The organism is Shimia sp. R10_1, assembly GCF_017744095.1.
In the GTDB taxonomy this organism is placed as follows: Bacteria; Pseudomonadota; Alphaproteobacteria; order Rhodobacterales; family Rhodobacteraceae; genus Shimia.
Window position 1 is genome coordinate 1 of sequence record NZ_JAGHQX010000001.1, and the last position, 230,686, is coordinate 230,686.

General features: G+C 57.8%; 202 protein-coding genes, 2 tRNA genes and 1 pseudogene (1 of these 205 cut by a window edge). 125 read left to right on the forward strand and 80 right to left on the reverse strand.

Annotated features, from left to right (window positions below):
• A partial coding sequence (locus J7413_RS00005; protein WP_209096696.1) for a transposase occupies positions 1–169 on the reverse strand: 169 nt, incomplete at its 3' end.
• Between the two features lie 134 nt (positions 170–303).
• On the opposite strand from J7413_RS00005, the pseudogene J7413_RS00010 reads away from it, so the two are divergent.
• The 12 genes and pseudogenes from J7413_RS00010 (at position 304) to J7413_RS00065 (ending at position 23,602) form a co-directional block, all read left to right on the forward strand.
• Positions 304–1,477, forward strand: a pseudogene (locus J7413_RS00010) (IS3 family transposase).
• Between the two features lie 182 nt (positions 1,478–1,659).
• Positions 1,660–3,138 carry a hypothetical protein gene (locus tag J7413_RS00015; protein WP_209095251.1) on the forward strand — a complete coding sequence of 493 codons (1,479 nt, stop codon included), beginning with the start codon at positions 1,660–1,662 and terminating at the stop codon, positions 3,136–3,138.
• Positions 3,135–5,096 carry an ATP-binding cassette domain-containing protein gene (locus tag J7413_RS00020; protein WP_209095257.1) on the forward strand — a complete coding sequence of 654 codons (1,962 nt, stop codon included), beginning with the start codon at positions 3,135–3,137 and terminating at the stop codon, positions 5,094–5,096. Before J7413_RS00015 ends, J7413_RS00020 begins: the two co-directional genes overlap by 4 nt.
• Complete coding sequence (locus J7413_RS00025) at positions 5,093–6,394, forward strand: HlyD family type I secretion periplasmic adaptor subunit (protein ID WP_209095258.1); 1,302 nt, start codon at positions 5,093–5,095, stop codon at positions 6,392–6,394. Before J7413_RS00020 ends, J7413_RS00025 begins: the two co-directional genes overlap by 4 nt.
• A gap of 23 nt (positions 6,395–6,417) precedes the next feature.
• Positions 6,418–15,138: a VCBS domain-containing protein gene (locus tag J7413_RS00030; RefSeq protein WP_209095259.1), complete on the forward strand. Its 8,721-nt coding sequence runs from the start codon at positions 6,418–6,420 to the stop codon at positions 15,136–15,138.
• Between the two features lie 54 nt (positions 15,139–15,192).
• Positions 15,193–15,708: a DUF805 domain-containing protein gene (locus tag J7413_RS00035; RefSeq protein ID WP_209095260.1), complete on the forward strand. Its 516-nt coding sequence runs from the start codon at positions 15,193–15,195 to the stop codon at positions 15,706–15,708.
• A gap of 65 nt (positions 15,709–15,773) precedes the next feature.
• Complete coding sequence (locus J7413_RS00040) at positions 15,774–16,544, forward strand: hypothetical protein (protein ID WP_209095261.1); 771 nt, start codon at positions 15,774–15,776, stop codon at positions 16,542–16,544.
• A gap of 537 nt (positions 16,545–17,081) precedes the next feature.
• Complete coding sequence (locus tag J7413_RS00045; protein ID WP_209095263.1) at positions 17,082–19,211, forward strand: choice-of-anchor L domain-containing protein; 2,130 nt, start codon at positions 17,082–17,084, stop codon at positions 19,209–19,211.
• A 257-nt stretch (positions 19,212–19,468) separates the two neighbouring features.
• A complete protein-coding gene (dusA, locus tag J7413_RS00050) occupies positions 19,469–20,467 on the forward strand; it encodes a tRNA dihydrouridine(20/20a) synthase DusA (protein WP_209095265.1) in 999 nt (332 codons plus the stop codon).
• A gap of 123 nt (positions 20,468–20,590) precedes the next feature.
• The gene (locus tag J7413_RS00055; protein WP_209095267.1) at positions 20,591–21,418 is read left to right on the forward strand and encodes a sulfite exporter TauE/SafE family protein; all 828 of its coding nucleotides are present in this window, start codon (positions 20,591–20,593) and stop codon (positions 21,416–21,418) included.
• Entirely contained in the window at positions 21,412–22,203 is a 792-nt protein-coding gene (locus tag J7413_RS00060; protein ID WP_209095269.1) for a hypothetical protein, read from the forward strand. Before J7413_RS00055 ends, J7413_RS00060 begins: the two co-directional genes overlap by 7 nt.
• A gap of 160 nt (positions 22,204–22,363) precedes the next feature.
• Positions 22,364–23,602 carry a calcium-binding protein gene (locus J7413_RS00065; protein WP_209095271.1) on the forward strand — a complete coding sequence of 413 codons (1,239 nt, stop codon included), beginning with the start codon at positions 22,364–22,366 and terminating at the stop codon, positions 23,600–23,602.
• Between the two features lie 84 nt (positions 23,603–23,686).
• On the opposite strand, the gene J7413_RS00070 is transcribed toward J7413_RS00065, so the two are convergent.
• Genes J7413_RS00070 through ccmI form a run of 3 tightly spaced genes read right to left on the reverse strand, consistent with a single transcriptional unit; the run spans position 23,687 to position 25,625 of the window.
• On the reverse strand, positions 23,687–23,920 hold the full coding sequence (locus J7413_RS00070; RefSeq protein WP_209095273.1) for a DUF1289 domain-containing protein: 234 nt from the start codon (positions 23,918–23,920) through the stop codon (positions 23,687–23,689).
• Positions 23,917–24,399 (reverse strand): Holliday junction resolvase RuvX, encoded by a 483-nt coding sequence (gene ruvX / locus J7413_RS00075; RefSeq protein ID WP_209095275.1) that lies wholly within the window; start codon positions 24,397–24,399, stop codon positions 23,917–23,919. The genes J7413_RS00070 and ruvX overlap by 4 nt, the downstream gene beginning before the upstream one ends.
• Positions 24,396–25,625 carry a c-type cytochrome biogenesis protein CcmI gene (ccmI, locus tag J7413_RS00080; RefSeq protein WP_209095278.1) on the reverse strand — a complete coding sequence of 410 codons (1,230 nt, stop codon included), beginning with the start codon at positions 25,623–25,625 and terminating at the stop codon, positions 24,396–24,398. Before ccmI ends, ruvX begins: the two co-directional genes overlap by 4 nt.
• Positions 25,626–25,804: 179 nt before the next feature.
• Here ccmI and J7413_RS00085 point away from each other — a divergent pair, with 179 nt between their 5' ends.
• From J7413_RS00085 to J7413_RS00120, 8 genes are all read left to right on the forward strand, one after another.
• Complete coding sequence (locus tag J7413_RS00085; protein ID WP_209095280.1) at positions 25,805–27,052, forward strand: sarcosine oxidase subunit beta family protein; 1,248 nt, start codon at positions 25,805–25,807, stop codon at positions 27,050–27,052.
• Positions 27,053–27,067: 15 nt separating this feature from the next.
• Entirely contained in the window at positions 27,068–27,397 is a 330-nt protein-coding gene (locus tag J7413_RS00090; RefSeq protein ID WP_209095282.1) for a sarcosine oxidase subunit delta, read from the forward strand.
• 67 nt (positions 27,398–27,464) lie between these two features.
• Positions 27,465–30,479 carry a sarcosine oxidase subunit alpha family protein gene (locus J7413_RS00095; RefSeq protein WP_209095284.1) on the forward strand — a complete coding sequence of 1,005 codons (3,015 nt, stop codon included), beginning with the start codon at positions 27,465–27,467 and terminating at the stop codon, positions 30,477–30,479.
• The gene (locus J7413_RS00100) at positions 30,472–31,044 is read left to right on the forward strand and encodes a sarcosine oxidase subunit gamma family protein (protein WP_209095286.1); all 573 of its coding nucleotides are present in this window, start codon (positions 30,472–30,474) and stop codon (positions 31,042–31,044) included. Before J7413_RS00095 ends, J7413_RS00100 begins: the two co-directional genes overlap by 8 nt.
• 194 nt (positions 31,045–31,238) lie before the next feature.
• Positions 31,239–31,838, forward strand: a complete 600-nt coding sequence (locus J7413_RS00105) for a superoxide dismutase (protein ID WP_209095288.1) — start codon at positions 31,239–31,241, stop codon at positions 31,836–31,838.
• A gap of 4 nt (positions 31,839–31,842) precedes the next feature.
• On the forward strand, positions 31,843–32,727 hold the full coding sequence (locus tag J7413_RS00110; protein ID WP_209095290.1) for a metallophosphoesterase: 885 nt from the start codon (positions 31,843–31,845) through the stop codon (positions 32,725–32,727).
• 172 nt (positions 32,728–32,899) lie between these two features.
• On the forward strand, positions 32,900–33,352 hold the full coding sequence (locus J7413_RS00115; RefSeq protein ID WP_209095292.1) for a host attachment family protein: 453 nt from the start codon (positions 32,900–32,902) through the stop codon (positions 33,350–33,352).
• A gap of 153 nt (positions 33,353–33,505) precedes the next feature.
• Positions 33,506–34,267 carry a siderophore-interacting protein gene (locus J7413_RS00120; RefSeq protein ID WP_209095294.1) on the forward strand — a complete coding sequence of 254 codons (762 nt, stop codon included), beginning with the start codon at positions 33,506–33,508 and terminating at the stop codon, positions 34,265–34,267.
• A gap of 3 nt (positions 34,268–34,270) precedes the next feature.
• On the opposite strand, the gene J7413_RS00125 is transcribed toward J7413_RS00120, so the two are convergent.
• Positions 34,271–34,822, reverse strand: coding sequence for a TIGR00730 family Rossman fold protein (locus J7413_RS00125; RefSeq protein WP_209095296.1), 552 nt, complete (start codon positions 34,820–34,822; stop codon positions 34,271–34,273).
• Between the two features lie 99 nt (positions 34,823–34,921).
• Here J7413_RS00125 and J7413_RS00130 point away from each other — a divergent pair, with 99 nt between their 5' ends.
• From J7413_RS00130 to J7413_RS00140, 3 genes are all read left to right on the forward strand, one after another.
• Complete coding sequence (locus J7413_RS00130) at positions 34,922–36,700, forward strand: LysM peptidoglycan-binding domain-containing protein (protein WP_209095299.1); 1,779 nt, start codon at positions 34,922–34,924, stop codon at positions 36,698–36,700.
• 84 nt (positions 36,701–36,784) lie between these two features.
• Positions 36,785–38,602, forward strand: coding sequence for an ABC transporter ATP-binding protein/permease (locus J7413_RS00135; RefSeq protein WP_209095301.1), 1,818 nt, complete (start codon positions 36,785–36,787; stop codon positions 38,600–38,602).
• Between the two features lie 186 nt (positions 38,603–38,788).
• Complete coding sequence (locus tag J7413_RS00140) at positions 38,789–40,075, forward strand: MFS transporter (protein WP_209095303.1); 1,287 nt, start codon at positions 38,789–38,791, stop codon at positions 40,073–40,075.
• A gap of 763 nt (positions 40,076–40,838) precedes the next feature.
• Here the strand turns inward: J7413_RS00140 and J7413_RS00145 are convergent.
• The gene (locus J7413_RS00145; protein WP_209095305.1) at positions 40,839–44,699 is read right to left on the reverse strand and encodes an efflux RND transporter permease subunit; all 3,861 of its coding nucleotides are present in this window, start codon (positions 44,697–44,699) and stop codon (positions 40,839–40,841) included.
• Positions 44,699–45,967, reverse strand: a complete 1,269-nt coding sequence (locus J7413_RS00150) for an efflux RND transporter periplasmic adaptor subunit (protein WP_209095307.1) — start codon at positions 45,965–45,967, stop codon at positions 44,699–44,701. Before J7413_RS00150 ends, J7413_RS00145 begins: the two co-directional genes overlap by 1 nt.
• A 227-nt stretch (positions 45,968–46,194) precedes the next feature.
• Here J7413_RS00150 and J7413_RS00155 point away from each other — a divergent pair, with 227 nt between their 5' ends.
• From J7413_RS00155 to J7413_RS00170, 4 genes are all read left to right on the forward strand, one after another.
• Positions 46,195–46,875: a hypothetical protein gene (locus J7413_RS00155; protein ID WP_209095309.1), complete on the forward strand. Its 681-nt coding sequence runs from the start codon at positions 46,195–46,197 to the stop codon at positions 46,873–46,875.
• Between the two features lie 41 nt (positions 46,876–46,916).
• Complete coding sequence (locus J7413_RS00160; protein WP_348538700.1) at positions 46,917–48,218, forward strand: PQQ-binding-like beta-propeller repeat protein; 1,302 nt, start codon at positions 46,917–46,919, stop codon at positions 48,216–48,218.
• 48 nt (positions 48,219–48,266) lie between these two features.
• Entirely contained in the window at positions 48,267–49,757 is a 1,491-nt protein-coding gene (der, locus tag J7413_RS00165) for a ribosome biogenesis GTPase Der (RefSeq protein ID WP_209095311.1), read from the forward strand.
• 261 nt (positions 49,758–50,018) lie between these two features.
• The gene (locus J7413_RS00170; RefSeq protein WP_209095313.1) at positions 50,019–51,005 is read left to right on the forward strand and encodes a fatty acid desaturase; all 987 of its coding nucleotides are present in this window, start codon (positions 50,019–50,021) and stop codon (positions 51,003–51,005) included.
• A 167-nt stretch (positions 51,006–51,172) separates the two neighbouring features.
• On the opposite strand, the gene serS is transcribed toward J7413_RS00170, so the two are convergent.
• Both serS and J7413_RS00180 read right to left on the reverse strand, forming a co-directional pair.
• A complete protein-coding gene (gene serS, locus J7413_RS00175; protein ID WP_209095316.1) occupies positions 51,173–52,465 on the reverse strand; it encodes a serine--tRNA ligase in 1,293 nt (430 codons plus the stop codon).
• A 77-nt stretch (positions 52,466–52,542) separates the two neighbouring features.
• Positions 52,543–54,255, reverse strand: a complete 1,713-nt coding sequence (locus J7413_RS00180) for a pentapeptide repeat-containing protein (RefSeq protein ID WP_209095324.1) — start codon at positions 54,253–54,255, stop codon at positions 52,543–52,545.
• Between the two features lie 183 nt (positions 54,256–54,438).
• On the opposite strand from J7413_RS00180, the gene yajC reads away from it, so the two are divergent.
• From yajC to J7413_RS00245, 13 genes are all read left to right on the forward strand, one after another.
• Complete coding sequence (yajC, locus tag J7413_RS00185) at positions 54,439–54,723, forward strand: preprotein translocase subunit YajC (protein ID WP_209095326.1); 285 nt, start codon at positions 54,439–54,441, stop codon at positions 54,721–54,723.
• Positions 54,724–54,768: 45 nt separating this feature from the next.
• Positions 54,769–55,200, forward strand: a complete 432-nt coding sequence (locus J7413_RS00190) for a hypothetical protein (protein ID WP_209095328.1) — start codon at positions 54,769–54,771, stop codon at positions 55,198–55,200.
• Positions 55,201–55,212: 12 nt separating this feature from the next.
• Positions 55,213–56,874: a protein translocase subunit SecD gene (gene secD / locus J7413_RS00195; protein ID WP_209095330.1), complete on the forward strand. Its 1,662-nt coding sequence runs from the start codon at positions 55,213–55,215 to the stop codon at positions 56,872–56,874.
• A gap of 3 nt (positions 56,875–56,877) precedes the next feature.
• A complete protein-coding gene (gene secF, locus J7413_RS00200; protein WP_209095331.1) occupies positions 56,878–58,050 on the forward strand; it encodes a protein translocase subunit SecF in 1,173 nt (390 codons plus the stop codon).
• Positions 58,043–58,810, forward strand: coding sequence for a TSUP family transporter (locus J7413_RS00205; RefSeq protein WP_209095332.1), 768 nt, complete (start codon positions 58,043–58,045; stop codon positions 58,808–58,810). The genes secF and J7413_RS00205 overlap by 8 nt, the downstream gene beginning before the upstream one ends.
• Positions 58,811–58,822: 12 nt before the next feature.
• A complete protein-coding gene (locus tag J7413_RS00210; RefSeq protein ID WP_209095333.1) occupies positions 58,823–59,176 on the forward strand; it encodes an Mth938-like domain-containing protein in 354 nt (117 codons plus the stop codon).
• A gap of 170 nt (positions 59,177–59,346) precedes the next feature.
• Positions 59,347–59,967 (forward strand): heme ABC exporter ATP-binding protein CcmA, encoded by a 621-nt coding sequence (ccmA, locus tag J7413_RS00215; RefSeq protein WP_209095335.1) that lies wholly within the window; start codon positions 59,347–59,349, stop codon positions 59,965–59,967.
• The gene (ccmB, locus tag J7413_RS00220) at positions 59,964–60,620 is read left to right on the forward strand and encodes a heme exporter protein CcmB (RefSeq protein WP_209095337.1); all 657 of its coding nucleotides are present in this window, start codon (positions 59,964–59,966) and stop codon (positions 60,618–60,620) included. Before ccmA ends, ccmB begins: the two co-directional genes overlap by 4 nt.
• Positions 60,621–60,710: 90 nt before the next feature.
• Positions 60,711–61,463, forward strand: coding sequence for a heme ABC transporter permease (locus J7413_RS00225; RefSeq protein WP_209095339.1), 753 nt, complete (start codon positions 60,711–60,713; stop codon positions 61,461–61,463).
• Entirely contained in the window at positions 61,460–61,618 is a 159-nt protein-coding gene (gene ccmD, locus J7413_RS00230; protein ID WP_209095341.1) for a heme exporter protein CcmD, read from the forward strand. The genes J7413_RS00225 and ccmD overlap by 4 nt, the downstream gene beginning before the upstream one ends.
• Positions 61,605–62,144, forward strand: a complete 540-nt coding sequence (locus tag J7413_RS00235; protein WP_247743269.1) for a DsbE family thiol:disulfide interchange protein — start codon at positions 61,605–61,607, stop codon at positions 62,142–62,144. Before ccmD ends, J7413_RS00235 begins: the two co-directional genes overlap by 14 nt.
• Before the next feature lie 137 nt (positions 62,145–62,281).
• On the forward strand, positions 62,282–63,316 hold the full coding sequence (locus J7413_RS00240) for an endonuclease/exonuclease/phosphatase family protein (RefSeq protein ID WP_209095342.1): 1,035 nt from the start codon (positions 62,282–62,284) through the stop codon (positions 63,314–63,316).
• Positions 63,317–63,511: 195 nt separating this feature from the next.
• Positions 63,512–64,207: a DUF1223 domain-containing protein gene (locus J7413_RS00245; protein ID WP_209095343.1), complete on the forward strand. Its 696-nt coding sequence runs from the start codon at positions 63,512–63,514 to the stop codon at positions 64,205–64,207.
• 43 nt (positions 64,208–64,250) lie between these two features.
• Here J7413_RS00245 and J7413_RS00250 read toward each other — a convergent pair whose 3' ends face one another.
• The 3 genes from J7413_RS00250 to purB all read right to left on the reverse strand — a co-directional run bounded on the left by J7413_RS00250 (position 64,251) and on the right by purB (position 67,509).
• Positions 64,251–65,330 carry a FliG C-terminal domain-containing protein gene (locus J7413_RS00250; RefSeq protein WP_209095344.1) on the reverse strand — a complete coding sequence of 360 codons (1,080 nt, stop codon included), beginning with the start codon at positions 65,328–65,330 and terminating at the stop codon, positions 64,251–64,253.
• Between the two features lie 185 nt (positions 65,331–65,515).
• The gene (locus tag J7413_RS00255) at positions 65,516–66,052 is read right to left on the reverse strand and encodes a tetratricopeptide repeat protein (protein ID WP_209095345.1); all 537 of its coding nucleotides are present in this window, start codon (positions 66,050–66,052) and stop codon (positions 65,516–65,518) included.
• Between the two features lie 152 nt (positions 66,053–66,204).
• Positions 66,205–67,509: an adenylosuccinate lyase gene (gene purB / locus J7413_RS00260; protein WP_209095346.1), complete on the reverse strand. Its 1,305-nt coding sequence runs from the start codon at positions 67,507–67,509 to the stop codon at positions 66,205–66,207.
• Between the two features lie 147 nt (positions 67,510–67,656).
• On the opposite strand from purB, the gene J7413_RS00265 reads away from it, so the two are divergent.
• Positions 67,657–68,214, forward strand: coding sequence for a hypothetical protein (locus J7413_RS00265; protein WP_209095347.1), 558 nt, complete (start codon positions 67,657–67,659; stop codon positions 68,212–68,214).
• Positions 68,215–68,223: 9 nt separating this feature from the next.
• The gene (locus J7413_RS00270; RefSeq protein WP_209095349.1) at positions 68,224–68,547 is read left to right on the forward strand and encodes a hypothetical protein; all 324 of its coding nucleotides are present in this window, start codon (positions 68,224–68,226) and stop codon (positions 68,545–68,547) included.
• Here the strand turns inward: J7413_RS00270 and J7413_RS00275 are convergent.
• Complete coding sequence (locus J7413_RS00275) at positions 68,544–69,779, reverse strand: alpha/beta fold hydrolase (RefSeq protein WP_209095351.1); 1,236 nt, start codon at positions 69,777–69,779, stop codon at positions 68,544–68,546. The two genes, J7413_RS00270 and J7413_RS00275, sit on opposite strands and share 4 nt — an antisense overlap.
• Before the next feature lie 170 nt (positions 69,780–69,949).
• Here J7413_RS00275 and J7413_RS00280 point away from each other — a divergent pair, with 170 nt between their 5' ends.
• On the forward strand, positions 69,950–70,711 hold the full coding sequence (locus J7413_RS00280; protein ID WP_209095353.1) for a DUF3445 domain-containing protein: 762 nt from the start codon (positions 69,950–69,952) through the stop codon (positions 70,709–70,711).
• Positions 70,712–70,764: 53 nt separating this feature from the next.
• On the opposite strand, the gene J7413_RS00285 is transcribed toward J7413_RS00280, so the two are convergent.
• Positions 70,765–71,811, reverse strand: coding sequence for an ornithine cyclodeaminase (locus tag J7413_RS00285; RefSeq protein WP_209095355.1), 1,047 nt, complete (start codon positions 71,809–71,811; stop codon positions 70,765–70,767).
• Between the two features lie 60 nt (positions 71,812–71,871).
• Positions 71,872–72,798 (reverse strand): arginase, encoded by a 927-nt coding sequence (rocF, locus tag J7413_RS00290; RefSeq protein WP_209095357.1) that lies wholly within the window; start codon positions 72,796–72,798, stop codon positions 71,872–71,874.
• Between the two features lie 117 nt (positions 72,799–72,915).
• Between rocF and J7413_RS00295 the strand changes: the two genes are divergently transcribed.
• Positions 72,916–73,341, forward strand: a complete 426-nt coding sequence (locus tag J7413_RS00295; protein WP_209095359.1) for an Lrp/AsnC family transcriptional regulator — start codon at positions 72,916–72,918, stop codon at positions 73,339–73,341.
• Between the two features lie 17 nt (positions 73,342–73,358).
• Here J7413_RS00295 and J7413_RS00300 read toward each other — a convergent pair whose 3' ends face one another.
• Both J7413_RS00300 and J7413_RS00305 read right to left on the reverse strand, forming a co-directional pair.
• Positions 73,359–73,820: a disulfide bond formation protein B gene (locus J7413_RS00300; RefSeq protein ID WP_209095361.1), complete on the reverse strand. Its 462-nt coding sequence runs from the start codon at positions 73,818–73,820 to the stop codon at positions 73,359–73,361.
• Between the two features lie 3 nt (positions 73,821–73,823).
• Entirely contained in the window at positions 73,824–74,402 is a 579-nt protein-coding gene (locus J7413_RS00305; protein ID WP_209095362.1) for a YqaA family protein, read from the reverse strand.
• A 180-nt stretch (positions 74,403–74,582) separates the two neighbouring features.
• Between J7413_RS00305 and J7413_RS00310 the strand changes: the two genes are divergently transcribed.
• Positions 74,583–74,668, forward strand: a tRNA-Leu gene (locus J7413_RS00310).
• A gap of 109 nt (positions 74,669–74,777) precedes the next feature.
• Here the strand turns inward: J7413_RS00310 and J7413_RS00315 are convergent.
• Positions 74,778–75,419, reverse strand: a complete 642-nt coding sequence (locus J7413_RS00315; RefSeq protein ID WP_209095363.1) for a hypothetical protein — start codon at positions 75,417–75,419, stop codon at positions 74,778–74,780.
• A 230-nt stretch (positions 75,420–75,649) separates the two neighbouring features.
• Here J7413_RS00315 and J7413_RS00320 point away from each other — a divergent pair, with 230 nt between their 5' ends.
• The 4 genes from J7413_RS00320 (at position 75,650) to J7413_RS00335 (ending at position 78,842) form a co-directional block, all read left to right on the forward strand.
• The gene (locus J7413_RS00320) at positions 75,650–76,021 is read left to right on the forward strand and encodes a BlaI/MecI/CopY family transcriptional regulator (RefSeq protein WP_209096699.1); all 372 of its coding nucleotides are present in this window, start codon (positions 75,650–75,652) and stop codon (positions 76,019–76,021) included.
• The gene (locus tag J7413_RS00325) at positions 76,011–77,123 is read left to right on the forward strand and encodes a M56 family metallopeptidase (protein ID WP_209095364.1); all 1,113 of its coding nucleotides are present in this window, start codon (positions 76,011–76,013) and stop codon (positions 77,121–77,123) included. Before J7413_RS00320 ends, J7413_RS00325 begins: the two co-directional genes overlap by 11 nt.
• 523 nt (positions 77,124–77,646) lie before the next feature.
• The gene (locus tag J7413_RS00330) at positions 77,647–78,285 is read left to right on the forward strand and encodes a uracil-DNA glycosylase family protein (RefSeq protein WP_209095365.1); all 639 of its coding nucleotides are present in this window, start codon (positions 77,647–77,649) and stop codon (positions 78,283–78,285) included.
• A 269-nt stretch (positions 78,286–78,554) separates the two neighbouring features.
• A complete protein-coding gene (locus J7413_RS00335) occupies positions 78,555–78,842 on the forward strand; it encodes a hypothetical protein (protein WP_209095366.1) in 288 nt (95 codons plus the stop codon).
• Between the two features lie 155 nt (positions 78,843–78,997).
• Here J7413_RS00335 and J7413_RS00340 read toward each other — a convergent pair whose 3' ends face one another.
• The 6 genes from J7413_RS00340 to J7413_RS00365 all read right to left on the reverse strand — a co-directional run bounded on the left by J7413_RS00340 (position 78,998) and on the right by J7413_RS00365 (position 85,009).
• Positions 78,998–79,276, reverse strand: coding sequence for a DUF2160 domain-containing protein (locus J7413_RS00340; protein ID WP_209079048.1), 279 nt, complete (start codon positions 79,274–79,276; stop codon positions 78,998–79,000).
• A 1-nt stretch (position 79,277) separates the two neighbouring features.
• The gene (locus tag J7413_RS00345; RefSeq protein ID WP_209095367.1) at positions 79,278–80,075 is read right to left on the reverse strand and encodes a carbohydrate ABC transporter permease; all 798 of its coding nucleotides are present in this window, start codon (positions 80,073–80,075) and stop codon (positions 79,278–79,280) included.
• Positions 80,076–80,090: 15 nt separating this feature from the next.
• Positions 80,091–80,954, reverse strand: coding sequence for a sugar ABC transporter permease (locus J7413_RS00350; RefSeq protein WP_209095369.1), 864 nt, complete (start codon positions 80,952–80,954; stop codon positions 80,091–80,093).
• Positions 80,951–82,054, reverse strand: coding sequence for an ABC transporter ATP-binding protein (locus tag J7413_RS00355; protein ID WP_209095371.1), 1,104 nt, complete (start codon positions 82,052–82,054; stop codon positions 80,951–80,953). The genes J7413_RS00350 and J7413_RS00355 overlap by 4 nt, the downstream gene beginning before the upstream one ends.
• Positions 82,055–82,065: 11 nt before the next feature.
• On the reverse strand, positions 82,066–83,127 hold the full coding sequence (locus J7413_RS00360; RefSeq protein ID WP_209095373.1) for an ABC transporter ATP-binding protein: 1,062 nt from the start codon (positions 83,125–83,127) through the stop codon (positions 82,066–82,068).
• 145 nt (positions 83,128–83,272) lie between these two features.
• Positions 83,273–85,009: an ABC transporter substrate-binding protein gene (locus J7413_RS00365; RefSeq protein WP_209095375.1), complete on the reverse strand. Its 1,737-nt coding sequence runs from the start codon at positions 85,007–85,009 to the stop codon at positions 83,273–83,275.
• Positions 85,010–85,324: 315 nt separating this feature from the next.
• Here J7413_RS00365 and J7413_RS00370 point away from each other — a divergent pair, with 315 nt between their 5' ends.
• Positions 85,325–86,026, forward strand: a complete 702-nt coding sequence (locus J7413_RS00370) for a fumarylacetoacetate hydrolase family protein (protein WP_209095377.1) — start codon at positions 85,325–85,327, stop codon at positions 86,024–86,026.
• 70 nt (positions 86,027–86,096) lie between these two features.
• Positions 86,097–89,309, forward strand: coding sequence for a reductive dehalogenase domain-containing protein (locus tag J7413_RS00375; protein ID WP_209095379.1), 3,213 nt, complete (start codon positions 86,097–86,099; stop codon positions 89,307–89,309).
• Between the two features lie 69 nt (positions 89,310–89,378).
• On the opposite strand, the gene J7413_RS00380 is transcribed toward J7413_RS00375, so the two are convergent.
• The 3 genes from J7413_RS00380 to J7413_RS00390 form a co-directional block, all read right to left on the reverse strand.
• The gene (locus J7413_RS00380) at positions 89,379–90,536 is read right to left on the reverse strand and encodes an acetate/propionate family kinase (protein ID WP_209095381.1); all 1,158 of its coding nucleotides are present in this window, start codon (positions 90,534–90,536) and stop codon (positions 89,379–89,381) included.
• Positions 90,533–91,477 carry a bifunctional enoyl-CoA hydratase/phosphate acetyltransferase gene (locus J7413_RS00385; protein WP_348538701.1) on the reverse strand — a complete coding sequence of 315 codons (945 nt, stop codon included), beginning with the start codon at positions 91,475–91,477 and terminating at the stop codon, positions 90,533–90,535. Before J7413_RS00385 ends, J7413_RS00380 begins: the two co-directional genes overlap by 4 nt.
• Before the next feature lie 154 nt (positions 91,478–91,631).
• Positions 91,632–92,144 (reverse strand): flavin reductase family protein, encoded by a 513-nt coding sequence (locus J7413_RS00390; RefSeq protein ID WP_209095383.1) that lies wholly within the window; start codon positions 92,142–92,144, stop codon positions 91,632–91,634.
• A gap of 302 nt (positions 92,145–92,446) precedes the next feature.
• Between J7413_RS00390 and J7413_RS00395 the strand changes: the two genes are divergently transcribed.
• The gene (locus tag J7413_RS00395) at positions 92,447–93,160 is read left to right on the forward strand and encodes a trypsin-like serine protease (protein WP_209095385.1); all 714 of its coding nucleotides are present in this window, start codon (positions 92,447–92,449) and stop codon (positions 93,158–93,160) included.
• Between the two features lie 9 nt (positions 93,161–93,169).
• Here the strand turns inward: J7413_RS00395 and J7413_RS00400 are convergent, their stop codons facing one another.
• From J7413_RS00400 to J7413_RS00425, 6 genes are all read right to left on the reverse strand, one after another.
• A complete protein-coding gene (locus J7413_RS00400; protein WP_209095387.1) occupies positions 93,170–93,592 on the reverse strand; it encodes a VOC family protein in 423 nt (140 codons plus the stop codon).
• 6 nt (positions 93,593–93,598) lie between these two features.
• Entirely contained in the window at positions 93,599–94,204 is a 606-nt protein-coding gene (locus tag J7413_RS00405) for a LysE family transporter (protein ID WP_209095389.1), read from the reverse strand.
• A 144-nt stretch (positions 94,205–94,348) separates the two neighbouring features.
• On the reverse strand, positions 94,349–95,542 hold the full coding sequence (locus tag J7413_RS00410) for an HlyD family type I secretion periplasmic adaptor subunit (protein WP_209095391.1): 1,194 nt from the start codon (positions 95,540–95,542) through the stop codon (positions 94,349–94,351).
• Complete coding sequence (locus J7413_RS00415; RefSeq protein ID WP_209095392.1) at positions 95,539–97,815, reverse strand: type I secretion system permease/ATPase; 2,277 nt, start codon at positions 97,813–97,815, stop codon at positions 95,539–95,541. Before J7413_RS00415 ends, J7413_RS00410 begins: the two co-directional genes overlap by 4 nt.
• Positions 97,812–99,083, reverse strand: a complete 1,272-nt coding sequence (locus J7413_RS00420; protein ID WP_209095395.1) for a TolC family protein — start codon at positions 99,081–99,083, stop codon at positions 97,812–97,814. Before J7413_RS00420 ends, J7413_RS00415 begins: the two co-directional genes overlap by 4 nt.
• A 132-nt stretch (positions 99,084–99,215) precedes the next feature.
• On the reverse strand, positions 99,216–101,891 hold the full coding sequence (locus J7413_RS00425; protein WP_209095397.1) for an Ig-like domain-containing protein: 2,676 nt from the start codon (positions 101,889–101,891) through the stop codon (positions 99,216–99,218).
• A gap of 805 nt (positions 101,892–102,696) precedes the next feature.
• Between J7413_RS00425 and J7413_RS00430 the strand changes: the two genes are divergently transcribed.
• The 4 genes from J7413_RS00430 (at position 102,697) to J7413_RS00445 (ending at position 107,388) form a co-directional block, all read left to right on the forward strand.
• Positions 102,697–103,809, forward strand: a complete 1,113-nt coding sequence (locus J7413_RS00430) for a porin (protein ID WP_209095399.1) — start codon at positions 102,697–102,699, stop codon at positions 103,807–103,809.
• Positions 103,810–104,159: 350 nt separating this feature from the next.
• A complete protein-coding gene (locus tag J7413_RS00435; RefSeq protein ID WP_209095401.1) occupies positions 104,160–105,284 on the forward strand; it encodes a porin in 1,125 nt (374 codons plus the stop codon).
• Between the two features lie 171 nt (positions 105,285–105,455).
• Positions 105,456–106,790 carry a trigger factor gene (gene tig / locus J7413_RS00440; RefSeq protein WP_209095403.1) on the forward strand — a complete coding sequence of 445 codons (1,335 nt, stop codon included), beginning with the start codon at positions 105,456–105,458 and terminating at the stop codon, positions 106,788–106,790.
• Positions 106,791–106,974: 184 nt separating this feature from the next.
• A complete protein-coding gene (locus J7413_RS00445; protein ID WP_209095405.1) occupies positions 106,975–107,388 on the forward strand; it encodes a DUF1330 domain-containing protein in 414 nt (137 codons plus the stop codon).
• A gap of 19 nt (positions 107,389–107,407) precedes the next feature.
• Here the strand turns inward: J7413_RS00445 and J7413_RS00450 are convergent, their stop codons facing one another.
• From J7413_RS00450 to rpsF, 8 genes are all read right to left on the reverse strand, one after another.
• Entirely contained in the window at positions 107,408–108,430 is a 1,023-nt protein-coding gene (locus tag J7413_RS00450; RefSeq protein WP_209095407.1) for a GlxA family transcriptional regulator, read from the reverse strand.
• Positions 108,431–108,747: 317 nt separating this feature from the next.
• The gene (locus J7413_RS00455; protein ID WP_209095409.1) at positions 108,748–109,983 is read right to left on the reverse strand and encodes a biotin/lipoyl-binding protein; all 1,236 of its coding nucleotides are present in this window, start codon (positions 109,981–109,983) and stop codon (positions 108,748–108,750) included.
• Between the two features lie 3 nt (positions 109,984–109,986).
• Positions 109,987–110,457 (reverse strand): hypothetical protein, encoded by a 471-nt coding sequence (locus J7413_RS00460; RefSeq protein ID WP_209095411.1) that lies wholly within the window; start codon positions 110,455–110,457, stop codon positions 109,987–109,989.
• 70 nt (positions 110,458–110,527) lie between these two features.
• Entirely contained in the window at positions 110,528–111,004 is a 477-nt protein-coding gene (locus J7413_RS00465) for a lytic transglycosylase domain-containing protein (RefSeq protein ID WP_209095413.1), read from the reverse strand.
• 112 nt (positions 111,005–111,116) lie between these two features.
• Positions 111,117–111,755: a CatB-related O-acetyltransferase gene (locus tag J7413_RS00470; protein WP_209095415.1), complete on the reverse strand. Its 639-nt coding sequence runs from the start codon at positions 111,753–111,755 to the stop codon at positions 111,117–111,119.
• A gap of 110 nt (positions 111,756–111,865) precedes the next feature.
• The gene (gene rplI / locus J7413_RS00475) at positions 111,866–112,486 is read right to left on the reverse strand and encodes a 50S ribosomal protein L9 (RefSeq protein ID WP_209095417.1); all 621 of its coding nucleotides are present in this window, start codon (positions 112,484–112,486) and stop codon (positions 111,866–111,868) included.
• A 12-nt stretch (positions 112,487–112,498) separates the two neighbouring features.
• Positions 112,499–112,726, reverse strand: a complete 228-nt coding sequence (gene rpsR / locus J7413_RS00480) for a 30S ribosomal protein S18 (RefSeq protein ID WP_009805008.1) — start codon at positions 112,724–112,726, stop codon at positions 112,499–112,501.
• A gap of 25 nt (positions 112,727–112,751) precedes the next feature.
• Positions 112,752–113,108, reverse strand: coding sequence for a 30S ribosomal protein S6 (gene rpsF, locus J7413_RS00485; RefSeq protein ID WP_209095419.1), 357 nt, complete (start codon positions 113,106–113,108; stop codon positions 112,752–112,754).
• Between the two features lie 310 nt (positions 113,109–113,418).
• Here rpsF and J7413_RS00490 point away from each other — a divergent pair, with 310 nt between their 5' ends.
• Both J7413_RS00490 and J7413_RS00495 read left to right on the forward strand, forming a co-directional pair.
• Complete coding sequence (locus J7413_RS00490) at positions 113,419–113,913, forward strand: hypothetical protein (RefSeq protein WP_209095421.1); 495 nt, start codon at positions 113,419–113,421, stop codon at positions 113,911–113,913.
• A 193-nt stretch (positions 113,914–114,106) separates the two neighbouring features.
• Entirely contained in the window at positions 114,107–114,688 is a 582-nt protein-coding gene (locus J7413_RS00495) for a YceI family protein (protein WP_209095422.1), read from the forward strand.
• 196 nt (positions 114,689–114,884) lie between these two features.
• Here the strand turns inward: J7413_RS00495 and J7413_RS00500 are convergent, their stop codons facing one another.
• Positions 114,885–116,087: a cytochrome b/b6 domain-containing protein gene (locus J7413_RS00500; RefSeq protein ID WP_209095423.1), complete on the reverse strand. Its 1,203-nt coding sequence runs from the start codon at positions 116,085–116,087 to the stop codon at positions 114,885–114,887.
• Positions 116,088–116,281: 194 nt separating this feature from the next.
• On the opposite strand from J7413_RS00500, the gene fabD reads away from it, so the two are divergent.
• The 24 genes from fabD to cysE all read left to right on the forward strand — a co-directional run bounded on the left by fabD (position 116,282) and on the right by cysE (position 138,040).
• Positions 116,282–117,220 carry an ACP S-malonyltransferase gene (gene fabD / locus J7413_RS00505; RefSeq protein WP_209095424.1) on the forward strand — a complete coding sequence of 313 codons (939 nt, stop codon included), beginning with the start codon at positions 116,282–116,284 and terminating at the stop codon, positions 117,218–117,220.
• Positions 117,217–117,819, forward strand: a complete 603-nt coding sequence (locus tag J7413_RS00510) for an alpha/beta hydrolase (protein WP_209095425.1) — start codon at positions 117,217–117,219, stop codon at positions 117,817–117,819. Before fabD ends, J7413_RS00510 begins: the two co-directional genes overlap by 4 nt.
• A gap of 13 nt (positions 117,820–117,832) precedes the next feature.
• The gene (gene fabG / locus J7413_RS00515; protein ID WP_209095426.1) at positions 117,833–118,570 is read left to right on the forward strand and encodes a 3-oxoacyl-[acyl-carrier-protein] reductase; all 738 of its coding nucleotides are present in this window, start codon (positions 117,833–117,835) and stop codon (positions 118,568–118,570) included.
• 236 nt (positions 118,571–118,806) lie between these two features.
• Complete coding sequence (locus tag J7413_RS00520) at positions 118,807–119,040, forward strand: acyl carrier protein (RefSeq protein ID WP_058240599.1); 234 nt, start codon at positions 118,807–118,809, stop codon at positions 119,038–119,040.
• Positions 119,041–119,193: 153 nt separating this feature from the next.
• On the forward strand, positions 119,194–119,937 hold the full coding sequence (locus J7413_RS00525; RefSeq protein ID WP_209095428.1) for a 1-(5-phosphoribosyl)-5-[(5-phosphoribosylamino)methylideneamino] imidazole-4-carboxamide isomerase: 744 nt from the start codon (positions 119,194–119,196) through the stop codon (positions 119,935–119,937).
• A gap of 227 nt (positions 119,938–120,164) precedes the next feature.
• Positions 120,165–121,424: a beta-ketoacyl-ACP synthase II gene (gene fabF / locus J7413_RS00530; RefSeq protein WP_209095429.1), complete on the forward strand. Its 1,260-nt coding sequence runs from the start codon at positions 120,165–120,167 to the stop codon at positions 121,422–121,424.
• Positions 121,424–122,575 (forward strand): endolytic transglycosylase MltG, encoded by a 1,152-nt coding sequence (gene mltG, locus J7413_RS00535; protein ID WP_209095430.1) that lies wholly within the window; start codon positions 121,424–121,426, stop codon positions 122,573–122,575. The genes fabF and mltG overlap by 1 nt, the downstream gene beginning before the upstream one ends.
• Before the next feature lie 809 nt (positions 122,576–123,384).
• Positions 123,385–124,740: a terminase family protein gene (locus tag J7413_RS00540; RefSeq protein WP_209096701.1), complete on the forward strand. Its 1,356-nt coding sequence runs from the start codon at positions 123,385–123,387 to the stop codon at positions 124,738–124,740.
• Between the two features lie 135 nt (positions 124,741–124,875).
• A complete protein-coding gene (locus J7413_RS00545; RefSeq protein ID WP_209095431.1) occupies positions 124,876–126,075 on the forward strand; it encodes a phage portal protein in 1,200 nt (399 codons plus the stop codon).
• Positions 126,068–126,295: a hypothetical protein gene (locus J7413_RS00550; protein ID WP_209095432.1), complete on the forward strand. Its 228-nt coding sequence runs from the start codon at positions 126,068–126,070 to the stop codon at positions 126,293–126,295. The genes J7413_RS00545 and J7413_RS00550 overlap by 8 nt, the downstream gene beginning before the upstream one ends.
• A gap of 30 nt (positions 126,296–126,325) precedes the next feature.
• Positions 126,326–126,877 carry an HK97 family phage prohead protease gene (locus J7413_RS00555; RefSeq protein ID WP_209095433.1) on the forward strand — a complete coding sequence of 184 codons (552 nt, stop codon included), beginning with the start codon at positions 126,326–126,328 and terminating at the stop codon, positions 126,875–126,877.
• A 33-nt stretch (positions 126,878–126,910) separates the two neighbouring features.
• Positions 126,911–128,092, forward strand: a complete 1,182-nt coding sequence (locus J7413_RS00560) for a phage major capsid protein (RefSeq protein ID WP_209095434.1) — start codon at positions 126,911–126,913, stop codon at positions 128,090–128,092.
• Positions 128,093–128,232: 140 nt separating this feature from the next.
• On the forward strand, positions 128,233–128,832 hold the full coding sequence (locus J7413_RS00565) for a head-tail connector protein (RefSeq protein ID WP_209095442.1): 600 nt from the start codon (positions 128,233–128,235) through the stop codon (positions 128,830–128,832).
• Positions 128,829–129,179 (forward strand): head-tail adaptor protein, encoded by a 351-nt coding sequence (locus J7413_RS00570; protein ID WP_209095444.1) that lies wholly within the window; start codon positions 128,829–128,831, stop codon positions 129,177–129,179. The genes J7413_RS00565 and J7413_RS00570 overlap by 4 nt, the downstream gene beginning before the upstream one ends.
• On the forward strand, positions 129,176–129,592 hold the full coding sequence (locus tag J7413_RS00575; protein ID WP_209095445.1) for a DUF3168 domain-containing protein: 417 nt from the start codon (positions 129,176–129,178) through the stop codon (positions 129,590–129,592). The genes J7413_RS00570 and J7413_RS00575 overlap by 4 nt, the downstream gene beginning before the upstream one ends.
• Before the next feature lie 16 nt (positions 129,593–129,608).
• Positions 129,609–130,022, forward strand: a complete 414-nt coding sequence (locus J7413_RS00580) for a phage major tail protein, TP901-1 family (RefSeq protein ID WP_209095446.1) — start codon at positions 129,609–129,611, stop codon at positions 130,020–130,022.
• Between the two features lies 1 nt (position 130,023).
• Positions 130,024–130,371: a gene transfer agent family protein gene (locus J7413_RS00585; RefSeq protein WP_209095447.1), complete on the forward strand. Its 348-nt coding sequence runs from the start codon at positions 130,024–130,026 to the stop codon at positions 130,369–130,371.
• On the forward strand, positions 130,358–130,561 hold the full coding sequence (locus J7413_RS00590; protein WP_209096702.1) for a rcc01693 family protein: 204 nt from the start codon (positions 130,358–130,360) through the stop codon (positions 130,559–130,561). The genes J7413_RS00585 and J7413_RS00590 overlap by 14 nt, the downstream gene beginning before the upstream one ends.
• On the forward strand, positions 130,554–131,207 hold the full coding sequence (locus tag J7413_RS00595) for a phage tail tape measure protein (RefSeq protein ID WP_209095448.1): 654 nt from the start codon (positions 130,554–130,556) through the stop codon (positions 131,205–131,207). Before J7413_RS00590 ends, J7413_RS00595 begins: the two co-directional genes overlap by 8 nt.
• An 8-nt stretch (positions 131,208–131,215) precedes the next feature.
• On the forward strand, positions 131,216–131,848 hold the full coding sequence (locus J7413_RS00600) for a DUF2460 domain-containing protein (RefSeq protein WP_209095451.1): 633 nt from the start codon (positions 131,216–131,218) through the stop codon (positions 131,846–131,848).
• Positions 131,848–132,732, forward strand: coding sequence for a DUF2163 domain-containing protein (locus J7413_RS00605; protein ID WP_209095453.1), 885 nt, complete (start codon positions 131,848–131,850; stop codon positions 132,730–132,732). Before J7413_RS00600 ends, J7413_RS00605 begins: the two co-directional genes overlap by 1 nt.
• Positions 132,729–133,196 carry an NlpC/P60 family protein gene (locus J7413_RS00610; protein ID WP_209095455.1) on the forward strand — a complete coding sequence of 156 codons (468 nt, stop codon included), beginning with the start codon at positions 132,729–132,731 and terminating at the stop codon, positions 133,194–133,196. The genes J7413_RS00605 and J7413_RS00610 overlap by 4 nt, the downstream gene beginning before the upstream one ends.
• Entirely contained in the window at positions 133,184–137,110 is a 3,927-nt protein-coding gene (locus tag J7413_RS00615) for a glycoside hydrolase/phage tail family protein (RefSeq protein ID WP_209095457.1), read from the forward strand. Before J7413_RS00610 ends, J7413_RS00615 begins: the two co-directional genes overlap by 13 nt.
• Before the next feature lie 111 nt (positions 137,111–137,221).
• A complete protein-coding gene (gene cysE, locus J7413_RS00620; protein ID WP_209095459.1) occupies positions 137,222–138,040 on the forward strand; it encodes a serine O-acetyltransferase in 819 nt (272 codons plus the stop codon).
• A gap of 69 nt (positions 138,041–138,109) precedes the next feature.
• Here cysE and J7413_RS00625 read toward each other — a convergent pair whose 3' ends face one another.
• From J7413_RS00625 to J7413_RS00640, 4 genes are all read right to left on the reverse strand, one after another.
• Positions 138,110–139,405, reverse strand: coding sequence for a pyruvate dehydrogenase complex dihydrolipoamide acetyltransferase (locus tag J7413_RS00625; protein WP_209095461.1), 1,296 nt, complete (start codon positions 139,403–139,405; stop codon positions 138,110–138,112).
• Positions 139,406–139,417: 12 nt separating this feature from the next.
• Entirely contained in the window at positions 139,418–140,788 is a 1,371-nt protein-coding gene (locus J7413_RS00630) for a pyruvate dehydrogenase complex E1 component subunit beta (RefSeq protein WP_209095463.1), read from the reverse strand.
• Between the two features lie 24 nt (positions 140,789–140,812).
• Complete coding sequence (pdhA, locus tag J7413_RS00635; protein ID WP_209095465.1) at positions 140,813–141,802, reverse strand: pyruvate dehydrogenase (acetyl-transferring) E1 component subunit alpha; 990 nt, start codon at positions 141,800–141,802, stop codon at positions 140,813–140,815.
• A 118-nt stretch (positions 141,803–141,920) separates the two neighbouring features.
• Positions 141,921–142,223, reverse strand: coding sequence for a septum formation initiator family protein (locus J7413_RS00640; protein ID WP_209095466.1), 303 nt, complete (start codon positions 142,221–142,223; stop codon positions 141,921–141,923).
• 531 nt (positions 142,224–142,754) lie between these two features.
• On the opposite strand from J7413_RS00640, the gene J7413_RS00645 reads away from it, so the two are divergent.
• Positions 142,755–144,167, forward strand: coding sequence for a DUF1266 domain-containing protein (locus J7413_RS00645; protein ID WP_209095467.1), 1,413 nt, complete (start codon positions 142,755–142,757; stop codon positions 144,165–144,167).
• Between the two features lie 114 nt (positions 144,168–144,281).
• On the opposite strand, the gene J7413_RS00650 is transcribed toward J7413_RS00645, so the two are convergent.
• Both J7413_RS00650 and J7413_RS00655 read right to left on the reverse strand, forming a co-directional pair.
• Complete coding sequence (locus J7413_RS00650) at positions 144,282–145,175, reverse strand: fructose bisphosphate aldolase (protein WP_209095468.1); 894 nt, start codon at positions 145,173–145,175, stop codon at positions 144,282–144,284.
• A gap of 152 nt (positions 145,176–145,327) precedes the next feature.
• Entirely contained in the window at positions 145,328–146,518 is a 1,191-nt protein-coding gene (locus tag J7413_RS00655; protein WP_209095469.1) for a phosphoglycerate kinase, read from the reverse strand.
• A 128-nt stretch (positions 146,519–146,646) separates the two neighbouring features.
• On the opposite strand from J7413_RS00655, the gene J7413_RS00660 reads away from it, so the two are divergent.
• Together J7413_RS00660 and J7413_RS00665 are read left to right on the forward strand one after the other, a co-directional pair.
• Positions 146,647–147,159: a peptidylprolyl isomerase gene (locus tag J7413_RS00660; protein WP_209095470.1), complete on the forward strand. Its 513-nt coding sequence runs from the start codon at positions 146,647–146,649 to the stop codon at positions 147,157–147,159.
• Positions 147,146–147,706, forward strand: coding sequence for a peptidylprolyl isomerase (locus tag J7413_RS00665; protein WP_209095471.1), 561 nt, complete (start codon positions 147,146–147,148; stop codon positions 147,704–147,706). Before J7413_RS00660 ends, J7413_RS00665 begins: the two co-directional genes overlap by 14 nt.
• A 68-nt stretch (positions 147,707–147,774) precedes the next feature.
• On the opposite strand, the gene J7413_RS00670 is transcribed toward J7413_RS00665, so the two are convergent.
• From J7413_RS00670 to J7413_RS00695, 6 genes are all read right to left on the reverse strand, one after another.
• The gene (locus tag J7413_RS00670) at positions 147,775–148,923 is read right to left on the reverse strand and encodes a 50S ribosomal protein L11 methyltransferase (RefSeq protein ID WP_209096703.1); all 1,149 of its coding nucleotides are present in this window, start codon (positions 148,921–148,923) and stop codon (positions 147,775–147,777) included.
• Between the two features lie 262 nt (positions 148,924–149,185).
• The gene (gene aqpZ / locus J7413_RS00675; RefSeq protein ID WP_209095472.1) at positions 149,186–149,875 is read right to left on the reverse strand and encodes an aquaporin Z; all 690 of its coding nucleotides are present in this window, start codon (positions 149,873–149,875) and stop codon (positions 149,186–149,188) included.
• A gap of 219 nt (positions 149,876–150,094) precedes the next feature.
• Positions 150,095–150,610 carry a polymer-forming cytoskeletal protein gene (locus tag J7413_RS00680; protein ID WP_209095474.1) on the reverse strand — a complete coding sequence of 172 codons (516 nt, stop codon included), beginning with the start codon at positions 150,608–150,610 and terminating at the stop codon, positions 150,095–150,097.
• Positions 150,600–151,913 (reverse strand): M23 family metallopeptidase, encoded by a 1,314-nt coding sequence (locus J7413_RS00685; RefSeq protein ID WP_209095476.1) that lies wholly within the window; start codon positions 151,911–151,913, stop codon positions 150,600–150,602. Before J7413_RS00685 ends, J7413_RS00680 begins: the two co-directional genes overlap by 11 nt.
• 284 nt (positions 151,914–152,197) lie before the next feature.
• A complete protein-coding gene (locus J7413_RS00690; RefSeq protein ID WP_247743271.1) occupies positions 152,198–153,028 on the reverse strand; it encodes a ferritin-like domain-containing protein in 831 nt (276 codons plus the stop codon).
• Complete coding sequence (locus J7413_RS00695; protein WP_209095478.1) at positions 153,028–153,489, reverse strand: peroxiredoxin; 462 nt, start codon at positions 153,487–153,489, stop codon at positions 153,028–153,030. The genes J7413_RS00690 and J7413_RS00695 overlap by 1 nt, the downstream gene beginning before the upstream one ends.
• 188 nt (positions 153,490–153,677) lie before the next feature.
• Between J7413_RS00695 and J7413_RS20700 the strand changes: the two genes are divergently transcribed.
• From J7413_RS20700 to J7413_RS00715, 4 genes are all read left to right on the forward strand, one after another.
• Positions 153,678–157,037: an AsmA-like C-terminal region-containing protein gene (locus J7413_RS20700; RefSeq protein WP_209095480.1), complete on the forward strand. Its 3,360-nt coding sequence runs from the start codon at positions 153,678–153,680 to the stop codon at positions 157,035–157,037.
• A gap of 42 nt (positions 157,038–157,079) precedes the next feature.
• Complete coding sequence (gene queA, locus J7413_RS00705; RefSeq protein WP_209095482.1) at positions 157,080–158,126, forward strand: tRNA preQ1(34) S-adenosylmethionine ribosyltransferase-isomerase QueA; 1,047 nt, start codon at positions 157,080–157,082, stop codon at positions 158,124–158,126.
• 241 nt (positions 158,127–158,367) lie between these two features.
• The gene (locus J7413_RS00710; RefSeq protein WP_209095484.1) at positions 158,368–159,633 is read left to right on the forward strand and encodes an MFS transporter; all 1,266 of its coding nucleotides are present in this window, start codon (positions 158,368–158,370) and stop codon (positions 159,631–159,633) included.
• Positions 159,634–159,782: 149 nt separating this feature from the next.
• The gene (locus tag J7413_RS00715; RefSeq protein WP_209095487.1) at positions 159,783–160,358 is read left to right on the forward strand and encodes a DUF924 family protein; all 576 of its coding nucleotides are present in this window, start codon (positions 159,783–159,785) and stop codon (positions 160,356–160,358) included.
• Between the two features lie 63 nt (positions 160,359–160,421).
• Here the strand turns inward: J7413_RS00715 and J7413_RS00720 are convergent, their stop codons facing one another.
• Entirely contained in the window at positions 160,422–160,895 is a 474-nt protein-coding gene (locus J7413_RS00720) for a hypothetical protein (protein WP_209095489.1), read from the reverse strand.
• Positions 160,896–161,061: 166 nt separating this feature from the next.
• Here J7413_RS00720 and lpdA point away from each other — a divergent pair, with 166 nt between their 5' ends.
• Entirely contained in the window at positions 161,062–162,456 is a 1,395-nt protein-coding gene (lpdA, locus tag J7413_RS00725) for a dihydrolipoyl dehydrogenase (protein WP_209095491.1), read from the forward strand.
• A 246-nt stretch (positions 162,457–162,702) separates the two neighbouring features.
• The gene (uvrA, locus tag J7413_RS00730) at positions 162,703–165,564 is read left to right on the forward strand and encodes an excinuclease ABC subunit UvrA (RefSeq protein ID WP_209095493.1); all 2,862 of its coding nucleotides are present in this window, start codon (positions 162,703–162,705) and stop codon (positions 165,562–165,564) included.
• 25 nt (positions 165,565–165,589) lie between these two features.
• Here the strand turns inward: uvrA and J7413_RS00735 are convergent, their stop codons facing one another.
• The 6 genes from J7413_RS00735 to J7413_RS00760 all read right to left on the reverse strand — a co-directional run bounded on the left by J7413_RS00735 (position 165,590) and on the right by J7413_RS00760 (position 172,697).
• Positions 165,590–167,167, reverse strand: a complete 1,578-nt coding sequence (locus J7413_RS00735; RefSeq protein ID WP_209095495.1) for a Hint domain-containing protein — start codon at positions 167,165–167,167, stop codon at positions 165,590–165,592.
• 233 nt (positions 167,168–167,400) lie between these two features.
• Positions 167,401–168,273, reverse strand: coding sequence for a 3-hydroxyisobutyrate dehydrogenase (gene mmsB / locus J7413_RS00740; protein ID WP_209095498.1), 873 nt, complete (start codon positions 168,271–168,273; stop codon positions 167,401–167,403).
• Entirely contained in the window at positions 168,270–169,319 is a 1,050-nt protein-coding gene (locus J7413_RS00745; protein WP_209095499.1) for an enoyl-CoA hydratase/isomerase family protein, read from the reverse strand. The genes mmsB and J7413_RS00745 overlap by 4 nt, the downstream gene beginning before the upstream one ends.
• A 20-nt stretch (positions 169,320–169,339) precedes the next feature.
• On the reverse strand, positions 169,340–170,479 hold the full coding sequence (locus J7413_RS00750; protein ID WP_209095500.1) for an acyl-CoA dehydrogenase family protein: 1,140 nt from the start codon (positions 170,477–170,479) through the stop codon (positions 169,340–169,342).
• Positions 170,480–170,700: 221 nt separating this feature from the next.
• A complete protein-coding gene (locus J7413_RS00755; protein ID WP_209095501.1) occupies positions 170,701–171,120 on the reverse strand; it encodes a hypothetical protein in 420 nt (139 codons plus the stop codon).
• A 77-nt stretch (positions 171,121–171,197) separates the two neighbouring features.
• Positions 171,198–172,697 (reverse strand): CoA-acylating methylmalonate-semialdehyde dehydrogenase, encoded by a 1,500-nt coding sequence (locus J7413_RS00760; protein ID WP_209095502.1) that lies wholly within the window; start codon positions 172,695–172,697, stop codon positions 171,198–171,200.
• 102 nt (positions 172,698–172,799) lie between these two features.
• Between J7413_RS00760 and J7413_RS00765 the strand changes: the two genes are divergently transcribed.
• The 9 genes from J7413_RS00765 to J7413_RS00805 all read left to right on the forward strand — a co-directional run bounded on the left by J7413_RS00765 (position 172,800) and on the right by J7413_RS00805 (position 180,531).
• Positions 172,800–173,693 (forward strand): LysR family transcriptional regulator, encoded by an 894-nt coding sequence (locus tag J7413_RS00765; RefSeq protein ID WP_209095503.1) that lies wholly within the window; start codon positions 172,800–172,802, stop codon positions 173,691–173,693.
• 57 nt (positions 173,694–173,750) lie between these two features.
• On the forward strand, positions 173,751–174,185 hold the full coding sequence (locus tag J7413_RS00770; RefSeq protein ID WP_209095504.1) for a CBS domain-containing protein: 435 nt from the start codon (positions 173,751–173,753) through the stop codon (positions 174,183–174,185).
• Between the two features lie 118 nt (positions 174,186–174,303).
• Entirely contained in the window at positions 174,304–174,801 is a 498-nt protein-coding gene (gene coaD, locus J7413_RS00775; RefSeq protein ID WP_209095505.1) for a pantetheine-phosphate adenylyltransferase, read from the forward strand.
• 268 nt (positions 174,802–175,069) lie between these two features.
• Complete coding sequence (locus J7413_RS00780) at positions 175,070–176,056, forward strand: DUF808 domain-containing protein (protein ID WP_209095507.1); 987 nt, start codon at positions 175,070–175,072, stop codon at positions 176,054–176,056.
• Positions 176,057–176,485 carry a hypothetical protein gene (locus J7413_RS00785; RefSeq protein ID WP_209095509.1) on the forward strand — a complete coding sequence of 143 codons (429 nt, stop codon included), beginning with the start codon at positions 176,057–176,059 and terminating at the stop codon, positions 176,483–176,485.
• Between the two features lie 262 nt (positions 176,486–176,747).
• Positions 176,748–177,800 carry a ChuX/HutX family heme-like substrate-binding protein gene (locus J7413_RS00790; protein WP_209095511.1) on the forward strand — a complete coding sequence of 351 codons (1,053 nt, stop codon included), beginning with the start codon at positions 176,748–176,750 and terminating at the stop codon, positions 177,798–177,800.
• Positions 177,797–178,666, forward strand: coding sequence for a hemin ABC transporter substrate-binding protein (locus tag J7413_RS00795; protein WP_247743272.1), 870 nt, complete (start codon positions 177,797–177,799; stop codon positions 178,664–178,666). The genes J7413_RS00790 and J7413_RS00795 overlap by 4 nt, the downstream gene beginning before the upstream one ends.
• Positions 178,666–179,742 (forward strand): iron ABC transporter permease, encoded by a 1,077-nt coding sequence (locus J7413_RS00800; protein WP_209095513.1) that lies wholly within the window; start codon positions 178,666–178,668, stop codon positions 179,740–179,742. Before J7413_RS00795 ends, J7413_RS00800 begins: the two co-directional genes overlap by 1 nt.
• A 3-nt stretch (positions 179,743–179,745) precedes the next feature.
• Positions 179,746–180,531: a heme ABC transporter ATP-binding protein gene (locus tag J7413_RS00805; protein WP_209095515.1), complete on the forward strand. Its 786-nt coding sequence runs from the start codon at positions 179,746–179,748 to the stop codon at positions 180,529–180,531.
• A gap of 7 nt (positions 180,532–180,538) precedes the next feature.
• On the opposite strand, the gene J7413_RS00810 is transcribed toward J7413_RS00805, so the two are convergent.
• Entirely contained in the window at positions 180,539–180,778 is a 240-nt protein-coding gene (locus tag J7413_RS00810) for a sulfurtransferase TusA family protein (RefSeq protein WP_209095517.1), read from the reverse strand.
• Positions 180,779–180,870: 92 nt separating this feature from the next.
• On the opposite strand from J7413_RS00810, the gene J7413_RS00815 reads away from it, so the two are divergent.
• The 3 genes from J7413_RS00815 to J7413_RS00825 are packed head-to-tail and all read left to right on the forward strand — an operon-like array spanning position 180,871 to position 184,242.
• The gene (locus J7413_RS00815; RefSeq protein ID WP_209095519.1) at positions 180,871–181,623 is read left to right on the forward strand and encodes a cytochrome c biogenesis protein CcdA; all 753 of its coding nucleotides are present in this window, start codon (positions 180,871–180,873) and stop codon (positions 181,621–181,623) included.
• A 55-nt stretch (positions 181,624–181,678) separates the two neighbouring features.
• Complete coding sequence (locus tag J7413_RS00820) at positions 181,679–182,899, forward strand: hypothetical protein (protein WP_209095521.1); 1,221 nt, start codon at positions 181,679–181,681, stop codon at positions 182,897–182,899.
• The gene (locus tag J7413_RS00825) at positions 182,896–184,242 is read left to right on the forward strand and encodes a cytochrome P450 (protein ID WP_209095523.1); all 1,347 of its coding nucleotides are present in this window, start codon (positions 182,896–182,898) and stop codon (positions 184,240–184,242) included. Before J7413_RS00820 ends, J7413_RS00825 begins: the two co-directional genes overlap by 4 nt.
• 160 nt (positions 184,243–184,402) lie before the next feature.
• Here J7413_RS00825 and J7413_RS00830 read toward each other — a convergent pair whose 3' ends face one another.
• Positions 184,403–186,121 carry an extracellular solute-binding protein gene (locus tag J7413_RS00830; RefSeq protein ID WP_209096706.1) on the reverse strand — a complete coding sequence of 573 codons (1,719 nt, stop codon included), beginning with the start codon at positions 186,119–186,121 and terminating at the stop codon, positions 184,403–184,405.
• A gap of 454 nt (positions 186,122–186,575) precedes the next feature.
• On the opposite strand from J7413_RS00830, the gene J7413_RS00835 reads away from it, so the two are divergent.
• The 4 genes from J7413_RS00835 to J7413_RS00850 all read left to right on the forward strand — a co-directional run bounded on the left by J7413_RS00835 (position 186,576) and on the right by J7413_RS00850 (position 189,608).
• Complete coding sequence (locus tag J7413_RS00835) at positions 186,576–187,349, forward strand: 3-hydroxybutyrate dehydrogenase (RefSeq protein ID WP_209095526.1); 774 nt, start codon at positions 186,576–186,578, stop codon at positions 187,347–187,349.
• A gap of 34 nt (positions 187,350–187,383) precedes the next feature.
• Entirely contained in the window at positions 187,384–188,412 is a 1,029-nt protein-coding gene (locus J7413_RS00840) for a patatin-like phospholipase family protein (RefSeq protein WP_209095528.1), read from the forward strand.
• 56 nt (positions 188,413–188,468) lie between these two features.
• The gene (locus tag J7413_RS00845; RefSeq protein ID WP_348538703.1) at positions 188,469–189,104 is read left to right on the forward strand and encodes a pyridoxamine 5'-phosphate oxidase family protein; all 636 of its coding nucleotides are present in this window, start codon (positions 188,469–188,471) and stop codon (positions 189,102–189,104) included.
• Between the two features lie 69 nt (positions 189,105–189,173).
• Positions 189,174–189,608 carry a hypothetical protein gene (locus tag J7413_RS00850; protein WP_209095530.1) on the forward strand — a complete coding sequence of 145 codons (435 nt, stop codon included), beginning with the start codon at positions 189,174–189,176 and terminating at the stop codon, positions 189,606–189,608.
• Positions 189,609–189,630: 22 nt separating this feature from the next.
• Here the strand turns inward: J7413_RS00850 and J7413_RS00855 are convergent, their stop codons facing one another.
• The 5 genes from J7413_RS00855 to J7413_RS00875 form a co-directional block, all read right to left on the reverse strand.
• Complete coding sequence (locus tag J7413_RS00855) at positions 189,631–189,981, reverse strand: hypothetical protein (protein ID WP_209095531.1); 351 nt, start codon at positions 189,979–189,981, stop codon at positions 189,631–189,633.
• Between the two features lie 34 nt (positions 189,982–190,015).
• Positions 190,016–190,714, reverse strand: coding sequence for a DUF502 domain-containing protein (locus tag J7413_RS00860; protein WP_209095533.1), 699 nt, complete (start codon positions 190,712–190,714; stop codon positions 190,016–190,018).
• A gap of 142 nt (positions 190,715–190,856) precedes the next feature.
• On the reverse strand, positions 190,857–191,759 hold the full coding sequence (locus J7413_RS00865) for a pseudouridine-5'-phosphate glycosidase (RefSeq protein WP_209095535.1): 903 nt from the start codon (positions 191,757–191,759) through the stop codon (positions 190,857–190,859).
• The gene (locus J7413_RS00870) at positions 191,756–192,649 is read right to left on the reverse strand and encodes a PfkB family carbohydrate kinase (protein WP_209095536.1); all 894 of its coding nucleotides are present in this window, start codon (positions 192,647–192,649) and stop codon (positions 191,756–191,758) included. The genes J7413_RS00865 and J7413_RS00870 overlap by 4 nt, the downstream gene beginning before the upstream one ends.
• Before the next feature lie 26 nt (positions 192,650–192,675).
• Entirely contained in the window at positions 192,676–193,299 is a 624-nt protein-coding gene (locus J7413_RS00875) for a thiamine phosphate synthase (RefSeq protein ID WP_209086792.1), read from the reverse strand.
• Positions 193,300–193,497: 198 nt separating this feature from the next.
• Between J7413_RS00875 and J7413_RS00880 the strand changes: the two genes are divergently transcribed.
• The 3 genes from J7413_RS00880 to J7413_RS00890 all read left to right on the forward strand — a co-directional run bounded on the left by J7413_RS00880 (position 193,498) and on the right by J7413_RS00890 (position 197,004).
• Positions 193,498–194,241, forward strand: coding sequence for an RNA methyltransferase (locus tag J7413_RS00880; protein WP_209095537.1), 744 nt, complete (start codon positions 193,498–193,500; stop codon positions 194,239–194,241).
• A 106-nt stretch (positions 194,242–194,347) separates the two neighbouring features.
• Positions 194,348–195,499 (forward strand): heme A synthase, encoded by a 1,152-nt coding sequence (gene ctaA, locus J7413_RS00885; protein ID WP_209095538.1) that lies wholly within the window; start codon positions 194,348–194,350, stop codon positions 195,497–195,499.
• A 29-nt stretch (positions 195,500–195,528) separates the two neighbouring features.
• On the forward strand, positions 195,529–197,004 hold the full coding sequence (locus tag J7413_RS00890) for a carboxypeptidase M32 (RefSeq protein WP_209095539.1): 1,476 nt from the start codon (positions 195,529–195,531) through the stop codon (positions 197,002–197,004).
• Between the two features lie 127 nt (positions 197,005–197,131).
• On the opposite strand, the gene J7413_RS00895 is transcribed toward J7413_RS00890, so the two are convergent.
• Positions 197,132–198,673, reverse strand: coding sequence for a YARHG domain-containing protein (locus J7413_RS00895; protein ID WP_209095540.1), 1,542 nt, complete (start codon positions 198,671–198,673; stop codon positions 197,132–197,134).
• Positions 198,674–198,984: 311 nt separating this feature from the next.
• Between J7413_RS00895 and J7413_RS00900 the strand changes: the two genes are divergently transcribed.
• Positions 198,985–199,434: a hypothetical protein gene (locus J7413_RS00900; protein WP_209095541.1), complete on the forward strand. Its 450-nt coding sequence runs from the start codon at positions 198,985–198,987 to the stop codon at positions 199,432–199,434.
• A gap of 179 nt (positions 199,435–199,613) precedes the next feature.
• On the opposite strand, the gene gyrA is transcribed toward J7413_RS00900, so the two are convergent.
• Positions 199,614–202,352, reverse strand: a complete 2,739-nt coding sequence (gene gyrA / locus J7413_RS00905) for a DNA gyrase subunit A (protein ID WP_209095543.1) — start codon at positions 202,350–202,352, stop codon at positions 199,614–199,616.
• A 246-nt stretch (positions 202,353–202,598) separates the two neighbouring features.
• Between gyrA and J7413_RS00910 the strand changes: the two genes are divergently transcribed.
• Positions 202,599–203,339 carry a hypothetical protein gene (locus J7413_RS00910; protein WP_209095545.1) on the forward strand — a complete coding sequence of 247 codons (741 nt, stop codon included), beginning with the start codon at positions 202,599–202,601 and terminating at the stop codon, positions 203,337–203,339.
• Between the two features lie 49 nt (positions 203,340–203,388).
• Here J7413_RS00910 and J7413_RS00915 read toward each other — a convergent pair whose 3' ends face one another.
• Complete coding sequence (locus tag J7413_RS00915) at positions 203,389–204,330, reverse strand: radical SAM protein (protein ID WP_209095547.1); 942 nt, start codon at positions 204,328–204,330, stop codon at positions 203,389–203,391.
• A 194-nt stretch (positions 204,331–204,524) separates the two neighbouring features.
• Here J7413_RS00915 and zwf point away from each other — a divergent pair, with 194 nt between their 5' ends.
• The 3 genes from zwf to pgi are packed head-to-tail and all read left to right on the forward strand — an operon-like array spanning position 204,525 to position 208,254.
• Positions 204,525–205,979 carry a glucose-6-phosphate dehydrogenase gene (gene zwf, locus J7413_RS00920; protein WP_209095549.1) on the forward strand — a complete coding sequence of 485 codons (1,455 nt, stop codon included), beginning with the start codon at positions 204,525–204,527 and terminating at the stop codon, positions 205,977–205,979.
• A complete protein-coding gene (pgl, locus tag J7413_RS00925) occupies positions 205,976–206,647 on the forward strand; it encodes a 6-phosphogluconolactonase (protein WP_209095551.1) in 672 nt (223 codons plus the stop codon). The genes zwf and pgl overlap by 4 nt, the downstream gene beginning before the upstream one ends.
• 5 nt (positions 206,648–206,652) lie before the next feature.
• Complete coding sequence (gene pgi, locus J7413_RS00930; protein WP_209095554.1) at positions 206,653–208,254, forward strand: glucose-6-phosphate isomerase; 1,602 nt, start codon at positions 206,653–206,655, stop codon at positions 208,252–208,254.
• Positions 208,255–208,256: 2 nt separating this feature from the next.
• Here pgi and J7413_RS00935 read toward each other — a convergent pair whose 3' ends face one another.
• Together J7413_RS00935 and J7413_RS00940 are read right to left on the reverse strand one after the other, a co-directional pair.
• On the reverse strand, positions 208,257–208,970 hold the full coding sequence (locus J7413_RS00935) for an enoyl-CoA hydratase/isomerase family protein (RefSeq protein WP_209095555.1): 714 nt from the start codon (positions 208,968–208,970) through the stop codon (positions 208,257–208,259).
• Positions 208,971–209,102: 132 nt separating this feature from the next.
• Positions 209,103–209,176: transfer RNA gene (locus J7413_RS00940), tRNA-Gly, on the reverse strand.
• 111 nt (positions 209,177–209,287) lie between these two features.
• On the opposite strand from J7413_RS00940, the gene J7413_RS00945 reads away from it, so the two are divergent.
• The gene (locus J7413_RS00945; protein WP_209095556.1) at positions 209,288–209,791 is read left to right on the forward strand and encodes a hypothetical protein; all 504 of its coding nucleotides are present in this window, start codon (positions 209,288–209,290) and stop codon (positions 209,789–209,791) included.
• Here J7413_RS00945 and J7413_RS00950 read toward each other — a convergent pair.
• Complete coding sequence (locus tag J7413_RS00950) at positions 209,788–211,833, reverse strand: ASKHA domain-containing protein (RefSeq protein WP_209095557.1); 2,046 nt, start codon at positions 211,831–211,833, stop codon at positions 209,788–209,790. The two genes, J7413_RS00945 and J7413_RS00950, sit on opposite strands and share 4 nt — an antisense overlap.
• Before the next feature lie 328 nt (positions 211,834–212,161).
• On the opposite strand from J7413_RS00950, the gene guaB reads away from it, so the two are divergent.
• The 3 genes from guaB to J7413_RS00965 all read left to right on the forward strand — a co-directional run bounded on the left by guaB (position 212,162) and on the right by J7413_RS00965 (position 217,157).
• Positions 212,162–213,610, forward strand: a complete 1,449-nt coding sequence (guaB, locus tag J7413_RS00955; protein WP_209095558.1) for an IMP dehydrogenase — start codon at positions 212,162–212,164, stop codon at positions 213,608–213,610.
• Positions 213,610–214,767: an RsmB/NOP family class I SAM-dependent RNA methyltransferase gene (locus tag J7413_RS00960; protein WP_209095559.1), complete on the forward strand. Its 1,158-nt coding sequence runs from the start codon at positions 213,610–213,612 to the stop codon at positions 214,765–214,767. The genes guaB and J7413_RS00960 overlap by 1 nt, the downstream gene beginning before the upstream one ends.
• 89 nt (positions 214,768–214,856) lie before the next feature.
• Positions 214,857–217,157 (forward strand): ATP-binding protein, encoded by a 2,301-nt coding sequence (locus J7413_RS00965; protein ID WP_348538706.1) that lies wholly within the window; start codon positions 214,857–214,859, stop codon positions 217,155–217,157.
• Here J7413_RS00965 and J7413_RS00970 read toward each other — a convergent pair.
• Positions 217,154–217,753 (reverse strand): sulfotransferase family 2 domain-containing protein, encoded by a 600-nt coding sequence (locus J7413_RS00970; protein WP_209095561.1) that lies wholly within the window; start codon positions 217,751–217,753, stop codon positions 217,154–217,156. The two genes, J7413_RS00965 and J7413_RS00970, sit on opposite strands and share 4 nt — an antisense overlap.
• A 196-nt stretch (positions 217,754–217,949) precedes the next feature.
• Here J7413_RS00970 and recA point away from each other — a divergent pair, with 196 nt between their 5' ends.
• The 5 genes from recA to J7413_RS00995 all read left to right on the forward strand — a co-directional run bounded on the left by recA (position 217,950) and on the right by J7413_RS00995 (position 223,511).
• Positions 217,950–219,023, forward strand: a complete 1,074-nt coding sequence (gene recA, locus J7413_RS00975; protein WP_209095563.1) for a recombinase RecA — start codon at positions 217,950–217,952, stop codon at positions 219,021–219,023.
• Positions 219,020–219,574: a hypothetical protein gene (locus J7413_RS00980; RefSeq protein ID WP_247743273.1), complete on the forward strand. Its 555-nt coding sequence runs from the start codon at positions 219,020–219,022 to the stop codon at positions 219,572–219,574. Before recA ends, J7413_RS00980 begins: the two co-directional genes overlap by 4 nt.
• 96 nt (positions 219,575–219,670) lie before the next feature.
• The gene (alaS, locus tag J7413_RS00985; RefSeq protein WP_209095565.1) at positions 219,671–222,343 is read left to right on the forward strand and encodes an alanine--tRNA ligase; all 2,673 of its coding nucleotides are present in this window, start codon (positions 219,671–219,673) and stop codon (positions 222,341–222,343) included.
• A 78-nt stretch (positions 222,344–222,421) separates the two neighbouring features.
• Positions 222,422–222,709, forward strand: coding sequence for a DUF1330 domain-containing protein (locus J7413_RS00990; RefSeq protein ID WP_209095567.1), 288 nt, complete (start codon positions 222,422–222,424; stop codon positions 222,707–222,709).
• 19 nt (positions 222,710–222,728) lie between these two features.
• Positions 222,729–223,511, forward strand: a complete 783-nt coding sequence (locus J7413_RS00995; protein ID WP_209095569.1) for a class II glutamine amidotransferase — start codon at positions 222,729–222,731, stop codon at positions 223,509–223,511.
• Positions 223,512–223,513: 2 nt separating this feature from the next.
• Here the strand turns inward: J7413_RS00995 and J7413_RS01000 are convergent, their stop codons facing one another.
• The 5 genes from J7413_RS01000 to J7413_RS01020 form a co-directional block, all read right to left on the reverse strand.
• Positions 223,514–224,572, reverse strand: coding sequence for a hypothetical protein (locus J7413_RS01000; protein ID WP_209095571.1), 1,059 nt, complete (start codon positions 224,570–224,572; stop codon positions 223,514–223,516).
• Positions 224,573–224,780: 208 nt separating this feature from the next.
• Complete coding sequence (gene typA / locus J7413_RS01005; RefSeq protein WP_209095573.1) at positions 224,781–226,601, reverse strand: translational GTPase TypA; 1,821 nt, start codon at positions 226,599–226,601, stop codon at positions 224,781–224,783.
• A gap of 337 nt (positions 226,602–226,938) precedes the next feature.
• Positions 226,939–227,274, reverse strand: coding sequence for an SMR family transporter (locus J7413_RS01010; RefSeq protein WP_209095575.1), 336 nt, complete (start codon positions 227,272–227,274; stop codon positions 226,939–226,941).
• A 15-nt stretch (positions 227,275–227,289) separates the two neighbouring features.
• Positions 227,290–227,934 (reverse strand): YitT family protein, encoded by a 645-nt coding sequence (locus J7413_RS01015; RefSeq protein WP_247743274.1) that lies wholly within the window; start codon positions 227,932–227,934, stop codon positions 227,290–227,292.
• 134 nt (positions 227,935–228,068) lie between these two features.
• Positions 228,069–229,283 carry an NADP-dependent isocitrate dehydrogenase gene (locus J7413_RS01020; protein ID WP_209095577.1) on the reverse strand — a complete coding sequence of 405 codons (1,215 nt, stop codon included), beginning with the start codon at positions 229,281–229,283 and terminating at the stop codon, positions 228,069–228,071.
• A gap of 326 nt (positions 229,284–229,609) precedes the next feature.
• Here J7413_RS01020 and J7413_RS01025 point away from each other — a divergent pair, with 326 nt between their 5' ends.
• On the forward strand, positions 229,610–230,686 hold the 5' portion of the coding sequence (locus J7413_RS01025) for a glycerophosphodiester phosphodiesterase (protein WP_209095579.1). The gene runs 687 nt beyond the window's last position; the window shows 1,077 of its 1,764 coding nt (coding positions 1–1,077); it begins with the start codon at positions 229,610–229,612; its stop codon lies off the right edge, out of view.

Genomic DNA, 230,686 nt, shown 5'->3' on the forward strand with positions numbered 1-230,686 from the left:
CGAGATCTTGGTTGGGCACAAACTCAGTGTCACGATGCGCCGTCACCCACTTGTTCAGCGTGGATAGCCCCACGCCCAAATCTGAGGCGACCTGCTTTCGTGTCAGCCCGCTGGTCAGCGCAATCCGTACAGCATCAGCGCGGAACTCGTCAGTCCGTTTCAGTCCCATAGTTCGTCTCCTTTGTTGCAGTAAATGCTATCAAAGGAGCGGCATCAAACCGCGACACGTCCACTTGGAGAGGTGGTCGCGGAAATTTAGACCAGCGGCTAAGATGGATCGCATGATGAAAGTGACGATCCAAAATGAAGAAACGCAAGAACCATTCTCCTGCGTTCAAAGCGAAGGTTGCGCTTGAAGCGATCCGCGAGGAGATGACGCTGGCGGAACTGTCCAAGAAGTATGGCGTTCATCCGACGCAGATCGGAACGTGGAAGCGGGCAGCGATAGAGAACATGGCGACGGCCTTTACGCGCCGTGGTTCGGCTCCAGAACAGGTTAGCGCCGCTGATGTCGACAAGCTACATTCGAAGATTGGCCAGCTGGTGGTGGAGCGGGATTTTTTAGCGGAAGCCTCGCATCAACTTCTCGGGACGCGAGGCAAAAAATGGTGAGCCGGGATCACAAGTTAAGCCTTCGCAAACAGTGCGAACTGTTGCGGTTATCTCGGTCGCGGCTCTATTATCAGCCGGTTGGTGAAAGCGCGGAAAACCTGCGTTTCATGGAAATCATCCATTGCCCGGCAGGCGCATTCGAAGAATGCTGCCGAGAGGGGACAAGCAGTTCCTGGAAACGCCGTGGTATAGATCGCGCCAGATGGCCCGCTCTATGAAGCGGAATGGGCATCAATGTGGTCGGCACCGCGTACGGCGGTTGATGCGTCTGATGAGGCTGGTGCCGATTTATCAGGAGCCAAACACCAGCAAGAAGCATCCCCAGCACAAGATTTGGCCATACCTGCTGCGCAACATGGTGATTGATCGCCCCAATCAGGTCTGGTGCGCAGACATTACCTACATCCCAATGCGTCGCGGGTTCCTGTATCTCGTGGCGATCATGGATTGGTACAGTCGCAAAGTCCTGGCCTGGCGTCTGTCCAACAGCATGGATGCGGACTTCTGCGTGGAGGCTTTGAAAGAAGCTATCGCCAAACACGGCAAGCCGGAAATCTTCAATAGCGACCAGGGTAGCCAGTTCACCAGCGGTGCTTGGATCGACGTCCTGACAGATGCAAAGATCAAGATCAGTATGGATGGTAAGGGCGCTTGGCGCGACAACCGAATGATCGAAAGACTGTGGCGGTCGTTGAAGTACGAATGCGTTTACCTGAATGCCTTTGAGACAGGTTCAGAAATGCGCGCCGGGATCAGCACGTGGCTGGCCTACTACAACTCAGAGAGGCCTCATTCCACACACGGTATATTGACGCCGAATGAGGCTTATGGAAACAAAGCTGTACCCGTGAAATTGGCAGCCTAAATACAACCCTGATCCATCTTAAGTTGGCTGCAAACTGGTCCAAAACGTAGGACCACCTCTGACAGAGAACCGAAAAAATTACCAAAGTGCGCCGCGCGTGCTTTGAAAGAAAAGCCCTTAGGCTATGCGGATATCCTTCTGAGCTGTTGACCATTTATACACTTATGGTTGAGAGTGATGGCATGTATTTTAAGTTGGCTGTGTTTTCGACCGCATTAAATATCCTGGCGCTGATCATGCCTTTGGCGCTTTTGCAGGTTTATGATCGCATCCTTCCGAACCAAAATTCTGGTTCAGCTTTTGTGATTTTCTCGGCTGTTGCGATCGCTTTGCTACTTGGAGGCGTATTGCGTGCGGCGCGGGCACGCATGTTTTCTCACATCAGCGCAACCGCAGATCATCGAAATTGGATGCTAGTGTCTGATCGGTTGATGTCCCAAAATGTCGAGTTTGAAACCGCGCAGCACCTCATGGATGGGCCAGCAAAGGCGAGGGACTTTGAAGCAGGCGAAGCAGCTGTCGGATTGTACGATGCGCCCTTTGTTCTAGTTTTCATAGGGCTGATTTGGTTTCTCGGTGGGCAAGTTGTGCTTGTTCCACTGGGCATCATTTTTCTGGCTGCTGGAGTTGTTCTTTTCACGCACGCTCAAGGGTCGGCAGCACGCCAGCTGTTTGAGCGCGACAACAGGGAAATGAAACGGATCGTAACGCAGATCGCCAACAGCACGGGGGGGGATTTGCGTTCTATTGCTGGTCAAATGGCACAGATGAGCACGCTTTTGAGGCGCCGCGCTCAAGCTCTTTTGGGGGTGGAAGCGGCGTCCGCGCGTCAGCTTGATCTGATGCAAGTTGCCGGTCTGGCAACAACGGTTTTGATTGTGGGCTTTGGCGCCGCTGTTGTGCTGAATGGGCATATGACCACAGGCGGCCTGGCGGCTTGTACGCTTCTTGGAAGCCGCGCCGCCAGTCAGGGAATTGGGGCGGTTTTGGCAATGACGCGCCGCGCCGACACGCAGACAGCCAACCGATTGATGCGCAGCCTTGAAAAAGCGGATGCAAGCGAAGCTCCACCCACCGATTGCATGCAAGTGCTGTCGCGCGTTTTTTCTGAGGAGGAGATCAGCACAGGTGACGTGATCTTGATCAAAGGCGACGAAACCAAGCAGGAAGCAAGGGTTCTGCAGTCTTTGGTTACGGCTTTGTGGGGAACTGGCGCACACAGGACGGATGCTGTGCTGGTTCCAGCGCGGCCAGAATTTGTGCGTGGGACATTGCTCGAAAATCTGTCGGGCTTTGAAAAGGAGCGTGCGCAAGACGCGTTGGCTCTGTCGATTGCGCTTGGCTTGGATGTGATGATCGGACGTTTGGCACAAGGCTATGAAACGAATGTCAGCCGCACGGAAAACGGCGGATTGTCTCATGGCGCGGTAAAACGTGCGATGATTGTTCAAGCGCTTGTGGCGCGCCCTCGGTTGCTGTTGCTGGAGCGCCCCGCTGCGGGGCTGGATTTGGATGGCCGCAAGCGGCTTGCATCGGTCCTGAACGAACATGCGCAGGACATTACTGTGGTGATGACCACAACAGAGGCAGCCCTTTCCGAGATTGTCACAAAACGTATTTGCGCCCCTGCAATCGCTTTGCAAAACGAGGCCGGCAAATGAGTGATACACCTGAAAAAGCATATGACTTTCTCGTGGCGTTGCTTGCTGGCCTGGGTCGCGCAATTTCAAAGCCGGTGGCGCAAAGTGCCTGCCACGGCTACCGTATCAGCGAAGACCTGGATGATCTGGCGGAGGTTGTGTCGCTTTTGGGTCTGTCAGCGCGCGTTGTGCAAAAATTGCCTGCAGGTTGGCGCGATTGCCGTGATGGGGCGTTGGTGTGTGTGCGTGATGGGGAGCTCTACGCCCAAGTGCGCACGGATGGAGTTTTGGAGAGCGTGTCGACTGTAGGGGAGGCAGAGCAGTACGTTCTCAAACCGAATGAACGCGTTTTGCACATTGAGGCTGTAACCGCCAAAAATGCTGCTGCGATAACCTATCTTTCTTTGGCTGCGCGGGCACGGCGGGTCGTCCAGCACGGCATATGGCAGTCACTTGCCATAAATCTGTGCGCCCTTACGGTGCCGTTCTTCACGATGGCCGTATATGATCGCGTTCTGGGCGGCGCAGCAGTTTCAAGCCTGCCGGCGTTGCTCACGGGGGCCGTATTGGTTTTGGGCATCTTGCTGGTTCTGCGGCGTATTCGTGCGTCTATGTTGGCGTCTGAGCATGCGCGTTTTGGCGCAACTGTGAGCAATGCGGTGGCGCACAGGATGTTTCGGCAACCGTATCTGATGCAAAACAAGCTTGATGCGGAAACCGCAGTGGCAAAGTTGCGCCAATGTGAACGGACCGCTGATCTCTTTGCGAGCAAAAACACGGTGGCCATTTATGATGCGCCGTTCATCCTGTTGACCCTCATTGCTTTGGTGATTGTTGGCGGCGGATTGGCGGTCATTCCAGCGATTTACCTTGTTCTCTTTCTGTTGCTCGGTGTTTTGCTGGGGTGGACACAGGCGACGTCAGATCCGATTCAGGCTGATTTGACAAAACGGCACAAGGCCATGCTGTCAGACTTGCCATTTGCCAACAGCGTCAGAACCCGCGGGTTGTCCAAACAATGGATGGCCCGCTTTGATCAGCTGAGCCGCGCATCTGCGCGTGTGACACATGCTGCGCATCAGAAACCGGCGCTTGTGCACAGCGTGGGCACGGCGCTTGGCTCTGGGACGGCGCTTGCCACACTCGTCGTGGGATTGGATCTTGCTTTGCGCGGGCTGATTTCACCGGGAACGCTCATTGGAACGATGCTGCTGACCTGGAGGATCACCGGTCCGGCACAGGGGGTGTTTTTGGCCATTCCCAGATTGCGCGCCCTGAAGGACGCGTGGCGGCAATTGCAATCCACATTGGATCTGCAAGTCATCCATGCCGTGAGCCACGCACAGGACAACGCGCCTGAGGCGCCGGTAGATCTCAAAGCGGAAGGTCTGTTTGTGCGCTATGCGGCCGGTGCTGATCCAGCCCTCTCCGGTGCAAGTTTTGAGATTCCAGCTGGTATCGTGGTTGCCGTGATAGGCCCTAATGGGGCTGGCAAATCCACGCTTTTGCGGGTGTTATCCGGGGCCTTGGCCACGCAGTCCGGTCGCTTAATGCTTGGCGGTCGTTCAATTTCCCACTTCAACCCAGACAGTTTGTCGGAGCAATTTGTATTTTTGCCGTCCGATCCGCGACAAAGCCCAGATGTGCCACCGGCGTCTAAAGACGCCATGATATTGGATCAAGTCGCAGCAGAGGACGCTGCCTGGTCGGCCGCGACCGCCAGAGAAGCTCCTGTTTATCTGTTGGATGATCCGCTTTCGGTTGCTGGGGAAGATGCCAGAGCCCAGCTGGCAGATTTCATGGCGCGCAAGCGCGGCGCGGCGACTGTCGTGATCGCCACCCATGATGCGGCTTTGGTGCCTTTGGCTGACATGGCCATTGTTCTGGATCGGGGCACGCTTGTTTACGCGGGACCGATCCAACAGCAGGAAAATCTTGACGCGCCTCTAAGTGATGTTGCCGAGGAGACTACACCATGAATGACAAGAAAGCCTTGGAACCTTTTCGCATCGATGAAAGCCCCACCGCCAAATGGATCACGCGCGCGGCGTGGGCGACGGTGGTGGGATTGGTTGCTGTTGTTGGCTGGTCCGTGACAGCAAAGGTTGACGAAGTGGCCAAGGCGCCGGGCGCGGTGGAGCCCATTGCGATGGTTCAGCGTGTGGAAAGTCGGCATGGTGGACAGGTCGAAGAGGTTTTGGTGCGCGCGGGTGAAATGGTGGCGAAAGGCGACGTTCTGGTCACAATGAACCGCACCGAGGCGCAGAGCGCGCTTTCCGCAACTGATGCACGTATTGCCGGACTTTCCTTGGAAGTTGAACGTTTGACGTCATTTGTGGAAAAGCGAGCGCCTGATTTTTCGGCTTATGCCAAGGCTTATCCCGCATTGGTCGCATTTGAGACGGCCGCCATCCAAACCCAAGAGAATTTCTTGTCGGCTGAGCGCAGCGTTCTGGAAGCGCAAATCAAAGCAAAGCGCGCCGAATTGGATGCCATTAGAGAGCAGCGGCCAGAGCTAGAGCGCCAGATTTCTGTGGCGCAAGAAGAACGCACAATCGAGGAAGATTTGGTAGAGCGTGGTCTGTCTGCGCGCGCGCGAATGGTTGAGTTGATTGAGCGGGAGGCGCAGTACCGGTTCGATCTTTCCCGATTGGCGGGGCGAGAAACCATAACAGAGGCGGCAATCGTTGAACTGCAGTCCTCAATTGAACGGGTTGATTTGGACCAGAGTTCGACGGCGCGAAATCGCATTGTTGATGCGGTCGCAGAGCGCCGCGCCCTTGTGGCCGAGGCTCAGGCCCTGCGCGCACGTGTTGAAGAAGCGGAAGTAACGGCCCCTTTGGCGGGCCTTGTTCAAACGCTTCCTGACGAAAGTTCCGGCGATGTGATTGAGGCCGGCGGCATGGTTGCGGCCATTGTGCCTGCAGAGGGCGGCGTGCGTTTCTCCGGGCGTTTGTCACCGCGCGATGTTGCCTTCGTGAATGTGGGGCAAGAGGTGCGCGTAAAAATCGAGAGTTTCGATTTCAGTCGCTACGGTTCTTTGGCTGGGGTGGTCGAAGAAGTGTCGCCAACCACACTCTTTGACGACCGCGGACAGGCTTTCTACGAGGTGCTTGTCGCTTTGCCACGAGACTTCTTTCGCGCTCCAGAAGACCAGCTCTCGCTTTTACCCGGGATGACTGGTGAGGCCGATATCGTCACGGGCTCAAAAACGGTGTTCCAGTATGTCTGGAAGCCAGTGTTTACCAATCTTGATCTCGCGCTGACTGAACGTTGAGGTGCTGAATTCACGAGGTTTCCATGTCCGATTTATCTTCGAAAGACGACCCAAAAGCCCCAAAGCCGTCACTCCGTGAGGGACTGTCAGAGGAGGGATTTGGATGGGTTGTGTTCGATCCGATAGACATGGGCCCAGAAAAAGAACGTTCCAGCCAAGGGGGCGAAGCGGATCCAGCTTTGACAAGCGGTCGGACAGATGGCCGAAGCTTTCAAATCCCTATAAGCGCGATCAAAGAGCTTTCCGGGCAAGATCCGGAAAATTTGCCTACACAAGGCGCCGCGCGCGCTGTATCGCCTCCGGCGGCACCCACGCAGATTTCTGATCTTTTGAACGCACTGCCTGGCGCGCAGCATATGCCCGGCGCGGAAGGTCAGCTCGGCACCTTGCGGGTCCCCTTGTCCTCGCTTGGGGACAGTGTCGGCCACACTGTCGAAATAGCCCCCCAAATGAAGGGCGCGCCAACCGGCGGGCAGGTTCCCGCTCAGGCCCAGCCAACACAGCTTGCGTTTGCAGGCCATCCCAATGGCCCCGCTGTTGTAGCCATGACGGCGACAGGCTTTGAAGACCGCCCTCTGAAGCTGATGGTGTCAGCTGTGGATGGCGGGGCCCACTCAAACAGCGTTACGACGCATTTTCATGGACTGCCACCGGGGGCCACGCTTTCGGCGGGGCACCCTGATCCGACCGGAGGATGGGTTGTTCCTGCGGGGACGCCCCTCACGGGCATCCAGCTCATTCCAGCGGCCAATTGGTTTGGCAGCGGCGCAATAGGCATCACCGTCACACAGCCCGATGGACAAACTGCAACCGCACTGCTGCCCTTTAACATTGTGAACACCCCGGATGCAGCGGTGGTTTCTGGTCTCTCCAAGGGCGCGACAACAGAGGATCTGCAGCAAACCGTCTCAGGCAAACTTTCGGTTTCAGATCCTGACCCCGGTGAAGCGGCGTTTGCGCCGACAAGTGAACACGGCAAGCTTGGAACACTTGAAATTGAGAGCTCTGGCGCTTGGAAATACACCCTCGACAACAGCAAACCCGAAGTGCAGGCGCTGGTGGCCAAAGACCGCGTCACAGAAACTTTTGTCGTCCGCACAATCGATGGCACCTCACGCCCGATTACGATCACTGTTGCGGGCACTGATGATCGTGCAGTTATTTCCGGCACGGCAGTGGGCGCAGTCACTGAGGACAAAACCCAATCCACGGGTGGCAAGCTGGGTGTGACCGATCCAGATGCGGGACAGGCGGGTTTTGTGCCGCAGACCGGGGTGCAAGGCGCCCATGGCAGCTTCACTGTGGCCCCCGACGGGACCTGGAGCTACACGCTGGACAACAGCCAGCCTGCAGTTCAGGGGCTGAAATCAGGCGAGCAGATCACCGACAGGCTGACGGTTTCGACCATTGATGGCACCACTCGCGATATCGTTGTCACCATCAATGGCACCGATGACCGTGCAGTTATTTCCGGCACGGGAGGGGGCGCTGTCACCGAAGATCAGAACGTCAGCAGCGGCCAACTCGTGGTCAACGGAACCTTGTCAATCAGTGACCCGGACAAGGGAGACGACCATTTTGTCAGCCCGCCACAAACGGACAGTCTGGGCGGCACCTTTGGCATCGGGCCATCTGGCGCTTGGACCTACGCCATAGGCAATAGCGTGCCGGAGGTGCAACGGCTCGGCGCCGGTCAGAGCATCACGACCGCTTTCACTGCGACATCGGCCGACGGCACCACGCATCAGGTCCAGATCACAATCCGTGGCACCAATGATGCGCCTGTTCTGAGTGCAGCGACGGCCTCTGCGACAGAGGATGGGGCCGCGGTGACGGGGCAAATGTCAGCCACAGATGTGGATGCGGGCGACAGGCTGACCTACGCACTCGGTCAAGCGGCCCCTGCGGGCTTTACGCTCAACGCAGGTGGCAGTTGGCATTTTGATCCCACAGATGCGGCCTACCAGCATCTTGGGGCGGGACAGAACGAGCAGATCATCATCCCGGTCACCGTCACCGATGGCACCATGACGGACACTCAAAACCTTGTGATCACTGTCACAGGCACCAATGATGCTGCAACCTTTGGCGGTGTGTCCACGGGCGGTGTCGCAGAAGATAAATTCGCCACCGCCAGCGGATCGCTGAGTGTCACGGATCCTGACACCGGCGAGTCCCAAATTGTCGCACAGTCTCGGATCGGCGGGTTCGGTGCCTTCTCCATCTCTGCAGACGGCAGCTGGACCTATCAGTTGGACAATACCGCCCCCAGCGTTCAGGGACTGAAGGCTGGAGAGACCGTGACCGACCGGTTCTGGGTCAATAGCTTAGACGGCTCTGCCCACCATGCGGTTGAGATCACCGTGCATGGGACAAATGATGCGCCTGTGCTTGCCGCTGCAAGCGCAAGCGCAACGGAAGACGGCCACTCGATCACCGGACAGATGAACGCAACCGACGTGGACGTTGGGGACAACATGCGCTTTTCAATGGCGCAACCCGTGGCTGGTTTTGTGATGGATCGTAATGGGGCATGGCACTTTGACCCGACTGACGCGGCCTATCAACACCTGGCGGCAGGCGCGACCGAACAGATCATCATCCCGGTCACCGTCACCGATGGCACCGCGACGGACACAAAAAGCCTGACGATCACCGTCACAGGCACCAATGACGGGCCAGCTGTCACTGGCCCTGTCACGCTTCCGGGGAGCACAGAAGACAAGACGGTTCTGATCTCGGCAGCACAGTTGCTGGAACATGCGACGGATGTCGACACAGGCGACAATCTCTCAGTGACCGGCCTGACAGCCAGCCACGGCACAATTGCCGGGGATGCGGCCAACGGTTTCACCTTCACGCCCGACGCCAACTACAACGGTCCAGTTAGTCTGAGTTACACCGTCACCGACGGACATGGTGGTTCTGTGGCGCAGACCGCCTCGCTCAACTTGACTGCTGTTGGGGACGCTGCCGTGATCGGTGGTGTGGATACAGGTGATGTCACTGAGGACAAGGCCGGCGTTGATAAATCCCCGGATCAACACCAACCCGGTATCGGTGTGATCGGTACGGAGACTTTGAATGCCAGCGGGAAACTCACAATCTTTGACCCGGACCAGGGCGAAGCCGTGTTTGACACCCGTGGGCTTGGCTTTACCTATCACGGCACATACGGCGATTTGCATTTGCGCGCGAATGGTGAATGGTTCTATTCCGCTGACGCAGGCAATGCGCGCTTTTTTGATGGTCGCCCAACCACCCGCGGCACTGCGATTGACCAGCTGGGCGAAGGACAGACGCTCACCGACACAATCACCGTCTATTCCAAGGATGGCACGGCGCATGACATCACGATCACGATCCACGGCAGCAACGATGCCCCTTATTGCGCGTCCAAGGTCACGCTTGCGCCCGGTACCGAGGACACAGCGCAAACCCTGACCAAGGCGCAGCTGTTGGCCAACACGGTCGAGGTAGATGCCAACGATACAGGCAAGCTGTCCATTGCAGGACTGCGGGCTGATCACGGCTCCATCCGGGACAATGGCGACAGCACCTACACGTTTACGCCTGCGCGAGACTACAACGGTGCGGTTCACTTCACCTACGATGTCAAAGATGCCCATGGCGGCGTCACCCACACGGGTGCCACGACCACGCTTGCTGGCGTCAACGACGCGGCAATCATCGGTGGTACAGACAGGGGTTCAGCAACAGAGGATCATGTCAAAGGGCGCATTGTGATCAGTGGTTTGCTGACAGTGAGCGATCCCGACGGCCCATCCCAAGAGCACTTCCAGTACAGCCAGTTCGGAGAACATGCGATCTCCGATCCATTTGGCGGCAACCTTCATATCGATTCCAGTGGCAGCTGGAGTTACGTCACAGACAACAGCAATGCAGCGGTCCAGCATCTGGCCGCAGGTCAAGAGGGGCACGCAACCTATCGTGTGCGCTCTGCTGACGGCACCACGCATCAGATCCAGATCACAATCCGTGGCACCAATGATGCGCCTGTTCTGAGTGCAGCGACGGCCTCTGCGACAGAGGATGGGGCTGCGGTGGCGGGGCAGATGTCGGCCACAGATGTGGATAGCGGCGACACGCTGACCTATTCTCTGGGACAGGCAGCCCCTGCGGGCTTTACGCTCAACGCAGATGGCAGTTGGAGCTTTGATCCTACCGACGCGGCCTTTCAACATCTGGCGGCAGGCGCGACCGAACAGATCACCATCCCGGTCACGGTCACCGATGGCACTACGATGGACACAAAAAGCCTGACGATCACCGTCACAGGCACCAATGACGGGCCAGCTGTCAGTGGCCCTGTCACGCTTCCGGGCGATACGGAGGACAAGGCGGTTCAGATCACGGCGGCGCAGCTTTTGGCGCATGCGACAGACGTGGACACAGGGGATCAGCTCACCATCACAGGTCTCAGTGCGAGCCACGGCACAATTGCCGCGGATGCGGCCAACGGTTTCACCTTCATACCAGATGCCAATTACAACGGCCCAGTTAGCCTGAGTTACACCGTCACTGATGGCCAAGGCGGGTCGGTGGCGCAAACCGCAAGCCTGACCCTCGCGGGTGTCGGAGATCCCGCGATCATCACCGACGTTAAAATACCTTCGGTGACGGAGGATCGCGGCTACATCAACACCCATTACGAACTGCAGGTCTATGGCAAGCTGGAGATCACGGATCCCGATCCCGGCGAAGCCTCGTTTGATCCCAATATTGGTTCGCAGACCTATCAAGGGATCGGATATAACTCGCGCCTTGGCGGTCATATTCTGCTGCAGAGAGATGGTAATTTTATCTATTATATCGACAATCGTTTGCAGGTCATCCAGCAGCTTGGTGCGGGTCAGACCGCAACCGACACAACGACGATCCGAAGCCTTGACGGCACCACGCACGAGGTCCAGATCACGATCCACGGCACCAACGATGCGCCTGTCCTAAGCGCCGCGACGGCCTCTGCGACGGAGGATGGATCCTCGGTCACGGGGCAAATGTCGGCGACGGATGTGGATAGTGGCGACACGTTGGCCTATTCACTCGGCCAGGCGGCACCAGCGGGGTTCACTCTGAACGCAGATGGTTCGTGGCACTTCGACCCGACAGACGCGGCCTACCAGCATCTTGCGGCTGGCGCGACCGAACAGGTCACAATTCCGGTCACCGTCACTGACGGCACCGCCACCGACACACAAAACCTCATTATCACCGTGACAGGCACCAATGACGGAGCCGTTTATGCGGGAGCAACGTCTGGCCGTGTGACAGAAGACAAGATCAGTTTGTCTGGCAAGCTTGAAACCCCATGGCACAATGTGGATGTCACAGATCCCGATACGGGTGAGGGTCAAGTGGTCGCCATCGAAGTTGGTGGCGTGTTGCACCAGTTGCCAGCGAATTTTGCCTCTACCATCCAGGGCACATATGGCGCATTCCACACCACGCATGGCACAGATGGACATGACAAGTGGATGTATTTCGCCGACAATGGGAACCCGACCATCCAGGGTTTGAAAGCGGGCGAAAACTTGGGGGAAACGGCCGTTCTTGTGACCCAAGATGGGACGCGGGTTCCGATCTCGGTGACGATTCAAGGCCACGAAGATGGGGTTGCCATCGCTACGCTACCCTCGAGCGCTGGTTGGTTGGGCGAAGTCGTTGAGGACAAAAAGGCGCAGGTGAGTGGACAACTGCAAGCGCATGACATTGACGTGCATGACAGCGTGTCGTTCACACCGCAAACCACAACCAATACCTATGGCACCTTTACGGTGGACGCATCCGGGCATTGGGCTTTCGCTCTGAACAATAGTGCCGTGCAAAGCATGCGAGCAGGTCAGCGGCATGCAATGGGTTTTGATGTCGAAGCCGTGTCCAGCGACGGCTCGAAGGCAACCCAACACATCGAGATTTTTGCGCGCGGCACCAATGATGCCCCGGTACTGAGTGCTTCGACAGCCTCCGCGACAGAGGGGGGGCAACGCGTTACAGGTCAGATGTCAGCGACGGATGTGGATACCGGCGACACGCTCCATTTCTCGATCACTCAGCCTGTGGACGGATTCTCGATAAGTGGAGATGGGTCGTGGCGTTTCGATCCCACAAATGTGGCCTATCAGACCATTCCAAACGGCCAAACACGCGATGTAACCATTGCCGTTACCGTGACCGACAAAGCGGGTGCGACGGACACCCGCAATCTTGTCATAACGGTCACCGGCACCAATGGTTCAGCACGGATTGCGGGCGTTGATACTGGCAGTGTTACCGAAGATGTCGGTCCTGGGCATCACACAACGCTGGCCGCCATTTCCACTTCTGGCACCCTGACAATTACGGATCCAGATCCGGGAGAAGCGGAGTTCATTCCGCTGTCAGCCGCAGCCGGAGCGGGCCGTTATGGCAGCTTGGTGCTCGATGCGCAGGGGCATTGGACATATACCGCTGACAATACGCAGACGGCCATTCAGCAACTGACGCAGAGATCGGCGCCGTTGACTGACACGTTCACCGTGACGTCAAAGGACGGCACGCATCATACCGTGACGCTCTCTATCCATGGGACGAATGACGCTCCTATCGCGGTTTCTCAGCAAGGCGCCGTCACCGAAGGAGCACTCCAGAGCGGCCATTTGTCAGTTCTGGACGTTGACGCTGGTGATACGCACCAGTTTACGACAACAGCGACTGTGCCGGGATTTGTTCTGAACACGGACGGCAGCTATACATTTGATGCCAGCGTGGCCGATTATCAGGGGCTGAAGGCCGGTGAAGTACGGACCATCGATGTGCCTGTGACCATAACAGATCGTGGCGGCTTAACCGACAGCTTCACGTTCCACTGGGCGGTGACAGGCACAAATGATGCGCCCCGATTGACAGTCAGCGTGCCACAACTGAGCACCCCGGAAGACACGCCAATCACGATCCGCCTTTCGGATCTGCACTATAGCGACCCCGATGGCGACGCTTTGGATCACCTCACCATACTCGATGTTCCCTACGCATCGCAGGGCGTGTTGAAGCTCAACGGGGTGCAGGTTGCGGCGCATACACAAGTCAGTGCCGCTGATCTGAAGGCTGGGCATCTGGTTTTCCAACCTGCAACGGATGTGCATCGCACGGATACCTTTTTCAGGTTTACAACCCATGATGGTCATACGGAGTCAAACCCGGCGCGGGCGCATATCAACATCACACCGGTGAACGATGCCCCCACAGTTTCTGCGGGCGATCTGGGCCAGACGGATTCGGGCCAAGAAAAGACCTTCACGTCCGCGCAGCTTCTGTCGCTCGTGCAGGCTCAGGATGTGGATCACGACAGTTTGTCGGTTTCATCCGTGCGGATTGATCGACAATTTGGCACCTTCACGCACGACACCAGCGCCGATACCTGGACCTTTCACCCGGCTTCGGGCGTTCATCGTGCTGACATTCCCGTTTCCATCGGGGTCACGGATGGCACGGCAACGACGCAGGCGTCAGCCCAGATAGATGTGGTTCAAACCTACACGCCGCCAGATCTGGCTGTCAGTGTTGATGTGCGCCACGAAACACAGATTTCCGGAAGTGGATCCCAGACAGCCGGTGGTGGGCATGCGTCTGGGGGCTACAACGCCCACCTTGATCAGATGATGCACCAATTACAGCACGACCACGGCGGTCGGGTGGTTTCCCATGTGCATGACGAAGTGAAAGGGTCTGAACATAACGACAGGGTTTTTATCTTCGCAAATATGGGCGGGGAAGAAATCAACATGGAGAAGGGGAGCGACTTCTTCTATCTGCGCGGAACCACGCACGAAAAAATCGAGGGCAAGGAAAACACCGATACGCTTGTTCTGGGCAGCTATGACAGTTCCCGGCATGGGCCTCATTCATGGCGTCACATCCCAGAAATCAAGGATGTCGAGAACATCATGACCAATGATGGCGTCTGGGTGAGAGGCGGGCCGCCGCACGGCTTTGATAGCAGATATTTCCAAGCCGCCCCTCCGCCGCACTACGCCTACGATCTCGATGTGCGGATAACGAACCATGGTGCCGGCGGCAGCGTTGTTGGCATTCGGATCAGCCATCTTGCTGCGGGCCTCAGTTTGCAGGATCACCTAGGGCAAGCGGTGCCGCAAAACCGTGATGGCAGCTACACAATTGATCCCGCCCATCCCGATGTCACCCTGATTTCGGATCATCACCTCAGCCAACAGCCCAGTTTTCAAACCGAAGTGACAACGCAAAACGCCGCGGTGGGTATTCAAACGGTTTCCACGCAACATCCCAATGGCCACGTGGATCACGTAGACAGCCCAATGGTGTCGCACGATGAACCCATGTCACCAGTCATGGAGAGTGTTTTTGTCGTTTTCGAAGACGACCAGGATACGTTTGCCGCTGCGCAGGATCAGTCGGACGTGTCCTTGCCCGATGCAGTAGATCCATATCTCGCCTCCGTTGGCCTACAAAACGCGCCCTCTGGACCTGATCATCCAGAAAATCTTGGGTCTGATCCGTATCTGGAGGCTGTTGGGATTGATGGCACCACTTTGCCAACGCCTGAACTGACCGCCGTGGACCCGGACGTTTTGGAGGCGGGCGCCGTTGATCAGCTGGATGATGGGCTTGGACACGAGGAGACGGATCCACTTCAGGATATGCCGGATGTTTTCGATACAGAAGCCGACACAGGCGCTGACCCAGACGACACACAAAACGGATGAGGCTGCCACCCTTTTGAAAGGGCGAGACCAGAACGAAACAATGGGAGACTTGAGATGAAGTTCACAGATGCCGTGAAAACCTGCTTTGGAAAATACCTCACCTTCTCCGGAAGAGCACAACGCTCCGAATACTGGTGGTTCGTTCTCTTTGTGGTTCTGGTGAGTGTCGTCTCTGCGATCTTGGACAGCTTTCTATTTGGTGTGGATGCTGAAACAGGAGAAGGGCGGCAAGTGATTACGCCCTTGGTCCAGTTGGGTGTCGCTTTGCCGATGCTGGCGGCTGGCTGGCGGCGTTTGCATGATACGGGGCGGCCCGGCTGGTATCTCTTGCTGCCCCTGGGTTTGAGTTTGGCGAGCGTGGTTCTGCTCCTGAGTGGCGTCGCTGCGTTTTCTGTGCTGGAGCAGAACGTAGAAAATGCAGATGCATTGCGCGGCCCAGCCGCCTTCTTGGGTGTGGGCGGGCTTGTCACCGTCTGGATACTGCAACTGGCCCTTTCGATTTTGATGATTTGGTGGCTCACCAGACCATCGCAAGAGGGAGAAAACGACTATGGGCCGTCGATGACCTGAGCCCGCCATTGGGCTCGGCGCTCAATGCGCAGCCTAAATTCACAGTCACGAATGGGGAAACCGTTATGATGCGTACATCACTTATAATCGCCACCTTGAGCGCCTTAACTGCGACGACACTGCATGCAGACTGGGCATTCAACGCGGCGCCCACGCCTATGGCATTCTCTCAGGAAGAAACCGCAAGTGTGGAGCTACAGTGCGACCGCCTCCGATTTGTGCCGCCCAATTATCAGGACAGTCAAAAGATAAGCGACGCACAAGAGGTGAGCTTACAGGTTCTGAATGCGCAGGGCGAGGCTGATGCGGTGTTTCAAGTGGGGCCCGTGAATTCCACAATCCGTATTGTTGACAACTATCCGGTTGAAATCGTGTTTGCGGCCTTCGATGATCTCTTGTTCGTGTGGGATCAGGTGGCCAAAGGTCAAAGGCTCGCGTTTTCAGAAATCGGCAGCGATCTCCGCTACGCCAGCTTCGACCTGTCTGGATCGGCAAAAGCCATTAAGTCGCTGAAGGAAATCTGTCCCGTATCCGATACCGATGTCGTTGACACAGGGTATGACAGCCATGCGACCTATTGTGGTGGAGGCGGCATCAAACGAGAAATAGCATTTGAACTGCTCGAGGAACCGTCCTCTGAATGGGATGCGCTGATCACAGTGAACGACGCCACCACACGCGCCATGACGGCCTACAGCTATTTTGGAAACTCCAAGCCGCCAGCTCACTTCGTGGTCGCCTTGTTGGGGGAGGACAGGTCCGAGCTGCTGATTTTCGACAACGGCGCGACAAGCTGGGTTGAATACGGCGACTACAGGTATGACGAATGTGAATAAACGAGGCTCGGTATGGGGGGATCGCCGCGGCGACACTCTTGTCTTTTGTGTCGGTGATTTCTGTATGCGTCGACCCTATTGTTTTTAGGAAATTGCATCCGTTTTCATGATGGAAACCTATTTTGAGATTGGGCGTTATGAATGTGTATTTGAACCCAAAATCAGTTTGAAAAGGCAGCCCGATTTGAGGTTTTCATTTTCTAGACAGATGAATATCTGCGTGCTAAGAATCAATTATAGATTGTTTTTATTTTTATCGAATATCTGAGGTTTTTGGGTTTATGTCATTGGTTATAGTCGTTGATCTGTTTCGAGATCTCTTTTCCCTCCACGCGGGCAGGTGAAATTAACCGGTGTTGTGACGAGGAGCATAGTTCCCGCTCCCTACTTCCTTGAAATCATTATGTATTAATCTACCTTCGGCGCATTCTGTGCCGAGTGTTTTTACGTCGCAAAATATCACAATCTGAGTTTTGCGATCGTTCTAGAAAAATTCATAACTTCAATTCTTTTGTCTTAATTTTGGAGATATCAATAATGGCTGAAATAACTTTAGATAGCGGCTTGGCCGCGACAATTGGTGACGACACAAGCTTTTCCGACCTTCAAACCGAATTAGGGCTCAGTTCTCTGAGTGATGTGGCCGCGAAAATTTTGGATGCGCAAGTTGATGCGGACATTTCTAATGTGACCTACACCGGGAGCGGAGAGGCCGCTTTCTTCATTCCGAGCGTGGACGTTGACGGTTTCGTTCCGCTTGGCGAAGGGTTCTTCTTATCTTCTGGCGGACTTCCTGGTGACTCCAATACTCAACCTGAATTTTCGGTGGAGCACGGAGAGCCGGGGGACAGTGATCTGGACGCTGTTGCTACAAGCGCTTTTGGGGGCGCTGGAGCGACGCAGGATGCTTCCGTTCTGGAATTTAATTTGAATGTGATGGATCCAAACACAGATGGGATCTCGTTTGATCTGGTTTTTGGCTCAGAGGAGTTTCCGGAGTATTCCAGTTCTTCCTTCGTTGATGTTGCCGCCGTGTTTGTGAACGGGCAAAACGTCGCTCTTTTCAACGATGATCCAACGACGCCGTTGAGCGTGATTGACAAGAACTTGATCAACGAAAACTTTATTGACAACACCGGCGGTGCGTTCCCGATTGAGTGGGATGGATTCAGCCAGGTTCTAACCGTACGTGCTGCGCTTGATGCGGGCGAGAACACGATCAAGATCGGTGTGGCTGACACGGGTGATGGCGTTCTTGATTCAGGTTTGTTTGTCACCAACATCGAGCTGCTTGGTGGGGGTGCCACCGGCGGTGGTGTATTGATCGTGAACGATGGCAGCGATGGCGACGATGACATTGAGGCAGGTCTGTCCGCCGAAGAAATCAACCTGTTCGGCGGCCAAGACAAAGTAAAGGGCGACAAAGACGAGCTGAACAATGACATCATCACAAACTTTGGCACCGATGATGTGATTGTCGTGGACGGCGCGATGTTCTCTGAAGAAGACATTCAGGTCACTTTTGGGTCCGCGATTTTGGACATTGATACGGATGATGACGGCGAACCTGATCTGAAGATCACCCTCGAAGGTGAGTTTGAAGGGGCCGAGTTCGTGACGCAGACCACAGAGGAAGGCACAGAAATCAACGTTCTGTTCCCCAATACCGCCCCATCGGTTGTGGATGACAGTGGCAGCGGTTTTGAAACGGATGAAGACACAGCCTTTACCACGGCTTCGGTTCTCGCCAACGACAGCGATGATGATGGCGATGACCTGACACTCATCGGGTTGGACACTTCAGGCACCTTGGGGCTGGTCACGGACAATGGCGACGGCACGTTCAACTATGACCCGGATGGCCAGTTCGACGATCTGAATGACGGCGAAACTGCGACCGACACCTTTATCTACACCGTATCCGATGGCAATGGCGGCGAGTCGCTGGGGCAGGTGACTGTTGTTGTAAACGGTCTTGGACAGGACGCGGGCAACACAACGGTTGAAACCAAGGTGTTTGATGACGGCCGTGTGCGGGAGACGACCTTTGTAGATGGTGTGCGCACCAAAGAGCTCACAACGGATGCCTCTGACGTGCGCGCCTGGGACACGCAGATGCGGGGGTATGCACCCAATGGCGAGGTGACCCGATTTGTGAACACCCTGGATGATGGGCGTGTCAAAGATCTGGAGTACTCCGAAGGCATTCGGTCTAAACTCACCCAGACGGACCCGAACGACAGCAAGAGCTGGTCTGAAATCATCGTCGAATATGATGGCAGCGGCACAGTGTCTTCGAAAACGACCACTTTTGATGACGGGCGTGTCAAAAAGATGGAATTTGTCGACGGTGTGCGCTCAACGCTTACGCAAACAGACGTTGATGATGTGAAATCCTGGGCAGAGACTGTGACAAACTTCGGTCCCGACGGGTTTGCGTTTTCCAAGGCAACCACGTTTGACAACGGGCTCACAAAAACGATTGAGTATGTCGATGGCGTCCGGTCCAGACAAATTCAGACAGACCCGGATGATGTGGTTGATTGGTTGGAAAGAGAAACTCTGTACAACGATGAGGGCAGCCGCACGACCCGCATCACGACCTTTGATGATGGCACGGTCGAAGTTGATACTTTCGCCCCGCTCGACACAGACATGATCCTCTAAGCGCCCACGTCGCCATGCGATCAAACATCGCCCCCAAGATCCTTAGCGATTTTGGGGGCGCAGTGTTTGCGGGGGCTGGGGCTGGCTGAGGTCAGATTTCTCAGACGCGCCGAGGTTTTTGTCTGCGAGGGATGGCCAGGGGTTTGCGGTTTGGCTGGCACCGCCTTGTGCCTCCCTGTCGCAAGGAATAAAAATGCGCCATGATAAACCCGATCCGAGCAAAATGCGCCGGCGCAAAATTGGTAGAGCACGAACACATGGCACAACAACCAGAAACTTGGCGCGCCGCGCGCCTGTCCGTTGCACCCATGATGGACTGGACCGACCGTCATTGCCGCTACCTGCACCGTCTGCTGTCAAAAGAAACGCTGCTGTACACCGAAATGGTCACAGCCCCGGCGTTGGTGCGGGGTGGGGCGGTGCATTTGCTTGATTTCAGTGAGGAGGAGCATCCGATTGCGCTGCAGCTTGGGGGTTCTGATCCTGAGGAGCTTGGTAAAGCCGCCAAGCTCGCACAAGCGCGCGGCTATGATGAGATCAACCTCAACTGCGGCTGTCCAAGTGATCGGGTGCAGTCTGGCACCTTTGGTGCGGTTTTGATGCGCACGCCGGATCTGGTCGCCGATTGCATGAAGGCCATTCAGGATGCTGTATCGGTGGAAGCCACGGTGAAATGCCGCATTGGGGTGGACGATCAGATCCCCGAAGAGGTGCTGCCCCACTTTATAGAGACCATGGCGAAGGCCGGGGTCACACGGATCTCTGTCCATGCACGCAAGGCCTGGTTGCAGGGGCTGAGCCCGAAAGAAAACCGCGACATTCCGCCACTGGATTACCCGCTGGTGCATCGCATGAAACAGGCCTTTCCCGAGCTGCATATTTCCCTGAACGGGGGCATTGAAACCCTTGAACAGGCAGAGCAACACCTGGCGCAGGGCCTGGATGGGGTGATGATCGGGCGTGCGGCTTATCACACGCCGTCTGATGTGCTTTGTGCCGCCGACCGTCGTATCTTTGGCACTGGTGACGACAGCGATCCAATTGAGGTGGTGCAGCAAATGCTGCCCTATATCGAGGCGCACCTTTCCCAAGGTGGCAAGTTGCATCAGGTGACGCGCCATATGCTGGGCCTGTTTGCCGGCCGTCCTGGCGCGCGGGCGTGGCGGCGCTATCTGTCTGAACATGCCACGGCTAAATCTGCCGGGCCGGATACGGTCTTGGCTGCGCTTGCGCATGTGACACAGTCCGCCGCCTGAGGCGCGGGGCAGGCGCAGTTTGGTCACGGCTGCGTGACGCAGCGCAGGCCCACTTTGGCATTGCTTGCAGCAGGGCAGAATTTCGGCTTTACCTTCGCGCGCGAACAACCTGCGGAGCCAACGATGTCCCAAGATCCAGCCCTTCTACTACAAATGCTTGCGCTTTTGCTGGCCATTGGCGCGCTTGCGGGCGTCTTGGCCGGCTTGTTGGGCGTGGGCGGCGGCATTGTGCTTGTGCCTGCGTTTTTTTACGCCTTCTCCGCACTTGGCTACGACGGGCCGCAGCTGATGCAGATCTGTCTGGCAACCTCTCTGGCAACCATCATCGTGACGTCGCTGCGCTCTGTCGCGAGCCACAACAAAAAAGGCGCGGTAGACTGGGAGATCCTGCGCGGCTGGGCTCCCGGTATTGCGGCTGGGGCAATCATTGGTGTGATGGTGGCGGCCAACCTACGCTCGGTGACCTTGCAGATCGTCTTTGGCTGTCTGGCGCTGGTGATTGGCGCCTACATGGGGCTTGGCAAAGCGCATTGGCGCCTCGGCCAAGAGATGCCCAAAGCGGCCAAGCGGCTCACACTCAGCCCGGCTGTGGGCTTTCTGTCTGTGTTGATGGGCATCGGTGGCGGCAGTTTTGGCGTGCCGCTGATGACGCTGTTTAACGTGCCGATCCACCGCGCCGTGGCCACGGCAGCAGGTTTCGGCGTGACCATTGCGGTGCCTGCGGTGATCGGCTTTCTGTTTGTGGAGATTGACCCGGCAAGCCGTCCGCCTTTGACCTTGGGGGCGGTCAATCTGGTGGCCTTTTTCATCATCATTGCAATGACTTTGATAACTGCGCCTCTGGGCGTGAAACTGGCGCATGCCATGGATCCCAAGCCGCTCAAACGTGTGTTTGCGGTGTTCCTGACCTTGGTTGCGCTAAATATGCTGCGAAAGGCCTTCGGATGGTAAGTGTCTCGCTGGAGCGCGGTTGGGCCAAACTGCCTTACGATGCTGCCGTGCAGGATTGGGCCAAAACCGCCTGGCAGGCGGGGCAATTGGCGATGCGTAAGCCTGAGCATGCGCAGTGGTGGGATTGCGAAGACACTTGGTTCATTGGTGTCGATGCGCTGCCCAATGATGCCGCGGGCGCAATTGATGGTGGGGCGCCTCTGAGTGGCGCACCGGTCGAGGCCATCCGCGCACTTTATGGCACGGTGTTGCCATTGCATGCGGGGCAGCTGTCCGTCACCCGACCGGGCTATCCGCGGCCACGTTTGGGCGAAACGGAAGTGGGGTTCCGCTATCGCCAGAACCGCGACGCAGCGCATTTGGATGGGTTGCAGAAAGGCGAGGATGGCGGGCGCTATATTGCAGAACCTCACGCCTGGATCCTTGGGTTGCCGCTGACGCAAAACACGGCTGAGCAGGCGCCGCTGGTGATCTGGGAAGGCAGCCATAACATCCTGCAAGCCGCACTGCGCGACGCGCTGTCAGACGTGCCCGAAACGGCCTGGGCGCAGACCGACATTCGCGTCGCCTATCAGGCTGCGCGCAAACAGGTTTTTGAAACCTGCAAACGCGTGACGGTCTGTGCAAACCCTGGCGAAGCAATCCTGATGCACCGGCTCTGTCTGCATGGGGTTGCAGCGTGGTCGGGTGAGTCGGCGGCGCAATCTGAAGAAGAGTGTCGCGCGATTGCCTATTTCCGCCCAATCCTGCCTGAAGGAGCCACGCGGTGGTTGGAAAATCCCTGAGAGGGGGCAGTGTGTGCCCTTTCTCGCAGAGAATTGGCGTTTTTTGAGCAGATTGTGTTAGCTTTGGAAACGGCCGTTAACTAATCATTTATTTTCCTAAAGATTGTGTATAATTTTGACCTATATCTCATAGAGAGTATTTTGTCAGAGGCATAGGGCTATGGAATTACTGTTGTTGTTGGGGCTTGCCGCGGTCGGCGGTGTTTCAATGTTGGATGATGGATCTGAGGATGACGCTGGTGCAACAGGCGGCGAAACTGGATCAGAGGCGGCTGACATCAACGGTGACGACACCATGACAGGCGGGGAAAGTGACGATCGCCTTCAGGGGGGCAAGGGCAACGACCTTCTAAATGGCCTGTTGGGTGACGATACACTCTTAGGTGGTGGTGGCAATGACACGCTGCTGGGAGATGAAGGTGACGATATTCTGGCAGGTGGCGACGGACTTGACCGGCTGGATGGCGGGGAAGGTGGTGACACCCTTCGCGGTCAGGATGGGAATGACAAATTGCTGGGACGCGCCGGGAATGACCTGCTAGCAGGCGGGAACAGTTCCGATACACTAGAAGGTGGTGACGGCAACGACACGCTTGATGGTGGCACAAATGACGACCGGATTTTGGGCGAAGATGGAGCCGACAGTCTACTTGGGGGCTGGGGCGAGGATACTCTGCTCGGCGGCGATGGCAACGATGTTCTGAATGGCGGCTTGCATGATGACCGAGCTGAAGGGGGGGGCGGTGATGACACCCTCTTGGGCGAAGATGGCGATGACACATTGTTGGGCAATCTTGGTGACGACGAAGTCAACGGCGGGATCGGCAATGACAGCCTGAAAGGAGGTTGGGGCGCTGATACGGTGATCGGTGGTGAAGGCAACGACAACCTCCATGGCGGCGATGACAATGACGCGCTCAGTGGTGACGCTGGCAATGATACTCTTGCAGGTGATCTTGGAGATGACACCCTAGATGGTGGTGAAGGCAACGATGTTCTTCTCGGCGTAAAAGAGCAAATTCGCGCTTCTGGCGATGTATTGGTCGACGAAAGTGATGCGGACATCCTCCGTGGTGGTGCGGGTGAGGACACATTGGTTCTTGGAACCAGTGACACAGCAGAAGGCGGCGATGGCGCAGATGTCTTCCAAACGGGGCAGTGGGTGGATCCAGACAACCTGCCACAGGTAACAGATTTCGCATCGGTAGAAGATGAGCTTGTGATTCTTGTCCCGCCGGGCACGATCGCGAGTGACATCACCGTAACGCCATCTGCAGAACTGGGCGAAAACTGGTTTACTGTGAGCTATGGGGATCAGGATGTGGCCGAGGTATTCGGCTCTGGTTTCACTGCAAGTAATGTCAGCGTTGTAGAAGACAGCCGCGTGGCACTTAGCTGACAAATATAGTGCCCCATGGTTCAATCATGGGGCAGTGTTCCGCGTTGAAAAATATGAGCGACCGCTCCTGGGCTTTAGAGCCCTTTACCCCTTCAGCCGTGCCGCGCGGCCGCCGCGCCGTTTTTTCAGGCGTGGCGCGCGGGTTGGCAGCTCGTCCATGATGGCACGGCGTTCATCGGATGTCATTTTCGACCAGCTTGTGATTTCACCAATCGTGCGCAGGCATCCGGTGCAAATCTTCTCTTCGGGATGCACAACGCATAGTTTAACGCAGGGGCTCTCCACCTCATTGCGTTGCCATACGGTGTCTTTGCTCACGTCGCGCTCCCCAGATGGTTCAAACGGTCCAACACTCCTTGCAGAATATACGATGCGGCCACATGGTCGATGACCTCTGCGCGACGTTTACGTGACGTATCCGCCTCCAGAAGCGCTCTTTCCGCTGCCACAGTGGACAACCGCTCGTCCCAAAAGCCGATAGGCACCGACACCAGCGGTGCTAGGTTGCGGGCAAAAGCACGGGTGGATTGGGCGCGTGGGCCTTCCGTGCCATCCATATTGCGTGGCAACCCCAAGATGATTCCGCCGACCGCGCGCTCATTGAGCAGTGTCACCAGCCGTTGCGCATCCACGCCAAATTTCTTGCGCTTCACGGTTTCAATCGGTGTCGCCACCGTGCGCAGCCCATCGCTGATCGCGACACCAATGGTCTTGGTGCCAAGATCGAGCCCCATCAGGGCGGTCATGGGGCTGAGCTGTGGGGCGAGCTCTTCGATGCTTTCGAAAATGGGGGTCATTGTAACAGTCCTGCTCTTTCAGCACCCGCGCGTACAATTTCCAGAGCTTCAGGTACAGAGGCAAAGACCTGCTGCGCCTCGGTCCAGATCGCCTGCGCACGGGCGGTTTCCCCCAGAACGCCATAGGCGCTGATCAACTGTGCCCATTCCTGCGGTGTGCCGCCCTCGGTCGCGAGCCGGTCAGAAAGCCCCGCGACCATGCTTTCAATCATCGCCTGTCGGTCTTCCGCCGTCAGCTCCTGCGCGGCGGCGACATCGTCTTCGGAGGGGCCAGCCACACCCGCATGTGGGGCAGGGGGCATTTTATAGTCCACACCCGCATACCAGGCGAGTTCAGAGATTGTGCTGCGGATCGCTGGCACCCAGGGGGCCTCCGCCGGGCTCTGGCGCAACACCTGATCCCACAGGCGGAAAGCGGCATCCGGGCGCCCATTTTGCCACATCATCAGGCCCAGATAATACCGCCCCAGATTGTTGAGCGGATCCAGCTGCAGCGCTGCGCGCAGGCTCGCCTCCGCCTCAGGGGAGACATAGTTCTGCGCCGCTGCAATCAGGAGGTTGGCATGCAACACATAGTCCCCTGCGGTGGCTGCATCACCCTTCAACGCGAGCACTTGCGCCTGCGCCGCATAGGCGGCTTTGTGGTTGCCCAGCGAGGATTCATTGCGCGCCAGAAGGCTCTGGCCGCGCAGATCATCAGGGTTTTCTGCCACAGCTTTACGCAGTTTTTCCATCAGCTCGGCAAATTCTGCATCCGGTTCAAGCGCCGGAGTTGGGGTTTGCTCCGCTTCAATCTCGGCCTGACTGGGCCGCGCCTTCATCTGCTCAGACAATGTTTCAAAGCGCACTTGCAAGGGCATGTCAGGATGCCCCGGCACCCCAAGCCACAGATAGAGCCCAAAGCTCGCTCCGATCACTGCAGTCACCAGAAGCGCGGCAAAAGCCTTTGTGCTGCCATTGGAGGTCTGCGCCTCGGCGTCGTGTTTTTGCATTTGCGCATCGGCTGCCAGAATGCGGCGCGCGATCTCTGTGCGCATCCGTTCGGCATCGTCTTCTGCAAGCACCCCCCGCGCCAGATCGCGGTCCACTTCTTTCAGCTGGTCACGATACACCCGCAGGTCATAAGCGGCGGGATGTTCTTCGTTTTCGCGACGTTTCAGCATCGCAACGGCAAGCATCGCTGCTGTTGTTCCAACCAGCGCAGTGGCAACAATCCAGAAAATCATGGGCTCTCCATAAGGTTGGCTTTCATGTAGTGTCGCCCAGCGGCGCGGAAAAGGGAAAATCCGCCATCTGGCACCCCATGTCGCAACCAAGCCTCAAATGGGCGCTTTATCCGCCGACGCCCTTTAACCAAAAAGACCATATACTCAGATAAGTACGCCTCATATCGGAATCACGCCTCATGAGAAGATATTCAGCCTTTGCTATCGCCCGCGAAGCCGCCCGCTACCACACTGGTTGGGAGCGCGCATGGCGGTCACCGGAACCCAAGAGAAAATACGATGTGATCATCGTTGGCGCAGGCGGGCATGGCCTCGCCACCGCCTTTTATCTGGGCAAGAACTTCGGCATCACCAATGTGGCGATCATCGAGAAGGGCTGGCTTGGCGGCGGCAACACCGGTCGGAACACCACGATCATCCGCTCCAACTATCTGCAGGATCCTTCTGCAGCGCTCTATGAAAAGGCGCGCTCACTTTATGAGACCATGTCTCAGGATCTGAACTACAACGTCATGTTCTCGCCACGTGGTGTGATCATGCTGGCGCAGACCGAGCACGAAGTGCGCGGCTATCAGCGCACCGCACATGCCAACGCCCTGCAGGGTGTGCAGACCGAATTCATCGGCCCTGAGCGTGTGAAAGAGCTGGTGCCAATCATCAACCTTGATGGTCCACGCTACCCGGTTTTGGGTGGTCTCTGGCAGGCGCGCGGCGGCACAGGCCGTCACGATGCGGTGGCTTGGGGCTATGCCCGTGCCTGCTCTGACATGGGCATGGACATCATCCAGAAATGCGAAGTGACCGGCGTGCGCCAAGAAGGCGGCAAGGTCACCGGCGTGGACACCACCAAAGGTCCGATTGACTGTGACAAGCTTGGCCTTGTTGTGGCGGGCAACTCCGGTGATCTCGCCAATATGGCGGGCTTCCGTCTGCCGATGGAATCTGTTGCGCTTCAGGCGCTGGTGTCTGAGCCGATCAAACCCTGTATGGATGTGGTTGTGATGGCCAACACCGTGCACGGCTATATGTCTCAGTCTGACAAAGGCGAGATGGTGATTGGCGGCGGCACAGACGGGTTCAACAACTACACCCAGCGCGGCAGCTTCCATCACGTTGAGGAAACCGTGCGCGCATTGGTCGAAACCTTCCCGATGGTCAGCCGCCTGAAAATGCTGCGCCAGTGGGGCGGCATCGTGGATGTGACCGGCGATCGCTCTCCGGTGATTGGCAAAACCCCGCTGGGCAACTGCTTCATCAACGCAGGCTGGGGCACCGGCGGCTTTAAAGCCATTCCGGGCGGCGGCTGGGCGACAGCCGAGTTGATCGCCAAAGGCGAGCCGGGTCCGCTGTCTGCGGAATTTGGTATGGAACGTTTCATCGAAGGCCGCTTCATCGACGAAAGCGTCGCGGCTGGCGTGGCACACTAAGGAAAGGGTGCAGATATGCTGACACTTCAATGCCCCTATTGCGGCGTCTGGGCCGAAGAAACTGAACTGCACGCCGAGGGCGAGGCGCACCTGAAGCGCTTCGGTCCCGGCTCCAGTGACGATCAGTTCGAAGGCTATCTCTTCATGCGCGAAAACCCAAAGGGCGTGCATTTTGAGCGCTGGCGCCACTCCAACGGCTGCGGCAAGTTCTTCCATGCGGCGCGGTGCACCACGACTTTGCAGGTGTTTGGCACCTATTCGGCCCAAACATTGGAGCCCCCGCAAGAGATCAAGGACAAAATCAGCGAAACATACCCCGGCTGGAGCTGGCGCGAGTTTTCCTGATTTACCCTCTGCTGAAATATGCCCGCCAGAGGCATCTGGCGGATCAACCCACACAAAGGGCTGACACATGAGCACAAGACTTTCCACAGGCGGGCGCCTGCTCAATCGCTCCAAACAGGTGAGCTTCACCTTCAACGGCAAGCAGATGGCTGGCTATGAAGGCGATACACTGGCCTCGGCACTTCTGGCCAACGACCAGATGTTGATGGGCCGGTCGTTCAAATACCACCGTCCTCGCGGCGTTGTGGCCTCTGGTGCCGAAGAACCAAACGCTTTGGTCAACCTCGGGCAGGGCGGCAAATTTGAGCCCAACCAACGCGCCACCACCACAGAGCTGTTCAATGGTCTGTCTGCAACGTCGCAGAACCACTGGCCCAGCCTTGAGATGGACGTGGGCGTGGTCAACAACTACGCCGCGCGCTTCCTGCCTGCGGGTTTTTACTACAAAACCTTCATGGCGCCTGCGGCTGCGTGGAAACATGTGTTTGAGCCGATTGTGCGCCAGTCTGCCGGCCTCGGCAAAGCGCCCAAAGACCGCGACGCAGATCGCTATGAGCATTTCTATGCCTTCTTTGATGTGGTTGTTGTGGGCGGCGGCATCGCCGGTCTTCAGGCGGCGAAAGCCGCAGGCGAAGCCGGTGCCAAGGTTCTCTTGATGGAGCAAACCGCCCATTGGGGTGGCCGCGCTGCTGTTGACGGCGGCACCGTCGATGGCCAGGAGGCGGCAGACTATATCGACGCCACCGTTGCAGCGCTTGAGGCGATGGACAATGTCACCCTGCGCAACCGCATGATGGGGGCAGGGGTCTATGACCACGGCTACGTGCTGGGCTATGAGCGCATCACCGACCACGCCCCGCTTCTGGATGGCCCGCGTCACCGTCTGTGGCGCATCCGTGCCAAACAGATTGTGACAGCCACAGGTGCGATTGAACGCCCGCTGTCTTTCGCAGGCAACGACATTCCCGGCGTGATGCTGGCCAGTGCCCTGCGCGACTATGTGGTGAACTTCGGTGTGTCCGCCGGTGACCGCACAGTGGTTGTGACCAACAATGACGACGCCTATCGCACCGCGATTGCGCTGAAAAAGGCAGGTCTGGAAGTCCCCGCTGTGATTGATGCCCGTCCCGCAGGCGGCGGCGCGCTGATGGAAGAGGCCAAAAACCACGGCATTCGTGTCGAGGTTGGCAAGGCCATCGCCAAAGTCAAAGGCGGCAAACGCGTGACCGGTGTGGCGCTCTGCGCACAGGCTGGCGAAGGCGCAGTTCTGGAAGAGCTGTCCTGTGACGCGGTGGCCATGTCCGGCGGCTGGTCTCCGGTGGTGCACCTCTGGTCCCACTGCGGCGGCAAACTGATCTGGGACGAGGCGCAGGCCCATTTCCGCCCGGATACCTCCCGTGCGCCCACCAGCCACGATGGCAAGCCATTTGTCGCCACCGCTGGCAGCGCAAGCGGCCCACTTGGTCTGGCTGAGGTTCTGGCAGACGCCCATGCTGCAGGTGCGGCAGCCGCAGCGGCCACCGGCGCAGAGGGTGCGGCTTCCGCAGCCCCAACCGGGGAGAGCACCGCAGAAGCCGCGATGCAGGCCGTGTGGCTGATGCCACAGGGTGCTGGCCCGAAACTGCGCATGAAAGCGTGGCTCGATTATCAGAACGACGTGAAAGTCTCAGATGTGCGTCTGGCGGCACAGGAAGGCTATGAAAGCGTCGAACACACCAAGCGTTACACCACGCTTGGCATGGCAACAGATCAGGGTAAGTTGAGCAACATCAACGGCTTGGCGGTTCTTTCTGATGCGTTGAACCAGCCAATTCCAGCCACTGGAACCACCACGTTCCGTCCGCCATACACCCCGATCTCCATGGGGGCGATTGCCGGGGAAGCCCGCGACGAAGTGTTCCAACCGCTGCGCCGCACCCCGATCCACGATTGGCACGAAGCCAACGGCGCTTTCTTTGAGCCCGTCGGCCACTGGCGGCGTCCTTACTGCTTCCCGCGCACTGGCGAGAGCCACGCAGAGGCGGTGACCCGCGAGATCCGTCAGACGCGCGACAGCGTCGGCCTGCTCGATGCCTCGACACTGGGTAAAATCATCGTCAAGGGCCCGGATGCGGGCAAATTCCTCGACATGATGTACACCAACATGATGTCCACGTTGAAGCCGGGCAAATGCCGCTATGGTCTGATGTGTAACGAGAACGGCTTCCTGATCGATGACGGCGTGGTCGCGCGCATCGATGATGAGACCTTCCTGTGCCACACCACCACCGGCGGGGCAGACCGCATTCACGGCTGGATGGAAGACTGGCTGCAATGTGAGTGGTGGGACTGGAAAGTCTACACCGCCAATGTGACCGAGCAATATGCACAGATCGCCGTTGTGGGCCCCAACGCCCGCAAAGTGATCGAGAAACTCGGCGGTGAGATGGACGTCTCCAAAGAAGGCCTGGCCTTCATGGAGTGGAAAGACGGCAAGATCGGCGCATTTGACGCCCGCGCTTACCGGATCTCCTTCTCTGGCGAGCTGTCCTATGAAATCGCAGTGCCAGCCAGCCAGGGCCGCGCCTTCTGGGATGCGCTTCTGGACGCGGGCAAAGAGTTCAACATCATGCCTTACGGCACTGAAGCGTTGCACGTGATGCGGGCTGAAAAAGGCTTCATCATGATTGGGGATGAAACCGACGGCACCGTGATCCCACAGGATCTCAACATGCAGTGGGCGATCTCCAAAAAGAAAGAGGATTTCCTCGGCAAACGCGCCCAAGCGCGTGACCATATGGCGTCCGAGGATCGCTGGAAGCTGGCGGGTTTTGAAACGCTGGATGGCTCGGTCATCCCGGATGGCGCTTATATCGTGGCGGATGGCAGCAACGCCAACAACCAGCGCAACGTGCAGGGCCGTGTGACCTCCACATATTACTCGCCCACCTTGGACCGTGGCATTGCCATGGGCCTGATCCACGGCGGTATGAAGCGCCTCGGCGATGTTGTGGCCTTCAACAAAGTGGACGGCGGCACAGTAGAGGCCAAAGTGATCGATCCAGTGTTCTATGACAAGGACGGGGAGAAGCAGAATGTCTAATGCAGTGAGCGCGCTCTCCGGCGCAAAATCCCAGGGCTTCGCAACGGTTGAGGAAACCGGCCTGCGCGGCATGATCACTCTGCGCGGCGATCTCGCCAGCGCAGAGATTGCCTCGGCTGTCAAAGCAGCCACCGGTGCAGAGGTGCCCGCACAGCGCAAAGTGTCTGTTGGGGACAAAGGCGCGGTGGCGTGGATGTCTCCTGACGAGTTGCTGGTGATTGTGGCTTATGACGATGCCCTGTCAGTGACCGCACAATTGACCGAGGCGCTCGCGGGCGTGCACTCGGCGGTCACCAATGTCTCTGACGCGCGTGCGGTGTTCCGCATCTCTGGCGATGCCAGCCGCGATGTGCTGGCCAAAGTGGCCCCCGTGGATTTCGCCTCTGACGCCTTTGGCGTGGGCGACATGCGCCGCACCCGCATTTCGCAGGTGGCCGCCGCCATCTGGGGCAATGAGGACGGCAGCTTTGAGGTCATCTGCTTCCGCTCCGTGGCGCAATATGTCTTTGACGTGCTGCGCATCTCCGCCGCAGAGGGCGGTGAGGTCGGCTTTTACGCAGACTGATCCGATGTCTTTCTGACATCGGCTGACGAAGAAACCGGATCAGGGCTTTCATGGCCCTGACCCCAATCCCAAGACACGGCGCGGGGTTAGGACGCTGTGATTTCGACAAGTTATTCTCTTTGCACTTGACGTTACCTGCCATTCGCCCCCATCTGTCATCACATAAAATTCGCGCAACAGAAGAGGACGCTGCAATGGCTTTCGAACTTCCCGACCTTCCTTATGCTCACGACGCTCTGGCCGACAAAGGCATGTCTGCAGAAACCATGGAATTCCACCATGACCTGCACCACAAAGCCTATGTTGATAACGGCAACAAGCTGATCGCTGGCACCGAGTGGGAAGGCAAAACGATGGAAGAGATCATCGTTGGCACCTACGACGCAAACGCCGTGGCGCAAAACGGCATCTTCAACAACATCTCCCAGCTGTGGAACCACAACCAGTTCTGGGAAATGATGGGCCCAGGCGAAAGCAAAATGCCAGGTGAGCTGGAAGATGCGCTGAAAAAGACGTTTGGCTCCATCGAACAGTTCAAAACCGAGTTCGCCGCAGCGGGCGCAGGTCAGTTCGGCTCCGGCTGGGCATGGCTCGTGAAAAACGCAGACGGCTCTCTGGCAGTGACCAAAACCGAAAACGGTGTGAACCCACTGTGCTTCGGCCAGACCGCGCTGTTGGGCTGTGACGTGTGGGAGCACTCCTACTACATCGACTACCGCAACAAGCGCCCAGCGTACTTGGACAACTTCCTGAACAACCTGGTGAACTGGGAAAACGTCGCATCCCGGATGTGATCGTTTGACCCGCAGAGGTTTCATCAAAGGCCTGCTGGGAGCGATCCTGGCAGGCTTTTTTGCAGCCACATATGGATTTTTTGTAGAGCCAGCGCTGCGATTGCGTATCAAGCGATGGCGCATAAGGCGCGCGGATTGGTCTGCACCGCCGCTCAAAATTGCCGTGCTTGCCGATTTGCATGTCGGCGAACCCTTTGTTGGTGCCAAACGCGTCACCCGACTGGTGAAACGCATCAACGCGCTCGACGCTGATCTCGTGCTTCTGCTGGGGGACTATGCCGCTGGTCACCGCTTTATCACAGCACCCGTCTCTATTTCCGAGATTGCTCCTATTTTAGGGCAATTGCAGGCCAAGCAAGGTGTGTTTGGTGTGCTGGGCAATCATGACTGGTGGGACGATCTAAGTGCTCAGAAGCGGGGTGGAGGTCCAAACTTGTATGCTGAGGCGTTGAAAGCACAGGGCATCGGCATGCTGTCCAATCAATCTGTGAAGCTGGACGCTGCGGGCATATGGCTTGCGGGTCTTGAAGATCAGCTTGCTCTCTATGGTAAAGAAGCAGGTATTCAAGGGTTGGATGACCTTCCTGCCACTCTTGCACAGATCGAAGACGATGGCGCGCCGGTGGTACTCATGGCGCATGAACCTGATATTTTTACTAAATTGCCTCAACGCATAGCGTTAACTTTGAGCGGCCATACTCATGGTGGGCAGGTTCGCCTGTTTGGTTGGTCTCCAATAGTACCCTCACGATATGGCAATCGGTTTGCCTATGGGCATGTGCACGAGCAGGGTCGCGATCTGGTCGTTTCAGGCGGTATTGGCTGCTCCATCATGCCCGTGCGATTTGGTGTGGTTCCGGAGATAACGGTGGTTGAGATCTCCAGTTAGAACACGAACCGGATAAGCATCTTCTCGCCGGTGGGCGCGCCATGCGAGCCGCCTCTTATTGAATAGGGCGGTGGCGTCCTTATCTTCTGAACATGGGAGGAACGCAGAGTATCAATCAACAATACCGCAGGTCTTCCCTTTTGTTTTCTGTGAAATCGAGAGGAGTTCATCGATGGGTATCGTGTCAAAAGGCACTTGGGTTGTTGTTGCAGATGGTGAAAAGGCGTTAATTTACAAAAACGTGGCCACCGCTTTTGATCCTCGATTCCGATTGGTTACCTCGCTCACATCGCAACACCTTGATCAGCAGATTGCTTCAGATCGCCCCGGGCGTCGCACGGACGGGGGGCCGGGGCAGAAATCCGCGATGGAACAGACCGATCAACAGCGCCGCGCTCTGACCCGGTTTGCCCAGGATCTTGCGGAGCGTTTGCTGCAACAGGAACGCCGGGACAAATATCCCAAGTTGGTGCTCGTGGCTGCGCCGCAGGTTATGGGTGCCTTGCGTCGTTGTCTGCACAAATCGGTGCTTAACAAAGTGGTTGCACAGATTGATAAAACCCTGACCAATCACAAACGCGAAGGGCTCGAACGGGTGCTCAAGTCAGAGCTCGTCGCGGTCTGACGGGCTTGCCCATATGGCGCTACACATCTGGCGCATCTGACCTGTGTGCGTTCTTCTTTCAGGCGAACGCACACCTCGCTGAGAATATACTTGATTAAAAGTATCAGATTCACATATTTGGTCCAGAATTGGTATTTCAGAGCAGGATCAACTATGCCCAGACCTCAACCCAGAATGCTCGAAGTGCTGCGCACAGAGATGGTGACCCCCAATATGAGGCGCGTGGTGTTTGGCGGGCAGGAGATCACCACGATCCCCGAAGGCTATGAAGGTGGCTATATCAAGCTGATCTTTCCCGATGCGCCGCACAGCACCCCGGATCGAGTGGTGATGCGCACCTATTCTATTCGCGCATTTGATGCCGAAAAAGGAGAGATGGCGGTGGATTTTGCCCTGCACGGCGACGCAGGCGGGCTGGCCACCGATTGGGCTATGACGGTGCAGCCGGGTGATCGCATCCTGATCGGCGGGCCGGGTTCAGTGAAAATGGTGGATCCTGCGGCAGATTGGGTCATGCTTGCGGGTGACATGACCGCGATCCCGGCGCTGATGTGCAACTTTGAGCGTCTGACGGCAGACACCAAAGGCTATGTCGTGATTGAAATCACCTCAGAGGCGGACAAACAGGATCTGAACCTGCCAGACGGCATTGAGCTGCATTGGGTGATCAATCCTGCGCCGGAAAAGCTTGAGGGCAAGCTGGTGGAACAGATCAAAGCGCTGCCATGGCTTGAGGGCCAGGTCAGTGTCTGGACCGCATGTGAGTTTGACAGCATGCGCGCGCTGCGCAGCTACTATCGCACGGATCGCGGCGTGGGCCGCGACCAGATTTATCTCTCAAGCTACTGGCGGGCAGGGCGCACGGAGGATCAGCACAAGGTCGACAAACAGGTCGACAGCGCCAAAGCCGCCTGAAGCTTAGGCAAGGGCAGTGTCGAGCATCGCCTGAAGCTCCGCCACATCGCCCGCGACCTGCACAAAATCGCGCAAGGAGGCATCCGCAAAGCCTTGCGCGATCACATGGTCCACAAGCCCCATCAACGGGTCCCAGAAGCCGTTCACATTCAGCAGCACAATGGGTTTGGCGTGCAGCTTGAGTTGTCGCCATGTGAGCACCTCAAAGAACTCATCCAGCGAACCTGCGCCCCCCGGCAAAACCACAATCGCATCACAATTCATAAACATGACTTTTTTGCGCTCATGCATGTTTTCGGTTACGATGAAATTGGTCAGGTCGGTTTTGCCCACCTCCCATTCCAGCAGGTGTGTTGGGATCACGCCGAAGGTCTCTGCACCAGACGCCTGCGCCGCGTTTGCCACGGCGCCCATCAAGCCCACGTCACCCGCGCCGTAAACCAATCGCCAGTTCTTTTCGGCAAAGCTTGCGCCAAAGGCTTCTGCGGCCGCCTGATAGGCCGCATCAGTGCCGGAACGTGAGCCGCAAAAGACACAGATCGAGCGTGTAGCCATGAAATTCTCCAATATCATCAATGCTGTTTTGACCACAAATAGAGGGGTTGATACTGTCTCTCAACCGAGAGAACGACAGAATTTGGGGGTTTGTCGGCGATGACAGAGAAAGCGTCAGGTCTGGGCGGAAATGTTGCCTGGGTGGCCGGAATTGTGGTGGCGATGGGCGTGTCTGTCTATGCGTTGGTGGCCAGCGGTGTGCTTGATGGCAGCGCGGTGGAGGACACAAGCGAGGCCATCACTCAAAGCGCCCCTGCGCCAGAAACCACAGCAGAAACCACAGCAGTAACCGTTGCGCAGACTCCGGCCGAAGACGTCACCGCCTCTGAAGCCGTTGAAACAGAAAATCCTGCATCCGCGGCATCCACGGCAACCACCGACGCGCAAGACGGCGCAGAAGCTGTGACAGCCCCAAGCTTTGATCTCGTGCGCGTGGATGCCGAGGGCAACACCGTAATCGCGGGGGCGGCTGCCCCAAATGCGATTTTGGCCATTCTTCTGGATGGCGTGGAAATTGCGACCTCTCCAGCCGACAACACCGGCCAGTTTGCCGCGATCCTCTCCATCGCTCCCAGCGAAGCGCCACGCGTGCTGTCGCTGATTGAGCGGCGTGACGCAGGTGATGTGCCCTCTGATGCCACTGTGATCGTGGCGCCCGTGCTGTCTGTTGCCGCTCCAGTTGCAACAAACACCGAGCAGACAGCAGCAGCCAGTGAAGATGTGGCCAGCATTGCCGCAGAGGATGCGTCTGCACCGGACGCCGCAGAAGATATCGCAGAAGATACCGCAAAAGACACCGTTGAAACAGCCGCGGCTGACACGGCTGCACCTGCCGCCAAAGCGCCCGCTGTGATCGTGTCTGATTCTGACGGGGTGCGGGTTCTGCAACCTGCCACTGCCGCAGATACCGCGCCAGAGGTTCTGGCGGCCGTCTCCATCGATTCCATCAGCTACACAGACACAGGGGCCGTGATGGTCTCTGGCCGTGGCGCAAAGGGCCGTGTTGTGCGGCTTTACCTGAACAATGATCTGGCTGCAGAGGCCGCGATTGATGACACGGGCATGTGGACCAGTCAGCTGTCGGATGTAGCGGGTGGTCTTTATGAAATGCGCGCTGATGAGGTGGATGACAGCGGTAAAGTGACCTCGCGCATCCTGACACCGTTTAAGCGCGAAACACCTGAAACCGTGGCCCGCGCGCGTGCGCAGGCCGATGCCACCGCTGCCGATCAGCCCACAATTGCGTCGCAAGGGGCCTCTGAGGGCAGTGCGCCAGCGGCTGAAGCAACGCCTGAAACCACAGCAGAGGCAAGCGCAGAAGCGCAGCAGCCAACCCCACCGGCGCCACCAGCAGGGGATGAAGCGGTCGAAACTCCAGCGGAGGAGGGTGCCGACACGGCCTCGACCACTGCGCCCGTTGAGACTGCACTGGCGGACACCGCGGACACACAGAGCAGCGCGCCAACCTCGGCTGCCACGGAAACAGCCGCCACTGAGTCAGTTACCACTGAGACCGAGAGCGTGCCGCCAGCCGTCGCGGCAGAAAACACCGCGCAACCTGCGCAGCCAACAGCAGAAGACACCACTGCGCTGGCCAGCGCGACCGAAGACGCACCAGTGGCGCAAAGCGCGGACACTGCAGACAGCACGCCTGCCGTGGCAGCCCCCGCGCAACCCGATGTCGCCGTCTCTGAGGATGTCGCGCAGCCCGCTGTTCAAATCGTGACGGTTCAGCCGGGCTCAACCCTCTGGGCGATTGCGCGCGACAATTATGGCGAAGGGCTTTTGTATCTGCGCGTCTTCGAAGCCAACAAAGAGAAAATTCTCAATCCAGATCTGATCTATCCGGGCCAAGTCTTTACGGTGCCGGAACAATAACCGTCTGATCGCAGCGCGGGGGGTGGCAAGTTCCCCGCCCAATGCTTAAGTTTGCCCAGCTCACCCACAAGCAAGGCAAGCAGCATGTCAGACACCAACATCAGCAATCGTGAGCAGGCGCAGGAAGAGCGCCGTTCCAACATGCGGATCATTCGCAGCGTGCTGCCTTACATCTGGCCAAAGGGCGAGACAGGGCTGCGCGTGCGCGTGATCTGCGCGATTCTGGCGCTGGTGATGGCCAAAGTTGTCGCAGTGTTCACCCCCATGCTTTACAAAAGCGCGGTGGACACATTGGCAGGCGAGGGCGTGCCGGTGCTTGCGCTTGGCGCGGTGGGGCTGACGCTCGCTTATGGCACCAACCGGCTGTTGGCGGTGGGCTTTGATCAGCTGCGGGATCTGCTTTTTGCCAAGGTCAGCCAGCGCGCACTGCGCCGATTGGCGCTCACCACATTCCGGCACATTCATGCGTTGAGCCTGCGCTATCACCTGACGCGACGCACGGGCGCGCTCAGCCGGATCATGGATCGCGGCGTCAAAGGCGTGGCCTTTCTGCTGCGGTTTTTGCTGTTTTCCATCGGGCCTCTGTTTTTAGAGCTGATTATGATCTGCTCTGTGCTGGCCGCGCTGTTTGACTGGCGCTTCCTCGTCGTCGTAGCAGGCACCATGGTGGTCTATGTCTGGTTCACCTTTGCGGTCACCGAATGGCGCCTGCGCATCCGCCGCGTGATGAATGACCGCGACAATGAGGCCAGCCAACGCGCGATTGACAGCCTGCTGAACTTTGAGACGGTGAAATACTTCGGGGCTGAACGGCGCGAGGCCGCCCGTTATGATGAGGCGATGGCAGGCTATGAAGCCGCCGCCGTGAAAACCACCAACTCGCTTGCGGCAATCAATTTTGGACAGGCGTTTATCATCAACGCGGGGCTGGTCGCTGTTATGGCCATGGCCGCCATGGGGGTTGCTGATGGTGAGTTCACAGTGGGCGACTTCGTGATGGTCAACGCCTACATGCTGCAGGTGATTGCGCCCTTGAATTTCTTGGGGTTTGTTTACCGTGAAATCCGCCAGAGTCTGATGGACATGGGGCAGATGTTTGATCTGCTGAACGACAACGCAGAGATCGCGGACAAACCAGACGCCAAAGAGCTCAAGGTATCAGGGGGCCATATCTCCTTGGAAAACATCGCTTTCGGCTATGAAGACGACCGCGCCATTCTGAAAGATGTGAGCCTTGATGTGCCGGGCGGACAGACAGTGGCCATTGTTGGCGCGTCAGGCTCCGGCAAATCCACCATCGGGCGGCTTTTGTTCCGGTTTTATGATGTGCAGGACGGCGCGCTGCGCATCGACGGGCAAGACGTGCGCGATGTGACTCAGGAAAGCCTGCACAATGCCATTGGTGTTGTGCCTCAGGACACGGTGCTGTTTAACGACACCATCCGCTACAACATTGGCTATGGCCTTGCCGGGGCCAGCGAAGCAGAGATCATCGCCGCCGCGAAATCTGCGCAGATCCATGATTTCATCACCGCGCTGCCTGACGGTTATGACACCATGGTTGGTGAACGCGGCCTGAAGCTCTCCGGCGGGGAAAAACAGCGTGTTGGTATCGCGCGCACGCTTTTGAAGAACCCGCCGATCCTGTTGCTGGACGAGGCCACCTCTGCGCTCGACACTGAAACCGAGCAGGGCATCAAAGAGGCGCTGGCGCGCGCCGGTGAGGGCCGCACTGTGATCACCATCGCCCACAGGCTTTCTACCATTGCAGAGGCCGACCGCATTGTCGTGCTGGAGCAGGGTGAGGTGATTGAGCAGGGCACCCACGCAGCTCTCTTGGAACAGCAGGGCCGCTACGCCCAACTCTGGGCGCGCCAACAGGCCGATGAGGACGCCGCATAGAGCGCACAAAGGCATTTCGACCAGCCGACGTCTCAGGGTGATCGTCGTCTCCGCAGGCGAAGTGGCGTCCTGCGCATAGGGCAGGCGGGTGCATCCGTTGTTGTCACATCCCCCTGCGGCAAGCGGGCACAGAGCCCCCACACCAAATCTATTGTGTGGCGCGGTTGAAACGGTGATGTTGCAACCATGGCTATAGAAACTGAGTTTTCCTTCGCGGCGCTGCCCGGTCCCGCCCGGCGTCACATTCGGGTGTTTCAGACACACCAGTTTCTGGATCGTTTTGCGATGGGTTTGACGGTTGCGGTTGTGGCGCTGGCGTTGACAGACCGTGGCATGGATCTTGTGCAGGTTTCGCTGCTCTTTGGGGTCTATTCGCTCACCACCATGACAATGGAGTTGCCCTTTGGTGGTCTGGCAGACAGCATCGGACGCAAACCGGTTTTTCTGGCAGCAGTCATTGCCAGCCTTCTGTCGCTTGCGCTGTTCCTCTCAACCCGCGACTTCTATGTTCTGGCGCTCTCCTTTGCCTTCATCGGATTTGGCCGCGCGCTGCGCTCGGGCACGTTGGATGCATGGTTTGTAGAAACCTTTCAGACAGCTGCGCCCCATGTGGATGTCCAGCCCGCGCTGGCCAAAGCGCAGTCAGCCAATGCCATCGGATTGGCTGTTGGCGCTGTTCTTGGCGGGTTTCTACCGGATGTCTTCGGTGGCTTTGCACAAAGCCACGGTTTCAGCGCCTATGATGTCTCTTATGCAGCAAGCTTCGCCGTGATGCTTGGGGTGTTTCTGTTCACGCTCTTGGCGATTGAGGAACCTGCGCGCCCTGTGAACTTTGCTGCGCTCAGGCAAGGATTTGCAGATGTCCCCACGGTGATCAAAGACGCCTCTCTTCTGGCTTTAAAACATCCAACCCTGTCCCTGCTCTTGGCCGCATTGGCGTTTTTCCTTATGGCAACCAACCCGGTTGAGGTGATCTGGCCAACCTTCGCCAAACCAATGTTGCAGCAGGGCTATGCAAACACCGCCATCGGGGTGTTGACCGCGACCTACTTCTTCTCGATTGCGTTTGGCGCCGCTCTGTCGCCCTATGTCAGCAAGATCTTCAAACGACAGCACGCGCTGACCCTGGCGGCGACCTTCATCTGCCTCGCAGCGGTGCAAATCGCGCTGGCACTGCAGGGTGGGATCTTTGGCTTTGCGATCGTCTTCGGCCTGTATTCAGTGTGCCTTGGCATCAGCGAGACCCCCGCCAGCAGCATTCTGCACCGCTGCGTTGACGACCGTCAGCGCTCAACCATGCTCTCTCTGAAATCACTCATCCAACAGCTGGGCGCCGCACTCGGATTGGTGGCCGCCGGGGCCATTGCAGAGATCTACACAACCCCTGTGGCTTGGATGGTTGGTGCTGTGTTTCTTTTCATAGCCGCGCTCCTTGCGCTGGTTTTGGCCAAAAGGCTGACCAGAGAAGACTGAAGTCCAACTCAAATACCGGCATGTTGGCAAAGGCGACCGGTCATTGTTGCTGGGAAAACGCCACTATCCATTATCAATGGCAGGGCATCTTCCTTGCGGCACCGCGCGTCGAAGGGTCCGATTGTGTGTAGACATGTTGTTGCCCTTCTCCAATGCAATGCCTGGCCCCGTTACTAGAACGCGATATTTGCATCCAGCAAAAAGCGCGTCGTGAAGTTCTCCTCTGGAGGGGCCAAAGATATGAAGCCAAGCTGACTGAGGAAGTTCGAAACTACCATGGTCAGACATGATAAGGCCGCAGTAATCTAATGCGTTCTGCGGTATGCTGGATCTGTACTTGGGCCATATTTTATTGAGTCTACGGGACGCTCTTTTCCGACAGTCTCGAGCAGTGTCGACCATCGTGATTGTCACAACGGCTGTCTGCCGAATGAAAAGAGATGGAAAGGCCGTTGCGCTTATCAAGGCGAAGAGAAGAAGGGCCATAACCAACGCCAAACGGCTAAGGGCGACAAGTTTCTGGCGCTGCGGTTGCTGCGCTGAATTCAAGATATGTCTCCCCAAACCCCTACTTCATCAAGGCAATCTTGACCGCCCCCTGAATAGAAATGTGTCGGTGAAATGAGGCCAAAATATGTACCGATCGGCACCGTCTGTGTACTCAAGTGTGCTTCGTATCTGCACCGCAGGGAACGGATCATAACCAAAAAACAAAAGCCCCGCGAGCATAGCGGGGCTTTTGCTAGATTTGGTTTCTGACGGCTCACTCTGCGGCTTGAACACCGCTTGCGTCAGGGGTGTCATTGGCGGCTGCTTTGGCCCCCATACGCGGCGCTTCAACCTCCGGTGCGAGCTCGGTTGGATCGAGTGCCTCGTCATCTGTCTTGCGCGGTTTCGTCTCAAACGCGGCATCATCCCAAAGCAGCACAGGGTGCTTTACCTTGCGGGCTTCACGGCGCAGGGCCCAGTCCTGACCTGCGCGCGAGGCGCGGCCCATGGACAGACGGGCGAGCAGCTGCATCAGCCAGCCAAAATAGGTGCTTGCCCAGACCCGCAGCGCCAGCATCGACGGGGTGAACACCAGCGTCAGCACCGTGGCAATCCCCAGACCAAAGACCACCGCCGTGGCCAGCTGTTTCCACCAGAGCGAGGTCGGGCTGTCGATCGAATAGCCGCCATTGAGGAAATCAAGGCTCAGGCCAAACATCATTGGCGCAAGACCCGCCATGGTGGTGATGGTGGTCAAAAGCACCGGGCGAATGCGGCTTTGCGCGGTGCGCACAATCGCCTCAATCCGGGGCATGTATTGGCTGTATTCCTGATAGGTGTCGATCAGAACAATGTTGTTGTTCACCACAATCCCCGCCAGCGCGACAATGCCGGTGCCGGTCATGATGATGGAGAAGGTCTGATCCATCACCAGCATGCCAACCAGCACGCCAGCCGTAGACAGAACCACCGCCAAAAGAACGAGAACCGCATTGTAAAAACTGTTGAACTGCGCCAGCAGGATCACAAACATCAGCCCCAAAGCAGCAGAGAAGGCGCTGGTGAGGAAGGCACCAGATTCCTCCTGCTCTTCCTGATCCCCGGTCCATTCCCAGCTGACAGAGCTGTCAAAAGGATTGGTTTCCAACCACGTGGTCAATGCTGCAATACGCTCCGTTGGGGTCACCGGCACTTTGCGCGCGCCGTCTGTCAGAGCCGTGCGTACGTCATTCACGCTTTCCGCTTCAAGCAGAGTGAAGATTTCATAGCGTTCGCCGGTGTCTGCGGTGATCACATCTCCGGTGGGCACGTTGCCTTCGACCACTTCACGCACCAATGCATGGGCCACGATCTCTTCGCCATCCCCAGTCTCAAGCTTGATCAGCCCCGGCTCGATATCCGCCTTCACGTCATAGAAGCGTTCCTGATCAATGCGGCTGATGGAGGCGCGTTTCTTCACCGGGGTGCGGGTGATGAAGTTGGACAGTGGCACAAGACCCTCGTTGGTGCGCACCTTGATGCTGTCCAGCGTTGACAGCACGCGGTCATCCTCTGGCAAGCGCAGGCGGATTTCGATCTCCTCGTCGCTGCTGTCCACACGCATCGTATCAAGCAGGATACCGCGGGTGACAAGCTGCACCATCGCGCCCACGGTTGCCACATCCGCGCCATAGCGCCCGGCTTTTTCCACATCTACGTCGATCTGCCAGTCGATGCCGGGCAGGGGCAGTGTGTCCTCCACCAATGTCAGACCGGGGGTGGATTCAAAGGTGTCTCGGGCGGCGAGTGCTGCGGCATTCAGACCATCCCAGCCATCACCACGCAAACGCAGATGGATCGGCTTGCCTGATCCCGGACCCTGTTCAATCGGTTTGGTTTCCACAAAGAATCCCGGCAGAAGCGCGAGCTCTGCGTTCAACTCGTCAAGCACACGGTTGCCCGCAAATTCCGGCGCGGTGACCTCACGTTCCAGTAAGTCAAAGAACCATTTTTCGCGCACAGTTGGGCGTTCATCCCATGGAATGATCTCAAACTGCACCTGACCGATGGTGTCTGGTGGGGTGTTTTCACCGCCGCCCGGTCCACCTGTGTCGAGACCGCCTTCACCCGCGAAGGAGAACACATTCACAACCGCAGGGTGGGCCATGATGATCTCTTCAGCCGCGCGCACCATGGCGTCTTTTTCTTCCAGCGACAGGTTCCCGCGCGCCCGTACAAAGGCAGAGGCTTGCTCTGGCTCGGTCTCCACAAAGAACTCAACGCCGTTGTTGTTTTCGCCAAAGTAGTTGATCACGCTAAAGACTGTGAAAATCACCGCCACGATGGCCACGATTGGCATGACCGGATTTCCAACGATAAAGCGGATCAGATGGCCAAAGGCGTTCAGCCGGAACCCACTCTGTATGCCTGACTGTTTGAAGCGCAATTCTGCCGCGCTCAGCGTGATAGACGCCGCAAAGGCTGACAGCACGAACAGAATGCCGCCTACCAACAGAGGTGCCATGCCGCCGCTGCCCTCTGGCAGCAAATAGGCCGGGTTGAGAATCTGCATCACGCCTGAGAACATGCCCCACAGCGCCACAGGCACCATTGCGGCTCGGACCACCCAAGGCAGCCGGCCGCGCAAAGCCTCAGAGGCACGCGCAAACATCCGGCTCATGCGACCCGAAATACCGCCGACAACAGGCAGATAGATCAGCGCGACGAGCAGCGAAGCTGACAGAACAAAAATCATCGTCACGGGCAGCATACCCATGAATTCACCGGGCACACCGGGCCAGAACAGCATGGGGAGGAATGCACAGAGCGTGGTCGCCGTGGAGCTGACAATCGGCCAGAACATGCGCTGCGCCGCCTCCACATAAGCGTGCATCGGGCCGGTGCCTTCTTTGATGCGTTTGTCGGCGTATTCCACCACCACAATCGCGCCATCCACCAGCATGCCAACCGCAAGGATCAGGCCGAACATCACCATATTGGAGATGGTCACGCCCATCACCGCAAGGAACGCGAAACACAGCAGGAATGACGCGGGAATGGCAAAGCCCACGAGCATCGCTGCGCGGCTGCCCAGAGCCGCCAGAATGACAATCATCACCAGCGCAACAGCGGTCAGCACAGAACCTTCAAGCTGGCGCACCATCGAGCCAACCGTGCGGCTTTGGTCGTTAGACGTGCCCACCTGAACCGCCGCATTCAGCTCCTCAGGCCAGCTTTTCTGTGCTTCTGCCAGCGTGGTTTTGATCTGCTCCACCGTATCGATGATGTTGTAGCCTTTGCCCTTCACGATCTGCAAAGCGACGGTTTTCTCACCATCAAACCGCGCGGTGCCGGCGCGGTCTTCAAAGGTAAAGTTGATTTCGGCCAGATCCCCCAGCGTGATCACCCGGTCGCCATTGGTTTTGACAGGCAGCGCATAAATGTCCTGCACACCGTCAAAGGAGGAGGGGATCTTGACAGAGAATGTGCCCTGCGCGGTATCCACTTCGCCCGCCGCGATCAGCTGGTTGTTGTTGCGCACAACATTGATCACTTCCAGCGCGGTGATGTTGTAGGATTCCAGCCGCAGCGGGTCGATCACCACCTCAACCATTTCATCACGATTGCCCGCAATCGGGGCTTCCAGAACCGCATCAATCGCTTCGAACTCGTCTTGCAGGTCTTTGGCAAGGCGCGCCATTGTCCGCTCAGGCACATCCCCGGTCAGGTTTACGATGACAATCGGAAATTCCGAGAAATTGATCTCCGTGATCGTGTATTGCTCTGCACCATCAGGAAAATTTGCCTGCGCGGTGTTCATGGCGTCGCGCACATCAGCAATGGTTGCACTCTTGTCCCAGCCAAAATCAAACTCCAGGAGCAGTGAGGCGTGGTTTTCAGAGGCGATGCCCGTCATCTGGTCCAGACCATCCAGATCGACCGCCTCTGTCTCCATGGGTTTCACCAGCAGGCTTTCCGCGTCTTCTGCCGAAATTCCGGGGAAACTCACCGACACATAAAGGATCGGAATGTCGATGTCTGGCTCACCTTCTTTGGGCAAGCTTTTGTAGGACAGCGCGCCGATCACAAGGGAAATGGCGATGAACGCCAGAATCATACGGGCGCGTTCAGAGGCCCAGGTGATGGCGCCTGTCATCAGTTCACCTCCCGATAGGTTGGATTGACCTCTACGCCGGTTGTCACGAATTCTTGACCGACCACAATCACGTTGGCCATCTCCGGCAACCCGCCAAGCCAGACACCATCGGTGCCATCGCGCAGAATGTCTGTGGCCGCAAAGAACACTTCGTTGTTCTCATCCACAAGACGCACACCCAAAGTGCCCTCGTCATTCAGCGTCAGCGCAGATTGTGGCAAGAGATGCGCGGCGGCACCATCAGCAGAGATGGCGATCTCTGCCGTCTGGCCATCGCGAATGCTCAGGTCCGGGTTTGGCACCGCAATCTCAACCCGGAAGGTGCGGGTGGTTTCATCTGCGGAGCGCGACACAAAGGTCACCTGGCCGGCGACCTGTTGTCCGGTCGTCAGACGCGCTTCTGCCAGGGCCCCTTCATAGACGCGAGAAATCTCCGTTTCCGGAACAAACCCAACAATGCGGATCGGGTCCAGACGCAGAACAGTTCCACAGAGGGTGCCTTGCTGCATCAAGCTGCCAAGCTCGGCGGTTTTGCTTTCCAGCAGCCCATCAAACGGCGCCGTGATGGTAAGGCGTTCGATTTCTTTCTCGGCGGCAGCCACAAGCGCCATCGCTGATTCGATTCCGGCCTGTGTCGACTCAAGTCCTGAGGTCGCAGACTGAACCGACGCCTCAGCCGCCCGCACACTTGCGGCGGCGCTGGCAACACGGGTTGAGGACGCAAAGCCGCCTTCGGAAAGCTTGCGGGCCGCATTGTCGTTGATCAAAGCCTCTTCAAGGCGGGCTTCAGCTTCAATTTTTGCGGCTTCGGCGCTGGGGATTCGCGCTTTGGCTTCGCTCAATCTTGCGCGTGCCTCTGCAAGCACCGCCTCTCGGGTGCCCACATCAAGGCGGCAAAGCTGTTGTCCCGCGCTGACGCTGACGCCGCGGCGCAGCGGCTCTGAAATCACCAGCCCGGCTGTTTCCGCACGCACTTCCACTTCGCGATCGGCTTGGGTTTCTCCGCGCAGGATCACCGCACTGTCGATCTCACGCGCTTCACTGCGCAACGCCACAACCCGGATCAGCGATTTGTCTTGGGCGGCAGGATCGGGCGACGCGTCACCTGTGTCTTGCGCAGAGGTGATCGTTTGTGAAGAGGCGTCGGCCTCTGCATCTGATAGATCAGTGTTGCCACTGGCAAATGCCAAAAGGCGCTCGCGCTCTACCACGATCATAAAAAGAAAACCCGTGACCAAGATCGCGGTGAGGAACGGAATTAGTCGCATCTGCTGTTCCCTGTGTGTTTGGGGCGCTTTGCACGCACACGAAATATTGAGCGATATATTGGAGCTTCCCGAAGGAGAAACAACCTAAACTACGCAATTTTGAACTCATCAGTTCAAAAAATGTCAACACTATGAAAAACCAGCGCCGATTTGCGTGCAAGCCGCCCGGGCACTTGGCACTTTCAAAACAAAACGATAAGACAAAGCGAACCAATAGGAGAGCAGGCGTGAGCAACACCGACAGTTTCATCGAAGAAGTCACCGAAGAAGTCCGTCGTGACCGTCTGTTCGCTTTGATGCGCCGGTATGGGTGGATCGCTGTTTTGCTGGTGATTGCGATTGTTGGCGCAGCGGCTGCAAACGAAGTGCGCAAGAACAATGCGCGGGACGCGGCGCAGAAATCAGGCGATGCCATCATTGCTGCTGTGTCCTCCAGCGACACTGAGGCGCGCGTCGCCGCACTCTCTGAACTGAAGACCGATTCACCTGATGCACAGATCGTGTCTGACATGCTGCTTGCGGCGCACCAGATTGAACTGGGCGAGGGCGCTCATGCGGCCGCCACGCTCGAAGGTATTTCGACCAGCGGTTTGGAGATGCCAGAGATTTACCGCCAGATCGCAGCCTTTAAGTCTGTGCTGGCTGAGGGGCAGGACACACCTGTGGCAGAGCGCCGTCTGGCGCTTGAAACTCTCGCAGCACCGGGCGCGCCTTTGGCATTGCTCGCACGAGAGCAGCTGGCCCTGCTGACACTCGAAGAAGGCGACGCAGAGGGTGCAATCGCCCAACTTCAGGAGTTGATCCAGGACGCCGCAGTCACTGCGGGCTTGCGCAGTCGCGCATCCCAGTTGATTGTGGCACTGGGTGGTACACCGGCCCAGACCAATGGGCTGGCCCTTGGTCAGTGAACCAACAGATTTAAGACGAAAAAGGTGTGGGGGCCTGTGCAGTGACACGTAAGACTTTGATGCTGGCAGCGGTGGCCACAGCAGCGCTGCTCTCAGCCTGCGCCGAACCAGAGATTGTTCTGCCCGGAGCACGGGAAGATTTGGTGCAGCAACCTGAGGTGCCGGAAAACCAAAGCCCGGCGATCAAGTTGCCTGCGCAGGTGCAAAATGCCGAGTGGACACACCGGATCGGGTCCCCGAAATATCGCACCGCAAACGCGGCGCTTTCAGCGCAGCCCAATCTCCTTTGGTCCTCCTCCATCGGTCAGGGCGAAACGCGCAAAACCCGGATCACAGCAGACCCGGTGATTGCAGACGGGCGTATCTTCACAGTGGACGCCGAGGCCACAATCAGCGCCACATCCACGTCGGGCGAACGCCTATGGAGCCGCGATCTCACCTCTGTGCAGGATAAAACGGGTCAGGCGTCCACGGGCGGTCTCGCCTATGGCGACGGCAAAGTGTTTGTGACCACAGGATTTGGCGCGCTCACCGCGCTGGATCCCGCCACCGGCGCCGTGCTTTGGGAGCAAAAACTGCAAGCCGTCGGCAGTGGCACACCCACCGTTTATGACGGACTGGTTTATGTGGTCTCTGGGGATGCCACTGGCTGGGCCCTTGAGACCGATACCGGTCGTGTCGCATGGCAACTTCTTTCGCTGCCCAACGTTCAAAACGTGCAAAGCCCCGCAGCTCCGGCTGTGACGGATCGCCTTGTGCTCTTCCCATATGGCTCAGGTGAGCTTCAGGCAGCCTTCCGTCGGGGCGGTGTGTCCCGCTGGACTGCGGGTCTGTCAGACGTGCGCCCGGGGCGTTCGGTCAACACCGTGGGGGACATCTCAAGCGATCCGGTTGTGGTTGGCAACACCGCTTATGTGGCGAACCACTCTGGCCGTATGGCAGCCTTTGACATGGAAACTGGCCAGCGCAACTGGACAGCCGATCACGGCGCGCTCAGCCCGGTGTTCCCGGCAGGCGGCTCGCTGTTCCTGGTTTCAGAGCGCAATGTGCTCCTCCGTGTAGATGCACGTGATGGCACCCGGATCTGGGGCGTCCAGCTTCCGACTTTCGTGAAGGACAAGCCGCGCAAGCAATCCACCATGCACGTGCACTACGGCCCCATCCTGGCCGGTGGTCAGCTGGTTGTGGCCTCCTCTGATGACAAGCTGCGCTTTTACAACCCGCAGAACGGATCCCTGTCACACACTGTGGATCTGCCCGGCGGCGCAGCCACAAACCCGATTGTGGCAGGCAGCGTGCTGTATGTTGTGAACCGCAAAGGTCAATTGTACGCTTTCCGTTGACGCAATAATGGTATATCGGGGCGACTTCAGACGTTCCGGAGATCTGTCATGAGTTTCACGCTCGCCATTGTGGGCCGCCCAAATGTGGGCAAATCCACCCTGTTCAATCGCCTTGTCGGCAAAAAACTCGCGCTGGTGGATGACCAGCCGGGGGTGACGCGTGATTTGCGCGAAGGCGATGCCAAACTGGCCGATCTGCGCTTTACCGCGATTGATACCGCGGGTCTGGAAGATGCGACCGATGACAGTCTTGAAGGGCGCATGCGCCGCCTGACGGAACGTGCGGTGGATATGGCGGATATCTGTCTGTTCATGATTGATGCCCGGGCAGGGGTCACCCCCACCGATATGATCTTTGCCGAGATCCTGCGCAAACGCGCCACCCATGTGATCCTCGCTGCCAATAAAGGCGAGGGTGCGGCGGCGGATTCTGGTGTGCTTGAAGCCTATTCCCTTGGCCTTGGCGAGCCGATCCGCCTGTCCGCAGAACATGGCGAAGGTCTCAACGACCTCTACACCCAACTTATGCCGCTCGCAGATGAGTTTGCCAAACGCGCCAAAGCTCTGGATGACGAAGTCGAGACCGATGTCGACCTCGACGAAGACGAGGCGGATGAAGAGATTGATCCCGATGCGCTGCGCCCGTCTCAGATGCTCACCGAGCGTCGGCCTTTGCAGATTGCCGTCGTGGGCCGTCCGAATGCTGGTAAATCCACGCTGATCAACAAGATCATTGGCGAGGACCGCCTGCTGACCGGTCCGGAAGCCGGGATCACCCGCGACGCCATCAGCCTGCGCACCACTTGGGACGACACGCCCATGCGCATCTTTGACACCGCGGGCATGCGCAAAAAGGCCAAAGTACAGGACAAGCTGGAGAAACTCTCTGTCGGTGACGGCCTGCGCGCCGTGAAATTTGCCGAGGTTGTGGTCGTGCTTCTGGACGCTGCCATTCCGTTTGAACAGCAAGATCTGCGCATTGCCGATCTGGCCGAACGCGAAGGCCGCGCGGTGATCGTCGCGGTCAACAAATGGGACGTCGAAGAGCACAAGCAGGAGAAACTGCGCGACCTCAAAGAGGCGTTCAACCGCCTGCTGCCACAGTTGCGCGGCGCTCCGCTTATCACCGTATCGGCAAAAACCGGCCGCGGGCTGGAACGTCTGCATGACGCCATTCTGGACGCCTATGACACATGGAACCGCCGTATTCCCACCGCCGCGCTCAACCGTTGGCTCGTGGAAATGCTGCAGCAGCACCCGCCACCCGCGCCACAGGGCAAGCGCATCAAGCTGCGTTATATGACCCAAGCCAAGACCCGCCCACCGGGATTTGTGGTAATGTGCTCGCACCCAGATAAGATCCCTGAGAGCTATTCTCGTTATCTTATCAATGGCTTGCGAGAAACTTTTGATATGCCGGGTACACCCATCCGCCTCACCATGCGCGGTCAGGGCGACAAAAACCCCTATAAGGGCAAAAAGAAATCTACGCCCTCGCGTCTGCGCAAACATATCAAGGGCCGTGGCGCGTCTTACTAAGACCCTGTGTCACATTACATTGCTTCCGGGCCGCCCCAACTGGGCGGCCTTTTTGCATGGCAGCGGCTGGCGCCGTGTGCAGCGCCAAAGGGTGAGGTTTCGGTCTGGTTGAAAACCTGCGTCATCGCGCACGTTGCCGAAGGTTAATTTCGGGTTATAGTTGGGGGGCGCACGCCATTTCAGGAATGGTCGCGTATTTGACACAAACCCAGGCCATTTTTTAGGCTCAGGCGGAAATCTTATTTTATAGAGGGGTTTGCGATGGAAATTCGCGAGCGCTTAAAAGAATACACAGTCCAAGACGACCGTATTGGCGCGGTCAGTTTCTTTGCCACGTTTGCGTTCTATTTTGCGACGCTCTCACTTGCGATTGCGCATCAGGACACATGGTATCTGCTCCTCCCACTCATGGCGCTGAATGGGCTGTCAGCGGTTAGACTCTATGTTTTGCAGCATGACACGGGGCACGCCTCGCTCTTCAAAAGCCGCAAACACAATGATTGGGCAGGGGAGGCGCTGTCGGTTGTGACCTTCGCGCCCTACGCCGCGATGCGTCACAATCACAATATGCACCACTCTCACCTCGGCAACCTCGATCACCGGGACACGGGTGAAATTCACACCATGACGGTGCGCGAGTGGGAGGCCGCTGGATTTTGGGAGCGCCTGCAATACCGGCTCTACCGCAATCCCTTCATTCTGATTCCGCTGGGCAGCCTGTTCACCTATTTCATCCGCTACCGCTGGCCCAAAAACGCCCACACCATGTGGCGCTCTGTTGTGCTGCACAATTTTGTGGTGCTGGCCTACATGAGCGCAATCTATGCGCTGGCGGGTTGGAACGGGGTGCTGATCTGGTTCCTCAGCTCGCTCTTTGGCGGCATGGTTGGGGTGTTCATGGTCTACCTTCAGCACAATTTTGAAGACACCTACTGGGATCGTCGCCCAGATCTGGACCCGCGTCTGGCGGCGCTGCAAGGGTCTTCTGCACTTGATCTCGGCTGGTGGATGGATCTGGCCTCCGCCAATATTGCCTATCACGACATCCACCACTTCAACGCCCGCATCCCGCATTACAATCTGCGCCGCTGCCACCAGATGATCCGCGATGAATTTGACCTGCCCACCATCAAATGGCTCGAGGCGGTCCGCTCCTTCTCGCTCAAACTCTGGGATGAAGAGGCCGAGCGGTTGGTGCCCTTTCCCAAAGAACGCCAGACCCAGAACTCAATGACCGCCGCAGAATAGATGGCGCAAAAAAGCGGAGGGGCCAGCCCCTCTTGCCCTCTGGGCAATTCACCCCGGGATACTTCCGGCAAGAGGAAACAGGTAAAAAGAAACGGGCGCGAAAATGCGCCCGCCTTCCTCTTGCTCTAAATATCCCCGCCGGAGGCAAGGAATTTTAATGCGGCCTCTTAAGCCAGCTTACCCTCAGCGGTCAGCACGGTTTTGCCCCCCAGATAGGGCGCAAGCACCTCTGGCAGCACCACAGAGCCATCCGCCTGCTGGCCGTTCTCCAGCACCGCAATCAGGCAGCGGCCCACCGCGAGGCCAGAGCCATTCAGCGTGTGTACATATTCCGGCTTGCCACCATCCGCAGGGCGGAAGCGCGCGTTCATGCGGCGGGCCTGAAACGCCCCGGTGGTGGAGACAGAGCTGATCTCGCGATAGGTGTTCTGGCCCGGAATCCACGCCTCAATGTCAAAGGTGCGGCGCGCGCCAAAGCCCATGTCGCCGGTGCAGAGCACCACGGTGCGATATGGCACGCCGAGTTTCTCCAGCAGCCCTTCGGCGCAGCGCAGCATGCGCTTCTGCTCATCATCGCTGTTGTCTGGATGAGTGATCGAAACCATCTCGACCTTTTCAAACTGGTGCTGGCGCAGCATGCCGGAGGTGTCTTTGCCCGCGCTGCCCGCCTCGGAGCGGAAGCACAGCGTGTGCGCCGTCATACGGATCGGCAGGGCGCTTTCTTCCAGAATGTCACCGGCCACAGAATAGGTCAGCGGCACCTCAGATGTCGGCACCAGCCACCAGCCATTGGTGGTCTGATAGCTGTCTTCGCCAAATTTTGGCAGTTTATCCGTGCCGTACATGGCTTCATCGCGCACCAGCACCGGAGAGTTCACCTCGGTCAGCTCGTTTTCATCCACATGGGTGTCGATCATGAACTGCGCCAGCGCGCGGTGAATGCGGGCCACTGCGCCCTTCAGCAACACAAAGCGCGCGCCCGAAATTTTCGCGGCGGTTTCAAAATCCATCGCGGCAGAGACGCCTTTGATGTCAAAATGTTCAACCGGGGTGAAATCCAGCTCGCGCGGGGTGCCCCAGCGGTTCACCTCGACATTGTCATCCTCATCCGCACCCTCTGGCACGTCCTCAGCCGGCAGGTTGGCAATGCGCGCCAATGCGTCGGTCAGCTTGGCATCAAGCTCCTTGGCCTCATTCTGCATCGCCGCCACTTCGGATTTCTTCTCACCGACAAGCGCGCGCAGCCGTTCGAATTCGGCCTCGTCCCCTTTGGCTTTGGCGGCACCCACCTCTTTGGCGGCGGCCTTTTGCGCAGCCTGCGCAGCCTCAGCGGCGGCAATCTTGGCGCGGCGCTCTTCATCAAGGGCCAGCACGGAGGAGGACATGGCCGCATCCCCACGGCGGGTCAGGGCGGCGTCAAAAGCGGCCGGGTTCTCGCGGATCGCTTTAATGTCATGCATCTCATGTGTCCTTCGATAATATGTGATTCACAGTGACGCCTATATGCCGGAGCGGCGGCGTGAGGGGAAGCGTTGTGTTAGTCGGGGAGGTGGACGCCTTTTGACGCGGCAAAGGCGCGCCATTTGGCGTGGAACTCCTCGTAGCTCAAGTCTTTCTTTTGGGGCCAATATGGCGGAGGCGAAGTATCAGGCGGTAGCGTAACCGATCCATCTCCAAACACATCCCGCAAATGTGGCGTTATTTGTGGTACGTTGGTAAAGTCCACAAACCTCACAGAGGCCCCTAGGAGATTGGCCTCTGTGAGGTTTGATTTCTGATCGAGATTTGCGCTCATGAGTTTTGCCCCCTTCAGTTTCGCGCCCGTGAGTTTTGCCCCCTGCAGTTCCGCGTCGCTGAGGTTTGCCCCCTGCAGTTCCGAGTCCATGAGGTTTGCCCCCTTCAGTTTCGCATCGCTGAGGTCTGCCCCCTGCAGTTTCGCATCGCTGAGGTTTGCCCCCTGCAGTTTCGCATCGCTTAGGTCTGCCCCCTGCAGTTCCGCGTCGCTGAGTTTTGCCCACTGCAGTTTCGCATCGCTGAGGTTTGCCCCCTGCAGTTTCGCATCGCTGAGGTTTGCCCCCTGCAGTTTCGCATCGCTGAGTTTTGCCCCCTGCAGTTCCGCGCTCATGAGGTTTGCCCCCCGCAGTCCCGCGCTCATGAGTTTTGCCCACTGCAGTTCCGCGCTCATGAGGTTTGCCCCCTGCAGTTCCGCGTCGCTGAGGTTTGCCCACTGCAGTTCCGCGCTCATGAGTTTTGCCCCCTGCAGTTCTGCGCTGTAGAAGTTTGCCCCCTGCAGTTTCGCATCGCTGAGGTTTGCCCCCTGCAGTTTCGCATCGCTGAGGTTTGCCCCCTGCAGTTCTGCGCTGTAGAGGTTTGCCCCCTGCAGTTCCGCGCTCATGAGTTTTGCCTGTTCGAAGTTCAAGTCTCTTAGGTCCATGGACTGAAGGTTTGCGCCGCGTAGGTCGATTTCAAAGTCCTTTTTGTAGTCGGGCGCATTTACAGCCAAACGTCCCAAAACCTGTACGGCGTTTTGCATGTCAGAGCGTTGTACCTTCAGATCACCAGCCCAATCTTGGATTTTGTCGACGTTTTCTTTGTCTGGGGGCAATTTTGCCGGATAAGCTTTCGAAAGCTCGCGCACATAAACACTCAGAAGGCGCGACACTCGCACAGCCTCATGTGGCTCCTCACGCACCAACCCTTCTAGCCGATCGATGGCTGCGTTGCGGCGCGTTATGTCGTCTTCCCAGAGGGTTTCCCAAGACCGTACTCCGGTTTTCTTGGAGATTTGCCGTTGCGCATGCAAATCGGCAGCGGCCTCTGTGATCTTCGTGTTGAACAAAGCCGCTTTGGCAGTTTCTGTTTGCTGTTGTGTGAGTTTGAGTCGGATGACCGTAAAGGGCAGCGCAACTACCGCGCCCAATGTCGCTGTCAAAGCTGCCAGTTGGATCAGAGGAATGCGGTTGGTGGTGAAATCCGCAGCAAAAAACAACTGATGCACAATCATGCCAATGGTGGCGATCAGCCCGCCAAACAGGCTAAGCGCCAGCACTGCCCAGCAAACCGCCACTGCGACAAACCATTTTGTGGGCCAGCGCGTGGCACCAAGCGCATTTTGCAACCGCGCAATCGCCGTGTTTTCCTTATTGGCCCCCGATGGCAGCGCACAAAAGAGTGTCACCGCGAAAATCATCATTGTCACAAATGCTGTCAGAAACTGAAAATCCTCTGCGGTGAGGGTGATTGTCGTCATGCCTGCCTCTGCTCTTACTGCGATTTCACACTAGGGGTGCGCCAATCACACGTCCACCCGACAAACGGCAGTCATGCATCCCGCATTTCCCATCATCTCGCCTTGCAAGTGTCGCGTAAGCCCCATAGGTTCCCTGCGACTTCGCGAGGCATCGCCTCGCCTGAATTTAGAGGACATAGACACATGCAAGAACTCGGCCAGTTTCTGCCGCTCATCCTGATCTTCGCGATCATGTATTTTCTGCTCATCCGCCCGCAGCAGAAGAAAGTGAAAGAACATCAGGCCATGGTGGCCGGTGTGCGCCGGGGCGACCAGATCGTGACCCAGGGCGGGCTGATCGGCAAAATCGCCAAGGTCAAAGACGACAATGAAGTCGAAGTTGAACTGGCGGAAAACGTGAAAGTGCGTGTGGTCAAATCCACCATCGCACAGGTTCTGGCCAAGACCGAAGCGGCCAAAGCCGAATAATCCGCTTTGACCCTGCTTCGCTCCGCTATCTCAGTTGTTGCCCTCGTGCTGGCGGGGCAGGCTGTTGCTGAACAGCAATGCCAAACGAAACTGAACATTGTGGGCTGGCCAGACGGTCAATCTTTCGTTCATGGCGGCCACCAGGATCTCACCGACACGGATTTTGTCGGTGGTGATTTGTTGGTCAAGACCGAGCAGGTGGTGAGCGCAGAGGCGTCTACAGATATGTCAGGAAATCCTGCGTTGACGGTGTCAGTGACATCGGATGCCAGACGGCGTTTCAGCGAGTACACCGCCAAGAATTTGCAGATGCCGATTGGAGTGTTTCTCAATGATCAGCTCCTGTCGGCCCCGATTGTACTTTCACCAATCCAAGGTGGAACAATGATGCTCACCGGATTTCTGTCCGATGAACATGCACAACAAACAGAAGAACACCTGATGTCGGCGGCCTGTCGCGGATCAATCGGGTCATGAGGGAGTTGCAGGATGCTGCAAATTGACCTTTGGAAACGGGTCCTGATCTGGCTCACCTGCGCGGTGGGCCTGCTCTTGGCCACGCCAAATGCCTTTTATCCGAAGGTGGAGGCCCATAATGACGCGCTCGCCGCTATGGAGTTCGGCGAGCTGAATGACGAGCTGGAAGAGGCGGTCGCCGCTTGGCCTTCCTTCATGCCCAGCCGTCTGGTGAACCTCGGCCTCGATCTGCGCGGTGGCGCGCATCTTCTGGCCGAGGTCAAGGTGGCCGACGTCTACGAAAGCCGCATGAAAGCCATGTGGCCTGAGGTGCGTGATCTGCTGCGTGGCGAGCGCGCCACCATCGGCACCATCCGTCTGCAGCCGTCCCCTGTGGATGAGCTGCGCGTGAAAATCTCCAAGCCCGAAGCCATTCAGGAGGCCGCCAGCATGGTGCGCGGCCTGTCGCGCCCGGTCACTTCGATCACCGGGGCCGGGGCGTCTGACATTGTGGTGCGCACCGATGGCGACGTGATCATCGTCACGCTCTCCGATGCGGAAAAACTCGCCACCGATGAGCGCACGGTGCAGCAGGCGCTGGAAATCATCCGCCGCCGGATTGACGAGGTCGGCACACGTGAGCCGACCATTCAGCGTCAGGGCGCGGATCGTATTCTCATTCAGGTGCCCGGCATTGGCTCGGCCTCTGAGCTGAAAGACATCATCGGCACCACCGCACAGCTGACATTTAACCCGGTTGTGGGCCGTGTCTCTGATCCCGACGCCCCCGCAGGTGTCGGCAACGAAGTGCTGCCATCGCTGGATGAAGAGGGCGTCTACTACATCGTGGAAAGCGCCCCTGTGGTGACCGGCGAAGAGCTGGTTGATGCACAGCCAAGCTTTGACCAAAACAACCGCCCGGCTGTGTCCTTCCGCTTCAACCCAACTGGCGCGCGCAAATTTGGCAACTACACCGCTGACAACATTGGCAGCCCGTTTGCCATTGTGCTTGATAACGAAGTCATTTCCGCGCCGGTCATTCAGGCCCATATCGCGGGGGGCTCCGGCATCATCACCGGCCGTTTCACTGTTGAGGAAAGCACCAACCTCGCCGTACTGCTGCGCGCAGGCGCCCTGCCTGCGGGGCTTGAGTTCCTTGAAGAGCGCACCATCGGCCCAGAGCTTGGTCAAGACAGCATCGAGGCAGGCCGTATCGCCTGTATCGTCGCCTTTGTCGCCGTGCTGGTCTTTATGTTCCTCAGCTACGGCACCTTTGGTCTCTTTGCCAATATCGCGCTGATCATCAACGTGGGCCTGATCTTTGGTCTGTTGAGCCTGATTGGCGCAACACTGACCCTGCCGGGGATCGCCGGGATCGTGCTGACCATCGGTATGGCAGTGGATGCCAACGTGCTGGTGTTTGAACGCATCCGCGAAGAGCTGAAATCGGCCAAAGGCCCGGCTCGCGCCATCGAGCTTGGCTATGAAAAGGCCCTTTCGGCCATTCTGGACGCCAACATCACCACATTCATCACCGCCGTGATCCTCTTTGCCGTGGGCTCCGGCCCGGTGCGCGGCTTTGCCATCACGCTGGGGCTTGGCATTCTCACCTCCGTCTTCACCGCGATCTTTGTGACCCGTGTGATGATCGTGATGTGGTTTGAACGCCGCCGTCCCAAGACAATCGAGGTATAAGCCATGCGTTTGAGACTGGTTCCCCAAGAAACCAAATGGGATTTCTTCTCGCGTCCCACCCTGTGGCTGGGCATCTCCAGCGCGCTGATGGTGGCGGCTCTTGTCAGCTTCTTCATTCAGGGGCTGAACTTCGGCATCGACTTCCGCGGTGGCACAACCATCCGCACCGAGAGCGCGCAGCCGGTGGTCGTTGGCGATTACCGCGAAGCGCTGGTGCCGCTGGAGCTGGGCGACATTTCCATCACCGAAGTGTTTGATCCCACCTTTGAGGCGGATCAGCATGTGACGATGATCCGCATTCAGGCCCAGGAAGGCGAAGAGGCGGTGACATCTGATGTGATTTCACGCGTTCAGCATGCACTTGGGGCCGTGACCGACAGCCGAATGATTGTTGAGGTTCAGGCTCGAGTGGGTGATGGCGTGGCTCTTGAGAGTGCTTTGAACGCGCTCGGAGAAGGTATGGAAGTGCTTGATGAGGGCGTATTCGCTTGGCCTTCCTCAACTTCTTTTGACTTTAAAGAGCAGGTCGAAGCCACGGCCAAGTCGGTCGCATCGGTATCTTCTCTTGAAGTCTCCTATGAAAACATCCGGTTCCCGTCTGTCGAATCCGTTGGCCCGAAGGTCTCCGGTGAGCTGATCAAGACCGCCGCAATCGCTGTGCTCCTGGCGATTGGCGCGGTTCTGGTCTACATCTGGCTGCGCTTTGAATGGCAATTCGCCCTTGGCGCAGTGGCGGCGCTTGTGCACGATGTTGTGCTCACCATCGGGGTGTTCTCTGAGCTTCAGATCCGGTTTGACCTCGCCATCATCGCGGCGCTTCTGACCATCGTGGGCTACTCGCTCAACGACACCGTGGTTGTGTTTGACCGTGTTCGTGAGAACCTGCGCAAGTACAAGAAGATGGAGTTGAAGGATGTGCTCAACATCTCCATCAACGAGACCCTGAGCCGCACGATGATGACCTCTGTCACCACATTGCTCGCTCTGATCTCGCTCTTTGTGCTGGGCGGTGATGTGATCCGTGGCTTTGTCTTTGCCATGATCTGGGGTGTGATTGTCGGGACATACAGCTCGATCTTCATCGCCTCTGCTGTGCTGCTGAAGCTCGGCGTAAAGCGGGACTGGTCCAAGCCAGACAACACCGCTGGCAATCAATTCGCCAATATTGATGCCTGATTTTCTGACCCAGGCCCTCGCTCTTGACGGGTTGGCCTGGGTCGCCGCAGCGGCATTTATTGCAGGCTGCGTACGCGGATTTGCCGGATTTGGCACCGCGATGATTTACCTTCCCATTGCCGCACAAATCATGCCGCCCGTTTGGGCGATCACCACTTTGGCGAGCATGGATATCATTGCCCCCTCCGTGCATATCCCGGCGGCGTTGCGCAACGGCCATCGCCGCGATCTGTTGCGGCTCATGATCGGTGTTGTCGCACTTCTGCCAGTGGGGCTTTGGCTGCTGGCGCGCACGGAACCTGATGTCTACCGCTATCTGGTTTCCATCCTGTCGCTCTTGATGCTGGTCGTGTTGCTCGGCGGCTTTCGCTATCGCGGTTCCGTGACGCCGCCGATGGTCTATGGCATCGGTGGGGCCGGGGGGCTTCTGGGAGGCGCGGCTGGGCTGCCGGGGCCGCCTGTGATCCTCTTCTATATGGCCAGCCGCCATGGCCCCGCTGTGATCCGTGCCAACACCAGCGCGTATCTGTTCTTCTATGACATTCTGCTGCTGGTCATTTTACTTTGCCTCAGCCGGTTTGAGATGGCGCCTTTTGTGCTCGGCATCCTATTGTCCGTTCCGGCGATGGCGGGCAACCTGCTTGGGGGCTGGCTGTTTGATCCGCGCCATGAGAAACTCTATCGCATCGTGGCCTATGTGATCATCGCGGCTGCGGCGCTTTCGGGATTGCCGATCTTGAACGCAGGCGGGACGCACTAGCAGGAGATGACCATGCAGATGACCGAAGTGACCTATACCGACGCCATTCCAATCGACAGCTACGGCCCCGGCTTTTTCCGCATTGGCGGAGAGGTGATCGAAGGCGGTGCTGTGATCCACGCCAAAGGCGCGCGCAGCTGGTCCGGCTATGACGACCCAGCCGCAGTGCTGGCGCTGGGTGATGACATCGATTTCATTCTGATGGGCACAGGTGCGGCCATGGCCCCGGTGCCCGCCAGTTTTCGGGAGTCGCTGGAGGCCGCTGGGATAGGGGTGGAGCCGATGGCCTCAGCCTCTGCCTGCCGCACCTACAATGTGCTGGTGAACGAGGGGCGGCGGGTCGCAGCTGTACTTCTGCCTGTCTAAACGCGTTGCGCAACGCACGCTCTGTTCAGACTTGGCCGATGTGCAAAAAACCGCAAAATTGCACCTACGCGATACAGCCGCAATACCGACGCGATACCGACACCCCGTGTTTTGCCTGCGTCAAAAGGTTACTCTTTTGCCACCTCTGAAAACCGGATAGATGCAAACCTATGACTTTGCGCGTAAAAAATGTCAGCGTGGCCCGCGGCGGCGTGGCTGTTCTGGAAGGGATCACCTTTGATGTGCCGCCCGGCAAAGGACTGATTCTCAAAGGCCCCAACGGGGTTGGAAAAACCACACTTCTGCGCACGGTGGCCGGGCTGCAACCCGCCTTCAAAGGCACGATCGAAGCGCCTGAAGAAAGCATCGCTTACGCTGCGCACAGCGACGGTTTAAAGGCCATGCTGACTGTTGTTGAAAACCTGAAGTTTTGGGCGGAAGTCTTTGGAAAGTCAGATATATCCGCTGCTATAGAGGGCTTTGATCTGGTCGATTTACAAGACCGTCTCGCAGGCTCGCTCTCCGCCGGTCAGAAGCGCCGCCTCGGCCTCGCGCGCCTTTTGGTGACAGGTCGCCCGATCTGGATTCTGGATGAGCCCACTGTCTCGCTGGACACAGCCTCCGTCGCACTCTTCGCCCGCGCCGTAGAGCAGCACCTCCAATCCGGCGGCAGCGCCCTTCTTGCCACCCATATAGAGCTTGGTCTCAATGTCGACATACTAGATGTTGGGCCATTCCGCGCCACGGCCAGCGAAGGCGCCATATCAGGTTACGACGAGGCGTTCCTATGAAAGCGTTGTTGCTGCGGGATTTGAAACTGGCCTTCCGCGCCGGTGGTGGCTTTGGGCTCGGGATCGCTTTTTTCCTTATAGTTGTGATACTTGTACCATTTTCTGTAGGTCCCGAGAGCAGCCTTCTGACGAAGATCGCCCCCGGTATCCTTTGGCTCGGCGCACTGCTCGCCTGCCTGTTGTCCCTAGATCGCATTCTGGCACTCGACTGGGAAGACGGCACCCTCGATCTCGTGGCCACATCCCCACTGCCACTGGAGGCTGTGGTGTCGGTCAAAGCGCTGGCCCACTGGCTCACCACGGGTGTTCCTCTGGTTGTAGCTGCGCCGCTCTTTGGCGTGTTGCTGAACCTGCCTGCGGAAGGCTACATTTGGCTTGTGACTTCCTTGGCATTGGGCACTCCCGCATTGAGCGTGATTGGCACTTTTGGCGCTGCATTAACTGTAGGTATCAAACGAGGCGGATTGCTGCTTTCTCTTTTGATTTTACCACTTTACGTGCCGACGCTCATCTTTGGAGCCGAGCTTGCACGTCGTGGCGCGGAGGGGCAGGCTGTATCTACGCCGCTATTGATGCTTGCCGGGATCACCTTTGGTGTCATTGCGCTTTTGCCCTTTGCCAGTGCGGCGGTATTGCGTGTTAATCTGCGATAGCGCTTCGGGTATTTAATCCATATCAAAGCAGCTGTGATGCTCTCATGGAAGTGAGATGCAAAACTCGGCACAGAAAGTTAGGACGACCGCATGGGATCGATCTGGGAATATGCCAATCCGGTGAAATTCAGCCAAACCGTTTCGCGGTTCCTGGCACCTGTCGCGATCACAGCGGGTGCCTGTTTGGTGGTGGGCCTGATCTGGGGCTTTTTCTTTACACCGGATGACTTTCGACAAGGCTCTACGGTGAAGATCATCTATCTGCATGTGCCCTCTGCACTGATGGCGATCAACGCGTGGTTCATGATGCTGGTCACCTCGCTGATCTGGCTGGTGCGTCGCCATCATGTGAGCGCCCTTGCGGCCAAGGCAGCTGCGCCCATTGGCATGGTCATGACTGTGATTGCGCTTCTGACGGGGGCGATCTGGGGGCAACCGATGTGGGGCACATGGTGGGCCTGGGATCCGCGCTTGACCTCCTTCCTCATCCTTTTTCTGTTTTATCTCGGCTACATAGCCCTTTGGGAAGCGATTGATGATCCCGACACCGCCGCAGATCTGACGTCTGTTCTGTGTATTGTAGGATCGGTTTTTGCCGTGCTCAGCCGCTACGCCGTAAACTTCTGGAATCAGGGTTTGCATCAGGGCGCATCCTTCGCCCGTGTTGAGGCAGTAACGGGAGGGGACACGACAGAGAAGGTTTCCAACGTTTTCTTCGTACCATTGCTGGTGTGCATCGCGGGTTTCGTTCTGCTGTTTGTGGCATTGGTTTTGTTGCGCACACGCACTGAAATTCACAAGCGCCGCACACGTGCGCTATTGGCAAGGGAGCGCTTGGCATGATGCCGGACCTTGGAAAATACGCTGACACGGTGTTGTCGTCATATGCGGTTTCGCTGCTGTTGATTGCAGGTCTTGTTTGGCTCAGCATTCGCGCCGCTCGCAAAGCCCGTGCGGATCTTGATAAAGTGGAGGCCCGTCGCAATGAGCGCTCGTAAAGTTTCTCCGCTGATGTTGTTGCCGCCCTTACTCTTTGCAGGGCTCGCAGCGCTCTTTCTGATAGGAATGCAACGCCAGAATCCTGATGAACTGCCGAGCGCTTTGGTTGGCCAACAGGCACCGACCGCCGAAATGACGCCATTGGCCGACAAGCCCATGTGGGATGATGCTGCGCTGCGCAGGGGCCAGCCGACATTGGTGAACTTCTGGGCCAGCTGGTGTGGCCCGTGCCGGGTAGAGCATCCCAACCTTATGCAATTGCAGCAGGAAGGTCTTGCTGTTTTGGGGGTCAATTACAAAGACATGCAGGGCAATGCCTTGTCTTTCCTCAAAGAACTGGGGGATCCTTATGAGGCCGTTGGCGCTGATAGTGCGGGCCGTATGGCGCTGAACTGGGGTGTCTATGGCGTGCCGGAAACCTATTTGATTGATGGTCAGGGCAATGTGGTGCTGCGTATCGCAGGCCCCGTAACGCAGCGCGAAATTGATGAGCGGCTGCGGCCTGCACTTGAGAGCCTGAAATAGCTTTCCCCACACACGTGTTATGACCAACCCACGCCTCTTGGCGTGGGTTTTTCTTTGTGAGTGCGATTTGGTGATAAGGCCGATTTGGTCTACCACTAAAGGGATTTTACAGAGTGATTTTCTTTGGAGTGAGAGTGATGCGTTTTGCCGCCTACAATATCGAACATTTTGATCGCGCCTTTACCAATCAGAACGCGCTTGAATTGGATCACAAGCGCAAGAGCCGGGATCCTCTGCCGCAAATTGAGGCCGTAGGTGCTGTGCTGTCAGAAATCGATGCAGATCTGATTGGCATCACCGAAGCGCCCAACACAGCCAAAGGGCGCGACGCGGTAAAATCCACAGTGACTTGTTTGGAAAATTTCGCGGCTCATGCGGGGCTGCGCGCACGTAAATGTCTGTTTGGTTTCAACGCAGGCACGCAGGAAATCGCGGTGCTCTATGATCCGGATACGTTGGAGCTCAGCCACAAGCCCAGTGGTGTCTCGGGGAGTGCGAAGAGCCCCAGATTTGATGAAGCTTTTCTTTATGACGCAGATGAAGACGGTTTACTTGAGTTACACCGCCATGATCGGCCACCGCTCGAAGCACGTGTTCTGCGCAAGGACGGTGGCGCAGACATCAATCTGTTTGTGGTTCATGCCAAATCCAAGGGGATTTTCAATAGTGTTGATCTGGTAAACTTAGAGCGGACGTCGCGCAAAAACCGTCTTCGTTTGTTTGCGCAAGCTGCCTCTATTCGGGAACGCGTCGAGCGTTTGCTACAAGACGACGCACATGTGGTTGTGATGGGGGATATCAACGACGGGCCAGGTATGGACGAGCATGAGGCCAAGTTTGGACGCTCTGCTGTTGAAATCATCATGGGAGATCTTTTCGAGCCAGAAAAGATTTTACGCTGCTACGCCGGGCGCCCAAAATGGAAACGGTTTGGTTGGGAGCCATCCACCACGCGGTTTTATGACCAGATCACGGAAGATCCGATCAACGCAATGATCGACCTTATACTGACAAGTCAGGCTATACGTCCCTCAGGCGGAGCGGCGTATAAGATTTGGAACCCTTATGAAATGTGGACAAAATCCGAACGCGAGACAGACCAAAACCAAATTCTGAGCAAGGCTCTCAAATCTGCGAGTGATCATTTTCCGGTAAGTTTCGACTTTCAATGAACCCCTAGTTGTTTGCAGAGCAGGCGCGCGTTTGCCAGTTCGCAGCCATCCAGAAGACGCCTTTTCATGAAACTTGTGGTTCATATGTCTCATAGGATGTTACTTCACCGATTTCTCGCGAAACCTTGATTGGCAAGTGAGCCGTCGCAGGCATAAAACGATGTCTGGGACACGCTCTAGGGGATGACTGTGACTATGATCCGAACAACAGCTATTTTTGCGACTCTGTGGCTTTCACTTGCTTCAACAGTTGCCGCACAAGAGTCGCCTGTTGTCGTGGAGCTATATACATCTCAGGGGTGTTCTTCTTGCCCACCGGCAGATGCTTACTTGCGGGAGCAATTGGCGGGGAGAGAAGATGTCATCGCCCTCGCGCTGCATGTTGATTATTGGGATTACATTGGCTGGAAAGATGAGTTTGCCAACCCTGCTTTCACCCAACGCCAACACAGCTACGCCCGCGCTGCGGGACATCGCTCAGTATACACGCCTCAGATGATCGTGAATGGACAAGATCACGTGGTTGGAGCGCATCCGAACAAAGTTGAGCGGTTGATTGAGGCGCATAAGGCTGCGCCAGAATTGGTTGACCTGCAAGTCACCCGGAATGGCGGTACAGTGAGTATTGCCGCTTCGACAGAGTTAAGCACGCCGATGAATGTGCATGTCGTCCGATATCGGCCTGCTGAGAAGGTTTCGATCAAGCGCGGAGAGAATGCAGGTAAGGTGTTTTCTTATGCCAATATTGTGGATGATTGGCAAAATGTGCGTCGCTGGACCGGGCGGAGTGATCTTGCCATGGAAGTTTCCATTGATGGCTCTGCGCCGTTGGTTGTGTTGATCCAACGCGAAAACGGCGGCCCCATTGTTGCCGCCGCTCGTTTGAAGTGATGTTCGCATAACGCGAATCCGCATTGGTCACGAGGGTAGGGAATTAATCCTCGTCGTCGTCCTCGTCGCTGATCAATTCAATCTCGCCGAGTTCAACCAACTCACGCACGCCAGTGGTGATTTCCGACATCGCGGCTTCGGCCTCTTTGGTTTTGACTTCACCGCGGTCTGTGATGCCTTCGCGCAGCTGATCTGCCATACGCGCCGACATGTTGTTGAGAATGAATTCGGTCGCGATCCCAAAGTCACCTTCTGTGGCGTAGGCCATTGCGGTGATCAAAGTGCCCTCGTCCAGATCACGCACAAGCCGCGGAATATCCAGTGGTTTCACACGCGTAGCGATATGGGCGTATGTAAAGATGCGTCGGCGAACGGCAACTGCGAACTCGGCATCTTTCTCATCAAGAGACTCGAGTACATTGTCGCGCGTCGCAGTTGTGGCATTGTTGAGGATGGCGCCAAGACGATCCTCTGGACCCTGTTTGAAGGCCTTAGGAGGGCGATCTTCGATTTGGCAGGCCAAAGTCAGTCCGATGCGGTCCACGGCCTCTGGTGTGATGCTTTCGGTCATGGACATTGCGAATGTGATCCGGCGCGCCTTTTCACCCGGGAGCTTAGCCAGCACGGTCGCGGCTTTATCGACCGGCAGTTTTGACATCAGAACAGCAGACACCTCGATGCTTTCGCTATCAACCATTTTGACCAGTTCAGGTACTGTCAGATCCTTGATGCGTGACCAAGGGTTCCCAATCATACGAACGCCGGCCTCTTTGCGCAGTCGTGCCTCGGTGAGCGGACTGATTTGCCCCTGCAGAACGCTGAGTGCACCTGAGACACCATTCGGGAAGAACAGGCCAATAGACTCCAACTCTTGGGCAAACTCCATGAGCACTTCAGCGAGCGTGTCGCGGTCGATATAGCCCATGTCGCCCATCATGTAGGTCAGATCGGCTTGGTGTCCGTCTGACAGCTCTCCCAAAGCCAGTTCTGCGCCTTCGTTGAGAAGAAAGCGCACAATGATTGCAGCCTTTTGTGGACGGGTGAGTGTGGTTTTGCCGAGGTTGCCAAAACTGGGCATATCAGTGGGGCCGCCCAGCGGCGCCAGAGGAATCGGACTGCTCATCAATGTCTCCATAGATCTTGAGCAGCAATCTCTCACCCAACCCTAAATAAACTCTGAACAACTTGCTTAAAGCGTCTTGGTTTTTTCTGACAGTTGCGGGCGACAGCACTATTCAAAACTGATCGCGCTGCGTGCGCTTAAGGTGCGGTTGGGGCAAACATGGGTGTTATGCTTGCCCCATAAGATCAGTAATTGAACGTGTCGCCGGTTTGAATTGCCTTGGCAAGAGCAACCTCTGGCCAGCTGCCTTCGCCGCCACGGTCCCTGATTTCTTTCAACTGAACACGCGCAAGATCAAGCCGCCCCGCTTCGACATGAGCCTGCCCCATGTAGGATCGTGCCAGAATGTTGTCCGGGTTCTGTATCAGCGCCTTGTTGTAATAGCGCATGCCTTCATCAACATTGCCCAGCCGACGGTGTGTGAACCCCCAATAGGTCAGGACGCGATCAGAATTTTGGTCTGACATCATTGCCAGCAGGTTTTGCGCCGCAGCGTTTTCACCAGCATAGGCGAGGCTGCGCAGGCTTTCAAAATAGTCATCGTCGGTCAGTGAGCTGTCTTTTTGCACCACACATTTGCCGGCGCTTTCGCTGTAGACCTTGCCACTGCTGCAATGAACAGTTTTCGGCTTTGGCTCAGACGATCCGCTGCCAGCAGCCCAGACCGGCCCGGATACAGCAAAAACAGCAACAGACGCGACTGCGAAGGATTTGAATGACATCTTTTTCTTCTCCAAAAACTCTCTGTGCTAAGCATTACGCTAACACGCGGTATTGAGATGTCGTAGTCACAGCCCTGTTAGTTCAAAAAAAGTTTAAAAAAAGGCGCAGCCAATGGCCGCGCCCTTCTTGGATTCGTTTCGCAATCCGCGTCTTAGTCTTTGAAAACGCGTGCGAAAATCGTGTCGACATGTTTGGTGTGGTAGCCCATGTCAAATTTTTCGTTGATGCCATCTTCACCAAGTGCTGCCACGACCTCTGCATCGGCGAGAAGCTGCTCTTGGAAATCCACACGTTCTTCCCAGACTTTCAAGGCGTTGCGCTGTACCATCGCGTAGGCATCTTCTCGGCTCACACCAGCTTGGGTTAGAGCAAGGAGCACACGTTGAGACATCACCAGCCCAGGGAATTTGTTCATGTTATCAAGCATATTCTCTGGGAAGATCAGCATTTTGTCGATGACACCGGCCAGGCGGTTCAGGGCGAAATCCAGCGTGACGGTGGCGTCAGGGCCGATGCCACGCTCCACAGAGGAGTGGGAGATATCGCGCTCATGCCACAAGGCAACGTTTTCCATCGCAGGGATCACGGTCATGCGGACCAGACGGGCCAGACCGGTCAGGTTTTCGGTCAGAACCGGGTTCTTTTTGTGTGGCATCGCAGACGAGCCTTTCTGGCCCATTGAGAAGAATTCCGCTCCTTCCAGCACCTCGGTGCGCTGCATGTGACGGATTTCAACCGCGATGTTCTCGATGGAGCTCGCGATCACACCCAGCGTGGCGAAGAACATGGCGTGACGGTCACGTGGGATCACCTGTGTGGAGATTGGCTCTGGGGACAGGCCAAGCTTTGCGCATACGTGCTCTTCGACCGCCGGATCAATGTTGGCAAAAGTGCCAACTGCACCGGAAATCGCACCGGTTGCGATCTCTTCGCGCGCTTGTTGCAGGCGTGCTTTATTGCGGTCCATTTCGGCGTAGAAACGCGCAAAAGTCAGCCCCATGGTGGTGGGTTCCGCGTGGATGCCGTGAGAGCGACCAACGCGCAGAGTGTCTTTGTGCTCGTAAGCGCGCTTTTTCAGGGCTGCGAGGACTTTGTCGAGATCGGCTAGCAGAATGTCAGCTGCGCGCACAAGTTGGACGTTCAGACAGGTGTCCAGAACGTCAGAAGAGGTCATGCCCTGATGCACGAAGCGGGCTTCTTCGGAGCCGACATGCTCTGCCAGGTGGGTCAGGAAGGCGATGACATCGTGTTTGGTGACTGCTTCGATTTCATCGATGCGTGCCACGTCGAATTCCACATCTTTGGCTTTCCAGACGGCATCCGCGTTTTCCTGCGGGATAACGCCCAAATTGGCTTGAGCGTCGCAGGCGTGCGCCTCGATTTCGTACCAGATGCGGAACTTGGTTTCAGGCGACCAAACGGCGACCATCTCGGGGCGGGCATAACGCGGGATCATATCTCAGCCTTGTTTTTAGCGTGGGGTCGAGCGTCGTTTAGACGGCAAAGTGCCAAACAGCAAGGGAAGGTGCGGTATACGGTGTATATTGCTTGTATTTTGCACGCTTTGAGTGTCCTAATGCGCGAAATTTCAATGGAGGCATTTATGAAAGTTTGGTCCAGCCTTGTCGCTTGTGCAGCGGCGGGCGCTCTTTTTGTTCTACCACATGTTGCGCATGCCGAAACGGAAGTGACCTACGCCGATGCGGGTCGCAATTTGTTCGAAGTGACTGTGCCCGACTTCTGGACGTTGCGTGTGGGCGGAGAGCGCGAGATTACACCGCCGTCCGAAGACGCCCTGCGCCCGGTTGCGCGTGTCTTTGGTTTATCCCCGGAAAGCGCCAATGGCGTTTGGGTCGGCCTGATGTCGCCGCCACAGTTGAGATCTCTTAAGGATGCACGCGATTATGCCAAAAGCCTGAGTGGCCAACTCGCGAAAACAACCGAGATTGTGCGCACAGAAGAGCGCACGGTTGCGGGATATCCTGCTTTTGTCATCGACGGTAAGGGGCGCCGCAACGGGCGGTCAGTCAACTTTACGGCCGCAGTGCTTGAGTTGCCGCGCGACCGTGTTGTCGTGGGCCTCACCGTGCTTGAGAAAGGCTATGATCCCGATGCCTTGAGCGATGTTAACGCAATTTTGCAATCCATTCAGGCGCGGTAAGGGGCTGATATGTTGAAGAAAAGATCTTTGAAGGCAGTGTCTGGTCTTGGGCTGGCAGCAATGGTTTTGGCCGCTTGTGAAGGGGCCAGCACAAGTGGGTATGTCAGCACTGGTGCTTATTACGACTCGATGATGTGGAATGACTACTATCACCCATATCCGGTCTATCCCGACCGCCCAGATCGACCGGATCGCCCAGATCGTCCGGACAGACCAGACCGCCCAAACAGACCTGTGCACCCAATCGCCCCAGCTCCGCCAGTTGCCCGCCCGCCGGTTGCGCGGCCACCGGTTGCCCGGCCTCCAATCGCAAGACCGGGACCAAGGCGTTAAACTGAGGCGTTCTCTGCAGGGCCGGCGAGGGTTGTGCGCACAAGGGATGACTGTTCCAATGTGCGATGAACCGGGCACCGATCTGCGATTTCGAGCAGTCGTTGCCTTTGCTCCTCACTGAGGTCGCCTTCTAGGTGGATGTTGCGCAAGAACGTATCCACCTTTTGCCCTGCAGGCGCTTCGGCATCACGAGCATGCACCTTGTCGTGGCTGACATCGACCCAGACATGTGTAAGCGGCCAGTCTTTGCGCCTTGCGTACATGCGAATTGTCATGGATGTGCAGGCGCCGAGTCCGGCAGCCAGAAAACCGTAGGGCGTCATACCCTGGTTTGTACCGCCGTACGCTAGAGGCTCATCGGCCAGGGCGTGATGGGAAGGACCGGCATTTACATCTTGCAGAAAGCCTGCGGGATCGGCTTCTGCGACACGTACGATACCTTCTGGCGCGCCGGGAGGCGGGGCGGGGGGACGCAGATCCAAATACCGGGCGGCCCAGGACGCTATCACTTCTGCAGCATATTCTGCATCCTTCGGATTAGAAATCAAATGATCTGCGTCATCCAGCGTCACAAAGCTTTTGGGGTGCTTTGCTGCTTTAAAAATACGTGCGGCGTTCTCTATGCCTACGGTGCTGTCACGGGGTGCGTGCAGGACCAATAGGGCTTGGTTCAGTCCATTGATACAGGGGGCGAGGTTTTGTGCTGAGATGTCTTCGAGAAACGCCCGCGTTATCTGAAAAGGTCTTCCTGCGAGCTGCACTTCGGCTTGCCCGTTCCTGTCGATTTCGGTGATGGACGCGCCGAACTGATGGCTGACATGCTCCGGATCAAAGGGCGCTCCCAGCGTCACCACGGCTTTGGAACTGGCAATACGCGTCGCTGCTTTCAACACTGCCGCACCGCCTAAGCTGTGTCCGATAAGCAAGCTGGGAGCCATACCACGGCTCTTAAGATAGGCTGCGGCTGCCTCAAGATCTGCAACATTAGAGGAGAAATGTGTATTTGCAAATTCGCCCTCTGAATGCCCAAGGCCAGTGAAATCAAATCGCAGAACTGCGATGCCCATGGCGGCCAATCGCGACGCGACACGGCGGGCGGCTGGAATATCTTTGGAACAGGTAAAACAATGGGCAAACAAGGCTGTCGCGAGATGGGGACCATCTGGCAAATCAAGGCGTGCGGCCAGCATTTCGCCACCGTGGCCGGGGAAAGTGATACGTTCGATAGGCATTTTAGATCTCCTGCGCCGATGGGCTCAATGTGTGTTCAAGTGCTGCCAAGGCAAAGGAAGATTTCGCTTGGTCACGCCAAGGTGACTGAATGAGAGGTAATTCTTTTGAACAATGGCAAAGACTTGTTTTTGTGCGTGCCTCAGGCTCGTGCTTTGGATAGGCATGAGGCATGAAGCCGATTTTACAGAGCCATATCCCCTATGACGCGCTTGCCGAGAAGGCGCTCCCAGGTATCGCACCGCTTCCTTTGGAGGAATGGTTGCTCATTGATGAAGCTTATGCCGCGCAAATGGCGTTGCGCTGCGACCTGCTTGAGCGTTGCAAAGACGACGTGACACGCTTGGATCCGGGCGCTTTGGTCGCTGCCCAGGAGGTGTTGCAAAACGTTTTGGATGTTTTGGCGGATCGCACCGACTTTGGCGTATCCGCAGGGCAGGTGGTGTGCCCAGATGGACGTGTGGTGATCCTCGACTGGGACAACCCCATGGAGACGCTTGGACAGCTCATCCAAGAAGATATCTGTCTTTTGCATAAGCAAGGCCATGAGCATGTGCTGACAGGGGCGGTATTGTGTTTTCCCGCAAGCTGGACGCTGGCTGAGAAAATTGGGAAGCCGCTGATTGGTATTCACACACCCGTGCCAGAATATGATGCCAATATCGCCAAACGTGTGCAGCGCCTTTTTGATGGTGTGCGCGTTGGGCGCCCGCTGTGGCGCAAGAACGCGCTTTGGTATGACGATCCGACGTTGTTTACCCCACGTTCTGAAACGGCACCCCGCAGTCCGGTGACAGCCAAAACGGGCGCCTATCTCAGGTCCGAACGCCAGAGTATGTTGCGATTGCCAAAGAGCGGTGCGGTTGTTTTCGCCATCCACACATTCGTTGTGCGACGCGCAGATGTTTTGGGTGATGACTGCGCACCCAAGTGAGGGAACGCGCACCTGCAAGGCGCGCGCTTTCCGCGGAATGTTCCGCTGAGACCTTACGCTTTGGCGCGCTGGAGCATGCCAAAGAGATCACGTGGATCATCGGGATCAGCCAGCATGTCCAGATCCTCATGGAACGGTGTTTCAGCAACTTTGTCGCGCACGTAGCGCAGAGCCGAGAAGTCTTCGATGGCAAAGCCAACGCTGTCAAAGAGCGTTGTCTGGCGCGCATCCTGACGGCCTTGTTTGGTGCCGGTGATGACCTGCCAAAGCTCTGTAACGGCAAAGTCTTCGGGCATTTGCTGAATTTCGCCTTCGATGCGGGTTTGTGGTGGAAACTCCACAAATACGTCAGAGCGATCAAGGATACCTTTGGCCAATTCGGTTTTGCCGGGGCAGTCGCCGCCAATCGCGTTGATGTGCACTCCTGCGCCAACCATATTGTCGCTCAGGATGGTCGCATTCTGTTTGTCCGCTGTGCAAGTTGTCAGGATCTGTGCGCCTTCAATCGCCTGTTCAGGAGACGTGCAGCGCACCACAGTCAAACCGCTGTTGGCCAGGTTTGCGGCGCATTTTTCCGTGGCTGCTGGATCTTTGTCATAAAGGCGCACGGTCTTTATTCCCAGAATGGCTTTCATTGCGAGGGATTGAAATTCGGATTGTGCCCCGTTTCCGATCATTGCCATGGTGTCTGAGCCTTTGGGGGCCAGATATTTTGCCGCCATCGCAGAAGTTGCCGCTGTGCGGAGTGCTGTCAGAATGGTCATTTCGGTCAGCAACACTGGGTAGCCGGTATAGACATCTGCCAGCAAGCCAAAGGCGGTTACGGTTTGCAGACCTTCCGCGGTATTCTTGGGATGACCGTTTACATATTTGAACCCATAGGCCTCGCCATCGGAGGTCGGCATAAGCTCGATCACGCCCACCTCGGAGTGGCTTGCCACCCGTGGTGTTTTGTCAAACAGTTCCCAGCGGCGGAAGTCCTCTTCGACATAGTGGGTCAGATCGATCAACATCTGCTCGACGCCGATGTGATGGACGAGACGCATCATGTTGTCGACAGACACAAAGGGGACGAGGGCTTTTTCTGAAGGTTGGGTCATGCGGGATTGGCTCCTGAGGAGAAATTGGGGATCTGGGCAGCGCGCTGCCCGAATGTATTGTTAAGTGAAGCTACGTGTTGGACGATCAAACACGCGCCGTCCGAGCGCTGAGGCCGCAAGATCGACCATAAGCTTTGCAGTGCGGCCGCGCTCATCCAGAAAGGGGTTCAGCTCTACAAGATCCAAAGAGGTGACGAGTTCACTGTCGTGTAACATTTCCATTGCGAGATGGGCTTCGCGCACGGTTGCGCCGCCGGGAACAGTTGTGCCGACTGCGGGCGCGACAGAGGGGTCTAGGAAGTCAACGTCGAGCGAGACATGCAGCAGTCCATTGTTTTGGGCGACGTGTTCGAGAAATGCGGCCAGCGGACGTGCAATGCCATTCTCATCAATATCGCGCATGTCATGCCGGCGGACTTGCGTGGCTTGCAGCGTTTCCCGTTCTGCCAGATCCACGGAGCGCAGGCCGATCATACAGATATTTTCCTCTGGCACTGGGTTTTGCATTTTTGGAAATCCGTCAAACCCCTCACGACCAGCGAAGTAGGCGACAGGTGTGCCATGTAGATTTCCACTGTCGCTCGTGAGCGGCGTGTGAAAATCTGTATGGGCATCCAGCCAAAGAACATAGAGCGGACGATTTATGTTCGCCGCATGGTTGGCGATGCCTGCGACTGTGCCTGCTGAGAGGCTGTGATCTCCGCCCAGAAAAATGGGGAACCCTTTGCTGACCGCGGTTTCAGCCACTTCGGCCAATGCGCGCGTCCAGGCGATTGTTTCGTTTAGGGCGTAGGAGGGGGTGTTTGGCGCGTCAGGTTCAAATCCACGCGGTGCGACATTGCCAAGATCTTCGACCGTGTGGCCAAGATCCTCTAGGCTTTCGCGCAACCCAGCTGTGCGGAAGGCATCAGGGCCCATCAAACACCCACGTCGACGTTTGCCGCTATCTACTGGCGCACCAACCAGCAAACATGTTTTTTCAGTCATGTGTTCATCCATCTGACGATTTTCTTCGCAAGATGTTTCCGAAATGTATTGAATTACACCCAGCAATTTGCACATAACGCCTGCACATTGGTCAATTTGGATAGTGGAGCCGTCAAAATGGATGATGTTGATCGCAAGCTGATTTCTGCGCTGCGCAATGATGCCCGAGCTTCGCTTTCTGATCTTGCGCTGACCTTGGGTGTTTCTCGCACAACCGTGCGGGGGCGGATTGAACGGCTCCGTCAACGTGGCGATATTGTCGGTTTTACGGTGGTTTTACAGGATGATGTGAAAACGGATCCGGTACGCGGCTTGATGTCTATTGAGATCGAGGGCAGGGGGACCGACCGGATTGTGCGCCAGCTCAGTGGATTTACGCCCGTGCGAGCAATTCACAGCACGAATGGGCGGTGGGACCTTATTGTGGAGCTAGGCACCGACACTCTGGCCACGCTGGATGAAGTGTTGGCGCAGATCCGACGCTTGGATGGGGTGGCAAACAGCGAAACCAGTTTGTTGCTTTCCACCCGGAAATCCGGGTGAAAAGTGCTTTGCCATAATCAGGCCAAACGCTTGATCGCATAGACCCAGAGCAAAGCTGCACCGAGCGACAGCAGTGCGTTGTAATTTGCCATCGACAGGCCGAGCATCTGCCATGGGATTTCATCGCACCGCACCAATGGGGCATTCATGATCTGATTGAAAAGATCGTCGGCGCTCATGCCGGTGATATCGCCACTTGTGCAAGTGGAAGGTCCTTCCCACCAGCCGCGCTCAACGCCAGAGTGAAATAGGGCCAATGCGCCCGAGGTCACGACGCCCAAGGCCGCCACATAAGCGAGTAGCGTGACACCACTTACAAGCGCAAGCGCGCCTGCGCCCGCTGCGACCCAATGGGGATAGCGCTGGTAGTAGCAAAGCTTACAGGGCGGTAATCCACCAATGAATTCAAAAGCCCAAGCTCCAAGGATCATGCTGACCGAAAACCCGGTCAGCAGCAGAAAGACGTATTTGCGTGTCATGTTTTAGAGATATCTCACTACGAGGAAGCCGCCGAAAAGCAGCAACAGAAAGACGGTCGTCACGAGGCCCAGACGGTTTTCAATAAAGTCGCGGATGGGTTCGCCGAAAGCACGCAAAAGTCCTGCGACAAGAAAGAAGCGGATTCCGCGCGCCAGGATCGAGGTTGCGATGAACGTACCCAGTGGCATGCCTGTGAAACCGGACATGATGGTGATGACCTTATAGGGGAAGGGGGTGATCCCTGCACCAAGCACGGCCCAGAACCCAAAGTCATTAAAGCGTGTCGAGAACTCAGCCACGGCATCTGCCTTGCCAAGCGACATCAAGATCGGCTCGCCAATCTGTTCGAAAGCAAAATGCCCAATGGCATATCCAAGCATGCCGCCCAGAACCGATGAGACGAGCGCCACCAAAGCGATGAGCCATGCGCGCGACGGTGCGGCCAGAATCATCGGAATCATCAAGATATCCGGCGGGATTGGAAACACGGAGCTTTCAATAAAGCTGATAAAGGCGAGCGCCCAGAGGGCCCTAGGATGATCTGCCAGATCCATGGTCCAGCGATAGAGGCGTTGAAGCATACTTCGGTCTCTTAAGCCTTATTTTCCACCTTTCTCTTGCGTAGGGCATTGGCATTTAAGTGCAAGCAAATAATCATGGAATGGGCATAACTGCGCCAACAGTGGATCTTTGAAACTCTGTCAGAAAGTTGCGTTTTGTGGGTGGACCTTCCTTTGAAGCTTGGCTAAATGGAGAGCGTGGCCCAAGTGGCGGAATGGTAGACGCAGGGGATTCAAAATCCCCCGCCTTCACGGGCGTGAGAGTTCGAGTCTCTCCTTGGGCACCACATTTCCTTTCTGCTAAGTGTGTGAATTTTTACGCTTATTAATCGAGATTCTCAATCGCTCTAAAGCGAAGCGTTGAAAGTGTGGATCAGCGCTTTAAGGGTTTGTCGCTTAGAAGCTGAAGCCGATGCCGACTTTCACAAAGGGCGCGATCGGCAGGTCATCTAGCGTTTCATTGATATCAGAAAGCTCTGCATCAATGTCAGACTGAGAGATTGTATTGGTGGGGTCGCTGCCTATTGCAGAGGCACTTCCAGTATACACCACCCCCAAGTCGCCCGTGAATACAAACCTGCTGTTGCGGATCGGGGTTTGGACTCCCATGGAGATCATTGGCGCAAGGGAGCGATCAAAGCGCGCGTTCACATTTAAGGGTGCAGTGTAGGCAGTGCCATTCACGATTGTGCTGCCAGTTGTTGCCCCGTCGAATACATGGTCCAAGGTTATGGCGCCTGCACTCAGGCGGAACGCATTGCTGCTCGTGTAGTAATCGAAGATCAGCCCGAAGCCGCCTAAAGCGACGTCGCCGTCGTAGGTGTTGCCTTCAATGCTCGTATCAATTGATGTTGATCCGTTTCCGTACATTCCTCGCATGCCGAAGCGGTTGTTAAAGCGATAACCTGCTTCGAGCGTATGGCCCAAGACCGACTCGCCTACGCTGAGAGTGAATGGCCGCGTGACGTCCTCTGCATCGGAAGACGCAGGCAGGCTAACGATCATGGCACTAAACGCGAGGGCGAGGCAGCGGTTCATATCAAGCTCCTGTTGTTCGCTCCGCGCAAAGGGGGCATGGGAACGGCCGAAGTCTGAAAGTTTGATCAGTAAAATAGCGCAAGTTTTCTTTGGGAATGGTTAATTGCGATTTTGTGAGGCCTTGTGTTGCCTGTGTTGTTAGAAAATCCTTTGAGATGAGAGGCATCTGCGTTACTAATTCCCTAGTAATTTAACCACGGAGTGGCCTATTGGCACGTCGACGCAGTGAAATGCTCACGGATGTTGAGCTTGAGTTTATGATCGCCCTTTGGGACATTGGATCGGGCTCAGTGCGCGATATTATGGCGGCGCTGGATGGTCAAAATCCGCGCGCTTATACATCGGTTGCCACCGTGATGAAGATTCTCGACGAGAAGGGATTTGTCACCTCGGCCCGAAAGGATCGTGCGCTGGTTTATACCCCATCTGTTGCGAAGCGCGACTATGAAGGTCGCAGCCTGAAGAACCTGTCAAAAACCTTGTTTGGAGGAACCCCGACAGCGCTGGTGGCGCGACTGGTGGATAATGAGGATCTGACAGATGAAATGATCCAGGAAATCAAAGAGATCATTGAAACGAGGATCAGAAAGGATGACTGTTGATCAAGTCGTAGGGGGGGCGATCTGGATACAGCTTGTGATCCTTTTGGCCGCGTTGGTTTTCGGTGCTTTTGAGGGTATTTTGATACTCTCTGGGCGACGACGGAGCTATTATACGCGGCGTCGGATGGGGATGGCTGTGATCGCTTGTCTTGCGGTGTTGCCTTTGGTGGCGCCTTATCTTGTGTCCTCTCCTTATGCGGCGAACGTTAATGCAACGGACGCTTTGGTTTCGCATGTTCTGAACGGCAATATCGACATCAGCGCCCATCAGATGCAGCAGCTTCTGGTGATGAAAACCGACTGGTTGTCACAGATTGCCAACGCAAGCTCGGTGATTGCTCAAGTGGTGATTGCCGCGTTTCTGGCGGCCTTGATTGCACGGAGTGGTTACCTGCTGTTGAACGTTGGGCGCATTCGCCATGCGATCCGCGAAGGCTTTGTTCTACATCACACAAAACGCTGCCGCATTGTGGCGAGCCCCACTGTGAGTGTGCCATTCTCGACCCGTGGATTGTGGCGCTATTATGTGGTGCTGCCACAGGCGATGCTGCGGGATCGCACGGCGGTGCAAATGGCGCTTGGTCATGAGCTGCAACACATCCGCCAAGGCGATGTGGATGCGGAAGTTCTGCTTTCCCTGATCTCTCCCGTTGCGGTGCTCAATCCCGGTTTCTGGTTTCTTTCCAGTCGCTTGCGCAAGCTTGGTGAACTGGCGTGCGACCGGGCCTATCTGTCGCGCAAAGGCTTTGATGCGCACACTTATGCACTGCGCCTTCTGGAGATTGCACGGCGCAGCAGCAATGCGACGCAACAACCTGCCGCCTTTGGCGTGCCACTGGTGGGGCGGCGGGTGCCGTTTCTGTCGCGCCGCTCGATGCTGAAGGACCGCATTCTGGAGATTGCGCAGGATCAGGATGCCCCGGCCAAAGAGGCGGTTCTGTTTGGTGCGCTCCTGTCTGTCGTGATGGCCGTGTGTGTGCTGGTGGGCGCGGTTGCGCTTGCGGAGCCAGAAGACTGGAGCCACGAGCGCATTATGTTGAGCACGGTGGCTAATCTGGATCGGCTGAACCACCTGAACACTTTGGCGCAGCGCACCTGGTAAAACAGGCGGCAATTTACGCTAAAAGTTAACGCAAAACGCCCCGTTGTGAGAGGATCACGGCGGGGCGTTAACCATTTGCAGGTACGTCGGTATTGCGTCTGTATCGCGGCTGTTTTGCGTAGGTGCCATTTCGGCGGGCCGAAACGCGTTAATCTTTGAGTCGTTTTGCCTGAAAACCGGCAAAAGTGTTGCGTGTTGCGTTGGGAGAAAAACTGCCGATTTGGGATCCTCACACGTGGTGTGACGGTTTAGGGCGCTGCCCCTGCCACATCTGCGATGTGGCTACCCCGGGATATTTTAGGAATGAGAAGCCTTTGGGGGATTTCTGATGTAGTGAAGAATGCAATCGTGCCCCCTCGTCCGCGCGACGGCGAATTTTGGTGCTCGTACCATCATGGTGTTGTCTATAGGCGGTGCTGTCTGACACAAGCTGGCAATCACGTTTAACGGGATTGATTTCATATGATATTCTTAGATTGGTTGTTTTTGGCAAGGTAGATCAATTATGCTATCGACGGAAAACATGCTGGAGATCAAATTGCAGGCCGAAATTGAAGATGCATATCGCAGGTCCAGAAACTCTTGGGGGTGGCGTTTATTGGCAAGTCCTGAGAATACTCTCAGTGGCGCACAGGTCGCGTTTATTGGCCTTAACCCCGGCGGCACCGTTGTGCACTCGGAACATTCGATCTATGCGATGCCATCAGGCCACAGTGCTTATGTCGACGAAAGTTGGGCCGGACATATAGCTGGTCAAAGCCCGCTGCAACGCCAAGTAAGAGCATTGTTCTCTCGGTTGGACGTTGCTCCTCATGCTGTCTTGGCTGGGAATCTTGTACCGTTTCGTTCGCCTGATTGGAAAAGCCTGCAAGACCCCAAAGGTTCCCTCGCGTTTGGAAAAGACCTTTGGAGTAGAATTCTTAGTCGTGCAAAACCCCCCATTGTGATCACTATGGGAGGCGACACGACTAAGGCCATTGTCGAACTTCTAGGGGTTTCTGATTTAGCACGCTATCCGGTCGGGTGGGGAAATGTCACGGCGCAGCGTGGAGCCTTCGATGGCGGGACATTGATTGGATTGCCGCACCTATCCCGATTTGGCATTATGACCCGGACAAAAAGCGCAGACTTTTTGGACAAACTGTTCGAAGGAATTCGCTAGCAAATTTATGGCGTGGGTGGATTTGCAGACTTTAGCAGAGATTTGTAGGTACTCTCTCCAAAATCTCTTCGACTTGTGGATTTTCTGTCCTGTGGGTCCGCCCGGCACATCCTTAGGAACTCAATTTTTGCGTGTCCTACCTAGGCAGCCTTTAGGCGGATCAACCATATAAAGAATGTGTGAAAAGATAGTCGCGGCGTGTTTTCATGATTGTCGAGCGATGAAACCTCGTATTTTCAGGCGGATACGTAATCTTGTTGGAGATATTTATGAAAAAGATTTCGCTCGCTGCACTGGCCATCAGCTGTGCTTCAACCGCCTTTGCAGACGCTGCGCCTCGCTATGACGAGTTCCTGGCCATTATTCGTGACAATGGCTGCAGCATCACCTGGCAGGAGATGCAGGTTGTTTTCCTTGAGGGCGCAGGTTTCGAGGTTGAGCAGGTGCAAGACCTTGCGGGGTATGCCATCGAAAACGGTGCCGCCACTCTTGAGAACAACCGCTCGGAGCCAGACAATGACAAGCTGGTTCTGTCAAAGGCGGCTTGCAAAGGCTGATCGACACTTCGGTCTTTGAGGTCTCACGCCGCTTAGGCCGTTAGTGCTGTGAGGCTGCGCCGAGAGGCTCTGAGCGAGTGGCGCTAAACGCGCTGTGGCAACAAAAAAAGGCAGACGCGGTGAGCGTCTGCCTTTGGTTTTTCTGTGACTTGGGATCAGACTTTCCAGAAGCAGAAGGTGCCCCAGCCGATTGCAAGACCCAGTGGCCACCAGAGCGGTTCGCCCATCAGACCCAGCCATGCAAGGAAGATGAAGCTGCCACCCAAGCATGTGAGGAACAGGCGGTCACCGCGGGTGGTGACAAGGCCCAGTGCGCCTTTGCGCTCGTCCCCGCCGGGGCGCTTGATCTCCAGCACAATCAGCAGGCCGATTGTGGAGAACAACACGATGAAGATTGCGGCCGTGGGCCATGTCCATGCCATCCAGCTCAGCATATCAAACTCTCCCCATCGCGAAGCCCTTCGCGATATAGTTACGAACGAAATAGATCACGATGGCGCCCGGGATGATGGTGAGCGTGCCGGCAGCAGCCAGCAGGCCCAGCTCATACCCCGCAGAAGAGGCGGTTTTGGTCATCGTTGCGGCGATTGGCTTTGCGGCCACAGCGGTCAGGGTTTTGGCCAAGAGCAGCTCCACCCATGAGAACATGAAGCAGAAGAAAGCAGCCACACCCACACCGGCTTTGATCGTCGGGATGAAGATCGTCAGGAAGAAGCGCGGGAAGGAATAGCCATCCACATATGCGGTTTCATCCAACTCCTTTGGGACGCCGCCCATGAAGCCTTCCAAGATCCACACAGCGAGCGGGATGTTGAAGAGGCAGTGCGCCAGCGCCACGGCGAGGTGCGTGTCAAACAGGCCCACAGCGGAGTAGAGCTGAAAGAAGGGCAGGGCGAACACGGCCGCTGGTGCCATACGGTTTGTCAGCAGCCAGAAGAACAGCTGCTTGTCGCCGAGAAAGCGATAGCGGCTGAAGGCATAGGCGGCGGGCAGGGCCACGGCAATGGAGATCAGCGTGTTCAGTGACACATAGATGATCGAGTTGATGTAGCCCCAATACCAAGAGGGATCGGTGAAGATCGTGACATAGGCCTCCAGCGTGAAGGTCTGTGGGAAGAGCGAAAACCCAGAGAGAATCTCGTTGGTGGTTTTGAAGCTCATCGCCACCAGCCAGTAGATCGGCAGCATCAGGAAGAAGATATACAGGATGGGGACAAGGGATCGTTTTTGCATGATCGTTGCCCTTTCTTAGTTCAGGTCATCTTTGGTCATCAGCGTGTAGAACAGCCAAGACACAAAGAGGGTGATTGCGAAGTAGATGAGGCTCATCGCGGCGGCGGGGCCGAGGTCAAACTGACCCAAAGCGATTTTCACCAGATCAATGGACAAGAGCGTGGTCGAGTTGCCGGGGCCACCCCCTGTGAGCACGAAAGGCTCGGTGTAGATGTTGAAGCTGTCCATGAAGCGCAGAAGGATTGCGATGGTCAGAACGCTTTTCATCTTGGGCAACTGGATAAAGCGGAACACCGACCAGTTGGAGGCACCGTCGATCTTGGCGGCCTGATAGTAGGCATCCGGGATCGAAACCAGACCGGCGTAAGCCAGAAGCACCACCAGCGAGGTCCAGTGCCACACATCCATGGTGATGATGGTCACCCAAGCGGCCACGGGATCCTGGGTCATGTCATAGTTGATGCCCAGCACGTGGTTCAGGAAATAGCCCAGAAGGCCAATGTCTGGCAGGGCAAAGATGTTCCACATTGCACCGACCACGTTCCACGGGATCAGCATCGGCAGGGCCATCAGCACGAGGCAGACCGGTACCCAGAAGCCTTTGCGGGGCATAGAAAGCGCGATTGCGATGCCCAGTGGGATCTCGATGATGAGGATCATGAAGGTGAAGAAGAACTGACGGCCAAGCGCTGCGTGGAACCGCTCTGAGCGCAGGATCTGTTCAAACCAGGTGACGCCTTCCCAGAAGAAGAGGTTGTCGCCGAAGGTTTCCTGCACGGAGTAGTTCACCACGGTCATCATCGGGATGATGGCGTTGAACGCCACGAGGATCAGCACCGGGGCGACGAAGAACCAGGCTTTTTGGTTTTCGGTTTTCATGCTGCGCTCTCCTTTTGCGCGGGCTCAGAAGCGATCCAGCCGTCGGAATAAAGACGGGTGTGCTCTGGGGTGAAATGCAAATGCACCGCGTCACCTTTCTGCGGCGCAGGGCCGTTTTGAATGGCGGCGACTTTGTGACCGTCAACAGTGGCTTCGACCACGGTGTGGCGGCCTACGTCGGCGATACGGGTGACGGTTGCCGGGATCGCGGCTGTGTTGCTGCTGTCCGTCAGGCTGACAAACTCTGGGCGAATGCCGACTTCAAGCTTGCCTGAGGCACCCGCTTTGATCGCACCTTCGAGCGCCACGGGGCGGCCAGCAAAGAAGGCCTGACCGTCTTTGACTTCCGCAGGCAGCACGTTCATGCCGGGGGAGCCGATGAAGTGGCCGACAAAGGTGTGGGCGGGGCGTTCAAACAGCTCTTCGGGTGTGCCGATCTGCACCACTTCGCCCAGCTGCATCACCACCACCTGATCGGCAAAGGTGAGCGCTTCGGTCTGGTCGTGGGTGACGTAGATCATGGTCTGGGAGACGCGCTGGTGCAGCTCTTTGAGCTTGGTGCGCAGTTTCCATTTCAGGTGTGGGTCGATCACGGTGAGCGGCTCGTCAAACATGACGACGTTCACATCATCGCGCACAAGGCCACGGCCCATGGAGATCTTTTGCTTGTTGTCTGGCGACAGGCCGGCCGCTTTGCGATCCAGCATGTCGGTGACTTCGAGCATCTCGGCAATCTCGGCCACGCGCTTTTCGATGATCGCCGGATCCACGCCGCGGTTCTTGAGCGGGAAGGCAAGGTTTTCGCGCACGGTCATGGTGTCGTAGATCACCGGGAACTGGAACACCTGTGCGATGTTGCGCTGATCGGGGGGCAGGGTGGTGACGTCTTGGCCATCAAACAGGATCTGGCCCTCAGACGGCACCAAGAGGCCGGAGATGATGTTCAGAAGGGTGGATTTGCCGCAGCCGGAGGGGCCAAGCAGGGCATAAGCGCCGCCGTCTTGCCAATCCAGATCGACTTCTTTGAGGGCAAAGTCCTGTGGCCCCTTGGGATCGGGGTAGTAGCTGTGCCGGAGGTTTTTAAGTGTGATTTTCGCCATTCTCTTTGCCCTCAGCCGACGCGGGCGCCATCGGGCGCGAAGTAAAAACAGGTGGTCGGATCAAGGAAGAAATCGTGTTCTTCGCCAATCCGATAGGGGTGGGTGCCATGGGCGAGGCTGACCCAGCTGTTGCCGTCAAAGTCAAAGTGGGCCGAGCTTTCAGAACCTGAGAGTTCGGTCACGCCAACATGGCCTTTGAGCGCAACATCTGAGCCGTCATGGGCATGGGGCAACACGTGGTGTGGGCGCACAGCCATGATGTAGTCGCCATCTGTCAGGCCAGCGGCCTCACCGGATGCGGTCCAGCTCAGCGCGCCAAGGTGCATGGCATCGCCGCGTTTGGTGACAGGTGCGTGGTTGATCGGCGGATCAGAGAAGATGCGGGCCGCGGTGAGGGAGGCCGGGGCGCGGTAGATGTCGGCGGTGGGGCCAAACTGCGCCACGTTGCCATCAACCATAAGCGCGGTTTCCCCGCCCAGAAGCAGAGCTTCTTCGGGCTCGGATGTGGCGTAGACCACCACGGCGCCGCGGCCGGCAAACAGCTCTGGCAGCTGCTCGCGCAGCTCTTCGCGCAGTTTGTAATCAAGGTTGGCCAGCGGCTCATCCAGAAACACCGCGCGGCTTTCTTTGGCAATGGCGCGCGCCAGCGCACAGCGCTGTTGCTGACCACCGGAAAGCTCATGTGGGCGACGGTGCAGCATCGGGCCAAGCTGAAGAATATCGGCGGCTTCGGCCACGCGGTCTGCGATCTCCGACTTTGCCATGCCTGCCACTTTCAGCGGGGAGGCAATGTTTTCAAACACGGTCATATGCGGGTAGTTCACAAAGAACTGGTGCACGAGGCTGATTTTGCGTTTCTGAGTGGTCAGCGCGGTGACATCTTCGCCTTCCATGATGATTTGGCCGGCGGCGATTGGGTCGAGCCCAGCCATCATCTTAATCAGAGAGGTTTTGCCAGCGCCGGTTTCACCCAGCAGAACGTTGAAGTGGCCTTTCTTCAACGTCAGGGTCGTTGGCTTGATGTGTGTTACACCCTGCACGACCTTGGAAATGTTCTTTAGTTCAAGTGCCATGGATGCACCTTTGATCCTTATGGAGTCGGCCCAAGAGGTTGGGCAATGGAGGAGGGGAGTGTGTGTGTAAGGTGGCCGGGGCTTTAAAGGTAAGCCCCGGCCGGTTCGACCATGAACACGGGGAGTGTCAGGTCAGGAGGAACAGTTAGTTCTGGTTCCAGCGGGCAATCAGAGCGTCATAGTTGACGGTCTCGCCCTGTGGTTTTTCGTTGTCCAGCTTTGGCTTCGCGCCGCCGTTGGCAAACCACCACTCTGCGTCTTTCTCCTCGTTGAGGCGAGGACCACAGCCGCCATAGACATTCTGAGCTTCGTCTGCGCGCTGCATACGAGCCATGGTGATGTCCATTTCTTCGGCCAGACGGTCCATCGCTTCTTGTGGGGTGAAGGCGCCGGAGTTCACGTCACCGATCTGCTGCCACCAGATTTGGGCCAGCTTCGGATAGTCAGGCACGTTTACGCCAGTTGGGGACCATGCCACGCGATCGGGAGAGCGGTAGAATTCTACCAGACCACCCAGTTTCGGGGCGCGCTCGGTGAAGCTTTCGTGGTTCACAGAGCTGTCACGGGTGAAGGTCAGACCCACGTGGGATTTCTTCACGTCAACCGTTTTAGAGGTCACAAACTGTGCATAGAGCCAAGCGGCCTGTGCACGGTCTGCTGGGGTGGACTTCAGGAAGGTCCAGGAGCCAACGTCCTGATAGCCAACCTTCTGGCCTTTTTCCCAGTAAGGACCATGCGGGCTTGGAGCCATGCGCCACAGTGGGTTGCCTTCGGCGTCCACAGTGTTGTTGCCTTCAGACTGAGGCTTCACCATGTCTGCGGTAAACGCGGTGTACCAGAAGATCTGCTGTGCCACGTTGCCCTGTGCCAGTGCTGGCAGAGACTGGTAGAAGTCATAAGACGCCGCACCGGGAGGCGCGTAGTTGCGCAGCCATTCATCCCATTTGCGGATCGCGTAAACCGCCGCTGGGCCGTTTGCTGCACCACCGCGGGTAACGGATGCACCAGCTGGGTTACAGGAACCGGCTTCCATGCGGATGCCCCATTCGTCGATAGGCACACCGTTTGGCTCACCCTTGGAGCCTGCACCTGCCATGGACAGCCAAGCATCGGTCATACGCCAGCCAAGGTCTGGGGCGCGTTTGCCGTAGTCCATGTGGCCGTAGATGTCGACGCCATCGATGTTTTTAACATCTTTGGAGAAGAACTCTGCGATGTCCTCATAGGCTGACCAGTTTACAGGCACGCCGAGGTCATAGCCGTATTTGGCTTTGAACTGCTCTTGCAGGTCTGCGCGGTCAAACCAGTCTTTGCGGAACCAGTAGAGGTTTGCAAACTGCTGGTCTGGCAGCTGGTAGAGGTCGCCATCTGGGCCCGTGGTGAACTGGGTGCCCATGAAGTCATCCAGATCGAGCGTCGGAGAGGTCGTTGCCGCCCAGTCGCCCGCCATCATGTCGGTCAGGTTGTAGGCCAGCTGCAGGCGGGAGTGCGTGCCGATCAGGTCGGAGTCATTGACGTAGCCGTCATAGAGGTTCCGCTTGGTCTGCATCTGGGTTTGCACCGCCTGAACCACTTCGCCTTCGCCGAGGATCTGGTGGTTGACTTTGATGCCAGTGATTTCTTCAAACGCCTTGGTCAGAACTTCGGCTTCGTAGCCGTGGGTTGGAATGCCTTCTGACAGAACGTTGATTTCCATGCCCGCGTAGGGCTGTGCCGCAGTGATGAACCACTGCATTTCGCTCATCTGCTCATCTTTGCTGAGCGAAGATGGCTGGAACTCTGCATCGATCCAGCGCTTCGCTGCCGCTTCGTCGGCATAGAGCGATTGAGTGCCCGCAATTACGGCAGAAGCCGCAACGGCGGAGATAAGATACTTCCGCATCTTTTCCTCCCGATTGGTTGTATCCCCGACCGTGAAAGGTCGGATGCCCTACGTTGTCAAAAGAGGATTTTTTAGTCAACTAATAAATTAGTAGATCAGAAAATTCGGGAAAGGCATTTCCGATAAGTGACTGTAGTTACGACTAATTCACCTAAAATGGCCTGTTTGCGCCCGCGCGTCAATTGCAAATAAACCTTGACTTTGAACCATTGTTCAGAGCGATTTCTGCCAGAAATTGTTGGCGCTATCGTTGCGGGTTTAGCCCGGTTTCATGCTGCTGTGTCATAGATGCGGCCTGCGCCAGAGGGAGGATCCATGGCTGAATATCTGTTTGACGCTCCGGAGGTGTTTTCAATCCCGGTGGCTGGGGAACGTGCTGGGTACGCCGTGCGGCGCATCTTTTGTGTGGGGCGGAACTATGCCGCTCATGCGGCTGAGATGGGGGGAGAGGTTGATCGCGAGGCGCCGTGGTATTTCACAAAATCCGTGGCGCATGCGGTGCTGAGCGGTGCTGAGGTTGACTTTCCTCCGGGCACCGCGAACTACCATCACGAAATGGAACTGGCTTTTGTGCTGGGGGCATCGGTGTTTGAAGCCACTGAGGCGGAGGCCGCAGCGGCGATCTATGCTTATGGCTGTGCGCTCGACATGACGCGGCGGGATCGGCAGCAGGATGGCAAGGACCATCGCAGACCTTGGTCGCTTGGCAAAGATGTGGAAGGGTCCGCGGTTTTTGCGCCGCTGACACAAGCCGCCGACTTTGGTGCGCCAGCGGCGCAGGCGATCCATCTGGAGGTGGACGGGGAGACGCGTCAGGCCGCCGATCTGAGCGAGATGGTCTGGTCGCCCACAGAAATCGTCATGCATCTGTCGCGCTATTATCATCTGACCGCCGGGGACGTGATCCTGACAGGCACGCCCGCCGGTGTGGGGCCGGTGACGGCCGGGCAGGTGATCACAGGTGGGATTGAGGGGCTCGCGCCGATCCGACTGTCGTTGAAAGTTACAAAAAGCTGAGGCTTATCCAGAGCGCAAGCAGTTAAGCCAGCCAAGAAGGGCAGGCCGAATGGCCTGATATGGGGAGCAGATGGGGATAAAGTTTTTTTCGGATAAGGCGCGGCCGGTGCATCTTGGCTCTTATCCGCTGGAGCGATTGGTGCGCGGCGCGATGCCTGAGGTGGCGGGGATGCCACGGGATCGCGCTCTGAGTTTCCATCGCCCGGAGCGGCCAGAGAGCATCGTCAACGCCATGGGCGAGTTTCAGGCGATGCTGGATGCGTTGCGCGACGGGTTGGTGAACCCGGTGCGCTCTGCCATTCCAGACGACCCAAAAGAGCGCGCCAATCATCTGAAAGCCTTTGGCTATTTCAATGATGCCTCGATGGTTGGGATTGGGCCTGTGCCAGCAGCGGCGCGGTTGGCCACGCCACGGCGCAACCCAGACATTGACCGTTTGTCAGAAGATCTGCGCACGCGGCAGATCAAGTCTTTGGCGGCGGGGATTGATCTGATCATGGCGGATCTCAAGGACAGTATGGAAGCGCCGCCCAGCAGCATTGAGATCCACGAAAATGCGATCGTCTTTCTGATCGAGCATCATCGCGATCCGGAGCGGGGCGAGCCGGGCAGCGACTGGATTTTGGACGCACAGGACCACCGTGCTTGTTTGCGGGCCACTGAAGTGGCGGTGGTGATTGCCAACTACATCCGGCTTCTGGGATTTGGCGCAAAGGCGCACACGGCCACTTCCACCGATGTGGATCTGGGACGCGTGGGTGTGGCCGCGGGCTTGCTCGCGTTGGAAAATGGCGAATTGATCGCGCCTTGGGTTGGCAAACGCTATGGGCTGGCGGTGATCACCACGGATATGGATCTGGCGCATGACGGGGCGCTGGCGCCGATGCGGGCACAGCCCTGGGCGCAGACGCAGGGTCCGGCGTGGTGGCTGGGCACGGGATCGGCCAAATCAGCGCTGAACCAAGACCCGTTCCGCAATCGCGACTATGTGAAAGGCGCGCATCCGTTTGAGCGGCTGAAGCGGGTGGAAAGCCCGACCACCTATATTGACGAGGCCCATGTGGCGCGGGTGCCCAAGCGGGCGGATATGTTTGCGCGGGTGCAGTTTGGCGATATGGGCAAGCCGCTGCAGGATGCGGCCAAGGGGGGATATTACGTGCGCAAGGCCGCGCCGAGCATGGCGCAGCGCCGTGCGCTTGGCGCGTTTGTTCTGTTGCAAGATGGGGCCAGCGCGCAGGTTGCAAAACCGACTGACGCTGAACGCAACGCAGCCAATTTGAAGGCTGCGAGTTATTTTCTGGGGGTGGATGCCGTCGGGTTGAGCCGGTGTCCGGAGTGGGCCTGGTATTCCCATGATGCCACCGGCTCAGAGATCCATCCCGAACATGATCAGGCGGTGAGCATGATCATTGATCAGGGTTATGAGACCATGGAAGGGGCCTCCGGCGATGACTGGATCAGCGTGGCGCAATCCATGCGGGCCTATCTGCGGTTTTCGCTGTTGGGCGGGGTGATCGCGCAACAGATCCGCAACCTTGGCTATAAGGCCAAAGCGCATACGGTGATGGACGGCGAAGTGCTTCAGCCGCCTCTGTTGCTGCTCTCGGGGCTGGGAGAGGTGAGCCGGATTGGCGAAGTGATCCTGAACCCTTATCTGGGGCCACGGCTGAAATCCGGTGCGGTCACCACGGACATGCCCATGGCGCATGATCTGCCGATTGATTTTGGCCTGCAAAACTTTTGTGAGAACTGCAACAAATGTGCGCGTGAATGTCCTTCTGGGGCGATCACCGCCGGGCCGAAGCGCATGTTCAACGGCTATGAAATTTGGAAGTCAGACAGCCAGAAATGTGCAACCTACCGGATCAGCACGCCCGGTGGCTCTATGTGCGGACGCTGTATGAAGACCTGCCCATGGAATTTGGAGGGGCTGTTTTCAGAAGCGCCGTTCCGCTGGGCAGCAAGCAATTTTCCAAGCCTTGCCAAGCCTTTGGCCAAGCTTGATGATGCGGTTGGCAATGGCGGGCTGAATGACGTCAAGAAGTGGTGGTGGGACATCGAGCTGGAAGAAGATGGCGCCTATCGGCCCACCAAACACCCGCTCAACCGCCGTGATCTGCAGAAAGATCTGGACCTGAAATATGAGGATCAGACGCTGGCGGTTTATCCGGCGGCGTTGGCCCCGCATCCGTGGCCGTATCCGTTCCCCATGGATCGGGAGGCGGGGATCAAAGCCTATGAGGCGATGGTTTCCGCCGATGAATACAAGCTGCGGCTGGCGGCGGGGGACACCTCGGTGATTGACCGCTATGTGGTGCCGGATGCGGCGGATGCGCCGGTGGTGCAGGTGCAGATTTCTCAGGTCGAACCAATGACGGCGGATGTGACCAAATATGAGTTCACCTCGCTGGATGGTGCGCCTTTGCCGGAGTGGACGGCGGGGGGGCATCTGGATGTTCTTGTCGCGCCGGAGTTTTTGCGCCAATACAGCATGTCCGGTGATCCCAAGGACCGCTCCAAATACCAGATTGGCGTGTTGCGTGAGGATCAGGGCCGGGGGGGCAGCGCCTTTCTGCACCGGATTTTCCGCGAAGGGCGCAAGGTGTTTGTATCCAAACCGATCAACCACTTTGAGCTGGTAGAGGAGGCGACAAAGAGCTTCCTGATGGGCGGCGGGATCGGGATTACGCCGATGATCGCCTTTGCCCATCGGCTGCATGATCTGGGGCGCGATTTTGCGCTGCACTACTCCGCCAGCCGAGAGGACGGTGCAGGCTATATTGCGGATCTCAAGGCGATGCCCTGGGCGGATAAAGTGGTGTTCCATTTTTCTGACAAAGGCACGCGCGCGGATCTGGATGAGATCCTTGGCGGCTATCAGGAGGGTTGGCATGTCTATACCTGCGGGCCGGACCGTTACATGGAAGGGGTCATGGCGGCGGCAGAGCGGCAGGGCTTCCCTGAGGAAGCGCGGCATCTGGAATACTTCAACGTGCCTGAGCAGCCGGAGTATGAGAATTTCGACTTTAAGTTAAAGTTGAAGGATGGTCGGGAACTGTTTGTTCCGGCTGATAAAATCGCCACAGATGTGCTGCTTGAAAACGGTGTGCATGTGGATGTGAAATGCGCCGATGGCATTTGTGGCGTGTGCAAATGCGGGCTGATTTCCGGAGAGGTGGAACACCGGGATTTTGTGCTGTCCAATAAGCAGAGGGAGACCTCGGTGATCCTGTGCCAGAGCCGGGCCAAAGAGGCGGGCGGTGTTGTGGAGATTGATCTCTGAGGGCGTCAGCCCCCCGGGTAAGGGGGGCTGTGTCGGTGGGTCGTTGGCACGTTGGTCTTGGGCCGCGATCTAGTTTGCGACCAAGCGCTGGGTTTCGCCTGCGATGATGCCTTCTTCATCGGTGGGGATGACATGGGCTGCGAGGCGGCTGGTTTCGCTTGTGATGCGGCTGGCACCGGAGGTGTTGGCCTCAGCATCCAAGTCTGCCCCAAGCCATGCGCAGCCCTGCAGGATACGTGCGCGTATGGGCGCTGCGTTCTCGCCAATGCCGCCGGTGAAGACGATGGCGTCAAGCCCGCCAAGGGTGGCGGCCAGCGCGCCGATCTTCTTGCAGGCCTGATAGACAAAGAGCTCCACCGCCTCAGCCGCTGCAGGGCTATCTGAGGCCAAGAGGTCTCGCATGTCAGAGCTGAGACCCGACACCCCGAAGAGGCCGGATTTGGTCCCTAAGGTGGTTTCGATTTCGGCCACGCTCATGCCGCGGTCACGCATCATGTGAAAGATCACACCGGGGTCGAGCTCGCCGCAGCGACGGCCCATCACCAGCCCATCAAGGGCGGTGTAACCCATTGTTGTAGCGACACTTTTCATGTTTTGCATGGCGCACATAGAGGCGCCGTTGCCCAGATGCGCGACAATCACCTTGCCGTTGGGCGTGTCCAGATGGTGCGGCAGTTGGGTGGCGATGTAGTGGTAGCTGAGCCCGTGAAAGCCATAGCGCAGCACACCGTCATCTGACAGCGCGCGTGGGATCGCAAAGAGCTGTGCGATGCGGGGCTGGGTGCGATGGAAGGCGGTGTCAAAGCAGGCGATCTGTGGAATTTCAGGCCAGCGACGGGCGACTGCCTCAATGCCTGCGAGGTTGTGGGGTTGATGCCCCGGGGCAAGTGGGGCGAGGCTGCGCAGCTTCTCGATCACGTCGTCGGTGACGCGAGCAGGCGCGGCAAACTCCTGTCCGCCATGCACCACGCGGTGGCCCGCGCCAATGATGTTGAAGCCCCTTTCCAGCCCCATGATGTGGGCCAGCAGCCAGTCAAGAATTTCGGCGTGGGTTGCGTCTTTGGCGACGGGCAGGTCGATGTCGCGTGCGCCGCCATGATAGTGCGGTCCCATGCCGATGCGATCTACCTGGCCTGAGAGTTGCACTGCCAAGTTGGTGTCATAGACCGCATATTTGATCGAAGAGGAACCGGCGTTCAGGATGAGATAGGCGTCTTGGGCGCTCACATCAGATCCTTTCCGAGGCTGTGGTGCACCAAGAGCTGGGCGAGCGCGGCAGAAACGAGGCGCGACAGGGTGCCATCCGCACGGGAGGTCAGCATGATGGGCACACGTGCGCCCAGAACGATGCCGGCGCTGTCGGCGCCTGCCAGATACATCAGCTGTTTGGCGATCATATTGCCGGCCTCAAGATCGGGTGCGACGAGGATGTCGGCGTCTCCGGGGACGTCTGATTTGATGCCTTTGGCATCGGCGGCGCGGCGGGAGATGGCGTTGTCAAACGCCAGCGGGCCATCGAGCACACCGCCGGTGATCTGGCCACGATCTGCCATTTTGCAGAGCGCTGCGGCCTCTACCGTTGACGGGATCTTGGGATAGATGGTTTCCAGCGCCGACAGGATGGCGACTTTGGGCGTGTCGACTCCGATGGCTTGTGCCAGCCCGATGGCGTTTTGCACAATATCGGCTTTGGCTATGAGATCGGGGAAGATATTGATCGCGGCGTCGGTGATCATCAGCGGCTTGGGGTAGGCGGGCACATCGAGCACGAAAACATGGCTCATGCGGCGCTCTGTGCGCAGGCCGTGGGTTTTGTGCACAACGGCGCTCATGACCTCATCTGTGTGCAGCGCGCCTTTCATGATCGCCTGCGCACGGCCCTCGCGCACCAGGCGCACCGCTGTTTCGGCGCTGTCATGGCTGTGGGGGGCGTCGACGATCTCGCAGTTGGAAATGTCGAGGTTGTTTTCCTCTGCTGCGGCGTTGATGCGCTCGGTTGGGCCCACAAGCAGGGGGGTGATCAGCCCTTTTTCAAGCGCGGCCAAGGCACCCGCGAGCGAAGCTTCGTCAACAGGGTGGACAACTGCAGTGACAATGGGCGCGAGGGGCGCGGTGGCCTCCAGCATGTCGTCAAAGCTGTTTTTATGATGAGGGGCAGAAAGATCCACGGCAGACTCCGAGCGTTCGTGTTGTGATGCGCGTCTTGTGGATATCTAGGGGGTCGCGGTGCGCCTTTGCAACAGAAAGCGGGTGACAAAGCGAGAAACCCGCTTTGCCGGATATGCAAGGCTGCATTAGGAATTGGTAAGGTTTTTTGGAGGGTTAGCCTTCGGGCTGAACGGTGCCGTAGCTGCGCTGTGCAAACAGCAGAGGGTTGCCTGACCCTTCAGCCGCGCGCAAGACATGGCCAACCATAATGTCATGATCGCCTGCTTCATGCACCGCATGGGTGGCGCATTCAAATCGGCTCAGACAGTCGTTGAGGACCGCAACGCCCTCTGCGTTGATTGCATGATCTACCAGGTCGAAGGCATCGCCGCGTTGGGCAAAGGCTTGGGCGAGAACTTTCTGATCGGCGCGCAGCACGTGGATGGCAAAATGGGTTGCGGGTGCAAAATGTGCGTAGCGCAGAGAGCTTTTGGCGATGGACCAAAGCACAAGCGCCGGGTCGAGTGACACGGAGGCAAATGAGTTGGCTGTCATACCTATCTGGCCGTCGGCTGTTTTGGTGGTGATCACGGTCACGCCTGTCGCAAAGTTGCCAAGCGCATTGCGATAGGGGCGTTGTGTTTCGACGGAGGGGACGAAACTGGTCAGAGAGGTGTCAGAGGACATGAAAGGCCTGTTCGATTGGTCTTGCGCGTGGGCGCAGAGATGGGCCGAATTTTAACGACTTGCAAGGGTTGAGTAACCTTCAAGGCCAGAATGTGGCACGTAAGATGTATCATAAATCGTTTGTAAATTACGGGATGTGTCATAAGAATAAGGGCATGTGGCGGATTCTGCCCCGCCATGTGACTGCCGAATTCGATTTAAAATTCAGAAACTTGTATTAATGGGGCGGTAAATCGCTTCGGTTCTGCCCGATTGCTGCCCTGATCGATTGCTCCAATGGGGCATCGGTCAATGGAGGTTCCATGCGGAGCATCAAAGTTCTTGCCGTCGTCGCAGCGTTGCTGCCGTCGGTGGCACTGGGGGAAATAGGAAACAAGCCACTGAGGGGCAGCTTGCCCGGGGAAAGCGCTGTGGGGCGTTTGGTGGTGGCTGGCAAAGCGATGTGCACGGGCGCCTTGATTGCGCCGGACACTGTCTTGACGGCGGCACACTGCCTCTATGATCCGCGCACAGGAAAGCGTGTGTCAGACAGCACTGTCGAGTTTCAGGCGGGGCTGAAGGGGGGCTTGGCCAAAGCCGTGCGTCAGGTGAAACGTGCAACGGTACATCCTGAGTATGTGCATCGCCCCAAGGCAAATGCACAACTGGGATATGATCTGGCCGTGCTGAAGCTCAGCAAGCCGATTTCCAAGAATACCGTGATTCCGGTACAATACGGGGCACGGCTTTCGGACGGTGATTTGTTGGGCGTGGTCAGCTATACGATCAACAATCGCAATGATCCGATGATGGAATACCCGTGTCGCGTGTTGGCACGTCAGGATGAAACGCTCGTGATGAATTGCGAAGTCACCTCTGGCGCCTCTGGTGCGCCGGTGCTGGCGCTGAGCAAGAACGGCCGCACGCCTTTGCTTGTCTCTGTGGTCTCTGCCAAGGCTGCAATGGGGGGGCAGAATGTGTCAGTTGGCACGGTGCTGAGCGCAGATGCCATGCGCTGGATGATCGCGGGCGGCTGAAGGACTGAGCTAACCGCTTGGGCGTTCTCCCAAATCCTCAAAGAACCGCAACAGATAGCCATCTGGATCGGCAACCATGAACTGGTGGTTGCCGAATTCGATTTCCCCGACCCGATACCATTTTTCTTCTAGAGGCAGGAACAGTGGATGTTTCGCTGCCGCTAGATTTATCAGAAGCGGCCCAACTTCAGGCACTTCAATCTGAACATTCACCCCACGCCCAAACGGATAGGCTGTCGGCAGATGGCCATCGTCAAAGGTCCGCCCGGTCCCAATTTCATCAATCATCAGCTCGGCGCCACCGAGTTTGAGATAGGCGAAGCCTTCTTCTGGACGCGCGTACTCACATTCGAAGCCGAGCAGATCACAATAAAACGCAAGAGACTGCTTGTAGTTGCGAACGGCAAACTCCGGCACCAACGCGTTTGGCATTTCTTGTCACCGACCAAAAAGCAGACGTAGCCCAAGGGCACCCAGCACCACGGCGGCGACGCGATCGATGTGGGCCTTGGCACGCAGATAGGCATTGCGCGCGGCTTTGGTGCTCATACCGAAGGCAAGCGCGCCATAAAACACAACTTCAAACACCAGTTGATTTGCGGCGATGAAGGCTTTTTCTGCAAGACCCATATCAGGCGGGAAAATCACAACCAGCACAGCGGCGGCGAACAGCACCGATTTCGGGTTCATCATGTTGATCAGAATGCCCTGCAAAAAGGCGTGACGCGCAGGTTTGAGCGTGCCTTCCTCCAGCGGTGTGCGGGCGCCTTTCCACATGCTGTAGGCGATATAGAGCAGATAGAGCGCACCGAGTGTTTTCACCGCGACATAGGCCCACGGGAAAGCTGTGAAAACGATTTGCAGCCCCATGAGCGCGGAGAGTGTCCAGACAGACGCCATGACACCCAATCCAATCCCCATCGCTAGGCCCGCGCGCCGGCCGGCGCTGAGGGTGGTTTTCACCGAAATCAGAAAGGCGGGGCCGGGGCTTGCGATGGCCGCGGCAAGCGCGAGGTTGAAGGCGAGGATGTGGGCGAGGTCCATGGTGGGGGCTCCGATTGATGCTTGCGGCGACGCTAGGGCAGATCAGAGGGGGTGTCACCTGTTTGCGCAGTTTGAGACGCGGGGAAACAACCAAATGACAATGTATTAAGCGCTATGGCTCAATCAAATGGGCCGTGAGAACGCTTATGGCTCCCGGAACGCCTCTTTGCTTTTGTAGAGCGGCTTCAGCAGATAACGCAGGATGGTTTTGGAGCCGGTGTGCAATTCCACTGTGGCGCGCATGCCGGGGCGGATTTCTATGGCTTTCTGCCGCTCTGTGAGCGCATCGCCGTCTACGGTGACTGTCACGCGGTAGAAGGGCAGTGCGGCGGGGTCGCGCTCGTCCTCAAAGGTGTCGGCGGAAATGAAATCCACTTTGCCCTTGAGGGTGCCGTAGATGGTGTAGTCGTAGGCGGTGAGCTTGATGGAGGCGTCTTGGCCGGGCTCAACATTGGCGATGTTTTCCGGGCGCACGCGGGCCTCGACAAACAGTTCCTCACCCAGAGGGATGATTTCAAAGATTTCCTCACCGGGGCGCACCACGCCGCCGATTGTGGTGACGGCCAAGTTGTTCACGATGCCGCGCATGGGGGCGGTGATCACGGTGCGGGAAAGCTGATCCTGCGCGAGGCGCATTTCCTGACGCAGCGAAGTGATCTCTTTGAGGGTTTCAGAGTATTCCTCTGCCAGCACCAGCTCGGCTTGGGTGAGGATGTCCATGTAGCGGATCTCGGCCTCTGAGGCCTTCTCGCGGGCTTTGTTGACCTCCAGCAGGGCGACAAATTCTTTTTTATAGAGGCTCTCCATGTTGGAGAGTTCGTCCTGCGCTTGTTCGAGCTGCGTGAAAGCGCCTTCGCGGCGGCTGTCGATGTCGGTCTGGCGGGCGGCGAGCAGGGCGCGCTCGGAACTTAGAATGCGCGGGGCGCGGGCTGCAAGCTCATCAGACACCGCAAACTCGAATTTGCCATCTATCTCTGCCTCCAGGCGCAGACGACGGATTTCAAGCGCGTCGATTTGATCTTGCAGGTCATCAAAGGCAGAGCGAAAGCGGGTGTCAGACAGCGTGGCGAGGACTTGACCGGCCTCCACAAGGTCGCCCTGTTTGACGGCGAGATCGGCGAGGATGCCGCCTTCGAGGTTTTGCACCGATTGAGAGCGCGAGGAGGAGACAACTTCGCCGTCGGCACGCACGATTTCGTCCACCCAAGCAAAGGCCGCCCAGAGGACAAACAGGCCCACCGCGATGGCGATCAGACGGATGGTGAGGCGGGAGGCGCGGAGCTGATCATCTAGACCTGCATCATATCTTGCGCCGCTGTCATCGCTTGTGGCGCTCATGTGCGGTCTCCGGCGGCGAGATGGGCGAGGACCTGTTCGCGCGGGCCATCCACCACAAGGCGGCCGTTTTGCAGGATCAGCGTGCGCGTGGAGAGCGACAGGATCGGTGTGCGGTGGGTGGCGATCAGGGCGGTGCGGCCCTCAAGCCAAGTGGACAGGCGGCTGACAAGGGTGCGCTCGAGCGTTTGATCCAGCGCGGCTGTGGGTTCATCCAGCAGAACGATCTGTGGGTTCTGCAGCCAGAGGCGGGCCCAACCGATGGATTGACGCTGACCGATGGAGAGGCCCTCGCCGCCGTCGCGGATTTGCAGGTCGAGGCCCTGCGGGTGGTTGCGCAGGAAGGGGCCGAGGCCCGCGAAATCCAGCGCTTCCATCAGGCGGTCATCGTCGCGTTCCAGCTGGGTGAGGTTCAGGTTGTCGCGCAGGCTGCCGGCAAACAGGCGCACGTCTTGGGACAGGTAGCCGATGTTGCGGCGCAGGTCGCGCTGGTCAATCTGGCTCATGTCGGTGCCGTCGAGTAGCAGACGGCCTTTGGTCGGGCCGTAAAGGCCAGCCATAAGCTTCAGGAGCGTGGATTTGCCGGAGCCGTTGGCGCCGAGAATTGTGACGCGCTGGCCGGGTTTGATCACCACGCCGGGGACATCAAGTGTGGGCGCGCCTTCGGGATCATAGGCGAATGACAGCTCGCGCAGTTCGAACTGGCCGGAGAGCTTTTCGCGGCGCAGATATTTGCGCTCTCCGTCTTTCTCCTGCTCAGAAAGTGCAATGGCATCAAGGCTTTCCAGGGCGCCTTTGACGTTTGACCAGCGCGCTAGGGTGCCTGCAAACTGGGTGAGCGGTGCAAGGGTGCGGGAGGTCAGAATGCCGGTGGCGATGATGGTGCCGACGGTAAATTCACCCGCAAACACCAGGTAGGTGCCGATCACGACGGTGGCGATGTAGGTGGTTTGCTGCACGCCTTGGGACCAGTAGGTCAGCGCAGAGCTGAGGCGGCGCTGTTCAGCGGAGGAGAAAGAGGACACCGCGTTGAGTTCGTCCCACAGACGCAGCACGCGGTCTTCGCCGCGCTGGGTCTTGACCGTGTCGAGCTCTGTGATGACCTCCTGCAGTAGGCGGCCCACTTTGGCGGAGGCGCCCTGGGTTTCGCGCGACAGGGCAATCATGCGCTTTTGCAACACATAGGCGGGCAGAACCATCAGTATGCCGCCAAATATCAGCAGCCAAACAAGGTTGCCCGCAATGGAGGCGACCAGTGCGAGAAAAATCACGATGAACGGCATATCCGCCAGAACGGAGATCGTGGTGGAGGTGAAGAAATCACGCACCGCGCCAAAATCGCGCATCGCAGCAAAGAGGCCGGAAGGCGGTAGGGGGCGGCGGTCAGAGCGCATGCCAAGCAGGCGCTTCATCAGGCGGTGCTGGATTGACAGCTCCATGCGGCGGCCAGCGGCGTCGCTCATCTTGGCGCGCGCGAGCTTCAGCATGCCTTCAAGCCCGATGGCAAAGATCGCGCCAATGGCGAGTACCCAGAGCGTGGCCTGACTTTGATGCGGGATCACGCGGTCATAGACTTGAAGCGAAAACAGGGCGACGGCCACGGCAAGCAGATTGGCCACCAGAGAGCCAAGCATGATCTCGCCCATATGGCGGCGGTATTTGGTGAACTCGCCCCAGAACCAATGGCCGGACATGCCATCTGCGACCTGTGGAATGTGGCGTTCTGCCAATTGGCGCAGGGAGACTTTGGCCCGCAGGGCTGTGCCCGAAAAGAACGGTACAAACTCGGAAAGCGGCACTTCTGCGCGGTTGTCTGGCTGACTGTCATCAAAGACGGTGAGCGTCTCTTCTTCCTGTGACAACACCAGCACCGCCTGACCGTTGGTCATTATGGCGATGGCGGGCCATGCGGTCGGCGCAGGTGCAAGCTTGTTGTGCACCTTCGGCTCCACTCCGGCCTGTGCCAGCGCATTTGCCAGTGCTTTGACAGAGACATCGCCCGGGGCAGAGGTCCACATGTGTTCGGCCACATCGGTGACGGGCACGTCAGAGCCATTGAGGGCGGCGAGGGTGGAGATCAGCGTGGCGCGGTGCTGAATTCGGGTGGCAGTTGCTTCGACCAGTTCGTGGATCGCATCTGTTGGCTTGGCTGGTTCAGAAGCGTTTGCGTTTTGATGGGCGTTTGCGGGCGTGGCCTGATTGGCAGGCTCCGCCGCTTTGATCGACGCAATGGAGAGCACCACCGGGGCTTTGCCTTGGGGGCTGTCGGCCGTCAAATTTCATCTCCATCCGCCAGAATGCCGAGATCGCGGGCCAGTTCCAGCTGTGCCAGCAGACGGTCATATTTTGCGTCTACGCGGTCCAGATCGCGTAGAACCGATTGTTCGTAGACATCGACAACCTCCAAAACTGAGCGTTGTCCGGCGCGAAATTGCGCTTCAAACAGTTTGTAGGTTTCACGGCCCTCTTTGGCGAGGTTTTGCGCCTCTGCTTCCTGACGCGCAAGGCTTTGGATATTGCTTTCGAGCCGTTTGCGCAGGCGTGCGCCATCTTCGCGGGCCTCATCGACCTGTCGTGCGGCGATGTCTTTGGAGGCCTCAATCGCGCGCAGGCGTGCCCCGGTGCCAAGGCCAAGCCCGACATCGTTTCCTACGGTCAGGCTGCCTGCGTTGCCGTCGGTTGTGAGGCTTGCACCAGCGGTGAGGCCGGGAAGTTGTCGGGCGCGTTCAACCGTGGCTAGGGCGACAGAGCGGTCAGCTTCGGCGCGAGCTTTGACCACTTCCAACGGTTCGACCGCCGGATAGGTCTGATTGGGCAGGGGGCCTGCTGGGGTGAGCGTGAAACGCGTGCCGGTCATGGCCTGCAGTTCGCCCACGGCGGTTGCGGCGTCTTCGCGGGCTGTATCGTTGCGGGTGTCCAGTGTCTGGATCTTGCTGCGCACCATGCGCAGATCCCCTTTGTTGGAGACACCGCCGTCGATGCGGCCCTGCACAATGCGTTCAAAGTGTTTCAGCTGTTTGTGGCCACGTGCGCCTACTTCGGCGCGTTCCTGCCCGCGCAAGCCTTTGATATACAGCGCCAAAGCGGTGAAGCTGCGCTCGTTCAGATCTTGGGAGAGCGTCACGGCGGCGACTTCGACATCAGCGGCCGCAAAGGCGCGTTCGGCTTTTTTGCGGCCATGGTCATAGAGCACCTGCTCAAGCACCAGCCCGGCAATCACATCGCCCAGCGATGTCAGCGAAATTTCTGGGCCAATGGTGGGGAGCCAGTTTTTGTCTTCGGCTTCGGCGCGCAGACGGGCGGTTTGCAGCTCTGCCTCTGCGGCGCGGCGGGAGGAGGCCAGCGCCACGTCAGAAACTTGGCTCAGCGCGCTGTCTGCTGGAAGCACAGAGCGGCGGGCGAGCAGGGTGTTGAGAATTTCGCTTTCGGCTTTGGCCTCGTCTTGAGCAAAGCTGCTGCGTTTGCTGACCTCTGGTGTGGGGGCGGCAGCGGGTTTTTGCTGAAGCAAGCCAGACGCCGATTCCAGATGAGGGACAGAGAACATGCAGCCGCTCAGAAGCGTTGCCCCAAGGAGGGGAGCGAGGATCTTATGATGCGTGCGGCCGAGCATGTCGCGTGCGTATACCCTTGGGAGACGGGGAGAGAAAGGGCGGCCATCAGCCGCCCCTCTGATCTGTTAGATGATCACTTTGATGTCTTGATCGACCACGAGGGTCACTCCGTCGTTGCCAACGGTGTAAACATCGTATGTCTGGCCATCAATCGTTTCGGTCTGGTTGGTTTTTACCGCACCGTTGACCGTGATCTGATCATTCTCTGAAGGATCGCTGTCACCGCCATGGATGGTCAGTGTGTCTGAGGTTTCAGACAGATCTTTGATCTGCTGCTCGGTCAGAGTGAGTTGCGCACCGGCGGCGTAATCGAGCTCAATCGCTTCGACATTGAACCCACCCAGCGCCGCGTGATCCAGCGTGCCCGCATTTGTGGCGTTGTCATCCAGCACGATGAGCGTGTCGGATTTGTTGCCTGCGTTGTCTTCGGAGGTCACCACCAGATGGGTGCCATCCGGGGCAGGGGTGTCGAGTTCAAACTCGGTTCGATTGCCGCTTTTGGCGTATTCCGTGGTGGCCACATCGGTTGTGGTGCCATCTGTGTTCAGCGCGTGGATGTCGTAGGTCTGTGACTCGGTATCAAGCACCAGAGAGGAGACATCGGTGCCCGTGAAGGTCACAGAATCCACAATGGGGTTGGTGATTTCAGTGTCGACCTGGAAGGCTGCGCTTGCATTGGCTGTGTTGCCTGCGGTGTCCGTGACCGAGAGGTTCACATTCGCAGTGTAGGTGCCTTCAGCCAGCGATCCTGGTTCGTAGGACACAGACCAGTTGCCATCGTCGTCTGCCGTTGTGCGGCGGAAGACGCCATCCACATCCACCACCACCTGGGCGTTGGCCTCTGTTGTGCCTTGCAACACCACCCCGCCTTGCATCTGGGCAGCGTTGACCGGAGCAGCAAAGACGCCCGCAGAGATGTCGACATTGACCTCAGTGGATGTGTCAATGCGCAGCGTGCTTGACGAAGATGCGCTGTTGCCTGCGGCATCGGTGGCTGTGACCTGTACAGCGGCATCGTATTGACCGGGAGGCACATCCGCTGCGCTAAAAGTGGCTGACCAAGTGCCATCTGCACCAGCTGTGACGGTGCGGCTTGCGCCCGCCAGTTGCACGACAACTGTGCTGCCAGCCTCTGCGATGCCCGTGAGGTCAAAGCCTGACAGAACTTCAGTGGCGTTGGCCACATCATCGCCACCAACCTGATTGGCATCAATCCCAGCAGAGATTTCGGTATCCACATCAACACGGGTGGTCGAGGTCGTGGTGTTGCCAGCCGCGTCTGTGGCGATGATGGACACCGTGGTGTCATAGGTTCCCGAAGAGACTGCGTTGGCCACAAAGCCTGAGGACCAGTTGCCATCTGCGCCCACAGTTGTGGTCTGGGTGATGCCGCCAAATGTAATGGACAGAGAGCTGCCGGGTTCGCCTGTGCCAGAAAGGACAACGCCGTCAGAGGCTTCGCTCGCGTTGATAACGTTGTCACCTTCCACGGCATTGAGCGCAACCGGAGGGGCGACTGTGTCCACCTGCAGCGCGTCTGTCACGGTTGTGACGTTTCCACGTGCGTCTGTGGAGGTGATGGTCACATCGGTTGTGTATTCGCCGGTGTTGATCTCACCAGAGGCAAAGGTCACCGACCATGTGCCATCCGCTTGCACCGTGGTGCTGTGGGTGGTGCCGTTGATTTCAACGGTGAGGGCCGCGCCTGCTTCGCCGGTGCCAGAGATTTCGTGGCCCGCCGTATGCTCCGCTTCGTTGACAATGTCTCCGGTCGCGACAGTTCCGTCTTGAACGCCCACATCCGGGGCCGTGGTGTCGATGTCCACTGATGGTCCAGACAGATTGTAAGTGGTGGCGTCAGGCGCCACGACATTGACTGTGCTGCTGTAAACGCCATCGGCTGGCAAAGCGCCCGCATCAAAAGACACGGAGTAGGTGCCGTCATCAGCAATCGTTGTTGTTCCGGTTTGCGTGCCTATGGTGACCGTGACTGTGGAGCCTGCTTCGCCGGTGCCAGTGATGGTCACGCTGCTCGCAGCTGTGCCGCCGACAATGCGCGAAACGTCCGGATCATCGACAGTTGGGATGATTGGGTCACCGCCGCCGCTTCCGCCGCCGTCACCACCGCCGCTTCCGCCGCCGTCACCACCGCCGCTTCCGTCGCCGTCACCATCGCCGCTTCCGTCGCCGTCACCATCGCCGCCATCGCCAGCGCCGCTTTCGTCGCCTTCACCACTGCCGCTTCCGTCGCCGTCGTTGCTTAGGGCTGTTGCTGCCACTGCTGCGCCTCCGAGGCCGAGCAGGCCGGGGGCAATGCCAGCGAGAGGGGCGATCAGTGGTGCCACGACAGGTTCGACCCGCTCCAAATCAAGGAAAGTGAGCTGGTCGTAGGTGCTCCATTTCTCTGAGGTTGAGAGGTCTTGATACTGAGCAAAGTACTGGTCGACGACGGGCTCACCAAGATCAACCTGCTGGAAGGCACCGTTCTTGGAGATGAAGAGTGCGCGTTCTTCTCCGTTGACGGATTGAAAGTAGTTTTCAAGTGTCAGCGTCTCGCCCGATGCCAGGTGGATCACCAAATCATTGCCCTGCTGGACGTAGCCTGAAATTTCGTCCGGGGTTAGGTTGAGTGATACGTCTTTTGCCTGACCAAGAAAGACAACATTGCCCGCGCCGTCCGCTGTTTGACCGCGAACCACTACTCCATCCGACCCGCGGATGGCGTAACTCAGTGTACTCATATTTGTATTACCGCTCTAAGTTGATCGGGCTTTGGCCCTTGTTGGATTGCAGTAACTATAGCTTACGACCCCTGAAAATCTAGCATTTTTCCGCGAATTAAGGCAAAATTGGGGCGGATTGTGGCGATAAAGTCAAAATATTTTCTTTGAAAATCCGTTGACCTTTAACGCTTATTTAGGGGTTGGGGCTGCGCAGGCTATTTTGTATCTGCAAAACCCCTGCTGACCGCTTCATGATCTGGCGTCAGAGCTGGTTTGATCGCATGATGTCATGCGTTCCTTCGCTTTCAGGTTGTTGGAAGCAAGTCGCTAGGTCGTTTCAACGTCGCGCAGGTGTGATTGGTGTCGAGGTGAGTGGCAAGTTTTGGCTGGCCTTGTCAGGATTTCAGCGGGTTTTTGCTGGTCGTTTTGTATGTTGGTTTTGAGAACTCGAAGTTACACCGTAACGCATTGAAGCCAAACACAAAGATTTCAAACACAAAAAAAGTAAACTTGTTAATTGAAGGTCTATATGCGAATTTCTGCGCTCAAAAGCGACATTGGTGCAAAGAAAGCGACGCTGTCTCAGATTTGGGTAAAATTTTCGAAAAATCACGATTTGCCAAACCAAAGACCGAGGCGTAGACGGCGCGCCTCATCTGAGCCGGGAGCCACTTGCGGGCTGTGCAAGGCAGCTATGCGCAAAGCGCTTTGGCTCGCGGCTTTTGATGTCGGGAATACTGGCTATATGCCCATCTAGAGGCATTGGCTGCGCTCTTACACGACAGCCCCTTTGGATTGGCCAAAGGGATCTAGGAGAAAAAGAATGACTGGATTGAAACAATCCGTGTGGATCGCCCCAGCGGCGATGATTGCAGGCACCGTGGCGATGAGTTCCGCCGCACAAGCAGAAGATGGCTTCCGCTTTTATGGGCATCTGGGTGGCGCGATCACTCAGGTCGATGACGGCGTTGACTCTCGCACCGAGTTTAACGACCTGTCCGCGTCCTCCAGCCGTATCGGCGCATGGTACGAGCGCGGCGTTGCTGGCGGCACGCTGAAGTTCAACTTTGAGACCTCTCTGGGTCTGCGCGGCACAGACAGTGTCAGCCAGACGTCAAACGACGACTTTGTTGATTGGCAGAAAACCAACATCCGTAAGGTCGAAGCGATCTATGAAACCGAGCGTTTTGGTACGTTCTACCTTGGTCAGGGGTCCATGGCGTCTGACGGTTCTGCTGGCGCAGGTGACCTGTCTGGCACCGATCTGGCCGGCGGCGTGGCCGTTGCAGATACGGCGGGGGGGTATTTTTTCCGCGATGCAGCTGGCAACCTGACTGATGTAAACATCGGCAAGATCTTTGATGGCCTTGACGGCAGCCGCCGTGGCCGTGTGCGTTATGACACACCAACCTTCAACGGCTTCACCGTCTCTGCGGCGGCCGGTACTGACATCCTGAACGATGGCGTTGACACCGAATTCTACGATCTCGCCGTGTATTACGAAAACACATTTGGTGACTATGAGGTCGCCGGTGCGGTGTCTTATGAGCAGACTGCCAAGTCTTCCAATGACGCGGAAACAGTTGTGGCCTCTGTCGGTACGCTGCACACGCCAACTGGTCTGAGTGCCAACGTTGCGCTGGGTTCACGCGACCGCGAGACAGGCGTGGACAGCGACTACGTTTACGTAAAGCTGGGTCTGCAGCGCGCTTGGTTTGCAGCGGGCCGCACCTACCTGTCTGTTGACGCATACCGCGGCAATGATTTCAACAGCGCGGGTGATGAGAGCACCTCTTATGGCATCGAAGCTGCGCAAGACATCGACAAAGCCAACATGGAAGTGTTCGCAAGCTACCATCAGCACAAATACGATCTGGCGGGCTCAAACTTCCAGGACGTAGATGCCTTCCTTGTGGGCGCGCGCTGGAAGTTCTGATTTCTGATCAGTTCAAAAAGACATGAGAAAGGCGGTCGGGGTTCCGGCCGCCTTTTTTGCTGTGCGTCATGTGCGTGAGCAGCACCGTTTGGGGCGGTGCAGGGCACAGGGTATGCGGTTTTCGGCGAGGCGGTGCTTGCGCCCGCCGCTGCAGCACCGATTTCGTGAATTCTATTTAAATTTGCGCTATGGTGACGTTGCAGCGCGCTTTTCTCATTTTTTGGGGCGCGTCCAAAGCCTTTGGCGCAGCGTTTTTGCGCGCATGAAACGCCAAAATTCTCCGGCGTGAATGGGGCTTCCTACCAGACTTTAAGACGCATTTTGAATTCACGACCGATTGGAGCAAAGTGATGAGTAAGACTGTCTTAGGTACTATTTTTTGTAGGGGTTTTGGCGGTGCTTTGGCGCTGGGGATATCCAGCACACCGGCATTGGCGCAAAACAATGCGGAGCTTTATGGCCATCTCAACTATGGGTTCATTGTGGCGGATGACGGCGACACGACAACGAGCGAGTTTGCTGACAACTCCAATGCAGTGAGCCGGTTTGGTGTTCGTTACTCCATGCCGGTTGGTCAAGGCACGTTTAAGTTCAATTTTGAAACCGCGCTGGGATTGGCGGGCAGCTCTGACTGGAGCCAGATCAATGATCCGGAGTTCTTGGAATGGGAGCGCACTGATATCCGTAAGGTCGATTTCAGCTATGAGGGCAGTTTTGGTAAAGTTTATCTGGGGCAGGGTAGTATGGCCTCTGACGGGATAACGGGATCTGATTTTTCTGGAACCGACGGCATTGCCACCAGCGCTGTGGCTGACGTGGGCGGCGGGTTTCATTTCAGCGACGGCATGGTTGACGGCAGCGAGCCCACGGTGAAGTCGGTTTTCAGCGACTTTGATGGCGGGCGGCTGGGGCGTGTGAGATATGACACGCCAGCGCTTGCGAATGGCGCGCTCACCCTGAGTGCTGCGGTGGGGGAAAACATCCTCGCGGAAGGTGTGGATGATACGGTGTATGACCTTGGTCTGGTCTATAATGGTGATGCTGGAGACATCCAATATAGCGCCCGTATCGGCAGCGAATGGACAGATTTTGACAGCGGAGGAAACGCAAACTCAGTTTTTGGATCGGTTGCGGTGTTGCACAAGCCAACCGGGCTGAACGGCAAAATCGCTGCTGGGCGGCGTGACAGTGATGGCAGCGCGGTGGACAGTGACTATCTTTACACGAAGATCGGGAAACGCGATTTTTCCTGGTTTGCCTGGGGCAATACCCATTTGTCGGCTGATTTCTTCTGGGCCAATGACTCCCGGCTGGGGGGCGATGATGGCTTTGCCTGGGGGCTTCAGGCGACGCAGGAAATCGACAACTACAATGCGGAACTCTATTTTGCGTATCGACAGTACCAATATGAGGAGCCGGGGCTGGATTATCAGGACATCGATATCTTTATGGTCGCGGCCCGCTGGAACTTCTGACAGTTTCGGGCAACGCCATTTTTGGTTTCGAAACGGCGCAGGTGGCTGAAAGCCAGCGCTTGCGCCGAATTGGCCTTGCGTAGCGGCGCGGGGGCCACTAGAAGAGCACAAATTTTCTCGACTGCGCGCGGACTCTCATGTGCCGCGCGCCGCTACTTATGGGGACTCCTGATGCAGGTTACCGAGACTCTGAATGAAGGTCTGAAACGCGGCTATTCCATCACCGTGACAGCCGATGAGCTGGACGCGAAAGTGAATGAAAAGCTGAAAGAAGCACAGCCGGAAATCGAAATGAAAGGTTTCCGCAAAGGCAAAGTGCCGATGCCTCTGCTGAAAAAGCAGTTTGGTGAGCGTCTGCTGGGCGAAGCGATGCAGGAAACCATCGATGGTGCGATGAACGCGCACTTTGAAGAGTCTGGCGACCGTCCGGCGCTGCAGCCAAAAGTCGAGATGAAAAACGGCGAAGAGTGGACCGCAGGCGACGACGTAGAAGTCGAAATGTCCTACGAAGCGCTGCCAGAGATCCCTGAAGTGGACCTGAAAGGCATCAAGCTGGAAAAGCTGGTTGTCAAAGCAGACGACGCAGCCGTTGACGAGGCACTGGGCAACCTTGCGGAAACAGCGCAGGACTTCAAAGCACGCGGCGAAGGCGATGCGGCTCAGGATGGCGATCAGGTTGTCATGGACTTCGTTGGCCGCATCGACGGCGAAGCTTTTGACGGTGGCGCAGGCGAAGACTTCCCACTGACCCTCGGCTCCGGCCAGTTCATCCCCGGCTTCGAAGAGCAGCTGGTTGGTGTGAAAGCTGGTGAAGAAAAAGACGTGACCGTATCCTTCCCTGAAGAGTACGGCGCAGAGAACCTTGCCGGTAAAGAAGCTGTGTTCGCTTGCACCATCAAAGAGGTGAAAGAGCCGGTCGCCGCAGAGATCAACGACGAGCTGGCGACCAAGTTTGGCGCAGAAGACCTCGCAGGTCTGAAGGCTCAGATCACCGAGCGTCTGGAAGCAGAATATGCCGGTGCGGCACGTGCCGTCACCAAGCGCGCGCTGCTGGACGAGCTGGACAAGCTGGTATCCTTCGAGCTGCCGCCATCCCTGGTGGAAGCAGAAGCGGGCCAGATTGCGCACCAGCTGTGGCACGAGGAAAACCCAGAAGTGGAAGGCCACGATCACGACAAGATCGAGCCAACTGACGAGCACAACAAACTGGCAGAGCGTCGCGTGCGTCTGGGCCTGCTGCTGGCAGAGCTTGGCCAAAAAGCAGAAGTTGAAGTGACCGACGCTGAGATGACTCAAGCGATCATGAACCAGGCGCGTCAGTACCCTGGTCAGGAGCGTCAGTTCTTCGAATTCATCCAGCAGAACCAGCAGATGCAGCAGCAGATGCGCGCGCCGATCTTTGAAGACAAAGTTGTCGACTATGTCTTCGAACTGGCAGAAATCAGCGAGAAAGAGGTCTCCAAAGACGACCTGCAGAAAGCTGTTGAGGCGCTGGACGACGAATAAGTCGACCCGCTTTCAGATTAGAGAGGCCGCTCCGATGGAGCGGCCTTTTTTGTTTCAGTTTGGATCTGAGCGAGATGGCGAGGACGGCGACGTCTCGTCCGGTTGATTGGCAGTGGCGTCATTGGGGTTGCTTTGTTTCTTGCGGGTCTGTTCTCTTTGGTTTCAGAGAATGGGAGAGAGACACATGGGCTACACCACATTTGACAAGGCTGGATATGAGGCTTTCAAAGCCAATGATCGTGACGGGCCTGTGCATATGCTGAACCTCATAAAATTGCGCGCAGAGGCGGTTTATGAGGATGGGCGACAGGCGACTGGTGCTGAAGCCTATGCCGCATATGGGCGGGAGAGTGCGGCCACCTTTGCCAAGTTGGGTGGCAAGATTATCTGGCGTGGCGGCATGGAGCAGATGCTTATTGGGCCAGAGAAAATGTGGGATCTGTGCTTTATCGCAGAGTATCCAAGTGTAGAGGCATTTGCCTCTATGCACACATATGCCGAGTATCGTGCGGCTGTTGTGCATCGGCAGGCGGCGGTTGAAGACAGCCGACTGATCCGGATGGCCCCTCAGGCACTTGGCGGGAACTTTGGCGAATAGTTCAGGATCGTTGTGATACTCAGATCATGTCGTGTTTTTCAGACCACCCTCGCCGGAAAGAGGTCGGAGAGGCGCCGTAGAGCTTTTTAAAGCGCGACGTGAGCTGGCTGGCGCTGCCAAAACCAGTCGCGGCGGCAATATCGGCAACTGACATTTCCGTCTCGCTGAGCAGGGCATAGGCACGCTGGACCCTGAGTTTGATGTAAAATTGTACGGGTGAAGTTTCGACATACTTCTGAAACAGCCGTTCGAGCTGGCGGCGCGAGACCGCTATCGCGCGCGCGATTTCGGTGATTTCCAGTGGGTCCTCGAGGTTTTCATGCATGATCTGGATGGCATTTATGAGGAACTGGTTGCGGCTGCCGAGGGCGACAGAGAAGGCAGATTTTTGCAATCGCTTACTGTTGTTGGAGCGAAAGTGGATGCACATGTCTGACACGATGACCGCAAGATCGGTGCCAAAATCAGACTCGATCATATCCAGCATCATATCCGTTGCGGCACTTCCGCCGCCACAGGTCATGAGGTCTCCGTCGATTTCATAGAGGTTTGCAGAGGGTTGCAGGCCGTTGAAATGCTCCACAAAGGCGGGGTGATTTTCCCAATGCAGCGTGAATTTTTTGTCCGTCAGAACACCCGCTTTGGCCAAGGCAAAGGCGCCTGTGCAAATGCCACCGAGTTTGCAGCCAAACGCCTTTTGCCGGCTGATCCACGACACCACTTTGGGTGACGCGCTCGCGGCGGGCTCGATGCCCGCACAGACAAACAGACGGGCGGCACGCGAGAGGTTTTGCAATGCAAAATCTGGCGTGATGTTGACACCGTTTGAGCACGTCACTGGCTGACCGTCTTCTGAGATCAGATACCATTTATAGAGTTCTCTGTTGGTCACCTGATTGGCGATGCGCAGCGGTTCCACCGCAGCACTGAAAGCCAGCATGGTCAGCTTGGGGAGCAAGAGAAAATTGATGTCTTTCGCAGGCCCGTCATAGTCGAGACCAAAGGTGGCAGCGCCCTTTGGGATGAAATTGCGCGATGTCATGGGCGTGGCTCCGAGAGATCCCAGTGTGGGGGCAGGGCTGGGGCATGCTGTTGGGATGCTGGCATGTTTTTCAGTCCTTCTACCACGGGTTTGCCTGATGGTCTGTTGGTTTCAGAATAGGTGTTTGCCGCACAAAGGCAAAGTTCAGTGGTTTGGCGAAGACAGCAAATTTTACCACCTAACAGCGCCTTGTTGAGCGCCCATTCGTTTGCGGTTTGCGACATTGCGGTTTGCTGGAGACATGATAGCCCCAAAAAAGAGAAGCCCCGGCGCGGGGCCGGGGCTTGGTATGTTTCAGTTAGGGGCTGTGCTGCCGATCAATGATGGCCTGCGAAAACAAGCACTCTGAACGGCATCAGGATGGCACGGAACCGCAGGATCAGAGCGTGGGCATAACCGACCGTGTCAATCACATGCAGTGCGACAAATTCGGCGGTGCCTATGTCAGGATCTTGCAGGCGCTCGTGGTTGTTGGTGTAGGCATTGACCTCGCATTGGCTGCCGGGGGGCAGATGGTCGATCCCGCCTTCCCAGAGGGGCTCCAGAAAAGCGATGACTGTGCCTGGGGCCTGCAAGTTCTGCGGGTCACGCAGGGTATCTGACGGGCGGACCTGACCTGATGGGATGACATCCTGCACATCAACAATCACCATGGGGGTCACCCGCATCGGCGCTGTGGCGCAAGACATTTCCGCCATCATGCCGGGGTGCAGGACCTGCGCGGTCAGCTGATTGAAACCGGCCTGAAACCGCGCGCGCCCGGTGTCAGAGGGGACAAGAATGCCTGCTGGGCGCAGGATCGGGTTGATGTAGTCCCCGGGGCGCAGATCGAATTGTTCGATGCGGCCCGCTTGCCCGGCGAAGATTTCCATCTTGGCGAGTTCCACCTCTGCCTGCGTAAGTGCGGCGATGGCACTCTCTTTCTGGGCTGGGATCTGAATGTCCAAACGGTGTTTGGCAGATTCAAGCGCAGAATGGGCTGCATCCATCGCGGCGAGACGTTCTTGGATCAGGTTCTCTAGGCGCTCCACTTCGCGTTCGGTAACGGCGGGAGAGTTTTGCTGATAAAGCGTGTTCTTGCGTTCAAACTCATCTTTGGTCTGCTCAAAGGCGGCTTCGGCAGCGTCAAAGTTGGCTTGAGATACACGCACATCGTCCTGGGCGATCAGGGCCGCTGCATCGACCTCTACCACTCCGGCACGGGCCGTTGCGACGGCGGCGCGCTGGCGGCTGTCATCCAGTTTGAAGATCAGATCGCCTTCTTTCACGTCCTGATTGTTTTTTACAAAGACCTCTGTCACTCGGCCGCTGATCTCAGGCAGGATCGTGACGGTGCGGAAAAAGGAGGTCGCATTGCTTGTTGAAGGGTGGAAGTAGAAGATCAGCGTGATCAGGCTGACAGTGAGGATGAAGCAGGAGCTGAGGCCGTAGCGCAGCTCATACCACATCGAAAAGAGATTGATCTCTTTGCCGAGACGTTTGCCTTGCGCAAAGCGGCGAAACAGGAAATCCGGCAGGATCGTGAGCATGGAGCAGCAGATGAATTCGAGCATCGGTTATGCCTTCTTTTCCGGGATCGCGTCTGCGCTTTCGGCGACATCGGACACTTTGAGATATTCTGTATGTGGCTCGGGGACTGGAAAAGGATCTGGTGGAGCGGGCTTGCGCGCCGGTTGTTCGCGTATCTTTTCGAGTGTGTCGGCGATGCGCTGCAGCGGTGTCTGATAGTCCGGGAACTGGATCAACGCCAGAAGCAGGGCGGCCACCCAATAAAGATTGTTGTGGGTAAACAAGGCAATGAGCGCCAAGACCCCAACAATTTGCAATTGGTTCGTGCCAAGCTCGTGGGCGAGCTTCTCTGGCAGAGAATGCAGATGTAAGAAAAAGGTCAGCAACAAAAAGACCATGACAATCGCAAAGATACCGACGTTGGTCAGCATCGGGTCATAGCCTGTCGCGTCAGAGATGAAGCTTGGAAGATGGTGCGGCGCCAACGGATGGGGGGCGACTGCGGTTTCGGTGCTCACGATGTGGCCTCAAATTAGAGAAAGCAATGAGGCGCAGGATAGAGTGTGCTGAGGCTGGTGCCAAGATGCGTCAGGGGGCCAATCCGGTTTCTTTCAACAATCCTGCACGTTTGGCTTCGGGGTAGTAGCCTTTTGCGTACAGAAAGACAGATCTGTCATAATTGCCGCCTGCCACCAGATAGGCGCCGCGCAGATATTTGACCGCATAGGTGAGATTGGTTTCTGCATCCAGCAAGCCCTGACGGTCTCCCGTGTAGCCCATGCCGCGTGCCGTGGGCAGCTGGATTTGCATCAGGCCGATGTTGGGCCCGTTGGTGGCCCAGGGACGGTGCGTGCTTTCGCGAATGACCACCCGTTGCACAAGATCACGCGGTACTTCGTATAAATCGGCGTATTGGTTGATCAGTGCGCGCAGCTCCGGTGTTTCGTTTGGATAGAGCGGAGGATCAAATTCGGGTTCCGAAACCGCCTCGTTTCCAGAGCAGGCCGCCACAACAGAGGTTGAAAGCGCCATCAAGCAGAATTTTCGACGTGATGTTAGCGACATAGGGGACTCCTAAATTCAATAATGAGAGCATGACGTCGAGTGGGATAAAGGCAAGCGCAAAGGCGCGTTGCGCTGTTGGTCGGCTGTCCTTTGCGCAGGCTGCTTTGCTGCGTTATGCCTGAAATTGGGTCTGTTCTGGTGTGGGTTTGGGAAGCGCCTCGAGTTGGTCCAGTGCTTTGTGGATGTCATCAAATGTGATGCCCGACAGATCCTTCAGGGGCCGATTCCACCATGCCACGGAGAGCAGGCGCTGGATGGTTTGCGGATCAAACCGGTATCTTATGATGTTCGCCGGGACACCGCCCACGATTGCATAGGCTGGCACATCTTTGGAGACGACGGCGCCAGCAGCGATGATGGCACCATGACCTACGGTGACACCGCGTAAAATGGTGGCGTGCGTGCCAATCCAGACATCGTGACCCACTGTCGCGCCGGACGGTGCGTTAAAGGGGACGCGCTGAATGTTGTCCCATTCGGCTTGCCCTTTGAAGTGGTGTTGGGAGTATTGGAAGGGATGGGTGCTTAGAAAATCGGTTGGATGCTCAATGGCACCAATCTCGACAAAACGTGCCACCGAACAGAAGCGCCCCAACGTGGAGCCACGTGCCAAAACGGCGTTTTCAGACAGATAGCTCATACGGCCGATCGCGCAGTCTTCAGCGATATGAGAAAACCGTTCTGTCCGGATCGGTGCTTCGATCTTTGCGCGACGCGATACGAAGCTGCGACCACTGATTACATTTTCCATGTCAGCCTCTTTTTGAGGAAAATGCTATAAGCGACCGCGGTTTGCCAGAAAAAAGCCGCGCCCAGGTGCACCCGGACGCGGCTCTCGCGAATTCTTCGCTGGTAAAGCGCTTACTGCTCTTCGGCAGGTGCTTCCTCGGATGGTGCGTCAGCACCCATGTCATCGTCGTCAGAGGCTGCAGCACCGATATCGTCGAACAGTTCGGCGATTTCGAATTCTGCTTCTGCTTCTGCTTCGGCTGCCAGTTCCTGAATGGATTTACCGGAAGCTTGCAGCTCCGCTTCTTCCTCAGAACGAGCAACGTTCAGGTTGATGGTGATCTGAACTTCAGGGTGCAGGTTCACGTGAACCGCGTGCAGACCCAGCTCTTTGATCGGAGCGGCCAGAGCAACCTGTTTCTTGTCCAGAGAGAAGCCTGCTTCGGTGGCAGCTTCTGCTGCGTCACGTGGGGTGACGGAGCCGTAGAGCGCACCAGCGTCGGACGCGGAACGAATCACGATGAACTGTTCGCCATCGAGCTTCTCGCCCAGTGCTTCTGCTTCTTTCTTGGTTTCCAGGTTGCGCGCTTCCAGCTGAGCTTTCTGCGCTTCGAAAGATGCGATGTTGGCTTTGGACGCGGTCAGCGCCTTGCCCTGTGGCAGCAGGAAGTTACGAGCATAGCCCGGCTTCACGTCCACAACTTCGCCCATTTGGCCCAGCTTGGCCACACGTTCCAGAAGGATAACTTGCATGTCAGGTTCTCCTTACTTCACGGCGTATGGAAGCAGTGCAAGGAAGCGCGCGCGTTTGATTGCACGGGCCAGCTCACGCTGTTTCTTGGCGGACACGGCTGTGATGCGCGAAGGCACGATTTTGCCGCGCTCAGAGATGTAGCGCTGCAGCAGCTTGGTGTCTTTGTAGTCGATTTTTGGCGCATTTTCACCCGAGAAAGGGCAGACTTTGCGACGGCGGAAAAATGGTTTTGCAGCCATAACTTAATGTCCTCTCTTAAGGTGATTAGGAGCGGCGCTCGCGGCGGTCGCCACGCTCGTCACGTTTCTGCATCTGAACCGAAGGACCTTCAGCGTGCTCGTCGACCTTGATGGTCAGAACGCGCATCACGTCATCATGCAAGCGCATCAGGCGTTCCATTTCCTGAATCGCTGCGGAAGGCGCGTCGGTTTTCAGGAAGGCGTAGTGGCCTTTGCGGTTCTTGTTGATTTTGTAGGCCATGGTTTTCACGCCCCAGTACTCGCTCTCAACAACGGAACCACCGTTGTCAGACAGAACTGTACCGAAGTGTTCAACGAGGCTTTCTGCTTGCGCGTTGGACAGGTCCTGGCGCGAGATGAAAACATGCTCATAAAGCGGCATGTGCTCTCCATTCATTTTACAGGCGCATTTCAAAGAGCGGGGCATCTTAGCCTTTCGCACCCCACCCACGAGAGACTGCGCGGTTCAAGCTTTTGCGAAAGGATGGCGCTGTATAGCCGAATTCACCACGGAAGCAAGGGGTGAAAATCTGCGTTTGGCCAAGATTTATTGACCGCGCGCAGGGCGCTGCCGAAAGCACAGGGTTTTCGTCAATCCGCCCCATTCTCGCCTGAATTCACGTTGAAGTTTAGCGCAATGGCGGGACAACCGCAAAACCTGCAGCCCCAGCGGCGCATAGGAGACCGGGACAATGATGGCGATGACGCAAATCGCAAATGAGGCACGCTCTCGCGTGGCGATGGTGGAGGGCAAGCGCCCATCGCTTTCTGTAAGAGCCTTTGCGGGGGTTTTTGGGTGTGCCTTCATCTGGGCGGGTATCGGTATTTGGTTGGTGCCCGGGCTCGATCTGACCGCAATGATTTTGCTTTCCAAAATGGGGCTCTCGTTGCTTTTGGTGACGGCTGGGGTCGGTTTGACACAGATCGCGACACAAAAACCACGGCAGGAAATGCACTTTGATCAGCGCAATCGCCAGCTGCTGGTTTTTGAGGGGCTGCCACGCGCGCGTCAGCATGTTGTGCGGTCAATCAACTATGAAGATATCGGTCGTGTGGATGTGAGTGACACCCGGTTGACTGTTCTTGACGCGGTCGGTTCTGAGATTGTGGCGTTGCCTTTGGATGGTCAGCACGCACGGTTGGATGTGATCGCTCAGTTGCGTGGGCACACGACTCTGCCGCTTTAGGCTGAAAATCGCCGAGATCGCAAAGGTCTTATTTTATTGGGAATGGCTGCCGTTCGGGCGGCCATAGGTGTTTGTGCTCACAGAAATGTTCACAAAAGCACAGTGGTTGTGGGTTTACGTAGAATTGCGATTGGGGGATGTCTCAGCACATTGCTAGTATCACATCGTTATTGATCCTTTTTGGAGAGACCCCATGAAACGCACCCTTTTTGCTGCTGGCCTTGCATTGGCTGCTGTCACCGCAACCTCCGCTGTTGCTGCTCCTGAGAAATATGTTCTGGACGCGTCCCACAGCCAGATCCTGTTCTCCTATAATCACCTTGGCTACTCCACCACCTGGGGCATGTTCTCTGGCTTTGAGGGCGAGATCATGTTTGACCAAGAAGACCCAGCGGCGAGCTCGGTGACTGTTACCATGCCTGTGAAATCGATGTTCACCGGCTGGGAAAAGCGCGATGCGCACTTCATGAGCGGCGATTTTTTTGACGCAGCGGATGATGAGCTGGTGAGCTTCTCCTCTACTGGTATTGAAGTGACAGGCGACAACACAGCGCTGATCACTGGCGATCTGACCCTGAACGGTGTCACCAAGTCTGTTGTGTTGGACGCGCAGCTGAACGCAGCCAGCGAACACCCAATGGCGAAAAAGCCATGGGCGGGTTTCAACGCGACCACCACGCTGAAGCGCACCGATTATGATGTCGGCAACTTCGCGCCATTCGTCAGCGACGAAGTGGAAGTGCAGATCTCTGTTGAGGCGATGAAAGCGGAGTAAGCGTGAGGCCCAAATATGAGGGCCTAAAACCAATCACTCACGGAAGGGTCGCCCATTGGGCGGCCTTTTTTATTTTGTTGATGGTGCTGTGCTGCCAACGCTGCGCTTGCCTCGCGGCTGTGCTGAAAATAAAACGCAGGGTGTAGGCAAGCAAAGAGCCGCCCCTGAACGGAGCGGCTGAGATAGTTTCAGGGGGTTACTCGCCCCGCGTGGCGGTGAGATTGACACGGACGGCGACGCCAAAACCCAATGAGCTTTCATCTGTCATCGTGTCGCCCACGTTGAAGCTGCGGCGGTCGAGCTCCAGTGCGCCGGTCATTTCGGCGCTGTCGCCTTCCAGCGTCAGCGCAAAGGGCAGGGAGGTTGCCACTTCGTTGCCGTTGAGCGCCAGTGTGCCTTCGGCGATGTAGCCGGTTTCGGCGGCCAGCAGATCGGCGGTGAATGTGGCGGTTGGGTTGGCGCTGGCGTTCAGGTAGTCCGCCCCGAGGGCCTGATCGGTGACCGACCCAAGGGTGAGCGAGCCGATGGCGATGGTCACAGTCACGGTGCCATGTTTGCCATCCGTTGCGGTGTCATCAAAGGCGATCTCTGCGGTCCAATCGGCAAATTCGCCTGACACTTCGCTGCCAAATTGTTGCACCGCGATCCCCAAAGTGCCCGATTGCACCTGCCATTCAGAGCTGACCTCTGCCAGTTCGGCCACAGGCTCTGCGGCATGACTGGGGGCAAAAATTCCCGAAAACGCGCCAATATAGAGCGCAGCAGCCCAGACGGTCACGGCGCCCAAGAAGGGCAGGGCGTGGCCGGGTTGTTTGGCTGGCGCTTCTGGCAGGTCGGGGCGACCTGGCAACATGCGCTGCAGGGTTTTGTCTTTGTCCACAATCGCGTGTTTCAGGGCGCCGCCTATGTGGGCGAGCAGGGTGAGCACCAGCAAAAGCATGAAGAGGTAGTGCAACGTGCCGAGGGTTTCCGCGAGCGTGGGGTCTTTGGGAACAAAGAAAAGCGACTGCCCAAAGGGCCACCAGATCGGGGCAAAGCCCGTGGTGGCGGCGTGGTGCATCCATCCTGTGAGGGGGACGAGCACCATTGCACCATAAAGTACCCAATGAGCGGTTTCTGCCGCGAGCGCCTCTAGACGGTGGTCGCCATTGAGCAATTTGGGACGCGGCTGGGTGAAAGCCCAGAGAATGCGCAGCACCGCGACCAGAAAGGCGGTGAGGCCAATGGTTTTGTGCAGGGAAAACAGCGTCGCCTTGAAGGCAAGCTGGGCGCTGTCCTCATAGGGGGCGCGGTAGGCCACAAAGCCCAGTATGAGTGCTGTGAGAATCAGAAGGGCGGTCAGCCAGTGAAATGTCTTGGCGACGCTGCCATAGCGGGTGGCGGTGTTGGAGCGCGACATAAATAACCTCTTGTGTGTCTTGCCCTTAGAGTGACCTGTGCCTTGCTTGTAGGCAACCGGCGCTCATGCACATGTGAGGTGCGGTGGTGCGCATGGGCGGCGGCGGAGGCTGCAGATGTGTCTAAAGTCCTAATGACGTTGCGTCGTCGCGCCCTGCGGGGTATGCCGGTTCAAAGACTGCAAGGAGAGCCATAATGAGCCGTGCATTTGTATTTCCGGGCCAAGGGGCCCAGACCATTGGGATGGGCAAGGCGCTGGCCGATGCCTATCCCGAGGCGCAAGCCATTTTCAACGAGGTGGATGAAGCGCTTGGCGAGAACCTGAGCAAGCTCATCTGGGAAGGCGATCAGGAAACCCTGACGCTGACACAGAACGCGCAGCCTGCGTTGATGGCCACTTCGTTGGCCGCAATGAAAGCGCTGGATGTCGAAGGTGTCACGGTTCTGCGTGCGTCCTGTGTGGCGGGTCACAGCCTTGGGGAATACTCGGCTCTGGCCGCGGCGGGCGCAATCAGCGTTGGTGATACCGCGCGTTTGCTGCGCACACGCGGCGAAGCGATGCAGGCGGCTGTGCCTGTTGGGGAAGGCGCGATGGCGGCGATCCTGGGTCTGGACTTTGCAGCGGTGCAGGAGGTGGCTGAGGCCGCGGCACAAGGCGAAGTCTGTCAGGCTGCCAATGACAATGATCCGACGCAGGTGGTTGTGTCCGGTTCCAAGGCGGCGGTCGAACGCGCTGCTGAGATTGCCAAGGAAAAGGGCGCACGTCGCGCGGTGATGCTGCCGGTGAGTGCGCCTTTCCATTGTGCCTTGATGCAGCCTGCTGCGGATGTGATGGCGGAAGCGCTGGCAAATGTAGAGATCAAAGCGCCGAAGGTGCCGGTGATCGCCAACGTGCGCGCTGCGGCTGTGACGGACCCGGATGAGATCCGCAAGTTGCTGGTCGAGCAGGTCACTGGATCCGTGCGGTGGCGCGAATCGGTGGTAGCCATGACCGCAAGCGGTGTGACCGAGTTCTGGGAAATTGGCGCTGGCAAAGCGCTGTCCGGGATGATCCGCAAGATCGACCGCGCCAATGGTGTGCGGGCTGTGGGCACACCTGAGGATGTGCGCGCAGCTGTGGAAAGCCTCGCGTGAGACGGCGATTTCTGGCCGGGGTGGCAACGCTTGGCGTTGCCTTTGTGGCGGGCTGCACCGGTTTGCAGGTCGCCTACCTCAATTCCTATGACAGCATTTCGTTTGAGCCTTCTGGCACGGATCTGATGGTTTCGGGGACGCTAAACCAGTACAGCCTGTCTTCGTTTGAGGCGGCGATGGCGGCGCACCCTGACACCAAGCGGCTGGTGCTGTTAGAGGTGCCGGGATCGGTGGATGATGAGACCAATCTCAAACTCGGCAACCGCGTGCGGGATTTGGGTCTGAACACCCATCTGACGGCAAAGAGTGAAGTGCACTCTGGGGGTACGGATCTGTTCCTTGCGGGCGTTGCGCGCAGCATGGAAGAGGGCGCCATTATCGGTGTGCATAGCTGGGCAGAAGGCAACCGCGCTGGGGCAGATTTCCCGAAAGATGACCCTGTGCACACAGCGTATGTGCGCTATACCGAGCGCATGTTGGGGAGTGCGGACTTTTACTGGTTCACGCTTGAGGCGGCGCCAGTGGAAGACACTTATATCATGACACCGGCAGATATTGCCGAATACGGGCTGTTGACCAAGCCTGTGGTGAAAAACTGAGAGAGACAGAAGTATGTTTGATCTGACTGGAAAAACCGCTCTGGTGACGGGGGCCTCTGGTGGCATTGGTGGCGCGATTGCCAAAGCACTGCATGAAGCGGGCGCGACAGTGGGCCTGTCTGGCACCCGTGTGGATCCGCTTGAGGCATTGGCGGCTGAGCTGGGAGAACGTGCGCATGTGCTGCCGTGCAACCTGAGTGATGCAGAGGCGGTGGATGCCCTGCCAAAACAGGCGATCGAAGCCATGGGCAGCGTTGATATTCTGGTGAACAATGCCGGCATCACCCGTGACCAGATCTTCATGCGGATGTCGGATGAAGAGTGGCAGAGCGTGATTGATGTGAACCTGACCGGCGCAATGCGGCTGTGCCGTGGCGTGATGCGTCCGATGATGAAAGCGCGTTGGGGCCGGATCATCAACATCAGCTCGATTGTGGGGGCCACTGGTAACCCGGGACAGGCGAACTATGCGGCCTCCAAGGCGGGGTTGGTTGGTCTGACCAAATCCATCGCTTATGAAGTGGCGAGTCGTGGAATCACGGCGAACGCGGTTGCACCGGGTTTCATTGGCACGGCCATGACTGAAAAGCTCAACGATGAGCAGAAAGACAAAATCAACGCGCAGATCCCGGCGGCCCGGATGGGGACATCTGAAGAAATCGCAGCGGCAGTGCTGTATTTGGCAAGCCCGGAAGCAGGTTATGTGACCGGTACCACCTTGCATGTGAACGGTGGCATGGCCATGTTGTGATCGCGCGCGGCCTGTGTTAGCGGGCCGCAGCTGTCGCTGGGGAAAGCGTTTGCGTTGCGAAACGGATGTGCTATAGGCGGCGAGTATTTTCCGGGTGCCACCAAATTTTCGGGGGCGGACGGAGACCTTCCGGGACCACCGGACCAGAACCGTCCCGGTTGGGGCACAAATCAGACCCATCCAAAGTGGTGGGAATTCAAACGGGCCAACATGCCCAACACGAATGAGGAATTGACATGAGCGACGTCGCAGACCGCGTGAAAAAGATCGTTGTAGAGCACCTGGGTGTGGAAGAGGACAAAGTTGTTGAAGCAGCGTCCTTCATCGACGATCTGGGCGCAGACAGCCTCGACACCGTGGAACTGGTGATGGCTTTTGAAGAAGAGTTCGGCATCGAGATCCCGGACGACGCAGCCGAAACCATCCAGACCTTCGGCGACGCGGTCAAATTCATCTCCGAAGCTTCCTAAGCTCTCTGAGATAACTATCGTGAAACGGCGCTTCCCTCAGGGTGGCGCCGTTTTGTTGTCGTGTCTGCAAGTTTGCGCGACGTTTTTTATGCTTTGCGGTGATCTTCGAGTGTTAAGCTGACTTTATAAAGTTTGCTGGAGGAGATTTCCGCAATGATGATTTATCCCACAATGGAACTTCTGGACGGTCGCTGTGTGACGTTGGACAAAGGCGATCTGGACAGCCCGCAGATCTGGCATGTGGACCCAGTGGAAACAGCCAAAGGGTTTGCCGCATCTGGCGCAGAATGGATGCATTTGACAGATTTCAACGCGGTTCAGGGAAGCGATCAAAACGCCGAGCTGGTTGAAGAGATTATCCGCGGCGCGGGGCTGCCGGTTCAATTGGGCGGCGGTATGCGCTCCCGTGAGCAGGTTGAGCACTGGATCGAGAAAGGCGCGGGGCGGATCGTGCTTGGCACGTTAGCAGCCTATGATCCCAACACGGCGATTGAGCTGGCGCATGCCTATCCGGATCAGATCGTTCTGGCGGTAGATGTCTGGCAGGGGCAGGTGATGACCGAAGGCTGGCGCAAGGCGGGGGCCTTTGACCCGATTGCCTATGTGAATGCCTTCTCAGAGGCGCCGTTTGCCGGCATCGTTGTGACCGATATTGACAGTGATATGAGCGACGTTGAGGCACAGCTTGGTCTGATCTCAGGGGTCGCAGAGCAGAGTCGCTGGCCGGTGACCGCGAGCGGCGTGGTGCGTGGGGGCGACGATATTGCGCGTCTGAAATATGATCCGAACATTCAGGGAGTTCTGATTGGGCGCGCGTTGTTCCGCAAGTCGCTGACTGTGGAAGAGGCCCTGGACGTGGCCAAGCCGGAACCAGAGGCCGTGGCGGAGTTCCTGTAACCTTCGTTTCTGTCTTTGAGCACTTTGCGTTTTCTCGGATTGCGCTGCCCGACCGCTTCCTTCCTTCTCTCTGTGGTCTCAAGAGCAGTGTAATTCGGCCCCTGGCGGCCGACGCAAAGTGCTTAATGGCGTGATATCAGCAAAAGCCAGCGCACGCGCTCTTGCACGCCAAGGGCAATCCAAGCTATTTGGATGGGCAAATTGCCAAAGGCTAGGAGAGCAATATAATGCGTCGAGTAGTAGTCACCGGTCTCGGTTTGGTCACTCCGTTGGCTTCCGGGGTGGAAGAAAGCTGGACCCGTATTCTGGACGGACAGTCTGGTGCAGGCACCATCACCCGTTTTGATCCTGAGCGTGTGACCACCAAATACGCTTGCGAAGTGCCTTATGGCGACGGCAGCGATGGCACCTTCAATCCTGATGATTGGATGGCCCCAAAAGAGCGCCGTAAAGTAGATGACTTTATCCTTTATGGCCTTGCTGCGTCACAAATGGCGGTTGAGGATTCCGGCTGGAAGCCAGAAGACACGGAATCGCTTGAGCGGACAGGTGTGATGATCGGCTCCGGCATCGGTGGTTTGCAGTCGATTGAGCAGACCACGCTGCTGTTGAACGAAAAGGGCCCGCGTCGCGTGTCGCCGTTCTTCATTCCCGGCGCATTGATCAACCTGATCTCTGGTCAGGTGAGCATCCAGTACGGTTTTAAAGGGCCCAACCACGCGGTTGTGACTGCCTGCTCTACCGGCGCACATGCGATTGGTGATGCGGCCCGTCTGATTGCATCTGACGACGCAGATGTGATGGTCGCAGGTGGCGCGGAAGCGGCGATCTGCGAGATCGGCATTGCGGGCTTTAACGCTTGTAAGGCGCTGTCCACCAAATATACCGACGATCCCAAGAAAGCGTCGCGCCCCTATGATGCAGACCGTGATGGGTTCGTTATGGGCGAGGGTGCCGGCATCGTGGTGCTGGAAGAGTATGAGCACGCCAAAGCGCGCGGTGCGAAGATTTATGCCGAAGTGCTGGGCTATGGTCTGTCTGGTGACGCATACCACATCACTGCACCTTCTGAGACCGGTGAAGGCGGCGAACGCTCCATGCGTGCGGCGCTGAAGAAAGCGGGTCTTGAGCCAAAAGATCTGGACTACATCAACGCGCATGGCACCTCGACCATGGCCGACACCATCGAACTTGGCGCAGTTGAGCGCCTGATGGGCGAGCATGCGAGCAAAGTGACCATGTCTTCGACCAAGTCGATGACGGGCCACTTGCTGGGGGCTGCAGGTGCGATTGAGGCGATCTTCTCGATCCTTGCGATCCGCGATCAGGTGGCTCCGCCCACGATCAACTTGGACACGCAGGCCGTAGAAACCCCGGTTGACCTTGCGCCAAATGCAAAACGTGAGCGTGAGATCAATGTTGCGCTGTCCAACAGCTTTGGCTTTGGTGGCACGAACGCATCGGTGATCTTCGGAAAGGTTGACTAATGTGGCGAGCCGTCGCGTCTAACGCGCTGACGTTGCTGATTGTGGCGCTGTTCCTTTTGGGCGGCGTCATTCTCTTTGGACAGTCGACATATCGCGCAGAGGGGCCGCTTTCGGAGCCCGTGTGTCTGCGTGTGCAGAGTGGCTCAAATATGAGCCGCGTTTCTCAAGATCTCGAAAACCGTGGGGCGATTGCAAATGGCATGCTGTTTCGCATCGGTGCCGATTATGCGGACAAGGCGGATCAGCTGAAAGCTGGTGCTTTCCTTGTGCCTGCGGGCGCGTCGATGGAAGAGATTGTCGATATCGTGACCCGTGGCGGCGCGAGCACCTGCGGCACCGAAGTGGTGTATCGTGTGGGTGTGACCCGCAAACTCGTGCAAGTGCGTGAGCTGGATCCGGCGACAGGCAGCTTTGTGGAAGTTGTGTCTTTCAACCCGGCAGAAGAGGAAGCCCCTGCCGCCTTTGACCGTGTGCGGGCGGAAGCAGACACGCGCTATCGCATTGCCGTGGCCGAAGGTGTGACCAGCTGGCAGGTGATGGATTCGCTCAACAACATCGACTTGCTGACCGGTGAGATCGCGCGCCCTGAAGAGGGCAGCCTTGCGCCAGACAGCTATGAGGTGCGTGTGGGCGACAGCCGCGAAAGCGTGATTGCAAGGATGCAGAACGCTCAAGAAGTGCTTTTGGCGGCAGCTTGGGAAAGTCGCGCCGATGATGTGCCTCTGAACAGCGCTGAGGAGCTTCTGATCCTTGCGTCGATCATTGAGAAAGAAACCGGGGTTGCTGAAGAGCGCCGTCAGGTGGCCAGCGTGTTTGCCAACCGTTTGGATCGGGGCATGCGTTTGCAGACAGACCCGACGGTGATCTATGGCGTGACCGAGGGCGTTGGCGTGCTTGGGCGTGGATTGCGCCAGAGCGAGTTGCGTGCAGCGACACCGTGGAACACCTACGTGATCGAAGGTCTGCCACCGACGCCGATTGCCAATCCGGGGCGCGCGAGTCTTGAGGCTGCGGCCAATCCCGATGAGACGCCGTATATCTTCTTTGTGGCGGATGGCACCGGGGGGCATGCGTTTGCCACAACTCTGGCTGAGCACAATCAGAACGTCGCCAGATGGCGGCAGATTGAAGCAGAACGCGCCAATCAGTGATGTGATGAAACAGAAACGCGGCTCCAATCGGGGCCGCGTTTTTCTTTGGCAGATAGAGACATTTGTCTGTCAGTCGAGATTTGTGATCTCAATTGCTGGCGGGTGTTGGAATGTGGTGTTGGCGGCGTCAGTTGCAGGGCCCTGCTGCACTGTGCCCAGGAGCCATAGTGCCGAGAAGGGCAACAGCCAAGCAGCGTGTCGCAGTGCTTTGCGTTTCCTCAATTGGCTCATGCGATCCACCCCAACTACAGCGCTCCAGTTTTCATACCTTTGCGCCAGAACGTATCAGGGGATCCTGGCGGGAATGTGGTGTCTTGTCTGTGCACTGGAAACAGAGTGTTTCTGGGGGATGTGCCGCGCGCAACACATCGCGTTCGCCTCGTTATATCATTGTAAATATTTAATAATTTGACTGATTTCATGCCGTGAACTAGCGTTTTGTGGTGCTGGAGTACCGATGATTGGCCCAATGCGCGTAGCTGACTTGGGTGATCTGGATGACACATGCGGAGGGGATCACTGCGCATAGAGGTAACGAGCATAGATGACACAACATTTTTCGCCAGCGGATGAGCGCGCGCTGGACCCAGAGCTGCGTGTATTGAAGCGAACTTTGTTTGACTTAAACCAAGACCTGTTGCGGCTTCATGCGGCTTTGCGGGCGGAGGATTTGGGCAAACTTCGCGATACAGCAATGCTCTTTGGGCATTTGCGCCAGTGCATTCGACTGGCCCTTTTGATGGAGACCGACCTTGAAGAACGCGACGCAAGAACGGGCCATGCAGCCCGAAGCAACCCCCTCGATCTCGATGCGGCACGGACTGCGATCCGGTGCCGCCTGGATCGCCTCCGAACCTGCCGAGGTGCAGGCAGCGTTTCTGGACAGCTTGAGTGAGGGGGAGCTATTGGCGCTCCCTTTTTTGTTTGATTTCTGGGCGTTGCCGCATCAGTTGCCGCCGGAGAGCAACTGGAAGACCTGGGTGATCCTTGGCGGACGCGGCGCGGGGAAGACCCGCGCCGGTGCGGAGTGGGTGCGCAGCATGGTGGAAGGGGCGCAGCCGCAGGATTTGGGGCAGGCACGGCGGGTGGCGCTGGTGGGGGAAACCATCGACCAAGTGCGCGAGGTGATGATTTTTGGAGTAAGTGGTTTGATCGCTTGTGCGCCGCCTGATCGTCGCCCCGTGTGGGAGGCCGGGCGTCGCAGGTTGGTGTGGCCCAATGGCGCGATTGCGCAGGCGTTTTCTGCCCATGACCCAGAAAGTTTGCGTGGGCCGCAGTTTGATGCGGCTTGGGTGGATGAGTTGGCCAAATGGCGCAATGGGCAGGAAACCTGGGATATGCTGCAGTTTGCACTGCGCTTGGGGGACAATCCGCAACAGGTGGTGACAACCACACCGCGCAATGTTGGTGTGTTGAAGACACTTCTGAAAGCTGACAGCACAGTGCAGACCTCTGCGCCTACCGAGGCCAACCGGGCCTATCTGGCGGAGAGCTTTCTGCGAGAGGTGGAAGCACGCTATGCCGGCACGCGGCTTGGGCGGCAGGAGTTGGCAGGAGAGCTGCTTGAGGACACAGACGGTGCGTTGTGGACACATGGCCAGATGGATGGGCTTCGGTGCGAGGCGTTGCCTGAAATGGATCGCATTGTGGTGGCGGTGGATCCGCCTGTGAGTGGCCATGCTGGCTCCGATGAATGTGGGATCATCGTGGTTGGTGCGCAGACCAAAGGGCAAGTGCAGGATTGGCGTGCCTGGGTGCTGGATGATGTCAGTGTGCGGGCTGCAAGCCCGGATGCCTGGGCGCGGGTGGCGCTGACAGCGATGGAAAGCTGGGGCGCAGATCGTCTGGTGGCTGAGGTCAATCAGGGCGGTGATTTGGTGCAGTCGGTCATCAATCAGATTGATCCGCTTGTGCCGTATAAAGCGGTGCGCGCCAGCCGGGGGAAAGTCGCACGATCGGAGCCTGTGGCGGCGCTCTATGAGCAGGGGCGCGTGATGCATATGGCCGGGCTTGAAGCGCTGGAGGACCAGATGTGTGAGATGACCACACGGGGGTTCGTAGGCCAGGGCAGCCCGGATCGCGTGGACGCGCTGGTCTGGGCGTTGCATGAACTGATCATCGCTCCCTCTGCGCATTGGCGGCGGCCGCGCCTGCGTGAGTTGTGACATACGCAACATCCACCGTGCGGTCGTGAAGTCTCAAGTTAAGATTAATTTTAGATACCTAGAGTTGTCCAAAGCGTCTGGAGCGCTGCGGGCCAAGACAGTTGCAAAAGCCTTGATGAGTGGGAGCTGCAGACAATGCTAGGAAAGATCTTTCAGCGTGATACAGAGCAGGACGCGGCCGTCGCTGCGGCGCAAAAGAAAAAGGCGAGCGCAACGGGAAAGGTTGTGGCCTGGCACAGCGCTGGTCGCATTGCCTGGAGCCCTCGGGACACGGTGTCGCTGACCCGCACGGGGTTTGCGGGCAACCCGGTTGGATTTCGCTGTGTGCGTATGATTGCAGAGGCGGCGGCGGCTTTGCCGTTGGTGCTGCAGGACAAAGATCAACGATTTGAAACACACCCGGTCCTCGCGCTGTTGGCACACCCCAATGGCGGACAGGGTCATGCGGAGCTGTTTGAAGCGCTTTACGGGCAGCTGTTGCTGTCTGGGAACAGCTATCTTGAAGCTGTCAGCAGCGCGGCGGGTTTGCCGATGGAGCTGCATGTGCTGCGCTCTGATCGAATGAGTGTGGTTCCGGGCAGCGATGGCTGGCCGGTTGGGTATGAATATGCGGTGGGGGCGCGCAAACACCGCTTTGCCGTGGGGGAGCTTTCCCCGATTTGTCATATCAAGATGTTTCATCCGCAAGATGACCACTACGGGTTGTCGCCAATGCAAGCCGCAGCCACGGCGTTGGATGTTCATAACAGCGCGTCGCGCTGGTCCAAAGCGTTGCTTGACAACGCCGCGCGGCCTTCTGGTGCAATCGTTTATCAGGGCCACGACGGGCAGAGCAGTTTGAGCAATGATCAATATGATCGACTGGTCAGCGAGATGGAGAGCCATCATCAAGGCGCGCGCAATGCGGGGCGTCCCATGCTGCTAGAGGGTGGGCTGGATTGGAAACCTATGGGGTTTTCGCCAAGTGATATGGAGTTCCAGAAAACAAAAGAGGCGGCAGCGCGTGAAATTGCGCTGGCCTTTGGGGTACCTCCGATGCTGCTGGGTATTCCCGGGGATGCGACCTATGCGAATTATCAGGAAGCCAATCGGGCGTTTTACCGTTTGACGGTGCTGCCCTTGGCCAGCCGGGTTGCAGCGGCTGTGGGCAGTTGGCTGGCGCAGCATTTTGGCGAAGCGGTGCAACTCAAGCTGGATTTGGATCAGGTCCCGGCACTTGCCCCTGAAAGGGAGGCCCATTGGGCGCGCATCGCTGGTGCGGATTTCTTAAGCGATACGGAGAAACGCGCGATGCTTGGTTTGCCGGCGCGTGACGATGGGAGTGCAGATGCGTGAGCCGCGCTATGGGTTTGAGCACTTTGAGTGCGCGCCCGGGCTGCGATTAGAGGCGCATGAACGGGTGGCGAAGTTGCAGTTTGATAGTTTGAACCGCCGATTGGACAAGATTGAGCAACTTATCGAGAGGCTGGAGCGGCGGTTGTGGCTGACGGTTTATGGCGTGGTCGGCGTGATCCTGTCGCAGGCCATCCAGTCGTTGATGAATGTGTCGCCATGAGGCGGGGTCGGGGGCATGAGAGGGAAGTAGATGCAGCAAGAGACGGAACTTGAAACCAAATTTGCGCAGGTCGGGCACGGGCTGACGGTAGAGGATGGCAATGTGATTGCCGGATACGCCAGTCTCTTTGGTGCACCTGATCAGGGAGGCGATGTGGTGCAGCGCGGTGCCTATGCAAAGTCATTGAAGGCGCTTCTGGACAGCGGGCGGCAGGTCAAAATGCTGTGGCAGCATGATCCGCGCATGCCCATCGGTATCTGGGATGAGGTGCGCGAGGACAGTAAGGGGCTTTGGGTTAAGGGGCGTCTGCTTGAAAGTGTGGCCAAAGGGCGCGAGGCGGCGGCTTTGATCGCAGCAGGTGCCATTGACGGATTGTCCATCGGCTATCGCACGCAGAAGGCAACGACAGGATCCAAGGGGCACAGGCTTTTGCAGGAGCTCGAACTTTGGGAAGTGTCGCTGGTGACATTTCCGATGCTGCCGTCTGCACGATTGACGGCCAAAGATGGGGGCACCCCCTGTGCTTTACGCGCGATGGTGGCGGCCTTTGAAGAAGCCAGCCGGGTGATCGCTGCGCGTTAGAGCGCGCGGAACAACAGAAGTGAGAACAGAACAATGACCAAAACCGAGAGTGAGTCTCGGGTCGGAGAAGATGTGCCTTCGATCCAGGGTGTGACCAAAGTCATGAAGGAATTTATATTTAACTTCAGAGATTTCACGTCCGAAATTCATGCAGATCTGAAACAGCAGAAAGAGCGATTGACCATGTTAGAGCGCAAATCCATTTCCGCGGCGCGGCCGCATCTGGCAGCAGCAACCGATTTTGACGCCCCTCACCAGAAGGCCTTCGATGCCTATCTGCGAACAGGTGACGATGATGGATTGCGCGGGCTGGAGCTTGAGGGCAAGGCGATGTCGGCAAGTGTGAACAGCGATGGCGGATACCTGGTGGACCCGCAGACGGCAGAAACCATTCAGTCGGTACTCAATAGCACAGCGAGCATTCGCGCGATTGCCAATGTGGTGACTGTGGAAGCAGGCTCCTATGATGTGCTGATTGACAGTTCTGATGTGGGGGCAGGCTGGGCGGATGAGACCAGTGCCACTGCGGAGACCGGTACGCCAAATATCGAACGTATCGCCATTCCGCTGCATGAGTTGTCTGCTTTGCCCAAAGCATCACAGCGGTTGTTGGATGACAGCGCCTTTGACATCGAAGGATGGCTGGCTGCGCGGATTGCCGACAAGTTCACACGCGCAGAGGCGGCGGCCTTTATCACAGGGGATGGCGTGGACAAGCCCACGGGTATTTTGACCCATCCCGCGGTTGCAAATGCCAGCTGGAGCTGGGGCAATATTGGCTATGTTGCGAGCGGTGCAGATGGGGCGTTTAACGGCCCGGATGCATTGGTGGAGCTGGTCTACGCGCTGGGGGCGCAGTATCGCGCCAATGGCAACTTCGTGATGAATTCGAAAACCGCAGGTGCCGTGCGTAAGCTGAAGGACGCGGACGGGCGTTTCCTGTGGTCAGATGGTTTGGCGGCGGGTGAGCCAGCGCGGCTTCTGGGGTATCCGGTGTTGATTGCCGAAGATATGCCCGACATTGCGAGCGGCGCAGATGCAATTGCCTTTGGCGATTTCGCAGCGGGCTACACCGTGGCGGAGCGGCCTGATCTGCGGGTGTTGCGCGACCCCTTCAGCGCCAAACCGCATGTGCTGTTTTACGCCACCAAACGTATTGGCGGAGATGTGAGCGACTTCGCTGCCATCAAGCTGCTGCGGTTCGCAAGCGCGTAATTTGTGGGTGGGATCGGGGAAGATCTTCTGATCCCCGGGCGCGCGTCGGACTGCATCACGTTGTCTGGCTGACCCCCTCCGTTGCAACAACGTGAGGACGCGCGCCTTTCTTGCGATCGGCGAAATTTTGGAGTTTTTCCATGATGTTAATCGAAGAAGCTACGGTGCCAGTTTCGGCGTTGCCGGTGAGCGCCTTCAAAGACCACCTGCGGCTTGGGAGTGGTTTCACTGAGGACAGTCTGCAGGATGATGTTCTGGAGAGCTTTCTGCAGGCTGCGATCAGCGCAGTTGAGGCCCGCACGGGAAAGGCGTTGTTTCGGCGTAGCTTCAGCTGGACGGTATATGGATGGCGTGATGGGGTGGCGCAGGGGTTGCCGGTTGCACCAGTCAGCGACATTTCAGAGGTCACGCTGACCGACACGCAAGGTGCGGCTGTGACGGTGGCTTCAAGCGCCTATCAGTTGGTGCAAGATATGCATCGCCCCTGCGTGCGCGGTGTAGCTGGTGGGCTGCCAAATATTCCAACCAACGGCAGCGTCACTTTGCGCTTTGAAGCGGGATTTGGTGCGACGTGGGAGGAGATTCCCGCAGATTTGCGACAGGCGGTGCTGCTGCTGGCGGCGCATTACTACGAGTTTCGGCAGGAAACCACGCTGAGTGAAGGATGCATGCCCTTTGGTGTGACGAGCCTTCTGGAGCGCTATCGCGCGGTGCGTCTTGGACTGGGGGAAGATCAATGAGCCCTGTTGTCAAAGCAGTGACCTTATCGCGCAAACTGGTGCTCGAACGTCCGCTCGCTGCGCCAGATGGGGCAGGTGGATTTGCGCGTAGCTGGGAAACGCTGGGAACGGTCTGGGCCGAGGTGCAGCCACGCAGCGGGCGGTCTCGAGATGGCGGTGAAATGTCGCTCAGCAGTGCGCGTTACAAGATCACCCTGCGTGCGACGCCGGTCGGATCAGAGCAGCGCCCGACCCCTGCGTGCCGTTTTCGAGATGGCGACAGGATTTTCACCATTGAGGCGGTGACAGAGGCGGACGGGGTGGGCCGTTATCTGGTTTGCCATGCCACTGAGGAGGTGGCGCAATGAGTTACGCGGCGGGAGCGGCCCTTCAGGAGGCGGTGTACCAGGCGCTGGTGGCTGACACTGGGCTGAATGCGCAGGTGGACGGTGCGATTTACGACGCCATGCCTGCAGGGCAGGTGCCCGCGCTTTTCGTTTCACTGGGCGCTGAAACAGTGCGGGACAGATCAGACAGTGATGGCGGGGGCGCTGAGCATCGGTTTGTTGTGTCGGTGATTTGTGAAGCCACAGGGTTTGCCCGCGCAAAATCTGCGGCGGTTGCGGCGAGCGATGTGTTGGTGGGCAATGGGCTCCCCTTGGCGCGCGGGCGGGTGGTGTTTCTGGTTTTTGACCGCGCCACGGCCCGGCGCGACACACAGAAAAATTTGCGCCGGATCGATTTGCGCTTTCGCGCGCGGATCGAAGACGATCAGAACTAGGTTTCGGAGAGAGATGATGGGTGCACAGAGCGGCAAAGATCTGTTGATCAAAGTGGATCTGACCGGGGACGGTCAGTTTGAAAGCGTGGCGGGGCTGCGTGCGACGCGGATCAGTTTTAACGCGGAAACCGTGGATGTGACCTCGCTGGAAAGTCAGGGCGGCTGGCGGGAGTTGCTGGCAGGGGCCGGGGTGAAATCGGCGTCGTTGAGCGGCTCTGGCGTGTTTAAAGACGCAGACACGGATGAGCGTGCGCGTCAGATTTTCTTTGATGGGGAAACCCCGGATTTTCAGGTTGTGATCCCGGACTTTGGCATCGTGGAAGGTGCGTTTCAGATCACTGCGATTGAGTATGCCGGCACGCATGACGGTGAGGCGACTTATGAAATCTCGATGGCCAGCGCCGGCGCGCTGAGTTTTGCGGCAGCGTGATATGGCCAATCCTTATGCCGGCGAGGTGTCGCTGACGCTGGATGGGCGACGCCATGTGCTCAAACTGACGCTGGGAGCGCTGGCAGAGCTTGAGGCGCAACTTGGCGATGACACGCTGATCGCGCTGATCACACGTTTTGAGAGCGGGAAATTTGCCAGCCGTGATGTGTTGGCCCTTGTCGTCGCTGGGTTGCGTGGCGGGGGATGGTCCGGTGATGCGCGGGACTTGATGCAAGTGGAGATTGCGGGTGGGCCGCTGGAGGCGGCCCGTGTGGCGGCACAGCTGTTGATTGGCGCCTTTGGAGCCCCGGAGGACGAAGGAACGCGCGGTGAAAATGGCACGGTTTGATTGGCCTGCTTTGATGCGTGCCGGGATCGGAGGCCTGAAGTTGAAACCGGCAGAATTCTGGGCGCTGACGCCAGCGGAACTGGCGCTCTTGCTAGGTGCGGGACCCGCGCAGAGCACTCTCAGTCGGGCAGGCCTGAATGCGTTGCTGCGCAGCTATCCAGACAAGAACGCGGAGGCAGAAGATGGATGATTTTGACAGTTTTGACGGTCAGATAGAAGCGCTTGAGGGCAGTCTTGGCGACGCGGCGGCGATGGTCGCTGGCTTTGATGGTGCATTGCGACGGATGCAGCAGTCTTTGAACGCAACAGGCCAGGATGCAGCGATGCTGGAAAAGAGCATGAACAGGGGCCTGCGTCGGGCGTTTGATGGTCTGGTTTTTGATGGGGCCAAATTGTCGGATGTTTTGAGCAATTTGGCGCAGAACATGGTGAATGCGGCGTATCGCAGTGCGGTGCGCCCGGTTCAGGATCAACTGGGCGAGGCTCTCGCGGGGGGCGTGGGAAACCTTCTGGGGGGACTCTTGCCGTTTGCAGATGGTGCTGGCTTCACGCAGGGCCGGGTGATGCCCTTTGCCAATGGGGGTGTTGTCAGTGGACCTGTGAGCTTTCCGATGCGCGGGGGGCGTGGGTTGATGGGGGAAGCAGGGCCAGAGGCAATCCTGCCGCTTTCACGTGGGCCTGATGGCAAGCTGGGGGTGCGCAGCGCGCAGCAAGCCGGCTCGGTGCAGGTGGTGATGAATATCTCAACCCCGGATGCCGAGAGTTTTCAGCGCTCCAGAGGGCAGATTGCAACGCAAATGAGCCGCGCTTTGGCGCGAGCGCAGCGCAACAGATAGGGGGCGGCATGAGTTTTCACGAGGTGCAATTTCCAACCACACTGAGCTTTGGCTCGGTTGGCGGTCCGCAGCGACGCACAGAGGTGGTGACGCTTGTGAATGGGTTTGAAGAACGCAACACCCCCTGGGCGCATTCACGACGCAGCTATGATGCAGGGTTGGCGATGCGCTCGGTAGACGATTTGGGTGTTTTGATCGCGTTTTTTGAGGCGCGGCAGGGACAGCTCAATGGGTTTCGCTGGAAGGACTGGGCTGACTATAAATCTTGCCCAGTGTCGCAGCAGGTTGGGTTTGAGGATCAGGTGATCGGGTTGGGGGATGGAATCACCACCATGTTTCAGCTTCAGAAAACGTATGAGTCGGGCGCGCAGCAATATGTACGGCCGATCCACAAACCTTTGGGCGGGACGGTTCAGATCGGCATGGATGGCGTGTTGCAAGCGCTTGGGCTGGATTTCACGGTCGACAGCGCAACTGGGATCGTGCGCTTTGAAGACGCACCTGCTGCTGGCGCTACGATCACCGCTGGTTTTGAGTTTGATGTGCCCGTGCGGTTTGACACGGATCAAATTCAGACAAGCGTTGCCAGCTTCAAGGCGGGTGATGTGCCCAACGTACCGATTGTCGAGGTGCGGGTCTGATGGCGTTTCAGCAGGAGCTATTGGCGCATTTACAGAGCGGTGCCACAACGGTCGCGCGGGCATGGGGGATTGTGCGCAAAGATGGTGTGCGTCTGGGCTTTACGGACCACGATCGGGATTTGAGCTTTGAAGGATTTGAGTTTCGCGCTTCAACTGGTTTGACGGCAAGTGCGCTTGAGCAGGGCACGGGGCTTGCGGTGGACAATAGCGAGGCTGTTGGAGTGCTGAGTGACGCGTCAGTGCGATCAGAAGACATTGCGGCGGGCCGCCTTGATGGTGCCGAGGTGATCTGCTGGCTGGTCAACTGGGCACAGACCTCTGAGCGCAGCGTTCTGTTTCGTGGCGCGCTTGGAGAGCTGCGGCAGGCTGGCGGTGCTTTTGTAGCGGAGTTGCGCGGATTGTCTGAACGGCTGAATATGCCGCGTGGGCGGGTTTATCAGCGGGCGTGCTCCGCTGTTTTGGGGGATATGCGCTGCGGCATAGATGTGCGAGATCCGGCTTTTTCCGTGGAGGCTACGCTGGTCTCTCAAGCGGATCGACGGGTGTTTCGCTTTGATGACTTAGAGAATTTTGCGGCGGGGTGGTTCACCCATGGGCAATTGCGTGTGTTGAGCGGTGAAAGCCTCGGGCTGACCGGTTTGATAAAGCGCGACGTTTCTGAGCCAGACAGCCGGGTGATCGAGTTGTGGGAGGCCTTGCCGCTTGATGTTATGGCCGGAGACCAGCTGCGCCTGATTGCGGGCTGCGACAAGCGATTTTCGACCTGTGGCGCAAAATTTGACAATCGTCTGAATTTTCAGGGCTTTCCTGACATTCCCGGAGAAGATTGGATCACCAGCTATCCCACCAAAACGGGCAACAACAGCGGGGGGAGCTTGCGATGAACACAGCAGACGGAGCCCTGGTCGTGGACATTGCGCGGCGTTGGATTGGCACACCCTATCGCCATCAGGCGAGTGCCTTAGGGGCCGGCGCGGATTGTCTTGGCCTGATACGCGGCGTGTGGCGCACGCTCTATGGGCAGGAGGCCGCTTTGGTGCCGCCTTATACGCGAGATTGGTCTGAGGCGCGCGGTCAAGAGGTGCTTTGGCAAGCTGCCGCGCGCTATTTGATACCCAAATCGCTGTCGGAGGAAGCTGCAGGGGATGTGCTGTTGTTTCGGATGAAATCAGGCGCTGTGGCCAAACACTTGGGCATTGTGGCGCGTTTGGGAGACATGGCCAGCGTGATCCATGCATACGGCGGCCATGCGGTTGTCGAAAACGCGTTGAGCTTACCCTGGCGGCGGCGCATTGTGGGGCGATTTGCCTTTCCGGCGCCTGAGGAGGGCGACACATGGCAACTGTGATTTTGGCTGCTGCGGGCGCAGCGATTGGGGGCTCTATCGGTGGCACTGTTGCGGCAGGGATCACAACAGCGGCAGTGGGCCGCTTTGCAGGCGCAACGGTTGGCAAGCTGATCGATCAGAGTTTACTTGGGGGCGGTGCTGATGTTGTTGAAACCGGCAAGGTTGAGCGCTTTCGCCTCACAGGATCTGCTGAAGGGGCCGCGCAGGCGCGGGTCTTTGGACGGGTGCGCCTGCCGGGTCAAGTGATCTGGGCGACGCGGTTTCTGGAAACGGTCACAGAAACCGAAGGGGGCGGAGGTAAGGGGCGGCCAAGCCAGCCAAAGACCGTGAGCTACAGTTATTCCGTGTCTTTGGCGATTGCGCTTTGTGAAGGGGAAATCGCGCGGGTTGGGCGTGTCTGGGCGGATGGCATTGAAATCTCGCCCAATGATCTGACACTGCGTGTGCATTATGGCACGGGAGATCAATTGCCGGATCCTAAAATTGAAGCTGTCGAAGGTAGCGGGGCTGTGCCTGCGTTTCGTGGCACTGCCTATGTGGTGATTGAAGATCTAGAGCTCGCGCCTTTCGGCAACCGCGTGCCTCAGTTCAGTTTTGAAGTGGTGCGCCCAACGCCGAAATCGGTTCCAAGTCATGTGTCCGATTATGCAGAAACTGTGCGGGCTGTAGCCCTGATGCCGGGCACGGGGGAGTACGCTTTGGCAGAGACGCCGGTTTATCTGCAACGGGACGGCGGGGAAACACGCGCAGCCAATGAGAATACGCCGTCTGGTAAGGCTGACCTTGTGACATCTATTGATGCGCTCACCGAAGAGCTGCCCAATTGCAAGGCTACGTCGCTGATTGTCAGTTGGTTTGGCGATGATCTGCGGGTGGGACATTGTACGCTGCGCCCCAAAGTGGAGCAGAGCGATGTGGATGGGGAGGCGATGCCCTGGCGGGTCGCGGGTGTGAACCGCAGTGCAGCGCAGGAGGTTGCAAAGCTTGATGGGCGGCCTGTCTATGGAGGCACACCTTCAGACGCGTCTGTGATCCAAGCGATCCGCCATTTGCAGGGCGCTGGGCAGGAGGTGATGTTTTACCCCTTTATCTTGATGGAACAGCTCGCGGACAATGGGCGCGCGGATCCTTGGAGTGATGACACGGATCAGCCTGTTCTGCCGTGGCGGGGGCGGATCACTCTTTCCAAGGCGCCAGGGCAGACAGGCTCTCCGGATGGAACCGCGACAGCAGAGGGAGAGGTTGCCACGTTCTTTGGCACTGCACGCGCGGTGGACTTTCAGGTTTCCACAGAGGGCGTGAGCTACGCTGGTCCTGATGAATGGTCCTACAGGCGGTTCATTTTGCACAACGCGGCGCTGTGCGCCGCTGCTGGTGGCGTTGATGCGTTCTGTATTGGTTCGGAAATGCGGAGCCTTACGCAGATCAGAGGAGCCGCCGGATTTCCGGCAGTGACCCAGTTGATCGCGCTTGCTGCAGAGGTGCGTGCCTTGCTCGGTCCGTCGGTGAAGATTGGCTATGCCGCAGATTGGTCAGAGTACTTTGGGTATCAGCCACAGGATGGCAGTGGGGATGTTTATTTCCATCTTGATCCGCTTTGGGCGGATGATGAGATCGATTTCATTGGGATCGATAACTATATGCCACTGTCTGACTGGCGCGATGACGTTGGCCATATCGACGGAGCAATTTGGGATGCGGTGCACAACATTGAATACCTAAAGACCCAAGTGGCCGGAGGAGAGGGCTATGACTGGTATTATCCGTCACAAGAGGCGCGGGATGCGCAGGCTCGCAGCCCCATTGAAGATGGCGCCTACGGTGAACCCTGGGTGTTTCGCTACAAAGATATCAAAAACTGGTGGTCCAATCCCCATCATGACCGTGTTGCTGGCATGCGACAAACGTCTCCGACGGACTGGATCCCAGGTTCAAAGCCCATCTGGTTTACGGAAATAGGCTGTGCCGCGATTGATCGGGGCACCAATCAGCCCAATAAGTTCCTGGATGAGAAATCTTCGGAGTCTGCGCTTCCATATTATTCGCGTGGCATTCGGGATGACTTGATGCAGCAGTCTTACTTGCAGGCCTTGCACGAATATTGGAATGTTGAGGCGCATAACCCGCTGTCAGACATTTATGATGCGCCAATGCTGGATACGGCACGCATGTTTGCATGGGCATGGGATGCGCGCCCGTTTCCTGCGTTTCCCAATGAGCGCAACTTGTGGACCGATGGGGGAAACTATGCCAAGGGGCATTGGCTGAATGGGCGCGCAACCAATCGCACGCTTGCAGCAGTTGTTGAGGAGATTTGCGTGGCCTCCGGTGTCGCGCACTATGATGTTTCTGGTCTTTACGGTGTTGTGCGCGGATATGTGCAAGCTGACGTGGCTGATGGTCGTGCGGCATTGCAGCCTTTGATGTTGCGCCATGGGTTTGATGCGTTTGAGCGCGATGGGGTTCTGCATTTTGCGATGCGGGGCTTGCGAGATGACAATGCACTCACAGAAGACAAACTAGCGCTTTCAAGCGATATAGATGGGGACTGGGAGCTTAGTCGTACTGCGGATGCAGAGTTGGCAGGACGTGTGCGGCTGAACTTCACATTGGCTGAGCGGGATTTCGATGCGGTCTCTGAGGAAGCGATCCTGCATGATGAGGCAAGCTTTGCCGTTTCTCAAAGTGAAGTGCCAGAAGTGATGACACGTGGTGAGGGACGCCAGACAGCAGAGCGCTGGTTGGCAGAAGCGCGCGTGGCACGGGATCGTGTGAAGCTGGCTTTGCCGCCCAGCCGAATGGATCTGGGCGCCGGGGATGTGGTCACCCTCGCTCATACAGAGATCGCGCAACAGAGTTTCCGACTCGACCGGGTAGCGCAACAGGGCGCGCAGGTGCTTGAAGGCGCCAGGGTCGAACGCGCGATCTATAGAGTGTCAGAGGCCGAGAGTGATCCGCCGCGCGGAAATGGGTTTCGGCCGCCTGTGCCGGTGCGCACGCTGTTTCTGGATGTGCCGCTGATGACAGGTGATGAAATTCCTCATGCGCCTCATATCGCCTGTACGGCCAATCCATGGCCGGGGCGTGTGGCTGTCTATGCAAGCGATACAGAGAATGGCTATACCTTAGATCAGCTGCTGGAAAGTCCGGCAACAATCGGGATTACGCGGTCTCCGCTGTTGGCAGCCTCAGCTGGTCGCTTGGACAAAGGCGCTGGGCTTGATGTGGAGTTGATCCACGGCGCCTTACAGAGCGTGTCTGACCTTGGGCTTCTGAATGGTGGCAATCTCTCCTTTGTCGGGGATGGGGCGTCGGACAATTGGGAAGCGATTCAGTTTCAGCGCGCCGAGCTGATCGGACCAAACCGCTTTCGGCTTTCGGGACGGTTGCGCGGGCAGTTGGGCACCGAAGGCAATATCCATACCGAATGGCCAGAAGGCAGTTACGTTGTGTTTGTGTCCGAGGCCATCACGCAACTCAATTTGCCACGCAGATATCGGGGGGCGTTGCGGAACTATCGCGTGGGACCGGCGCAGCGTGCGCTCTCTGATGCGACATACCGGCGGTACACAGAGGCGTTTGATGGCATTGGGTTGCGTCCTTATGCGCCCGTGCATCTTCGGATAACACAAGTCGCAAACGGCGCGCTCGCTGTGCGATGGATCAGACGCACGCGGATTGATGGTGACAATTGGGACGGTCTTGAGGTGCCGCTGGGGGAAGAAACAGAGGCCTATCTGCTGCGTGTTTATGCTGGCGATGCGCTCATCCGCGAAGAACAGGTGTCTGTTCCGGCATGGACATATGCGCAAGAGATGCAGAGCGCAGATGGCTTTGGCGCTGAGGGCCGTATCGAAGTGGCGCAGATCTCTGCTGTGTTTGGTCCGGGGCGTTGGGCATCAATTTCTGTTTAATCGCCTGAAATGAGGTGTTCCATTCACGGTGGTTTTATGCGCAATCACACCTTTGAATTTGGCGCTGGGCAACTACCTAGTGTAAACTGGCGGGAACAGAAAGGTGTGACCATGGCTGAGATGCAACCCAAAGTGACCGAGCTAGATCCGGTTTGGCAGCAGATCACGCGTGAAGCCCAAGAGGCAGTGCGTGAGGAACCCCTGATGGGGGGATTGGTGCACGCCTGTGTGTTGCACCATCAGACGATAGAACGCGCACTGAGTTATCGTTTTGCGGCAAAGCTGTCGTCTAATGAGATGTCGATGGTGATTTTGCGAGAGATTGCCGATGAAGCTTTTGCTGCGGACCCGTCATTGTCTGCCGCAGCGCGCGCCGATCTTATGGCGATCTACGAGCGAGATCCGGCCTGCCACCGCTTATTGCAGCCAATCCTCTACTTCAAAGGCTACCAGGCTGTTCAAGCCTACCGTATCGGGCATTGGCTGTGGAAGCAGGGGCGCTTTGATCTGTCCTATTTCATTCAGATGCGCACCAGCGAAATCTTTGGTATCGACATTCATCCTGCCGCCAAAATCGGCAAAGGCATCATGATTGACCACGCCCATTCCATCGTGATCGGCGAAACAGCGGTGGTTGGCGACAATGTGTCGATGCTGCATTCGGTGACACTCGGCGGCACCGGCAAAGAGGAAGAAGACCGTCACCCCAAGATTGGGGACGGTGTTCTGATCGGCGCTGGAGCAAAGGTTCTGGGCAATATTCGTATTGGCCATTGCAGCCGTATTGCCGCTGGCTCAGTGGTGCTGCAAGAGGTGCCGCCCTGCAAGACCGTGGCCGGCGTACCCGCAAAAGTTGTCGGTGAAGCTGGGTGTGACCAGCCCGCAGTGAGCATGGATCAGGTTTTGTCAGGCGCAGGAAAGGCAAAGTAAACGCCTGATTAGATTTATGAAAAACGGCCTGGAACCCAATAAGTTCCAGGCCGTTTTTCGTTTGTCGTCTTAGGCGAGCATGGCCATTGGGTTCTCAAGATTGTCAACAATCGCCTGCAGCAGTTGCGCCCCTAAAGCGCCGTCGATCACGCGGTGATCCACAGACAGGGTCACCGACATCACCGTTGCCGCGCTGATTTGGCCGTCTTCGTCTACGATCGGTTTCTTGACACCGGCGCCGACGGCGAGAATTGCACCGTGGGGCGGGTTGATCACCGCGTCAAAGTTGTCGATGCCAAACATGCCTAGGTTGGAAATCGCAAAACTGCCGCCCTGATACTCATGCGGGGCCAGTTTACGGTCTCGGGCACGTGTGGCGAGGTCTTTCATCTCAGTTGATAGGGCGGACAATGACTTCATCTCCGCATCTTTCAGCACCGGCGTGAATAGGCCGCCTTCGATGGCGACCGCGACGGCCACATCGGAGGGTTTGAGCTTCAAAATCCGGTCGTTGGCCCAGACGGCGTTGGCATCCGGCACCTCTTGCAGGGCCAAAGCACACGCTTTGATGATGAAATCATTGACCGAGAGCTTTGCCCCGCGTTTTTCCAACTGTTTGTTGAGTTGGCTGCGGAAGGCCAGAAGCGCATCCAATTTGATGTCGCGCCGCAGATAGAAATGCGGAATCGACTGTTTGGCCTCTGTCAGGCGGGCGGCGATGGTTTTGCGCATGCCATCAAGGGCGACTTCCTCAAAGTCGCGGTCTGCATACATGCGCAGGACGGTATCTGCCTCAGGGCCGCTGGGCATCGGAGCGGTTTTGGCTGCTGGGGCAGGTGTTGCAGATACTTTGGCCGCGGCGGGGGCGGCGCTTGCGCCTTCTACATCAGCTTTCACGATCCGACCGCGCGGGCCGGAGCCTGTGAGTGTGGCGAGATCAATGCCTTTGTCAGCCGCTATTCTGCGCGCGAGCGGGGAGGCAAAGATACGATTGCCATCGGAGCTAACAGAAGCGGAAGGCGCAGGGGCGCTGGCAGCGGGTGTTTTGGGGGCCTCGGGTGCTTCTGCAGGCGCTGCCGATGGCATAGCTGCAGATGCGACGCCAATATCATCCGCGCTTTCGCCATCTTCGAGCAAAATCGCGATAACGGCGTTGACTTGAACCCCTTCAGAGCCTTCCGGGATCAGAATCTTGCCGACCACACCGTCTTCGACGGCTTCAAACTCCATCGTGGCCTTGTCGGTTTCGATTTCGGCCAGCAAGTCACCAGAGGACACTTCATCGCCCTCTTTGACGAGCCATTTGGCCAAAGTGCCTTCTTCCATCGTGGGGGAAAGCGCGGGCATGAGGATTTCTATGGGCATCTGCGTCTCTCCTCACCGATAGGTCACTTGTTTCACTGCCGCGATGACCTCATCGGTGGTCGTCAGCGCCAGTTTTTCGAGGTTTGCGGCATAAGGCATGGGCACATCTTTGCCGGTGCAATTGAGTACCGGGGCGTCCAGATAATCAAAGGCGCGCTGCATGATGGTGGCCGAGAGGTGGTTGCCGATGGAGCCGACGGGCCAGCCTTCTTCAACCGTAACGCAGCGGTTGGTTTTCATCACCGAGGCAATCACCGTGTCATAGTCAATCGGGCGCAGGGTGCGCAGGTCGATGATTTCGGCGGAAATGCCGTCTTCAGCCAGCTTATCCGCCGCCTCAAGCGCATATTGCATGCCGATGCCGAAGCTTACGATGGTGACATCGGAGCCTTCACGCCAGATGCGTGCCTTGCCAAAAGGAATGGTGAAATCCTCGATGTCTGGCACGTCAAAGCTGCGGCCGTACATGATCTCGTTTTCCAGGAAAATCACCGGGTTTGGATCGCGGATGGCGGATTTCAGCAAGCCTTTGGCATCTGAGGCCGAATAGGGCATCGCCACCTTCAAGCCCGGGATTTGAGCATACCATGCGGCATAATCCTGGCTGTGTTGCGCGCCGACGCGGGCAGCGGCACCGTTGGGGCCGCGGAACACCATGGGCGCGCCCATCTGGCCGCCGGACATATAGAGCGTTTTGGCAGCAGAATTGATAATCTGGTCAATGGCCTGCATGGCAAAGTTGAATGTCATGAATTCAACAATCGGTTTCAGCCCGCCAAAGGCCGCACCAACCGCGATGCCCGCAAACCCATGCTCGGTGATGGGGGTGTCAATCACCCGTTTGCCGCCAAATTCATCCAACAGACCCTGGCTGACCTTATAGGCGCCCTGATATTCGGCAACTTCCTCACCCATGAGGTAGACCTCGCCGTCGGCGCGCATCTCTTCGGCCATGGCGTCGCGCAGGGCCTCGCGCACGGTCTGAGACTTCATGGGGGTGCCTTCAGGCCAATCGGGGCTCAGATCAGGCGTGGGGGCCTCTGGAGCTGCGACAGAGGCGGGGGCCGCGCTGCTGGCCTCAACCGCAGGTACAGCGGCCTCAGCAGAAGCTGCGGCGGCTTCCAGTGTGCTGACGTCTTCGCCGTCTTCGGCAAGGATCGCGATTGCGGTGTTGACCGCGACACCTTCGGTGCCTTCAGCCACCAGAATTTTGCCGATGACGCCCTCGTCAACGGCTTCAAATTCCATTGTGGCTTTGTCGGTTTCAATCTCGGCCAAGATGTCGCCGGATTGTACGGTGTCGCCTTCCTTGACCAACCATTTGGCCAGGGTGCCCTCTTCCATGGTGGGCGACAGGGCTGGCATGAGAATTTCAGTAGCCATGATAAATGTCCTCTCGTCCGGGGCTTAGGCGTAAATGTCTGTCCAGAGCTCGGCCTCATCAGGCAGCGGGCTCTCTTTGGCAAAATCGGCGGAGGCGTTGACGATGGCTTTGATCTCTTTGTCGATCGCCTTCAGATCCTCTTCGCTGGCGTGCTTGCCGGTCAGCAGCATTTGACGCACGTTTTCAATGGGATCACGCTCCTCGCGCATCTTTTGCACCTCTTCGCGGGTGCGGTATTTTGCGGGGTCAGACATGGAGTGGCCGCGGTAGCGGTAGGTTTTTACTTCGAGGATATAGGGGCCTTTGCCCGCGCGGCAGTGTTTGACAGCGCGTTCGCCCGCGTCTTTCACCGCAAGCACATCCATGCCGTCGACCATTTCCCCTGGAATGCCAAAGGCTTCGCCGCGTTTGTAAATATCCTGTGAGGAGGTGGAGCGCGCCTGCGCGGTGCCCATGGCGTATTGGTTGTTTTCAATCACAAAGACCACGGGCAGATCCCAGAGGGCGGCCATGTTGAAGGTTTCATAGACCTGTCCCTGATTGGCGGCACCGTCCCCGAAGTAGGTGAAGGTCACGCGGCCGTTGTCTTTGTATTTGTCTGCAAAGGCGAGGCCGGCGCCAAGTGGCACCTGTGCGCCGACGATGCCGTGGCCGCCGTAGAAATGTTTTTCCTTTGAAAACATATGCATGGAGCCGCCTTTGCCTTTGGAATAGCCGCCCTCACGCCCGGTGAGTTCGGCCATCACACCATTGGCGTCCATGCCGCAGGCCAGCATGTGGCCGTGATCGCGATAAGAGGTGATGCGTTTGTCGCCTTCCTCTGTCGCCGCTTCCAGCCCCACCACAACGGCTTCCTGACCGATGTAGAGGTGGCAGAAACCGCCAATCAGACCCATGCCGTAGAGTTGTCCTGCTTTCTCTTCAAAGCGCCGGATCAGCAGCATGTCGCGATAGTATTGCGTGAGCTCTTCGCCCGAGACATTGGGCTTCTTTGCAGCACGTTTCGCCGCCATCGTGGTTCCTCCCAAGTGCTGGATGGTTTAACTTTAAACCATACTTGCGAAAATGGTAGCGGAAGCCCGTAGCGGTGGCGAGTGAAAAAAGCGTTTGATTTTCAGGGAGCTGACAGGATCAGCGGATCACCACTTCATCAGCCCGGATCATGCCAAGCACGTCGCGCACCTGTTGATCAAGCAGATCCAGATCCAGATAGCTGTCTGACAGGCGACGTGTAAGGTTTTCCATATGGGCAACCTCGGCCTGTGCAAGCGCGAGCTCTGCTTCGAGCTGCTGCTTTTCTGCGAGGATTTCGACACGACGGAACAGGCCATAGTCGCCCTGCACCGCGGCAAAGGTAAAATAGATCGCCAGCGCAAACGCCAAACCAAAAAACACAACAGCACCAAGAGCTGGGCGGGGGGATGTACCTGTCATTTTTGCCTCTAATGCGCCGTTTTCGGCGTCTTTGAACCAATATAGCCTAGGCGATTCGCGCTGTGAATTCCTTAAACACTTATTTAAGCATTTTTATAAAATGCGTTGTTTTAAGACTTCGAATCGCGTGATGCGTGCGGATCAGCCTATCTATCACTTATTAATGCTTTAGGCACGCAGCGTTCGGTGCCGGTTTTGTATTTGTCATCAGTGGCTTGCTTGAATTGTCGAAAAAAGTCTGAATTTCTTTTGTGTCAGCTCGGGTACGTTAACTTTTGCTCTGATGGCGTAAAACGGGTGTTTCGGTATTGCGTCGGTCCTGCGTCGGTATCGCGGCGGTGCGATTTTTCGGTGTTCTTGGGGGCGCTGAGAGTGTGAACCCTACGTGCGGTGCGGAAATCCGTTTTTTAAAAGGGGTGAAGTGCCCGCATAGTTGCGATATTGGAAAGTGATTCATGTCTGGCGCACGCTTTGTGTTTGTGCCGGAGCGATGACATCGCATGTTCAATTTACGAAATCAGCCTGACTAAAATGACCGAAACTTTTTTGTCTGACAATGTGCAGAACCTGGCCGGAACATGCACAGTTCCGCCTCAGAAACAGCCTTGGAAGCGGGTGCTCCCTGAGTTGTTTGTCCTCTCTCGTCTCAAGGTGATGGCTTTGTCCGCGTTGCCAGCGGTCTTCTGTGATTTTGTTTTGGGGGGTGGTGTTCTTTTTTGGGTCTCGCTGGTCTTTCCTGCCATCATGCTCGAGTCTTGCATTCGGTGCAGCCGGACTGCGCCGAAGCGTGAAATCGAACGCTACCATGAAGGGCGCAAAAACGTACTGTTGAGTGCCGAGGAGCTGCAGGCACTCAATCTGTGCGCGCGATTTACCTATCGTGATAAGGGCTGGTATCACACTTACGAAAATTACCCGTTTTGGGACCGTAAAGCTGGTTATGACGACCCTGCGTTTTCTGAGACGCGCCCCTATCAGCACCAGAATTTCGACTACTCAGAGCACCTGATGCATGCGCTCAAGCGGGATTGGGGGATTTCATCCAAACAGGCCGCGCTTTCGATGATCCATGATCTGCGGGATGGCAGGCTGCACCGCACCGCGGCGGTGACACTGTTCAATCAAGAAGGGTTCGACATTGTCTATGACCTCTTGGCAGACATGAGCGGTGCGCCACACAACAGCTTTCATCCGGTGTTTTTCCCAGAGGAGGAGGCCGCAGACTCGGGAGAGATGCTGGGGCAGTCGATGGCTGCCGCGCTGGATCAGTTTGGTCTGGATGAGGCGACTTTCTTTAAGGCGATCGCAGACAAATGCGCCGAACTTGATGACCCTGAGACGCTGAAACCGCATGGGGATGCGCGCGACCAGATGTTTCAGATTGTGCGCCATATTGGGCGATTGGCAGTGCGCAACGATGTGCGCAATATGTTCTTGTTTGACAAGGAGACCATTGATCGCGTGCTCTATCCGCAGGGAGAGCTTGATCTGTTGTCGCTGGGGTGGGGCTTTGATCTGAGCCGGGGGATGTTCCTGCTGCGACGCGCCTATGCGGCTGGTTTTCTGACACGCGAAGAGCTGCAACATGAGCTGCCAGCTTATCGGAAGATTGCCAGTGCAGCGTTTCCAGATTGGAATGCGTATTTTTGCAGCGAAGCCATCGGCTTTCTGTCCTGGAAAGTCCAGAAATCAGACACATCAGAAGCCTACGCCGCTGCGGCAAAAGCCGCAGAGGAATGCCACATGGCACTGCGTCAGCAGTTTCCGATTGATCATCAGGTGCCCTGGCCGGAGGCGGATGACGCGGCACAGGACGCACTCAAGGGTATTTTTGACGGTGGTGAGGTGAATCCGTTTTTCATGCCGCAAACCCTTGGTGCAAAGGTGACGACGGTGCTTTCGCTTGACGAGATTGTTCAGCCGGAGGGGGCGCTGCTGCATTGAGGCGCTGCGTCTTTTGCAGCGTTTTCGGTGGTCGGGTCTTTCACAGCCGCAGTAGCAGGCACAAAAAAAGGTGCGCAGAATATGCGCACCTTTTTGTTTTGATGTGAGAGTCGCTTAGCCTGCGACGGAGGCTTGATAGATCGTGTCGATGGAGCCCGCGATCATGTCGTTGAACTCGTCTTCGGTCTGCTGTGCAGAGAGACCTTCGGTCAGCGCACGGGAGAAGCTGGCAATCATGCCGGTGTTTTCAGACAGACGCGCGTTGGCTTCTTCGCGGCTGTAGCCACCGGAGAGAGCCACAACTTTCATCACACGTGGATGATCGACCAGTGTTTTGTAGTGGTTGGCCGCCTCTGGCAGGGTCAGCTTCAGCATGACCTGCTTGTCCTCTGGCAGGGCGTCGAGCTCTGCTGTGAGGGCAGCGAGCAGCTTGTCTTCGGCTTCAGACTTGTCTGCGATAGAGATGGTCACCTCTGGCTCGATGATCGGCACGAGGCCGTGGCCGAGGATCTGTTTGCCCACTTCAAACTGCTGCGCCACAACCGCTTTGATGCCAGCGTCGTTGGCCGCAGAAATCACGGAGCGCATTTTGGTGCCAAACACGCCTTTGGCCGCAGCGCGTTCGCAGAGCGCGTCGAGCTCTGGCATTGGCTTCATCACCTGACAGCCGTTTTCCTCATCTGCGAGGCCTTTGTCGACTTTCAGGAAAGGCACAACGCCGCGCTGTTCCCACAGGAAGGTCGGGGAGGGCTGGCCGCCGATGTCGCGGTCCATGGTCATTTCAAACAAGATCGCGCCGACCACTTTGTCGCCGGTGAAGGCAGGGGCCTGCGCAATACGGGAGCGCATGGCGTGGATCATGTCGAACATTTCAGCATCAGAGCTGTAGGCGGTTTCCTCAACGCCGTAGAGGCGGAGCGCTTTGGGGGTGGAACCACCGGATTGATCCAGCGCGGCGATGAAGCCGTTTCCGGCGGCAATCTTTTCAGCTTGTGCTTGATTAGACATTGGTGTCCTCAGTCAAAATCTGTTGAGAATAAAGGGTTATTGCCCCAGTTGGCCTCGCTATAGTTTAGCGGGCGCGGGACTTCAATTGTGGTGGCGCTATCGCTATTTAATTTGAGGCGCGACTTAAATAGGTCGCGCCTCTCTATTGTGCATTATTGGTTGAGCGCTGCAACACCTGGCAGCTCTTTGCCTTCCATCCACTCAAGGAAAGCGCCGCCTGCGGTGGAGATATAGCTGAAATCTTCAGCAGCGCCGGAGGCGTTCAGCGCGGCCACGGTGTCGCCGCCGCCAGCGACCGAAACCAGCGCGCCGGATTTGGTGAGCGCGGCGGCCTGAAGGGCGGCGGCATCTGTGGCTGCGTTAAATGGCTCGATCTCAAAAGCGCCCATGGGGCCGTTCCAGATCAGCGTTTTGGAGGCGGCAAAGACCTCCGCCACTTTGGCCACCGTGGCTGGACCTGCATCGAGGATCATCGCATCTGCCGGGCAGGCGTCAGAAGCAACGGTTTCATTGGCGGCGTTGGCGGCAAATTCGCGCGCGACCACAACGTCGGTTGGCAGCACGATGTTGCAGCCTGCCTCTTTGGCTTTGGCGAGGATCTCTGACGCGGTGTCGGTCATGTCGTGCTCGGCCAGGGATTTGCCCACGTCGATGCCTTGGGCGGCGAGGAAAGTGTTGGCCATGCCGCCGCCGATCACGAGGTGATCCACTTTGGAGACAAGATTGCCGAGCAGTTCCAGCTTGGTGGAGACTTTCGCGCCGCCAACAACAGCTGTGACCGGGCGCACCGGGTTGGCGAGCGCGCCTTCCAGCGCGGAAAGCTCTGCCTGCATCAGGCGACCGGCGCAGGCGGGCAGGGCGTGTGCCAGACCGCAGGTGGAGCTGTGCGCGCGGTGGGCGGCGGAAAACGCATCGTTGCAGAAGACATCGCCAAGCGCTGCCATCTGCGCGGTCAGCTCGGCGTCATTTTTGGTTTCGCCCGCGTGGTAGCGGGTGTTTTCCAGAAGCAGCACCTGACCTTCCGGCAGGGCGGCCACGGCAGCCTCCGCCGCGCCACCAACACAATCCGCAGCAAACAGCACGGAGGTGCCAAAGGCCGCTTCAAGTGCTGGCACCAGTTGTTGTAGGCTCATCTCCGGCACGCGCTCGCCCTTGGGGCGGCCAAAATGCGCCAGCAGGATCGGCTTGCCGCCCGCGGCGAGGATGTCGCGCACGGTGGGTACGATGCGGTCAATGCGGGTGGTGTCGGTCACAATGCCGTCAGCCACAGGCACGTTGATGTCCACGCGGGTCAGCACCCGTTTGCCGTTCAGATCCAATTGATCGAGGGTTTTCCACGCCATGATCGAAATCTCCAAAGAAAATATGTTGTGGTCTACCTAGCGTACTGGCGGGCTGGGTCAACGATCACTTGGCATTCTTGTGTCAGATGATTAACTAGCGCCCAAGAATTCAGATGAGGAGCGCCCCAATGGCCGATATCAAAGATCCCGAAAACACCATCCTGATGGAACTGAAAGACGGCACCGTCGTGATTGAGCTTCTGCCGGATGTGGCACCGGGGCACACCGAGCGTATGAAAGAGCTGGCGCGCTCTGGTCAGTATGACAATGTGGCGTTCCACCGTGTGATTGATGGCTTCATGGCGCAGACAGGCGACGTGGCCAACGGCAACATGGAAAAAGACTTCAACATCCGCATGGCGGGCACTGGCGGCTCTGATCTGCCAAACCTGAAAGCGGAATTCTCCAAGCTGCCACATGACCGCGGCACATTGGGCGCGGCGCGCAGCCAGATGCCAGATTCTGCAAACAGCCAGTTTTTCATCAACTTCTCTGACAACCACTTCCTGAACGGTCAGTACACTGTTTATGGTCGTGTCATCGAAGGCATGGAGCATGTGGACGCCATCGTACGCGGCGAGCCGCCTGCCAGCCCAGATCGCATGATCAGCGTGAAGGTGGCCGCTGATGTCGACGCTTAAGCTTGCAGCGGCTTTCGCTTTGCTGGCCAGCCCTGCGCTGGCCACGGGGCTGAAGATCGAGGTGGCTGGCGAAGGGGCCAATGGCACCATCGTGGTTGACCTGTTTGAAGATGTGGCGCCGCAGCACGCGGCCCGCATCACCGATCTCGCAGCCAAAGGCGAATACGACAACGTCGCGTTTCACCGGGTGATCGAAGGCTTCATGGCGCAGACCGGTGATGTGCAGTATGGCGACACTGCTGCTGACTATGATGCGCGGTATGCGGGTCGTGGTGGCTCTGATCAGCCGGATCTGCCTGCGGAGTTTTCTGATCTGAACTTTGACCGTGGTGTCGTGGGTATGGCACGCAGCCAAAGCCCAAACAGCGCGAACAGCCAGTTCTTCATCATGTTTGATGAAGGTGCTTTCCTGAATGGCAACTACACGGTTGTGGGCAAAGTGACCGAAGGCATGGATGTGGTGGACGCGATCAAACGCGGTCACCGCCAGAGCGGCGCCATCACAGGCGCACCGGATGTGATGAAAAAGGTCACTGTGACGGAGTAAGCTCCACACAGCTATGACTGCAATTGACGCCGACCACAGAGAAGTCTGTGGTCGGCGTTTTTGTTTGGTTATCCGGCGGAGTGCGCGCGTATGGCGGGTGCGGGGGGCCAGCCGGTTTGCAGCGTTGGCGATGTGCCGTTGTTCACAATCATGGCCGGGCGTTCGTGGATAGAAACGCTGAGTTTGGTCGCGTCATGCTGGGCGGTGATCGTCAGGCGTGCGCCTTTGTGGGCGGGCACGGCGCGGTCCAGCAGATAGGCGGTGCGGCCCCAGTGGCCATCGGTGTCATCCTCTGTCCCAAGGCCGTTGGTCACCGAAATGCCCGGCGCAAGTACCATCTCAAAGCTGAGGCAGACCGCGTGTATCATGCCGGAGCCTGCGCTCATCAGTTCGGTGGTGATGCGATCCGCATCAATGCTTGGGTTGGCAAAATCAAAGTGGAATAGATCTGTGGCGGGGCCGAGCGGGCGCAGGCCGCAGGCGGTGAAGTCATTGGGAGTGACTTGTGCAACAGAGGCAAAGTGGTGAAAGGCGCTGAGATCAAAGCCCTCTGCCTCCTGAGGACGCCAGAGATTGACGAGCTTGTCGCTTTCCACCAGTTGGGCGCGAACGGTGCCGCTTTCGGGAATGGCGCGGGCACCGGGTTTGGCGAGGGTGGCCATGGCGTGTGCCAGCGTGGCCAATGCGCCTTCGCCCAGCAGGTTGCTGTCGACAATTTCTGAGAGCACCACATCGGCGCGCTCCGGGATGTCCTCGCCAATAACGATGTTGTGGGACCATTTTGAAATCACGGTGATCTTATCGCTGAGCCCATTGGCGGCGATCACGCGTTTTGCGGCTTCGGCAATCAGGGGCTGTTGTTCGCAGGCGTAGACATGTTTTGCGCCCGCACGTGCGGCCAGCATCGCGGTGAGACCGGCGCCGGAGCCGATGTCGAGCACGATGTCGCCGGGTTTCACTTTGGCGGCGATGGCTTTGGCATAGGCGGTGTTGCGGGTTTTGTCAGCGAGCATCGGGAAGTGCCAACGGGGCACAAACATCTGAAAGAGTTGTTCGCGCAGAAGCTGGGCCTCGTGGTGTTGCGGATCAATTTCAAGGGCCTGTGACAGCAGTCGGGAGGCCTCTTGCCCTCCGTCGCCAAGTGGGGCGTTTTGCGCGAGAGACACCAGCGTGTCGGCCTGTTGCTTGGTCTGCTCTTGATCGTGGGAGAGGGGCACATTCTGTGCGGTCGCGGCGGGCTGATTTTCCAGCAATTTGTCGGTTCCCGATTTTAATCAAAACTGACTTAACGGGTAGCGACACGTGGTTAAGGATCAGTGAAACGCGCTTCAGAAAGGCGCCAAACCGGATTTTACGCCTGTCGGTGTGGCGGACCGCACCAAAGGGGGATGGGGCGCGCAGAGGAGAGTGACTGTCAGGCAGGGCGAGCGGCAACGCCGTGTGCTCGCGCCTCGCCAGACAGTGCATTTTGCGCGCGTCTCAAGCTTCAGAACTTGTCAGTTTCCAGAGCAGAGCCCCAATCGCGGCCCCAACCAACGGGGCCACCCAGAACAACCAAAGTTGGGCCAAGGCCGGACCGTCGGCAAAAAGCGCAACGCCGGTGGAGCGGGCTGGGTTCACGGAGGTGTTGGTGACCGGAATGGAGATCAGGTGGATCAGCGTCAGGGCAAGGCCAATCGCAATCGGGCCAAAGCCGACGGGCGCGCCATGGGATGTGGCGCCCAAAATCACAAAGAGAAAGCCTGCTGTGAGTACGATTTCGATGATCAGGGCAGACATCATAGAATAGCCTTGTGGTGAGGCTGTGCCGTAGCCGTTGGAGGCAAAGCCGCCGGGCCCCGCGAAGTCTGGCGCGCCAGATACAATCAGATAGAGCAGCACAGCCGCAGCGATCGCGCCCGCGAGCTGTGCAATCCAGTAAGGGATCAGGTCTTTGCCTTCAAAGCGCCCTGCGATCATCAGGCCGAGGCTGACCGCGGGATTAAAATGGCCACCGGAAATATGCCCGACCGCATAGGCCATGGTGAGCACTGTCAGGCCAAACGCCAAACTGACGCCAAGCCAGCCGATGCCCACATCAGCCACTCCAGCGGCCAATACCGCGCTGCCGCAGCCGCCAAAAACAAGCCAGAACGTGCCAATGAATTCTGCTGATAATTTGTTCAACATTTCTACCTCCTAAAATCACATGGGGTGACGGTAGAAGGCGTATCTTTGAAAAGAAAGGATTTTTGGGTGTGGTCCTGGGATCGACCGCGCACAGTGGGGGGGAGACAGTGGGGGAGACACAGGTGTTGTGGGCGGAGGTATTTGCATAGAAAAACCGCCGCAACCCAGAGGCTACGGCGGTTGGAAATCAAGATCGTAAGGCGACGATCAGACTGTGACTTAGCTGCCGGCCTTGGCTGTGGCAGGGGCGGCTTGTGGTGCTGCGGCAGGCGCAGCGGTTTTGCCGCCGGTGAGCGGGTCATCCTGACGCTGCACAGAGCCTTCAAAATGCGCACCGCTTTCGATGGCGATGGTTTTGTGGATGATATCCCCCTCAACACGCGCAGTGGATGTCAGGCGCACTTTCAGACCACGCACGCGGCCCACGATGCGGCCGTTGACCACAACATCATCCGCGATCACTTCGCCTTTGATGGTGGCGGTTTCACCCACGGTGAGCAGGTGCGCGCGAATGTCACCTTCGATGGTGCCTTCGACCTGAATGTCGCCGGTTGTTTTCAGGTTGCCCGTGATGTGCAGGTCAGAGGACAGCACAGATGCGGGCGGCTTCGCCTTAGGGGCGGATTTGAAGTCGCTTGCTTTTGCCGGTGCCGCAGGAATCGCAGATTCGGCAGCAGGAGTGGCCGGAGCGTCGGCTTTCGGTGCGGGGTCGTTGATTTTGCTCTTAGAAAACATCTCTTCCAGCCTTGATAAATGTCATCGGGTTCACCGCGCGTCCATTGACACGCACTTCGTAGTGTAGATGCGTGCCGGTCGAGCGTCCAGAGTTGCCCATATCACCTATGCGGTCACCGCGCGAGACTCTTTGGCCAACTTTTACGCGGATTTTCGCCAGATGGGCATATCGTGTCTCAATTCCGTGCTCATGACGGATTTTCACCAAGCGGCCATAACCGGATTGCCAGCCCGCGTGCACCACCACACCGTCGGCGGTGGAATGGATCGGCGTACCATAGCGCGCGGCAAAATCGGTGCCTTTGTGCATCCGTCCCCAGCGCATGCCAAAGCCGGACGTGTAGCGGAAGGCGGATTGCACCGGATTGGCGAAAGGCACGGTTTCGGCGGCGATGCGGTACATGTTCAGTTGATCCAGCTGATCAAGAAGCCGATTGGCGCGTAGGGTTTCTGCGGTGAGTTCACCACCTTTGGTGGAGAAGCTGAGCGGCATCATCGGACCACCCTGACCGCTGTAGCCGCGGCGCACCTCATTGAGCAGGTTTTTGGGATCCAGCCCAGCTGCTGTGAACATCTTGTTGAGAGGCTCCACAGAGATGGTCATCGCGTCTTCGAGCTGGCGGAAGATCTGGTCGTTTTTCTCCTCCATCAGCAGGAGTTCGCGCTCCATTTCATCAGCGGCTTCTGAGGCGGCGCGTGCGTCTGCCACCAGCTGATCGCGTTCTTCGGCTGTTTCTGTGAGGGCTGTGGAAAGCACATCGAGCATGTCGTTGCCCAGAGGGGATGCGCCGATCAACGCTGTTTGGGTTTCGGCCTGTGCCACGTCGCGGGCGACGACTTCGGCGCGGGCCGCTTCGCGCTCCTGCATGGTGCGGCGCAGGGTGGATTGGATCACCTCGATGCCGGTTTCCAGCTCACGGCGGCGGATCTCGGATTCAAGCAGCTGCGACTGCATCTGGGAGACCTGAGCAAGCGCGGTGTTGAAGCGGGCCTGTGCCGCCAGCGCTTCGTCGGTGCGCGCATCACGTTCTGCGGACAGATCGTTGAGACGCTGCTCATAGGTCATTTGATCGCGCTTGGCCTGCTCGCGGAAATTGCCGGACCCGATGCTGTCCATCAGCAGAATCGCAGTGGCGATGATCGTCCAAGCAACAATGGCGGACGCGCCGAGGAACGCGACCAATTGCGTGCTTGGGCGTAGGCGGATGAAGCGGGTGTCGGTGTCCGATCTCAGGAAGAGACGTCGTTCCGGAAAAAAGCGTTCTAGCACCGAGTGCATTCGGATCGCGAGGCGTGTTCTCACGTCAGTACCCTTCGTATAGTCCCATCCCCAGAGCCCCTTTGGTGAGGCATCCGTGCCTTGATATCTGTTAACCGATATCTTGAGGCGCTGTTGTAACGGCGGCTTTTGGACACGGCAAGGATTTTGACCTTCTGCTGCAGGGTTTCGCGCGTGCGCCCCAAAACATCGGCGAATTGTCGCCGAACGGGTTAAAGGCGTGGCGGCACGCCGCACCTTTAACCATGAATTCACAGTCCTTGGCCGCCGTAGGGCGCTCTTACCTCGTGACCGCTGATTTCATGCGCCTAGCGGGCGTATGCCGGGGGCTCTTCGTCGGCGAGTGGCCAATAAAAATCAGGGGGCAGCCCTGCGTCTGCGCGTTTTTCTTCGTTGAACGGCGGCTTGAGTGCCCCGTGGAAGTATTTTTGTACGAGACGGTGAAATTCTGCTTTGGGATCAAGCTCATGGCGGCCGCAGAGGAAATTAAACCACTTGGATCCATAAGCCACATGGCCGACTTCTTCGGCGTAGATGATACGCAGGGCTTCCAGTGTTTGGTCGTCTTTGGCGTTCTCAAAGATCTTGATCATGCCGGGGGTGACATCGAGCCCGCGCGCCTCAAGCACCATTGGCACAACAGCGAGCCGACCGAGCAGATCATCTGCTGTGTCTTCGGCGGCGCGCCACATGCCAGCATGCGCTGGTAGGGCGCCGTAAAAGCTGTCTTTGGCTTCAAGGCTGTCGCAGATCATATTGAAATGATTGGATTCTTCTGCAGCGGATTTCACCCAGTCGTCATAAAATCCAAGTGGCAGTTTGGTGTCGGTGAAGCGTGCGATGATGTCCCAGTGCAAATCGACCGCATTGAGTTCGATATGGGCAACGGCGTGCAGCATGGCGATGCGGCCCTGCGGGCTGCCGGGGCGGCGACGGGGCACATCGCGGGGATCGCGCAGCTCAGGTGCGGCGGGCCGGGCCGGTTGCATTGGCGGCGTGGCTGTGCCGATGGGGGGAGGCGTTCCGGCCTCCCGCGCAGCAAACCATGTGGCGGCATGTTGTTTGGAAAGCGCTGTCTTGGCGCGCCCATCCGCGGTGGAGAGGACCTCCACCGCCATTTCAGCAAGAGTTTTGGTCATCAGAGGGCTTTCACCGCGTCCAGCACCTCTTCGGCGTGACCGGGCACTTTGACCTTGGGCCAGCTGCGCGAAATCTTGCCTGTGGCATCGATCAGAACCGTGCTGCGCACGATGCCCATGAAGGTTTTGCCATACATTTTTTTCTCTGCCCAGACGCCATAGTCTTCGCAGACAGAACCATTTTCATCACTTAATAAAGGCACGTTAAGATTTTGTTTAGAAATGAATTTATCGTGGCTGGACAGACTGTCTTTGGAGATGCCAAACACCTTTGCGCCTGCGGCTTCAAATTCCGGCAGAAGCTCTGAGAATGCGATCGCCTCTTTGGTGCAGCCTGAGGTGTTGTCACGGGGGTAGAAAAACAGCACAACCGGCGCAGGGCGCAAGGCAGAGAGAGTCACCTCTGTGTCGCCTGTGGACGGCAAGGTAAAATCGGGGGCCATTTCATTGGCGTCAATCATGGTCACACTCCTTGTTGAGGGCCGACTTTTGTGCGTCGGCGAACTTTGGTTGGCTGGGCAAGGCTTGCCGGGCTTGGGTCGATGTGCGCGAGGCGTTATAGTCTGATGATACAGGCCCTCGAATAACAGAACATACAGAGGCATCAACCCTGACGAATACCAGTCCGGATACCGCCCCACGCGGGGATGTGCCTGCGCAGGCACAGGACGACGCCAAAGTCATTGACCACGCAGCAGAGGATGCGGCGCGGGCAAAGACGAAGGAGGTGTCGCCTGCGGAGGCTGTGCCGGCGCGTCGGGTGCGTCGGTTTGGGATCTTGGCTTTGCTGAGTGTGGCAGTGCCTGCGGTGTTGTTGGCGCTGGCGGTGGTTGCTTTAAGCGGACGACCCATCGTGGCCCCGGATTGGCTGCGCAATCGGATCGAAGCCGAACTTAGCAAACAAATGACCGCAATCGATGTGCGTGTTGGTGAGGTTTCGCTGGTTTTTGAAAGTGACTGGGATCCCAGCATTTTGATGCGTGGGGTTCAGGTGCTGCCGGCAACCGGGGGCGGCGCTGTTGCCGTCGAGCGCATCAATGTGCGGCTGGCGATGGCGCCTTTGCTGGAACGCAGAGTGTCGTTTCGCGAGGTGCTGGTGTCTGGGGTGACGCTGACAGGGCTGCGGCAGGCGGATGGGCGCTTGCGGATTGCTCTGGGTCAGGCGATGAGCGCAGGGGCGTTGCAGACTGATACGGATATTTTCACGTTTGGTGAACAGTTGGAGGGCTATCTGGAGCGGCCCACGTTGGCGCATTTGACGTCCTTTGTGATTGAGGATGTGACCTTGCGCCTTGAAGATCTGCGGGCGCGCCGTGCCTGGACGGTGGACGGCGGAGAGGTGGCGCTGCGGCGAGACGGCGACACTGTGCAATTGTCATCCCAGCTGACGGTGCTGGGGGGGCGCAGCTACGCAAGTTTTGTGGAAACATCGCTGACCACGCGGTTTGGCACGCTGGCCACTGACTTTGGCTTGAGCTTTCAGGATATTCCAAGCGAAGATCTGGCCTCTCAGATTACGGCGATGCGCTGGTTGGAAATCCTGCGTGCGCCGATTTCTGGCGCCCTTCGTGCGAGTCTAGATGATGCAGGTCAACTCAGCGACGTGCATGCCACGCTGCAGATTGACGAGGGTGTATTGCAGCCTGAGGGCGAGGTGCGTCCGGTGCCTTTTGATGGGATGCGCAGCTATCTGACCTATGATCCGGCGCGGGGGGCAATCCGGTTTGATGAGCTGTCGGTGACAAGTGACATGATCCGGGTGTCTGCTTTTGGGGAGGCGTTTCTGCGCGGCCCGGATGGTGGCTTGCCTGATGAGTTTCTGGTGCAGCTGACGTTGAATGAGTTCCGCGCGAACCCTCGTAATTTGGAAGACGATCCGATTGCACTGGAGCGCAGCTTTGCCGATTTCCGATTGCAGCTGGATCCGTTCTCTCTCGATCTGGGGCAATTGGTGGTGCGTCAAGGCGGCAATCAGGTGGTTTTGGATGGGCATCTGGGCGTCGATGGGGCGCATTGGGACTATGCGCTGAATGGGCAATTGGATGCGGTGCAGGCGCGCAATGTGCTGTCGGTCTGGCCGAAGAGTTTTGAACAGAAGCCGCGAAAATGGGTGTCGGAAAATCTGCGACAGGCGCTGGTGACAAATGTGGATCTGGCGGTGCGGTCGCGCGGTGCGGCGCTGCCGGATCTTTATGTGGGCTTTCAGTTCGAAGATGCGGTGGTGCGCGCAGTGAAAACCATGCCCCCGATTCAGGGCGGCGTTGGTTTTGGCATTGTGAAAGACAACAAGGTTCACATCGCGGTCGAAGAAGGATTTGTGGAAGCGGACGTGGGGGGGCGTATCAACGTCGCCGGGTCGAGCTTTATCGTGGAGGACATCCGGCTCAAGCCGTCGCCGGGACATGTTGATGTGGTGGCTGAAGGGCCAATCACAGCGGCGTTGTCCTTGCTCGATCGTGAGCCCATGAAGTTGTTCACCAAAGCGAAGTTGCCGGTGGATTTTGCACCCGGTCGTGCGGTGGTGCGCGGAACAATTGACATGTTGTTGAAAGACAATCTGCCGATTGAGGAAGTGATGTATGACATCACCGGCGACTTGTTGGACGTGACCAGCACGCATTTCATTCCAGACAAGGAAATGAAGGGCAATTTTTCGCTTCGTGCGACGCCTGAGCGGGTGGACATCGAAGGGGCTGGCACGCTGGCTGGCATTCCTGTCGATGCGCATTGGCACATGTTTGGCGGCAAGGAAAACGAGGGGCGCAGCTGGTTGACGGGCACGGCGGTGCTGAACGCGCAGGCGCTTGAGGTGTTTGAGGTGCGCCTGCCGAAGGGGACGCTGTCGGAGGAGGGCGTGCTCAGCTATGATATGGAGATCGTGCGCGACGTGCCGCCTAAGCTGAAGCTGCGCTCTGATCTTGTGGGCGCGCGGCTGTCGGTGCCCCCGATTGGCTGGCGCAAGGCGGCGCGGACAGCGGGCAATCTGGAGGTGGACATTACGGTTGGAGAGCCTCCGATCATTGAGCGCGTGCTGTTTGAGGCACCGGGGCTTTCGCTTGAGGGAGATGTAACTCTGGCGAAAGAGGGAGGACTGGAGGTTGCGCGGCTGAACCGTTTGGCGGTTGGGCAGTGGCTGACCGGCAGGGGGCTGTTGCGCGGGCGCGGCGATGCGCTGCCTGCGCTGGAGCTGACCGGTGGCCGGATGGACATGCGCCAGATGCCGGACACGGCGCGTGGCGGCAGTTCAGGCGGGTCTGGCGCGGCGGCCAGTGGCCCGATCACGGCGCGGCTTGATGAACTGGTGGTTACAGATGGCATTCGATTGGCGCCGATTTCCGCAGAGCTTTCGACACAAGGGGGGATCTCCGGTCGGTTTCAAGGCAATTTCAACGGTGGCCCGGCGGTCACCGGTTTGCTTGCGCCGCATGCCAATGGCACGCAGGTGCAAGTAAAGTCACCCCAAGGCGGACAAATCGCGGCCTCTATGGGGGTGATCGCTGCAGCCAAAAATGGCGCGATGACGTTGGATTTGATCCCGCGGGCGGCCAAAGGTGAATATGACGGCACGCTGAGCATGAAATCGGTGCGGGTGCAGCAGGTGCCCGCGATGGCGGCGCTGCTCAATGCGATCAGTGTCGTGGGGCTGATTGATCAGCTGAATGGACCAGGGCTGTTTTTCTCTGACGTGTTTGCGAAATTCCGCATCACGCCAGGCCAGTTGATTGTCGGCGAAAGCAGTGCCGTGGGACCGTCGATCGGATTGTCAGCCAATGGCACTTATAGCTTTGCCCAAAAGTGGTTTGACATACAGGGCACCATCTCGCCGATTTACGCGGTGAATGTGGTGGGGCGGCCTTTTGCGCGGCGCGGGGAGGGGTTGATTGGCTTCAACTATCGCATGCGAGGGCCCGCGGCGGACACATCAATTTCTGTCAATCCGCTATCGGCCTTGACGCCGGGCTTCTTTAGAGAGATTTTCCGCCGTCCGCCCCCGGATCTGAGCAACTGAGGGCGGCCCTTTCCAACTGACACAGCACACGGCGCCATTCTGATGCAGCTTTCTGATTTTGACTTCGACCTTCCAGAGGCTCTGATTGCCACGCGACCTGCTGAGCCGCGCAGTTCGGCGCGTCTGTTGGTGGCCAAAGGCGATGAGATCATCGATGGGGTGGTGACAGATTTGCTGGAGTGGCTGCAGCCCGGAGATCGGCTGGTGCTGAATGACACCAAAGTGATTCCGGCGCGGCTGTCAGGTTACCGCGTGCGCAGCGGGCCAGAGGGCGAGACGCAGGCGCGTATGGAGGTGACGCTGCTTGAGCCGCGTGCCGGAGGCGCATGGTCTGCCCTGATCAAGCCGCTTAAGAAAATCCGCGAAGGCGAAGACATCATTTTTGCCGCCGGGCTGAAAGGCACGTTGTTGTCCAAAGAAGACGGGCAGGGCGTGGTGCAGTTTGATGTGCAGGGCGCAGATTTTGATGCGGCGCTGGATGCGGCGGGCAATATGCCGCTGCCACCCTACATCGCGGCGAAACGTGCGGCGGATGAAAAGGACAAGACCGACTATCAGACCGTCTGGGCCAAGCATTCCGGGGCGGTGGCGGCGCCGACGGCATCATTGCATTTTGATGCGCCGTTGCTGGAAGCGCTGAAGGCGCGCGGTGTGGAATTTACCCATGTGACATTGCACGTGGGGGCTGGAACATTCCTGCCGGTGAAGGTGGACAACGTCAAAGAGCACAAGATGCATGCGGAATGGGGGCGGGTCACCGAGGCGGCCGCGGCTGAGATTGCAGCCACGAAAGCCGCAGGTGGCCGGGTGATTCCGGTGGGGACAACCGCGCTGCGCCTTATCGAGAGCGCTGCACGCGAGGGCGCAATCGCGGCCTGGGAAGGCAATACGGATATTTTCATCTACCCGGGATTTGAATTTCATGTGGCAGATGCCTTGATGACCAACTTCCATTTGCCAAAATCCACCCTGATGATGCTGGTCAGCGCGCTGTTGGGACAGGAACGCATACGCAACGTCTATGACCACGCGGTGAAAGAGGGCTATCGCTTCTTCTCTTATGGGGATGCCTCGCTGTTGTTGCCCTAAGCGGTGCGGGGGGCGGACCCTATGGGCGCGCCCGGCTGCTGCGCGACATGAAATCGAGAAAACGCTTGGCTGAACTTGGCTTGTGCGGCAGCATCTTCAAACGCTGTTGTGCGAAGTCAGGGAGCGTTTCAAAAGCAAAATAAATCAATGAGCGCGCAAAACGACACATGCTTGTCGCGATTGAAAGCGATGAGGGTGCCACGGATTTTGCAAATGAGCGCAAACGTGAGAAGGTCTCAAAATGGTTGAGTTTTTTAAAGGCGCCTGGCCGCTGCTTTTGGGGATGTTGCTGCTGATGGTGGGCAACGGGATGCACGGCACGCTGCTGGGTATTCGCGGCGAAAGCGCTGGCTTCTCGACATTGGAAATGTCGATGGTGATGTCGGCCTATTTTGTTGGCTTTCTGGGCGGCAGTCGTACCACACCGGAGATGATCCGCCGCGTGGGGCATGTCCGGGTCTTTGCGGCGCTGGCCTCCATGATCTCAGCGGTTTTGATCCTGTTCCCGACGCTGGAGCATCCGATTGCCTGGATTCTGGGCCGGGTCATCATGGGGTTCTGTTTCTCTGGCGTGTATGTCACGGCGGAAAGCTGGCTGAACAATGCGGCCAACAATGACACCCGCGGTAAGGCGCTGTCGCTTTACATGATCGTGCAGATGATTGGCATTGTGACCGCGCAGGGGCTGATGACAGTGCCCGATGCCACAGGCTTTTTGCTGTTTGTGATCCCATCGGTGCTGGTTTCGATTTCGTTTGCGCCCATTCTGTTGTCGATTTCACCGACCCCAGCCTTTGACACAACGAAACCCATGAGCCTGAAAGAGCTGTTTCAGAATTCTCCGTTGGGGGTTGTTGGCATGTTCCTGTTGGGGGGCGTGTTCTCTGCGCAGTTTGGCATGTCGGCGGTTTTTGCCACCCGCGCAGGTTTGAGCCTGACAGAGCTCAGTGTGTTTATTGCTGCCTTTTATGTGGGCGCGACACTCTTTCAGTATCCGTTGGGCTGGATGAGCGACCGGATGGATCGACGCCGGTTGATCATGATCGTTGCAGTGATCGGGGCTGTGGGCAGTGCGGTTGGATTTATGGCAGGGGACAATTATCCGATGCTGCTGATTGCGGCGATTTTGATCGGAGGGTTCACCAACCCGCTGTATTCCATGCTGATCGCCCATGCCAATGACTTCCTGGATTATGAGGACATGGCGGCGGCGTCCGGTGGGCTTGTTTTCGTGAATGGTGTTGGCGCAATTGCAGGGCCGTTGATCACTGGTAGTGCGATGGATTTGGTGGGGCCGAGCGGCTTTTTCATCTATCTCGTCTTTCTGCTGGCGGTGCTGGCGGTCTATGCGGCGTATCGCACGACCCGCCGTCCTGCTGCGGCGGCTGAGGACACTGGCAGCTTCACCGCGGTTATGCCGACGTCCTCGCCCGTTGCGGTTGAGGTCGCCCAAGAGGTGGCAATTGAGACCGCCATGGAAGAAGAGCAGGAGGCTGCAGCCGGATAGGACACTGCGCATTGCGACACAGCGTTTGACCCAATCGCGCGCTGTGTCGCATCGTTGCAATTTGTGACTTTTAACTCCGGCAATCTTCTGTGTAACGTTTTTGTAAAAGGGCCCCCGCGCGGGGGCAGAAAACGCGAAGGAGAGGGGCCATGGTGCGTCCCGAAGATGTTTTGTCATTTTGGCTTGATGAGATTGGACCATCAGGCTGGTATCAGGCCTCTGATGACCTGGATGAAACCATTCGAAACAAGTTCATGGACACATGGGAGAAAGCACGCGATGGCGGATTGGGGCAGTGGCTGACCTATCCGAGCGGCACGCTTGCATATCTGATTGTGACAGACCAGTTTTCTCGCAATATGTTTCGGGGCAGTGGCAAAGCCTTTGCAACAGACCGTCAGGCGCTTTGTGCGGCCAAGTCTGCATTGCACAAGAAATGGGATCAGAAAATTGATGGCCCGGCGCGGCAGTTCTTTTTCCTGCCGCTGATGCATTCTGAAAACCTCTGCGATCAGGAGCAATGTGTGCGCATGTTTGTTGATCGTATGGAGGATGCGGACAGCAATCTGTTGCATGCGCAGGCACATCGTGAAGTGATCCGCCAGTTTGGTCGCTTTCCCTATCGCAATGAAGCGCTGGCGCGGGCGTCAACCGAGGTGGAAGCCGCCTATGTTGAAAAAGGCGGATATGGCCACACCATGCGGCTGTTGCAGGCCGCACAATAAGCGCATCAAAATTCATATGTCCAAAGGCGGGCCCGCGTCACTGCGGGCCCGCAATACGTTTGATCAGTTGACGGGCGCGGTATCGACAGTCGCAGCGTCGCCGGGCGTGTCGACACTGTCGGGCAAGTGACAGGCCGCCAGTTTGCCCAGCCCTTCGCTGGCACGGGCTGACAGCCGCTCCACACCTTCTGACATCAGGCGATCTGGCGTTTCTGCGAGGGTTTGCAGATTGCTGTTGATGGCTTCCAGCTCTGCCTGCAACGCGTCGGCGCGGGTGGCAAGCGCCTGTGTGGCTGGCAAGTTGAGCGCCGCGCTTTCCAGCGACAGATTTGCCAGATCTTCGCGCAGGCCAACAACTTCGGACTGCAGGGACTGGACCCGCTCTTCCATCGGTTTGACGATCTGCAGATTCTCCGCGAATTCGGCGACCACCCGTTCGGCGGTGCCAGACAACTGCCAAAGCAGAAACAGGCAGAGCGCAACCAATATGAGGGTCGCGTTGATCAGGGCGATCAGCAGATCTTTGATGACTTTCATGGGGTACTCCACAGGAGGCTTAGAATTTCCCGCAGTGTGCGCCGAAGTGGGCGCGATCTCCAGTGAGAAAATGCGCGTTTTGCGGGCGGTTGGCTTTGTTGAAGCAGGTGGAGAATCCGACTAGGCTCCTGCTGAAGTAAGACGTGGCAGGCGAGGAGCAGCACCCATGGCAGAGAAAAGCTTTGATATGATTGTCATCGGTGCGGGGCCGGGGGGCTATGTTGCGGCCATTCGCGGTGCGCAGCTTGGCCTGAAGGTGGCCATTGTGGAACGCGAGCATATGGGCGGGATTTGCCTCAACTGGGGCTGTATTCCGACCAAGGCGATGCTGCGTTCCGCCGAAGTGTTCCATTTGATGGAGCGGGCGGCGGATTTTGGCCTGAAGGCAGAAGGTATCGGCTATGACATCGACGCCGTCGTGAAACGCTCGCGCGGGGTGGCGAAACAGCTGAGTTCCGGTGTGGCCTTTCTGATGAAGAAGAACAAGGTTGAGGTCTTTATGGGGGAGGCGACGCTGCCCGCCAAAGGCAAGGTCTCTGTGAAAACCGACAAGGGCGTCGAGGCGCTGAGCGCAAAGAACATTGTGCTGGCCACCGGTGCGCGGGCGCGGGAGCTGCCGGGGCTTGAGGGCGATGGCAAGCGTGTCTGGACCTATAAAGATGCGCTGGTGCCACCGCATATGCCCAAGAAATTGCTGGTGATTGGCTCGGGTGCCATCGGCATTGAGTTTGCGAGCTTTTACAACACGCTGGGGGCGGAAACCACGGTTGTGGAGGTGATGGATCGCGTGCTGCCGGTAGAGGATGCGGAGATCAGCGCCTTTGCCAAAAAGCAATTTGTCAAACAGGGCATGAACATCCTTGAGAAATCCATGGTCAAGAAACTGGATCGTGCCAAGGATAAGGTGACCGCGCATATTGAGACCGGTGGCAAGGTCACGACGCAGGCGTTTGACACGGTGATCTCTGCTGTGGGGATTGTCGGCAATGTGGAAAACCTCGGGCTGGAAGCGCTGGGGGTAAAGATCGACCGGACCCATGTGGTGACCGATCAATATTGTGCCACCGGTGTGGAGGGGCTTTACGCGATTGGCGATATCGCTGGCGCGCCGTGGCTGGCGCACAAGGCGAGCCATGAGGGCGTGATGGTGGCGGAGCTGATTGCGGGCGGCAAACCGCATCCGGTGAAGCCAGAAAGCATTGCGGGCTGTACCTATTGCCATCCGCAGGTGGCGAGCGTCGGCTATACCGAGGCCAAGGCCAAAGAGCTGGGCTATGACGTCAAGGTCGGGCGTTTCCCTTTCATCGGCAACGGCAAGGCGATTGCCTTGGGTGAGCCTGAGGGCATGGTGAAGACGGTGTTTGACGCCAAGACCGGTGAGCTTTTGGGTGCCCATATGGTGGGCGCGGAAGTGACCGAGCTGATCCAGGGCTATGTGGTCGGGCGGCAGCTGGAGACCACGGAGGCCGAGCTGATGGAGACGGTGTTCCCGCATCCGACGCTGAGCGAGATGATGCATGAAAGCGTGCTGGATGCCTATGATCGTGTGATCCACATCTGAGCCGTTATTACGCATGATTTTGATGGCCTCCGCATGGGCGGGGACCTTTTGCGATGAGCGCGCGATCTTTGCGGCGAATGGTCATCCGATGAGGGGTTCAAAACGTAACTCTCCCTGATTATGTGTGAGCCTTGCGAACGGGCTTGGCGAATGAATTTGTTCTCTGTATGTTCGCAATAATTGAGGGGCAGTGAGTCCGTGAGTCCGTGGGGCCGTTGCCTGCTGCCGCAGCCGTTGGGGGTATTGATGGCCGAGCTGAAAAATATCGAGGTGCGCGGGGCGCGCGAGCACAATCTGAAATCCATTGATGTGGATATTCCGCGCGATCAGCTGGTGGTGATCACTGGCCTGTCGGGCTCCGGCAAATCCTCGCTGGCCTTTGACACGATTTATGCGGAAGGGCAGCGGCGCTATGTGGAAAGCCTGAGCGCCTATGCGCGCCAGTTCCTTGATATGATGGAAAAGCCGGATGTGGATCACATCAGCGGGCTGTCTCCGGCGATTTCGATTGAGCAGAAGACGACCTCCAAGAACCCGCGCTCCACTGTCGGCACGGTGACGGAGATTTATGACTATCTGCGTCTGCTGTTTGCTCGTGTGGGTACGCCGTATTCCCCTGCCACCGGCCTGCCTATTGAGGCGCAGCAGGTGCAGGACATGGTGGATCGCATCATGGGGCTTGAAGATGGCACGCGCGGCTATCTGCTGGCGCCGATTGTGCGCGACCGCAAAGGTGAATACCGCAAGGAGTTCCTTGAGCTGCGCAAGCAGGGCTTTCAGCGGGTGAAGGTGGATGGGGAGTTCTATGAGCTCGATACGCCGCCGACGCTGGATAAGAAATTCCGCCATGACATCGACGTGGTGGTAGACCGTCTGGTGGTGCGCGAGGGTATGGAGACCCGGCTGGCGGACAGCCTGCGCACCGCGCTTGATCTGGCCGATGGCATTGCCGTGCTGGAGACCGCACCGAAGGAAGGCGACCCGGAGCGGATCACATTCAGTGAGAAATTTGCCTGTCCGGTCAGCGGGTTCACCATCCCTGAGATTGAGCCACGGCTGTTTTCCTTCAACGCGCCGTTTGGGGCCTGCCCGGATTGTGACGGGTTGGGCAAAGAGCTGTTCTTTGATGAGCGGCTGGTGGTCCCAGATGCCACGCTGAAAGTCTATGACGGGGCGTTGGCACCGTGGCGGAAGGGCAAATCGCCGTACTTCCTGCAGACCATTGAAAGCCTCGCCAAACACTACGGGTTTGACAAAAACACTCCGTGGAAAGATCTGGACAAGAAGGTTCAGCAGGTCTTTCTGTATGGCTCTGGCGATGAGGAAATCGAGTTCCGCTATGACGAAGGCGGGCGCGTTTATCAGGTGACGCGGGTGTTTGAGGGCGTGATCCCCAATATGGAGCGCCGCTATCGGGAGACCGACAGCAACTGGATCCGCGAAGAGTTTGAGAACTATCAGAACAACCGCCCCTGTGGGGCCTGTCGCGGCCATCGGTTGCGCGAAGAGGCGCTGGCGGTTCGAATTGCAGAGAAACATGTGGGCCATGTGGTGCAGCTGTCGATCCGCGAGGCGCTGGCCTGGATTGAGAGCGTGCCCGAAAGCCTGACGCCGCAGCGGCAAGAGATCGCGCGTGCGATTGTGAAGGAAATTCAGGAGCGGCTTGGCTTCCTGAACAACGTGGGATTGGAATACCTTACGTTGTCGCGCAACAGCGGCACCCTGTCGGGTGGAGAGAGCCAGCGGATCCGACTTGCGAGCCAGATCGGCTCTGGCCTGACTGGCGTTTTGTATGTGCTGGATGAGCCGTCGATTGGTTTGCATCAGCGTGACAATGACCGGCTGCTGACCACGCTGAAAAACCTGCGCGATCAGGGCAATACGGTGATTGTGGTGGAGCATGACGAAGAGGCGGTGCGTGAAGCGGACTATGTCTTTGACATCGGCCCGGGCGCCGGGGTGCATGGCGGGCAGGTTGTTTCGAAGGGTACGCCTGCGGATATTGCCGCTGATCCCAAATCGCTGACCGGGCAGTATCTGTCGGGCGCGCGAGAGATTGCGGTGCCCACGGAGCGGCGCGAGGGCAATGGCAAGACCGTGAGCGTGGTGAAGGCCACGGGCAACAACCTCAAGAAAGTGACTGCGGACTTCCCATTGGGCAAATTTGTCTGTGTGACCGGGGTGTCCGGTGGGGGCAAGTCGACGCTGACCATCGAGACGCTGTTTAAAACCGCCTCCATGCGCCTGAATGGCGCGCGTCAGACGCCTGCGCCTTGTGAGACCATCAAGGGGCTTGAGCATCTGGACAAGGTGATCGACATTGACCAGCGGCCGATCGGGCGCACGCCACGGTCAAATCCTGCGACCTATACCGGGGCGTTCACGCCGATCCGCGATTGGTTTGCCGGGCTGCCGGAGGCCAAGGCGCGCGGCTATAAGCCGGGGCGGTTCAGCTTCAACGTGAAAGGCGGGCGCTGTGAGGCCTGTCAGGGTGACGGGGTCATCAAGATCGAGATGCACTTCCTGCCAGACGTCTATGTAGAATGTGAGACCTGCAAAGGCGCGCGCTACAACCGCGAGACGCTGGAGATCAAGTTCAAGGGCAAGAGCATTGCCGATGTGCTGGACATGACCGTGGAAGAGGCGCAGGAGTTCTTCAAAGCGGTGCCGAGCATTCGTGACAAGATGGATGCGCTGATGCGGGTTGGTCTGGGCTATATTAAGGTGGGCCAGCAGGCGACGACCCTGTCCGGTGGTGAGGCGCAGCGGGTGAAGCTCTCCAAGGAATTGGCGAAACGCTCCACCGGGCGCACGCTGTATATTCTGGATGAACCGACCACGGGTCTGCATTTTGAAGATGTGCGTAAGCTTTTGGAAGTGCTGCATGAATTGGTGGATCAGGGCAATACGGTTGTGGTGATTGAGCACAATCTGGATGTGGTGAAAACCGCAGACCATATCATTGATATTGGTCCGGAAGGCGGCGATGGCGGCGGTAAGATTGTGGCCAAAGGCACGCCCGAAAAGGTCGCCAAGGTTGCGGCCAGCCATACGGGGCGCTATCTGAAGGATATGCTGGCGCCGAAGAAGAAAGTGGCGGCGGAGTAAGGCTGGCAAGGTTCGTCAGGGGGCGCTAGGCCGCCATCAACGCGCGCGCCTCATAGCTGCGTAGGCTCGGGCGAGCGGAAATGTCGCCTAGGGCGATGCCGCGGCGGTTCATCACTGCGCGCAGAGAGCGGTTGGCGATTGGATCAAAGCTGCGCAGCGTTTGCATGCCGGGTTGAAAGCTCTCGCTCCATTGGCCTTCGGAGAGGAGCAGCTCATGCTGGGACATGAGGATGTGGAAATAGGTGACGGGTGTGGTGCCAGCGCAGATGGTGACATCACATCCGTCGACGAGGTCTTTGGCCTTGATCAGGACTTCGTCGCAGCCAAACAGCAGTTCGGCGCGCGCGCCACAGATCAGCACACGATGTTGCGGGGACACCACCAGATCGCGGTGATTGTCCAGCACACCGGCCTTGATGCGGATCGGCAAGGACTCCGGGCGAGGCGGCATTTCGGACTTTCCAATCCAGGCAATGGGTTGAAGGCCGGAATCTAGTGTTTCCACCAGCATGCCGGCGCGCAGATTTTCGACCAGAATATCGCCCTCTGCGGTGCGGATCAGGGTGCCGGGGGTGAAACAGGGGGGGCGCTGTTCAATTTCCACCAAAGCGGTGTCGGTTTTCCCCGCGGAATCCTGAATGGTGTAGTTGAAGTAGACGGTTTCTGTATCGGTGTCGGCATCCACTGTGAGGGTGCCATCCGGGTTCAGGGTCACCTCCTGACCTGTGTCCAGTATAACGCTGTTGGGCAGGCCAGAGCTGGGATCTGCGCTGACGGGAATGCCATTGATATGAGTGATGGTCAGGGTGGGGCCAGCGGTGGAGTTGTCGTTGCCCAGCACGTTGAGGGTCTTGCTGCCGCCAAATTTGATCGAAACCTCATCGTCCTGTGCGACGATGGCGGTCTGCACCGAGCCGCCAGCGATCAGGAGATTGGAGTCATAGCGGCTGTCAGTGGCATCGGCGATGCCGATGATCAGTTGGTTGAGCCCATCCTGAAGCGGCGCCACAAAGGTCAGCGTGACGGTGAAGCCGTCCATTTCAGTGTTGAATTGATCGCCGCTGTTGTCGACGTAGATGTTTTCATTGGCGTCATTGATATTGCCCACGGTGGCAGAGCCATCGCCGACGGAGATCTGTGCCTCAACCCCGTTTATCCAAACGCCGATGGCGTCATTGTAGCTGAGAAATTCTGGGTATTCTTCGGAGGAGAGCACAAAGTCGATGGTGAGCAGTTCGCCAGCGGAGCCATTGAAGTCAATGACCATGTAGGCGGCGTCAAAGGTGCTGGTGCCTGCGGCGGCGTTAAACAGGGCGTTGTTGTCCTGTCCCGTGGTGTTGGTGGAGGTGTCTGAACGCTGGTTTGTGTTTGTGCTGCCGTCGCTGTTGGTGAAGTCTCTGGCATAGCCGGTGGAGAGGATGACCCCGCTGTCAGCCGGTGCGACGCCGGGACTGGTGCTGTCGGCGCCGGAATAGATGCCGGAGCTGAGCGTGTCACCGAAGTACTGCGAAGAGACGATGCGAGACGGATCGCCGAAGATTTCGGCGGCCATGGCATCGGGCGATGCCGATGTGTTGATGTTCAGTTCCGTTGCGATCGCCATGGCTTGCCCCTTCCGATGGTTTGCTCTTGCGCCGGTGCTGTATTTGTTTCCGAACTGGCAACAACTGGTGGCGTTCAAAAGAGGCGTAAAAGGGGCAAAGGTGAGGTGATATTAACCAAAAGTAGGTGCAGAGTACGCATTCTTGGCTGTGGCGATGTGGCTGTGAGACAAAGAAAAACCGCGCCAAAGAGGCGCGGCTGTTAACTCTATTGTTTCTGGACACGTGGGTTCTATTAACCACGGCTCCGTTTCTCAAAGCGGGGCAACATGGCGGAGAAATCGGTGCCAAGGCCGCCTTCGTTTTCCACAAATTGCTCATACAGTGCGACGGCGGCCTGACCCATGGGGGTGTCTGCATCGGCGCTTTCGGCGGCCTGTTGTGACAGGCGCAGATCTTTGAGCATGAGCTCTGAGGCAAAGCCGGGCTGGTAGTTATTGTCGGCGGGCGACTGTGGTCCGACGCCGGGGGCTGGGCAGTAGGCATTCATCGTCCAGCTATAGCCGGAGGAGGTGGATACCACGTCAAACATGGATTGGCGATCAAGCCCGAGCTTGTCGGCCAGCGCGAAGGCTTCGCAGGTGGCGATCATGGTCACGCCAAGGATCATGTTGTTGCAGATCTTGGCGGCCTGACCGGCGCCAGCCTCGCCGCAATGCACAGCCTTTTGGCCCATGATGTCAAACAGCGGATTGGCTTTGGCAAAGGCCTCCTTGGAGCCACCAGCCATGAAGGTGAGCGTGCCGCCAGCGGCACCGCCGACACCGCCAGACACTGGCGCATCTACGGGCAGCAAGCCAGCGGTGGCGGCGTGTTCGGCCACCGCGCGGGCGCTGTCCACATCCACGGTGGAGCAATCCACAAAGCCCGAGCCAGGGGACATCACCGGAATGATCTCTGCTGCGACGCTGCGCAGGATGGCGCCGTTGGGCAGCATGGTGATGACCACATCCGCGCCCGTGGCGACTGCCGCTGCGCTGTCGGCCATGGTGACGCCCTCAATCGCAACATCCGCCATATCAAAGCCTGTGACCTGATGGCCGGCTTTGGCCAGATTGGCGGCCATTGGTCCGCCCATGTTGCCCAGTCCAATAAATCCGATTTTCATGGCGTTGGTTCCTCTTTTTCAAATGTCAGCCTGTCTGCGCCGAGTGGCAGCACCATATTGGTGACGGCCATGGGCGGCAGGGCGTCCAATGTATGTTTCCAGTGCGGATTGCGGTCTTTGTCGATGATTTGCGCGCGAATGCCTTCCAGAAAATCGCCGTGCTCCATGGCGCGGAAGGTGAAGCGGTATTCCTGATCGAGTGCAAAGCGGATCTCTGGCGTGCCGCGCACACGGTGAATGAGCTCAAGCGCGGCCCCCATGGCGATGGGGGAGTTGCGTGTGAGTTTCTTAAGCGTGTCTTGGGAAAAGGCGCTGTCATCGTTTTGCAGAGAGGTGAGAATGTCGCTCAGGCGCTCACCGCCAAAATGGGTGCTGATCTGAGCGGTTTGCTGGGCGATCGCGCCGGGAGCGAGGTCTTGCGCGGCGGCGTCGATCAGGGACCAGTCGCCGGTTTCCTCTAACTGCACAATAAGGGCGGGCCATTTTTCTTCGGGGATGTAGTAGTCCGCAAAACCGGCGTGGAGCGCATCTGCCGCGGCGAGCCTTGCGGCGGTGAGGCCGAGGTATTCGCCCAGTCGACCCGGCGCCTGAGCTAAGATCAGAGAGCCGCCCACGTCCGGCACAAGACCGATTCCAACCTCGGGCATGGCGATCTGGCTGCTGTCACCCACAACACGGTGGGAGCCGTGACAGCCGACGCCCACGCCGCCGCCCATGGTGAACCCCTGCATGAAGCTGGCCACGGGTTTGGGAAACTCAAACAGTTTGGCATTCATGCGGTATTCATCGGCCCAGAACTTACGCCCATATGCGTAGTCCCCGTTCATCCCGGTTTTGTAGAGCTCTGCAATGTCACCGCCTGCGCAGAAGGCTTTGTCGCCCTCTGCATCAATCACGATCATCTTGATGGCGTCATTTTCGCGCCAAGCGTCGAGCGCGTTTTCTATGGCGATGCACATGTCATAAGACAGAGCGTTGAGCGCTTTGGTGCGGGTGAAGGTGATGCGACCTGTGTGGCCCGCGATGCGGATGTGGATGTCAGACACCTCTGTGCTCCGTCCTTGAGTTACGCCGCAATCATCTGGCGGGAGATGATCAGGCGCATGATTTCGTTTGTGCCTTCCAAAATCTGATGCACGCGCAGGTCGCGGACGATTTTTTCGATGCCGTAGTCTGCGAGATAGCCGTAGCCGCCGTGCAGTTGCAAACAGCCGTTGGCCACGTCAAAGGACACATCGGTCACCATGAGTTTGGCCATGGCGCAGAATTTGGTGGCGTCGTGGTCGCCGTTGTCGAGTTTCCATGCGGCCTGACGCAGGAAGGTGCGGGCGGCTTGCAGCTTGGTTTCGTATTCGGCGAGGCGGAACTGCAGCGCCTGAAACTGGTTGATGGATTTGCCGAAGGCTTTGCGCTCTGACATGTATTGCACGGTCATATCGAGCGCCTTCTGCGCGCCGCCAAGGGCGGAGGCGGAAATATTGAGGCGCCCGCCATCCAGACCGTTCATGGCGTAGCTGAAGCCTTTGCCTTCTTCGCCGATCAGGTTGTCCGCGGGCACTTTGCAGTCGTCAAACTGAACTTGAGATGTCGGCTGGGCAAGCCAGCCCATTTTCTTTTCCAATGCGCCAAAAGACAGGCCGTCGGTGCCGTCCTCAACGACCACGGTGGAGATGCCTTTGGGGCCGTCCTCGCCGGTGCGCACCATGCAGACATAGGCATCAGAATAAGAGCCGCCGGAGATGAAGGCTTTGGTTCCGTTGAGGATATAGCCCTCGTTGCTGCGCTCCGCGCGGGTTTTCAGGGCGGAGGCGTCAGAACCTGAGCCGGGCTCCGTCAGGCAATAGGAGAAGACTTTGTTCATGGCGCAGAGGTCGGGCAGCCATTTCTGTTTGGTCTCCTCAGAGCCGAATTTGTCGATCATGCCGCCACACATGTTGTGGATCGACAGGAAGGAGCCGACAGAGGGGCAGGACATGGCGAGGGCTTCAAACACCAGCGTTGCGTCAAGGCGCGAGAGGCCGGAGCCGCCGTAGGCCTCAGACACATAGATGCCACCCAGACCCAGCTCTGCGATTTGTGGCCAGAGGGTTTTGGGGATGGTGCCTGCGGCTTCCCAGTCTTGGGCGAAGGGGGCGATGTGCTCTTCGCCAAAACCTTGGGCCATGTCAAAGATCAGGGTTTGTTCTTCGGTCAGTGCAAAATCCATGTCTCTTCCTCTGCGCGCAATATCGGGCGGCGTAATGTGACGGCAAAGCAGGCTGAAGGCGCGATGAAAGGGCGCGCGCTTCGCGGCCTCCCTTCCGCGAATTGAACAGGTGTTAAATTAACACCGTTGCCGCGCCATTGCAAAGGAAGAAAGCGGCAAGATCGCCCGGATCACACCGCGATTATGCAGAGTGGTTTTGCAAAAATGTCTGAACTGATGTGTCAGGCCGTCCGGCTGAGAAGCTGGCTGATGGAGTCATGCGGGATGCCCAATATAGACAGAGCGGGTTGTTCACTTTCTTGAACCATCGGGACAACAGCGGGGAAAGGCTCCCAACTGCGCAGTGCGATGCGCGCGAGTTTCTGGCCAACCAACGTTGGGGCGAGATAAACGATGAGGGTCTGCGCATTCTGGCCGGTGAAGGCTTCGGCCTTTTGCGCCTGTGCCTGCATCAGTTGTACGTAGTCTTCATCCCAGCCGGTCAGCTCTGTGAGATCGACCAATTGTTTCTGTCCGGGGCGAAACTCTGGGTGGCTTGCATATTCAGCAAAAGCGGTCAGCGTGTCTGACATGATCGCATGTCCCTGATATCGCACATAAACCACGCCAATTGAGGACAGAATTCTGAAAGAGACCGACATATTTTCCTCATGTTACCCCAAAAAAAGGGGCAGCAATGCCGCCCCTTTCGGTACATGAGCACAAGTTGGATTGGGGATCAATCCATCGCTTTGAAGTTCAGCGCCGCACCGTCTTTGATGCCGGAGAACCAGCGGGAGGTGACCTTTTTGGTCTGGGTGTAGAACTTGAACGCGTCGGGGCCGTATTGGTCCAGATCGCCGAAGCCGGATTTTTTCCAGCCGCCGAAGGAGAAGTAAGACAGCGGAACCGGGATCGGGAAGTTCACGCCAACCATGCCAACGTTTACACGGTTCACAAAGTCGCGGGCCACGTCACCGTCACCGGTGTAGATCGCCGTGCCGTTGCCGTATTCATTGTCCATGACCAGCTGCAGCGCGTCTTCGTAGTTGTCCTGACGCACCATGGACAGAACTGGGCCAAAGATCTCTTCTTTGTAGATGTCCATGTCTGGGGTCACGTTGTCAAACAGGGTCGGGCCAACAAAGTAGCCGTCCTCGTAGCCCTGAATGTTCAGGCCACGGCCGTCTGTCAGCAGTGTCGCACCCTGATCAACACCCGAGGTGATCAGACCTTCGATGCGGTCTTTGGCCTGAGCGGTGATCACCGGGCCGTAGTCCACATCGTCGCCACCGGTGTATGGGGCCACTTTCAGGCTCTCGATTTTTGGAACCAGACGCTCGACCAGCGCGTCAGCAGTGCCTTTGCCAACTGGAACCGCAACAGAGATCGCCATGCAGCGTTCGCCAGCTGCGCCAAAGCCTGCGCCAACCAGCGCGTCTGCGGCTTTGTCCATGTCCGCGTCGGGCATGATGATCATGTGGTTTTTCGCGCCGCCGAAACACTGCGCGCGCTTGCCGTTTGCGGCGGCACGACCGTAGATGTATTGCGCGATCGGGGTGGAACCCACAAAGCCAACGGCCTGAATGGTTTCGTTGTCGAGGATCGCGTCAACGCATTCTTTGTCGCCGTGCACAACCTGCACAACACCATCGGGCAGGCCTGCTTCTTTGAACAGCTCGACCAGACGCATCGCGGTGTTTGGGGTGCGCTCAGAGGGCTTCAGGATGATGGCATTGCCGCAGGACACTGCAGGTGACATTTTCCACAGAGGGATCATCGCAGGGAAGTTGAACGGGGTGATGCCCGCAACAACGCCCAGAGGCTGACGGATGGAATAGAGGTCGATGCCGGGGCCTGCGTCGCCAACAAACTCGCCTTTGTTCATGGCTGGTGCGCCCATGCAGACTTCTACAACTTCCAGACCACGCTGGATGTCGCCTTTGGCGTCGGGCAGGGTTTTGCCGTGTTCTTTGGACAAGATTTCTGCCAGCTCGTCCATGTGTTCGTTGATCAGCGCACCGAACTTCATGAAGATGCGTGCGCGACGCTGCGGGTTTACCTTGGCCCATTCCTTTTGCGCGACAGCCGCTTTTGCGACAGCTGCGTCCAGTTCAGCTGGGGTTGCCAGTGGCACCTTGCTGATGATTTCGCCAGTGGCAGGGTTGCGGGCTTCGGCAAAGCGGCCGGATGTGCCTTTGACGTGCTCGCCGTTGATGTAGTGAGACAACTCTTGCATTGCTTCCTCCAAAAAAGATTGGGGTGACAATAGGCTTGCAAAAATGTGCGGAAAAGAGACAAGTGTTCAAAACTGTTTTGCAAAAATGCAGGAGCGTGTGCGATGGTGCAGTGGGATGACATGCGGGTTTTTCTGGCGGTGGCACGGGAGGAAAGCCTGTCTGCGGCGGGACGCCGTCTGAAGGTCGATCCCGCCACGGTGGGGCGGCGGGTTGCGCGGCTTGAAACCGTGTTTGAGGCGCCTTTGTTTGTGAAGTCGCCAACGGGATATGCGCTGACGGATGCCGGGCAGCGGCTGATGGGGCATGCACTGCGTGTGGAGCAGAGCCTGCAGGAAGCCACGGAAGAAATGGTGGGGCAAAGCACTGGATTGTCAGGGCAAATTCGCATTGGTGCACCGGATGGGGTGGCAAACTTTTTGTTGCCACAGGTGTGCGCGCGCATTGCCAGGGACAACCCTGATCTCGACATTCAGATTGTGGCGCTGCCCCGTGTGGTGAGCCTGTCACGGCGTGAAGCGGATCTGGTGGTGGCGGTCAGTGCGCCAACGGCCGGTCGGCTGACCGTTCAAAAAATCACAGATTACAAATTGCACTTGGGCGCAGCAGAAGCCTATCTGCAAAGCCAGCCTGTGATCACCGAGGTCTCAGATCTGAGCGCGCATCTGGTGACGGGGTACATTCCGGATATGATTTTTGACAAAGAGCTCGACTATCTGAGTGAAGTCGGGGTGGAGCGGGTGCGGCTCGCTTCCAACTCTGCCTCTGTGCAGTTCAATTGGGTGCGCACAGGATCCGGCATTGGCGTGGTGCATGATTTTGCCATTCCTTCAGCGCGCGGCGTGGTGAAAGTGCTGCCGGAACAGATCTCATTGACGCGCAGCTTCTATTTGATCCGGCATGCAGATGATCGCCGCTTGGAACGGCTGAACCGTTTTTCCGAAGCACTCTGTGATGGCATGCGCGAGGAGGTGGCGCGTTTGGAAGCGCAAACTTGACATGAGCGGAGGCAGCGGCAACGCTGAGACTTATTTAAGCGCTTTCGGAGGGTTCGTATGCTTGTACATCAGATTTTGAAGTCAAAAGGCTCTGAAGGTGTGTTGACGGTCAAGCCGGGGACATTGATATCTGAGGCGGCGAAAATCCTTTCAGATAAAGGGATTGGCACGGTGATTGTGTCTGAAGACGGGGCGGTGCCGCTGGGGATTTTGTCAGAGCGAGACATTGTGCGGGAGCTGGCGCGGCGCGGCATTGAGTGTTTGTCTGCAAAAATTGATGACTATATGACCACCGAGCTTGTGACCTGTGGGCGCAACGATGACGCGGTGACTGTGCTTGAAAAAATGACAACAGGTCGGTTTCGCCACATGCCGGTGCTGGAAGATGGTGCGCTGGTGGGGCTGATTTCCCTTGGCGACACGGTGAAAGCCCGATTGTCTGAGTTGGCCATGGAGAAAGAGGCCCTGGAAGGGATGATCATGGGGCATTGAGGCCCTGTTCTTGTTGTGCCGCGACGTCTCTGCACCGCAGAAATACCCATCCTTCAAACTCTGCTTGCAAATTGCTGCGCAATAATGTTGCGTGCGCCCAAGACTACGGGAGACTGTCATGCGCACCGCTCTATATCCAGGCACGTTTGACCCTATCACATTGGGGCATATTGATATTATTCGTCGCGCCACGCAATTGGTGGACCGGCTGGTGATTGGCGTTGCGATCAATCGCGACAAGGGACCGTTGTTTTCGCTCGAAGAGCGGGTCGCGATGATCGAAGGTGAATGCGCGCAGTTGGCGGATGAGACCGGCACCGAGATTGTTGTGCATCCGTTCGAAAATCTGCTGATCGATTGCGCCAAAGAAGCGGGCGCGCAGATCATTGTGCGCGGATTGCGGGCGGTGACAGATTTTGAATATGAATATCAGATGGTTGGCATGAATCGGGCTCTGGACAGCAGCATTGAGACGGTGTTTTTGATGGCTGACCTGAAGCATCAGGCGATTGCCTCAAAGCTGGTGAAAGAGATCGCGCGGCTGGATGGAGATGTGTCAAAGTTTGTGACACCTGCGGTAAATGAGGCGTTGCTGGAGCGGCTTGGCAAGAGCTGACGTGTTGCCGCATTAACGGATTTTCTCCTAAAAACTCAGCGTCTGTATTGCGTCTGTTTCCCGTCGGTATTGCGTCGGTGCGTTTGCGGTTTTGTCTGATCTTTAAAACGTCTAATGCAGCGCGCGCAGCAACGGGATGTTTGGCAACATCTGGAGTTCGTGGCCGATGTTGCGCCTGCTGAAGAGTTGGCTCTAGGAAATTCGCTGCAGATCGGGCATCAATCAACAAACACCCCAAAGCAGAGTTGGGGGCAAAGGAGAGGTGCAGATGGCTGGTGGATTGCTTGCGTTGTTGGATGATGTGGCGGGCATTGCCAAAGTGGCGGCGGCCTCAATCGATGATGTGGCGGCAGGTGCGGCCAAGGCGAGTGCCAAAGCCGCGGGTGCGGTGATTGATGACGCGGCCGTAACCCCCAAATATGTGCACGGGTTTGAAGCCAAACGCGAACTGCCGATCATTTGGAAGATTGCCAAAGGCTCAATCCGCAACAAGCTTTTGATTTTGTTGCCAGCGGCCTTGCTGCTGGCCAATTTTGCGCCTTGGGCGATTGCGCCGTTGTTGATGCTGGGTGGGGCCTATCTGTGCTTTGAGGGTGCGGAGAAGGTGGTGCATGCTTTTGCGCCCCATGAGGCACATCACGCAGCGGCAGAAGACGAGATCCCCGAGGATGTGGCGCATCTGGAAGAAAAGAAAGCGGCCGGGGCCATCAAGACGGATTTTATCCTGTCTGCGGAAATCATGACCATCATCCTGTCGGGCATTCCGGAGAGCAATTTCTGGATGGAAGCCTCCACGCTGGCGCTGGCCGGGGTGGGCATCACCGTGGCGGTCTATGGCTCTGTGGCGCTGATTGTGAAGATGGATGATGTGGGGCTGGCGATGTATGCGGGCGGGCGGCTGTCGTTGACGCGCGCGCTGGGGCGCGGCCTTGTGCGGGGCATGCCCTATTTCATGAAGCTGCTGACTCTGGTGGGAACGGCCGCCATGCTGTGGGTTGGTGGCTCGATCGTTGTGCATGGTCTGGAGGAGCTGGGTTTTGGCTGGCTGGGGCATCACATTCACGACTGGGCCTATGCGGTGGGGCATATGGTGCCTGCCGCCTATGAAGGCTTTGCGGAGTGGACAGCAAAGGCTGCGATGGATGGTGTCTTTGGGGTGCTTTTGGGCGCGGCGTTGATCCCTGTGGCCACAAAAGTCATTGGGCCGATTTGGGGTCGCCTGTTTGGGAGCGCGGGCGCAGAAGGATCGCACTGAGTGGCGGAGGACGACACGCGTCCCGTTATTCGGGAAGTGCGCCCTTGGTACCGCTGGATGAGGCTCGAAGAGGGTGTGTACCCCGAATTGAACGCGCGGCTGCTGCGTGTTCAGTCGACGCGGTTTCGGTTTGGCGAGCGCATGACATCGCAGGCGCGTTCGCTGCCCGAAATAGACGTCATCTTGCGTATGCGGCTGGCAATCGGTGATGCCGCCACCAAGCGGTCGCGGCATTGGCCCGGACGTTTGTACAATGCTGTTGTCGGTGAAAGCGCGCGGTACAGCCGTTTTAATGGGCATGAGGTGCGTGATGTCCTCAGCGCGATTGGCGCTGAGACGGAAGGTTTGGTTGATCCGAATGGGACGTATGATCTTCGCCTAGATTTTCTGCGTGACATTCTTGTGCGGATTGCTGAAGAGAGAGGTTAGGGTGCCTTTCTCATCCTATGGATGACTGTCCTTTGCTTTTGCAAGGCTTTGCTTTCGATGGGCTAAGTTCACAACAGGTTTATTGCGCTGTTTGGTCTCGTTTGTGAGATGGCAGAGCCACTTGCACTCCCTTTGAAAGGTGACTAATTTTGTCGACAATGTGATTCAGTGGAGTCACGAATGTCAGCAAAGCCTTCCTCTGTGAATGCTAGCCAGAACGTTCTTCCGATACCGATACTTCGACGACGAATAGGAGAGCCGAATGGCCACCATAGCTGCTGTTTCCCCGCAGGACATCAGGGACGCCCGCAAGGAGCATGACAAACTGCGCGAGCGCGATCTGGCAGACAAGCTTGGCATTTCCGAAGCGCATCTGGTTGCCGCGCATGTTGGGCAGGGTGTGACCCGCCTTCAGGCGGATATTGATGCGTTGTTTGCTTCGTTTGAGCGGCTGGGAGAAGTGATGGCGCTGACCCGCAACCCATCCTGTGTGATTGAAAAAGTTGGTCAATACGCCAATTACACGCCGGGGCCACATGCCTCTATGGTGGTGAACGAAGAGATTGACCTGCGGATGTTTGGCAGCCACTGGGTGCATGCCTTTGCCGTTGAGAAAGTGACCGACAAGGGCACAAAGCGGTCTATTCAGGTGTTTGATGCGGCGGGTGATGCTGTGCACAAAGTGCATTTGCGCGATGCCTCTGTCCTGGAAGAATGGGACAGCATCGTCGATGCGTTGAAAAGTGCAGATCAGGGTGACGAGATCACCACAGAGGCGCGCAAGCCAGTGGACGGCCCCAAAGGCGATCCTGAGAAAGCTGACAAGCTGCGCACGGAATGGGACAAGATGTCAGACACCCATCAGTTTCTGATCATGACCCGCAAGATGAAGATGAACCGGCTTGGGGCCTATCGCATTGCGGGCGCGCCTTATGCCCGTCGCATTGCACCAAAATCGGTGGAAACGCTGCTGCACCGTGCGGCAGAGAAGACCGTGCCGATCATGATTTTTGTCGGCAATGCGGGCTGTATCGAAATCCACACCGGTCCCGTGTCTCGGATTGTCGACATGGGCCCTTGGATCAATGTTCTGGATCCTGGCCACGATCTGCACCTGCGCAAGGATCACATTGCGGAGGTCTATGCTGTCACCAAGAGCACGCGGCGTGGGCCGGCGATTTCGGTTGAGGCGTTTGACGCAGAAGGCATGTTGATTGCGCAATTCTTTGGGGTGACCAAAGACCCAGAGGCGGCAGCGGCATGGGCGGCGTTGATTGCAGAGCTTGAAGCGGATTTTGCGGAGCTTGCAGCATGATGAAACTGAGTGGGATCTCCATCACGCAGGGCGCAATGGCGGGGGCTTTGGCCCTGCTGCTGAGCACAACTTTGCGGGCAGATGAGCCTGCGCAGCGGATTGTCTCTGTTGGCGGTGCGGTGACAGAAATTGTCTATGCGCTGGAAGAAGGCGACCGGCTGGTTGCGCGCGACACCACCTCCAACTACCCGGCAGAGGCACGCGATTTGCCGAATGTCGGCTATATCCGCCGTCTGTCAGCGGAGGGTGTGCTGTCGGTCAACCCAGACTTGATCCTGAGCGAAGCGGGCGCGGGCCCGCTGGAAACCATGGAGCTGCTGCGAGAGGCGGCGATCCCGGTCGCTGAAGTCAACGAAGGCTTCACACGCGAGGCGGTCAGCCAGAAGATCATGACCGTGGCTGACGTGCTTGGCGTGCCTGAGAAAGGCGCGGCGCTGGCGCAAGAAACCGATGCGGCGATTGCTGAGGCGCTGGCCAAGGTGGATACCGCAAACCGGCCGAAAGTGTTGTTCATTCTGTCCACCGCCGGTGGGCGCGTGATGGCGGCAGGCACCAACACCAGCGCGGGCGCGATCATTGAGCTGGCTGGCGGCGAAAACGCAGCGACCGGCTTTGAGGGCTTTAAGCCGATGACCGATGAGGCGATTGCCACCAGTGGTGCGGAAGTGATCCTGATGATGGATCGGCGCGATGATCACGGGGCCTCTAACGACCAGCTGCGTGCCCATCCGGCGATTGGTCAGACCCCTGCGGCGCTGAACGATGCCATCGTGCGGATGGACGGCATGTTGCTGCTGGGCTTCTCTGTGCGCACTGGGCAGGCGATCTCTGAGCTTGCAGACGCGTTGGTGGATGTCCAGAGCTGATGGCTTATGCAGGAGTTTCATCCGCAGCTGATGCCACGGAGGGGGACCGCAGTCAGACCGCGCATCGGCTGACCTATGTGTTGCTTGGGGTGCTTGCGGTTGCCATGCTGGCCTCGCTGGCAATTGGTGCCTCTGGCACGTCGCTGTGGCAGGCATTGTGGGATGTGGCACGCGGGGCGGAGCTGTCGCTGCGCGACCGTGTGGTTCTGTTTGACATTCGTCTGCCACGTACGTTGATGGCCGCGGCTGTGGGCGCGGCGCTGGCAGTCTCAGGCGCGATGATGCAGGGGCTGTTTCGCAACCCGCTGGCGGATCCGGGGCTGATTGGCGTGAGCGCCGGTGCCGGGTTTGGCGCGATTGTTGCGATTGTGCTGGGCGGGATGCTGCCTTTGGCGCTGAGCGACGCGCTGGGATATTGTCTGGTGCCGGTGGCGGCGTTTCTGGGCAGCTGGGCCACGACACTCATTCTTTATCGCGTGTCCACGCGCAAGGGGCGTACATCGGTGGCCACCATGCTGCTGGCTGGAATTGGGCTTGGTGCGCTGACTGGGGCGGTGTCTGGCATTCTGATCTACATCGCAGATGATGCGCAGCTGCGTACGCTGACCTTCTGGGGCATGGGCTCGGTTGCGGGGGCGACCTGGTCCAAATTCTGGACGGCCGTGCCGTTGATTGCGGCGGCGATTCTCACTATTCCCTTTATTGCTAGAGGGTTAAACGGGCTGGCGCTGGGTGAGGCGGCGGCGAGCCATATGGGCATTGATGTGCAGCGCACCAAAAATGTGGCAATCCTTGCAGTGGCGGCGGCGGTTGGCGCTGCGGTGGCGGTGAGCGGTGGTATTGGTTTTGTCGGCATTGTGGTGCCGCATCTGCTGCGCCTCGCGGTGGGGCCGGACCACACCTATCTGCTACGCAATTCGGCGCTGCTGGGGGCGGCGTTGCTGCTGGTGGCGGATATCATCAGCCGGATGATCATTGCGCCTGCAGAACTGCCGATTGGCATCATCATGGCCGTCATCGGTGGGCCGTTCTTCCTTTGGATTTTGCTGCGGCGTCGCGGCATCGTGGATATGTAAGCCATGTTGAAAGCCGAAAACATCACTGTGTCGTTTGGCCGCCGTGAGGTGCTGCATGACGTGTCCTTTGCGGCCAAGCCCGGCGCGCTGACCGCGATTGTCGGGCCGAATGGATCTGGCAAGACCACCTTGCTCAAGGCGATGATTGGCGAAGTGGCACATGGGGGCACGGTGCGGCTCAATGACGTGGATATTGCGCGTGCCAAACCCTGGGAGCTTGCGGCGATGCGTGGCGTGCTGCCACAGGCGACGCCGCTGGCCTTTCCTTTCACTGTGGCCGAGGTTGTGCGCCTTGGGCTGATGAATGGCACATCCGGTGGGAAAACCCAGCTGGTGCCAGCCGCGCTCGCGCGTGTGGGGCTGGGGGGCTATGCCGCGCGCTATTATCAGGAGCTGTCGGGTGGCGAGCAGCAACGTGTGCAGCTCGCGCGCGTGCTCACGCAGGTGTGGGAGCCCACACAGGACGGTGCGCCGCGCTGGTTGTTTCTGGATGAGCCGGTGTCTGCACTCGATATTGGGCATCAGCTGCTGGTGATGCAGATTGCCCGTGATTTTGCGGATGCGGGGGGCGGCGTGGTGGCGGTGATGCATGATCTGAACCTCACCGCGATGTATGCTGATGAGGTTGCATTGATCAGTGATGGCCGCGTTCTGGCGCAGGGCGCGTCTGAGGCGGTGTTCACTGATGACTTGCTGAGCAAAGCTTACCACTGCCGGGTGCAGGTCAACACGACGCCGCGCTCTGGCACGTTTTTGCTGCCGCATGTGGCACAGGCTGGGGCGGCCTGATTTCGGGCTATGCCTCTGATGCGGCGGCACCTTTTTGAATGGTGAAAAACAGGGTGCCGTCTGATTCACTCATGCCAAGAAACTGATGGCCCGCTTCGTTGCAGAAATGCGGCACGTCCACGATGGCGGCAGGGTCATCCGCGATGAGCTGCACCTTGGCGCCATCTTTGAGAGGTTCCATACGTTTGCGCAGGCGCAAGACGGGCAGGGGGCACAAGAGGCCGAGAGCGTCGATTTCCAAATCCATAAAATCACATAAGCGCGATGTTTCGGTGTGTCCACAAGGTTGTTACCGAAGCATGGGTGACCTTGGGCGAGAGATGACCTAAGTGTGGCAACATGTTTGGAATTGATATCATCGACGCAGGGCTGCTCCCTGCCATGTTCGTGGCGCTGATGGCGGGGACCATCTCGTTTCTGAGCCCCTGTGTGCTGCCGATTGTGCCGCCCTATCTTGCCTATATGAGCGGCATGAGTATGTCGGAGATGACGACGCAGCAGGAAGCGCGGCGCAAAGTGATCCTGACCGCACTGTTCTTTGTGCTGGGGCTGTCCACTGTGTTCCTGTTCCTTGGGTTCACGGCCTCTGCCTTTGGCGCGTTTTTCCTGCAGAATCAGGAGCTTTTCAGCAAGATCGCGGGCGGCATCGTGATTGTATTTGGCCTGCACTTCCTGAACGTCTTCCGCATTCCCTTCCTAGACCGGGAGGCCCGGATTGAGACCGGAGATTCTGGCGGATCGGCTTTTGGGGCCTATGTTCTGGGGCTGGCCTTTGCCTTTGGCTGGACGCCCTGCATTGGGCCACAGCTGGGTGCGATTCTGTCGATTGCGGCGAGCGAAGCCTCTATCACGCGCGGGACCGTGCTGCTGGGGGTATATGCCGCAGGGCTGGGCATTCCGTTCCTGCTGGCGGCGGTGTTCCTCAATCGTGCGATGGGCGTGATGAACAAAATCAAGCCGCATATGGGCACAATTGAAAAAGTGATGGGCGGGCTGCTGTTGTTTGTCGGCGTGATGCTGGTGACCGGAGCATTCTCCACCTTCTCTTTCTGGCTGCTGGAAACCTTCCCGGCACTTGCAACACTCGGATAAGACTTAATTTTGCCGAACTGAGGGGCTATGCTCTCTTCAAAGGAGAGAGCAGCCCATGGGTGAGACCCCCCAACACCAGAGCGTGCGCAAGCGCCGTGTGTTTTACATTCCCGGATATGACCCGATCCACCCGCGCCGCTACCGCGAGCTTTATCGCAAAGAGGGCGCGGCGCAGGCGGATGTTTCGGGCTATGCGCTGACGCTTTCCCCGAAAAAACCGGGTGCTGGGCCGTTTGGCTGGCATGTGAATGGATGCTTTCAAGGTATTGAAAGTGAGGCAGATTTTGAGGTTTTGATCTGGTCCGATATTGTCAAGGACAGCATGGATCAGGGGATTGCGGCAACTTACGTGCAGCTTGTGCGCACGGCCTGGGTCTACATCGGCAGTGGGGCGCTGTGGCGTCTGATGAAACTGCGCAAAGGCCCTGTGATTGCCGCGCTTTATCCGGTGATCTTCCTGATTTTGCAGCTGATGTTTGCCTTGGCTGTGGCCTGGGGCATTGGGGCGCTGCTCGCGCTTGTATTGCCGTGGTGGAGCAAGCTGTTGGGTCTTCTGGTGGTGGTGCCAATCCTCAAGTGGTTTCAAAAGCACGACGGGAAGGTTTTTGCCTATTACTTGATGCATGACTACGCCTATTCGGCGGCCACGAAAGGCGCGAATGCGCCAGAGCTTGAGGCGCGGATTGAGACGTTTAAAGACCGCATCGCAGAAGCGCTGACAAGTGATTGTGAGGAAGTTCTGGTGGTGGGCCATTCCAGCGGGGCGCATCTGGCGGTATCGGTGTTGTCCGATCTGATCCGCGATGGTCTGTTGCCCCAAGATGGGCCGAGGTTGGCGTTTCTGTCGCTTGGACAGGTTGTGCCTATGGTGTCTTTCCTGCGTGATTCCAATCGGTTGCGGAGGGATCTTACATATCTGTGTCAGCGGGAGGACATCACTTGGGTGGATGTGACCGCGCCCGGAGATGGCTGTGCCTTTGCCCTGTGTGATCCTGTGTCGGTGACGGGCGTGGCGCCAGAGCGTGGCAAGCGCTGGCCGCTGGTGGTGTCAGCGGCGTTTACGCAGACGTTGAGTGAGGCGCGGTGGAAAGAGCTGCGCTGGCGATTTTTTCGGCTGCATTTTCAATATCTTTGCGCCTTTGATCGGCCGGGAGACTATGACTATTTTCAAATCACGGCTGGGCCGATGAGCTTGGCAGAGCGATATGAGGGGCGACAGCCGTCGAAATCGCGGATTGAGACGCCGGTGAACCGATACACACAGGGGGCGCAATGATCCCGCCCAAACCCACACCGCGGCCGGACAAAGTCTCGCTGCGCCAGTATGTTCGGCTGTTTCGGCAGGATTTGCTCTCGGCACAGCCACAGCGGCTGTATCGTGCGTGGATGGCAGAATTTCGCACGCCGTTTTTCCGCTCCTATATGATCAATCAGCCGTCTCTGATCCAGACGGTGCTGAAAGAGCGGCCGGATGATTTCCCAAAGTCGGAGCGGGTGAGCGAGGGCTTGCGGCCGTTGCTGGGGCAATCTGTGTTTTTGACCAATGGCGAGACGTGGAAGCGGCAGCGGCGGATTATTGACCCGGCGTTTGAAGGGGGGCGGCTGCGTGACACCTTTCCTGCGATGTGGGCGGCAGCGGAGTCTGCGGTGGCGCGGATCGACAAGCGCGTTGATCAAGATATTGAAATAGAAGAAGAAACCAGCCACGCGGCGGCGGATGTTATTTTTCGCACGCTGTTTTCGATCCCGATCGAACATAAAGTGGCTGGGCAGGTTTTCAGCGAATTTCGCAGCTATCAGCGCAGTGCGCCGATTGTGAACCTGGGGGCGTTTTTGCCTCTGCCGCGTTGGTTTCCGAGGTTTTTTCGCAAAGACACCAAACGCACTGCTGCCAGCATTCGGGCTTTGATTACGGGGCTGACTGAGGCGCGTATGGCGGCGATTGACGCCGGGACGGCGCCCAATGATCTGGCCACCAAGATCATGACAACGGTGGATCCTGAAACAGGAAACCCGTTTGATACCAATGAGATGGTCGATCAGGTGGCGATCTTCTTTCTGGCTGGGCATGAGACCAGCGCCTCTGCTTTGGCCTGGGCGCTGTATCTATGTGCGCTTTATCCCGAGTGGCAGGAGAAGATTGCAGAGGAAGCGCAGGGATTGGAGGCGGATTTTGCAGCGATCAGCCGCCTGAAAATCAGTCGGGACGTGTTCCGTGAAGCGCTGCGGCTCTATCCACCGGTGCCGATGATGGTGCGGGAATCCACGTGCCCGGAACAGTTTCGGGATCGGGAGATTCGTGAAGGATCTCAGATTGTTATCTCCCCCTGGCACTTGCACCGGCAGGAGCGGATTTGGGACAATCCAGATGGGTTTGACCCAACGCGCTGGCAGACGGAGAACGGCAAGACATGTGCGCGGGAGGCTTATGTGCCTTTCTCGGCGGGGGCACGGGTTTGTACCGGTGCGGGCTTTGCCATGGTCGAAGGGGTGCTGATGCTCTCGATGATCTTGAAGCATTTCCGACTGACGCCTGTGGGGGCGCCACCCGTGCCGATTGCCCATCTGACGGTGCGGTCGCGCGATGGTATTAACCTGCGGATCGAACGGCGCAGGTGAAGCGGGAGAGAGGGGCGCTGCCCCTGACACCGCAAGCGGTGTCCACCCCGGGATATTTCAAGAATGAGAAACCGGGGTGTGTTTTGTACTTAGCCCGATCGCTCAGGCCCGATATCGTTGGTCAGTCACGCTGCGGGCGCAGGGGGAGGCGCGCCTGTGATCACTTGCTCTCTTCATACCACCAGACGCTGGGCAGCCATTCGACGCCGTCGCCATAAATGGGGAGGGTGTCTGGGAAATGTAGGTTCTTGTCATGCGCGACGCGGCCCACGGCATAGTTCCAGATCGGGATCACATAGCGGCCCGTGCTGAGCACGCGATCCAGTGCGCGGGTGGCGGCGATGAAATCTTCCTGTGAATTGGCGGTCAGCATTTCGGTGATCATAGCGTCAATGGCCGGTGACTGGACGCCCATGAAGTTGCGCGAGCCGTTCTGCTCTGCTGCGTCAGAGCCCCAATAGAGGCGCTGTTCATTGCCAGGGCTGAGGGAGAGGGCGCGGCGGTAGTTGGTGATGTCAAAATCAAAAGCGCCGGTGCGCTGCTTGTATTGTGCGCCATCCACCAGTGTAACGGCGACATCAATGCCGAGCGCCTCCAGCGCCTTTTTGTAGATGTCGATGATGGCCTTGTTCTCGGTGTCGCCTTGCGTGAGCAGGATCTCCAAGGTGAGGTCTTCGCCAGCGCTGTTTTGCATTTTGCCGTCGACCACGCTGTAGCCTGCGGCCTCCATCAGCGACATGGCCTTGCGCAGGTTTTTGCGGTTGCGCACAGAGCCATCTGATTCGGGCAGGCTGTAGCCCTCCAGCGCCTCAGCGGGCAGATCTGCGGCGAAAGGTGCCAACAGTTCTGCAACGCGGCCTGTGGCCGGGCCGTCTTGCATCCCAAGCAGAGAGCCAGAGAAGAAGGAGGTGATGCGCGGCTGACGCCCGCCTGTCATGGTGTCGTTGATGAATTCAAAGTTGAACACATGCATCAGCGCGTCGCGCACACGGATGTCATCGAGCGGCGCGCGGCGGGTGTTGAGCACCAGACCGGTGATGCCGGAGGGTTTTTCATGCGGGATTTCTGATTTCACCACATCGCCGGACTGGGCCAGCGGGAAGTCGTAGGCCGCTGCCCATTTTTCGGCGTTGAACTCGCGCACATAGGAAATTTCACCCGCTTTGAAGGCTTCAAACATCACAGAGGTGTCGCCGAAGAAATCAATTTTGATTTCGTCAAAGTTGTGTGTGCCATTGCGGAAAGGCAGGTCTGCGCCCCAGTAATTGTCATCACGGCTGAGCGTGACAAAGCGGCCTGCCTCAAAATCCGAGACCACATAGGGGGCCGTGCCCAAAGGGATGTCCTGCAAAGTGGTGTCTTCGAAGGATTTCCCGTCAAATTGCGCCTTCTTCAGAATGGGGCGCAGACCGGCGATAAGGGCGAGCTCACGATCATCAGTGTTGAAGGTGATGCGCACAGAACGCGGGCCTGTGGCTTTGATGCTGTCAACCTGTTGCCAGAACCCGAGATAGCGGGGGTGCCCGACGGTGCCGAGGGTTTCATAAGACCAGATCACATCTTCGACAGTGACCGGGGATCCATCAGAGAATCGCGCCTCTTCGCGCAGGGTAAATTCCACCCATGAGCGATCTTCTGGTGTCTCAATCGATTCGGCCAGGAGCCCGTAAAGGGCGAATGGTTCGTCCCAGTTGCGCCCCATGAGAGATTCGTAGGCAAAGAAGCGTAGCTGCCAGGGCACAGTGCCTTTGCGCACAAATGGGTTGAGGGAATCAAAGCTGCCGCCATTGCCGGTGACCACACGCCCGCCCTTTGGGGCCTCTGGGTTGGCATAGGGTAGGGACACAAAATCCTGTGGCAGGGCTGGGTCGCCATACATAGCGATGCCATGACGGGGCTCCGCATGGCTGGAAACCCCAATAAATGAGAGCGCAAGCACAGTGGCTGCGTGAGTGACTTTGGGGAAACTGATTGGTGCCATCGCCTGAACAATCCTATGGGTGGTTTCTTGTGGTTGTTCAAAAAGTAACGAGGGATTTGAGGCTTATCAAACTTTTAGCTTGGAGGTCGGCGCGAGAACGCTTATAACAAGATCACTGCTCGATAGGTTTCTTGCCTGTATGAAACCTGCCTCAATAACTTCACGCCCGCTTCGCGCGGGCGTTTTTTTTGGCTTACTGCCCGCCGTTTGAGCATGCAAATCACAAGGTCCGGAATGGGCGGTCTGCCGCCTACGTAAGACTACGGTGCAAGGTGGAATTCCCTTATTTTGCGAGTGCAGCATGGTATGGTGCGGCCAAGATTTTGACAGTCGTAGAGGGAAGGGCTGAGGCATGACTATGAAAGGCAAGAGCGCAATCATCACCGGATCCAATTCGGGAATCGGTTTGGGTGTTGCGCGGGAGCTGGCGCGAGTCGGGGCGGATGTGGTGCTCAATTCATTCACGGATCGGGAGGAAGATCACGCGTTGGCGGCGGATATCGCAGCCGAGTTTGGCGTGTCTGCGCGCTATATTGCGGCAGATATGTCACAAGGCGATCAGTGCCGGGCGTTGATTGAGGAGGCTGGCGGTTGTGACGTGTTGGTCAACAATGCGGGCATTCAGCATGTCGCTCCGATTGATGAGTTCCCAACGGAAAAATGGGACGCGATCATTGCGATCAATATGAACTCGGCGTTTCATACCACGGCGGCGGCGTTGCCGCACATGCGCAAACGGGGCTGGGGTCGGGTGATTAATATCGCCAGCGCCCATGGTTTGACCGCATCCCCCTATAAGGCGGCGTATGTGGCGGCCAAACATGGCGTGGTGGGCATGACCAAGACTGTGGCGCTGGAGACCGCAGAGGAGCCGATCACCTGTAATGCGATTTGCCCGGGTTACGTGCTGACCCCATTGGTGGAGGCGCAGATCCCCGACACCATGGAGAAATACAACATGGGCCGCGAAGAGGTGATCAAGAAGGTGATGCTGGAGCGTCAGCCGAGCCGGGAATTTGCCACGGTGGAGCAGCTGGGCGGCACGGTGGCCTTTCTGGCGAGTGACGCCGCCGCGCAGATCACCGGCACCACAATCAGCGTGGATGGCGGTTGGACTGCTTTGTAATTTTTTAATTATTTCAATTTTTTAGGAGGGTTTCATGAAGCGTATCAATCTGGCCTTGCAGGGCGGAGGCGCGCATGGGGCCTTCACCTGGGGTGTGTTGGACGCCTTGTTGCAAGATGAAGAGATCGAGATTGCCGGGATCACCGGCACCTCGGCGGGGGCGATGAATGGCGCGGCGTTGAAAGCTGGCATGCTGAAAGGTGGTCGGGAGGGCGCGCGCGCAAATCTTGACTGGTTCTGGAGCCAGCTGGGCGCGGCGCAGGTGCCGGGGCTGGATATGTGGTTTGCCGCTGTTCCGCCCGGCATGGTGAGCCGCAGCATGGAATACAGCTGGCCGTTTATGGCGGCTGACATGATGCAGCAGATGACCTCGCCTTATGCGATGGGGCCGTTTTATGCCCATCCGCTGCGCGACATTGTGGATGAGATGAGTTTTGATCTGATCTGTGCCGATGAAGGCCCGGCGCTGTTTGTCTGTGCAACCAATGTGCGCTCTGGCAAGGCGCGGGTGTTTTCGGGATCTGAGATCAGCGCCGATGCGCTTTTGGCCTCGGCCTGTTTGCCGACGATGTTTCAGGCGGTGGATGTGGAGGACCCCAAGACCGGGCGGAGGGAGGCCTATTGGGATGGGGGCTACACAGGCAACCCCTCGCTGTGGCCGTTGTTTGACCGGCAGTTTCCGGATGATGTGGTTATTGTGAACATCAACCCGCTGAGGCGCGAAACCCTGCCGGTGACGCCGCAGCAGATTGCCAACCGGATCAATGAGATCAGCTTCAACGCCTCGCTGATGAGCGAATTGCGGGCGGTGGCGTTCGTACAGCGGCTGATTGCGCAAGGCGCGCTGAAGCAGGAAGAAAAGCGCGATGTGAAGGTGCATATGATTGCCGATGATGCCTTGATGAACAGCCTGTCGGTGATGACCAAAAGCTGGCCGGTGAGCTCGGTGCTGTTGCAGTTGAAGGAAGCGGGGCAGGCGGCGGCGAAATCCTTCCTCAGCGCCCATAAGGGCGATCTGAACAAGCGGGGCACGGTGGATCTGGCGGCGATGTATAGCGGCTGACACGCAAAGCTTGCATCATGACGGCAGACACGCTTCAAGAACGAGGAGGTGCAGTGGTGGACGCTGCGCTCTGGGCGAAGGGAGAGACCGGCATGATGACACCTGAGAAACTGAGAGAGATCTACGGGGATGTGTCGCCACATGCGGCGCAGAAGGTGATTGCGCAGTTTGATGCGCACTGCAGAAATTTTATCGCCCATGCGCCGTTTCTGGTGCTTGTGACCTCTGACGGTCAGAATCTGGATGCTTCGCCCAAAGGCGATCCGGCGGGGTTTGTGGAAGTGGAAAGCGACACCACGCTGTTGATCCCGGATCGGCCGGGCAACAACCGGATTGACGGGCTGCTCAACATTCTGGCGCATCCGAAGGTGTCGGTGCTGTTTATGATCCCCGGCGTGGCGGAAACGCTGCGGGTGAACGGGGTGGCGGAGATCAGCGATGATGCAGAGCTTTGTGCGCGCTTTGCCATCAAGGGGCGGTCTCCCAAAACCGTGCTGCGGGTGACGGCGGAGGAGGTGTTTTTGCATTGTGGCAAAGCGCCGGTGCGCTCTGGCCTCTGGAAGCCTGAGACCTGGCCAACCCAGCGCCCGGTGCCCTCGCTTTATGCCATGATCAAGGATCATGCGGAGATGGAGGTGCCGTCAACAGAGCAGTCTTATGCCGAGCAGCGCTATCGTGAGACGTTGTATTGAGTAAATGTCTTTGACGTTGGACTCGGCGAAGGACTGGCGTCTTTGCGTTTATAGGATTGGGAGCAATCTATGCGGTTTTCAGTATTGCCCGTTGCGGCGCTTGTTGTGTCTTTCGCTCATGTGGGATCAGCGCAGCAGGTGCCAATCAATCCGTTCTTTGGGTTTGAGTACATTCTGACGCCCATTGCTGTGAAATGGGCGTGTGGCGGTGCAAAATCAGAGGATCTCGCGCGGTTCCGCGCGGTTGTGGCTGCGTTTCCAGATGCGGCGGCAGAGGCAGACCTCGAGATGTATCTGAAGCAAATGCAGGCCGTTTCTGAGGTGTCTGAAGTTGTTGGCATGTCTCTTGACGCCTCTCAGGAAGCAGCGTTATGCGCGGCAGCCGAGGCGCTGACGGTGGCCTGGCTTACACCGGAGCGTCTGTTGTCTGATGACTACAGCACAGGAGATGCGCAGCAAGATCTGGCATGGACCGCGTTTTTTGAACAGGTTGAGGGGCTTTAGCCTGGGGAACCTTTGCGGATCTTCAGTGGGCTTTTACCACCAAAAGGGAGTTGGTCAGGAAGCCATCTTTGGTGTCTTGTGCGTAGTCGCCTGAAAGCTCGTAGACCGCCCATTTTTTGAGGTCCCAGCCATTGGCGCGCATATGGTTTTGGGCGTGTTGCTGGGATGCGAAAGCCAAGCCACCCGGATATAGCCCGAAGACCAAGGGGCCAAATTTCACGACGGTTTTGCCAGCTTCCAGAGCAGGGGTGTAGCTTGAGCGTTCGCCAATGGTGAAAACAGGCGCGGTCGGAGAAACGCGCACAACCGGTTCCATTGTCGGCTTGATTTCAAACAGATAGAGCCCGGTCAACGCCGCGGCAAGAAGGAGCACTGCAGCGAGTGCTTTCGGGGTGCGGTTTATTCGCTCAGTTTTTTTTTGACGGTTTGTCCTCAGGCACGCTTGGATCTTTGGGGTTTGGGTAAACCAGACCGGCGGAGATCACCAGTTTGGCGGCATCCTCTACCGACATCTCAAGTTCGATGATGTCATCTTTGGGGAAGAACAGCAGGAACCCTGAGGTTGGGTTGGGTGTTGTCGGGACAAACACACTGACCAGACCGTTTGTGGTGGCCGCAGACTCGGCGACTTCGCCTTTGGCGGTGGTGGAAATAAAGCCAATCGCCCAGATGCCGCGACGGGGGTATTCGATCAGGCAGGCCTTTTCAAAGCTGCGCTCGCTTTGGGCAAAGACGGTTTCGGCGATCTGTTTCACGCCCGAATAGATCGAGCGCACAACTGGCATGCGGTCGACCAGATCTTCGGCAAAGCGCAGCAGGGAGCGGCCAATCAGACCTTTGGCGATCCAGCCGACAAGCACGGTGAACACCAGAAAGATGATCAGGCCGACGCCGCGCAGATTGATGCCGATATATTTTTCCGGCTGAATGGTGCTGGGCACCAGAGGCAGGACAAAGCCGTCTACCCAGCCGATCAACGTCCAGACGAGCCAGATGGTCAGCGCGATGGGCAGAATGACGACAATGCCAGTGAAGAAGCTGGAGCGGAGGCCGCCCAAAAAACCAACACGGTGTTTGTTTGGGTCTTCGTCAAATGGGGTCGTCATGCGTGGGTCCTGCGAAAGTCTGATACCTAGTTAGGCATTTGTGGCAGGCGCTGCAATGACGTTTACGCTAGGGCGGCTTGAGAGGGGCCGCTGTGTGATACAGCGGCCCGGTGACTGCCCGCTGAGCAGGCAGTTTTTGGGGTCAAACCAGTGCGGCGGCGATGTCAGCAGCCAAACGGGCGTTGTTGCGCACCAGCGCGATGTTGGCCACGAGCGAGCGGCCTTCGGTCAACTCAAAGATGCGCTGCAGCAGGAAGGGGGTGACGCCCTTGCCAGTGACGCCCTGTTCCTCAGCTTCGCGGGTGGCTTGCGCGATCACAGGCGCCAGATCTTCGGCGGGGATTTCATCTGACGCCGGGATTGGATTGGCGACCAGCTGGCCGCCCGGCAGCCCCATGGCACCACGCATTTTGTGGGCGGCGGCAATTGCGGCGGCGTCATCCATGCGCAGCGGCGCGGTGAGGTCAGATTGTGCGGACCAGAAGGCCGGGAAGCTGTCCTGACCATAGGCGATCACCGGCACGCCGTTGGTTTCCAGCACTTCGAGTGTTTTGGGCACATCGAGGATCGCTTTGGCGCCTGCGGCGACAACAGTCACAGGGGTGTGGCCCAGCTCGGTGAGGTCGGCGGAGATGTCAAAGCTCTCCTCTGCGCCTTTGTGCACACCGCCGATGCCGCCGGTGGCAAAGACGGAGATGCCAGCCAGATGGGCGGCGATCATGGTGGCGGCAACAGTGGTGGCGCCGGTGCGGCCCTGCGCCATGATCACAGCCATATCGGCGCGGCTGACCTTGGCCACGTCTTTGGCTTGTGCCAGTGCTTCGAGCTGCGCATCTGTCAGGCCCGCGTGCAGGGTGCCGTCGATCACGGCCATGGTGGCCGGGACAGCGCCTTTTTCACGGATGTCGTTTTCCACCTGACGCGCCACCTCGAGGTTTTGCGGATAAGGCATGCCGTGGGTGATGATGGTGCTTTCCAGCGCCACGATGGGTGTGCCGTTTTTCTTGGCCTCAGACACTTCGGGGGACAGAGTGATCAGGGTCATGTGGCGTGTTCTCCAGAGACGTATTTGGCGGCAGCGGTGAGGGCGCGCGACAGCGCCTCGTCACGGCTGGCACCTTGGGATTCGGCCACGATGTGCGCGGCCATGAAAGTGTCGCCTGCGCCGGTCACGCGGGTCACCAGAACGGCAGGCGGTTGTTGGGTGATGATGCCTGCGGCAGTGCCGTCAGAGGCAGAGTTTCCGCCATCGGTGACGAGGGCGCGGGCGGCGCCGCGCGCCAGAAGGCCCTCGGCGGCGGATTCGGACGAGGTGAATTCGGTCTGACAAAGGTAGCCGGCTTCCTCAAGGTTCACATAGAGCACCGCGCGGGAGTGCATCAGGAACGGCATCAGGCGCTCGGCTTTGCCCGGAGAGGCAGGCGCGACACGCAGGTCGGCGGCCGCAAAAAGCGGGCTGCGGGCGATTTGATCGAGCAGGCGCTGGGTGAGATTGCCATCCAGGGCGATGAGCCCGCCATAGGGCGCCGCCTCAGAGCCGAGGGTGCCATCCTCAAGCGGGGTCAGGATTTTATCGCCTGCCGCCTCAAGCGAATGGGCATCGGCAATGGCGGCGATCAGGCCGTTTTTGCCCTCTACCGCCATATAGGTGTCGGTGGGCAGATCGGCAGATCGATAGACGTGATCCATGATCGCGCCCATTTCACGGCAGGCGGCCATCAGCTCGTCGCCTTCTGCGTCGCGACCAATGGCCGAAAGTGCGGCAGGTCGCAGGCCAAAACGCGCGAGAGTCATGGCGATGTTCCAGGCCACGCCGCCGGGCAGGCGAGAGATGCGGCCCGGTACGTCCGAGCCCTGACGCATGTGGCTGGGCGCGCGGCCGATGATGTCCCAGAGGACGGAGCCGATGCAGAGAATGTCAGGCGTGGCGGTCATGAGAACCTCACGGAGATGGGGGCGGATCAGGCGGTGAAGGCGGCTTCGAACTCTTTGAGTTTGGCAGCCGGATTTTCGGCGCGCCAGATTTCCTCGCCGATGCCAAAGAAATCGGTGTAGGGCGCAAGAGTGCGGATGATGTCCGTATCCAGCGCGCCTTCGGCGACAACCGGCACTTCGATCATCTGAGACCACCATTCAAACAGGTCTTTTTCCGCCAAAGTGCCATCCCCCAGAGGGGTGGTTCCGACCGGGCCGAAGCTCACGTAGTCCGCCCCGTTTTCACCGGCGGTCATGCCCTCGTGAGAGGAGGCGCCACAGAAAGCGCCAACAATTGCGTCTTTGCCAAGTTCCTTGCGGGTTTTGGCAACCGAGCGCGCGGCATCTGTGAGGTGCACACCATCAAGGCCGAGGCGTTCGGAAAGAAGGACATGTTCGTCAATCACGATGGCCACATCACGCGCATGGGCCACTTCGCGCAGCGCGTCCGCGGCGCGCGACAGGCGGTCTTCGTCACGGGTGGCAAGCGCGAGGCGCACGCAGGCGATGTCGCTGGCGTCCAGGACAGCGGCCAGTTGATCAGGAAACTGGGAGAGTTCGATCTCTGGCGGGGTGATCAGATAGATCTGGGGCAGCTCTGTCTCGGCCATGCGCGTGTTCCTCGTGTCTAGATCGCGCCGCTATAGCGCGGTTTTTTTGGTTTGGCTATCGGGAGTTTGGCCAGCAGGCGGGCGGTGTAAAAGAGATTTCGAGCCTCCGGCGGGGATATTTGCGGCAAGAGGAAGGCGCATGGCTTGTTTTGAGCGCTGTGCGCGGGTATGAGCAGGCGGATTTTTCAGGAGAAAGCCATGACATCCGCCACACCGCAACCTGCCTTTGTTCTTGTGCGCCCACAGATGGGGGAAAACATCGGTGGCGCAGCGCGGGCGATGCTGAATTTTGGGCTTGATAAGATGCGGGTGGTGGACCCGCGCGATGGCTGGCCCAATGAGCGCGCGGTGGCGATGGCCTCTGGTGCGGGGCGGGTGCTGGATGCGGCGTTCCTGACCGAGACCACCGAGGCGGCGCTTGAGGATTGTCACTACGTCTTTGCCACCACGGCGCGGGCACGTGGGTTGACCAAACCGGTGGTGACGCCGGAAGTGGCGATGAAACAGGCGGCAGAGATGATTGCGCGCGGCGAGAAAGTTGCGGTGTTGTTTGGCCCAGAACGGTCTGGCCTGGAAAACGAAGACATCGCGCGCGCCAATGCGATCATCAATGTGCCAGTGAATCCGGAATATGCCTCGCTGAACCTTGCGCAATGTGTGCTGCTGACCGCCTATGAGTGGCGCCGTCAGAGCGCGGAGATTGTGCATGAGCGTGTGGATATGACCAAAACGGATTGGGCCAATCACGCCGAAATGGAGGCGCTGGAGCGCCATTACGAGGATCGGCTGGATGAGGCTGGCTTTTTCTTTCCGCCGGAGAAGGCAGAGGGCATGAAAATCAATCTGCGCAATATGTGGAGCCGCATGCGGCTGACGCGTGCAGATGTGCAGATGCTGCACGGGGTCATGCGACAGATGGTCCGCTGGAAAGAAAAAGGGTGATTTTTCTCCTATTTTCAACGTCTGAGGCGGGTTTGCATCCGTAGTCTTGAGTGGTTGCAGCGCGTGGATCGCCAGATTAGGCTCCCGCGCAATACAGGAGCGAGCGATGAGCCAGAAACGCAGCATTTTTGAAGAGGTTGGCAGCGAAGGCCCCAAAGAGGCGCCGAAAGCTGTTGGGGTGATTGACACGGGCACCAAAGGCGCGCGGCGGGGCATCCGCATCTGGTTGATGATCCTGTTTGCGCTGGTGGTGGTGATGATCGCCGTGGGTGGTCTCACTCGACTGACCGACAGCGGCTTGTCGATTACCGAATGGCGCCCAGTGACTGGGGCCATTCCACCGATGAACGCGGCGGATTGGCAGAGCGAGTTTGAAAAATACCAGCAGATCGACCAATGGGCGATTGAGAACAATTGGATGACGCTGGAGGACTTCAAGACCATCTATTGGTGGGAATGGGGGCATCGCCAGCTGGGGCGTGTGATTGGTCTGGTCTGGGCGGTCGGCTTTGCTGGCTTTGCACTGGCGCGCCAAATTCCGACGGGCTGGACCGGGCGGCTTTTGCTGATCGGTGCTTTGGGTGGTTTGCAGGGGGCGATTGGCTGGTGGATGGTGGCCTCTGGTGTGACCTCCGGCGAAGGTGTGACCACGGTTGCGAGCTATCGACTGGCCACGCATCTGGGGTTGGCGTTTCTGATCCTGGCCTTCATCACCTGGTATATTCTGATGCTGGGGCGCAGTGAGCGTGACCTGATGCAGGCGCGGCGCGGCAAAGAAGCCAAACAGTTTTCCATGTCCACCGGGCTGTTGCATATGACATTTGTGCAGATCCTGCTGGGCGCGCTGGTGGCGGGCATCGATGCGGGGCGGTCCTACAATGACTGGCCGTTGATGGCGGGGCAGGTCTTTCCTGCGGAAGCTTTTGATCTGGAGCCGCTGTGGCGCAACTTCTTTGAGAACGCGGGGCTTGTGCAGTTCATTCACCGCAGCTGGGGTTATTTGCTCCTGATCTTTGCGGTTGTGGTCTGGCGGCGCGGGCAGGGCTCTGCACATAAATCGACCCGTTTTGCCTTCAATATGGCGTTGGCGGCGATGTTCCTGCAGATCGTGCTTGGCGTTGTGACGGTGCTGACATTTGCGCATATGCATGTGGCGATCACCCATCAGGTGATGGCGGTGATTGTTGTGGTGCTGATCCTGCGGGCGCGGTTCCTGAGCAACTATCCTATTGCCACGTCGGTGCGCGACGCAGCCTGAAGACTTCATCCTGAGAGAGGGACCAAATTATGTCTGCATATGAGCAGTTGATGGCGTTCAGCCACACCACAGAGGCGCTGGGTCAGGTGGCCGGGCGTCTGGGCTGGGATCAGGAAGCGATCATGCCGGAAGGGGCTGCGCCGCAGCGGGCCGAGGAAATGGCGGCGATGGAAAGCGTGTTGCACGCGCGTCGCACCGATCCCAAAGTCGGCGCCTGGCTGGCGGAGATTGATCCGGCCACGCTTGATGAGGCGGGCCGTGCGCAGCTGCGCCACATCAAAAAGAGCTTTGGGCGCACCTCCAAAGTGCCGGCGGATCTGGCGGCAGAGATTGCCAAAGTCACCAGCCGCGCGCAGGGCATTTGGGCGCAGGCGCGTTCTGACGAGGATGTGGCAGCGTTTCTGCCAACACTGAAGGAGGTTGTGAACCTCAAGCGTCAGGAAGGGCAGGCGCTGGCAGCCGGTGGCGATGTTTATGACGCCATGATTGACGATTATGAGCCGGAGATGACGGCGGCCGAAATCGCCGCGATGTTTGACGCGATGCGGCCCCGGCTGGTGGCGTTGCGCGCCGCTGTTCTTGCGGCAGAAGCTCCGGCGAAGCTGAGCGGCACCTTTGCCAGCGATACCCAGATGGCGCTGACCGCCAAACTGGCAAAATCCTTTGGCTATGATTTTGATCACGGGCGCATTGATTGCGTGACCCATCCGTTCTGCTCGGGCAGCGGGCTGGATGTGCGCATCACCACACGCACCAGTGAGAGCGATCCGTTCAACTGTTTTTACTCCACCATTCATGAGGTGGGCCATGCGGCCTATGAGCAGGGCATCCACCGCGACTATCTGCTGACGCCGATCGGGCATGGGGTCTCCATGGGCGTGCATGAGAGCCAGAGCCGGATTTATGAGAACCAACTGGGGCGCGGGCGCGCCTATACCGGCTGGCTCTATGAGCAGATGAAGGCGGAATTTGGCGATTTTGGCATTGAGAGTGCTGAGGCGTTTTATGGCACTGTGAACCGGGTGAATGACGGCTATATCCGCACGGAGGCGGATGAGGTGCAATACAACCTGCACATCATGCTGCGCTTTGATCTGGAGCGGGCGCTGATGCTGGGCGATCTGGCGGTGGATGATCTGGAAGCGGCCTGGAATGACCGCTTCGCCGCTGATTTTGGCTATGCGGTGGACAAGCCCTCCAACGGTGTGTTGCAGGATGTGCATTGGTCGGTGGGGCTGTTTGGCTATTTCCCGACTTACTCGCTGGGCAATGTCTATGCGGGCTGCCTGAATGAGGCGCTGCGCCGCGCGGTGCCGGATCTGGATGCACAACTGGCGCAGGGCGATACCTCGGCGGCCACAGGTTGGCTGCGTGAAAACCTGCAGCAGCACGGCGGTTTGCGTGAGCCTGCGGCGACGATTGCTCATGCCACGGGGGCTGCGCCAAGCGGGGAGCCGCTGCTGGCCTATCTGGAAGAGAAGTTTGGTGACATCTACAAGCTGTGAGCGCTTGGGGAGATGTTGGAGGGAAAAAGGGGACGCTTTGGCGTCCCCTTTGTTTTTTGGATATTTGAAGAATGAGAAAGCGGGGGGCGCGTTTTAGGATGAGAGCGTGTCCAACGCCATTAGCGCATCAGCACCCGAGTTCTTTTTCGCCAGCTTTGATGATTGCCATAAGCTCCGCATCCCGCCCGGAGAGTTCGGGGGATTTGGTGAAACAGCCCTCGTTGCCGAAGGTGTCGATGCCGCGATCAGAGGCGAAACAATAGCCGTTTTCATGGAAGATGCGGTTGCGGTGAAACCAGAGATCGTCGCAGGAGAGCGTCTGCGTGTGCGGGGTTTCTGTTGTTTGAGTAGGGGCTGAGACGCGCGGCAGATCGGCAAGCGGTAGGCCCATGGGGAAGAGCATCAGGGTTGGATATCTGTGCAAGGCGCTGTCGCTGTTTGCATTTTCATACTGCCAGTAGCTGTAGGGCGTGGTCACGTGATCCGGTTCCAGCGGGCTGTGGGGGCCGCGGGGCGTCTGGGCGCCGATGCGGATTTCGATGTCGGGGCTGATGCGGGCGTCCCAAGCGTTTCGAATGGTGCCAAAGCTTGTTTGCTCCCCAACCTCTGCAGATGTAGGCAGGCGGACGAGGCAATCTTCGGCGTAGTAAGGCCCGCCCACGGGGTAGCCGCGTTGTACGCCATAGATGGCCCCGTTTCTTTGCTCGATCTGAACATCGGTATGGTAGGCTGGCGCCGCCGGATCCTGCGTGGCGTGGATGATTTCGGCGAAGGCGGGCCAGAACTCCGCCACCGAGGCGAGGCTGTGGGGCTTCCAGGTTGGTGCAAAGGACCAGCTGAATGCGCCGTCATCCATCATGAACACGTTGTGGCAGATTGTTGTGATCAGGTTGGTGTTGAGTGTGACCTCATAGGAGACACCTGTGACAGGGATTTGTGACAACAGCGCATCGGCCACCGTGTCGACATAATACATATCAAAATCAGGTGTTTCGATGTTGCGGGCATGGAGATAAGGCGTGAGATAAGGCGTGCCTTCGTCATCCTTGGTTTGTGCAAAACGATGGATGCGTGCCGATGTGCGGATCGCGCGCGCATAGAAGGCGGAGATGTCTTCGGATGAATAGCGGGCGTATGGATCCAGTCCTGACAGACGTGGTGCATGAACCCCGAGTCTCGCACTGGGAGCTATCGCGCGCATGGCGATGGTTTCATAGCTTTCGCCTTCAAACGTGTGAGCACCGGACAAAAACAGCAGCGCGCAGGCAGACGCGCACAGGTCGTCGTCAGCCACATAGGTTTGTAGGTCGGCGTAAATATCACGAAGAAATTCGGTGATTTTGAGCGCCTCGTTCATATTGCCACCGGGGCTGTTGAGGCAGAGCCGAGCACCTTCTGGCAGAGGTTCGGAAAAGCTGTCTCCGTCATAGTCAAACAGGGTGTGGAAGGCGCTCAGGTCGCCCTCTACGACTTTGCCGTCATAGAGCAGGGTGCAGTCCGCGTATTTTTCAGAGAGCTGCTCGGCCCTGACAGCGCCACCAAATCGGGTGTCGAGGGCGTCTTGGCTTTCTGTTGTGTTGTAAATCAGGGTCGCGGCCTGCGCGGGTAGGGGGGTCGTGAGGCTGAGGCAGGCGCTGAAAAGCGCTGCGCCGGAAAGGTATTTGATCATAGGTATTTATGTGTCGTCTAAAGTCAGTGATACGCTTTGTGGACTTCGACACACAAATTCTGGTGAGGCAAGAAAAAGCTTGTTAGGTGCAGAACGAGCGAGCCGGTGCTGGTTCATTTGCGAGAGCAAGTTTGGCTGTCGCGAAACGCTGCAACCTCCCAAATAGATAACTGAGCCAAAAGGGACGCCTTGGAGACCCTTCGTTTTTGAAAATCGAAGAAGCATAAGAACCGGAAGACAAGAGAGAAAATCTTTACTTTTTAAATGGGTGCCGCAAGTCTCCCTCAAAGGGATTGTTGGGGGGACATGCGTTGATCTGTGATCTGATCTGGAACGAATATGAGCTAGTTTACCAAACCTACGAGAGTTTCAACGGGTTTGCGCTGACCATCAAAGGGTGGTCTGTGACCGTAGGGTTGGCCGCGATTTTTGCGGTGTATTTCGAAAAGCTGGGTGCGTCGGGCAAAGCTGTGTTGTGGGGCGCTGCCCTGTCATCTCTGCCGTTCTGGATCCTGGACGCGATTTGGAAGAGCCACCAGAAGGCGTTTTTGCCGAGGTTGGAAGTGTTGGAGCGCTCTACGTATTCAGGAAAAGACTGCAAAGATGGCGCGTTGTCTCATAGCTTTGATATCGTGGGATCTTGGGACAAATCTCATGATTGGTTCGGATGGATCGCAACCTTGCCAATCACTGCATTTCCGCATGTTTTTGTTATTCTTTTGGGGGTGTATTTGGTCATCAAACACCCACCAAAGGCGTAGTGCCAAGGCGTTTTCTGGCTGTTTGTGATCGTCCTGAAGCGCTTGATGGTTGCCACTCTTATTCGGTCGACGGTGAAACGCGATCCGCTTGGTTCATTTAAAACGCATAGGTTTCTCGGACAAAAAAAGGGCAGCGCGGCGGATGCCGGCTGCCCTTCGTCTGTATCTCGCAGAGATGATTAGCTGTCGCTTTCGTCCGCGTCGTCATCCTGTTCGGCGATCCAGGCCACGGAGACCACCTCTTCGCCTTTGCCGGTGTTGAACACCCGCACGCCGCCCGCAGAGCGGGAGCGGAAGGAGATGCCATCCACCGGCACGCGGATCGACTGGCCTTTGGAAGTGGCGAGCATGATTTGATCGCCCATCTCAACGGGGAAGGAGGCCACAAGTTCGCCGCCACGCATGGCTTTGTCCATCGCAGTCACCCCCATGCCGCCACGGCCACGGACTGGATAGTCATGCGACGAGCTGAGCTTGCCTGCGCCACCTGCGGTGATCGTGAGGATCAGGTTTTCGGCGGCAGACATTTCTGCGTAGCGCTCCTGAGACAGCTCGCCCGCTGGGGTTGCGTCTTCGTCATCGCCGCCATCATCGGTGAGACCGGCCACGGCGCGGCGCATTTTGAGGTAAGCGGCGCGCTCTTCGCTTTCGGCGCGGAAGTGGCGGATGACGGACATGGAGACCACTTCGTCATTGCCATTGAGCTTGATGCCGCGCACCCCGGTTGAGGCGCGGGAGTTGAACACGCGCACCTCAGTGGTGGGGAAGCGGATCGCCCGGCCCGAGTTGGTCACCAGCATCACATCGTCCTCGTCAGTACAGATGCGGGCGTTGATCAGCTTGGTGTCGGCGTGATCATCCTCAAACTTCATGGCGATCTTGCCATTGGCTTTCACATTGGTGAAGTCCGACAGGCGGTTGCGGCGCACGGTGCCCGCAGAGGTCGCAAACATGATTTGCAGATCGTCCCATTCATCCTCTGGACGGTCCACCGGCATGATCGCGGCGATCGAGACGCCTTGCGGGATTGGCAGGATGTTCACAATCGCCTTGCCTTTGGCGGTGCGGCCACCCAGCGGCAGGCGCCAGGTCTTGAGTTTGTAAGCCATACCATCGGTGGTGAAGAACAGAAGCTGGGTGTGGGTGTTGGCCACAAAGAGGGTGGTGACCACATCCTCTTCTTTGGTCTGCATGCCCGAGATGCCCTTGCCGCCACGTTTCTGGGCGCGGAAGTCGGCGAGTGGCGTGCGCTTGATGTAGCCACCAGAGGTGACAGTCACGACCATGTCTTCGCGCTCGATCAGGTCTTCGTCGTCCATGTCGCCAGACCAGTCGACGATTTCGGTGCGGCGCTCCACGGCGAAGTTTTCGCGCACTTCGCGCAGCTCGTCGCCGATGATGGACATGATGCGCTCGCGAGAACCGAGAATCTCAAGGTATTCCTTGATCTTCGCGGCCAATTCTTCGAGTTCGTCGGTGACCTCTTTCACACCAATTTGCGTGAGGCGCTGCAGGCGCAGCTCAAGAATGGCCCGTGCCTGTGTTTCAGACAGGTTATAGGTGCCATCGTCGTTCATGGTGTGGGTCGGATCGTCGATCAGACGGATGTAGCCCGCGATTTCTGCTGCGGGCCAGCGCCGTGTCATCAGCTTTTCACGCGCCTCTGCCGCGTCTGCGGAGGCGCGGATGGTGGCGACCACTTCGTCCACATTTGTCACAGCCACGGCCAGACCACAGAGGATGTGGCTGCGTTCGCGGGCCTTGCGCAACAGATAGGCGGTGCGCCGCGCGACCACGTCTTCGCGGAAGTCGATGAAGGAGGTCAGGAAGCGGCGCAGTGTGAGCTGCTCCGGGCGACCGCCGTTCAGGGCCAGCATGTTGCAGCCAAAGTGGGTCTGCATCGGGGTGAAGCGGAAGAGCTGATTGAGCACCACTTCGGCGGTGGCGTCGCGTTTCAGCTCGACCACCACGCGCACGCCGTCCCGGTCGGATTCATCCTGCACGTGGGCGATGCCTTCGATGCGTTTTTCGCGCGCAGCCTCGGCGATCTTTTCGATCATCGCGGCTTTGTTCACCTGATAGGGGATTTCGTCGATGACGATGGCGTAGCGGTCCTTGCGGATTTCCTCGACGCGGGTTTTGGAGCGGATCACGACGCTGCCGCGGCCCTCAAGATAGGCTTTGCGCGCGCCAGAGCGGCCCAGAAGGATGCCGCCGGTCGGGAAATCCGGTCCGGGGACATAGTCGATGAGCTGCTCAGAGGTGAGATCCGGATCCTCAATCAGCGCCAGAGTGGCGTCGATCACTTCGCCCAGATTGTGCGGCGGAATGTTGGTGGCCATACCCACCGCGATACCGCCCGCGCCGTTGACAAGCATGTTGGGGAAGCGCGCAGGCAGCACGGTTGGCTCCTGGTCTTTGCCATCATAGTTGTCTTGGAAATCAACGGTTTCTTTGTCGATGTCGGCCAGCAGGGAGGCGGCGGGCTTGTCCATGCGAACTTCGGTGTATCGCATGGCCGCCGGGTTGTCGCCGTCCATGGAGCCGAAGTTGCCCTGACCGTCCAGAAGCGGCAGCGACATGGAGAAATCCTGTGCCATCCGCACCAATGCGTCATAGATCGCGCCATCGCCGTGGGGGTGGTATTTACCCATCACGTCACCCACAGGACGGGCCGACTTGCGGTAGGCTTTGTCATGTGTGTTGCCGGTTTCATGCATCGCATAAAGAATGCGGCGGTGCACCGGTTTGAGGCCATCACGCAGGTCTGGAATGGCGCGGCTGACGATCACGCTCATGGCATAATCGAGATAGCTGGCGCGCATTTCCTCCTCGATGGTCACAGAAGGACCGTCGTGGATCATCCGCTGTTGCGTGTTTTCGTCTTCGTTTTCAGGGGTTTCCGGCGTGTCGCTCAAGTCCCGATCTCGCTTCTTTTTGGCGGTCCATATCTTGTTGGGATGCTTATATCAGAGGCGACATGTAGGGTGCAATGGGGCTGTGGTGATCCTGTTGGTTTTCCCTGTAAAAAACCATAATCTGTTGTGATGCGTAGAGATTTCAAAGCTTTGCGGTCGAAATGGCCGATTTGGGTCTCCTGCGGGGTTTTTGTCTCAAGCTGAGGCTGATATTGCGGAACGTAAAACTATTTTAAGGGGTCATTTGTGAGACAAAATATTGCGACAGTTGCGGTGTCCTTAGCGCTTGGATTGGGGGGTACTGAGGTTTCAGCTGAGAAGCTCTTGGACAAGATCAAGAAGGGGGCGGAGACCGCGGGAGAGGCAATTGGCGAAGGCCTTGACGCGACAGGTCACGCCATTGAAAGCGGTGCGGAGGCCGTCGGCGGTGTCGTGGAAAAGGGCGCTGAGGCGGTGGAGAACACTGTGACCTCAACAGATGAGCTTTTGTCCAATGAAGAAACCGCAGATCAGACGCGGGCGCGATTGGACACTATGGCAGATGAGATTTTGGCACGTCTGCTGGCAGAAAATCCGGAGGCGTCGCGGCTCTACGCGCAAAGCGCGGGCTACGCCGTGTTTGATGCGCGCAAGGTGACGATTTTTCCGGTCACCACTGGCTACGGGCGTGGTGTGGCGATGGCCAAAGATGGTTCTGGACGTGTCTATATGAATATGGGCACCGGCGGGCTTGGCGGGGCGATTGGTATTGGCGGTTTTACCAACCAGTTTGTGATCCTATTTGAGAGTGCTGAGGATCTTAGCACATTTGTCACCCATGGCTACGATGCGGGTGCGAGCGGCGGGGCGCAGTCAGGGTCGGATGGGGACACCGAGCAGACCAGCTTTCAAGATGGGCGGTCGGTGTTTTTGCTCGACAAAAACCGCTGGCGGGTGAATGCCAGTCTAGAAGGCACGAAATACTGGCGCTCGCCGGAGTTGAATTAAGCCTGATGGAAGGTGCGCCTCATGTTGGGAGCCCCTTCCATGTGACGGCTCAGGCGGAGCAGCTGGCGCCGCCGAGCACGCAGAATTTGGCGCAGTGGGCGTGATTGAGCAACACGGGTTTCTCTGCGTCTTTGAGGGTTGGACCGAGCTCAAACTCTTCGACATAGGGCAGCAGGGTGCAGGCGATGACTGCGGGGGCATCAGAGCCTTTGCGGCGCACCACCATGCGGGAGTTGGAGCACATGACTTCTGTTGGGGATTTGTTGAGAATTCCCCAGCATTCCGTTGTGATTTCAGGGACTTCGACGGTTTCGTCCATTTCCGGGAAGAGCATGGTCTGGCCCGGATTATGCGCATCGATGGGAAAGTCGTGGGCGTCAAAGAGCGCGGCGTAACCGGCGCGGGAATCCGCGTCTGACTCCCCCCAGAGAGTGCGGCCTGCGACCTTCATCTGGAAGCCTTCGTCGCGCAGCCACTGCATGCCCTCCAGCATCTTGGCAAACGATCCTTCGCCGCGTTCGCGATCGTGGTTTTGCGGGTTCCAGTGGTCAATGGAAATGCGGAAGGTGAGCGTGTCGCGGTAGGTTTCGCGCAGGGCCAAAAGGCCTTCGCGCACCCGTTTGCGCATCAGAGGCTGCATGGCGTTTGTGAGGATCAGCACCTCATAGCCACGTTCCAGCGCGCGGCGGGTGATCTCGATCATTTCCGGGTTCATGAACGGCTCACCACCTGTGAAGCCAATTTCGCGCACGTTCCATTCGCGCGCCTCAAGCTGATCCAAATAGTCGCTCACCTCATCGGCTGTGATGTAAAGCAGATCATCATTGGTGGGCGATGAGAAAATATAGCAGTTTTCGCACTGGATGTTGCAGAGGGTGCCTGTGTTGAACCACAGAGTTTCAGGATTGCTGAGTTTCACATGAGCGCGGTTTTCGCCCTTTGCTGTGATGAAAGGATCCTGAAACTTGCCGAGATTTGCGTGATCTTTCATGATGCTGCCATTTATGGAACGTATTCATCTCCTAACCAAACCTGAGAGGCTTGACCATCCGTTGTGGATCGCATCTGACACAGTTGTGATGCGTGCTTGTGGTGATAGAGTGGCGGTGATAGACAGGCCTTTGAATTCGTTAGCGCTAACGTGGCGTGTATGATCAGGGCAGAACGACGAGGAAACAGGGCCTTATGGTGTCTCGAATTATTCCGGTGGAGCCTTTTGATCTGGTGGTGTTTGGTGGCACAGGGGATCTGGCGCGGCGTAAGATTTTGCCTGCGTTGTTTCGCCGTTTCTGTTCAGGACAGATGCCGGATGGCAGCCGGGTTTTGGGCGCGGCGCGCAGTGGCTTGACTTCACAAGAATATCGCGCGGTTGTCAGTGCGGCGCTGAGCGAGTTTGCTGGGGAACTGGCGCTTGATGCGGCGCAGGTGGCTGCGTTTTGTGAACATGTGGATTATGTGGCGGTGGACGCGCGCGGCGAGGGCGGCTGGCCTGAGCTTGCTGCGCTGCTGACGCCGGGCTCTGTGCGGGCGTTTTATTTTTCCGTGGGGCCGGGTGTGTTCTCTGATCTGGCCAAAGGTCTGAAACGACACGGGCTGGTCGAGGATGACACGCGGATCGTGGTAGAAAAGCCCTTTGGCCATGATCTGGAAAGCGCGCAGGCGCTCAACCGTGAGCTGGCGCAATATTTCGACGAGGGACAGATTTACCGGATCGACCATTACCTTGGCAAAGAAACGGTGCAGAACCTGATGGCGGTGCGCTTTGGCAATATGCTGTTTGAGCCGCTGTGGAACGCGCAATACATCGACCATATTCAGATCACCGTGGCAGAAACGGTCGGTGTGGCTGGGCGCGGGGATTACTATGAAAAATCCGGCGCGATGCGTGACATGGTGCAGAACCACCTGATGCAGCTGTTGTGTCTGATCGCGATGGAGCCCCCGGCGCAGTTTGAGCCGGATGCGGTGCGCGATGAGAAGCTGAAGGTGATCCGCGCATTGGATGCGGTGCAGCCACATCATATTGTGCGTGGGCAATATACCGCAGCTGATGGCGTTGCGGCCTATCGCGAAGATGTGGACCATGCCCGTTCCAAGACCGAGAGTTTTGTTGCGCTGAAGTGTCAGATCAACAATTGGCGGTGGGCGGGCACCCCGTTTTACTTGCGCACCGGCAAACGGCTGAGCGCGCGAGACAGTGAGATTACGGTGGTCTTCAAAGACACGCCGCACTCTATTTTTGGACCCGAAGCCGGGCGGCATCGCAACGAGCTCAACATTCAGCTGCAACCCAATGAGGGCATCACGTTGAATGTGACCATCAAGGAGCCGGGCCCGGGCGGCATGCGGCTGGTGGATGTGCCGCTGGATATGAGTTTCGCAGAGGCACTTGGGCCAACTGCGGAGAACACGCCAGATGCCTATGAGCGGCTGATTATGGATGTGATCCGGGGCAATCAGACCTTGTTTATGCGGGATGATGAGGTGGAGGCCGCCTGGGCGTGGACCGATCCGATCATTCGCGGCTGGGAAGCGCGGGGCGATGTGCCGAAACCGTATGATGCCTATTCCGATGGGCCTGATGATGCAGATTTGATGATGCGCCGCGACGGGCGTGAATGGAGAGGCTTAGACAGATGAACTTCAAGACCTACCCAGATACTGACATGTTGGCGATGGATGTGGCCCAAGCGCTGGCCGAAGACCTGACAGACGCATTGGCGCAAAAAGAGCGCGTGGTTCTGGCGGTGCCGGGTGGCACGACACCGGGGCCTATTTTTGATGCGTTGAGCGCGGCGGATCTGGACTGGGAGCGGGTTGATGTGATCCTGACAGATGAACGCTGGGTGCCTGAGCATCATGAGCGTTCCAACTCCGCTTTGGTCAAAGCGCGGCTTTTGACAAACCGCGCGATGGCGGCCCGCTATCTGCCGCTTTATGCGCCAGCAGAGGTGCCTGAGGATGTGTTGCCAGAGCTTGAAGCGGGCATTGCCGCATCGTTGCCTGTGGATGTGGCGGTGATGGGCATGGGCGCGGATATGCACACGGCCTCACTGTTTCCCAATGCAGAGGGGCTTGAGGCGGCGTTGGCTGCGGATGCGCCGATCCTGATCCCGGTGCGGCGTGACGATTTGCCGGATATTCGCATCACCCTGAGCGCGCGCGTGCTGAACGGGGCGTTGCGCAAACACATCCTGATCAAAGGGGCAGACAAGCGCGCGGCGTTGACCGCTGCGCAAAACCTGCCAGAGGTGGACGCTCCGATCCGCGCGGTGTGCGCGGGTGCAGATGTGCATTGGACGGAGTGAGCAAGATGTGGACCGATCTTGAAAACCTGAAAGCTGCAGCGCAGAGCACCCAAATTGCGGATCTGTTTTCAACAGATCCGGCGCGTGCAGAGCGGTTTGCCCTGACAGCTGATGGGCTGTTTTTTGACTATAGCAAGACCAGCATTGATGACACGGCCAAGGCGGCATTGATGGCGCTGGCGGAAGCGGCGGGCGTTGCGGACAAGCGCGCGGCGATGTTTGGCGGAGCAAAGATCAACGAAACCGAAGAGCGTGCCGTGCTGCACACGGCGTTGCGCAATCTGGATGGTGCGCCGGTTTTGGTGGATGGCGCAGACGTGTTGCCGGAGATCAACGAGACCCGTGCGCGCATGGCGAGACTGGCCGCTGCGGTGCGCGATGGCAGTTTTCCGGGGCAGGGGCAGCGGATCACGGATGTGGTCAACATTGGCATTGGCGGCTCTGACCTTGGGCCGCTGATGGCAGTGATGGCGCTGGCGCCCTATCATGACGGGCCAAAATGCCATTTTATCTCTAATGTTGATGGTGCGGATGCCACCGATACGCTGGATGGGCTCGACCCGGACACCACGCTGGTGATTGTGGCCTCCAAGACCTTTACCACGCAGGAAACCCTGATGAATGCACGAACCGTGCTGAATTGGGCGGGCGGCGATGCGGCGCTGGAGCGCTTTGTGGCGATTTCCTCGGCGGTGGACAAATGCGCAGAGTTCGGCATTCCGGCGGAGCGGGTGTTTGGCTTTGAGGATTGGGTTGGCGGGCGCTACTCGGTCTGGGGGCCGATTGGCTTTTCCTTGATGCTGGCGATTGGGCCGACGGCCTTTGAAGGGTTCCTTGAAGGCGGGCAGGCGATGGATCGTCATTTCTGTGCCGCAGCTTTTGAAGAGAACCTGCCTGTTATGCTCGCCTTGGTTGGGATCTGGCATCAGCAGATCTGTGGCCATGGCACGCGGGCTGTTCTGCCCTATGAACAGCGTCTCGCGCGGCTGCCTGCATACCTGCAACAGCTTGAGATGGAGAGCAACGGCAAGAGCGTGGCCGTGGATGGCAGCGCATTGTCACGTGTTGCGGGGCCGATTGTCTGGGGGGAGCCTGGCACCAATGGGCAGCATGCGTTTTATCAGCTGATCCATCAGGGCAAACAGGTGGTGCCTTGTGAATTCCTTGTGGGAGCGGAGGGGCATGAGCCTGCGCTGCGCAACCACCAGCGGGCGCTTGTGGCTAACTGTCTGGCGCAGTCTGAAGCGCTTTTGAAAGGGCGCAGCGAAGCGGAAGCACGGGCGCAGTTGGAAGCCCAAGGCGTGTCGGGTGCAAAGCTGGATCAATTGGCCAAGCACCGCGTCTTTGGCGGCAATCGCCCGTCTACGACACTGGTCTATCCGCGTCTGACCCCCTTTGTTCTGGGGCAGATTGTGGCGCTGTATGAGCACCGCGTGTTTGTCGAAGGGGTGATTTACGGGATCAACTCTTACGATCAATGGGGCGTGGAGCTGGGCAAAGAGCTGGCAAGTGGTTTGCTGGATGCGGTGTCTACGGGCGATGTGCCGGAGGCGGCCTCCGCGTCAACCAAAGCGTTGATTGCGCGGATCCGCGGTTTTCACAGCTGAGGTTAGGCTGTCAGTTGCAGCGCCGCGATCAGGGGCGCGTCGTCGCGGGCCATGATCTCCAGAATATCTTTGTGCATGCGTTGCTTGTGCTCGCCAAAGATGCCACGGCCTTTGGAGAAGGTGGCGGCATAGTCAAGCGCAGCGGCCAATGTGGCCTCCGCATCTGGTGCTGCGGTCAGCACATGATCGGCCTCAAGCTCTGTGGCGGTTACACGTCGGCCCGATAGCTTCATTTCGTTGAAGCGGTATTCGGGCATGGCCTTGCGCACATAGGCGATCATGGAGGGCAGGAACGGGATGTTAATGTCCACCTCTGGAAAGCAGAAATAGCCGCGATCGGCGCGCATGAAGCGGAAGTCGCAGGCGCAGGCCAGCATGGCCCCATTGCCAAAGGCGTGGCCGGTGATGGCGGCGATCACGGGCATGGGGAAGGTGAGAATGCGGGCAAAAACTTCGTTCATTTCGATCATGAAGGCGCGCATGTCATCTTCGCGGCCTGCCTGACGTGCGGCCATGAGCCAGTTCAGATCAACACCCTGCGACCAGTTCTTTTCATCATTTGACGTGATCACCACCGAGCGAATGGTTTTGTCGTCTTCAGCCTGTTGCAGCGCGGCGCGCATGGCGGCGGCAAAGGCGCGGTTTTGGCGGTTTTCGCCGTTGTTCAGCGTGAGGATCGCGGTTTTGCCACGGGTTTCATAGGTCACAAGAGACATGGGAAGCTCATCGTTTTTGCGTGTTGACCGCGACCTTAGCTGTGGGTTTTGGGGGCAGCAAACATGACCTTACGCAACATGGCGCGCTGTATGCTGGCCTTGCTGGGGAATTTTAGATCGGCCTGGAAGAGGTGGAGCGGGTAGCGGGAATCGAACCCGCACCTTAAGCTTGGGAAGCTCGCATGATACCATTTCACCATACCCGCAACGCTGCCCTAGGTAGTGGAGCGTTACGGGAGGGTCAAGCGGGTTTTCTAAGAGCCGTCATATGGGTTCTTGTCTGACTACAGCGGCGGCAACTCATCAGGATTGGGCGCATGGCATCGGCCAAATTTGTGAAAGATCTTTTGGAAGACATCCGGCAACTTGGCTGCAGGGTTTGGCTGGATGGTGGATGGGGTGTGGACGCTTTGCTGAGACAACAGACGCGCGCGCATGGCGATGTTGATATTGTTTTGGAGGCGCGCTGTGTGGGGCGCGTCTGTGATAGGCTGCGCTCCAATGGCTTTGCTCCAGCACCGACGGTGGATGCCTGCGATTGGAATTTTGTTTTTGCGCGCGAACACTCGGAACGCGTCGATTTTCACGTCGTTACCTTTGATGCCACAGGACGCGGGATCTACGGCCCGCCAGAGAATGGCGCATTTTACCCGGCGGACGCCTTTACTGGGCAGGGGAGTGTTGGCGGTGTTCCGGTGGCGTGTATGTCAGCCACGTTTCAGGTGGCAAACCGGGTTGGATACCCGTTGCGCCCTCAGGATTATCATGATCTGAGGGCGCTTCGATCTGCGTTTGGCATATGTGCTGATGCGCGGGGTTAGCCCCGACGGCGTCTGCGTCGCCCACCACCTGCGGCACTGCTTTCGCCGCCGCCTGTGTTGAAGCTGACTTCTGGCAGCGCCACGACATCGCGCAGGATTGGGAAAGGGTCAGACGAGTTCGGCAGGGCAGAGGCATTGACGAAATGCTCCTGAAAGCGTGGTTCAACGGCGGTTTCGATTTTCTCGATCTGGCGTACCAGGGTTTCGATTTCGCCGCGTGCCTTGCTGTTCAGAAGCGCAATGCGGGCGCCGGTGCCTGCCGCGTTGCCCGCAGAGGTGACTTTATCTAGCGTGCAGTCGGGGATCATGCCCAAAACCATCGCGTGTTTGGCAGAGATATGGGCGCCAAAGGCCCCGGCGAGCACCACGCGATCCACCTGATCGACGCCGCGTTTGTCCATCAGCAGGCGCGCGCCAGAATAGAGCGCGGCCTTCGCCATCTGAATGGCGCGGATGTCGGCATTGGTAACGGTGATGGCTTTCTGGTCAGCGTCGCCTTCCCACAGCGTGTAGGAGTTGGTGCGCCCGTCAAGGAAACAGCGGGTGGTGCCGGTTTGCTCGGCTGAGCCAATGAGGCCAGAGGCATCTACCAGACCAGCGATGCGCATTTCGGCAATCACTTCGATGATACCAGAGCCGCAGATACCGGTGATGCCAGTGTTTGCCACAGCGGCGGCAAAGCCTTCATCGTCGGACCAAAACTCACACCCGATGACACGGAAGCGTGGCTCTTTGGTGACTGGGTCGATTTCCACGCGTTCGATGGCGCCGGGGGCAGCACGCTGGCCTGCGCTGATCTGCGCGCCTTCAAAGGCGGGGCCTGTCGGGGAGGAGCAGGCGAGCACGCCGTCTTTGTCACCGAGCAGGATTTCCGCGTTGGTGCCCACGTCCACAACCAGAACAAGGTCTTCGGATTTGTCTGGGGCTTCTGAGAGTGCAACGCCTGCCGCGTCTGCGCCCACGTGGCCTGCGATACAAGGCAGGAGGTAGGCTTGGGTGCCGGGCGCTATGTCGAGGCCAAGCGCGGAGGCGGGCAGTTCAAGGGCGTCTGACGTCGCGAGCGCAAAAGGCGCTTGGCCAAGTTCGAACGGGTCGATGCCAAGGAAGAGGTGGTGCATCACCGGGTTCATCACAAAGACCGCATCCAGAATTTGGCTTTTGTCGATCTCCGCATCTTTGGCGATATCTATCACCAGCTGGTTGAGCCCGGCGCGCACGGCGTCGGTCATTTCCAGATCGCCGCCTTTGTTCATCATGGCGTAGCTGACGCGGCTCATGAGGTCTTCGCCAAAGCGGATCTGCGGGTTCATCAGACCGGAGGAGGCCACCACTTCGCCGGTGGCGAGGTTGCAGAGGTGGCCGGCGATGGTGGTGGAGCCAAGATCAACCGCGAGGCCAAAGAGCGGTGCCTCATAATAGCCGGGCCAGAGGGCGACGATGCGCGGGGCGCTGTCTTTGTGGCCCAGATGCAGGGCTGCGGTGACAGCCCAGTTGCCTTTGCGCAGGATCGGCTGCAGCGGGCGCAGCAGGTGGGTGTCTATGGTGATTTCGGCGTGACCGGTGGCCTCTTTCAGCGCGGTCATCAGCCGCTCCAGATCGCCGGAGGGCTTGTGCATGTCGGGCTCTTCCACCTCAACATAGACGCGCGAAATGGTTGCGTTCAGCGTGATGTCGCGCACCTCGGCGCGTTTGCGCACCACCTGTTTGTGCACCTGGCTTTCGGCGGGCACATCAATCACGATATCGCCCTGCACTGTGGCCTGACAGCCGAGGCGGCGGCCGGGGGTCAGGCCGCGTTTGTCGTCATAACGCTGCTCTACGGCGTTCCATTCTGACAGGGCATCCTCTGCAACCGTCACGCCATGTTTGGGAAACTCGCCGTAGGAGGGGGTCACCTGACATTTGGAGCAAATGCCGCGCCCGCCACAGGCGGAGTCAAGATCAACACCGAGCTGCCGTGCGGCGGTGAGGATGGGAGTGCCTACCGGGAAGGTGCCGCGCTTGCCGGAGGGCGTGAAAATCACAAGTGGATCGCTGCTCATTTGAGGGCCTTGGGTCTGTTCGCTTACCTGCGACCATATCTGGCCTGTGTTGGGCTGAATGACAATAAGCGGCGTAGAAGTGTCGCGGGGCGGCATTGTGGTAAAGAAAACGTCATCTGGGTGGCGTACTGCGCGGAGCGGATGGGTGTGAGCCAATCTGGGCGGCAATCGGCGGTCTGCCTTGCGCCGCACGCTTTGCTGTGCAGATTGCGCGCGTTGGCGCAGCAATCGACGCAATAAAAGGGGCAAAGCAGGATTAGGGGTTTTCCACAACAAAAGGGCATGCGATAGGGACGTGCCAAACGAGGTTCCCCAAAGGAGATTTGCGATGGAGATTCGTGAGGCGCTGACCTTCGATGATGTTCTACTTGTTCCAGCTGCGTCGGCGGTGTTGCCCGCCACGGCGGATACGCGCACTCGGGTCACACAAAGCATTGATCTGAACATTCCGTTGCTGAGCTCCGCGATGGACACAGTGACCGAAAGCCGGATGGCCATTGCCATGGCGCAAGCGGGCGGCATGGGCGTGATCCATAAGAACCTTGATGCGGAAGCGCAGGCGCGCGAAGTGCGCCGGGTGAAACGCTTTGAGAGCGGGATTGTTTACAACCCGGTCACGCTGACCCCGAACCAGACACTGGCAGATGCCAAGGCGCTGATTGAGCGCTATCGCTTTACCGGTTTCCCGGTGGTGGACGAAGAAGGCCGTGTGGTGGGCATCGTGACCAACCGCGACATGCGCTTTGCCCAGAGCGATGACACGCCTGTTCATGCGATGATGACCACCAATGATCTGGCGATGCTAGCAGAGCCTGCGGATCTGGAAGAGGCCAAGAGCCTGATGCGCGCGCGCCGGATTGAGAAACTGTTGGTGCATGATGGGCAGGGCAAGCTGACCGGTTTGCTGACGCTGAAAGACACCGAGCAGGCCGTGCTGAACCCAACCGCCTGTAAAGATGATCTGGGCCGTTTGCGGGTTGCGGCGGCGTCCTCTGTGGGCGACAGCGGCTTTGCGCGCTCTGAGATGCTGATTGACGCAGGGGTTGATATTGTTGTTGTCGACACGGCGCACGGCCACTCTGAAGGTGTGATTGAGGCGGTGAAACGCATCAAGGCGCAGAGCAATGCTGTGCAGGTGATTGCGGGCAACGTGGCCACGGGCGACGCGACACGTGCATTGATTGATGCGGGTGCGGATGCGGTGAAAGTGGGCATTGGGCCGGGCTCGATCTGTACCACGCGGATGGTGGCCGGTGTGGGTGTGCCCCAGCTGACAGCGATTGATGATTGTGCGACCGCCGCCGGTGACGTGCCGGTGATTGCGGATGGCGGCATCAAATTTTCCGGCGACTTCGCCAAGGCGATTGCGGCAGGCGCAAGCTGTGCCATGGTCGGCTCGATGATTGCGGGCACGGATGAAAGCCCCGGTGAGGTGATCCTCTATCAGGGCCGTTCGTTCAAATCCTACCGTGGCATGGGCAGCCTTGGCGCGATGGCGCGTGGCTCTGCCGATCGCTACTTCCAGAAAGACGCGGCCAGCGACAAGCTGGTGCCGGAAGGCATTGAAGGGCAGGTGCCTTACAAAGGCCCAGCGGGCACGGTGATCCACCAGCTGGTGGGCGGATTGCGTGCGGCGATGGGCTACACTGGCAATGCCACCGTCGATGCGATGCGCAAGAACTGCAAGTTTGTGAAAATCACCGGTGCGGGGCTGAAAGAGAGCCACGTGCATGATGTGCAGATCACCCGCGAAGCCCCTAACTATCGGATCGGCTGATGACACCTGCGGCGCGCGTTCAGGCGGCGATTGAGGTTCTGGATCAGATCCTTGAAGGCGCGCCAGCGGAAAAAGCACTGACCGGCTGGGCGCGGCGCAGCCGGTTTGCCGGGTCCAAGGACCGGGCAGCCATTCGCGATCATGTGTTTGATGCCTTGCGTCAGCGCAACTCTGCAGCCCATTTGGGCGGCGGACTGAGCGGGCGCGCCTTGATGGTTGGTGTTCTTCGGGCGCAAGAGGTGGATCTGGACGGTCTGTTTTCTGGGGCTGCCTATGCGCCGGAAGCCTTGAGTACGGCAGAGATCGCTGCGTCCACTGCGCCGCAGGGAGCCCTGCCTGCCGATGTACCTGAGTGGTTGATTGCGCCGCTGAAAGACAGCCTTGGCGCGACGTATGAGACCACTTTGACGCAGATGCGTGCACGGGCGCCGGTGTTTTTGCGAGTCAATCTGGCGCAATCCTCGGTGGCGGATGCACAGGCGGCGCTCACGGCGGCAGGGATTGAAACACGGCCTGTTGGTCTTGTGGAGACTGCACTTGAGGTCACGCAGGGGGCACGTCGCATTCGGCAAGCTGCGCCTTATCTGAGCGGCGCGGTCGAGTTGCAGGATGCTGCGAGCCAGGCCATGGTTTCTGCGTTGCCTTTGAACAAAGGCATGAAAGTCCTGGACTATTGCGCCGGCGGTGGCGGCAAAACCCTGGCCATGGCCGGACGTGTGACTGGCCAGTTTCATGCCCATGATGCTGCCCCGCGCCGGATGGCGGATTTGCCTGAGCGTGCGCAACGGGCAGGTGTGAAGGTCTCTCTTACCTATGCGCCGCAGAAAGACGCGCCCTATGATTTGGTGCTGTGTGATGCGCCTTGTTCGGGCAGTGGCACCTGGCGGCGCACGCCGGATGCAAAATGGCGTTTTCAGCAGGATGATCTGGACGCGCTGCTGCAAACCCAAGCTGACATTTTGGACAAGGCGCAGGCCCTGGTCGCAGAGTGCGGCGTTCTGGCCTATGCCACATGTTCCTTTCTGAAAGCGGAAAACCAAGCGCAGGTTGCGGCATTTCATCAGCGCCACCCCGGCTGGGAAACAGAGTGGGTGCGCCAATTTGGATTTGAAGATGGTGGCGATGGGTTCTTTGGCGCGGTTCTTCGCAAAAAATAGCGAAACAGCGTCGGTTTACGATCACCATTAATCTGCGATTAAGGTTAATATATTCATATTAACCACAACAAATGACTATAGGTGTTCACGTGTCCACTCAGACCGATGCCGCGAAGGTGCATTCTCCCTCAAAAGCGGCCCCGTCTCACCATGCTGGAATTTTAGCGATCGCAGCGGTCGCGATGGTGGGGGCAGCGTTCCTTTTGGACGACGGTCTGCTGCGTCTGAGCATGATTTTGGCGAGTGGATTGACCGGTTTTGCCAGTGGTGTGACGATGCTTATGTCGGTGCAGCAGCGGTCTGGTCGCCGTGCGGCGGTGAACCTGTTGGCGCAGTTGTATGCACAGGACACTGATCAGATCTATGTGTCAGATATGCGGGGCGGCGTGCTTTATGCCAATGAGGCGGCACAGGCGGGCTCTCAGGCACGTCCGACCATTGAAGATGCGTTGGCCGGCTATGTGCTGGATGCGGAGCATAAAGCGCAGGAAGCCATTACAAAATGTCTGGAAGACGGATCATTTGAAGGTGATTTAATAATTCGTGACAATACGTTAAGTCTTAAAGTTAAGGTGGTTTCGCCGGGATTGCTGCTTTGGGTTTTGCAAAAAACGCATCCGGCGAAAGAAGGCGCTGCCGCGACAGGCATGCCGAAACTGCCTATGCTGACGGCTGGACGTACTGGAACGATTTTGTTCATGAACGCGGCTGCGCGTGGTTTGCTTGGCGAACGCAAAAAAACGCTGGTTGATGTGTTTGGGCCGGAGGTGAAGCAGCCACGTGACGCGAGCGTTGTGTACACATCCAATGGTGAACAGCAGTGTATGGTGGCCCAGTTTGATGCCACTGCCGGGCGCCGCGAAATTTATCTGCTTCCAAGCGACACGCCTGTGACACGTGATGGCACGATGCAGTTTGAAGAACTGCCCGTGCCGATTTTGAAGATTGAGCCTGAAGGCCGTGTAGTGCTGGCCAACCGGGCCGCGCGGGGGCTCATTCATCTTGAGATCACCTCTGAAACCGTGATGAGCGATTTGATGGAGGGGCTTGGCCGCTCGATACGTGATTGGCTGGTGGAGACCGCTCAGGGCAAATCGGTTAAGAAAAGCGAATTCCTGCGTCTGAAGCGCGACGACAAAGAGGTGATTGTGCAGGTCAGCCTCAACCGGATTGCGGAAGGGGGCGTGGGGTCACTTATCGCGGTGCTGAGCGATGCCACGGAGCTCAAGTCTTTGGAGGCACAGTTCGTGCAAAGCCAGAAGATGCAGGCCATTGGCCAGCTGGCGGGTGGTGTTGCACATGACTTTAATAATCTTTTAACTGCAATTTCAGGGCATTGCGATCTGTTGTTGTTGCGCCATGATCAAGGGGATGCGGATTATGCTGACCTTATACAGATCAATCAGAATGCCAATCGCGCCGCTGCGCTGGTTGGGCAGCTGTTGGCCTTTTCGCGCAAGCAGAACCTGCGGCCTGAAGTGCTTGATCTGCGTAACATACTCGCGGATTTGACTCATCTTCTCAATAGGTTGGTGGGCGAACGTGTGGCGCTGTCGCTGAGCAACGACCCTGTTCTGCCATCCATCCGTGCGGACAAACGCCAATTGGAACAGGTCTTGATGAACCTCGTTGTTAATGCGCGTGATGCGATGCCGGATGGCGGTGAAATCCTGGTCACAACAGAAGAGGTGACACTGGATCAACCATTGGAGCGTGACCGCGTTGTCGTGCCTGTCGGCAAATATGTGACGGTGAAGGTTGCTGACCAAGGTATTGGAATTGCACAAGATAAATTGCAAAAAGTGTTTGAGCCCTTCTTCACCACCAAACGTACGGGGGAAGGCACCGGGCTGGGGTTGAGCACGGCCTATGGCATCATGAAGCAGACCGGCGGCTTTATCTTTGTGGACAGTACAGAAGGCGTGGGGACGACATTTACACTGATGTTCCCGGCGTTTGGATCCGCCGAAGAGTTTGTTCCGGAGCTTGACGATGCGCGCCCGGACTTGCCCGTTGTTGAGCACAGCGGCGTAGTTCTTCTGGTGGAAGACGAAGCGCCGGTGCGCTCTTTTGCGACGCGGGCGCTGAAGATGCGCGGCTTCACCGTGCTTGAGGCGGCGAGCGGGGAAGAAGCGCTTGAGCTGCTTGCGGCAGAGCAGCCGAAGGTGGATGTGTTTGTCAGCGACGTGATCATGCCGGGCATTGATGGCCCAACCTGGGTGCGTCAGGCACGATCAGAATACCCTGATGTGCCGGTGATTTTTGTCTCTGGCTACGCCGAAGACAGTTTTTCCGATGATCAATCGCGCATTGAAAACTCAAGCTTCCTGCCCAAGCCGTTTTCGCTTGGAGATCTGACGGAAGCTGTGCAAGCGCGGATCAACGGCTAGGACAGACTTTCGTAAAGCTCAAACTCTGCGGCGCATTTGCGGCGCAGTTTTGCGAGCGTCTTCTCCGGCAGATCCAGTGGCATCGCCGGTGAGCTGTTGCGCTGCTCCAGTGTGATTTTTTGGCCCAGCCGTTCCTCAAGAAAGATCAGCAATTTGGCTTGGTCTTCGTAGCGGAAGAGGTGGTCCACCTGCACACCATTGGGGCGCGGCTCCAGAAATTTGGCCTGGCTTCCGACATTTGCAAAGGAGGCTTTCTTGTCGCCCTTCATGTATTCCTGCACAAATTCGTCAAAGCTCACATCATGTGTAGCGTTGCGATGGCCCCGCATACTGTCGCGGCGGCGGTATCTGTACCAACTGGAGAGCCAGCTGACAGGCTCACGCATGACGGCCATAAGTTCCATGTCATCGCGGTTGCAGGCGCGTTCAAACATTGGGCGGAAGAAGCGGTTGTAGCGATAAACCGGCGCATGTTTCAGCTCGGGGGGATTCGAAATCACCATGTCCGCAACAGGGGCCAAGGCCGCCTCGATCGCGGTTGTGCCGGTTTTGGGCACCGATAGGAACACAAGTTTTTTGTTCCAGAAAACAAGCATCTGCGCGGCCTCGCTGTGGTTTGTCTCAACTTATTATTGATCCGTAAACTAGTTGTTAACCAGCTTCTACGGAAGATGTTCTCATTCTTTTCTATTGATTTGTTCTCCTTTTGATCTCATAAGGTGTTAGAACAAGAGGTGAACACAGGCAGTGATTGCCGCCCGCGTGCGGGTGTGGAATAAGGAACCAAGCAAAATGGCAACGGCAGATCTTTTGACAATGACTTCCAAGAAATCCTCATCCCCGGATAAACAGAAGGCGCTCGACAGCGCTTTGGCACAGATCGAGCGGCAGTTCGGCAAAGGCTCCATCATGAAGCTGGGTGCCGACAACCCTGCACAAGAGATCGAGGCGACTTCGACCGGGTCCCTGAGTCTGGACATTGCGTTGGGCATTGGCGGTCTGCCTAAGGGTCGGATCATCGAGATTTATGGTCCGGAAAGCTCCGGTAAGACCACGCTGACGCTGCACTGCATTGCAGAAGAGCAGAAAAAAGGCGGCGTCTGCGCCTTTGTGGATGCGGAACATGCGTTGGATCCGCAGTATGCAAAGAAGCTTGGCGTCAATCTGGACGAGCTGCTGATTTCACAGCCCGACACCGGGGAGCAGGCGCTTGAGATCACCGATACGCTGGTGCGGTCTGGGGCTGTAAACATGGTTGTGGTCGATTCGGTTGCGGCGCTGACGCCGAAATCCGAACTTGAAGGCGATATGGGTGACAGCAACGTGGGTGTGCAGGCGCGCTTGATGAGCCAGGCGATGCGGAAACTGACCGGCTCGATTGCGCGCTCCAACTGCATGGTGATCTTCATCAACCAGATCCGGATGAAAATTGGGGTGATGTTTGGCAGCCCGGAAACCACAACCGGTGGTAACGCGCTGAAATTCTACAGTTCTGTGCGTCTGGACATCCGCCGCATTGGCGCGCTGAAAGACCGCGACGAGGTGGTTGGCAACGCGACCCGCGTGAAAGTGGTGAAAAACAAAGTGGCGCCTCCATTTAAGCAGGTCGAATTCGACATCATGTATGGCGAAGGCATCTCCAAAATGGGGGAACTGCTGGATCTGGGCGTGAAGGCTGGCGTGGTGGAGAAATCCGGCAGCTGGTTCAGCTACGGGGATGAGCGGATCGGGCAGGGGCGTGAGAACGCCAAGACCTTCCTGAAGGAAAACACCCGTATGGCGCTTGAGATCGAAGATAAGATCCGTGCGGCCCATGGGTTGGATTTTGATATGCCACCTGTTGATGATGAGCTGTTGGAAGATTGATCCCGTCACGTGAAGATTTGATGCGGGCTTTGCCGCATGTTTTGGCCGCTCCCAAAGACGGGGCGGCCATTTCGCATTTGTGCCTGCGCCCCGAACGCAACACGCGCAAATTTGTGGATGAAATCACCCTGACCAAGGCACAGGGCATTCCCGGTGAGCGGTGGATGACACAGCCCTGGATCCGCACCGAGGCAGGTGATCCCCATCCGGGCATTCAGGTCTGTGTGATCCCCAAACGGGTGCTCGATCTGGTGTGGTCGCCAGATGAGGACGTGCTTCATCCCGGAGACACTTTTGCCGCCGATCTGGACATGACCGAAGAGAACCTGCCGGAGGGGCAGCTTTTGTCGGTGGGCACCGCTGTGTTGCGGGTGTCTGAGGTGTTCAATGATGGCTGCGTGAAGTGGAAGGCGCGATACGGGAGCGATGTGTATGACTGGGTGCGCGCGCCGGAACATCGTAAATACCGTTTGCGCAGCATTTTGTGCAGCATTGAACAGGACGGTGTTGTGCGGACGGGTGATGTGATGCGGAAAATCGACCAGATATGAGTCCAATTCCGCTAAGCGGGCTTTGACATGTGGACAGGCGGGCGTGGGGGTTATAAACCCGCTTCGATATCGAAACGCACAGGTTGAGAGACCCCCATGGCCAGCTTAAACGACATTCGGTCGACCTTTCTGAATTACTTTGCCAAACAGGGCCATGAGATTGTAGACTCAAGCCCGTTGGTGCCACGCAATGACCCGACGTTGATGTTCACCAACTCGGGGATGGTGCAGTTTAAGAACCTCTTCACCGGTGTGGAAAAACGCGACTATCAGCGCGCGACCACGTCGCAGAAATGTGTGCGCGCCGGTGGCAAGCACAACGATCTGGACAACGTGGGTTATACCGCGCGCCACCACACCTTCTTTGAGATGCTCGGCAACTTTTCGTTTGGCGACTACTTCAAAGATGACGCCATTCCGTTTGCCTGGGAGCTGATCACCAAAGAATTCGGCATTCCGAAGGATAAGCTCTACACCACCGTCTATCACACCGATGACGAGGCTTTTGAGATCTGGAAGAAGCTGGGCGTGGCAGAAGAGCGGATCATCCGCATCGCCACCTCTGATAACTTCTGGCAGATGGGGCCAACTGGCCCCTGTGGTCCGTGCACGGAAATCTTCTATGATCACGGCGATCACATCTGGGGTGGCCCTCCCGGCTCCCCTGAGGAAGATGGCGACCGTTTCATTGAGATCTGGAACGTGGTGTTCATGCAGAACGAGCAGTTTGAAGACGGCTCGATGAAGGCGCTGGACATGCAGTCGATTGACACCGGCATGGGGCTGGAGCGGATCGGCGCGTTGCTGCAGGGCAGCCATGACAACTATGACACCGATCTGTTCAAGGCGCTGATTGAAGCCTCCGCCAATGTGACCTCGACCGATCCTTATGGCGACCAAAACGTGCACCACCGCGTGATTGCGGACCATTTGCGCTCTACCTCTTTCCTGATGGCGGATGGTGTGATGCCGTCCAACGATGGCCGTGGTTATGTGCTGCGTCGTATTATGCGCCGCGCGATGCGCCATGCGCACCTGCTCGGGGCCAAAGATCCTGTGATGCATCAGCTGGTGCCATCTCTGGTGCAGCAGATGGGCCAAGCCTACCCGGAGCTGGGACAGGCGCAGGCGTTGATTGAAGAGACGCTGAAGCAGGAAGAGACCAAGTTTAAGGCGACATTGGACCGTGGTCTGAAGCTGCTGGATGATGAACTTGGTGGTCTTGAGGAGGGCGCACCTTTGTCTGGTGCAGCGGCATTCAAGCTTTATGACACCTATGGCTTCCCGCTCGACCTGACGCAGGATGCGTTGCGCGAGAAGGGCCGCGAGGTTGACACCGATGGGTTTGACGCAGCGATGGCAGAGCAGAAAGCCAAAGCGCGTGCGGCCCATGTGGGCTCCGGCGATGTGGCCGAAGATGCGATCTGGTTTGATATTGCCGAAGACAACGGAGCGTCCGAGTTCCTGGGCTACGACACCGAGACCGCCGAAGGTCAGGTGCAGGCCGTGCTGAAAGACGGCGCGCTTGTGGATGCGCTGGCGGATGGCGAAGAAGGCTGGCTGGTGATGAACCAGACGCCGTTTTATGCCGAAAGCGGTGGTCAGGTTGCGGACCATGGATTGGTCGAGCGTCTGGAAAACCGTGATCACCTTGCCCATGTCACCGATGTTCAGAAGTTCGCTGATGGCAAGTTGATTGCCCATAAGGTGAAAGTCACACGTGGTGCGATTTCCAAGGGTGATCCTGTTGCGATGATCGTGGATCATGCGCGCCGCACGTCGATCCGTGCCAACCACTCGGCGACCCACCTGTTGCATGAAGCCCTGCGCAATGCGCTTGGCGAACATGTGGCGCAGCGCGGCTCGCTCAACGCGGATGACCGTCTGCGCTTTGATTTCAGCCACAACAAGGCGCTGAGCCCGGAAGAGCTGGCCAAAGTTGGCCTCGAGGTGAACGCCTATATTCGTCAGAACACCGCGGTGGAAACCCGGATCATGACCCCGGATGATGCCCGCGAAATGGGCGCGCAGGCGCTGTTTGGCGAGAAATATGGCGATGAGGTGCGTGTGGTCTCTATGGGCCGCGCAAACACCGGCAAAGGCCTGAATGGCGATACCTATTCGCTGGAGCTTTGCGGCGGCACCCATGTGAAACAGACCGGCGATATCGGTGTGTTTGTGTTGTTGTCTGACAGCGCGTCCTCTGCGGGTGTGCGTCGGATTGAAGCGCTGACCGGTGAGGTGGCGTTTGCGCATCTGGAGCGTGAAGCCAAACGTGTGGCCGAGGTGGCTGGCACGCTGAAGGCGCAGCCTGCTGACATCGTGGACCGTGTGAAAGCGCTTCTGGATGAGCGTAAGGCGCTGCAAAACGAAGTGGCGATCCTGCGTCGTGAGCTGGCCATGTCTGGTGGGGCTGGTCAAGGCGCTGGCCCGGAAGCCAAAGAGATCAACGGTGTGAAATTCTTTGCACAGGTGCTCTCTGGTGTGTCCGGCAAAGACCTGCCACCGCTGATTGACGAGCATAAGGCGCGTCTCGAAAGCGGTGCGGTTCTGCTGATTGCGGACACCGATGGCAAAGTGGCCGTGGCTGCGGGCGTGACCGATGATCTAAAAGGCGACCTGAGCGCTGTGGATCTGGTGCGCGCGGCCGTGGGCGCATTGGGCGGCAAGGGCGGCGGTGGCCGTCCGGATATGGCGCAGGGCGGTGCCAAAGATGCCTCCAAAGCAGACGAAGCTTTTGCGGCTGCTGAAGCGGTGATCGCAGGCTGACCATTTGGTCAAATTCTACTTGGACTGCCCGGCAATTCGCTTAGAGTGTCGGGCAGAACAACAGGATTGGAGAGCCAGATGGGCGCACTTTGGATTGCACATGTCACCGTGACCGACGCGGAGGCCTATGGAAAATACGCAGAGCTTGCAGGCCCTGCGATTGCCAAACATGGCGGCGAATTCATCGCGCGTGGCGGTAAATTTGTGCAGCTTGAGGGCAAGGAGCGCCCCCGCAATGTGGTGGCGAAGTTCCCGGATGTGGACGCGGCGGTGGCCTGTTATCACAGCCCGGAATACCAAGAAGCACTGAACCATGCGCGCGGCGCAAGTGAGCGCGAATTGATGGTGGTTGAGACCACCGACTGACAGTAAGGAGACTGGCCAGATGTGTCGTTGGGCCGCCTATATTGGGCACCCCTGTTATCTTGAAGATCTCGTCACGCGGCCAGATCACTCGCTGATCCAGCAAAGTATGCAGGCAACGGAATGCAAAACCCAGACCAATGGCGATGGCGTTGGTCTGGCCTGGTACGGCAGCCGCCCGGAACCGGGGCTGTACCGCGACACCCATCCGGCCTGGTCTGATCCCAATCTGCGCTCCCTGACCGCGCAGGTGCAATCGGAGCTGTTTCTGGCCCATGTACGGGCCTCGACCGGCACTGCCACCAGCCGCAACAATTGCCACCCTTTTGCGGTGGGCAAATGGTCTTTCATGCACAATGGGCAGATCGGGGGATTTGAGAATTTCCGCCGCCGCGCGGATATGCTGATCCCGGATGAGCTTTATCAAGAGCGCAAAGGCGCAACGGACAGCGAAGTGCTGTTTCTCCTCGGGCTGACCGAAGGCTTGCAGGACAATCCACGCGAGGCGATGGAAATTGCTGTGGGCATTCTGGAACGGATGAGCCGCGAACGGGGCAGCACGCCACATATGCGACTGGCCACAGCCTTTTCCGATGGCGAGACGCTTTACGCGATCCGCTATGCTTCAGATGACCGCGCACCCACAGTCTATCACAAAATCAGCGACAGCCGCAGTGGCCGCGCGGTGGTGAGTGAGCCATTGGTGCCCGCCGAAGAGGGCTGGGAAGCGGTGCCGCCGGGCAGTTTCTGCCGCTTTCACAAAGACGGCAGCTATGAGATTGTACCGTTTTCGCCGCTGAGCTGACGCTAGATCAAAAAGAACTTCACGGCCCAGAACAGGAAAATGCCGTGCAGGATCGGGTAGACCCAGATCACCAGATAGGTGTCGATCTTGCGTGCCAGCGCCTCGCGGCCGGTGGTTTTCATGCGTCGGAGCATGATGTTCACAAGCACTGTTGAGCCGGTGATGACAAACATGCCTGCGAGCAGGGAATCCATGAAGGTCAAATAGCCGAGCTTTGGCAGCATCGTGGAAATCGCGAAGTTGAAGGCGACGAACACCAGCAGATTGGCGGAGGCCATGTCGATGCGGCGGCGGTATTCTTCCAGAAAGAACGTGGCCCAGGTCACAAAGAGGATGATGACCAGCGGCAGCATGATGCGCAGCATGTAATATTGCACGTGGCGCTTGCCCGTGAAGCGCAGTGCCACCATCGAGGTATCCCGTTCGCCAATCCCGGCGACAGTGCTGGCGGCGATGCTGGGGTTGGCCAGAATCCATTCTTCTTCGCCCAGAAGATCCCCCATGCCTGTTTTTTCTTCCAGCGGGTAAAACTCTACAAATTCGCTGGGGAGAAGAGAGGAGACTTCGACAAAAAACACCTGTTTGTCAAAGGGATACCTGCGAAAGTTGAAATGTGGGGCCTGGAAGGTTGCGGTGAACCGTTCGGCGTAATGTGTGGTGCCTGTCGCAGAGACCACAATTGTTGATTGCTGCGTGAAGCGGCGTCCCTGTTGATTTCGGAAAATGAAATAGGGTGGGAAAGTTTCGGTTTCTAAAATGGCTTCGGCGAAGTCTTCTGCGCTGTAGACTTTGTATTCAGCCCCATGTTCTTCCGGATCAAAAGCCAGTTCGGGATAGTCCACCTGTAGAAACAATGTGCCGACAACGCCGAAATTTTCCGCCTGTTGGTCCACAAAGGTGATTTGATCGATGAAAACGCCAACGCCAACTTCTTTGGGGGCCTCTTGAGAGGTGATGCTTTGAAGGGCGCGGAGTTTTCCGAAGGCTTCCGTCTGCGCATGGAGCGCGGATGTGAAGGCCAAGAGGCTGATGAGAATAGCCGCAATTCTTTGAAACAACATGAGCTGTCAATGACCATAGAAATTCAATTGGGCTTAGCGTCAAACAAATTGCGCTTTTTCTCAAGCCCTAAGTCGAATGAACAAGGATTTGGTCGGCTTAGGTTGCCTCCGGTGTTGCGCGCGCAGGCGCAGTGCCGCTAAAAGCAAACGCCCAAAAGAAAAAGCCCCGACGTTGGTCAGGGCTTTCTGTGAAGGTATCTTAGCCGGCTTACTGCGCCGATTTGGACATCCGCTTACGCTCGTGTGGGTCCAGATAGCGTTTGCGCAGACGCACGTTGTTGGGGGTCACTTCCACCAGCTCGTCGTCGTTGATGTAGGCAATCGCCTCTTCCAGAGAGAGCACCATCGGCGTGGTCAGGCGCACCGCTTCGTCGGAACCTGAGGCGCGAACGTTGGTGAGCTTCTTGCCTTTGAGCGGGTTCACTTCAAGATCGTTGTCGCGGGAGTGCTCGCCGATGATCATGCCGGTGTAGACGTCAGCCTGTGCGCCGATCATCATCTTGCCGCGATCTTCGAGGTTCCAGAGGGCGTAGGCCACAGACTGGCCGTTCTCCATGGAGATCAGAACACCTGCGCGGCGGCCCGGGATGGCGCCTTTGTATTCGGTCCAGCCGTGGAACACACGGTTCAGAACGCCGGTGCCGCGGGTGTCGGTGAGGAATTCGCCGTGGTAGCCGATCAGGCCACGGGAGGGGACGTGCGCGATGATGCGGGTTTTGCCAGCACCGGCAGGGCGCATTTCAACCAGCTCGCCTTTGCGCGCCCCGGTGAGTTTCTCGATCACAGCACCGGAGTATTCGTCATCCACGTCGATGGTGGCTTCTTCGACCGGCTCCATGCGGACCCCGTTTTCTTCGCGCATGATCACCTGTGGGCGAGAGATCGACAGTTCAAAGCCTTCGCGGCGCATGTTTTCGATCAGAACGCCCATCTGAAGTTCGCCACGACCGGACACCTCAAAAGCTTCGCCACCCGGGGTGTCTTCGATTTTGATCGCAACGTTGGACTCGGCTTCTTTGTAGAGGCGGTCACGGATCACACGGGACTGCACTTTTTTGCCGTCACGACCGGCCAGCGGGCTGTCGTTGATGCCGAAGGTCACGGTGATGGTGGGTGGATCGATGGGCTGTGCCTCAAGCGGCTCATCCACAGCGAGCGCACAGATGGTGTCTGCCACGGTGGCTTTCGCCATGCCCGCGATGGAGACGATGTCGCCAGCTTGCGCTTCTTCGATATCCTGCTGAGCCAGGCCACGGAAGGCTTGGATTTTGGTGACGCGGAACTGTTCGATTTTCTGGCCGATGCGGGAGATCGCCTGAACGGTGGCGCCCACTTTCAGCGTGCCGGATTCCACACGACCGGTGAGGATGCGGCCCACAAATGGGTCAGAGCCCAGTGTGGTCGCCAGCATGCGGAAGTCATCGTCCTGACGGGTCACCTGCTTGGGTGCAGGGACGTGGTTCACGATCAGGTTGAAGAGCGCATGCAGGTCTTTGCGCGGGCCATCAAGCTCTGCATCTGCCCAGCCGTTGCGGCCAGAGGCATACATATGCGGGAAGTCGAGCTGATCGTCGTTGGCGTCCAGCGAGGCAAAGAGGTCAAAACACTCATCCAGCGCTCGGTCAGGCTCGGCGTCTGGTTTGTCCACTTTGTTGAGCACCACAATCGGGCGCAGACCCAGCGCAAGGGCTTTTGAGGTCACAAATTTGGTCTGCGGCATCGGGCCTTCGGCGGCGTCCACCAGCAGAACCACACCGTCCACCATGCTCAGGATACGCTCCACTTCGCCGCCGAAGTCGGCGTGGCCGGGGGTGTCCACGATGTTGATGCGGGTGCCTTTCCATTCCACGGAAGTTGGCTTGGCAAAGATCGTGATGCCGCGTTCGCGCTCCAGATCGTTGCTGTCCATGGCGCGTTCCGCCACTTCTTGGTTTTCCCGGAATGCGCCCGACTGTTTCAGCAATTCGTCCACAAGTGTGGTTTTGCCGTGGTCAACGTGAGCGATGATGGCGATGTTGCGAAGATCCATAAGGGCAGCCTTTTCTGTTCGCGCCCGCCCTAACGCGGGTTGGTGCAAAAGGCCAGCCCTTTATGGGAAAATAGGCGGAGTTTGCATTTAGGCATGTCACCGGCGCGAGACGGATTTGACCTCCGACGAGGCGTTCACACCGTAGCGATCTGGTTGATCGGAAGGTTTGAACACGAAGGCAGGGGCCAAGTCCGCCGTGTCGCGAAGCGATTTCGCCAAAATCTGCCCTTGCTGCGTTGTTTTCGCTTGAAAGGGGAGCCACCCTTCCTGCGCAAAAACGCCTTGCAAGCCCAGATTTTGGTCTGAAACCGGTGAAATTCCTAAATGCAGACGCCGCCTAATGCACGGCGGTCTTGGAAAACAGGTTGATGACGAGGATGCCGGCAACAATGAGGCCCAGACCAAGGACGGCGGGCAGGTCGAGCTTTTGGCCGAAAGCAAAATAGGCGATCACAGAGATCGAGATGATGCCAAGGCCGGACCAGACCGCATAGGTGATGCCCACTGGCAGAAATTTGAGCGTGAGGGCCATCATGTAGAAGGCCAGACCGTAGCCGATCACCACAATGATGGAGGGGATCGGTTTGGTGAACTGCTGGCTTGCCTGAAGCGCTGCGGTGCCGATGGTTTCAAATACAACGGCGATCATGAGGATCAGATAGGCTTTGGGCATGGTGCGTCCTGAGTGTCAGCGCGCGATGTAGCGATCGCGCCGGTGGTTGGTTGCGATCATTATATTGGTGATTGCAGCACCGATCATAGAGAAGGCGACAGCGCTAAGGTCAAAAAACGACAAGGCGAGCGCGAATACGCAAATATCAAACCCTAGTTGAACCCAACCAGCTTTGATGCCTTTGGTGTCTTGTAGCCAAACGGCGACGATGCCAACGCCACCAAGCGTTGCGCCATGGCGGAACAGGGCGATCAGGCCGGAGCCTGCGGTGATGCCTGCGAGGACCGCGGCCACCAGACTGTTGAGGTTACTGATGGTGAAGAAGCTGGGCAGCACATAAGACCAGAGTGAGAGCAGCCCGACAGCCATGAAGGTTTTGATTGTAAACTTTGCGCCCATTCGAAGGTAGGCGATCACATAGAATGGCAGGTTGAAGGCAAAGAACAGCAGCGCAAATGGCACGCCAACCGCTTTGCTGGCCACCAGTGCAAGCCCTGCGATCTGCCCGGTGAACAAACCACTGTTTTGCAAAAATGTGACCGACAAAGCGACCAACAAGGTGCCAACGATGAGCCCCTGAAAATCATCAAAGAGGCTGTGTTGTTCGGGATGCGGGGACTCAAGAAAGCTAACCATGGTCGGGATGTGCGACAGGGGCATGCATCTGTCCAGTGGTCTGGGCGCATAGCTGCTATGAGACAGGCTCAAAGCTTTGACTTTGCACGATGTTTGGGCAGGCGGCGGATTTGGGAGGCGCCCGCTTGGGGCGCCTCGTATGACGTGTGACGATAGGGTTAGCCCGCGAGCGCCTTGTTGAGGTTTTCATCGACCTTTTCAAGGAAGCCCATGGTGGTGAGCCAGCCCTGATCCGGGCCAACCAGAAGCGCGAGGTCTTTGGTCATGTGGCCGCTCTCTACGGTTTCGATGATCACGCGCTCCAGTGTCTCGGCAAAGGCGCGCAGGGCGATGTTGTTGTCGAGTTTGGCGCGGTGCTTCAGGCCGCCGGTCCATGCGTAGATTGAGGCGATCGAGTTTGTGGAGGTGGCTTCGCCTTTCTGGTGTTGGCGATAGTGGCGGGTGACGGTGCCGTGGGCCGCCTCTGCCTCCACGATCTTTCCATCCGGGGTCATCAGCTGGCTGGTCATCAGCCCCAGTGAACCAAAGCCCTGCGCCACGGTGTCAGATTGGACGTCGCCATCGTAGTTTTTGCAGGCCCAGACAAATTTGCCGTTCCATTTCATGGCGCAGGCGACCATGTCGTCGATCAGGCGGTGCTCATACCAGATACCGGCGGCTTTGAATTTCTCTTCAAACTCCTCTTCATAGACCTTTTGGAAGAGATCTTTGAAGCGGCCGTCATAGGCTTTCAGAATGGTGTTCTTGGTGGAGAGATAGACCGGCCAGCCCAAGTTAAGGCCATAGTTGAGCGAGGCGCGCGCGAAGTCGATGATCGAGCTGTCGAGGTTGTACATCGCCTGATAAACGCCAGCGGATGGGGCGTCATAGACTTCTTTTTCGATCACGGTGCCGTCTTCGCCGACAAACTTCATGGTCAGCTTGCCTGCACCGGGGAAGGTGAAATCGGTGGCTTTGTACTGATCGCCGAAGGCGTGGCGGCCCACCACGATGGGGGAGGTCCAGCCGGGCACAAGGCGGGGCACGTTGCGGCAGATGATCGGCTGACGGAAAACCACACCACCAAGAATGTTGCGGATTGTGCCATTCGGGCTGCGCCACATTTTTTTGAGGCCAAACTCCTCGACACGCTGTTCATCAGGGGTGATGGTCGCACATTTGATGGCGACGCCCACCTCTTTGGTTTTCTCTGCAGCGTCGATGGTGATCTGATCTTCGGTGCGGTCACGCTCCTCGATGCCCAGATCATAATAGAGCAGATCGAGATCGAGGTAGGGCAGGATCAGTTTGTCTTTGATGAACTGCCACATGATGCGGGTCATCTCATCGCCGTCCATTTCGACGATCGGGTTTTCAACTTTGATCTTGGTCATGGGGGTCTCCTGTGAGCCGAGTCATTTGCCGCCTGCTTAGAGCAAGATGGGTTTGGTTGAAAGTGTTGTATGCAATAGTATACTAAAATTTCGTAACGCCTGGCGTGATTGAAAGAAGCGGGAAAGAGGCGTCGCGTTGGGGTAACTTTACCCCAGTTGCCCCCTGAGTGCGACCTGTGGGTCGGGCATATAAGGCGGCTCGACCATTTGCGCGGCGGTCGCTACGATCATTCTATTGATTTGAGCGATTGGGGGTGCCGATGCGGCATGTAACGTCAGAAGTCTTAAGGCATTATGCTATGTCCTGGCATTTGCGGGTGCCTTTTGTGAAATCACATCTGGTTTTCAATCTGTTGCTTGCAGCTGTGTTTGCGCCATTGATGGCGGGAACCGTTTTTCTGGCGCTGAAGTTTTCGGGCAAGCCAGCATTGGCGGATTTCGACATTGCCTACTTCCTGCTGTCGCCAATCGGTTTTCTGGCTGGGGTGTTGCTGGCGGGCATGGCGATGGTGCTCTTGACCCTCAACCTTTCGTTTATGATGGCAGTGGCGCTGCGAGATCGGGTTGGAAAGTCACATGGGCTATGGGACGGAATCGATCTGGTGATGCCACGGCTGCCCGCTGTTCTGGGACTGGCCGTGCAGATTGCAGTGCGTCTGTTGCTGATTGCGGCGCCGTTTCTGGCACTGGCGGGGGGCGCGTTTTGGTATTGGTTGAGCGCCTATGACATCAACTATTACCTGAGCACGCGTCCACCGGAGTTTCAGACTGCCGTTGCTGTGATTGGGGTGACACTGGCGGTGATGCTCGCTGTGCTGTTGTGGCGCAGTCTCGCTTGGGTTCTTTCGCTGCCCTTGGTGCTGTTTGAAGAGGCGCCGGCATTGGCCGCGCTCCAGAAGAGCCGGCGCTTGATGGCGGGGCGGCGCTTAGAGTTTGTTGCGCATATTCTGGTTTGGGCGGCGGTTGGCGCCGTGGTGAGCGTGATCCTATTGGGGGTCGTTGGGTTTGGCCTGCAATTTGGATTGGATGTCTTGGCAGACAATCTTCGTGCAGCGGCCACCTTCCTCATTGTTGCTGTGGTTTTCTGGTCGGTTCTGAACTTATTTCTAACCTCATGGACAACAGGAACGCTGGCGTTGACGTTCCTTGATGCGACGGACTGGCCTGAGCAGGTCGCGCAACGCAAGGCGCTGGCGCCTCGTGGGCTTTTGATCGCAGTGGTGGCTGTTGCGGGCCTTTTTGCGGGTGTCGGTGGCGTCGGTGTGGCGGGACTGGCGCAGGTGGATGAAACCAGACCTGTAGAGGTGATCGCGCATCGGGGGGCGGCGGGTGCGCGCCCAGAAAACACGATGGCCTCAATTCTCAAAGCGATTGAAGATCAGGCGGACTGGGTTGAAATCGAC

Bases quoted from the DNA above. Each gene is read 5' to 3' on its own strand.
- recA (WP_209095563.1), top strand. From the start codon at position 217,950: ATGGCAACGGCAGATCTTTTGACAATGACTTCCAAGAAATCCTCATCC.
- J7413_RS00525 (WP_209095428.1), top strand. From the start codon at position 119,194: ATGATGATTTATCCCACAATGGAACTTCTGGACGGTCGCTGTGTGACG.
- J7413_RS00490 (WP_209095421.1), top strand. From the start codon at position 113,419: ATGATGGCGATGACGCAAATCGCAAATGAGGCACGCTCTCGCGTGGCG.
- aqpZ (WP_209095472.1), bottom strand. From the start codon at position 149,875: ATGTTGAACAAATTATCAGCAGAATTCATTGGCACGTTCTGGCTTGTT.
- J7413_RS00720 (WP_209095489.1), bottom strand. From the start codon at position 160,895: ATGAAAGTCATCAAAGATCTGCTGATCGCCCTGATCAACGCGACCCTC.
- J7413_RS00285 (WP_209095355.1), bottom strand. From the start codon at position 71,811: ATGACCCAACCTTCAGAAAAAGCCCTCGTCCCCTTTGTGTCTGTCGAC.
- J7413_RS00650 (WP_209095468.1), bottom strand. From the start codon at position 145,175: ATGTCTAATCAAGCACAAGCTGAAAAGATTGCCGCCGGAAACGGCTTC.
- J7413_RS01020 (WP_209095577.1), bottom strand. From the start codon at position 229,283: ATGACCAAGATCAAAGTTGAAAACCCGATCGTCGAAATGGACGGCGAT.
- J7413_RS00945 (WP_209095556.1), top strand. From the start codon at position 209,288: ATGGCATCGGCCAAATTTGTGAAAGATCTTTTGGAAGACATCCGGCAA.
- J7413_RS00275 (WP_209095351.1), bottom strand. From the start codon at position 69,779: ATGCCTATCGAACGTATCACTTTCCCCGGCCACGGTGGCGAAATGCTG.
- J7413_RS00085 (WP_209095280.1), top strand. From the start codon at position 25,805: ATGAGAAGATATTCAGCCTTTGCTATCGCCCGCGAAGCCGCCCGCTAC.
- J7413_RS00630 (WP_209095463.1), bottom strand. From the start codon at position 140,788: ATGGCTACTGAAATTCTCATGCCAGCCCTGTCGCCCACCATGGAAGAG.
- J7413_RS00180 (WP_209095324.1), bottom strand. From the start codon at position 54,255: ATGACGACAATCACCCTCACCGCAGAGGATTTTCAGTTTCTGACAGCA.
- pgi (WP_209095554.1), top strand. From the start codon at position 206,653: ATGTGGACCGATCTTGAAAACCTGAAAGCTGCAGCGCAGAGCACCCAA.
- J7413_RS00040 (WP_209095261.1), top strand. From the start codon at position 15,774: ATGATGCGTACATCACTTATAATCGCCACCTTGAGCGCCTTAACTGCG.
- J7413_RS00205 (WP_209095332.1), top strand. From the start codon at position 58,043: ATGCCTGATTTTCTGACCCAGGCCCTCGCTCTTGACGGGTTGGCCTGG.
- J7413_RS00330 (WP_209095365.1), top strand. From the start codon at position 77,647: ATGCTGGAGATCAAATTGCAGGCCGAAATTGAAGATGCATATCGCAGG.
- J7413_RS00575 (WP_209095445.1), top strand. From the start codon at position 129,176: ATGAGTTACGCGGCGGGAGCGGCCCTTCAGGAGGCGGTGTACCAGGCG.
- J7413_RS00280 (WP_209095353.1), top strand. From the start codon at position 69,950: ATGAAGCCGATTTTACAGAGCCATATCCCCTATGACGCGCTTGCCGAG.
- J7413_RS00875 (WP_209086792.1), bottom strand. From the start codon at position 193,299: ATGGCCGAGACAGAGCTGCCCCAGATCTATCTGATCACCCCGCCAGAG.
- lpdA (WP_209095491.1), top strand. From the start codon at position 161,062: ATGGCAGAGAAAAGCTTTGATATGATTGTCATCGGTGCGGGGCCGGGG.
- J7413_RS00860 (WP_209095533.1), bottom strand. From the start codon at position 190,714: ATGACGACCCCATTTGACGAAGACCCAAACAAACACCGTGTTGGTTTT.
- J7413_RS00245 (WP_209095343.1), top strand. From the start codon at position 63,512: ATGATCCGAACAACAGCTATTTTTGCGACTCTGTGGCTTTCACTTGCT.
- J7413_RS00240 (WP_209095342.1), top strand. From the start codon at position 62,282: ATGCGTTTTGCCGCCTACAATATCGAACATTTTGATCGCGCCTTTACC.
- J7413_RS00400 (WP_209095387.1), bottom strand. From the start codon at position 93,592: ATGCCAAACGCGTTGGTGCCGGAGTTTGCCGTTCGCAACTACAAGCAG.
- J7413_RS00410 (WP_209095391.1), bottom strand. From the start codon at position 95,542: ATGAGCGCCACAAGCGATGACAGCGGCGCAAGATATGATGCAGGTCTA.
- J7413_RS00895 (WP_209095540.1), bottom strand. From the start codon at position 198,673: ATGATCAAATACCTTTCCGGCGCAGCGCTTTTCAGCGCCTGCCTCAGC.
- J7413_RS00265 (WP_209095347.1), top strand. From the start codon at position 67,657: ATGAAAGTTTGGTCCAGCCTTGTCGCTTGTGCAGCGGCGGGCGCTCTT.
- J7413_RS00470 (WP_209095415.1), bottom strand. From the start codon at position 111,755: ATGGAAAATGTAATCAGTGGTCGCAGCTTCGTATCGCGTCGCGCAAAG.
- ccmB (WP_209095337.1), top strand. From the start codon at position 59,964: ATGAAAGCGTTGTTGCTGCGGGATTTGAAACTGGCCTTCCGCGCCGGT.
- J7413_RS00950 (WP_209095557.1), bottom strand. From the start codon at position 211,833: ATGAGCAGCGATCCACTTGTGATTTTCACGCCCTCCGGCAAGCGCGGC.
- mmsB (WP_209095498.1), bottom strand. From the start codon at position 168,273: ATGAAAATCGGATTTATTGGACTGGGCAACATGGGCGGACCAATGGCC.
- J7413_RS00065 (WP_209095271.1), top strand. From the start codon at position 22,364: ATGGAATTACTGTTGTTGTTGGGGCTTGCCGCGGTCGGCGGTGTTTCA.
- ccmA (WP_209095335.1), top strand. From the start codon at position 59,347: ATGACTTTGCGCGTAAAAAATGTCAGCGTGGCCCGCGGCGGCGTGGCT.
- J7413_RS00210 (WP_209095333.1), top strand. From the start codon at position 58,823: ATGCAGATGACCGAAGTGACCTATACCGACGCCATTCCAATCGACAGC.
- J7413_RS00100 (WP_209095286.1), top strand. From the start codon at position 30,472: ATGTCTAATGCAGTGAGCGCGCTCTCCGGCGCAAAATCCCAGGGCTTC.
- serS (WP_209095316.1), bottom strand. From the start codon at position 52,465: ATGCATGACATTAAAGCGATCCGCGAGAACCCGGCCGCTTTTGACGCC.
- J7413_RS00610 (WP_209095455.1), top strand. From the start codon at position 132,729: ATGAACACAGCAGACGGAGCCCTGGTCGTGGACATTGCGCGGCGTTGG.
- J7413_RS00150 (WP_209095307.1), bottom strand. From the start codon at position 45,967: ATGCGACTAATTCCGTTCCTCACCGCGATCTTGGTCACGGGTTTTCTT.
- J7413_RS00810 (WP_209095517.1), bottom strand. From the start codon at position 180,778: ATGGATTTGGAAATCGACGCTCTCGGCCTCTTGTGCCCCCTGCCCGTC.
- J7413_RS00355 (WP_209095371.1), bottom strand. From the start codon at position 82,054: ATGGCGAAAATCACACTTAAAAACCTCCGGCACAGCTACTACCCCGAT.
- ruvX (WP_209095275.1), bottom strand. From the start codon at position 24,399: ATGACCCCCATTTTCGAAAGCATCGAAGAGCTCGCCCCACAGCTCAGC.
- J7413_RS00445 (WP_209095405.1), top strand. From the start codon at position 106,975: ATGGGCTACACCACATTTGACAAGGCTGGATATGAGGCTTTCAAAGCC.
- J7413_RS00550 (WP_209095432.1), top strand. From the start codon at position 126,068: ATGCGTGAGCCGCGCTATGGGTTTGAGCACTTTGAGTGCGCGCCCGGG.
- J7413_RS00850 (WP_209095530.1), top strand. From the start codon at position 189,174: ATGCGGTTTTCAGTATTGCCCGTTGCGGCGCTTGTTGTGTCTTTCGCT.
- J7413_RS00315 (WP_209095363.1), bottom strand. From the start codon at position 75,419: ATGAACCGCTGCCTCGCCCTCGCGTTTAGTGCCATGATCGTTAGCCTG.
- alaS (WP_209095565.1), top strand. From the start codon at position 219,671: ATGGCCAGCTTAAACGACATTCGGTCGACCTTTCTGAATTACTTTGCC.
- J7413_RS00500 (WP_209095423.1), bottom strand. From the start codon at position 116,087: ATGTCGCGCTCCAACACCGCCACCCGCTATGGCAGCGTCGCCAAGACA.
- J7413_RS00770 (WP_209095504.1), top strand. From the start codon at position 173,751: ATGCTTGTACATCAGATTTTGAAGTCAAAAGGCTCTGAAGGTGTGTTG.
- J7413_RS00060 (WP_209095269.1), top strand. From the start codon at position 21,412: ATGGTAAGTGTCTCGCTGGAGCGCGGTTGGGCCAAACTGCCTTACGAT.
- J7413_RS00425 (WP_209095397.1), bottom strand. From the start codon at position 101,891: ATGAGTACACTGAGTTACGCCATCCGCGGGTCGGATGGAGTAGTGGTT.
- J7413_RS00695 (WP_209095478.1), bottom strand. From the start codon at position 153,489: ATGATTGACGCCAATGAAATGGCCCCCGATTTTACCTTGCCGTCCACA.
- mltG (WP_209095430.1), top strand. From the start codon at position 121,424: ATGTGGCGAGCCGTCGCGTCTAACGCGCTGACGTTGCTGATTGTGGCG.
- fabG (WP_209095426.1), top strand. From the start codon at position 117,833: ATGTTTGATCTGACTGGAAAAACCGCTCTGGTGACGGGGGCCTCTGGT.
- J7413_RS00690 (WP_247743271.1), bottom strand. From the start codon at position 153,028: ATGACCAAAACTCTTGCTGAAATGGCGGTGGAGGTCCTCTCCACCGCG.
- J7413_RS00120 (WP_209095294.1), top strand. From the start codon at position 33,506: ATGCCCAGACCTCAACCCAGAATGCTCGAAGTGCTGCGCACAGAGATG.
- J7413_RS00345 (WP_209095367.1), bottom strand. From the start codon at position 80,075: ATGCAAAAACGATCCCTTGTCCCCATCCTGTATATCTTCTTCCTGATG.
- J7413_RS00840 (WP_209095528.1), top strand. From the start codon at position 187,384: ATGAAGCGTATCAATCTGGCCTTGCAGGGCGGAGGCGCGCATGGGGCC.
- J7413_RS00370 (WP_209095377.1), top strand. From the start codon at position 85,325: ATGGCTGAATATCTGTTTGACGCTCCGGAGGTGTTTTCAATCCCGGTG.
- J7413_RS00580 (WP_209095446.1), top strand. From the start codon at position 129,609: ATGGGTGCACAGAGCGGCAAAGATCTGTTGATCAAAGTGGATCTGACC.
- ccmD (WP_209095341.1), top strand. From the start codon at position 61,460: ATGATGCCGGACCTTGGAAAATACGCTGACACGGTGTTGTCGTCATAT.
- J7413_RS00390 (WP_209095383.1), bottom strand. From the start codon at position 92,144: ATGTCCTCTGACACCTCTCTGACCAGTTTCGTCCCCTCCGTCGAAACA.
- fabD (WP_209095424.1), top strand. From the start codon at position 116,282: ATGAGCCGTGCATTTGTATTTCCGGGCCAAGGGGCCCAGACCATTGGG.
- secF (WP_209095331.1), top strand. From the start codon at position 56,878: ATGCGTTTGAGACTGGTTCCCCAAGAAACCAAATGGGATTTCTTCTCG.
- pgl (WP_209095551.1), top strand. From the start codon at position 205,976: ATGAACTTCAAGACCTACCCAGATACTGACATGTTGGCGATGGATGTG.
- J7413_RS00815 (WP_209095519.1), top strand. From the start codon at position 180,871: ATGTTTGGAATTGATATCATCGACGCAGGGCTGCTCCCTGCCATGTTC.
- J7413_RS00435 (WP_209095401.1), top strand. From the start codon at position 104,160: ATGAGTAAGACTGTCTTAGGTACTATTTTTTGTAGGGGTTTTGGCGGT.
- J7413_RS00605 (WP_209095453.1), top strand. From the start codon at position 131,848: ATGGCGTTTCAGCAGGAGCTATTGGCGCATTTACAGAGCGGTGCCACA.
- J7413_RS00645 (WP_209095467.1), top strand. From the start codon at position 142,755: ATGACCGAAACTTTTTTGTCTGACAATGTGCAGAACCTGGCCGGAACA.
- secD (WP_209095330.1), top strand. From the start codon at position 55,213: ATGCTGCAAATTGACCTTTGGAAACGGGTCCTGATCTGGCTCACCTGC.
- J7413_RS00130 (WP_209095299.1), top strand. From the start codon at position 34,922: ATGACAGAGAAAGCGTCAGGTCTGGGCGGAAATGTTGCCTGGGTGGCC.
- J7413_RS00990 (WP_209095567.1), top strand. From the start codon at position 222,422: ATGGGCGCACTTTGGATTGCACATGTCACCGTGACCGACGCGGAGGCC.
- J7413_RS00020 (WP_209095257.1), top strand. From the start codon at position 3,135: ATGAGTGATACACCTGAAAAAGCATATGACTTTCTCGTGGCGTTGCTT.
- J7413_RS00615 (WP_209095457.1), top strand. From the start codon at position 133,184: ATGGCAACTGTGATTTTGGCTGCTGCGGGCGCAGCGATTGGGGGCTCT.
- J7413_RS00325 (WP_209095364.1), top strand. From the start codon at position 76,011: ATGACTGTTGATCAAGTCGTAGGGGGGGCGATCTGGATACAGCTTGTG.
- J7413_RS00565 (WP_209095442.1), top strand. From the start codon at position 128,233: ATGATGTTAATCGAAGAAGCTACGGTGCCAGTTTCGGCGTTGCCGGTG.
- J7413_RS00105 (WP_209095288.1), top strand. From the start codon at position 31,239: ATGGCTTTCGAACTTCCCGACCTTCCTTATGCTCACGACGCTCTGGCC.
- J7413_RS00790 (WP_209095511.1), top strand. From the start codon at position 176,748: ATGGCCACCATAGCTGCTGTTTCCCCGCAGGACATCAGGGACGCCCGC.
- J7413_RS00595 (WP_209095448.1), top strand. From the start codon at position 130,554: ATGGATGATTTTGACAGTTTTGACGGTCAGATAGAAGCGCTTGAGGGC.
- J7413_RS00455 (WP_209095409.1), bottom strand. From the start codon at position 109,983: ATGCTCGAATTCATCTGCTGCTCCATGCTCACGATCCTGCCGGATTTC.
- J7413_RS00375 (WP_209095379.1), top strand. From the start codon at position 86,097: ATGGGGATAAAGTTTTTTTCGGATAAGGCGCGGCCGGTGCATCTTGGC.
- J7413_RS00295 (WP_209095359.1), top strand. From the start codon at position 72,916: ATGGATGATGTTGATCGCAAGCTGATTTCTGCGCTGCGCAATGATGCC.
- fabF (WP_209095429.1), top strand. From the start codon at position 120,165: ATGCGTCGAGTAGTAGTCACCGGTCTCGGTTTGGTCACTCCGTTGGCT.
- J7413_RS00095 (WP_209095284.1), top strand. From the start codon at position 27,465: ATGAGCACAAGACTTTCCACAGGCGGGCGCCTGCTCAATCGCTCCAAA.
- J7413_RS00820 (WP_209095521.1), top strand. From the start codon at position 181,679: ATGGGTGAGACCCCCCAACACCAGAGCGTGCGCAAGCGCCGTGTGTTT.
- zwf (WP_209095549.1), top strand. From the start codon at position 204,525: ATGGTGTCTCGAATTATTCCGGTGGAGCCTTTTGATCTGGTGGTGTTT.
- J7413_RS00865 (WP_209095535.1), bottom strand. From the start codon at position 191,759: ATGACCCTGATCACTCTGTCCCCCGAAGTGTCTGAGGCCAAGAAAAAC.
- J7413_RS00545 (WP_209095431.1), top strand. From the start codon at position 124,876: ATGCTAGGAAAGATCTTTCAGCGTGATACAGAGCAGGACGCGGCCGTC.
- J7413_RS00665 (WP_209095471.1), top strand. From the start codon at position 147,146: ATGTCGACGCTTAAGCTTGCAGCGGCTTTCGCTTTGCTGGCCAGCCCT.
- J7413_RS00090 (WP_209095282.1), top strand. From the start codon at position 27,068: ATGCTGACACTTCAATGCCCCTATTGCGGCGTCTGGGCCGAAGAAACT.
- J7413_RS00025 (WP_209095258.1), top strand. From the start codon at position 5,093: ATGAATGACAAGAAAGCCTTGGAACCTTTTCGCATCGATGAAAGCCCC.
- ctaA (WP_209095538.1), top strand. From the start codon at position 194,348: ATGAGCCAGAAACGCAGCATTTTTGAAGAGGTTGGCAGCGAAGGCCCC.
- J7413_RS00405 (WP_209095389.1), bottom strand. From the start codon at position 94,204: ATGGACCTCGCCCACATCCTCGCCTTCAACCTCGCGCTTGCCGCGGCC.
- J7413_RS00970 (WP_209095561.1), bottom strand. From the start codon at position 217,753: ATGCTTGTTTTCTGGAACAAAAAACTTGTGTTCCTATCGGTGCCCAAA.
- J7413_RS00655 (WP_209095469.1), bottom strand. From the start codon at position 146,518: ATGGCGTGGAAAACCCTCGATCAATTGGATCTGAACGGCAAACGGGTG.
- J7413_RS00250 (WP_209095344.1), bottom strand. From the start codon at position 65,330: ATGAGCAGTCCGATTCCTCTGGCGCCGCTGGGCGGCCCCACTGATATG.
- J7413_RS00830 (WP_209096706.1), bottom strand. From the start codon at position 186,121: ATGTATGGCGACCCAGCCCTGCCACAGGATTTTGTGTCCCTACCCTAT.
- J7413_RS00735 (WP_209095495.1), bottom strand. From the start codon at position 167,167: ATGGCGATCGCAACGGAACTGAACATCAACACATCGGCATCGCCCGAT.
- J7413_RS00420 (WP_209095395.1), bottom strand. From the start codon at position 99,083: ATGTTCTCTGTCCCTCATCTGGAATCGGCGTCTGGCTTGCTTCAGCAA.
- guaB (WP_209095558.1), top strand. From the start codon at position 212,162: ATGGAGATTCGTGAGGCGCTGACCTTCGATGATGTTCTACTTGTTCCA.
- uvrA (WP_209095493.1), top strand. From the start codon at position 162,703: ATGGCCGAGCTGAAAAATATCGAGGTGCGCGGGGCGCGCGAGCACAAT.
- rpsF (WP_209095419.1), bottom strand. From the start codon at position 113,108: ATGCCGCTTTATGAGCATGTTTTCATCTCGCGCCAGGACCTGTCCAAC.
- J7413_RS00270 (WP_209095349.1), top strand. From the start codon at position 68,224: ATGTTGAAGAAAAGATCTTTGAAGGCAGTGTCTGGTCTTGGGCTGGCA.
- J7413_RS00805 (WP_209095515.1), top strand. From the start codon at position 179,746: ATGTTGAAAGCCGAAAACATCACTGTGTCGTTTGGCCGCCGTGAGGTG.
- purB (WP_209095346.1), bottom strand. From the start codon at position 67,509: ATGATCCCGCGTTATGCCCGCCCCGAGATGGTCGCCGTTTGGTCGCCT.
- J7413_RS00835 (WP_209095526.1), top strand. From the start codon at position 186,576: ATGACTATGAAAGGCAAGAGCGCAATCATCACCGGATCCAATTCGGGA.
- J7413_RS00015 (WP_209095251.1), top strand. From the start codon at position 1,660: ATGTATTTTAAGTTGGCTGTGTTTTCGACCGCATTAAATATCCTGGCG.
- J7413_RS00350 (WP_209095369.1), bottom strand. From the start codon at position 80,954: ATGAAAACCGAAAACCAAAAAGCCTGGTTCTTCGTCGCCCCGGTGCTG.
- J7413_RS00305 (WP_209095362.1), bottom strand. From the start codon at position 74,402: ATGCTTCAACGCCTCTATCGCTGGACCATGGATCTGGCAGATCATCCT.
- J7413_RS00450 (WP_209095407.1), bottom strand. From the start codon at position 108,430: ATGACATCGCGCAATTTCATCCCAAAGGGCGCTGCCACCTTTGGTCTC.
- J7413_RS00680 (WP_209095474.1), bottom strand. From the start codon at position 150,610: ATGTTTTCTAAGAGCAAAATCAACGACCCCGCACCGAAAGCCGACGCT.
- J7413_RS00320 (WP_209096699.1), top strand. From the start codon at position 75,650: ATGCTCACGGATGTTGAGCTTGAGTTTATGATCGCCCTTTGGGACATT.
- coaD (WP_209095505.1), top strand. From the start codon at position 174,304: ATGCGCACCGCTCTATATCCAGGCACGTTTGACCCTATCACATTGGGG.
- rocF (WP_209095357.1), bottom strand. From the start codon at position 72,798: ATGACTGAAAAAACATGTTTGCTGGTTGGTGCGCCAGTAGATAGCGGC.
- J7413_RS00340 (WP_209079048.1), bottom strand. From the start codon at position 79,276: ATGCTGAGCTGGATGGCATGGACATGGCCCACGGCCGCAATCTTCATC.
- J7413_RS00430 (WP_209095399.1), top strand. From the start codon at position 102,697: ATGACTGGATTGAAACAATCCGTGTGGATCGCCCCAGCGGCGATGATT.
- J7413_RS00255 (WP_209095345.1), bottom strand. From the start codon at position 66,052: ATGTCATTCAAATCCTTCGCAGTCGCGTCTGTTGCTGTTTTTGCTGTA.
- J7413_RS01015 (WP_247743274.1), bottom strand. From the start codon at position 227,934: ATGCCCCTGTCGCACATCCCGACCATGGTTAGCTTTCTTGAGTCCCCG.
- der (WP_209095311.1), top strand. From the start codon at position 48,267: ATGAGTTTCACGCTCGCCATTGTGGGCCGCCCAAATGTGGGCAAATCC.
- J7413_RS00030 (WP_209095259.1), top strand. From the start codon at position 6,418: ATGTCCGATTTATCTTCGAAAGACGACCCAAAAGCCCCAAAGCCGTCA.
- J7413_RS00870 (WP_209095536.1), bottom strand. From the start codon at position 192,649: ATGACCGCCACGCCTGACATTCTCTGCATCGGCTCCGTCCTCTGGGAC.
- J7413_RS00540 (WP_209096701.1), top strand. From the start codon at position 123,385: ATGCGGCACGGACTGCGATCCGGTGCCGCCTGGATCGCCTCCGAACCT.
- J7413_RS00710 (WP_209095484.1), top strand. From the start codon at position 158,368: ATGGTTGAGTTTTTTAAAGGCGCCTGGCCGCTGCTTTTGGGGATGTTG.
- J7413_RS00825 (WP_209095523.1), top strand. From the start codon at position 182,896: ATGATCCCGCCCAAACCCACACCGCGGCCGGACAAAGTCTCGCTGCGC.
- J7413_RS00960 (WP_209095559.1), top strand. From the start codon at position 213,610: ATGACACCTGCGGCGCGCGTTCAGGCGGCGATTGAGGTTCTGGATCAG.
- J7413_RS01000 (WP_209095571.1), bottom strand. From the start codon at position 224,572: ATGTTGTTTCAAAGAATTGCGGCTATTCTCATCAGCCTCTTGGCCTTC.
- J7413_RS00890 (WP_209095539.1), top strand. From the start codon at position 195,529: ATGTCTGCATATGAGCAGTTGATGGCGTTCAGCCACACCACAGAGGCG.
- J7413_RS00395 (WP_209095385.1), top strand. From the start codon at position 92,447: ATGCGGAGCATCAAAGTTCTTGCCGTCGTCGCAGCGTTGCTGCCGTCG.
- rpsR (WP_009805008.1), bottom strand. From the start codon at position 112,726: ATGGCTGCAAAACCATTTTTCCGCCGTCGCAAAGTCTGCCCTTTCTCG.
- typA (WP_209095573.1), bottom strand. From the start codon at position 226,601: ATGGATCTTCGCAACATCGCCATCATCGCTCACGTTGACCACGGCAAA.
- J7413_RS00715 (WP_209095487.1), top strand. From the start codon at position 159,783: ATGGTGCGTCCCGAAGATGTTTTGTCATTTTGGCTTGATGAGATTGGA.
- J7413_RS00640 (WP_209095466.1), bottom strand. From the start codon at position 142,223: ATGACAGGTACATCCCCCCGCCCAGCTCTTGGTGCTGTTGTGTTTTTT.
- cysE (WP_209095459.1), top strand. From the start codon at position 137,222: ATGGCTGAGATGCAACCCAAAGTGACCGAGCTAGATCCGGTTTGGCAG.
- J7413_RS00145 (WP_209095305.1), bottom strand. From the start codon at position 44,699: ATGACAGGCGCCATCACCTGGGCCTCTGAACGCGCCCGTATGATTCTG.
- J7413_RS00795 (WP_247743272.1), top strand. From the start codon at position 177,797: ATGATGAAACTGAGTGGGATCTCCATCACGCAGGGCGCAATGGCGGGG.
- pdhA (WP_209095465.1), bottom strand. From the start codon at position 141,802: ATGGCGGCGAAACGTGCTGCAAAGAAGCCCAATGTCTCGGGCGAAGAG.
- rplI (WP_209095417.1), bottom strand. From the start codon at position 112,486: ATGCAAGTTATCCTTCTGGAACGTGTGGCCAAGCTGGGCCAAATGGGC.
- J7413_RS00335 (WP_209095366.1), top strand. From the start codon at position 78,555: ATGAAAAAGATTTCGCTCGCTGCACTGGCCATCAGCTGTGCTTCAACC.
- J7413_RS00755 (WP_209095501.1), bottom strand. From the start codon at position 171,120: ATGTCGGTCTCTTTCAGAATTCTGTCCTCAATTGGCGTGGTTTATGTG.
- J7413_RS00590 (WP_209096702.1), top strand. From the start codon at position 130,358: ATGGCACGGTTTGATTGGCCTGCTTTGATGCGTGCCGGGATCGGAGGC.
- J7413_RS00300 (WP_209095361.1), bottom strand. From the start codon at position 73,820: ATGACACGCAAATACGTCTTTCTGCTGCTGACCGGGTTTTCGGTCAGC.
- J7413_RS00555 (WP_209095433.1), top strand. From the start codon at position 126,326: ATGCAGCAAGAGACGGAACTTGAAACCAAATTTGCGCAGGTCGGGCAC.
- J7413_RS00585 (WP_209095447.1), top strand. From the start codon at position 130,024: ATGGCCAATCCTTATGCCGGCGAGGTGTCGCTGACGCTGGATGGGCGA.
- J7413_RS00765 (WP_209095503.1), top strand. From the start codon at position 172,800: ATGGTGCAGTGGGATGACATGCGGGTTTTTCTGGCGGTGGCACGGGAG.
- J7413_RS00035 (WP_209095260.1), top strand. From the start codon at position 15,193: ATGAAGTTCACAGATGCCGTGAAAACCTGCTTTGGAAAATACCTCACC.
- J7413_RS00365 (WP_209095375.1), bottom strand. From the start codon at position 85,009: ATGCGGAAGTATCTTATCTCCGCCGTTGCGGCTTCTGCCGTAATTGCG.
- J7413_RS00570 (WP_209095444.1), top strand. From the start codon at position 128,829: ATGAGCCCTGTTGTCAAAGCAGTGACCTTATCGCGCAAACTGGTGCTC.
- J7413_RS00495 (WP_209095422.1), top strand. From the start codon at position 114,107: ATGAAACGCACCCTTTTTGCTGCTGGCCTTGCATTGGCTGCTGTCACC.
- J7413_RS00625 (WP_209095461.1), bottom strand. From the start codon at position 139,405: ATGCCCATAGAAATCCTCATGCCCGCGCTTTCCCCCACGATGGAAGAA.
- J7413_RS00800 (WP_209095513.1), top strand. From the start codon at position 178,666: ATGGCTTATGCAGGAGTTTCATCCGCAGCTGATGCCACGGAGGGGGAC.
- J7413_RS00780 (WP_209095507.1), top strand. From the start codon at position 175,070: ATGGCTGGTGGATTGCTTGCGTTGTTGGATGATGTGGCGGGCATTGCC.
- J7413_RS00560 (WP_209095434.1), top strand. From the start codon at position 126,911: ATGACCAAAACCGAGAGTGAGTCTCGGGTCGGAGAAGATGTGCCTTCG.
- J7413_RS00750 (WP_209095500.1), bottom strand. From the start codon at position 170,479: ATGGATTTTGCACTGACCGAAGAACAAACCCTGATCTTTGACATGGCC.
- J7413_RS00170 (WP_209095313.1), top strand. From the start codon at position 50,019: ATGGAAATTCGCGAGCGCTTAAAAGAATACACAGTCCAAGACGACCGT.
- ccmI (WP_209095278.1), bottom strand. From the start codon at position 25,625: ATGATTTTCTGGATTGTTGCCACTGCGCTGGTTGGAACAACAGCAGCG.
- J7413_RS00600 (WP_209095451.1), top strand. From the start codon at position 131,216: ATGAGTTTTCACGAGGTGCAATTTCCAACCACACTGAGCTTTGGCTCG.
- J7413_RS00125 (WP_209095296.1), bottom strand. From the start codon at position 34,822: ATGGCTACACGCTCGATCTGTGTCTTTTGCGGCTCACGTTCCGGCACT.
- J7413_RS00135 (WP_209095301.1), top strand. From the start codon at position 36,785: ATGTCAGACACCAACATCAGCAATCGTGAGCAGGCGCAGGAAGAGCGC.
- J7413_RS00935 (WP_209095555.1), bottom strand. From the start codon at position 208,970: ATGTCTCTTGTGACCTATGAAACCCGTGGCAAAACCGCGATCCTCACG.
- yajC (WP_209095326.1), top strand. From the start codon at position 54,439: ATGCAAGAACTCGGCCAGTTTCTGCCGCTCATCCTGATCTTCGCGATC.
- J7413_RS01010 (WP_209095575.1), bottom strand. From the start codon at position 227,274: ATGCCCAAAGCCTATCTGATCCTCATGATCGCCGTTGTATTTGAAACC.
- J7413_RS00520 (WP_058240599.1), top strand. From the start codon at position 118,807: ATGAGCGACGTCGCAGACCGCGTGAAAAAGATCGTTGTAGAGCACCTG.
- tig (WP_209095403.1), top strand. From the start codon at position 105,456: ATGCAGGTTACCGAGACTCTGAATGAAGGTCTGAAACGCGGCTATTCC.
- J7413_RS00995 (WP_209095569.1), top strand. From the start codon at position 222,729: ATGTGTCGTTGGGCCGCCTATATTGGGCACCCCTGTTATCTTGAAGAT.
- J7413_RS00055 (WP_209095267.1), top strand. From the start codon at position 20,591: ATGTCCCAAGATCCAGCCCTTCTACTACAAATGCTTGCGCTTTTGCTG.
- J7413_RS00140 (WP_209095303.1), top strand. From the start codon at position 38,789: ATGGCTATAGAAACTGAGTTTTCCTTCGCGGCGCTGCCCGGTCCCGCC.
- dusA (WP_209095265.1), top strand. From the start codon at position 19,469: ATGGCACAACAACCAGAAACTTGGCGCGCCGCGCGCCTGTCCGTTGCA.
- J7413_RS00660 (WP_209095470.1), top strand. From the start codon at position 146,647: ATGGCCGATATCAAAGATCCCGAAAACACCATCCTGATGGAACTGAAA.
- J7413_RS00235 (WP_247743269.1), top strand. From the start codon at position 61,605: ATGAGCGCTCGTAAAGTTTCTCCGCTGATGTTGTTGCCGCCCTTACTC.
- J7413_RS00115 (WP_209095292.1), top strand. From the start codon at position 32,900: ATGGGTATCGTGTCAAAAGGCACTTGGGTTGTTGTTGCAGATGGTGAA.
- queA (WP_209095482.1), top strand. From the start codon at position 157,080: ATGCAGCTTTCTGATTTTGACTTCGACCTTCCAGAGGCTCTGATTGCC.
- J7413_RS00360 (WP_209095373.1), bottom strand. From the start codon at position 83,127: ATGGCACTTGAACTAAAGAACATTTCCAAGGTCGTGCAGGGTGTAACA.
- J7413_RS00915 (WP_209095547.1), bottom strand. From the start codon at position 204,330: ATGAAAGATCACGCAAATCTCGGCAAGTTTCAGGATCCTTTCATCACA.
- J7413_RS00880 (WP_209095537.1), top strand. From the start codon at position 193,498: ATGACATCCGCCACACCGCAACCTGCCTTTGTTCTTGTGCGCCCACAG.
- J7413_RS00760 (WP_209095502.1), bottom strand. From the start codon at position 172,697: ATGCAAGAGTTGTCTCACTACATCAACGGCGAGCACGTCAAAGGCACA.
- J7413_RS00225 (WP_209095339.1), top strand. From the start codon at position 60,711: ATGGGATCGATCTGGGAATATGCCAATCCGGTGAAATTCAGCCAAACC.
- J7413_RS00045 (WP_209095263.1), top strand. From the start codon at position 17,082: ATGGCTGAAATAACTTTAGATAGCGGCTTGGCCGCGACAATTGGTGAC.
- J7413_RS00465 (WP_209095413.1), bottom strand. From the start codon at position 111,004: ATGTCGCTAACATCACGTCGAAAATTCTGCTTGATGGCGCTTTCAACC.